Annotated in this window: 215 protein-coding genes and 2 pseudogenes (2 of these 217 cut by a window edge); 92 read left to right on the forward strand and 125 right to left on the reverse strand. The window is 68.6% G+C overall.

Going from position 1 to position 225,583, the window contains the following annotated elements; genetic code table 11:
• Positions 1-48, forward strand: the 3' portion of a protein-coding gene (locus J7E45_RS08485; RefSeq protein WP_215068492.1) for a Gfo/Idh/MocA family protein. The gene continues 969 nt to the left of window position 1, outside the view; only the last 48 of its 1,017 coding nucleotides appear in the window; the start codon falls outside the window, past its left edge; its stop codon occupies positions 46-48.
• Positions 45-2,492 carry a glycoside hydrolase family 2 TIM barrel-domain containing protein gene (locus J7E45_RS08490; RefSeq protein ID WP_215068494.1) on the forward strand — a complete coding sequence of 816 codons (2,448 nt, stop codon included), beginning with the start codon at positions 45-47 and terminating at the stop codon, positions 2,490-2,492. The genes J7E45_RS08485 and J7E45_RS08490 overlap by 4 nt, the downstream gene beginning before the upstream one ends.
• Positions 2,493-2,499: 7 nt before the next feature.
• Here J7E45_RS08490 and J7E45_RS08495 read toward each other — a convergent pair whose 3' ends face one another.
• The 9 genes from J7E45_RS08495 to J7E45_RS08535 all read right to left on the reverse strand — a co-directional run bounded on the left by J7E45_RS08495 (position 2,500) and on the right by J7E45_RS08535 (position 15,503).
• Positions 2,500-3,156, reverse strand: a complete 657-nt coding sequence (locus J7E45_RS08495; RefSeq protein ID WP_215068496.1) for a hypothetical protein — start codon at positions 3,154-3,156, stop codon at positions 2,500-2,502.
• Positions 3,157-3,256: 100 nt separating this feature from the next.
• Complete coding sequence (locus J7E45_RS18190; RefSeq protein ID WP_167633768.1) at positions 3,257-4,606, reverse strand: GHKL domain-containing protein; 1,350 nt, start codon at positions 4,604-4,606, stop codon at positions 3,257-3,259.
• Positions 4,603-5,325, reverse strand: coding sequence for a LytTR family DNA-binding domain-containing protein (locus J7E45_RS08505; protein WP_029264036.1), 723 nt, complete (start codon positions 5,323-5,325; stop codon positions 4,603-4,605). The genes J7E45_RS18190 and J7E45_RS08505 overlap by 4 nt, the downstream gene beginning before the upstream one ends.
• Before the next feature lie 18 nt (positions 5,326-5,343).
• Entirely contained in the window at positions 5,344-6,369 is a 1,026-nt protein-coding gene (locus tag J7E45_RS08510) for a glycosyltransferase family A protein (RefSeq protein WP_244175966.1), read from the reverse strand.
• Positions 6,370-6,395: 26 nt separating this feature from the next.
• A complete protein-coding gene (locus tag J7E45_RS08515; protein WP_091033018.1) occupies positions 6,396-7,043 on the reverse strand; it encodes a hypothetical protein in 648 nt (215 codons plus the stop codon).
• Entirely contained in the window at positions 7,043-9,469 is a 2,427-nt protein-coding gene (locus J7E45_RS08520) for a glycoside hydrolase family 3 C-terminal domain-containing protein (protein ID WP_308162082.1), read from the reverse strand. Before J7E45_RS08520 ends, J7E45_RS08515 begins: the two co-directional genes overlap by 1 nt.
• A gap of 71 nt (positions 9,470-9,540) precedes the next feature.
• Positions 9,541-12,501, reverse strand: a complete 2,961-nt coding sequence (locus J7E45_RS08525) for a glycoside hydrolase family 3 C-terminal domain-containing protein (protein WP_308162083.1) — start codon at positions 12,499-12,501, stop codon at positions 9,541-9,543.
• A 94-nt stretch (positions 12,502-12,595) separates the two neighbouring features.
• Positions 12,596-13,036: a hypothetical protein gene (locus J7E45_RS08530; protein ID WP_091033020.1), complete on the reverse strand. Its 441-nt coding sequence runs from the start codon at positions 13,034-13,036 to the stop codon at positions 12,596-12,598.
• Positions 13,037-13,136: 100 nt separating this feature from the next.
• Positions 13,137-15,503, reverse strand: coding sequence for a glycoside hydrolase family 3 N-terminal domain-containing protein (locus tag J7E45_RS08535; protein WP_215068497.1), 2,367 nt, complete (start codon positions 15,501-15,503; stop codon positions 13,137-13,139).
• Positions 15,504-15,914: 411 nt separating this feature from the next.
• Here J7E45_RS08535 and J7E45_RS08540 point away from each other — a divergent pair, with 411 nt between their 5' ends.
• The gene (locus J7E45_RS08540) at positions 15,915-16,667 is read left to right on the forward strand and encodes an SDR family NAD(P)-dependent oxidoreductase (protein ID WP_215068498.1); all 753 of its coding nucleotides are present in this window, start codon (positions 15,915-15,917) and stop codon (positions 16,665-16,667) included.
• A gap of 27 nt (positions 16,668-16,694) precedes the next feature.
• On the opposite strand, the gene J7E45_RS08545 is transcribed toward J7E45_RS08540, so the two are convergent.
• The 3 genes from J7E45_RS08545 to J7E45_RS08555 form a co-directional block, all read right to left on the reverse strand.
• The gene (locus tag J7E45_RS08545) at positions 16,695-17,012 is read right to left on the reverse strand and encodes a metalloregulator ArsR/SmtB family transcription factor (RefSeq protein WP_308162084.1); all 318 of its coding nucleotides are present in this window, start codon (positions 17,010-17,012) and stop codon (positions 16,695-16,697) included.
• The gene (locus tag J7E45_RS08550; protein ID WP_215068499.1) at positions 17,009-17,491 is read right to left on the reverse strand and encodes an SRPBCC domain-containing protein; all 483 of its coding nucleotides are present in this window, start codon (positions 17,489-17,491) and stop codon (positions 17,009-17,011) included. Before J7E45_RS08550 ends, J7E45_RS08545 begins: the two co-directional genes overlap by 4 nt.
• A gap of 107 nt (positions 17,492-17,598) precedes the next feature.
• A complete protein-coding gene (locus J7E45_RS08555) occupies positions 17,599-18,822 on the reverse strand; it encodes an MFS transporter (protein ID WP_215068500.1) in 1,224 nt (407 codons plus the stop codon).
• Between the two features lie 98 nt (positions 18,823-18,920).
• On the opposite strand from J7E45_RS08555, the gene J7E45_RS08560 reads away from it, so the two are divergent.
• The gene (locus tag J7E45_RS08560; RefSeq protein WP_215068501.1) at positions 18,921-20,480 is read left to right on the forward strand and encodes an SDR family oxidoreductase; all 1,560 of its coding nucleotides are present in this window, start codon (positions 18,921-18,923) and stop codon (positions 20,478-20,480) included.
• Between the two features lie 9 nt (positions 20,481-20,489).
• Here J7E45_RS08560 and J7E45_RS08565 read toward each other — a convergent pair whose 3' ends face one another.
• Positions 20,490-22,511 carry a BCCT family transporter gene (locus J7E45_RS08565; protein ID WP_215068502.1) on the reverse strand — a complete coding sequence of 674 codons (2,022 nt, stop codon included), beginning with the start codon at positions 22,509-22,511 and terminating at the stop codon, positions 20,490-20,492.
• A gap of 270 nt (positions 22,512-22,781) precedes the next feature.
• Here J7E45_RS08565 and J7E45_RS08570 point away from each other — a divergent pair, with 270 nt between their 5' ends.
• Positions 22,782-23,873: a hypothetical protein gene (locus tag J7E45_RS08570; RefSeq protein ID WP_215068503.1), complete on the forward strand. Its 1,092-nt coding sequence runs from the start codon at positions 22,782-22,784 to the stop codon at positions 23,871-23,873.
• Here J7E45_RS08570 and J7E45_RS08575 read toward each other — a convergent pair.
• Genes J7E45_RS08575 through J7E45_RS08610 form a run of 8 tightly spaced genes read right to left on the reverse strand, consistent with a single transcriptional unit; the run spans position 23,797 to position 31,540 of the window.
• Positions 23,797-25,500 (reverse strand): AarF/ABC1/UbiB kinase family protein, encoded by a 1,704-nt coding sequence (locus tag J7E45_RS08575; protein ID WP_215068504.1) that lies wholly within the window; start codon positions 25,498-25,500, stop codon positions 23,797-23,799. The two genes, J7E45_RS08570 and J7E45_RS08575, sit on opposite strands and share 77 nt — an antisense overlap.
• A 45-nt stretch (positions 25,501-25,545) precedes the next feature.
• Positions 25,546-26,178 (reverse strand): PadR family transcriptional regulator, encoded by a 633-nt coding sequence (locus J7E45_RS08580; RefSeq protein ID WP_091033044.1) that lies wholly within the window; start codon positions 26,176-26,178, stop codon positions 25,546-25,548.
• 43 nt (positions 26,179-26,221) lie between these two features.
• Positions 26,222-26,752, reverse strand: coding sequence for a hypothetical protein (locus J7E45_RS08585; RefSeq protein ID WP_215068505.1), 531 nt, complete (start codon positions 26,750-26,752; stop codon positions 26,222-26,224).
• A 60-nt stretch (positions 26,753-26,812) separates the two neighbouring features.
• Entirely contained in the window at positions 26,813-27,739 is a 927-nt protein-coding gene (locus J7E45_RS08590; RefSeq protein ID WP_215068506.1) for an ROK family protein, read from the reverse strand.
• On the reverse strand, positions 27,736-28,419 hold the full coding sequence (locus J7E45_RS08595; RefSeq protein ID WP_091033050.1) for an N-acetylmannosamine-6-phosphate 2-epimerase: 684 nt from the start codon (positions 28,417-28,419) through the stop codon (positions 27,736-27,738). The genes J7E45_RS08590 and J7E45_RS08595 overlap by 4 nt, the downstream gene beginning before the upstream one ends.
• Positions 28,416-29,282: a carbohydrate ABC transporter permease gene (locus J7E45_RS08600; protein WP_215068507.1), complete on the reverse strand. Its 867-nt coding sequence runs from the start codon at positions 29,280-29,282 to the stop codon at positions 28,416-28,418. Before J7E45_RS08600 ends, J7E45_RS08595 begins: the two co-directional genes overlap by 4 nt.
• Positions 29,269-30,240 (reverse strand): sugar ABC transporter permease, encoded by a 972-nt coding sequence (locus tag J7E45_RS08605; RefSeq protein ID WP_308162085.1) that lies wholly within the window; start codon positions 30,238-30,240, stop codon positions 29,269-29,271. The genes J7E45_RS08600 and J7E45_RS08605 overlap by 14 nt, the downstream gene beginning before the upstream one ends.
• Before the next feature lie 10 nt (positions 30,241-30,250).
• The gene (locus tag J7E45_RS08610) at positions 30,251-31,540 is read right to left on the reverse strand and encodes an ABC transporter substrate-binding protein (RefSeq protein WP_215068510.1); all 1,290 of its coding nucleotides are present in this window, start codon (positions 31,538-31,540) and stop codon (positions 30,251-30,253) included.
• Between the two features lie 138 nt (positions 31,541-31,678).
• Here J7E45_RS08610 and J7E45_RS08615 point away from each other — a divergent pair, with 138 nt between their 5' ends.
• Both J7E45_RS08615 and J7E45_RS08620 read left to right on the forward strand, forming a co-directional pair.
• Positions 31,679-32,395, forward strand: coding sequence for a GntR family transcriptional regulator (locus J7E45_RS08615; RefSeq protein WP_140403328.1), 717 nt, complete (start codon positions 31,679-31,681; stop codon positions 32,393-32,395).
• A gap of 61 nt (positions 32,396-32,456) precedes the next feature.
• Complete coding sequence (locus J7E45_RS08620; protein WP_215068512.1) at positions 32,457-33,959, forward strand: DUF4127 family protein; 1,503 nt, start codon at positions 32,457-32,459, stop codon at positions 33,957-33,959.
• 35 nt (positions 33,960-33,994) lie between these two features.
• Here the strand turns inward: J7E45_RS08620 and map are convergent, their stop codons facing one another.
• A complete protein-coding gene (gene map, locus J7E45_RS08625; protein WP_215068514.1) occupies positions 33,995-34,768 on the reverse strand; it encodes a type I methionyl aminopeptidase in 774 nt (257 codons plus the stop codon).
• Positions 34,769-34,836: 68 nt separating this feature from the next.
• On the opposite strand from map, the gene J7E45_RS08630 reads away from it, so the two are divergent.
• From J7E45_RS08630 to J7E45_RS08645, 4 genes are all read left to right on the forward strand, one after another.
• Positions 34,837-35,115: a helix-turn-helix domain-containing protein gene (locus J7E45_RS08630; RefSeq protein ID WP_091033310.1), complete on the forward strand. Its 279-nt coding sequence runs from the start codon at positions 34,837-34,839 to the stop codon at positions 35,113-35,115.
• Between the two features lie 135 nt (positions 35,116-35,250).
• The gene (locus J7E45_RS08635) at positions 35,251-36,927 is read left to right on the forward strand and encodes a glycosyltransferase family A protein (protein WP_215068516.1); all 1,677 of its coding nucleotides are present in this window, start codon (positions 35,251-35,253) and stop codon (positions 36,925-36,927) included.
• 93 nt (positions 36,928-37,020) lie between these two features.
• A complete protein-coding gene (locus J7E45_RS08640; RefSeq protein ID WP_215068518.1) occupies positions 37,021-37,509 on the forward strand; it encodes a DUF2975 domain-containing protein in 489 nt (162 codons plus the stop codon).
• Positions 37,509-37,721 carry a helix-turn-helix transcriptional regulator gene (locus J7E45_RS08645; protein ID WP_029264006.1) on the forward strand — a complete coding sequence of 71 codons (213 nt, stop codon included), beginning with the start codon at positions 37,509-37,511 and terminating at the stop codon, positions 37,719-37,721. The genes J7E45_RS08640 and J7E45_RS08645 overlap by 1 nt, the downstream gene beginning before the upstream one ends.
• A 45-nt stretch (positions 37,722-37,766) precedes the next feature.
• Here the strand turns inward: J7E45_RS08645 and J7E45_RS08650 are convergent, their stop codons facing one another.
• The 11 genes from J7E45_RS08650 to J7E45_RS08700 form a co-directional block, all read right to left on the reverse strand.
• Positions 37,767-39,980 carry a chitobiase/beta-hexosaminidase C-terminal domain-containing protein gene (locus J7E45_RS08650; protein ID WP_215068520.1) on the reverse strand — a complete coding sequence of 738 codons (2,214 nt, stop codon included), beginning with the start codon at positions 39,978-39,980 and terminating at the stop codon, positions 37,767-37,769.
• Between the two features lie 189 nt (positions 39,981-40,169).
• The gene (gene panB, locus J7E45_RS08655) at positions 40,170-41,039 is read right to left on the reverse strand and encodes a 3-methyl-2-oxobutanoate hydroxymethyltransferase (RefSeq protein WP_215068522.1); all 870 of its coding nucleotides are present in this window, start codon (positions 41,037-41,039) and stop codon (positions 40,170-40,172) included.
• Positions 41,036-41,428 carry an aspartate 1-decarboxylase gene (gene panD / locus J7E45_RS08660; protein ID WP_215068524.1) on the reverse strand — a complete coding sequence of 131 codons (393 nt, stop codon included), beginning with the start codon at positions 41,426-41,428 and terminating at the stop codon, positions 41,036-41,038. The genes panB and panD overlap by 4 nt, the downstream gene beginning before the upstream one ends.
• Entirely contained in the window at positions 41,428-42,348 is a 921-nt protein-coding gene (gene panC / locus J7E45_RS08665; RefSeq protein ID WP_215068526.1) for a pantoate--beta-alanine ligase, read from the reverse strand. Before panC ends, panD begins: the two co-directional genes overlap by 1 nt.
• A complete protein-coding gene (locus tag J7E45_RS08670) occupies positions 42,345-43,232 on the reverse strand; it encodes a Rossmann-like and DUF2520 domain-containing protein (protein WP_215068527.1) in 888 nt (295 codons plus the stop codon). Before J7E45_RS08670 ends, panC begins: the two co-directional genes overlap by 4 nt.
• Positions 43,233-43,455: 223 nt before the next feature.
• A complete protein-coding gene (locus J7E45_RS08675) occupies positions 43,456-44,874 on the reverse strand; it encodes an MFS transporter (RefSeq protein WP_215068528.1) in 1,419 nt (472 codons plus the stop codon).
• 112 nt (positions 44,875-44,986) lie between these two features.
• Positions 44,987-45,553 (reverse strand): TetR/AcrR family transcriptional regulator, encoded by a 567-nt coding sequence (locus J7E45_RS08680; protein WP_215068529.1) that lies wholly within the window; start codon positions 45,551-45,553, stop codon positions 44,987-44,989.
• A gap of 362 nt (positions 45,554-45,915) precedes the next feature.
• Positions 45,916-46,314, reverse strand: a complete 399-nt coding sequence (locus J7E45_RS08685; protein WP_167633724.1) for a hypothetical protein — start codon at positions 46,312-46,314, stop codon at positions 45,916-45,918.
• An 11-nt stretch (positions 46,315-46,325) separates the two neighbouring features.
• Positions 46,326-47,222, reverse strand: coding sequence for a hypothetical protein (locus tag J7E45_RS08690; protein ID WP_215068530.1), 897 nt, complete (start codon positions 47,220-47,222; stop codon positions 46,326-46,328).
• Between the two features lie 191 nt (positions 47,223-47,413).
• A complete protein-coding gene (locus tag J7E45_RS08695) occupies positions 47,414-47,938 on the reverse strand; it encodes a hypothetical protein (protein WP_215068532.1) in 525 nt (174 codons plus the stop codon).
• 68 nt (positions 47,939-48,006) lie between these two features.
• Positions 48,007-48,309 carry a helix-turn-helix transcriptional regulator gene (locus J7E45_RS08700; protein ID WP_167633722.1) on the reverse strand — a complete coding sequence of 101 codons (303 nt, stop codon included), beginning with the start codon at positions 48,307-48,309 and terminating at the stop codon, positions 48,007-48,009.
• Positions 48,310-48,391: 82 nt separating this feature from the next.
• Here J7E45_RS08700 and J7E45_RS08705 point away from each other — a divergent pair, with 82 nt between their 5' ends.
• Positions 48,392-49,636: an MFS transporter gene (locus tag J7E45_RS08705; RefSeq protein WP_215068534.1), complete on the forward strand. Its 1,245-nt coding sequence runs from the start codon at positions 48,392-48,394 to the stop codon at positions 49,634-49,636.
• 82 nt (positions 49,637-49,718) lie between these two features.
• Here J7E45_RS08705 and J7E45_RS08710 read toward each other — a convergent pair whose 3' ends face one another.
• Positions 49,719-50,519 carry a hypothetical protein gene (locus tag J7E45_RS08710; protein WP_215068536.1) on the reverse strand — a complete coding sequence of 267 codons (801 nt, stop codon included), beginning with the start codon at positions 50,517-50,519 and terminating at the stop codon, positions 49,719-49,721.
• 116 nt (positions 50,520-50,635) lie between these two features.
• A complete protein-coding gene (locus J7E45_RS08715) occupies positions 50,636-51,151 on the reverse strand; it encodes a hypothetical protein (RefSeq protein ID WP_215068539.1) in 516 nt (171 codons plus the stop codon).
• 501 nt (positions 51,152-51,652) lie between these two features.
• On the opposite strand from J7E45_RS08715, the gene J7E45_RS08725 reads away from it, so the two are divergent.
• On the forward strand, positions 51,653-52,576 hold the full coding sequence (locus J7E45_RS08725) for a G5 domain-containing protein (RefSeq protein WP_251053534.1): 924 nt from the start codon (positions 51,653-51,655) through the stop codon (positions 52,574-52,576).
• Between the two features lie 109 nt (positions 52,577-52,685).
• Here J7E45_RS08725 and J7E45_RS08730 read toward each other — a convergent pair whose 3' ends face one another.
• Positions 52,686-53,132 carry a hypothetical protein gene (locus tag J7E45_RS08730; RefSeq protein ID WP_215068541.1) on the reverse strand — a complete coding sequence of 149 codons (447 nt, stop codon included), beginning with the start codon at positions 53,130-53,132 and terminating at the stop codon, positions 52,686-52,688.
• A gap of 133 nt (positions 53,133-53,265) precedes the next feature.
• On the opposite strand from J7E45_RS08730, the gene J7E45_RS08735 reads away from it, so the two are divergent.
• From J7E45_RS08735 to J7E45_RS08750, 4 genes are all read left to right on the forward strand, one after another.
• Positions 53,266-54,768, forward strand: a complete 1,503-nt coding sequence (locus J7E45_RS08735; protein ID WP_215068543.1) for a SulP family inorganic anion transporter — start codon at positions 53,266-53,268, stop codon at positions 54,766-54,768.
• A 372-nt stretch (positions 54,769-55,140) separates the two neighbouring features.
• Positions 55,141-56,667, forward strand: coding sequence for a class I SAM-dependent DNA methyltransferase (locus J7E45_RS08740; RefSeq protein WP_215068545.1), 1,527 nt, complete (start codon positions 55,141-55,143; stop codon positions 56,665-56,667).
• 145 nt (positions 56,668-56,812) lie between these two features.
• On the forward strand, positions 56,813-57,880 hold the full coding sequence (locus J7E45_RS08745; protein WP_215068547.1) for a restriction endonuclease subunit S: 1,068 nt from the start codon (positions 56,813-56,815) through the stop codon (positions 57,878-57,880).
• Complete coding sequence (locus J7E45_RS08750) at positions 57,877-60,849, forward strand: type I restriction endonuclease subunit R (protein ID WP_215068549.1); 2,973 nt, start codon at positions 57,877-57,879, stop codon at positions 60,847-60,849. The genes J7E45_RS08745 and J7E45_RS08750 overlap by 4 nt, the downstream gene beginning before the upstream one ends.
• Positions 60,850-61,059: 210 nt before the next feature.
• Here the strand turns inward: J7E45_RS08750 and J7E45_RS08755 are convergent, their stop codons facing one another.
• From J7E45_RS08755 to J7E45_RS08765, 3 genes are all read right to left on the reverse strand, one after another.
• Positions 61,060-61,950 (reverse strand): hypothetical protein, encoded by an 891-nt coding sequence (locus J7E45_RS08755; protein ID WP_215068551.1) that lies wholly within the window; start codon positions 61,948-61,950, stop codon positions 61,060-61,062.
• 338 nt (positions 61,951-62,288) lie between these two features.
• Entirely contained in the window at positions 62,289-63,074 is a 786-nt protein-coding gene (locus tag J7E45_RS18255) for an aldo/keto reductase (protein ID WP_374225455.1), read from the reverse strand.
• A 63-nt stretch (positions 63,075-63,137) separates the two neighbouring features.
• Positions 63,138-63,752: a MerR family transcriptional regulator gene (locus J7E45_RS08765; RefSeq protein ID WP_215068555.1), complete on the reverse strand. Its 615-nt coding sequence runs from the start codon at positions 63,750-63,752 to the stop codon at positions 63,138-63,140.
• Positions 63,753-63,822: 70 nt separating this feature from the next.
• Here J7E45_RS08765 and J7E45_RS08770 point away from each other — a divergent pair, with 70 nt between their 5' ends.
• Together J7E45_RS08770 and J7E45_RS08775 are read left to right on the forward strand one after the other, a co-directional pair.
• Complete coding sequence (locus J7E45_RS08770) at positions 63,823-64,332, forward strand: DUF4188 domain-containing protein (RefSeq protein WP_215068557.1); 510 nt, start codon at positions 63,823-63,825, stop codon at positions 64,330-64,332.
• 64 nt (positions 64,333-64,396) lie between these two features.
• Positions 64,397-65,335, forward strand: a complete 939-nt coding sequence (locus J7E45_RS08775; protein WP_215068559.1) for a hypothetical protein — start codon at positions 64,397-64,399, stop codon at positions 65,333-65,335.
• An 85-nt stretch (positions 65,336-65,420) separates the two neighbouring features.
• Here the strand turns inward: J7E45_RS08775 and J7E45_RS08780 are convergent, their stop codons facing one another.
• Positions 65,421-65,579, reverse strand: coding sequence for a hypothetical protein (locus J7E45_RS08780; protein ID WP_215068561.1), 159 nt, complete (start codon positions 65,577-65,579; stop codon positions 65,421-65,423).
• A gap of 1,026 nt (positions 65,580-66,605) precedes the next feature.
• Between J7E45_RS08780 and J7E45_RS08785 the strand changes: the two genes are divergently transcribed.
• Positions 66,606-66,818: a hypothetical protein gene (locus tag J7E45_RS08785; protein ID WP_215068563.1), complete on the forward strand. Its 213-nt coding sequence runs from the start codon at positions 66,606-66,608 to the stop codon at positions 66,816-66,818.
• A 58-nt stretch (positions 66,819-66,876) separates the two neighbouring features.
• Here the strand turns inward: J7E45_RS08785 and J7E45_RS08790 are convergent, their stop codons facing one another.
• Positions 66,877-67,446, reverse strand: a complete 570-nt coding sequence (locus J7E45_RS08790) for a TetR/AcrR family transcriptional regulator (protein WP_308162086.1) — start codon at positions 67,444-67,446, stop codon at positions 66,877-66,879.
• 75 nt (positions 67,447-67,521) lie between these two features.
• On the opposite strand from J7E45_RS08790, the gene J7E45_RS08795 reads away from it, so the two are divergent.
• Both J7E45_RS08795 and J7E45_RS08800 read left to right on the forward strand, forming a co-directional pair.
• Positions 67,522-68,523: an SDR family NAD(P)-dependent oxidoreductase gene (locus tag J7E45_RS08795; RefSeq protein ID WP_215068565.1), complete on the forward strand. Its 1,002-nt coding sequence runs from the start codon at positions 67,522-67,524 to the stop codon at positions 68,521-68,523.
• A 113-nt stretch (positions 68,524-68,636) separates the two neighbouring features.
• A complete protein-coding gene (locus tag J7E45_RS08800; protein ID WP_215068567.1) occupies positions 68,637-69,014 on the forward strand; it encodes a VOC family protein in 378 nt (125 codons plus the stop codon).
• 7 nt (positions 69,015-69,021) lie between these two features.
• Here J7E45_RS08800 and J7E45_RS08805 read toward each other — a convergent pair whose 3' ends face one another.
• The 5 genes from J7E45_RS08805 to J7E45_RS08825 form a co-directional block, all read right to left on the reverse strand.
• Positions 69,022-69,966, reverse strand: coding sequence for a hypothetical protein (locus J7E45_RS08805; RefSeq protein WP_215068569.1), 945 nt, complete (start codon positions 69,964-69,966; stop codon positions 69,022-69,024).
• A 97-nt stretch (positions 69,967-70,063) separates the two neighbouring features.
• Complete coding sequence (locus J7E45_RS08810) at positions 70,064-70,222, reverse strand: hypothetical protein (protein ID WP_215068572.1); 159 nt, start codon at positions 70,220-70,222, stop codon at positions 70,064-70,066.
• A 35-nt stretch (positions 70,223-70,257) separates the two neighbouring features.
• Entirely contained in the window at positions 70,258-70,980 is a 723-nt protein-coding gene (locus J7E45_RS08815) for a 3-keto-5-aminohexanoate cleavage protein (protein WP_215068574.1), read from the reverse strand.
• A gap of 44 nt (positions 70,981-71,024) precedes the next feature.
• Positions 71,025-71,252, reverse strand: a complete 228-nt coding sequence (locus J7E45_RS08820; RefSeq protein ID WP_029263966.1) for a DUF2188 domain-containing protein — start codon at positions 71,250-71,252, stop codon at positions 71,025-71,027.
• 95 nt (positions 71,253-71,347) lie between these two features.
• Complete coding sequence (locus tag J7E45_RS08825) at positions 71,348-72,535, reverse strand: MalY/PatB family protein (RefSeq protein WP_215068576.1); 1,188 nt, start codon at positions 72,533-72,535, stop codon at positions 71,348-71,350.
• Between the two features lie 240 nt (positions 72,536-72,775).
• On the opposite strand from J7E45_RS08825, the gene J7E45_RS08830 reads away from it, so the two are divergent.
• The 15 genes from J7E45_RS08830 to J7E45_RS08900 all read left to right on the forward strand — a co-directional run bounded on the left by J7E45_RS08830 (position 72,776) and on the right by J7E45_RS08900 (position 88,802).
• Complete coding sequence (locus J7E45_RS08830) at positions 72,776-73,798, forward strand: LacI family DNA-binding transcriptional regulator (RefSeq protein ID WP_215068578.1); 1,023 nt, start codon at positions 72,776-72,778, stop codon at positions 73,796-73,798.
• A gap of 225 nt (positions 73,799-74,023) precedes the next feature.
• On the forward strand, positions 74,024-74,905 hold the full coding sequence (locus J7E45_RS08835; RefSeq protein WP_215068580.1) for an ROK family protein: 882 nt from the start codon (positions 74,024-74,026) through the stop codon (positions 74,903-74,905).
• The gene (locus J7E45_RS08840; protein WP_215068582.1) at positions 74,902-76,740 is read left to right on the forward strand and encodes a class I mannose-6-phosphate isomerase; all 1,839 of its coding nucleotides are present in this window, start codon (positions 74,902-74,904) and stop codon (positions 76,738-76,740) included. The genes J7E45_RS08835 and J7E45_RS08840 overlap by 4 nt, the downstream gene beginning before the upstream one ends.
• A gap of 141 nt (positions 76,741-76,881) precedes the next feature.
• Positions 76,882-78,150 carry an ABC transporter substrate-binding protein gene (locus tag J7E45_RS08845; RefSeq protein ID WP_215068584.1) on the forward strand — a complete coding sequence of 423 codons (1,269 nt, stop codon included), beginning with the start codon at positions 76,882-76,884 and terminating at the stop codon, positions 78,148-78,150.
• A gap of 7 nt (positions 78,151-78,157) precedes the next feature.
• Complete coding sequence (locus tag J7E45_RS08850; RefSeq protein WP_215068585.1) at positions 78,158-79,033, forward strand: carbohydrate ABC transporter permease; 876 nt, start codon at positions 78,158-78,160, stop codon at positions 79,031-79,033.
• Entirely contained in the window at positions 79,033-79,845 is an 813-nt protein-coding gene (locus tag J7E45_RS08855; protein WP_167633656.1) for a carbohydrate ABC transporter permease, read from the forward strand. The genes J7E45_RS08850 and J7E45_RS08855 overlap by 1 nt, the downstream gene beginning before the upstream one ends.
• A gap of 40 nt (positions 79,846-79,885) precedes the next feature.
• Positions 79,886-82,006, forward strand: a complete 2,121-nt coding sequence (locus tag J7E45_RS08860; RefSeq protein ID WP_215068586.1) for a hypothetical protein — start codon at positions 79,886-79,888, stop codon at positions 82,004-82,006.
• 45 nt (positions 82,007-82,051) lie between these two features.
• Positions 82,052-83,227: a DUF4185 domain-containing protein gene (locus J7E45_RS08865; RefSeq protein WP_251053536.1), complete on the forward strand. Its 1,176-nt coding sequence runs from the start codon at positions 82,052-82,054 to the stop codon at positions 83,225-83,227.
• A complete protein-coding gene (locus tag J7E45_RS08870; protein WP_215068588.1) occupies positions 83,224-83,952 on the forward strand; it encodes an SGNH/GDSL hydrolase family protein in 729 nt (242 codons plus the stop codon). The genes J7E45_RS08865 and J7E45_RS08870 overlap by 4 nt, the downstream gene beginning before the upstream one ends.
• Before the next feature lie 276 nt (positions 83,953-84,228).
• Positions 84,229-84,471, forward strand: coding sequence for a ribbon-helix-helix protein, CopG family (locus tag J7E45_RS08875; protein WP_029263097.1), 243 nt, complete (start codon positions 84,229-84,231; stop codon positions 84,469-84,471).
• A complete protein-coding gene (locus J7E45_RS08880; RefSeq protein WP_215068589.1) occupies positions 84,468-84,929 on the forward strand; it encodes a type II toxin-antitoxin system RelE/ParE family toxin in 462 nt (153 codons plus the stop codon). The genes J7E45_RS08875 and J7E45_RS08880 overlap by 4 nt, the downstream gene beginning before the upstream one ends.
• A gap of 81 nt (positions 84,930-85,010) precedes the next feature.
• A complete protein-coding gene (gene purL / locus J7E45_RS08885; RefSeq protein WP_215068590.1) occupies positions 85,011-87,341 on the forward strand; it encodes a phosphoribosylformylglycinamidine synthase subunit PurL in 2,331 nt (776 codons plus the stop codon).
• Positions 87,338-87,493, forward strand: coding sequence for a hypothetical protein (locus J7E45_RS08890; protein WP_167381597.1), 156 nt, complete (start codon positions 87,338-87,340; stop codon positions 87,491-87,493). The genes purL and J7E45_RS08890 overlap by 4 nt, the downstream gene beginning before the upstream one ends.
• Before the next feature lie 134 nt (positions 87,494-87,627).
• On the forward strand, positions 87,628-87,951 hold the full coding sequence (locus J7E45_RS08895; protein WP_215068592.1) for a cupin domain-containing protein: 324 nt from the start codon (positions 87,628-87,630) through the stop codon (positions 87,949-87,951).
• A gap of 146 nt (positions 87,952-88,097) precedes the next feature.
• Positions 88,098-88,802 carry a DUF2786 domain-containing protein gene (locus J7E45_RS08900; protein WP_215068594.1) on the forward strand — a complete coding sequence of 235 codons (705 nt, stop codon included), beginning with the start codon at positions 88,098-88,100 and terminating at the stop codon, positions 88,800-88,802.
• Between the two features lie 32 nt (positions 88,803-88,834).
• On the opposite strand, the gene J7E45_RS08905 is transcribed toward J7E45_RS08900, so the two are convergent.
• Complete coding sequence (locus J7E45_RS08905; RefSeq protein WP_167633641.1) at positions 88,835-89,407, reverse strand: TetR/AcrR family transcriptional regulator; 573 nt, start codon at positions 89,405-89,407, stop codon at positions 88,835-88,837.
• 70 nt (positions 89,408-89,477) lie between these two features.
• Here J7E45_RS08905 and J7E45_RS08910 point away from each other — a divergent pair, with 70 nt between their 5' ends.
• The 3 genes from J7E45_RS08910 (at position 89,478) to J7E45_RS08920 (ending at position 92,970) form a co-directional block, all read left to right on the forward strand.
• Positions 89,478-92,024: an MMPL family transporter gene (locus J7E45_RS08910; RefSeq protein ID WP_215068596.1), complete on the forward strand. Its 2,547-nt coding sequence runs from the start codon at positions 89,478-89,480 to the stop codon at positions 92,022-92,024.
• Between the two features lie 118 nt (positions 92,025-92,142).
• Positions 92,143-92,493, forward strand: coding sequence for a TraR/DksA C4-type zinc finger protein (locus J7E45_RS08915; protein WP_215068599.1), 351 nt, complete (start codon positions 92,143-92,145; stop codon positions 92,491-92,493).
• Positions 92,494-92,532: 39 nt separating this feature from the next.
• On the forward strand, positions 92,533-92,970 hold the full coding sequence (locus tag J7E45_RS08920; RefSeq protein ID WP_091033192.1) for a VOC family protein: 438 nt from the start codon (positions 92,533-92,535) through the stop codon (positions 92,968-92,970).
• 12 nt (positions 92,971-92,982) lie between these two features.
• Here the strand turns inward: J7E45_RS08920 and J7E45_RS08925 are convergent, their stop codons facing one another.
• The 8 genes from J7E45_RS08925 to J7E45_RS08960 form a co-directional block, all read right to left on the reverse strand.
• On the reverse strand, positions 92,983-93,249 hold the full coding sequence (locus J7E45_RS08925; protein ID WP_215068601.1) for a type II toxin-antitoxin system RelE/ParE family toxin: 267 nt from the start codon (positions 93,247-93,249) through the stop codon (positions 92,983-92,985).
• A complete protein-coding gene (locus J7E45_RS08930) occupies positions 93,246-93,506 on the reverse strand; it encodes a type II toxin-antitoxin system prevent-host-death family antitoxin (RefSeq protein WP_029263106.1) in 261 nt (86 codons plus the stop codon). Before J7E45_RS08930 ends, J7E45_RS08925 begins: the two co-directional genes overlap by 4 nt.
• Positions 93,507-93,559: 53 nt before the next feature.
• On the reverse strand, positions 93,560-94,186 hold the full coding sequence (locus J7E45_RS08935) for a TetR/AcrR family transcriptional regulator C-terminal ligand-binding domain-containing protein (protein ID WP_215068603.1): 627 nt from the start codon (positions 94,184-94,186) through the stop codon (positions 93,560-93,562).
• A complete protein-coding gene (locus J7E45_RS08940; RefSeq protein WP_215068605.1) occupies positions 94,183-94,950 on the reverse strand; it encodes a tyrosine-protein phosphatase in 768 nt (255 codons plus the stop codon). Before J7E45_RS08940 ends, J7E45_RS08935 begins: the two co-directional genes overlap by 4 nt.
• Positions 94,947-95,798 carry a phosphonate ABC transporter, permease protein PhnE gene (gene phnE, locus J7E45_RS08945; RefSeq protein WP_215068607.1) on the reverse strand — a complete coding sequence of 284 codons (852 nt, stop codon included), beginning with the start codon at positions 95,796-95,798 and terminating at the stop codon, positions 94,947-94,949. Before phnE ends, J7E45_RS08940 begins: the two co-directional genes overlap by 4 nt.
• Entirely contained in the window at positions 95,782-96,624 is an 843-nt protein-coding gene (locus tag J7E45_RS08950; protein WP_215068609.1) for a phosphonate ABC transporter ATP-binding protein, read from the reverse strand. The genes phnE and J7E45_RS08950 overlap by 17 nt, the downstream gene beginning before the upstream one ends.
• Positions 96,621-97,565, reverse strand: a complete 945-nt coding sequence (gene phnD / locus J7E45_RS08955; RefSeq protein WP_251053538.1) for a phosphate/phosphite/phosphonate ABC transporter substrate-binding protein — start codon at positions 97,563-97,565, stop codon at positions 96,621-96,623. The genes J7E45_RS08950 and phnD overlap by 4 nt, the downstream gene beginning before the upstream one ends.
• Positions 97,566-97,702: 137 nt before the next feature.
• A complete protein-coding gene (locus tag J7E45_RS08960) occupies positions 97,703-99,361 on the reverse strand; it encodes an Ig-like domain-containing protein (protein ID WP_215068611.1) in 1,659 nt (552 codons plus the stop codon).
• 311 nt (positions 99,362-99,672) lie between these two features.
• Between J7E45_RS08960 and J7E45_RS08965 the strand changes: the two genes are divergently transcribed.
• Both J7E45_RS08965 and J7E45_RS08970 read left to right on the forward strand, forming a co-directional pair.
• The gene (locus J7E45_RS08965) at positions 99,673-100,800 is read left to right on the forward strand and encodes a substrate-binding domain-containing protein (RefSeq protein WP_215068614.1); all 1,128 of its coding nucleotides are present in this window, start codon (positions 99,673-99,675) and stop codon (positions 100,798-100,800) included.
• A 44-nt stretch (positions 100,801-100,844) separates the two neighbouring features.
• Complete coding sequence (locus J7E45_RS08970; RefSeq protein ID WP_308162087.1) at positions 100,845-102,251, forward strand: mannitol dehydrogenase family protein; 1,407 nt, start codon at positions 100,845-100,847, stop codon at positions 102,249-102,251.
• A 73-nt stretch (positions 102,252-102,324) separates the two neighbouring features.
• Here J7E45_RS08970 and J7E45_RS08975 read toward each other — a convergent pair whose 3' ends face one another.
• From J7E45_RS08975 to J7E45_RS09005, 7 genes are all read right to left on the reverse strand, one after another.
• A complete protein-coding gene (locus J7E45_RS08975) occupies positions 102,325-103,230 on the reverse strand; it encodes a carbohydrate ABC transporter permease (protein WP_215068616.1) in 906 nt (301 codons plus the stop codon).
• Positions 103,227-104,207 carry a carbohydrate ABC transporter permease gene (locus J7E45_RS08980; protein ID WP_251053542.1) on the reverse strand — a complete coding sequence of 327 codons (981 nt, stop codon included), beginning with the start codon at positions 104,205-104,207 and terminating at the stop codon, positions 103,227-103,229. The genes J7E45_RS08975 and J7E45_RS08980 overlap by 4 nt, the downstream gene beginning before the upstream one ends.
• Entirely contained in the window at positions 104,207-105,484 is a 1,278-nt protein-coding gene (locus tag J7E45_RS08985; protein ID WP_215068618.1) for an extracellular solute-binding protein, read from the reverse strand. Before J7E45_RS08985 ends, J7E45_RS08980 begins: the two co-directional genes overlap by 1 nt.
• A gap of 233 nt (positions 105,485-105,717) precedes the next feature.
• Positions 105,718-106,581 carry a Gfo/Idh/MocA family protein gene (locus J7E45_RS08990; RefSeq protein ID WP_215068620.1) on the reverse strand — a complete coding sequence of 288 codons (864 nt, stop codon included), beginning with the start codon at positions 106,579-106,581 and terminating at the stop codon, positions 105,718-105,720.
• Positions 106,582-106,596: 15 nt separating this feature from the next.
• Entirely contained in the window at positions 106,597-107,628 is a 1,032-nt protein-coding gene (locus tag J7E45_RS08995; RefSeq protein WP_167633629.1) for a Gfo/Idh/MocA family protein, read from the reverse strand.
• Positions 107,629-107,684: 56 nt separating this feature from the next.
• The gene (locus J7E45_RS09000; RefSeq protein ID WP_215068622.1) at positions 107,685-108,686 is read right to left on the reverse strand and encodes a Gfo/Idh/MocA family protein; all 1,002 of its coding nucleotides are present in this window, start codon (positions 108,684-108,686) and stop codon (positions 107,685-107,687) included.
• Positions 108,687-108,719: 33 nt separating this feature from the next.
• Positions 108,720-109,736 carry a LacI family DNA-binding transcriptional regulator gene (locus J7E45_RS09005; protein ID WP_308162088.1) on the reverse strand — a complete coding sequence of 339 codons (1,017 nt, stop codon included), beginning with the start codon at positions 109,734-109,736 and terminating at the stop codon, positions 108,720-108,722.
• 138 nt (positions 109,737-109,874) lie between these two features.
• Here J7E45_RS09005 and J7E45_RS09010 point away from each other — a divergent pair, with 138 nt between their 5' ends.
• The 6 genes from J7E45_RS09010 to J7E45_RS09035 all read left to right on the forward strand — a co-directional run bounded on the left by J7E45_RS09010 (position 109,875) and on the right by J7E45_RS09035 (position 115,616).
• A complete protein-coding gene (locus J7E45_RS09010) occupies positions 109,875-110,657 on the forward strand; it encodes a 6-phosphogluconolactonase (RefSeq protein WP_205828929.1) in 783 nt (260 codons plus the stop codon).
• Entirely contained in the window at positions 110,654-111,838 is a 1,185-nt protein-coding gene (locus J7E45_RS09015) for an N-acetylglucosamine-6-phosphate deacetylase (protein ID WP_215068626.1), read from the forward strand. The genes J7E45_RS09010 and J7E45_RS09015 overlap by 4 nt, the downstream gene beginning before the upstream one ends.
• Positions 111,835-113,073, forward strand: a complete 1,239-nt coding sequence (gene manD, locus J7E45_RS09020; RefSeq protein ID WP_215068628.1) for a D-mannonate dehydratase ManD — start codon at positions 111,835-111,837, stop codon at positions 113,071-113,073. The genes J7E45_RS09015 and manD overlap by 4 nt, the downstream gene beginning before the upstream one ends.
• 67 nt (positions 113,074-113,140) lie before the next feature.
• Positions 113,141-114,013, forward strand: a complete 873-nt coding sequence (locus tag J7E45_RS09025; protein WP_251053546.1) for a hypothetical protein — start codon at positions 113,141-113,143, stop codon at positions 114,011-114,013.
• A complete protein-coding gene (locus J7E45_RS09030; protein WP_215068631.1) occupies positions 114,010-114,771 on the forward strand; it encodes a spermidine synthase in 762 nt (253 codons plus the stop codon). The genes J7E45_RS09025 and J7E45_RS09030 overlap by 4 nt, the downstream gene beginning before the upstream one ends.
• Positions 114,768-115,616 (forward strand): SMP-30/gluconolactonase/LRE family protein, encoded by an 849-nt coding sequence (locus tag J7E45_RS09035; RefSeq protein ID WP_215068633.1) that lies wholly within the window; start codon positions 114,768-114,770, stop codon positions 115,614-115,616. Before J7E45_RS09030 ends, J7E45_RS09035 begins: the two co-directional genes overlap by 4 nt.
• Before the next feature lie 100 nt (positions 115,617-115,716).
• On the opposite strand, the gene J7E45_RS09040 is transcribed toward J7E45_RS09035, so the two are convergent.
• Positions 115,717-116,571 (reverse strand): fumarylacetoacetate hydrolase family protein, encoded by an 855-nt coding sequence (locus J7E45_RS09040; RefSeq protein WP_215068635.1) that lies wholly within the window; start codon positions 116,569-116,571, stop codon positions 115,717-115,719.
• Between the two features lie 13 nt (positions 116,572-116,584).
• A complete protein-coding gene (locus tag J7E45_RS09045; RefSeq protein ID WP_215068637.1) occupies positions 116,585-117,559 on the reverse strand; it encodes a C-terminal binding protein in 975 nt (324 codons plus the stop codon).
• 76 nt (positions 117,560-117,635) lie between these two features.
• Between J7E45_RS09045 and J7E45_RS09050 the strand changes: the two genes are divergently transcribed.
• On the forward strand, positions 117,636-118,385 hold the full coding sequence (locus J7E45_RS09050) for an SDR family NAD(P)-dependent oxidoreductase (RefSeq protein ID WP_215068639.1): 750 nt from the start codon (positions 117,636-117,638) through the stop codon (positions 118,383-118,385).
• On the forward strand, positions 118,378-118,722 hold the full coding sequence (locus J7E45_RS09055) for a nuclear transport factor 2 family protein (protein ID WP_215068640.1): 345 nt from the start codon (positions 118,378-118,380) through the stop codon (positions 118,720-118,722). The genes J7E45_RS09050 and J7E45_RS09055 overlap by 8 nt, the downstream gene beginning before the upstream one ends.
• Before the next feature lie 183 nt (positions 118,723-118,905).
• Here J7E45_RS09055 and J7E45_RS09060 read toward each other — a convergent pair whose 3' ends face one another.
• From J7E45_RS09060 to dinB, 3 genes are all read right to left on the reverse strand, one after another.
• Entirely contained in the window at positions 118,906-119,055 is a 150-nt protein-coding gene (locus J7E45_RS09060) for a hypothetical protein (protein ID WP_215068642.1), read from the reverse strand.
• A gap of 58 nt (positions 119,056-119,113) precedes the next feature.
• Complete coding sequence (locus J7E45_RS18055) at positions 119,114-119,245, reverse strand: hypothetical protein (RefSeq protein WP_285228978.1); 132 nt, start codon at positions 119,243-119,245, stop codon at positions 119,114-119,116.
• Positions 119,246-119,407: 162 nt separating this feature from the next.
• Positions 119,408-120,604, reverse strand: a complete 1,197-nt coding sequence (gene dinB / locus J7E45_RS09065) for a DNA polymerase IV (RefSeq protein WP_215068644.1) — start codon at positions 120,602-120,604, stop codon at positions 119,408-119,410.
• A 103-nt stretch (positions 120,605-120,707) separates the two neighbouring features.
• Here dinB and J7E45_RS09070 point away from each other — a divergent pair, with 103 nt between their 5' ends.
• Positions 120,708-121,538, forward strand: coding sequence for a zinc-ribbon domain-containing protein (locus J7E45_RS09070; protein WP_215068646.1), 831 nt, complete (start codon positions 120,708-120,710; stop codon positions 121,536-121,538).
• A 150-nt stretch (positions 121,539-121,688) separates the two neighbouring features.
• Here J7E45_RS09070 and J7E45_RS09075 read toward each other — a convergent pair whose 3' ends face one another.
• The 4 genes from J7E45_RS09075 to J7E45_RS09090 are packed head-to-tail and all read right to left on the reverse strand — an operon-like array spanning position 121,689 to position 127,232.
• Positions 121,689-122,765 (reverse strand): enolase C-terminal domain-like protein, encoded by a 1,077-nt coding sequence (locus tag J7E45_RS09075; RefSeq protein WP_215068648.1) that lies wholly within the window; start codon positions 122,763-122,765, stop codon positions 121,689-121,691.
• Positions 122,762-123,517, reverse strand: a complete 756-nt coding sequence (locus J7E45_RS09080) for an SDR family NAD(P)-dependent oxidoreductase (RefSeq protein ID WP_215068649.1) — start codon at positions 123,515-123,517, stop codon at positions 122,762-122,764. Before J7E45_RS09080 ends, J7E45_RS09075 begins: the two co-directional genes overlap by 4 nt.
• A 54-nt stretch (positions 123,518-123,571) precedes the next feature.
• Positions 123,572-124,963: a hypothetical protein gene (locus J7E45_RS09085; protein ID WP_215068651.1), complete on the reverse strand. Its 1,392-nt coding sequence runs from the start codon at positions 124,961-124,963 to the stop codon at positions 123,572-123,574.
• Between the two features lie 34 nt (positions 124,964-124,997).
• Positions 124,998-127,232: a DUF4148 domain-containing protein gene (locus J7E45_RS09090; RefSeq protein WP_251053548.1), complete on the reverse strand. Its 2,235-nt coding sequence runs from the start codon at positions 127,230-127,232 to the stop codon at positions 124,998-125,000.
• A gap of 149 nt (positions 127,233-127,381) precedes the next feature.
• Here J7E45_RS09090 and J7E45_RS09095 point away from each other — a divergent pair, with 149 nt between their 5' ends.
• The 3 genes from J7E45_RS09095 to J7E45_RS09105 all read left to right on the forward strand — a co-directional run bounded on the left by J7E45_RS09095 (position 127,382) and on the right by J7E45_RS09105 (position 130,636).
• On the forward strand, positions 127,382-128,038 hold the full coding sequence (locus tag J7E45_RS09095; RefSeq protein WP_167633592.1) for a GntR family transcriptional regulator: 657 nt from the start codon (positions 127,382-127,384) through the stop codon (positions 128,036-128,038).
• Between the two features lie 8 nt (positions 128,039-128,046).
• Positions 128,047-128,889: an SDR family NAD(P)-dependent oxidoreductase gene (locus J7E45_RS09100; protein ID WP_215068653.1), complete on the forward strand. Its 843-nt coding sequence runs from the start codon at positions 128,047-128,049 to the stop codon at positions 128,887-128,889.
• A 304-nt stretch (positions 128,890-129,193) separates the two neighbouring features.
• Entirely contained in the window at positions 129,194-130,636 is a 1,443-nt protein-coding gene (locus J7E45_RS09105) for an APC family permease (RefSeq protein WP_215068655.1), read from the forward strand.
• A 306-nt stretch (positions 130,637-130,942) separates the two neighbouring features.
• Here the strand turns inward: J7E45_RS09105 and J7E45_RS09110 are convergent, their stop codons facing one another.
• From J7E45_RS09110 to J7E45_RS09145, 8 genes are all read right to left on the reverse strand, one after another.
• A complete protein-coding gene (locus J7E45_RS09110; RefSeq protein ID WP_251053558.1) occupies positions 130,943-133,096 on the reverse strand; it encodes a peptidase C14 in 2,154 nt (717 codons plus the stop codon).
• A gap of 109 nt (positions 133,097-133,205) precedes the next feature.
• Positions 133,206-134,150: a GNAT family N-acetyltransferase gene (locus J7E45_RS09115; RefSeq protein WP_251053560.1), complete on the reverse strand. Its 945-nt coding sequence runs from the start codon at positions 134,148-134,150 to the stop codon at positions 133,206-133,208.
• Positions 134,151-134,163: 13 nt separating this feature from the next.
• On the reverse strand, positions 134,164-135,189 hold the full coding sequence (locus J7E45_RS09120; RefSeq protein WP_215068658.1) for a hydroxyacid dehydrogenase: 1,026 nt from the start codon (positions 135,187-135,189) through the stop codon (positions 134,164-134,166).
• On the reverse strand, positions 135,186-136,247 hold the full coding sequence (locus J7E45_RS09125) for a dihydrodipicolinate synthase family protein (protein ID WP_215068661.1): 1,062 nt from the start codon (positions 136,245-136,247) through the stop codon (positions 135,186-135,188). The genes J7E45_RS09120 and J7E45_RS09125 overlap by 4 nt, the downstream gene beginning before the upstream one ends.
• The gene (locus J7E45_RS09130) at positions 136,247-137,281 is read right to left on the reverse strand and encodes an NAD(P)-dependent oxidoreductase (RefSeq protein WP_215068663.1); all 1,035 of its coding nucleotides are present in this window, start codon (positions 137,279-137,281) and stop codon (positions 136,247-136,249) included. The genes J7E45_RS09125 and J7E45_RS09130 overlap by 1 nt, the downstream gene beginning before the upstream one ends.
• Positions 137,282-137,300: 19 nt before the next feature.
• Positions 137,301-138,218: a carbohydrate ABC transporter permease gene (locus tag J7E45_RS09135; RefSeq protein ID WP_215068665.1), complete on the reverse strand. Its 918-nt coding sequence runs from the start codon at positions 138,216-138,218 to the stop codon at positions 137,301-137,303.
• The gene (locus J7E45_RS09140; protein ID WP_029263160.1) at positions 138,215-139,120 is read right to left on the reverse strand and encodes a carbohydrate ABC transporter permease; all 906 of its coding nucleotides are present in this window, start codon (positions 139,118-139,120) and stop codon (positions 138,215-138,217) included. Before J7E45_RS09140 ends, J7E45_RS09135 begins: the two co-directional genes overlap by 4 nt.
• 75 nt (positions 139,121-139,195) lie before the next feature.
• Positions 139,196-140,437: an ABC transporter substrate-binding protein gene (locus J7E45_RS09145; protein ID WP_091027550.1), complete on the reverse strand. Its 1,242-nt coding sequence runs from the start codon at positions 140,435-140,437 to the stop codon at positions 139,196-139,198.
• 189 nt (positions 140,438-140,626) lie between these two features.
• Between J7E45_RS09145 and J7E45_RS09150 the strand changes: the two genes are divergently transcribed.
• Genes J7E45_RS09150 through J7E45_RS09175 form a run of 6 tightly spaced genes read left to right on the forward strand, consistent with a single transcriptional unit; the run spans position 140,627 to position 146,642 of the window.
• Positions 140,627-141,811 carry an ROK family transcriptional regulator gene (locus J7E45_RS09150; RefSeq protein WP_215068667.1) on the forward strand — a complete coding sequence of 395 codons (1,185 nt, stop codon included), beginning with the start codon at positions 140,627-140,629 and terminating at the stop codon, positions 141,809-141,811.
• The gene (locus J7E45_RS09155; RefSeq protein ID WP_215068670.1) at positions 141,808-142,821 is read left to right on the forward strand and encodes a Gfo/Idh/MocA family protein; all 1,014 of its coding nucleotides are present in this window, start codon (positions 141,808-141,810) and stop codon (positions 142,819-142,821) included. The genes J7E45_RS09150 and J7E45_RS09155 overlap by 4 nt, the downstream gene beginning before the upstream one ends.
• Positions 142,818-143,843: a Gfo/Idh/MocA family protein gene (locus tag J7E45_RS09160; RefSeq protein WP_215068672.1), complete on the forward strand. Its 1,026-nt coding sequence runs from the start codon at positions 142,818-142,820 to the stop codon at positions 143,841-143,843. Before J7E45_RS09155 ends, J7E45_RS09160 begins: the two co-directional genes overlap by 4 nt.
• A 38-nt stretch (positions 143,844-143,881) precedes the next feature.
• Positions 143,882-145,099, forward strand: coding sequence for an aminotransferase class III-fold pyridoxal phosphate-dependent enzyme (locus J7E45_RS09165; RefSeq protein ID WP_215068674.1), 1,218 nt, complete (start codon positions 143,882-143,884; stop codon positions 145,097-145,099).
• Entirely contained in the window at positions 145,096-145,845 is a 750-nt protein-coding gene (locus J7E45_RS09170; RefSeq protein WP_215068677.1) for an amidohydrolase family protein, read from the forward strand. Before J7E45_RS09165 ends, J7E45_RS09170 begins: the two co-directional genes overlap by 4 nt.
• Positions 145,842-146,642, forward strand: coding sequence for an amidohydrolase family protein (locus J7E45_RS09175; protein WP_215068679.1), 801 nt, complete (start codon positions 145,842-145,844; stop codon positions 146,640-146,642). The genes J7E45_RS09170 and J7E45_RS09175 overlap by 4 nt, the downstream gene beginning before the upstream one ends.
• 27 nt (positions 146,643-146,669) lie before the next feature.
• Here J7E45_RS09175 and J7E45_RS09180 read toward each other — a convergent pair whose 3' ends face one another.
• Entirely contained in the window at positions 146,670-146,984 is a 315-nt protein-coding gene (locus J7E45_RS09180) for a hypothetical protein (RefSeq protein ID WP_091027562.1), read from the reverse strand.
• Positions 146,985-147,418: 434 nt separating this feature from the next.
• On the opposite strand from J7E45_RS09180, the gene J7E45_RS09185 reads away from it, so the two are divergent.
• Positions 147,419-148,213 carry an SDR family NAD(P)-dependent oxidoreductase gene (locus J7E45_RS09185; RefSeq protein WP_215068682.1) on the forward strand — a complete coding sequence of 265 codons (795 nt, stop codon included), beginning with the start codon at positions 147,419-147,421 and terminating at the stop codon, positions 148,211-148,213.
• A 27-nt stretch (positions 148,214-148,240) separates the two neighbouring features.
• Here the strand turns inward: J7E45_RS09185 and J7E45_RS09190 are convergent, their stop codons facing one another.
• The 4 genes from J7E45_RS09190 to J7E45_RS09205 are packed head-to-tail and all read right to left on the reverse strand — an operon-like array spanning position 148,241 to position 152,724.
• Positions 148,241-150,283: a hypothetical protein gene (locus tag J7E45_RS09190; RefSeq protein ID WP_215068684.1), complete on the reverse strand. Its 2,043-nt coding sequence runs from the start codon at positions 150,281-150,283 to the stop codon at positions 148,241-148,243.
• Complete coding sequence (locus tag J7E45_RS09195; RefSeq protein WP_215068686.1) at positions 150,280-151,518, reverse strand: S26 family signal peptidase; 1,239 nt, start codon at positions 151,516-151,518, stop codon at positions 150,280-150,282. The genes J7E45_RS09190 and J7E45_RS09195 overlap by 4 nt, the downstream gene beginning before the upstream one ends.
• A complete protein-coding gene (locus tag J7E45_RS09200) occupies positions 151,515-152,138 on the reverse strand; it encodes a SipW-dependent-type signal peptide-containing protein (protein WP_215068689.1) in 624 nt (207 codons plus the stop codon). The genes J7E45_RS09195 and J7E45_RS09200 overlap by 4 nt, the downstream gene beginning before the upstream one ends.
• A 19-nt stretch (positions 152,139-152,157) precedes the next feature.
• Positions 152,158-152,724, reverse strand: a complete 567-nt coding sequence (locus tag J7E45_RS09205) for a SipW-dependent-type signal peptide-containing protein (protein WP_215068691.1) — start codon at positions 152,722-152,724, stop codon at positions 152,158-152,160.
• A gap of 354 nt (positions 152,725-153,078) precedes the next feature.
• Here J7E45_RS09205 and J7E45_RS09210 point away from each other — a divergent pair, with 354 nt between their 5' ends.
• The gene (locus J7E45_RS09210) at positions 153,079-154,083 is read left to right on the forward strand and encodes a magnesium and cobalt transport protein CorA (protein ID WP_029263176.1); all 1,005 of its coding nucleotides are present in this window, start codon (positions 153,079-153,081) and stop codon (positions 154,081-154,083) included.
• A gap of 87 nt (positions 154,084-154,170) precedes the next feature.
• On the opposite strand, the gene J7E45_RS09215 is transcribed toward J7E45_RS09210, so the two are convergent.
• On the reverse strand, positions 154,171-155,364 hold the full coding sequence (locus J7E45_RS09215) for an MFS transporter (RefSeq protein WP_215068694.1): 1,194 nt from the start codon (positions 155,362-155,364) through the stop codon (positions 154,171-154,173).
• Positions 155,365-155,680: 316 nt separating this feature from the next.
• Between J7E45_RS09215 and J7E45_RS09220 the strand changes: the two genes are divergently transcribed.
• Complete coding sequence (locus J7E45_RS09220) at positions 155,681-156,013, forward strand: hypothetical protein (RefSeq protein ID WP_215068696.1); 333 nt, start codon at positions 155,681-155,683, stop codon at positions 156,011-156,013.
• Positions 156,014-156,023: 10 nt separating this feature from the next.
• Here the strand turns inward: J7E45_RS09220 and J7E45_RS09225 are convergent, their stop codons facing one another.
• The 6 genes from J7E45_RS09225 to wecB all read right to left on the reverse strand — a co-directional run bounded on the left by J7E45_RS09225 (position 156,024) and on the right by wecB (position 161,381).
• On the reverse strand, positions 156,024-156,449 hold the full coding sequence (locus J7E45_RS09225) for a hypothetical protein (protein WP_215068698.1): 426 nt from the start codon (positions 156,447-156,449) through the stop codon (positions 156,024-156,026).
• A 12-nt stretch (positions 156,450-156,461) separates the two neighbouring features.
• Positions 156,462-156,989 carry a cytochrome C5 gene (locus J7E45_RS09230; protein WP_215068700.1) on the reverse strand — a complete coding sequence of 176 codons (528 nt, stop codon included), beginning with the start codon at positions 156,987-156,989 and terminating at the stop codon, positions 156,462-156,464.
• A 37-nt stretch (positions 156,990-157,026) separates the two neighbouring features.
• Positions 157,027-158,157 carry an MFS transporter gene (locus tag J7E45_RS09235; RefSeq protein ID WP_215068702.1) on the reverse strand — a complete coding sequence of 377 codons (1,131 nt, stop codon included), beginning with the start codon at positions 158,155-158,157 and terminating at the stop codon, positions 157,027-157,029.
• Positions 158,158-158,316: 159 nt separating this feature from the next.
• On the reverse strand, positions 158,317-158,847 hold the full coding sequence (locus tag J7E45_RS09240; RefSeq protein WP_215068704.1) for a hypothetical protein: 531 nt from the start codon (positions 158,845-158,847) through the stop codon (positions 158,317-158,319).
• Positions 158,847-160,193, reverse strand: a complete 1,347-nt coding sequence (locus J7E45_RS09245) for a glycosyltransferase (RefSeq protein WP_215068706.1) — start codon at positions 160,191-160,193, stop codon at positions 158,847-158,849. The genes J7E45_RS09240 and J7E45_RS09245 overlap by 1 nt, the downstream gene beginning before the upstream one ends.
• A gap of 36 nt (positions 160,194-160,229) precedes the next feature.
• Positions 160,230-161,381, reverse strand: coding sequence for a non-hydrolyzing UDP-N-acetylglucosamine 2-epimerase (gene wecB / locus J7E45_RS09250; RefSeq protein ID WP_215068708.1), 1,152 nt, complete (start codon positions 161,379-161,381; stop codon positions 160,230-160,232).
• A 172-nt stretch (positions 161,382-161,553) separates the two neighbouring features.
• On the opposite strand from wecB, the gene J7E45_RS09255 reads away from it, so the two are divergent.
• The 5 genes from J7E45_RS09255 (at position 161,554) to J7E45_RS09275 (ending at position 166,396) form a co-directional block, all read left to right on the forward strand.
• Entirely contained in the window at positions 161,554-162,291 is a 738-nt protein-coding gene (locus tag J7E45_RS09255) for an SGNH/GDSL hydrolase family protein (protein ID WP_215068710.1), read from the forward strand.
• Between the two features lie 105 nt (positions 162,292-162,396).
• Positions 162,397-163,137: a peptidase E gene (locus J7E45_RS09260; protein ID WP_215068713.1), complete on the forward strand. Its 741-nt coding sequence runs from the start codon at positions 162,397-162,399 to the stop codon at positions 163,135-163,137.
• Positions 163,134-164,489 (forward strand): anaerobic C4-dicarboxylate transporter family protein, encoded by a 1,356-nt coding sequence (locus tag J7E45_RS09265; protein WP_167633008.1) that lies wholly within the window; start codon positions 163,134-163,136, stop codon positions 164,487-164,489. Before J7E45_RS09260 ends, J7E45_RS09265 begins: the two co-directional genes overlap by 4 nt.
• A 1-nt stretch (position 164,490) precedes the next feature.
• Positions 164,491-165,834 (forward strand): threonine/serine exporter ThrE family protein, encoded by a 1,344-nt coding sequence (locus J7E45_RS09270; RefSeq protein ID WP_215068715.1) that lies wholly within the window; start codon positions 164,491-164,493, stop codon positions 165,832-165,834.
• A gap of 52 nt (positions 165,835-165,886) precedes the next feature.
• Positions 165,887-166,396: a hypothetical protein gene (locus J7E45_RS09275; RefSeq protein WP_215068717.1), complete on the forward strand. Its 510-nt coding sequence runs from the start codon at positions 165,887-165,889 to the stop codon at positions 166,394-166,396.
• 13 nt (positions 166,397-166,409) lie between these two features.
• On the opposite strand, the gene J7E45_RS09280 is transcribed toward J7E45_RS09275, so the two are convergent.
• The 4 genes from J7E45_RS09280 to J7E45_RS09295 all read right to left on the reverse strand — a co-directional run bounded on the left by J7E45_RS09280 (position 166,410) and on the right by J7E45_RS09295 (position 171,030).
• Complete coding sequence (locus tag J7E45_RS09280) at positions 166,410-166,982, reverse strand: PIN domain-containing protein (RefSeq protein WP_215068718.1); 573 nt, start codon at positions 166,980-166,982, stop codon at positions 166,410-166,412.
• 36 nt (positions 166,983-167,018) lie between these two features.
• Complete coding sequence (locus tag J7E45_RS09285) at positions 167,019-167,537, reverse strand: helix-turn-helix domain-containing protein (protein ID WP_215068720.1); 519 nt, start codon at positions 167,535-167,537, stop codon at positions 167,019-167,021.
• A gap of 188 nt (positions 167,538-167,725) precedes the next feature.
• Positions 167,726-170,263: an FtsX-like permease family protein gene (locus tag J7E45_RS09290; RefSeq protein WP_215068722.1), complete on the reverse strand. Its 2,538-nt coding sequence runs from the start codon at positions 170,261-170,263 to the stop codon at positions 167,726-167,728.
• Positions 170,263-171,030, reverse strand: a complete 768-nt coding sequence (locus J7E45_RS09295; RefSeq protein WP_167633017.1) for an ABC transporter ATP-binding protein — start codon at positions 171,028-171,030, stop codon at positions 170,263-170,265. The genes J7E45_RS09290 and J7E45_RS09295 overlap by 1 nt, the downstream gene beginning before the upstream one ends.
• A 123-nt stretch (positions 171,031-171,153) precedes the next feature.
• Here J7E45_RS09295 and J7E45_RS09300 point away from each other — a divergent pair, with 123 nt between their 5' ends.
• From J7E45_RS09300 to J7E45_RS09330, 7 genes are all read left to right on the forward strand, one after another.
• Positions 171,154-172,371: a sensor domain-containing protein gene (locus J7E45_RS09300; RefSeq protein ID WP_215068724.1), complete on the forward strand. Its 1,218-nt coding sequence runs from the start codon at positions 171,154-171,156 to the stop codon at positions 172,369-172,371.
• Entirely contained in the window at positions 172,359-172,997 is a 639-nt protein-coding gene (locus J7E45_RS09305; RefSeq protein ID WP_215068726.1) for a response regulator transcription factor, read from the forward strand. Before J7E45_RS09300 ends, J7E45_RS09305 begins: the two co-directional genes overlap by 13 nt.
• Positions 172,998-173,046: 49 nt before the next feature.
• On the forward strand, positions 173,047-173,817 hold the full coding sequence (locus tag J7E45_RS09310) for a hypothetical protein (protein ID WP_215068728.1): 771 nt from the start codon (positions 173,047-173,049) through the stop codon (positions 173,815-173,817).
• A 176-nt stretch (positions 173,818-173,993) separates the two neighbouring features.
• On the forward strand, positions 173,994-174,338 hold the full coding sequence (locus J7E45_RS09315; protein ID WP_091027655.1) for a PadR family transcriptional regulator: 345 nt from the start codon (positions 173,994-173,996) through the stop codon (positions 174,336-174,338).
• A gap of 2 nt (positions 174,339-174,340) precedes the next feature.
• Positions 174,341-174,709 (forward strand): DUF1048 domain-containing protein, encoded by a 369-nt coding sequence (locus tag J7E45_RS09320; protein WP_215068730.1) that lies wholly within the window; start codon positions 174,341-174,343, stop codon positions 174,707-174,709.
• The gene (locus J7E45_RS09325; protein WP_215068732.1) at positions 174,706-175,485 is read left to right on the forward strand and encodes an ABC transporter ATP-binding protein; all 780 of its coding nucleotides are present in this window, start codon (positions 174,706-174,708) and stop codon (positions 175,483-175,485) included. The genes J7E45_RS09320 and J7E45_RS09325 overlap by 4 nt, the downstream gene beginning before the upstream one ends.
• Positions 175,482-176,249, forward strand: a complete 768-nt coding sequence (locus tag J7E45_RS09330; RefSeq protein ID WP_215068734.1) for an ABC transporter permease — start codon at positions 175,482-175,484, stop codon at positions 176,247-176,249. The genes J7E45_RS09325 and J7E45_RS09330 overlap by 4 nt, the downstream gene beginning before the upstream one ends.
• 171 nt (positions 176,250-176,420) lie before the next feature.
• Here J7E45_RS09330 and J7E45_RS09335 read toward each other — a convergent pair whose 3' ends face one another.
• From J7E45_RS09335 to J7E45_RS09355, 5 genes are all read right to left on the reverse strand, one after another.
• Complete coding sequence (locus J7E45_RS09335; protein ID WP_215068737.1) at positions 176,421-176,783, reverse strand: hypothetical protein; 363 nt, start codon at positions 176,781-176,783, stop codon at positions 176,421-176,423.
• Between the two features lie 241 nt (positions 176,784-177,024).
• On the reverse strand, positions 177,025-177,408 hold the full coding sequence (locus tag J7E45_RS09340; RefSeq protein ID WP_091027668.1) for a RidA family protein: 384 nt from the start codon (positions 177,406-177,408) through the stop codon (positions 177,025-177,027).
• Positions 177,409-177,431: 23 nt separating this feature from the next.
• On the reverse strand, positions 177,432-179,018 hold the full coding sequence (locus J7E45_RS09345) for an amidohydrolase family protein (RefSeq protein WP_215068739.1): 1,587 nt from the start codon (positions 179,016-179,018) through the stop codon (positions 177,432-177,434).
• A gap of 11 nt (positions 179,019-179,029) precedes the next feature.
• Positions 179,030-180,289 (reverse strand): alanine racemase, encoded by a 1,260-nt coding sequence (locus J7E45_RS09350; RefSeq protein ID WP_251053564.1) that lies wholly within the window; start codon positions 180,287-180,289, stop codon positions 179,030-179,032.
• Entirely contained in the window at positions 180,286-181,644 is a 1,359-nt protein-coding gene (locus tag J7E45_RS09355; protein WP_215068741.1) for an MFS transporter, read from the reverse strand. The genes J7E45_RS09350 and J7E45_RS09355 overlap by 4 nt, the downstream gene beginning before the upstream one ends.
• A gap of 157 nt (positions 181,645-181,801) precedes the next feature.
• On the opposite strand from J7E45_RS09355, the gene J7E45_RS09360 reads away from it, so the two are divergent.
• From J7E45_RS09360 to J7E45_RS09370, 3 genes are read left to right on the forward strand one after another with little or no spacing between them, the layout of a single operon-like run.
• A complete protein-coding gene (locus tag J7E45_RS09360) occupies positions 181,802-182,518 on the forward strand; it encodes a transcriptional regulator (RefSeq protein ID WP_215068743.1) in 717 nt (238 codons plus the stop codon).
• Positions 182,519-182,544: 26 nt separating this feature from the next.
• Complete coding sequence (locus J7E45_RS09365; protein WP_215068745.1) at positions 182,545-183,165, forward strand: bifunctional 4-hydroxy-2-oxoglutarate aldolase/2-dehydro-3-deoxy-phosphogluconate aldolase; 621 nt, start codon at positions 182,545-182,547, stop codon at positions 183,163-183,165.
• On the forward strand, positions 183,162-183,563 hold the full coding sequence (locus J7E45_RS09370; RefSeq protein ID WP_215068746.1) for a rhodanese-like domain-containing protein: 402 nt from the start codon (positions 183,162-183,164) through the stop codon (positions 183,561-183,563). The genes J7E45_RS09365 and J7E45_RS09370 overlap by 4 nt, the downstream gene beginning before the upstream one ends.
• A gap of 199 nt (positions 183,564-183,762) precedes the next feature.
• Here J7E45_RS09370 and J7E45_RS09375 read toward each other — a convergent pair.
• The 10 genes and pseudogenes from J7E45_RS09375 to J7E45_RS09420 form a co-directional block, all read right to left on the reverse strand.
• Positions 183,763-184,716 (reverse strand): annotated as a pseudogene (locus tag J7E45_RS09375) (lipase maturation factor family protein); the annotation flags it as partial.
• An 817-nt stretch (positions 184,717-185,533) separates the two neighbouring features.
• A complete protein-coding gene (locus J7E45_RS09380; RefSeq protein WP_215068747.1) occupies positions 185,534-187,519 on the reverse strand; it encodes a GNAT family N-acetyltransferase in 1,986 nt (661 codons plus the stop codon).
• A 918-nt stretch (positions 187,520-188,437) separates the two neighbouring features.
• Entirely contained in the window at positions 188,438-189,811 is a 1,374-nt protein-coding gene (locus J7E45_RS09385; RefSeq protein ID WP_215068748.1) for a hypothetical protein, read from the reverse strand.
• Positions 189,812-189,824: 13 nt separating this feature from the next.
• Positions 189,825-190,370, reverse strand: coding sequence for a hypothetical protein (locus J7E45_RS09390; protein WP_215068749.1), 546 nt, complete (start codon positions 190,368-190,370; stop codon positions 189,825-189,827).
• 251 nt (positions 190,371-190,621) lie between these two features.
• A complete protein-coding gene (locus tag J7E45_RS09395) occupies positions 190,622-191,302 on the reverse strand; it encodes a hypothetical protein (RefSeq protein ID WP_215068750.1) in 681 nt (226 codons plus the stop codon).
• Positions 191,299-191,826: a S26 family signal peptidase gene (locus tag J7E45_RS09400; protein WP_215068752.1), complete on the reverse strand. Its 528-nt coding sequence runs from the start codon at positions 191,824-191,826 to the stop codon at positions 191,299-191,301. Before J7E45_RS09400 ends, J7E45_RS09395 begins: the two co-directional genes overlap by 4 nt.
• An 84-nt stretch (positions 191,827-191,910) precedes the next feature.
• Positions 191,911-192,459 (reverse strand): hypothetical protein, encoded by a 549-nt coding sequence (locus J7E45_RS09405; RefSeq protein WP_215068754.1) that lies wholly within the window; start codon positions 192,457-192,459, stop codon positions 191,911-191,913.
• A 285-nt stretch (positions 192,460-192,744) separates the two neighbouring features.
• Positions 192,745-193,494, reverse strand: coding sequence for a Pr6Pr family membrane protein (locus J7E45_RS09410; RefSeq protein ID WP_215068757.1), 750 nt, complete (start codon positions 193,492-193,494; stop codon positions 192,745-192,747).
• Positions 193,495-193,656: 162 nt separating this feature from the next.
• A complete protein-coding gene (locus tag J7E45_RS09415) occupies positions 193,657-194,346 on the reverse strand; it encodes a GntR family transcriptional regulator (protein WP_215068759.1) in 690 nt (229 codons plus the stop codon).
• 477 nt (positions 194,347-194,823) lie between these two features.
• On the reverse strand, positions 194,824-196,644 hold the full coding sequence (locus J7E45_RS09420; RefSeq protein ID WP_215068761.1) for a hypothetical protein: 1,821 nt from the start codon (positions 196,642-196,644) through the stop codon (positions 194,824-194,826).
• Positions 196,645-197,110: 466 nt separating this feature from the next.
• Between J7E45_RS09420 and J7E45_RS09425 the strand changes: the two genes are divergently transcribed.
• On the forward strand, positions 197,111-197,782 hold the full coding sequence (locus tag J7E45_RS09425; protein ID WP_215068763.1) for a GntR family transcriptional regulator: 672 nt from the start codon (positions 197,111-197,113) through the stop codon (positions 197,780-197,782).
• 276 nt (positions 197,783-198,058) lie between these two features.
• Here J7E45_RS09425 and J7E45_RS09430 read toward each other — a convergent pair whose 3' ends face one another.
• From J7E45_RS09430 to J7E45_RS09445, 4 genes are all read right to left on the reverse strand, one after another.
• Positions 198,059-198,784 (reverse strand): GntR family transcriptional regulator, encoded by a 726-nt coding sequence (locus J7E45_RS09430; RefSeq protein WP_215068766.1) that lies wholly within the window; start codon positions 198,782-198,784, stop codon positions 198,059-198,061.
• Entirely contained in the window at positions 198,777-199,547 is a 771-nt protein-coding gene (locus J7E45_RS09435) for a GntR family transcriptional regulator (RefSeq protein ID WP_308162089.1), read from the reverse strand. The genes J7E45_RS09430 and J7E45_RS09435 overlap by 8 nt, the downstream gene beginning before the upstream one ends.
• A 387-nt stretch (positions 199,548-199,934) precedes the next feature.
• Positions 199,935-200,369, reverse strand: a complete 435-nt coding sequence (locus tag J7E45_RS09440; RefSeq protein WP_215068768.1) for a hypothetical protein — start codon at positions 200,367-200,369, stop codon at positions 199,935-199,937.
• Complete coding sequence (locus J7E45_RS09445) at positions 200,344-200,856, reverse strand: hypothetical protein (RefSeq protein WP_215068770.1); 513 nt, start codon at positions 200,854-200,856, stop codon at positions 200,344-200,346. The genes J7E45_RS09440 and J7E45_RS09445 overlap by 26 nt, the downstream gene beginning before the upstream one ends.
• Before the next feature lie 160 nt (positions 200,857-201,016).
• On the opposite strand from J7E45_RS09445, the gene J7E45_RS17935 reads away from it, so the two are divergent.
• Positions 201,017-201,301 (forward strand): helix-turn-helix transcriptional regulator, encoded by a 285-nt coding sequence (locus tag J7E45_RS17935; RefSeq protein WP_308162090.1) that lies wholly within the window; start codon positions 201,017-201,019, stop codon positions 201,299-201,301.
• A 197-nt stretch (positions 201,302-201,498) separates the two neighbouring features.
• Here J7E45_RS17935 and J7E45_RS09455 read toward each other — a convergent pair whose 3' ends face one another.
• From J7E45_RS09455 to J7E45_RS09490, 8 genes and pseudogenes are all read right to left on the reverse strand, one after another.
• A complete protein-coding gene (locus J7E45_RS09455; protein ID WP_215068772.1) occupies positions 201,499-202,599 on the reverse strand; it encodes a hypothetical protein in 1,101 nt (366 codons plus the stop codon).
• Between the two features lie 755 nt (positions 202,600-203,354).
• Positions 203,355-203,705, reverse strand: coding sequence for a helix-turn-helix transcriptional regulator (locus J7E45_RS09460; protein ID WP_215068774.1), 351 nt, complete (start codon positions 203,703-203,705; stop codon positions 203,355-203,357).
• On the reverse strand, positions 203,702-204,820 hold the full coding sequence (locus tag J7E45_RS09465; RefSeq protein ID WP_308162091.1) for a tyrosine-type recombinase/integrase: 1,119 nt from the start codon (positions 204,818-204,820) through the stop codon (positions 203,702-203,704). Before J7E45_RS09465 ends, J7E45_RS09460 begins: the two co-directional genes overlap by 4 nt.
• Before the next feature lie 155 nt (positions 204,821-204,975).
• Positions 204,976-205,503, reverse strand: a pseudogene (locus tag J7E45_RS09470) (lipase maturation factor family protein); the annotation flags it as partial.
• Between the two features lie 188 nt (positions 205,504-205,691).
• Positions 205,692-206,600, reverse strand: coding sequence for a glycine betaine ABC transporter substrate-binding protein (locus tag J7E45_RS09475; RefSeq protein ID WP_215068776.1), 909 nt, complete (start codon positions 206,598-206,600; stop codon positions 205,692-205,694).
• A 51-nt stretch (positions 206,601-206,651) separates the two neighbouring features.
• Complete coding sequence (locus J7E45_RS09480) at positions 206,652-207,611, reverse strand: proline/glycine betaine ABC transporter permease (RefSeq protein WP_091027691.1); 960 nt, start codon at positions 207,609-207,611, stop codon at positions 206,652-206,654.
• Positions 207,611-208,912 (reverse strand): glycine betaine/L-proline ABC transporter ATP-binding protein, encoded by a 1,302-nt coding sequence (locus J7E45_RS09485; protein WP_091027694.1) that lies wholly within the window; start codon positions 208,910-208,912, stop codon positions 207,611-207,613. The genes J7E45_RS09480 and J7E45_RS09485 overlap by 1 nt, the downstream gene beginning before the upstream one ends.
• Positions 208,913-209,250: 338 nt before the next feature.
• Positions 209,251-210,465: a class I SAM-dependent methyltransferase gene (locus J7E45_RS09490; protein ID WP_215068778.1), complete on the reverse strand. Its 1,215-nt coding sequence runs from the start codon at positions 210,463-210,465 to the stop codon at positions 209,251-209,253.
• Positions 210,466-210,555: 90 nt separating this feature from the next.
• Here J7E45_RS09490 and J7E45_RS09495 point away from each other — a divergent pair, with 90 nt between their 5' ends.
• The 7 genes from J7E45_RS09495 to J7E45_RS09525 all read left to right on the forward strand — a co-directional run bounded on the left by J7E45_RS09495 (position 210,556) and on the right by J7E45_RS09525 (position 217,120).
• A complete protein-coding gene (locus J7E45_RS09495; RefSeq protein WP_215068780.1) occupies positions 210,556-211,548 on the forward strand; it encodes an ABC transporter ATP-binding protein in 993 nt (330 codons plus the stop codon).
• Complete coding sequence (locus J7E45_RS09500) at positions 211,548-213,170, forward strand: ABC transporter permease (protein ID WP_215068782.1); 1,623 nt, start codon at positions 211,548-211,550, stop codon at positions 213,168-213,170. Before J7E45_RS09495 ends, J7E45_RS09500 begins: the two co-directional genes overlap by 1 nt.
• Positions 213,171-213,180: 10 nt before the next feature.
• Positions 213,181-213,717 (forward strand): GbsR/MarR family transcriptional regulator, encoded by a 537-nt coding sequence (locus J7E45_RS09505; protein ID WP_251053574.1) that lies wholly within the window; start codon positions 213,181-213,183, stop codon positions 213,715-213,717.
• A gap of 98 nt (positions 213,718-213,815) precedes the next feature.
• Entirely contained in the window at positions 213,816-214,205 is a 390-nt protein-coding gene (locus J7E45_RS09510; protein WP_215068783.1) for a GntR family transcriptional regulator, read from the forward strand.
• Positions 214,202-215,116, forward strand: coding sequence for an ABC transporter ATP-binding protein (locus J7E45_RS09515; RefSeq protein WP_215068785.1), 915 nt, complete (start codon positions 214,202-214,204; stop codon positions 215,114-215,116). The genes J7E45_RS09510 and J7E45_RS09515 overlap by 4 nt, the downstream gene beginning before the upstream one ends.
• The gene (locus tag J7E45_RS09520; protein ID WP_091027707.1) at positions 215,116-215,802 is read left to right on the forward strand and encodes a hypothetical protein; all 687 of its coding nucleotides are present in this window, start codon (positions 215,116-215,118) and stop codon (positions 215,800-215,802) included. Before J7E45_RS09515 ends, J7E45_RS09520 begins: the two co-directional genes overlap by 1 nt.
• A gap of 208 nt (positions 215,803-216,010) precedes the next feature.
• Positions 216,011-217,120 (forward strand): aromatic acid exporter family protein, encoded by a 1,110-nt coding sequence (locus tag J7E45_RS09525; protein WP_215068787.1) that lies wholly within the window; start codon positions 216,011-216,013, stop codon positions 217,118-217,120.
• Between the two features lie 12 nt (positions 217,121-217,132).
• Here J7E45_RS09525 and J7E45_RS09530 read toward each other — a convergent pair whose 3' ends face one another.
• Positions 217,133-217,723 carry a helix-turn-helix domain-containing protein gene (locus J7E45_RS09530; protein ID WP_215068789.1) on the reverse strand — a complete coding sequence of 197 codons (591 nt, stop codon included), beginning with the start codon at positions 217,721-217,723 and terminating at the stop codon, positions 217,133-217,135.
• Positions 217,724-217,797: 74 nt separating this feature from the next.
• Between J7E45_RS09530 and J7E45_RS09535 the strand changes: the two genes are divergently transcribed.
• A complete protein-coding gene (locus J7E45_RS09535; protein ID WP_215068791.1) occupies positions 217,798-219,174 on the forward strand; it encodes an MFS transporter in 1,377 nt (458 codons plus the stop codon).
• Between the two features lie 24 nt (positions 219,175-219,198).
• Here the strand turns inward: J7E45_RS09535 and J7E45_RS09540 are convergent, their stop codons facing one another.
• Complete coding sequence (locus J7E45_RS09540; protein ID WP_029263211.1) at positions 219,199-219,417, reverse strand: SCO4848 family membrane protein; 219 nt, start codon at positions 219,415-219,417, stop codon at positions 219,199-219,201.
• A 69-nt stretch (positions 219,418-219,486) separates the two neighbouring features.
• On the opposite strand from J7E45_RS09540, the gene J7E45_RS09545 reads away from it, so the two are divergent.
• From J7E45_RS09545 to J7E45_RS09560, 4 genes are all read left to right on the forward strand, one after another.
• The gene (locus tag J7E45_RS09545; RefSeq protein ID WP_244175984.1) at positions 219,487-220,164 is read left to right on the forward strand and encodes an RNA polymerase sigma factor; all 678 of its coding nucleotides are present in this window, start codon (positions 219,487-219,489) and stop codon (positions 220,162-220,164) included.
• On the forward strand, positions 220,161-220,616 hold the full coding sequence (locus J7E45_RS09550; protein ID WP_091033358.1) for a hypothetical protein: 456 nt from the start codon (positions 220,161-220,163) through the stop codon (positions 220,614-220,616). Before J7E45_RS09545 ends, J7E45_RS09550 begins: the two co-directional genes overlap by 4 nt.
• A 56-nt stretch (positions 220,617-220,672) precedes the next feature.
• Positions 220,673-222,238, forward strand: a complete 1,566-nt coding sequence (locus J7E45_RS09555; RefSeq protein ID WP_215068793.1) for a S8/S53 family peptidase — start codon at positions 220,673-220,675, stop codon at positions 222,236-222,238.
• 303 nt (positions 222,239-222,541) lie between these two features.
• The gene (locus J7E45_RS09560; RefSeq protein ID WP_215068795.1) at positions 222,542-224,992 is read left to right on the forward strand and encodes a CHAT domain-containing protein; all 2,451 of its coding nucleotides are present in this window, start codon (positions 222,542-222,544) and stop codon (positions 224,990-224,992) included.
• 447 nt (positions 224,993-225,439) lie between these two features.
• Here J7E45_RS09560 and J7E45_RS09565 read toward each other — a convergent pair whose 3' ends face one another.
• On the reverse strand, positions 225,440-225,583 hold the 3' portion of the coding sequence (locus J7E45_RS09565; protein WP_091033372.1) for a DeoR/GlpR family DNA-binding transcription regulator. Its footprint extends 633 nt past the window's final position; the window shows 144 of its 777 coding nt (coding positions 634-777); the start codon falls outside the window, past its right edge; its stop codon occupies positions 225,440-225,442.

A 225,583-nucleotide genomic window follows, 5' to 3' on the forward strand; every position in this document is an offset into this window, starting at 1 on the left:
CGCGATTCCCTGAGCAGCCCCACCGCACGACCGAAGGAGACCCGATGAAGCGCACGGCATTCAACGATGGCTGGCAGTTCCGACCGAAGCAGAACCCGTTCGCCGAACTCGGCGGAGTCAGCACGCCGTACACCGACGTCACTCTCCCGCACGATGCGCTGATCCACGAGCAGCGCGATCCCGACGGGGAGGGCGCCGTCGCCTACTTCCCCGCCGGCGCGTACCAGTACCGCACGACGTTCACCCCCGCGGCCGACCTCGCCGGCCAGCGGATCGTCCTCGAGTTCGAGGGCGTCTACCGCGACGCGACCGTGCACATCAACGGCGCTTTCGCGGGGCAGCGTCCGTACGGCTACTCCGGGTTCACGATCGACGCCGACCGGTTCCTGCGCCCCGGCGAGGAGAACCTTATCGAAGTCGAGTCTCGGCACGGCGGAGACTCCCGGTGGTACACCGGGGCGGGTATCTACCGCGATGTCTGGCTCCACGTCGGACCGGCCGTCCACATCCCGGTCGACGGAGTCCGGGTCAGCGCATCCGACATCGAACCGGATGGCGCCGTCGTGGAAGTCGACGTGGTCGTGGCGAGCACGAGCACCCGTCGCGAGACGGTCGACGTCGCCGTCACCCTCGCCGATCCGGCAGGGACCACCGTCGCACGGGGAACCGTCCCGGTGACCGTCGAGGCGAACGGACGGTCCCGCAGCCGGCAGCGCCTCTACGTGCGCGCACCGCAGCTGTGGAGCGCCGAGAGTCCCGCCCTGTACTCCGCCGCCGTGGATCTGGTCGTCGACGGCGCGGGCATCGACGACACCTCGGCGGCCTTCGGCATCCGCACACTCCAGGTCGACCCCGTGCACGGACTGCGCGTCAACGGCGAGGTCGTGAAGCTCCGCGGGGCCTGCGTCCACCACGACAACGGGATCCTCGGGGCGGCGACGTTCGCGGATGCCGAGGAGCGCCGCGTGCGCCTGCTCAAGGAGGCCGGCTTCAACGCGATCCGCTCCTCGCACAACCCGATGAGCGTCGCCATGATCGAGGCGTGCGACCGGTTGGGCGTCTACGTCATGGACGAGACCTTCGACATGTGGACCTCGAACAAGATGCCCCACGACTACTCGCTCCACTTCACCGAGTGGTGGGAGCGCGACGTCGAATCGATGGTGACGAAGGACTTCAACCACCCGTCCGTGATCATGTACTCCATCGGCAACGAGATCCCCGAGACCGGCTCGCCGGCCGGAGGTCTCACGGGTCGCGCACTCGCCGAGAAGGTGCGCGAACTCGACCCGACGCGGTATGTCACGAACGCGGTCAACGGGATGCTCGCCGTCATGGACGACATCAAGAAGCTCGCCGCGCAGCGCGGACAGGGCGACGGCGACGCCGCGGGGATCAACACCCTCATGGCCGGGCCCGGAGAGTTCATGAACCAGATCGGCACCTCCCCGATGGTCACGGAGAAGACCGCCGAGTCCTTCGGCGTGCTCGACATCGCCGGCATGAACTACCTTGACGGCCGCTACGAGATGGACAAGGAGCTGTTCCCGAACCGCGTGATCGTCGGCACCGAGACGTTCCCCACGCGCATCGACCACAACTGGGCGCTCGTCAGCGAGAACGCGCACGTCATCGGCGACTTCACCTGGACCGGCTTCGACTACCTGGGCGAGGCGGGAATCGGACGCGCCCATCACCTCGCCGAAGGAGAGACACCCAGTCTCAGCGGCCCGTATCCCTGGATCGCCGCCTGGTGCGGCGACCTGGATCTGATCGGCTCCCGCCGCCCCGCCTCGTTCTATCGGGAGATCGTCTTCGGGCTCCGCACGACCCCCTACATCGCCGTGTCGCGCCCCGGCAACGAGGCCAAGACCTTCTATGCGGGGCCCTGGACCTGGAGCGACAGCATCGGCAGCTGGACCTGGACGGGCCACGAGGGCGCACCGCTCGCGGTGGAGGTCTACAGCGACGCGGAGGAGGTCGAGCTCGCCCTCGATGGAGAGGTGATCGGCACGGCCGCCGCGGGTACCGACAACCGCTACAAAGCCGAGTTCACCGTCGCGTACCGCCCGGGCGAGCTGACCGCCACGGCGATTCGACAGGGCGTCCGCGCCGAGTCGTTCTCCCTCTCCAGCGCCGGCGACGCCACCCAGCTCGTCACGAGAGTGGAGAGCGGCCCGTCGGGAGAGCTGGTCTTCATCGAGATCGCGGTCACCGACGCGGACGGTCGGGTCCACACCGGCGCGGACCGGATCATCGACGTGCGCGTGGACGGCGACGGCGTGCTCGCGGCCGTGGGCGGCGGGGATCCCGCTCCGACGGACACCTACGAGGGACCTGCGCACCAGACGTTCGACGGGCTGGCCCTGGCCGTCGTCCGCCGCACGGGCCCCGGCGCGGTGACGGTCACGGTCTCTGCCGGCGACGAAATCGCCCCGGCGACCGTGGCGCTCGAAGCGGATTCCCTCGGAGCCGCAGCCACCGTTTCCTGAGAGCGGGTCAGACCTCGGCGGTGGCGGTCTCGGGGTCGCGGGCGTACGCGCGCGGCCCCGCCTCCACCACGACGACCTCGGCCTCGCGGCGGAAGATGATCTTGAAGATCGGGAAGAACACGGCGCACGAGATGAGCGCGTTGATGAGCATCGTGACGACGTCGGCGACCGTCTCCCCGGCGGCGCCCATCCCCCACGTGACCATCAGCAGCTCGTAGATCGGCGTCTTGTAGAGCGTCTGCAGAGCCGCGGCACCGAAGGTGAGCACGACGTAGGCCACGGTGTACCAGGCGGCCGCCCGCCACACGTTGGTGTTGGACTTGAAGGTGACGTTGCGCTGCAGGAAGAAGTTGATCACGGTCGCGATGAGCAGCGTGATCTGCACGGCGAGGAAGTACGCGAGCCCGCCCCCGCCCTCGGGCAGGGCGCCGGCCGTGTAGTCGAAGACGAAGCCGCCGCCCACCGGCACGGCCTGGAAATCGACGTCGACGAGCGAGGTGCCGCTGAACATCAGCTTGAACACCGGCATGATCACGAGCTGCAGCACCGTGAGTGCCACGTTGAGCGCACTGAACACGAGGAGCTCGGCGAGCGTCGGCTTCGCCTCGGCGAAGGCCGCCCAGGCGGCGGACAGCGGGTTGCGGGTTCTGACGGCGTCACTCACGCCATTCAGTACACCAATCGGATGCCGCGCGCCGGTCGCCGCGGACACGATCGGTCGGTTCCGGCGCATGAACGGTAGCCGTGCGGGCGGGGCAGCCCTGTCAGACGGCGTCGCCCTCGCCGTCATCCGCGCCGTCGGTGCCGCCGTGCGCCGGGAACAGGACCCGCAGCGAGAACCACCGGTCGTCGGCCGTGATGGCGACCGCGCCGCCGTACGCCGCCGCGGCGGTCTCGATGTTGCGCAGCCCGTAGCCGTGGCCCCTGCCGCGCTGGCGGGTCACGATGCGATCCCCGTCGCGCAGGACCACCCCGTCGAAGGTGTTCTCGATGCGCACCATCGCGAAGTCGTCCTGGGCGAAGACCGCGAACCGGATCACCCGCAGATCCTCCGCCGACACCCGTGCCGCACCCTCGATGGCGTTGTCGAGCGCGTTGCCGACGAGAGAGGTGAGCTCGAGCGGACGCATGAACGAGAGGAGGGCGCCGTCGGCCACGACCGATACCTCGATGCCCCGCTCACCGGCGCGCGCGAGCTTCGCCGTCACGATCGCGTCGAGCACGTGGTTGCCGGTGCGCACCACGGCGCCGTAGCGGCGGATCGACTCCTCGAGGCCGTCGAGCATCCGCGCACGGGTCGTGGCATCCTGCTCCGACCGGATCGCATCGAGATGGTGCTTCATGTCGTGATGCTTGCGGTTCACCTCGTCGATCGACCGTCGGGTGATCTCGTACTGGTCGTGCTGACTGCGCAGCAGCTGCGCCATCGCCTCGGCATCCCGCCGCGCCGCGGATTCGCGATGGATGCGCAGCTGGACGTGCAGCGCGATGAAGCCACTGAGGTCGACGAGGGTGCGAATGTAGAGGATCTCGGTGCCGAAGCGGCCGCTGAATGGCGTGTCCGTGGTCACGAAGCTGAGGTTGGAGATCGCGAAAGTCGCGACGGCGATCGCCATCGCGCCGACCAGCTGCGTGCCCCCGACGTCGAAGCGCTCCGCCCGACTGAACTGGCGGCGCTCCGCGTACCCGACGACCCCGAGGCCTGCGGTGTAGACGACCGCCGCCGCGGCCAGCTGCGAATATGGATCGCCGAGTCCGTCGTAGAACCGGTTGAGCTGCCAGAAGCCGGAAGCCACGAGCTCCGCGAGCACGAAGGTGCGCGCGAGCACGAAGCCCGCTCCCCGCGCCGAGGTGTCCAGCCCGAGATAAACGAAGCCGAACATGGTCGCCGCGGCGAGCAGCATCCCCGGGATCCACCATGCGATCGGCAGCGTGCCCGCCCACAGCTGCACCGCCAGCAGCATCCCCAGCGCGAGGATGCAGAGGCCGATCGTCGCCAGCCACCCGAACCGTCGTCGGGCGACGAAGATGTACACGAGGCAGGCGCCCCATTCCGCGATCGCCGTGAGGTACCGCGGGATCTCGGCGAGGACCGGCCCCTCGACGCCGTTCACGCCGAGATTCCGCGCGAACCGACGTACTCGGCGAGGGCGGCGTAGAACTCCCGTTTCCGAGGTCGGCTGATGGGGAGGCTGCCGCCCCCGCGGATGCGGCAGTCGTTGCCGTCGATGCCGGTCACGTGTCGCAGGTTCACGAGCAGGCCGCTGTGGCAGCGCAGGAACCCCTTGTCGGCCAGCTGCGCCTCCATCGCCTTCAACGTCGTCGCGATGCTGAACGTGCCGTCGAGCGTGTACAGCTCGACGCGGTGACGGATCGATTCGATGTAGCGGATGTCGTCCACGGCGACGCGGTGGTGCACGCCGTCGGTCGCGGTGAAGAGCAGCTCCCGCCGCGACCGCCGTTGCAGCCGCGTGAGGATCCGCGACATCTCCTGCTCGAACGACGCATAGGCCACCGGCTTCAGGAGATAGCTGAGGGCGTCGACCTCGTACCCGCCCACCGCATAGTGCGGCGAGCTCGTGATGAAGACGATGATGACCTCGGAGTCGACCTCGCGGATGCGGCGGGCGGCCGCCATGCCGTCGACCCGGGGCATCTGCACGTCGAGGAACAGCACGTCCCAGTCGGGACGGTAGTCGGCGAGGACGTCAGCCCCGTCGTGGAAGGCGGCGATATGGAACCGCTCGCCCTGGTCGCGCTGGAAGCGGTCCAGGTGCGAGAGCAGTCGCTCGATGGCGGCACCGTCGTCCTCGACGATTCCGATGCGGATCATTCCGCCTCCGTTCTCCGATCAGCTGAAGCCGACGACTCGCCGTGCCACATGGTAGGCGAGGTTCGTCGCCCGTCGTCCCGCCTGCCCCGGCAGATTACTGGTCGCCCCGAGCAGGCTCCGGCGCATGCGCGTGTACAGCCAAGGGTTCTCCGCCCTGACCTCATGCCAGAACAGATCCCGCTGCTGCAGGTGCGCGGCCGTGCCACCGCGGGCGAGGGTGGCGCTGGTCACCGCGCAGACGCCCTCGAGGTGATGGAGCATCGCCCGATGCAGCTGCCGCGGCACCCCGCCAGCGGCGAGGTCGGCGTGGGACGGGAGGGTGGCGAGAGCGAGCCGGTTCACGCGCAGCTGCTGATCGACGCGGCGCACCATGACCTCGGGCGCGACCGACTGCCCCTCGCGCCCGATGAAGTAGCGGTACAGCGGCACCGGCAGGTAGCTCATGCGCCGGAGCCGGGCGAACGGCTGCAGCACGAAGAGGTTGTCGACGTAGAAGGTGTGCTCCGGGAGGGCGAGCCCGACGTCGCGCAGCAGCTGCGTGCGGTAGACGATGGCGTGCATCATCAGCACCTGGCGTCGACCGAAACGCTCGGTGTCGGACCACTCGAACACGCGCCCCTCGGGAAAGACTGAGTCGAAGCGGGCGGCCTTCGGCGACTTGCCCAGGCGCTCGTGGACGAAGTCCGTGAAGACGGCGTCGACCTCGGTGCCCGTCTCGCGCAGCACGTCGAGGTGGGCGACGAGCAGTCGCAGCGACCGGATGTCGAGCCAGTCATCAGCGTCGAGCACCTTGAAGTAGTCGCCGCGGGCAGAGGCCAGCCCGGTGTTGATGGCCCCGCCGTGGCCACGGTTCTCCTGGCTCACCACGCGGATGCTCTCGGGGCTGCGTGCCGCCCACGCCTCGGCGACCTCGCGCGTGCCGTCGGTGGAGCCGTCGTCCACGACGACGACCTCGATGCCGCGCACGGCACCCAGTCCGTCGAGCGCGCGCCCGAGGTAGGCCGCCGCGTTGTAGGCAGGGACGATCACGGACAGCGCGGGCACACGGTCCATTCTCCCGGATGCGGTGATCACTTCACGGCACCGTCCGCCGTCGCTTCGGCGGCCGCGGCTTCCGTCTCGGCCTCGACCGGCACCTGACGGAAGATCACGCGGAAGATCGGGTAGAAGACCCAGAAGCTGATCGCCGAGTTGATGATCATCGTGAGCACGTCGGCGACGACCGAGCCGGTGGAGCCCCAGCCGAGCGTGACCATGAAGAAGTCGTAGATCGGCGCCTTGTAGAACCCCTGCGCGGCGGCCGCGACGAAGGTGATGACGATGTACGCGAGCGTGTACCAGCCGGCCGCGATCCACACCGAGGTGTTCGACTTGAACGTGATGTTGCGCTGCAGGAAGAAGTTGATCACCTGGGCGATGAGCAGGGTGATCTGCACGGCGAGGAAGTAGGCGAGCCCGCCGCCTCCGCCCGGCAGGGCACCCGCCGCGTAGTCGAACATGTAGTACTGGCTGCCGTCGACGTTGGAACCGACGGGCAGAGCCTGGAAGCCCACATCCGTGAGACCCGTGAAGGTCGCGAAGCCCCAGCGGAAGATCGGCATCAGCGCGAGCTGCAGGACGGTGACGCCGTTGGAGAGCACGAGGAACATCAGGAACTTCGACAGCTCGGGGCGGCCATCCTGAAAACCGGTCCACCAGTTCTTGATCGCGGTGAACATCAGATACTCCTCTTCGTGGCTGCGGCGTCGAACGCCTTCTTCGTCGCCTTCTCGTCGCGGCGTCCGCCGAAGTACGCGGCGATCACCCGCCCCAGCCCTCGGATCGTCTTCCCGTTCACCAGCGTGAGGACGGCGGCGGTGAGACGGCGCGTCGCCAGTCCCCCGCTCATCTTCGAGATGACCCGGAACGGCCCGTTCAGCAGGAACAGGATGTTCAGGTCGGGTTTGCCCGCCGCCTCCGCCTTGCGGCGGCGACTGTCGAGGAGGCGGAAGCCGGCGCGGGCCAGAGGGCTCCTCGCCGTCGCGAGTCGGTCCATCGGGTCGTTCTCGGCGAGCGGCCCCGCGCCCCAGGCGGAATCCGGGAGCGCACGGCCGAGCATCGCGGCGAACGTGTTGTCGTCGACGCGCGCGGTCGGCAGCGCAGCGGGCAGCGTGGCCGACTCAGAGGCGGTCACACCTTCGCGCGTGATCGTCGCACGCACCGGGAGGTCGCGCACGTGGGAGCCCACGGCCACCTCGTACTCGCCCGCCTCGACCTGCCACGCGTTCGCGGCGGCATCGAAGTACCGGAAGGTGCGCGGGCCGAAGGGGATGCGGAGGCGCCGCGACTCCCCGGCCGCGAGACGCACCTTCGCGTAGCCCTTGAGCTCGCGCACGGGCCGGCTCACCCCGGAGGCGCCGAGCCGCGCCACGTAGAGCTGGGCGACGTCGCTGCCGTCGCGGTCGCCGGTGTTGGTGACCGTGACCTCGACGCCCTCGGCATCCGCCACGAGCTCGGAGTACGAGAAGGTCGTGTACCCCAGGCCGAAGCCGAACGGGAAGGCCACGGGGACCTCGGCGGTCTCGTAGTAGCGGTAGCCGACGAACGGTCCCTCGCGGTACTCGGCCGTGCGCCCCGCGCTCGGGAACATCCCGGCGGTCGGGGTGTCGGCGAGGCGGAGCGGCATCGTCTCGGCGAGGCGTCCGCCGGGTTCCACGGCGCCGGTGAGCACGTCGGCGATGGCCTCGGCGCCCGCCTGTCCGCCGAGGTAGGCGTGCAGCAGCGCGGCCGCATCCTCGGCCCACGGCGTCTCCACGACGCCACCGGCGCTGAGCACCACGACCGTGCGCGGGTTCGCCGCCCGCACCTCGCGGAGGAGGCGCACCTGCTCGGCCGGCAGCTGCAGGGTGGAGCGGTCGAGCCCCTCGGACTCGGCGATCTCGGGCAGGCCGAGCGCGAGGACCACGACCTCGACGCGGCAGGCGAGCGCGACGGCCTCGCGGTGGAGATCGTCGTCGCGGATGCCGTCGCGGCGGAAGCCCTCGGCGACGCCCTCCAGCTTCAGCGTCGATGCGCCGACCGCGTCGACGAGTGTGGGGACCCGCGTCGCGTTGACGAGCGAGGAGCCGGCGCCCTGGTAGCGGGGCGCGGTCGCGAAGGCGCCGATCAGCCCGACCGAGGTGCCACCCGCGAGGGGCAGCAGCGCGTCGTCGTTGCGCAGGAGCACGGCCGACTCGGCGGCGGCCCGGCGGGCGAGCGCGTGGTGGGCGTCGAGGTCGACCGAGGCGCGCGGCTGCGCGGTGACCCGGCGCACGAGGTCGATGACCTCGGCCGCACGGGCATCCACATCGGCCTCCGACAGCTCACCGGACTCGACGGCCGCGACGATCTGCCGCACCGAGTCGAATCCGGGCGCCGGCATCTCGATGGTGCCGCCGGCCGCGGCAGCCGCCACGGCGTCGTTGCTGCCACCCCAGTCGGAGACGACCGCACCGGAGAAGCCCCACTCCTGGCGGAGGATGTCGATCAGCAGGTGCGCGTTCTCGTGCGCGTACGCCCCGTTGACCAGGTTGTACGACGACATGATGCCCCACGGGGAGGCCTCGCGCACGACGATCTCGAACGCGGTCAGGTAGATCTCGCGGAGCGTGCGCTCGTCGATGACGGAGTCGCTGACCATGCGGCGCAGCTCCTGGCTGTTCACCGCGAAGTGCTTGGGCGTGGCCGCCACACCCTCGGACTGGATGCCGCGGACGTAGGCCGCCGCGAGGCGACCCGACAGCTCGGGATCCTCGGAGAAGTACTCGAAGCTGCGGCCACCGAGGGGGCTGCGCTTGATGTTGAGCCCGGGGCCGAGCAGCACTCCGACGCCCTGCGACGAGGCCTCGCGGCCCAGAGCCGTGCCGATCTCCTCGGCGAGCTCGTCGTCCCAGCTGCCGGCCACGGTCGCGGCGGTGGGGAAGCAGGTCGCGGGCTCGGAGCCGTTGATGCCGAGGTGGTCGGCCGAGCCGACCTGCCGCCGCACGCCGTGGGGGCCGTCGGCCATCCAGACCGCGGGGATGCCGGCGCGTTCGATGGCACGCGTCTGCCAGGTGTTCGCCCCGCTGAGCAGCGCGGCCTTCTCGAGAAGGCTCAGGCTCGCGACGAGTGCGGTGGTTTCTTTCACGATGGGTCTTTCTGTGTCGATCAGGGCATCGCCGGGGCGGGCGAGCACACGCCCGCCCCGGCGATCACGGTCTAGCGAACGGTGACCGTGGTGCGCGCGTTGTGCCGCCGCACGCGGAGGATCACCATCACCACACCGGCGAGGATCAGCAGTCCGAGCACCGACGAGATGACGATCTGCCACACCACCCAGGCGGGCGGGGTGTACGCGACCGTCGCACCCGGCGCCAGTCCGTCCATCGCGTTGGAGTTCGCGACGGTGAACAGGATGTTGTGCGTCGAGTCACGGATGTCGGCGACCGCCTTGGCGGAGCTCGCGTCGTTGAACGACTTCGACGGCTGGAAGGTCAGCATCAGGTCGGACCCGGCATGGATGCCCTCGTTGGGGTTCATGTACGGGTACAGGTTGAAGTCCGTGATGGCGAAGCCCTCGAACCCCCACTCGCCACGCAGCACCGTGTCCATGAGCGCGACCGAGCCGCCGGCCCACGTGGCGCCGATGCGGTTGAACGAGCTCATGATGCCGGCTGCACCGATCGTGGTCTCCGACACCGTGCCCTCGTGATCCGAGAGGTACTTCACGTCCATCGAGATGTTCTTGATCCCGATCTCGAACGGCTTGAGGTAGACCTCGCGGATCGCCTGCTCGGTGGCCCAGGTCGCGATGCCGTTGTTGACGCGGTTCGTCTCCTGCTCGTTCATCGCGTAGTGCTTGATCGTCGTGTAGACGCCCTTGGTGCCGACACCGTTCGCGACGGCGGTGAGCATCTGACCGGACAGCAGCGGGTCCTCCGAGTAGTACTCGAAGTTGCGGCCCGCGAACGGCGAGCGGTGCAGGTTGACCGCGGGTGCGTACCAGCCGTTGATGTCCTTGAACAGCGCCTCGTTGCCGAGCATGACGCCCATGGCCGTGCCGAGGTCGACATCCCACGTCTGCGCGATGAGCACCTCCGACGGGTAGGCGGTGCCGTTGATGGCCGAGTTGATGAACGACGAGAACCCGGCGGGTCCGTCCGGCTCCAGCGTCTGCGGCTTGCCGATCGAGCCGATCGCGGCCGTCTGGTAGGCGCCGTTGAGGAGCATCGCCGTCATGTCGTTCACGCTCAGCGAGTCGAGCAGCTCGTCCCACTTCGGGTCGTCCTTGGCGAGGCCGCGCATGTCGATCAGCGAGAGGTCGCTGCCCGCGCCGGTCGTGGGCATGTCGCCCTCGAAGGCTTCGGCCGCACCCTCGTGATCCCAGACGGCGAAGCCGTCGGCGACCGCGTCGTCGGCGACCAGCATGTCGCCGGTCGGAGCCGTCGGGAAGGTGCCGGCGAAGTCCGCGCGGGACATCACCGGGATCTTGCCGGCCTCACCGGTGGTCGTGAACTGCGCCGACACGTCGTCGAACTGGTTCGTGACGGCCTCGAGGTCGGATGCGCGGTGGTCGTCACCGGTGTAGATGACGTCTTCGCTCACGGTGTACGCGATCGGCTGGGTGCCGGCGGCGACCGTGTGCGAGTCCTCGCGGACGCTGAGGACGTAGTCGCCCGCATCCAGGACGTAGGCCTTCTCGTCGAGGTAGTCGTACGACGCCATGTCCTCGACGGCGAGCTCGATCGTCACCGACTCGGTCGCGCCGGGCGCGATGTCACCGGTCTTGGCGAAGCCGCCGAGCACGACGGCCGACTTCTCGACGCCACCGGGCGTGTACGGGGCCGAGTAGTACAGCTGCACCACATCGCGTCCCGCGACCGCGCCAGTGTTGGTCACGTCGACCGTCACCGCGATGGTGCCGTCGACCTCGCCGAGCTCGGTGTTCGACACCGCCCAGGAGAAGTCCGTGTAGCTGAGGCCGTGTCCGAAGGGGTAGACGACGGCGGCGTCGTAGTCGATGAAGCCCTCGACCGCCGCGGTCTCGTAGTAGCGGTAGCCGACGTAGATGCCCTCGGCGTAGTTCACGAACGGCGCCTCGTCGGTGACGGTCGCGTTCGACGTCGCGCTCTCGGTGACGGGCACCGGGTAGTTCGGGGCGACGTTGTCGTAGAGGAAGTTGCCGAAGTTGACGAAGGTCGGGTCGGCCGTGAAGTCGGCAGCCCACAGGTCGACCGTGCGACCGGAGGGGTTGACCTCGCCGTTCAGGATGCGCCCGAGCGCGTTGAACGCGGTCGATCCGGGCGAGCCGGCGAGGAGGATCGCGTCGACACCCTGGTCGTTCTGCAGGTCGCCGAGCTCGAGCGTGGTCGAGGCGTTGATGACGACGACGACCTTGTCGAAGCTCTGCTTGGCGAGGTCGAGCAGGTCGCGCTCGTCCTTGTTGAGCTCGAGCTGGTGCTGGCCGGGCTGGGCGTTGTCGTCCCAGTCGGTCATGTCCTGCGTGAGGTCGCCGCCCTCGCCGCCGGGGCGTCCGATGAAGACGACGGCCGCGTCGCCGAACTGGGCGAACGTCGAGGCCTGCTCCTGGTAACCCGCGATCGGCATCTCGCCGATGTTGTAGGTCGAGATGTCGGGGCGATCCATCTCGATGTAGCCGCGCGGGTTCTCGGCCGCGTAGGCCTCGATGGCCGCGTAGGCGGGGTCGTTGACGGCGAAGCCGGCGTTCTCGAGACCCATGCGCGCCGTGACGGCGGAGTTGGTGTCGACCGAGCCGGAACCGGAGCCGCCGTACACGGGGTCGGCCGCGGCGCGGCCCAGCATGGTGAGCTGCGCGCCGGAGGCGAGCGGGAGGGCTGCGCCGTCGTTCTTCGCGAGGACGATGCCGCCGGCACCGATCTCTTCGACGAGCCCGAGGGCTGCGGCATCCACCGCCTCGAGGTCGGGGTAGTCGGCCTCGTAGTACTCGGTGTCCCAGTCTTCGGACTCTTCGGAGTTCGTGAACGTGTAGGTGCCCGAACCGAGCTGCGAGGCGATCCATCCGGTCGCCACGTTCATGGCGACGTTGGCGACCACGACCACGACGGTCACGAGCGCGAGCAGGGGTACCCAGATCCACAGGTACTTCTTGTTGGACATCGGCATCGCGCTCGCCTTGTCCTTGGCCGTTCGGGCGTTCACTTCGGTTCTCCTTCGGTACTGCGATTACGGGTTGCGGAGGGAGGGCCGCCGACGCCGGTGACGCCCGCAGGCGTAAGGGTCGGCGGCCGCTCCGTCACTCCGAGGCCTGAGTGATGTTGCCGTCCTGGTCGATCTGCCAAGTCTCACCGGTCTCGGCGGACTCCGCCTCGATGACGTACTTGCCGTCGGCGATGTCGACCGTGCCGGTCACGCGCTTCGCCGCCTCGCTCTTGACGAACGGCATCACCAGGAGGCCGTACTTCTGCGTCGGCTGCTTGACGTCACCGGCGAGCATGACCTGCTTCCAGTCCGGGTTCTCGGCGAGCGCGTCGACGATCGCCTGACGGGCGGTCTCGAGGTCGGTCGCGACATCGGCGGTCTCGGACTTCGAGCCGCTCTCGCTGCTCTCGCTGTTCGAGCTGTTCGAGCCACCCGTCGTGGTGCCCGCGTCGCCCGCGCACCCGGCCAGGCCGAAGGTGCCGGTGGCGAGGATGACCGCCGCGAGGACTCCCGCGCGCAGTTTGGTGCTGTTCATTTCTGCTCCTTTTCCTGTCCGACGGGGCGCCCCGTCGGTTTCTGCATCGACGGCATGGCCGGCGTGATCAGGCGCCGGCCATGCCTGTGGCGATCTCCGCCTACTTCTTGATCACGCCCGAGTAGTTCAAGCCGAAGCCGAACTTCCAGTCGTTGCCCTCGGCGTCGACATAGGTGTCCATGTCTTCCGGCACGTCTTCGAGCTGTCCTTCGACCGCGTCCATGTCGAGCGGGAAGCCGATCGGCAGACGGCCCTGGGGCTCGTGCTCACCGGCCGCGACCGTCAGGGTCGCCTCGTCGCTCACGCCGAATCCGACGAGGACGACGTTCGACTTCTCCTCGAACTCCGCCGGGACGACGGGGTTGTTGGCCTTGACGACGGTGACGACGGGGATGTCGGCACCGCTCGCCTCGACCGCGGCGACCGCACGGTTGAACGCGTCGATGTCGGCGGCGTTCGAGATGCGCGAGGTGTTGCCGAAGTACGAACGGTTCTCCTTCGATCCGTCGGCGAGCACGTCGCCGCTGATCGAGGTCTTGCGCACGTTGTCGCCGTCGGCCGTGTACGGCGCCCACTGCAGCGAGAACGGGTACCACTCGCCCGACTCGGCGTCGTGACCAGCGGCCGAGAAGTTGTTGCCGTTGTTCGGCGAGCGCAGGCCCACGAACACGGCATCCACGTCGCTCAGGTCGGGCGCGGTCATGGAGATGACCTTGCCGTCGGCGTCGAGCTCGACGGTGTCGGTGACGACCTTGCCGAAGATGCCCTCGGCCGCTTCGATGCTCAGCGTCGCGCCCTCAGAGTACTCCGGCGGGCCGAAGAGACCGGGGTTGCCCACGTCGAACGTGTGCGGGATGTACACGGTCTTGTCCGACCAGTCGGCGTCCTCCGCCACGGTGCCGTCGTTCTTCAGCATCACGACCGAGTCGAGCTGGGCGTCGAAGCCGGCCTCGACGTTGGCCTTGCTGCCGACCGTCTTCTCGGACTTCTCGAGGTCGACGAACGGGCTGTCGAACAGTCCTGGCGCGAAGTAGGCGGTGAGGATGCGGGCACCGGACTCCGCCCAGCGGGCGTCGGCGTCCTGGTCGACCTCGCCGGCTTCGAACCGCTCGTTCCAGAGGTCGTACGCCTGGAGGAGGAAGGTGGCGTCGTTGACGCCGCCGAACATGTCGACGCCGTTCTGGAGCACCGTGAAGTAGCGCTCGACCGGGTCCATGTCCTCGGCACCCCACGCGGTGGCGATGAACGCGTCGGGGTCGTTCGCGCCGGTCATGACGCCCCAGTCGGTGACGATCGCACCGGTGAAGCCGACCTCGTCGCGGATCATCTTCAGCGCCTCGGCGTTGTACGCCGTGCCGACGGCCTCGTCGCCGAGCAGCGGGTTGCCCTCGCCGTCGAGCATGATCGAGTAGTTCGTCATCATGCCGAGCGAGTCCGACGCCGCGGCGAACACGGAGGCGTGCTCTTCGAGGTTGTCGCCGGGGAAGACCTCGTACTTGCCCACCGCGGTGTGCGACTCACGGCCGCCCTCGCCCGCGCCGTCACCCGGTGCGTGCTTGATGGTGGTCGGCACGGAGTCGGTGCCCCATCCGATGTTCTCGCCGTCTTCGTCGTAGGTGCTCTGGAAGCCCGTGACGTAGGCCGCGGCCAGCTCCTTCGCGAGCTCCGAGTCCTCGCCGAGGGTTCCGGAGACGCGCAGCCAGCGCGGCTCGGTGGCGAGGTCGATCTGCGGGCTGAGGGCGTTCGAGATGCCCAGCGCGCGGTACTCCGAGGAGACCACGCGGCCGAACTCCTCCATGGTCTCGGCCGAGAAGGTCGACGCGAGGCCCAGGACCGACGGCCAGAGCGAGACGCCGGATCCGGTCTCGGTGTAGGTCGAGTTCGACTGTGCCTCCGAGCGGGGGTCGGACGAGAAGTTCGCCGGGATGTAGGGCAGCTCGGGGGTGGCGAGGCTCTCGACGTGGGCCTGGATCGCGTTGACCCAGGTCACGTTCTCCTCGACATCCGAGCCACCGGCGTTGAGCACGTTGCGCAGGTTGTCCTCGGACAGGTAGGTCTTCTGCGCGTCGGTCAGACCGTCGCCCGGCGACCGCTCGTGCGAGCTGAAGAGCATGAGGCCCGAGATCTGCTCGGCGGTGAGCGTCTCGGCGTAGGCGGCGGCGCGCTCGGCCGGCTTGACGCGCCAGTCCTCGAACGTGTCCAGCTTGTCATTGCCGTTCAGATCTTTGAACGCGTAGGTCGAGCCGTTCTCCTCCACCTCGAGGATCTCGATCGAGCTGTCTGCGGAGTACGACAGCGTGGCGCCGCCGTGGGGGTTCTCGATGACCACGAAGTCCGTGGTGCCGTCCGTCGCATCGCGCGACGTGTACGCTGCTGGTTCTTCGGATCCGGACGTGCATCCGGCGAGGGTGAGCGCGAGGCCGAAGCCCGTGACCAGCGCGATCCCCTTCTTTGGCATGGCCTTCATTGGCCGTTCCTTTCGTCATCGACAGACATCCGCACGCGCCGTGCGCGAGGATGCTGGCCCCGCCTCTGGGGCCGTAGCCGTGACCGTCGCACTGCGAAGCCGCCGGGCATGCCGGTGATCGCACAGTCGGGACGGTTGTGCTGAATCGATCGTTCTACGGGCGGCTCATCGGGCGAGAGCGGAACGCACGATCGGTCGTTTCCGTCACATGTTCTGTCATCCGAGCCCGGAAAACCGCGGATTTCGTGACGGTTCCGTGACCTGATCCGCACTCTGACCCGCGCCCTCGCGGCCCGCTCCCCGATTTATTCACGTGAATCCATCACCGATATTCAGGCGTAGGCTGGAGAGAAGGACGGACCGTCCGAGAAGATCTCCCGGCACCGTGCCCGCCCGGAAGTGGAGTCACTCGTGGCTCAGTACGACGTCTCGAACCGCTCGGCGATCGTGACGGGAGCAGGCAGCGGAATCGGCCGCTCGACCGCTCTCCTGCTGGCGAAGAACGGCGCATCGGTCGTGGTCAACGACCTGAACGCCGAGCACGCGAACGCTGTCGTCGAAGAGATCCGCGCGGCCGGCGGCATCGCCGAGGCCTCGATCGGTGACGCGACGGATGCGGCGTGGATCGCCTCTTCGGTCGAACTCGCGAACACCCTCGCCCCGCTGCGCATCGGCGTCAACAACGCCGGCATCGGTGGCGCATCCGCTCCCACCGCGGAGTACGAGGACGAGGCCTGGGACAAGGTCATCGCCATCAACCTCAACGCGGTGTTCCGCAACATGAAGGCGCAGATCCCGTCGATCCTCGCGAACGGCGGCGGATCGGTCGTGAACATCGCGTCGATCCTGGGCAGCGTCGGCTTCGCCGGATCCCCCGCGTACGTCGCCGCGAAGCACGCGGTCGTCGGCATGACCAAGTCCGCCGCGCTCGAGTACTCCGCGCAGGGTGTGCGCGTGAACTCGGTGGGCCCCGGCTTCATCGACACCCCGCTGCTGGCGAACATGGGCGACGAGGCGAAGGACTTCCTCGTGTCGAAGCACCCGATCGGACGCCTGGGCCAGGCCGACGAGGTCGCGAACCTCATCGTGTTCCTCGCCAGCGACGCCGCCAGCTTCGTCACCGGCAGCTACCACCTGGTCGACGGCGGATACACCGCCCTCTGAGGCGTACCTCCGCGCACCCCGCGGGGCCTACAGTCCTTCCGCGATCTCCTTGATCGCGGCGAGGCGGCGGTCCCACTCGCGGCCGATCACGTCGAGCTTCGCGGCGGTGGCGGAGAGCTCGGCGCCGACGACGCGGAAGCGCACTTCCCGGCCGACGCGCACGGGTTCGACCAGGCCGACCTCCTGCAGCACGGCGAGGTGCTTCGCGATCGCCTGTCGAGACACCGGAAGGCTCTCGGCGAGGGCGGATGCCGAGGCATCCCCCTCGCCGAGAGCCGTCAGGATGCTCCAGCGCGTCTCGTCCGCGAGCGCCGCGAACATGGGCAGCAGGGTCTCTGTGGTCACGCTTCGCCTTCCACCAGGGCGACCATCTTGTCGAGCTCCAGGTCCCAGCCCGTGCGGTGCGACTCGAGGTTGCCGCGCGGGTCGGACGTGCGCTCGAAGCCGCTCTCGACGACCGTCAGGCGGGTACCACCGTCAGCCTCCTCGAGCGTGAAGGTGAAGACGGTCGAGGTCGCCTCGTCGATGCTGTCGGGGAGCTTCCCGAGGGCGTCGTCGTTGTTCCAGCGGTACGTGATGCGCCGCGGCTCGTCGTACTCCTCGACCCGCAGCGGGATCACGTCGTAGTCGGGGAACGTCATCGTGCCGGTCGCGCCGACGCCGGCGCCGTCGAGCACGGTGCGCCCGAACCAGCGGGAGACGTGCTCGGGTTCGGCCACGGCTCGCCACACCTTCTCGACGGGGGCCGCGATCTGGATGCTGCGCCGAACGGAGAAGGTCTCCTCGTCGACGACGGATGCCTCGTTGTGGGTCATGTTCACCATGATGGATCCTTTCGGAGTCTCGCGCTGGCCGGTCGACCAACTGCAACTCCAGAGTTGCACACGGGTTCCGGCTGCGCAACCCCCGAGTTGCAGTAAGCACGGTGGCGCTACCCCCGCGGGCGGCGCTTCTCCAGGAACCCGGCGAGCAGCACGGCGACGAGGGCGGCGACCGGGGCGACGAGCAGCCCGGCGCGCAGGCTCTCGGTCTCGGCGATGTACCCCACGAACGGGGGCGACAGCAGGAACCCGAGGCGCAGCAGCCACGACACGACCGTGAGTCCGACGCCCGGCCGCAGCCCCGGCAGCTCGTCGGCGGCGTGCATCGCGGCGGGGATGAGCGTCGCGATGCCGAAGCCGACGGCCGCGAAGCCGAGGATCGTGCCCGGCACGGTCGGGAAGGCGAGCGCGAGCGTCATGCCCACCGCCGCGATGATGCCGCCGACCCGTGCGACCCAGCGCTGCCCGAACCGGTCGGTGAGCGGGTCGCCGAGCATCCGCCCGATGAACTGCGCGCCGACCAGGGCGATGAAGCCGAGCGGAGCGATCGCCGCCGCAGCCCCGAGCGAGTCGGCGAGGTACAGGGTCGCCCAGGAGTTCCCGGCATCCTCGGCGACGGCGCCTGCCATCGCGATGAGGGTGAGCGCGATGATCGCGATCACGGTGCGCGGGGTCACGTGGCGACGCAGCGCCCCCGTCACCTCGGCCGGGGCGGCGGCGGCATCCGTCTCGGTCTCGTCGTCACGGCCGGGGAGGCAGAACCGCAGGGCCACGAGGGCCACGGTAGCGAACACGGCGGTCGAGATGCCGAGGTGCACACCCAGGGGCAGCTGCAGGGCGATCGCGACGGCGGCCATCGCCCCACCGATCACGGCGCCGATCGACCAGATCGCGTGGAAGCCGTTGATGATCGAGCGCCCGTAGCGCCGCTGCACGCGGAGGCCGTGGGCGTTCTGCGCCACATCCGTGATGGCGTCGGATGCTCCGCCGAGGAACAGCGCGACGGCGAACAGCACGCCCGAGGGGGCGAGGGCGGCGGAGAGCAGGCCGAGGCTGGTGAGCACGGTGCCGATCACGGCGATGCGCGCCGAGCCGAACCTGCGGATCAGCACGGCGGCCAGGAGCCCGGCGGCGATGGCCCCCGCGGGGAAAGCGGCGATCGCGAAGCCGTAGCCGAGGTTGTCGAGTCCGAGTCCCGCCTTGATCTCCGGGTAGCGCGGCAGGATGTTCGCGAACAGCGCCCCGTTGGTCAGGAACAGGGCGGAGACGGCGATGCGGGCGCGCCGGGACGCCCGGTCCGGAGCCGTTCGTCGAATCGATTCGATTGAAGCCATGCCTACGATCGTAACGGTCTGGCGCGCGCTCCTTATCCGCACCGGCTCATCGCCACAACCCCGTACCCGCCACCCGCTGCCGGACATACGCTCGACCCATGACCGCACTCACCCAGCCCACCGGCGACGAAGAGGCGCTGCGCGCCCTCCCCCGAGACGATGGATCGGCGCCGCGGGCGCTTGTGCTGGGCGCGACGGGATACGTCGGCGGGCGACTGACCCCGCGGCTGCTGAACGCCGGCTACCGGGTGCGGGTGCTGGCGCGCGACGCCGCCCGCGCGGCATCCTTCCCCTGGGGCCCCGACTGCGAGATCGTCGAGGGCTCGGCCGACGATGCGGATGCCGTCGCCGCGGCCATGGACGACGTCGACGTCGTGTACTACCTGATCCACTCGATGACCGCCGGCAAGGGGTTCGAGGAGAGCGACGAGAGCGCAGCGACGACCGTGGCCGAGGCCGCGGCCCGCGCGGGTGTGCGGCGCCTCGTCTACCTGGGCGGGCTGCATCCGGATGACGTGAAGCTGTCGCCCCATCTGCGCTCCCGGGTGCGCGTGGGCGAGATCTTCCTGCAGTCGGGCGCGCCGACGCTCGTGCTGCAGGCGGGGGTCGTGATCGGGTCGGGGTCGGCGTCGTTCGAGATGATCCGGCACCTCACCGACGTGCTGCCGTACATGCCGGCGCCGAAGTGGGTGCGCAACCGCATCCAGCCGATCGCCGTGCGCGACGTGCTGCACTATCTCCTCGGCGCCGCCCGGGTCGACGCCGACGTGAACCGCGCGGTCGACATCGGCGGACCCGACGTGCTGCGCTACGGACAGATGATGAACGGTTACGCGGTCGAGGCCGGTCTGCCCCAGCGGGCGATCGCCGCGCTGCCGGTGCTGACTCCCGGTCTCGCTTCACACTGGGTCAACCTCGTGACGCCCGTTCCCCGCTCGATCGCCCGCCCGCTCGTGGCGTCGCTGCAGAACGAGTGCATCATGAAGGACCACGCGGTCGACGAGCTGATCCCGCAGCCGGAGGGCGGCCTGACGCCGTGCCGACGAGCCGTCGACCTCGCTCTCGGCCGGGTCGACGCCGACGCGATCGAGACGAGCTGGCAGGATTCCGAGGTCTCGGGCGCTCCCAGCGATCCGCTGCCGAGCGACCCGGACTGGGCGGGCCGTACCGTCTTCACCGACGCGCGCACGCTCGTCACCTCGGCATCCGTCGACCGGCTGTGGTCGGTGGTGCTGGGCATCGGCGGGACGAACGGCTGGTACTCGTCACGGTTCCTCTGGGCGGTGCGCGGGTTGATGGATCGCGTGGTCGGCGGGGTGGGCCTGCGCCGGGGTCGCCGCAGCCAGACGATCGCCCGCGTGGGCGACGCGATCGACTTCTGGCGCGTCGAAGCCGTCGAGGAACCAGGCGCGGCGACCGAATCATCGGCGGCGAGCGGTGGGCTGCTGCGGCTCCGTGCCGAGATGAAGGTGCCCGGCGAGGCCTGGCTCGAGCTGCGTGCGCTCCCCGACGCCGCCGGCGCCCGCTACGAGCAGCGGGCGATCTTCTTCCCGCGCGGGCTCAGCGGTCGGCTGTACTGGCTCGCGGTGCTGCCCTTCCACGGGCTGATCTTCGCCAGCATGGCCTCGCGGATCACCGCTGCGGCCGAGAGCGCCTGACGCCGGGAATCACGCCTCCCGCGGTCGCTCCGCATCCGGCGCTGCATCCGCCACCCCATCCGGCGCCGCATCCGGCGCTGCCGAACCGTCGAGCGCCGCGTCGACCACGGCATCCACCTCGGCCGGCGGGATGATGTCGATCGCCTCGGTGGCCGCCTCGTAGACCTCGGCCAGCGTCTCGTCGACGGTCGACTCATCGATCCAGGCGAGGTCGTCTTCGGAGTGGTCGTACTCGACGGGCACGAGCGCGAAGTCGTCGCCGTACTCCTCGAGCCCCGCCATCACGCTGTGGCGCACGGCGGCGCGGGCGTAGCGGTCGCGCAGGATCAGCGGATCGCGCCGCAGATCCTTCATGAACGCGATCATCATGAAGCCCATGATGATCGCGAACGGCAGCGCCGCGATGATCGTCACATTCTGCAGCGACTTCAGCCCGCTCCCCTCCTCGCCGGTGACGAGCAGCACGGCCGCGATCACGCCGACCAGGACACCCCAGACGACCGCGACCCAGCGCGCCGGCTCGGGGCGGCCCTGCTGCGAGAGGGTGCCCATCACGAGCGAGGCGGAATCCGCGCCGGTGACGAAGAAGATGGCGATCAGCAGGATGAGCACGATGCTCGTGATCAGCGGGAACGGCAGGTTCTCGAGCACGCCGAACAGCACTTCCTCCGGCGGGTCGACGGCGAGGTTCGCGCCGTCCATCTGCTGCTGGATCGCCGTGGTGCCGAAGATCGCGAACCAGATGAGCGAGATGACCGAGGGCACCACGATGACGACCGACACGAACTGGCGCAGGCTCCGACCGCGCGAGATCTTCGCGATGAACATGCCGACGAACGGCGACCACGAGATCCACCATGCCCAGTAGAAGATGGTCCAGCTCGACAGGAACGTCTGCGCCGCCTCGCCCTGCGACGCCGACCGGCCGATCATCTGCGGCAGGTCGCCGATGAACTGCACGGCGACCGAGGGGATCACGTTGAGGATGAGCAGCGTCGGTCCGACGAAGAACACGAAGAACGCCAGCAGCAGCGCGACGACGGCGTTGATGTTCGACAGTGCCCGGATGCCCTTGGAGACGCCCGACACCGCCGAGGCGATGAAGCACGCGGTGAGCACGGCGATGACCGCGATGAGGATGCCGTTGCCGACCGGCCCGATGCCGGTGACGATCTCGACGCCGTGCCCGATCTGCAGGGCGCCGAGGCCGAGGGATGCTGCGGTTCCGAAGAGCGTGACGATGATCGAGAAGATGTCGATCGTGCGGCCGAGGGGTCCGGCCGTGCGGCCCTCGCCCAGCAGCGGGGCGAAGATCGACGAGATCAGCGGGGTGCGGCCGCGGCGGTAGGCGCCGTACGCGATGGCGCCGCCGACGAGCGCGTAGAACGCCCAGGCCTGGGGACCCCAGTGGTACAGCACCTGCGTCTGCGCCGTGTGCATGGCGTCGAGGGTGCTCGCCTCGACCGTGCCGGGCGGCGGGCTCTCGAAGAAGGTGAGCGGCTCGGCCGCGCCCCAGAACACCAGGCCGATGCCCATGCCGGCGGCGAACAGCATCGAGATCCACGAGAACATCGAGTACTCGGGCTCTTCGTCGTCGCGGCCGAGGGGGATGCGACCGTAGCGGCTGAAGCCGACGAACAGCATGAACACCAGGATGATCGTGGCGATGGTCGTGAAGAAGAACCCGAAGTACTCCACCACCCAGGCGAGCACGGCCGATGTCGTGCCCGAGAGGTTGTCACCGGCGAAGACGCCCCACGCGATGAAGGCGACCGTGAGCGCCACCGCGACGCCGAACACGAGTGCGTCGGTGCGGTAGGTGCGGCCGGTCTCCTCGACCGAGACGCCGGGCACGAGAGCCGGATGCACGCTGCGCGGAGGGACGGCCGCGATGTCGCGGACGATCTTCTTCGCGGCCTCGGTGGCCTTGGCCGGGAGGCGGTTCACGCCCGTGCCGACGGCATCCGTGCGGGGGCGCGGCGGGGTGCTTCCTGCGGAGCGTGCGGGCGGCTTCTCGTCAGGGGTCTCCATGGCACACCATCCTGTCACGCGATATACCGACTCGTGGATTCGAAAACCCAGGCCAGCCGTGCGATCCGCGGCGCGTCGGGGGCTCGACGCCGCGCGGATGCCGGATGGTCCGGGTTTCCCGGGCGTGCCGCGGCTACCTCGTGCCGCGGCAGGCCGTCAGGCCGGATCAGGCAGTTTCTGTCGCAAAGTGCCTGACCCCGCTCGAACGCCTGATCTCCCGAGCGATCTCGTTCACGTTCGCATGTCCCACCTGTTGCCTATCCTCGGCGCATGGCATTCAAAACTCGTGCGGGACGCACGGTCTCCATCGGCACTGGTTCGATGAGTACGAGCATCGTGTTGATGATGTTCTCCTTCGTCGGCCTGGTGGCGCCCGCTGCCGTCTCACTGGGTTTCGGCGCATGGCTGGTCTGGCCGGACGCGCGCGCATTCGCAGAGGACACGCTCCCCGCAGCTCTCGCTCTTGCCATCGCCGTCATCGGCATCCAGCTCCTGCTCCGGGCGGGTGCCGCGTGCTGCTATCTCGTCGCCTTCATCGGGCCGAGGAACAACGTTCGGAACCACGCGGCTGCTCTGGTGCGATCTCGAACCGGCAGATACGCGATACTGGCGACCGCCGTGAGCCTTGCACTGCTTCCCGTCATGAAGTATCCGTTCGGCGATCCTCGTGCCTTCGTCATCATCTTCCTGACATGCGCGCTCATCGTCTTCGACGTGCTGACTTTTCGCGGTCTCACGCGCATCTCTCGCACCAGCCGAGCAGAGGCGTTCTATGACGGCATGGAAGAGGACGAGAAGCGCATCGCGGATCGCCCATGGCCGACCAGCCGCCGATCGAGCTTCCCCGAGCCTTCGCAGGTCGCCTCGGCGGAGGATGCCCGCCGATATCTTCGTCGGGCGAAGGACGCAGCCGAACTGCACGTCTGGATAGGAGCGGGGATCATCGTCATCTTCACCGCTTTCATCGGCACGTCGTTCTCGGCGATCTGGGAGCACCCGGGCCCCGGCCCGATGATCGCCGTCTATGTCGTCCTCGGGTTCACCGCACTGGGATTCTGGCTGCAACGGCGGGCTCGGAGCTATCGGGCCCTGGCCGATGACTTCGCGGCACGAGCGTCGGAGCTGGAGGATCACAGCTCTCACATGCAAAGCCGTCGAGCACGGCTTCTGCATGACTGGGTCAACCGGCTTCTCTGCCGCGGGAGGGGGACTTCTTCTACGGCGCAAGAGCATCCGTCCGTCCGGCCCATGGGCGGTAAGTCGTCCGCGTCGAACGCGGCCCCGCCTACCGCGGGCCGCGGCGACCGACGCCGGCGAACACGGAGTGCAGCAACGGCAGAGCCGAGACGCAGATCAGCGTGATGCCCAGCGGAGGCAGCGTGGGGACGAGCAGCGCCCCGCCGACGAGCAGTGCCGCGAACAGCACCCCCGAGGCGATGCGGCGCGCGATGCCCTCGAGCCGATCGAGGCGGCGTTCGAGCCGCGAGGTGTCGAACGACACGTTGCCGTCGTCGATGCGGGTGATGATCCGGTCGATGCGGCCGGGCAGACGCCAGGTCGTCGCCATCGTGTCCATCGCCTGGCCCGCGAAGGCCTGCACGATGTTGCCGCTCTCGTCGCGCAGCAGGCGTCCGGCGTAGGGCTCGGCGGCATCCCACACGTTGAACGCCGGATCGAGTCCGCTGCACATGCCCGACGTCAGCGAGACCGCGCGGATGAGCAGCAGCATGTTCTCGGGCAGCTGCAGTGGGAGCGAGCGCACCATGTCGCCGAACTCCTCGGCGAAGTCGCGGAACTCCCGCGGATCGACCTTGCTGAGCTCGGCGAAGCCCATGCCGCCGAAGCGGGCGAACAGCGCGCTCAGAGCACGTTCGAGCTCGTTGGTGTCGGCCGACGGCAACAGCACGCCGATCTCCTGCGCGGCCGCGACGAGACCGCGGCTGTCGCGCCCGGCGACCGCGATCAGGAGTGTGCGCAGCCCGTCGCGGAGGCTGTCGGGGACCTCGGCCATCATCCCGAAGTCGATGAACGTGAGCTGGAAGTTCCGACCCGGCTCGCCTGCGCCCGCGGGGACCGGCGTCACGAAGATGTTGCCGGGGTGCGGGTCGGCGTGTACGAAGCTGTGCGTGAACACCTGGTCGAACATGACCTCGGCGAACACCGCGGCGACCTCGGAGGGGTCGATGCCGGCAGCGCGCAGCGCATCCGTGTCGTTGATCTTGATCGCGGTGACGTCGGAGAGGGTGAGCACCCGACGGGTCGACCGCTCCCACACGATCTCGGGCGCGGCCACGCGCGGGTCGTCGGCGAAGTTCTCGCGGAACCGCTCGGCGCTCGCTGCCTCGTGCAGGTAGTCGATCTCCTCGAGGCTGGTCGCGGCGAACTCCTCGACGAGTGCGGGCGCATCGACCCGGTCGGCGACGAGGCGCACGCGGGTCAGCCAGCGGGCGACCCGGCGGAGCGCGGCGAGGTCGACCGCGACGATGCCGTCGATGCCCGGCCGCTGCACCTTGACGACGACGTGGCCGAGTCCGGTGTCGGCGGCGTCGAGTGCAGAGAGCCGGGCCCGGTGCACCTGACCGAGGGAGGCCGCCGCGACCGGAGTGTCGTCGAACCACGCGTAGGCGCGCTCGAGCGGGATGCCGAGTTCGGCCTCGGCGAGCGCGCGGATGGCCGCGGTGGGCACCGCCGGAACCTCGTCCTGCAGCCCCTCGAGCTCTTTCGTGATCTCGGGCGGCAGCACGTCGAGGCGCGACGACATGAACTGTCCGACCTTGATCATGAGACCGCCGAGTTCGACCGCGAGCACATGGAAGCGACGCGCGAACGTCTGCATCCGCTGCCCTCGTGTGCGCTCGGCGACCCGGCTCATGCCGAGCCGCGGGAGCACCAGCTCGAACCACCAGATCTTCAGGAACTCCCGGCCCGCGAACGACACGATGCGGCGGTACCTGGCGCGGTGGGCGCCCTGTGCCGCGGCATCCGTCATCGCGTGGTCCTCTCGCAGGCCCTCACCCGATGCCGCACTGCGCGGTCAGTCCTGCGCGAGGATCGAGTACAGCCTACGGCGGGCTTCGTCGAGGATCTCGATGGTCTGCTGCACCTGCTCGGGCGAACCGCTGCGACCGACCTGCGCTGCGGCGGCGGCGAGGTCGACGCCCGCCTTGGGCAGCGCGCTGAAGCGGGCGCTGTCGCGGTGGCCGTCCTTGCCGGACGACTCCCACGGAGCCGGAGTCTCGGAGCTCTCGTCGGCGACGGCGCGGCCGGCCTCGGTGAGCGAGTAGGTCTTGCGGCCGTTCTGCTCCTCGGCCTCGATGAGCCCTTCATCGGCGAGCAGCTGCAGCGTCGGGTACACGGAGCCGGCACTCGGCTTCCAGGTGCCGCCGCTGCGCTCGGCGATCTCGTTGATGATCTGGTAGCCGTGCATCGGCTTCTCGGCGAGCAGGGAGAGCACGGCGGTGCGCACATCGCCGCGTGCCATGCGCGAGCCGCCGGACGGGCGGGGCTCGAACGACTTGCGGAGCTGGTCCATCGCCTCGAAGATCGCGGATGCCGGACCGCCGGGGCCCGTGCCGAAGCCGGCGCCGCCGAAGAGGCCGCCGGGGCCGCCGTTGTTCCCGGAGCCGCTGTTGCCGCCGAACGGGTTGGAGGGGAATGCGTTGTTCATGATGACCTCCTGATGGGGTGAACGATACTCAACGATATGTCGTTCACCCTGAGGATGGGGTGGGAGTTTCAGAGGCGTTGGAGCCGTGGATGACGCCCCAGGTGCGCTTCCGCACGTCGATCAGCACCGGCAGCACGGAGTCGGGCGCCGCACGAGCGGCCTCGACGCAGCGGTGGTAGCCGCAGGCATGCACCACGAATTCACGCCCGTCCACATGCCCGTCCGCGGGTTCCGGCAGGCGCAGCTGCAGCTGGTAGCGGACGGCCTCGTCGGTCGTCTCGAACGCCGATACCACCGGTAGCTCTGCACGGGCGCCCGACTCCTTCAGGGTGACGGTCTCGCCGGCGCTCATGCCCGCGTTGATCCAGAGGCCGGTACCCAGCAGCACGATGAGCAGGCAGCCGAAGCCGAGCAGAGCCAGCTCCCACCACCACTGCGACAGCGCGGGGAAGCTCAGGGCGAAGCCGATCACGCCCGAAGCGACCAGCAGCCCTGCCGTGACGCGCTGCCCCCACGAGCCGCGACGGCTCGTGAGGTCGATCTGAGTCCATTCCGGGGCTGCGGTACGCGACATGGCACCCACTGTAGAGGGGGACCGACCTCCCGCACAGGGAGGGAGGGCGGCGCTCCTGATTCAGTCCGAGCCCTCGACCAGGCGCACCCCGAGGAGCGCGGCACCGGTGAGAGCCGCATCGACTCCGAGCTCCGCCGGGACCACACGAGCCGCCGCTGGCCCAGCCATCGCCGTCGCGCGATAGGCCCGCCGCACCTCGGCCAGATAGGTCTCGCCGATCTCGGCGACCCCGCCGCCGACGACGATCACCTCGACATCGAGCGCCGCATTGGCGCTCGCGAGAGCGCGCCCGAGATGGTGCGCGCCGTCGCGGATCACCCGTTCCGCCCGGGCGTCTCCGCCCAGTGCCGCCGCATGTACCTCGCGCAGCGGGAGGTGCGCCCCGGTCTCCTCGAAGAACGTCTGCTCCAGAGCGGGTCCGGAGGCCACGGCCTCCACGTGGCCGAAGCCACCGCAGGGGCAACGCCGCTCGGCGAGGTTCGGGGGCAGCGAGATCTCCATGTGCCCGATCGAGCCCGCGGTGCCGGTGACGCCGCGGCGCAGTCCGTCCGCGAGAACGACGGCTCCCCCGATCCCGGTGCCGACCGCCACCATGAGCATCGCCTGGACGCCCGCTCCGGCGCCCCGCTCGGCCTCGGCAACCGCGGCCGCGTGCACATCGTTGACCACCGCGACCGGGGCGCCGACCGCATCCGCGAGGGCACTCCGCAGGGGGAATCCGACCCATCCGGCGATCGCATCCGTGGCCGAGGTGATCGTGCCGTCGGGCCCGACCACACCCGCGGTGCCGACTCCGACCGCCTCCACCGGGTCGCCACCGCGCACGTCGCGCACGGCATCCGCCACCGCCTGCACGATGGCCGGACCACCCGCGCGGGACGGGGTCGCGAGGGTGCGCACCTCGGTGGCCCTCTCGAGCCGGTCGCCGTCGCGCGCGAACCCGGCGACCGCGATCTTCGTGCCGCCGATGTCGATGCCGATGATCATGCCGGGCTCCGCACCGCCGGCGTCACCGCGACGAAGCGCCGGGTGATCGCGATCGGGTCGGTGATCGCTCCGCCGACCACCACGGCGAGCGCGCCGGCATCGAACGCCTGACGCACCTGCTCGGGTGTCTGGTACCGCCCCTCGGCGATGGTGGGGATGCCGGCGGCGACGAGGTCCGCGACCAGCTGCAGATCCGGCCCCTCCCCGCGCACCGAGTGCGGCGTGTATCCCGACAGGGTCGTACCGACCACGGCCGCTCCGGCCTCCCGGGCGCGCAGCCCCTCGTCGAGGGTCGAGACGTCGGCCATCACCGGACGCCCGGTCGCCGCCGCGATCTCGCGCAGCAGGTCGAACCTGTCGCCGAGCTGCTCGACGGTGGCGTCCACCGCGATGATGTCGGCTCCCGCCTCCGCGAGGCCGAGCGCCAGCGCGACGTCGGGGGTGATCACGTTGCGGACCCCGTTGTGCACCTTGTGCAGGCCGATGATCGGCGCATCCGTCGCCGACCGCAGCCGGCGGATGTCGTCGGGACCGTTCAGGCGCAGGCCGCTGGCGCCTCCGAGCAGCGCGGATTCGGCGAGCGCGGCGATCACCTCCGTGTCGCGCACCGGGCTTCCCGACTGCGCCTGCACCGAGGCGATCAGACGGCCGGTGATGAGTTCGAGGGGGTCGTGGATCATTTGAGAGCTCCTGCGCTGGCGCCGCCGATGAAGAACTTCTGACCGATGAGGAAGATCACCACGGCCGGAAGGGTGAACATGACGCAGGCGGCCATCAGCGGCCCCCAGGCCACGTCGTTCTCACCGAAGAAGGCGTACAGACCGATCGAAAGCGTATAGGTGGACTCGTCGTTCAGATAGATGAGCGGGTTGAGGAAGTCGGTCCACGCCCACACGAACTGGAAGATCGCCGCCGTCACGATGGCGGGCCGCGCCAACGGCAGCACGATCGTCGCGTAGGTGCGGAACTCGGAGGCGCCGTCCAGGCGGGCGGCCTCGATCAGCTCGTCCGGCACCGCGAGCAGGAACTGCCGGATCATGAAGATGAAGAACGGCGTGCCGAGGAACGCGGGGACGATCAGCGGCAGATACGTGTTGGTCGCCTCGAGCCCGTTCCACACCAGGAACAGGGGGATGAGGGTGACCTGCGGCGGGAGCATCATGGTGGCCAGCACCAGGATGAGCAGCGGGCGGGAACCACGCCAGCGCACCTTGGCCAGCGCATACGCCACGAGCGGGCACGAGATGACCGTGCCGAGGATGCTCATCCCCGACACGAACAGGGTGTTCCCGAGGTAGCGCCACACCGGGATCTGGTCGAACGCCTCGGCGAAGTTGTCCAGCGTCCAGTCGGTCGGCAGCAGCGAGGGCGGCGAGGAGAACACGTCGCCCGGGGTCTTGAACGCGGTCGACAGCATCACGAGCAGCGGGAACAGGAACAGCAGCGCGAGCAGCGCGACCGACACCTGCTGCCGGACACGGCGCATCGTCCGGCGTACCCGCCGGGGACGCTTGCGGATGACGGCGACGTCAGCGTGTGCCATCGTGCACCCACTTCCTCGAGGTCGCGAGCACGATCAGGCTCACGGCCAGCGTGATGATGAACAGGGTCCAGGCCATGGCCGACGCGTAGCCCATCTTCAGGAACACGAACGCGTTCTGATACAGGTACATCGCGTACGAAAGCATCGACTGCCCCGGCCCGGAGCCGGCCTGGTTCAATCGCTCCTGGGAGAGGATGTACGGCTGCGTGAAGATCTGCAGGAATCCGATGATGCTCACGATCACCTGGAACAGGGTGACCGGAGAGACGGTCGGCCAGGTCACGCTGGTGAAGCGGCGCCACATGCCCGCGCCATCCAGTTCGGCCGCCTCGTACAGTTCCTTCGGCACCTCCTGGAGGGCGGCGAGGTAGATGATCATGGTGCCGCCGACGGTCCACAGCGACATCAGGATGATGGCGGGCTTGGTCCATTCGGGCTCCTGCAGCCAGGCCGGTCCCTCGATGCCGAACCAGGACAGGAAGTAGTTCACGAAGCCGTACTGGGCGTTGAGCAGCCAGCGCCACAGGTAGCCGCCGACGACGACGGGCACGATCGAGGGCAGGTAGACAAGCGCGCGGTAGAGCGGCTGGCCCCGCACCGGGGTGTTCAGCAGGTGCGCGCCCGCCAGGGCGATGCCGATCGCGAGCGGAACGCCGAAGACCGTGAGGACGGCGGTGTTCGCGAGCGACTTCCAGAAGACGCCGTCGTTGAACATCTGCACGTAGTTCGCCAGCCCCACCCACTCCGGGGACTGGAACAGGTTGAAGTCGGTGAAGCTGTAGTACGCGGACGCGGCGATCGGGTAGGCGAAGAGGAACAGGAACCCGACGATGAACGGCGACGCGAACGCGAGGCCGATCAGGGTCGACCGGCGGGTGCGACGCCGCCGCGGGGCGCGCCCGCCGGGCCCGGCAGGAGCATTCTCCTGCCGGACCCGGCGCGCTGTTGCAGTGGTCACGGAGCCTCGATCACTTCGTGGAGTAGTTGGCCATGCGCTCCTCGACCGTCGCGATCGCCTCTTCGGGGGTCGCCGTGAGACGGACGACCTCATCGAAGGCGGTGGCGAGGTCGGTGGCGTACTCGGCGCTGTATGGCAGGCTCGCGAGCGCCTTCGCGTTCGGGGAGGATGCCGCGTCGGCCCACACGCCGAAGTCCTGCAGGCTGTCGAAGGCGGCGCTGCCGGCGAGCGACGTGCGTCCGGGCAGGTTGCCGAGCGCGACGGCGAACTTCTCCATCGGCTCCTCGCTGACGAGGTAGGCGAGGAACGTGGCCGCCTCCTCCTTGTGCTTCGAGTTCGCGGGGATGAAGAGCGTGCTGGCGGTGACCTGCGTGCTGTTCTCGAGCTCGGGCGAGGCGGCCGGGATCGCCGTGACACCCCACTCGAAGTCCGGGGCGATCTTGGCGGCCGAGGCCGAACGCCATTCACCGTCGATGATCATCGCGACCTTGCCGCTGAAGAACGGGTCCTGCGCCGAGAGGTACTCTCCCTGACCGGAGACGAAGGTCGCCATGGCCTGGGCGCCGACCGGCTCGATCACGTTGTCCTGGTACCACTGCAGGGCTTCGAGGTTGCCGTCTTCGGCGGGGGTCGGGCCGTCTTCGCCGTCCCAGCTGCCGCCGAACGCGTAGCCGAGGGTGGTCAGGGTCGTGCTGTCGTTGGCCGAGCCGAGGCCGAGCTGCGTGATCTTGCCGGATCCGTCGACCACGGTGAGCTTCTCGATCGCGGCCGCGAGCTCGTCCATGGTGGTCGGCGGGGTGACGCCGGCTTCCTCCAGCAGCTGCGTGTTGTAGAGCAGCTGGAAGCTGTGGGTGGCGATCGGCAGCGAGTAGATCTTGCCGTCGTAGGTCATCTGCTCCATGGCACTGGGGATGAAGTCGTCGACCTCGATGCCCTCGGCCGCGATCGCGTCGTCCAGAGGGGCGAGGATGCCCTTCGAGGCCCAGGCGCCGACCGTGTTGCCGAAGTTGTCGGAGATGTCGAACGATCCGTTCGATGACGACATCGAGGTCAGCTGCTTCTGGGTGTCGGGGCTGGAGACGCCCTTGACCACGATCTCGTCCTGGCTGCCGTTGAAGTCGGCGATGATCTCTTCGAGCGCCTTCGCCTCTTCACCGCCCCAGAGGTACGAGAACGTGATCTCGGTCGGGCCGTCGGCGTCGCCGCCGCCTGCACCGCATCCGGTGAGGGCGACGACCGTGGCTGTGGTCAGGGCACCGGCGATCAGGGCGCGCCGGCGCATGTGCTGCTTCGTGTGCATGGGAGTTCTCCGCTCATCATTGACCTTGCAAAAGGATTGGAATAGACCAATTCGGAACCGCTGAGAACAGACATTGACACATCCGCGGGTGATCGTCAAGATTGGGTTAGTCCAAATGGGCAGACCGGAGGGGTGGGCATGTCGTCGATCGAAGGCGTGACGAAGCACGAGCGGGTGCGACGGCATCTGGAAGACGTCATCCAGCAGGGGCTCGCCCCGCACGAGAAGCTGCCGACCGAGCGCGACCTCGCCGAGTCGCTCGAGGTGAACCGGCAGACCGTGCGGCGCGCCCTCGACGAACTGGAACGCGACGGGCTGGTCTACCGCCTGCAGGGGGCCGGCACGTTCGTGAGCGCCTCGCGCATCAGCAAGACCTTCGAGCTCACCTCGTTCTCGGAAGACATGCACACGCGCAACATGCGGCCCGGTTCGCTGTCGGTCGACGTCGGCACGGCATCCGCAGGGCAGACCGCCGGGTACGCGCTGAACCTCAGCCCACAGTCACCCGTTGTCCGCATCCGCCGGGTGCGCACCGCCGACGACATCCCGATCTGCCTCGAGGTCTGCTCGATCGCCGCCGACGCAGTGCCGGGCCTCGAAGACGGCATCGTCGGAGACTCGCTGTACGAGGATCTGCGTTCGCGCTTCGGTATCTCCGCTGTCCGCGCCGACCAGGAGATCCACGCGGTGGTGCTCGACGAGGAGCAGGCCGACGCACTGCAGACACCGCCGTTCTCGCCCGCCTTCCTCGTCAAGCGCACCACCTACGACGCGCGCAGCCGCCCGATCGAGTACGCCGAGTCGGTGTACCGGGGCGACCGCTACTCGTACCTGGTCTCGATCTCGCGCCCCTGAACCCGTTCCCGAATCGCCACCCGAACTCCCCGAAGCCCCCCCCGACGAAAGGCACTCCCCCGTGTCCGACACGACTCTGCGTCCGCGCATCGCTCTGCTCCCGCTCGACGACCGACCGGTGAACGTGCGGCTTCCCGGCGACGTCGCCGCGGTCGCCGGAGTGATCCTCGACGTGCCGCCGGCCGAGATCCTGCCCTCGTACCGCGTCGCCGGAGACGCGACCGCGCTCGGCGCCTGGCTGCTCGACCGCGTCGCCGACCCGGCCACGGTGCATGTGGTGGTGTCGGTCGACATGCTGCTCTACGGCGGGCTGATCGCCAGCCGCACGAGCGCCGACACGACGCGCGAGGTGCTGGAGCGTCTCGACGTGCTGCGCGAGGTGCGCCGCCGTCGGCCGGAGCTGCCGATCTCGGCCGTCTCGCTCGTGACGCGGGCGAGCAACTCATACTCGGCGGCCGAGGAGCCGGAGTACTGGCGGGAGCACGGCAAGGAGATCCATGCGCTCGGCGGCGACGCGCACCGGCTGCTCGACGAGGCCGACGTGCTGCCGCTGTCGGAGCTGACGCCGGTGCCGGCCGAGATCGTGTCCGACTACTCGGCACGGCGGCTGCGCAATCACATCGTGAACCTGTCGACGCTCGCGCTCGTCGAGGATGCGACGCTCGACTTCCTGGCGATCACCGCCGACGACACCGCGCCGTTCGCCGCGGGCAGCGCCGAGCAGGTGTGGCTGCGGCACTGGATGCGGATGCTGCCGTCGGGCCGCGACGTGCTGATGTACCCGGGTGCCGACGAGGTGGGTGCGGCGCTGGTTGCCAGGGCGCTGGCCGCGAATGCCGGCGTGACCGCCTCGTTCTCGGTCGCGTGCGCGGACGCCGAGGGCATGACCCGCATCCCGCCGTACGAGAACATGTCGCTCGCGGCATCCGCGAGCCGGCAGATCCGCGCGGCGGGTGCCGTGGAGGTCGCCGACGGCGGCGACGTGACGCTGGTGCTGCACGCCCCCGACCCCGACCGGCACGACATGTTCCGCGGCCGGCCGGATCGGGTGGATGCGGATGCCGTGGCCGGCACGGTCGCGTTGATCCGGGAGCGGCTGGACGCGGGCGAGCACGTGGCCCTCGCCGACGTCCGCTACCCCAACGGCGCCGACGAGGCACTCGTGCGGGCGCTCGCCGAGGCGGGGCTGCTCGGGCGACTCGAGGCTTTCGGCGGGTGGAACACGGCCGGCAACACACTCGGCAGCGTGGTCGCCGTCGCGGCGGCCGGAGTGGTCGGCCGGGCGACGGGCACGTTCGATGACCGCGCCGCCCGCATCGCCCTGCTCACGCGACTGCTCGACGACTTCGCGTACCAGGCGGTCGTGCGCACCGACTCCGGGCCAGCCCTGTTCCCGGATGTCTACCCGATGGCCGACGACGCCCGGGTCGCGACAGCGGAGCGGGTCATCCGCGAGGAGTTGACGGCGCTACTGGAGTCGACGCTCCCCGCGGCGGACGTGCGCATCCAGGACCTGACCCTGCCGTGGCGGCGATCGTTCGAGATCGGGCTCGTGCTGAGCTAGCCCGGCGCGTCATGCGGCGCGATCCGTCGGCAGGGTCAGGATCTCGGCAGCGTCAGGATCTCGGCCCCATCCGCGGTGATCGCGATCGTGTGCTCGGTGTGCGCCGTGCGGCATCCGGTCGCGCTCCGCAGGGTCCACCCGTCGTCGTCGGTGCGCAGCACGTCGGTGTCGGCCATGACCCAGGGCTCGAGCGCGAGCAGGAGCCCGGGGCGCAGCGTGTAGCCGCGGCCGGGCCGACCGTCGTTCGCGATATGAGGATCCTGGTGCATGGTCGAGCCGATGCCGTGGCCACCGAACTCGAGGTTGATCGGGTAGCCGGCGTCGTGCAGCACCGTGCCGATCGCGTGCGAAAGGTCGCCGATGCGGGCACCGGGTCGAGCGGCGGCGATGCCCGCGGCGAGCGCCCGCTCGGTCGCCTCGATCATGGCGAGGTCTTCCGCCGCCGGGGTGCCACCGACCACGAAGCTGATGGCCGCATCGGCCGAGATGCCGCGCAGTGCGACGGCCAGGTCGAGCGTGAGCAGGTCTCCCGGCCGCAGCGCATAGTCGTGGGGCATGCCGTGCAGCACGGCGTCGTTCACGGCCGTGCAGACGTAGTGGCCGAACGGGCCGCGGCCGAACGAGGGGGCGTAGTCGACGTAGCAGGACTCGGCCCCGGCATCCTCGATCAGCTGCTTCGCCCACCGGTCGAGGTCGAGCAGGTTCACGCCGACCCTGGCACGCGCTTTCAACGCCTGCAGGATGTCGCCGACGAGCGCGCCGGTGGCCCGCGCCCGCGTGAGCTCGTCGGCATTCAGGATCTCGATCATGGGTTCTCTTCCGTCGTGACCAATAACTATCCCGGTAATACTATCCCGGTATTAGTATGGGCATCATGATGGTCCGGATGCCGCTCACCCCTGCCGAGGTCGAACGCGGCGAGCGCCTCGGTGCCCTGCTGCGTCGCGCGCGCGGGGAACGGTCGATGCTGAGCGTCGCACTGGATGCCGGCATCTCCCCCGAGACCCTGCGCAAGATCGAGTCGGGACGCGTCGCCACCCCCGCGTTCTCGACGATCGCGGCGATCGCCGGCGTGCTCGAGCTCTCGCTGGATGCGGTGTGGGCCGAGGTCGACCCGCGCACGGCCGAGACCACGGCTCGACGCATCGCCTCCTGAATTCGAGGAGCGTCTCGCGCCACTCTGCCTGCGCGCCGTGCCAACTTCTGCACACGCCCGGCCGAAACGCAAGCCTGGTGACCCCCACAGGAAGGCGTGTTTAGCTCGAGGAACAGTCGACGTGGGGGAGACGTTTTGTCGCAGAGCATTCAGCCGGAGAACAACAGCAGCGGGAACAGCATCCGCGTGAGCGTGGTGGTGCCGGTGTTCCGGCCGGGGCCCTCGTTCGATGACCTCATCGCATCGCTCGATCGTCAGACCCTCGACCCCGCCGCGTTCGAGGTTCTCCTGTGCGACGACGGCTCGGGCGAGCCGACCGGTGAGCGCCTGGCCGCCGTCGCCCGCGACCGCCCGAACGTGCGGGTGCTGTCGCTGGAGCACTCCGGGTGGCCGGGCATGCCGCGCAACCACGGCGTCGATGCCGCCCGCGGAAAGTACGTGCAGTTCGTCGATCAAGACGACTACCTGTTCGACGGCGCCCTCGAGAAGCTGTGCGACTACGCGGATGCGAACGCGTCCGACGTCGTCGTCGGCAAGGAGGTGGGGATCGGCCGCCCGCTTCCAAGCAAGATCTTCCGCCACGACATCCCCCGGGCGGTCCTAGGTACCGACCCGCTGCTCGAGATGCTCACGCCGCACAAGATGTTCCGCACGGCGTTCCTGCGGGCGAACGGCATCCGCTTCCCGGAGGGGCGCGTGCGGCTCGAGGATCACCTGTTCGTGATGCAGGCCTACTTCGCCGCGTCGACGATCTCGATCCTCGCGAGCGAGCCCTGCTACGCCTGGGTGAAGCAGCCGGGCAGCGCCAGCTCTGCGCGGATCGAGCCGGAGACGTACTTCCCGCACCTGGAGACCGTGCTCGACATCGTCGAGGCGCACACCGAGCCGGGGCGACTGCGCGACCGACTCCTGCGGCACTGGTTCCGCGGCAAGATCCTCAAGCGCATCGCGGGGCCGCGCATGGTCAAGTACCCCGACGAGTATCGCGACCGCCTGCTGGACGTGGTCGTCCCGCTGACGCAGAGACGGTTCGGTCCTGGCGTGGATGCCGGCCTCGGCTTCGCTCACCGCATCCGCGCGGCGCTGCTGCGCGCCGATCGGCGTGACGACCTGGTGCGCCTGGCCGCGTTCGAGTCAGGGCTTGAGTGCCGCGCCACCGTGACAGCCGCGCACTGGTCGCGGGGCGGGGGCCTGCATCTCACCGTTCGCGTCGACATCACGCGTGACGGGAAGGATGCGCTGGTGTTCGAGACTTTCGCCGCGGAGCCGTCGGGCCCCGCCGCGATGGATGCCGGTGGGCCTATGGCCGGCGCGAAGCCCTCCGGGGCCAAGAAGTCGATTCGGCTGACGTCACTGCCGCTCTCTTCGCTCGAGGGGCTGCCGGCGAATCTCCTGGCGGTGGATCGCGAGCTGCGCAACGATCGCATCGAGCTGATCCTCCGCGACGGGTCGGACACCGAGCGCATCCTCTCCGGCGGTCGCCCCCGTGACCTCTCCGCCGTCGCCCTGTCGATCGACCCCGTTCGCTCGTTCGGCCGCACGGACGATTCCCGAGGCGGGCCACTCTCCGTCAAGGTCCGCCGGGCGGGCTGGACGTTCGAGGTTCCTCTCGAAGCCGATCCCGCGGTGCTCGCTCGCGCCGGTCGCTCGCCGATCCTGGCCGGACGCACGTGCACACTCACGGTGGACGAGGGCAGCACGGTGGGCGAGGGCGGCACGGTGGAGTTGCGGCGGGAGTGGCCGGGCGGCGGACTCAAGGATGCCGCGGGCCGCACGGTGCGCAGCATCCGCCGTCTCCTCCGGAGGCACTGACCGCTCCGGCGCAGGCGTCGGGCGCCCGACCGCGCTTGCCCAATCGAACGAATAACGATAGATTCCTGTTGTTCTTCGATGAAGGAGTGGGCAATGGGGAAGACGACGATCGTCGTTCTGCGCATCGTGATCGCGGTGGCGCTACTGGGTTCGCTGGCAGTGCAGGCACTCATCGTGCCGCTGCTGTGGCTCGACCTCGCCGAGGACGAGCTGTGGGGCCGGATCGTGCTGGTGTCGCTTGTGGTGCTGGGCGTGGGAACGCTGCAGGTGTTCGGGGTGTGCGTGTGGATGCTGCTCACGCGAGTGCGGCGCGGGTCGATCTTCGCGGAGTCGTCGTTCCGGTACGTGAACGTCATCATCGGGGCGATCCTGGTGGCGGCTGCGCTCACCTGGATCCTGGCCGCGCTGCTCACGCCGGGGTCGACGGCGCCGGGTGTCGTGGCGCTGATCGGCGGCGCCGGGGTCGTGCTCGCCGGGATGGCGCTGCTCGTGGTCGTCATGAAGGCGCTGCTGCGGCAGGCGATCGACAGTGAGGCCGAAGCGCGAGCGCTGCGCTCCGAGCTCGACGACGAGGTGATCTGATGCCGGTGGTGGTCGACATCGATGTGATGATGGCGCGGCGGAAGATGAGTGTCGGCGAGCTGGCCGAGCGCATCGGCATCACGCCGACCAACCTCGCCGTCTTGAAGAACGGTCGCGCGAAGGCGGTGCGCTTCACGACGCTGGATGCCCTCTGCGCGGTGCTGGAGTGCCAGCCCGGCGATCTGCTGCGCTGGGAGCCCGACGCCGGCTGACGCACGAAGCCCCGCGGTACGCCCGCGGGGCTTCGCGGCGCTCGATCAGCGCAGCACGAACTCGACCGTCGTGACGTTGCCGGCGACGTCGTGGACGAGGAGCGTGTTCTCGCCCGTGACTCCGCCGAACACTCCCGGCTTCACGAAGTTGAGGTCGGACCAGACGTTGTTCGAGAGGTCCTTGCCGACGCCGTTCAGCTCGAGCCGGTCGATCTTGCCGGCATCGTGGAGCTTGAAGCTGACCTTGTCGTAGCCCGCCGCGTCGCCGACGGTGAACGAGTCACCGGTCTTGACGGTCACGGTGGGGGCGGTGGCGTCGACCGTGAGACCGAACGTCGAGGTCTTCGAGATGTTGCCCGCGGCATCCTGCGCGTTGTACTTGATCGTGTACGCCCCGTCGGGGAGCGTCACGGTCGCGACGTGCGAGCCAGCCGTGCCGGCGGCCTTCGACTGCGTGCTCTTGACGAGCGTGCTGCCCTGGTAGACGTTGGCGACGATGCGGGAGAGACCCACCTCGTCGGTCGCGTCGACGCGGATGTCGATGGCCTTCGACGGACCGGCCGTGGTCGGGCTGACGAGCGTCACCTGCGGGCGCGTCGTGTCGGGCACCTGCCCGGCGACGAACGAGACCGTGGTCTTCTCGGAGCGGTTGCCGTACATGTCGACGGCGGTGACCTCGGCGATGTAGCTCGTCCCCTTGGTGAGGGTGATCAGCGGAGCGTTCGCCTGGCGTCCGTTGCGGATCGCGAGCGGGATCTCGAGGATGCTCGGACGCGGCGCGATCTGGAAGTCGGCGAGCACCTTAGCGCCGGCGCGGATCGGCAGCGCCTCGACGCCGGTGGCCGCGTCGCGGACCCGCACGTCGTAGCCGTAGACGGATTCGTCGTCGGTCGCCGCGGGCACCCGGAGGACGTCGGCGCCGGTCGCCGTCACGGTGTGCACGGGCGCGCCCTGCTGCACCGGTGCGACGTTGTCACGCGCGGCCGATGTGTAGTCGAAGTTGGCGCGCACCTCTTCGGGCGTCGTGCCGTCGAGGCGGACCGTCCAGGTGGGACCCGCGAGCGTGCCGGCGCTGGCGAAGGGGTAGCCGGACTGGTAGCCCCAGGCGCCGTTGTCGTAGGTGCGCTCGTCGTCGGCGGCGAAGTTGATGCGGTCGATCTCGGTGCGGTCGGCGTAGACCTCGACGTACAGGGCCTGCGCCGTCGGGATCGTGAACTCGTCCCAGAGCGCATTGCCGTAGATCTGGTACGCATCGTGCGGGGTCTCGGTGTACGACATCGATCCGTCGTTCACGGCCGTGAAGCCGCCCTGCCAGATCGAACGCTCGTCGTTCAGGTGCAGGTGCGAGTGGCCCGAGAAGTAGACGGCCTGCGGGTATCCCGAGAGGTCGGCGGTGAGGGTGGCGTTGGAGGCCTGGGCTCCGTCGTAGACCGTGTTGGCGGTCGGGCGATGGCCGACGACGAAGATCGGGGTGTTGAGGGCATCCGGCTCGGCGGAGAGCGCGGCGAGGCGTCCCTGCAGCCAGGTGCGCTGCGCGCCGGAGTACCGCTCGGTGTCGATCACGAGGAACGTCTGGTCGTCGATCGTCTTCTCGTAGTAGCCGCCGGATGCGTTCGGGAACCAGTCGCCGTAGTACTTCGCCATGTCGGCGTTGCCCACGTCGTGGTTGCCGTGCGACATCAGGATCGGGGTGTCGTCGAGGCCGAGGCGGTCGATGTTCTCGTCGAAGATCGTCTTCACGACCTGGTGGTCGGGCGCGGTGTTGTTGTTGTTGTCGTTGATCTGGTCCCCGTTGGAGATGATCAGATCGGGGTCGGGGTTGATCGACGCGAGGGTGTCGAAGTGGCTCTTCCAGATGCCCCGGTTCTTCTCGGTGAGGGCTGACGTGTGCACGTCGCTCATCACGAAGAACGACGTGAGCGGCTCTTCGTCGGTCTTGATGATGTAGCCCTCGATCTCGGCGGGCGAGGTCGCCCCGGCCTTGATCGAGACCGCGGCGAGGTTGGTCGTCTCGTCGATGACCAGTGGCTTCGTGTAGAGCGGGCTCTTCGCGGTCGGCATCGATCCGTCGAGCGTGTACCTGATCTGGGCGCCCTGCGGCGCGGTGAGCGTGACGGTGGTCGACTCCGTGAATCGGCCGCCGTCCTGGCTGAATGTCGGTGCCGCGAGCTCCTCGGCAGCGTTCGCCGCCGTGAGGGGGAATGCGACGGCGGCGGCCACGGCCGCGAGCGCGCACACTCCTGCGATCTGTCTCTTCACTTCATCCTCTTCCACGTGTGTATCTACGACGCACCGGACCGGCGCTGAGAGCGACGTTAGGGAGCCGTTCGAGACGGGGAACGGCGAAAGCAGGAACGTTAGGTAAACAACTTTGCGGGCGGTGGCCCGGACGCTCGGAAAAGAAGTGAATACAAGATCACGGTGCTGTGGAGAGGGTGTTGTCGGCCTTCAGCGCCCCGCGAGCAACTCCCCGAGCCGCGCCGCCTCACCCTCCGGCATCGCATACCCGTGCTCGGGTGCGGGGTACACGCCACCGCGCACCTCCGCCGCATACGCGCCCACGCCGGCCACCGCAGCCGCGCGTAGCTCCGCGTACCGTTTGACGAACTTGGCCGTGCCGCCGTCGTACAGCCCGAGCAGGTCGTGGAACACGAGCACCTGCCCGTCGGCATCCGCTCCGGCTCCGATGCCGATCACGGGAATGTCGAGCAGCGGAACCAGCGCGGCGGTGACCTCGGACGGCACCGCCTCGACCACGAGCATCGAGCACCCGGCGGCCTGCAGGGCGAGGGCATCGTCGATCACGGCGAGCGCCGCCTCGGCGGTGCGGCCCTGGGCACGGTAGCCGCCGAGCGCCGTGGCCGTCTGCGGGGTGAGCCCGACGTGTCCGACCACGGGGATGCCGGCCTGCACGAGCGCCTGCGCGCGGTCGACGGTCGTGCCACCGCGCTCGATCTTCACCAGGTCGCAGCCGGCTTCCTTGACGAAGCGCTGTGCGGTGGCGATGGCGAGCTCATCCGAGGCCTCGTACGACCCGAACGGCAGGTCGCCGACCAGCAGCGGCACGGTCAGCCCGCGGCGCACGGCCTTGGTGAGCATCAGCATCTCGTCGACCGTGACCGGCACGGTGCTGTCGTATCCGAGCACGGTCATCGCGGCCGAGTCGCCCACGAGCACGATGTCGACGCCGGCAGCCTCGACGATCTGCGCGCTCGGATGGTCGTAGGCGGTGACCATGACGATCGGCTCGCCGGCGTCCTTCTTCGCGGCGAGAGCGGCGAGCGTCACACGTTTGCGCGGGGCGGCGTGGGCGCTCATGCACGGGCCTCCGTCAGCAGGCGGTCGACGGCGTCATCGACCTGGATCATCGCGTTGTCCCGGTCGACATGCACCACCACCGGCTCGTAGCTCTCGAGGTCTTCGCGCGAATAGTCGGCGTACGAGATGACGATGATCGTGTCGCCGGTATGCACGAGGCGGGCCGCGGCGCCGTTGACCTGGATGACGCCGGATCCGCGCACGCCGGTCAGCGTGTAGGTCTCGAAGCGGGCGCCGTTGTCGACGTCGACGACGTGCACCTGCTCGTGGGGGAGGATGTCGGCGGCCTCGAGCAGGATGGGGTCGATCGTGATCGAGCCGACGTAGTGCAGATCGCTGGCGGTGACGGTCGCGCGGTGGATCTTCGACTTCAGCATCGTGCGTCGCATCAGGCGTCGCCCCTCGGGTCGGTGGTCTGCAGGTCGGCGGTATATGGGCCGGCGGCGTCCGGTTCAGCGACGTCGGCGACAGACAGCACATGGTTGTCGATCAGCCGGGCGGCGCCGACGCGGGCGGCGACCGCGAGCAGCGCGTCCCGCTCGACGCGGACGACCGGCTTCAGCGTCTCGGCATCGCGGAGCTCCAGGTACTCCACCGAGATCCGGGCGTCTTCGAGCACGCGCCGTGCCGCCGACAGGATGCTCGCCCCCTCGCGCTCCCCCGCCGCGAACACCTCGGCCGCCGCATCCAGCGCCCGGTTCAGCGCGGTCGCCTGCAGCCGCGCGGCATCGTCGAGGTAGACGTTGCGCGAACTCATGGCGAGTCCGTCGGCCTCTCGCACGATCGGGCACGCGACGATGCGCACATCGAGGTCGAGATCGCGCACGACGCGGCGGACGACGAGCACCTGCTGCGCATCCTTCTGTCCGAAGTACGCGGAATCCGGCCGGACGATCCCGAACAGCTTCATGACGACCGTGGCGACGCCATCGAAGTGGTGCGCGCCGCGGCTCGCGCCGTCGAGCACGTCGGTGAGGCCGGCGACGTGGATGTTCGTCGCGAACCCGTCGGGGTAGATCTCGGATGCCGCGGGCGCGAAGAGGATGTCGACGCCCTCGGCCTCGGCGAGCTCCGCGTCGCGGGCTTCATCGCGCGGGTAGGAGCTGAGGTCTTCGTTCGCGCCGAACTGGGTCGGGTTGACGAAGAGCGAGACGACGACGAGATCGGATGCCGCGCGCGCGGCCCGCATGAGAGAGAGGTGTCCGTCGTGGAAGGCGCCCATCGTGGGGACGAGGCCGACCGTGTGGTTCGCGAGCCGAGCCTCGCGGACGGCTGCGCGCACCTCGGGGATGGTGCGGAGGATTCTCATGCGGAAGGCTCCTTCGGGGCGGCGGTCACTTCGGCGGTCACTTCGCCGGTCACTTCGCCGGTCACCTGTCGGGAGGAGGGACGGCTGTCGGGCGGAACGGCGGTGTTTCTCCCTGCATCCGTGCGTTCTCCCGACATCCGTACCGGGGCTTCGACGCGAGACGCGATCGCCCGCGTGGCGGCGGCGAGGGCGTCGAACAGGTCCTGAAGGTCGACCTCTGCGGCAGCCGACCTCTGACGGGCGACCGTCTCCGTGTCGCCGCGGGCGATCGGTCCGGTGAGGGCGTTCTGCGCTCCCGCATCCGCCCAGTTCTCGACCGTCTGCCGGACGAGCGGGGCGAGGAGTTCGCGAGCCTCAGCCTCCGGGATGCCCGCGGCCGAAGCGAGCTGCTCGGCCGCATCGAGCACCGTCAGCACGAAGTTCGAGGTGAAGGATGCCGCCGCGTGATAGCTCGCGCGGTGCTCGTCCTCGACCATGAACGGGCGGGCACCGAGTGCGCGGGCCAGCTGCTCGGCCACGGCGCGGGCGTCGTCGGTGCGCCCGGCGACCGCGGCACCGATGCCGTGGAACACGTCGGGAGTCTCCCCACCCGTGAACGTCTGCATCGGGTGGAGGCTGAAGTCGACGTCGTCGAGCAACGTGGCGCCCGAGACGTGTCCGACGAGCCGCGCGTGCGGTCGAGCGACGAACGCGACGGCCGGGATGGCGGAGTCCGGAACGCAGAGCAGCGCGATGTCGACCGTCGGCATCGACTGATCGCGGCGGAGGGGGCCGAGGACGTCGAACCCCGCCGTGCGGAGCGACCGCGCGAGCACGCGTCCGAGCCGACCGGCGCCGACGATGGCGATGGTCGTTCCTGGCGCGGGTGAGGAGGAGGTCTGCATGTCGATTCCCCGGCCGAGTTGGGGGCGGTCCGGATGCGAGAAGTATCCGCCCCTCACGGCGCCCTCTCCAAATCTGGGAGCAGAATGACAACCCGTGGCCGTCAGTCATTTGTCATTAGCTTGATAATCAGCAGTAAGCAGATGGCATATCGCTCTCACTCCAAAACGGACGGGCCCGCGGAGCGCAGCACGACGCACTCCACGGACCCGCACATCAGGGACCTCAGTCGCGACGCCAGACCGCGACGATCCCGGCCCCGACGACCGCCAGTCCCGCCGCCCCGAGGAAGAGCCAGGAGAATCCGCCGGTGAGCGCCTCGGCAGACGACGCCCCCTCTGCCGACAGCGCGGCCGTGCGCAGGCCGGCGACCGTGCCGAGCACCGCCAGTCCGATCGCGCCGCCGATCTGCTGGCTGGTGTTGACGAGCCCGCCGGCGAGTCCGGCCTCTGCACCTTCGACGCCGTCGACCGCGAGCTGGGTGGTCGCCACGACAGCGCCGCCGAGTCCGACCCCGATCAGGATGGTCGGGCCGAGCAGGTGCGTGAGGAACGCGGCATCCGCCGGGGATGCGGCGAGCCAGAGGAGCCCCGCGGCCAGGATGAGCAGCGCCCCGATCAGCACCGGCCGCGTGCCGACGCGGGCGATCACGGCGGGCACACTGCCGGCGACGATCACGAGCACACCGGCGAGGGGCAGCTGCGTGAGGCCCGCGGTGAGGGCGTCGTAGCCGAGCACGGCCTGCATGTAGACCGAGAGGGCGAAGAAGAGGGCGACCATGGTGGCGCCGCCGAGCAGCATGACGATGTTGCCGAGGGCGAGGTTGCGGTTGCGGAACACGCGGAGCGGGACGAGCGGCTCGGCAGCCCGGCGCTCGATCGCCACGAAGGCGACGCCGAGGATCAGCGCGAGGGCGAGCAGGCTCAGCGGGAGCGGGTGCACGAAGCCGACCCGCTCGACCGCGCTGAGGGCACCGACGAGCGCGACCAGTGATGCGGTGACGGTCACGGCACCGGCGGCATCCAGGCGGCCGGGAGTTCGCATGCCGTCACGGGTGATGAGCAGCGGAATCGCGATGAGCACGAGCGCGCCGACGGGCACGTTCACGAAGAACACCGACTGCCAGCCGAGGGTCGCCGTGAGCACTCCGCCGAGCAGTACCCCCGCGGCCGATCCGATGCCGGCGACGGCTCCCCACACACCCAGCGCCTTGGTGCGCTCGGCGTCGTTCGGGAACAGCTGGGTCAGCAGCGCGAGGGCGGCGGGAGCGAGGAGCGCAGCCGAGACGCCCTGCAGGGCGCGGGCGGCGAGGAGCATCTCGCTCGACACCGAGAGCCCGGCGAGGGCGGATGCCGCCACGAATCCGGCCGTTCCGATCAGGAACACCCGACGGTGTCCGTAGCGGTCGGCGAGGCGTCCGCCGAGGAGGAGCAGGCCGCCGAACGCGAGCACGTAGGCGGTGATGACCCAGGCGAGGGCGGCGGTGTCCATGTCGAGCTGCCGGCCGAGGACGGGGAGGGCGATGTTCACGATCGAGGCGTCGAGCACCACGAGGAACTGCGCGAGCGCGAGGAGGCTGAGGGCGAGCCACCGGCGCGTACTGCGCGGTGCGGCGAGCGCCGGGAGGGAGGTGAGGGTGGTCATGACGTGCTCCTTTTCTGGGTTCTTGTCCGTGATGTTTCGAGGCCGGTTGGATGAGTGACTACTCACTCACTCCTGCGGGCATGGAGAAGTGCCGACACCCCGGGAGGGTGGATCAGTCGGGGTGCGTGATCCCCTTGGTCAACAGGGCGACCCAGTCCCCCTGGCGTCCGTCGAGCTGCGTGGTGACGATCAGGTGACAGAGCTGCCCGTAGGCGATGAAGCGCTGCACGTCGTCGTCGCCCGCCCGTGAACGGGTCTTCGCGAACGTCGTGACGCGTTCGAGCCCTGCGCGCAGCGCCTCCCCGATCGCGGGGATCTCGGCGACCGACTGCGCGTGCACCTGCAGCATCAGCAGCTTCCGGTCGGAGATGAGGTGCGCGTAGGCGTCGCCCATCGCGTCGAGCACGCCTTCGGGCGAGGTGTCGGCGGCAGCATCCGCCCCTTCTTCGAGGGCGGAGACGATCGCGTCGAAGCATGCCTCGAGCGCCACGACGAACAGCGCCTCCTTGCCGGAGTACAGCTTGAAGACGTAGGCCGGGGAGATCTTGGCCTCGCGCGCCACGTCGGCGACGGTCGTGCCGTGATAGCCGCTGCGCGCGAACGCCGCCAGCGCCGCCGCGGCCACGACAGGCCGGCGGGCATCGGCCGTCGAAAGGATGGAGCTGCGGGTCGTGGACATATGAGTGACTGTACACTCACTCTTCCGAGAGTCGCAAGGGCGAGCAGAAAGTTCGGCGTGAACGGCTCCGGGGAAGTCGAGCGCGGAACACACGGGGGCGGATGCCGCCAGGAGGGCGGTCGCCGCCGAGCCGCCCTCCCGCGCACACCTGTCGGACCGATGCACATCTGTCGGACCGATGCACACCTGTCGGACCGATGCACGGCGCGTCACCCGACATCCGCGCATCCTCCCGACATCCGCACCAGATCCGACATCCGCACCAGGCGCCACCCCGACGTCACGGCACGACCATGACCTTGCCGGCGATCGGTCCAGCGGCCGCCTCGGCATCCGCGCCGAGTCCCGCAGCCCACTCCCCGCTAGGCCGATGCCGGGACCGGTCGAGTCCTGATCGCAGAGTTCAGGGAGAAGGCCGACAGCGTCAGCGCCACGACAGCACCGACGAGCGCGAGTGGCGGGTTCGACAGGGTGAAGACGCCGACGGATGTGGTGACGCCCTGAATGAAGAACAGCGCGGCGAGGAGGATTCCGCTTCCTCGCGTGCTCGTCATCTTCCACCAGGGTCGGGGAGCGTCGGATTCTCCTGCGCCGCGGAAGGTTCGAGCTGCCACGACGACAGCTGCCACGAGGGCCAGGACTCCCCACGCGAACCCGAGGTCAAGGTTGACGGCCGCGAGCGGAACGGTCGTGAGCGTGAGTCCGATGGCGACGGCGACGACATAACCGAGCTTGGCGGCCGGTTCCTTGATACGCATCATGCCCCTCCTGTCTACCTGACTGCCGTGTACGTCGTGTAGCTGCAGTAGTTGAACCCGCAGTTGAAGTAGGTCACCTTGATCCGCAGCTTTTGCCAGTATGCCTTCTCGATCTGCGCTCCTGGGGCGAGCCCAGCGCACGCGATGCTGGCCGGCCACGGAATCGGAAAAGCGCTACATACCCCATTGAGTCCCTTGAGACCGTTGTACATACTGACGACCTGGGCACGGCTGAGGTAGATCACCGATGTCGTGTACGTCGGATCAGCGACCACCGGATAGGCGAAGCTGCTGTCATGCTCGACGATCTGCGTCAGCGTTTCCCCATTCAGCTCATAGCGAGTGGGGACGCCCTTGCCAGTTGCGTCTTTCGCCCAGGGGGCTGCGAAGCTACCCAGTACTTCACCTGTTGCATCGTCGATCACAGCCGCGCCCCCGTCCCGCAAGACGATGCTCGATGCCTCCGGAAGATCGAGGGGATAGTCGTAACGTATCGGCGCATCCGCGCTGTCGATCACTGCCGCAATCTGCACCGAACCGCTTTCGTGCAGGAGAACGACGCTGCTCGTCGCGTTCCCGTTGTCGTACGTCACCGTACCGGGCTCTGTCGAAACTCCGGCGTTGGCCTCGCCCGCGAAGGGGAGCCCGATGGTCGCCGTGCCTTCACCCGCCGAGATGGAAACGCCATGCGCCGCTTCGGAAGACACTTCGACCTCAAGCCGATCAATAGCTATCGCACTCTCACCAGCTCCGAGCAAGGGCACGTCGACCGCCGCCGCAACGTCCGCCGGAGTGGCGTTCGCGACCACGTCGACGGTTGTCTCCTCATCTGCCACGGCCCCCGGCGCAACCCACACGATCGAAAGCAACACCGCGGCTCCCACGGTTACAGACGCGCTGAATTTTCTCATCGAAACCCCCATTGGTTCTGGCCCGCCCAATCGCTAACCTACTAACGTTTTACCGTTTTGTATGTCAACCGTTTGGGGGACAGAACAGTCTCGAGCGCGTGCTCACACAGGTCAGTGCGCACCTGCGGGCGAACCCGCCGCGGTCAGCGGTGAGCCGGAAGACGAGCTGAGGACCCGGCGCCATCCTCGCGTCACGAGCAGAAGTCGTCGGCGAACCGCTCGAACTCCTCGGGGCTCACGATGGGGTCATCGGAGGACTCCCACTTGTCGGAGGCGAACATCCCGATGGGCGTGAACACCTCGCCCGGTTGGACATCCGCCAGTTCACTTGCGGCGAAATGACCCGAGACGGCGTTCTCCCCTTTGTCGCCGAAGGCCGTCAGGTGGAAGAGCACGTCCGAGCCGAGCGCCTGCTCGCGAAACGGCAGGGCGATCTCGGCGTCGCCCACGATCGGCGTCGGTAGCGAGAACTCCTTGTCGTCGACGTTCCGCCATCCGCCGTCGTCGCCGGATGCGGAGTCCACATTCGGAGGGTACGAGTTGATCGCCCGCAGGGTGAGGAGATCGACCGACCCGTGGCAGAGGCGCACGAGCACGTCGAGGGAACCGTCGTCCTGCCGGAGCAGCCCGAGGGTTCCGGTGGCACCCGGTGTGCATGCCGCGAGCGCGAGCATCGGAAGGAGGAGCAGCGCCGCCGCGACGTGCCGAGGTTTCATGAGGGCACGTTATCCATGCCTGTGGGCGACGATCGCGAACGTATCGCAATCGTGATCGTCGTCGCGTCTCAGCGCAGCACCGAGTCCAGCAGCCCGGGGAAGAGCGCGTCGAGGTCGTCGCGGCGCAGCGTCAGCATCCGTCGGCGGCCGTTGGGCTCGTTGCGGATGATGCCGGCTTCGCGCAGCACCTTCATGAAGTGCGACTTGGTCGACTTCGGGAGGTTCGGGTCGGTGGAGTGGCAGGCGGCCATGTCGAGGGGGCCGTCGGCGAGCTGGCGCGTGATGGCGAGGCGCTCGGGGTCGCTGAGCGCGAAGAGCACGTCGGTGAGTTGGATCTCGGAGCGCTCCGGGTGCGGAAGATCGCCAGGCATGGTTCGAGAATAGTTGAACAATCGATGGATGGCGAGTACGCTCCGATAGTTCGATGATTCTCGAACCATATGAGGAGTCGCCATGACCAGCACCGAGCCGATCGTCCGCCCGTCGGCGCCCCTTCGACGGGCCCAGGAACTCGGCGGGAGCACCGCCGTTCCTCGCGCACGGTTCGGGTTCGGGCTCGCGATCTTGGCGCAGATCCTGATGATGGTCGGGGCGAGTGCGCCGTCGCCGTTCTACCCGGTGCTCGCGCAGAGCATCGGGTTCGAGGCGATCGTGATCAGCGCCGTGTTCGCGGTGTACGCGGTGGCGCTGCTGCTCACACTCCTCACCGCCGGGTCGCTCTCGGACCACGTCGGGCGACGTCCGGTCGTGATCGCGGGGTTCCTGCTGCTGGCGGGGAGCATGTTCCTGTTCTGGCACGCGGATGCCGTCGCGATGCTGTTCTTCGCGCGCATCCTGCAGGGTGTTGCGAGCGGTCTGCTGATCTCGGCGCTGTCGGCGACGGTGCTCGACTTCGCGCCGGGCGGGCGCGCGGGGGTCGCCGCGCTGTGGAACGCGCTGAGCCCGGGGATCGGACTCGCGCTCGGAGCACTCGTGTCGGCCGTGGTGCTCGACCTCAGCGGCGAGGCGCTGCTCGACGTGTTCGCACCGTTGAGCTCGGCGTACATCCTGCTCGCGGCGCTGTTCTTCCTCGTGCCCGAGACGGCGCCGCGCAAGCCCGGGGTGTGGGCGTCGCTGAGCTTCCGGCTGTCGATCCCGCCCGCCATCCGCGCGGACTTCTGGCGTGGGGCTCCGGCCGTGATCGCCGGATGGGCGACCGGTGGGTTGTTCCTGTCGCTGGGCGCGAACATCGTGCGGGGCGAGCTCGGTGGCGAGGCGCATGTGTGGCAGGGGCTCGGGGTCGTGCTGCTCGCCGGGGTCGGCGCCGTCACGGCGTTCGTACTGCGGAAGATCGCAGCGCGGTCGATGGTGCTGTTCGGCACGTCGGCGCTCGCGGTCGGGACTCTGCTGTCACTGATCGCGCTGGGCGTCGGGTCGCTGCCGTTCTACCTCGTCGCGGCCGCCGTCACCGGAATGGGCTTCGGCACCGCGTTCTCGGGAGTGGTCGCTTCGCTCGCCCCGCGGATCCCGGCGACGCAGCGTGCCGACACCTTCGCCGTGATCTACCTGCTGGCTTACCTGGCGTTCGGGGTGCCGGCAGTGATCGCCGGAGCGTTGGTCGGGGTGGTCGGGCTCGAGGCCGTGTGCGTCGGGTACGGGGTCGTGGTGATCGCGCTGGCGGGGGTTGCCTTCGGGCTGCGGGTGCGGGCGGGGCAGTAGGCGGACGAGATGCGCTCATCCTGGCTGTCAACCAGGACAGAAAATTAGGTTTTCGCGCAAAGGAACGCTGCCGCGGTCGCTGTCATCGCCAGGTGAAGGCTTCCCTCGCCAATCGGGCCGTCAGCGTTGCGGGAGGCGCGTATCCCGTCCGTTGCATCATAAATTCCCGCGCCGTCGCCTCTCGTTCTTTCGCCGTGCGCGACTTACGCCAAGCTTCTGTCTCACGTAAGTCGTCAGCCACCGCCTCCATCATCTCTTCGAGCGCGAGGTAGGCAGAGGCCGCGTTCTCTCGCACCGACCGGCTGGCACGCTCGAGAGCCCATTTCACCGTGGTGGCGTCATCGTCCGCACTCGTTAGCTCATCCGCAACCACGCGGCCCACGACTGTGCGCTGATTCTGGCTCGCAGCACGGTATCGCGGATCGAGTTCGATCTGATCCGCGAGATAGGCCACGCGGATCGCACGGCTGTCACGTTGGTCGACCCAGGCCATTCGACGCTCGGCCGCCCATTCGTCCCGGGAACCGCTTAGTTCATCAGACCAATCCGTGCCGGCGAGGAAGAGCGCCGTGGCGCCAAGGCCGAACCAGCGCATCGCAAGGCCTTGCGGTTCACCATGATGTTCCCTCGCGAGCTGGACCATCGCGGCGGGAGCTTCCCCGTCGAACTCAGCCAGGAACTCGTCAGCGTCGAAACGGTCAATCGTCAAGCTGACGAAAGGAGCGAGCATGGACTGCGCAAGGTTGAGAGCAGTTTCGACGGAGGTGGCGTCGATATGCAGCACAAATGTCGGGTCCCCCGGAAATACCGCTTCAAGAATCGTCAACCCTCGCCCTTCGGCGACGTCGCGTATCTCGTTGACCAACTGCGTCAGATCATTCACGGGTACCCCTATCCGCTGGCCTCTCCCAGGAAGCCGGCCCTCTCTTCTCGAACAGGAAGTCGGTGCTCGCCCCAATCGCGAGCGATCCACTTGCTATCGCGTGAGCCGACAGCCCATCAGGACCCCGTCATCGGGTTGGTCGAGATGTCGATGACCCCGAGCGGGAACGGACTGAAGTAAGACCACGAGCCGGAGGAGAAGTGCTCGAGCGGGGTCAGCTGGAACCACACGTGCGACACGACGAGGGCGATGGCGACGAGCAGGCCGGCTCCTTGGATCGCGCGTTCCATCGTCCGCAGGGCCGCGCGCGCGTCGACTGCCTTGGTGACGCGGCCGAGGGCGATCAGGACGATCAGTGCGATGCCGACGTAGACGAACACGCTGGGGTGGAGCGACAACGAGACGCAGAGCGGAGCCTGGTCGACCGACCGGCCCTCGGCATCGATGAACCCGCCGTTGGCGTCGATGCCGCCCGGGCAGATGCCCTTGCTGCCGCTCATGAAGACCGAGTACACGACTCCGGCGACGACGGTCCAGATGAGCATCTTGCGGATGCCCGCGATCACCACGGCGCCGGGGAGCCCGGAGACGGCGGTGTCGGCCTGCGGGGCCGGGGGCGGTGTGAGTGACACGGAGGACTCCTTCGAGGTCGGTCCCCTTCATCATGTCGGAGGAGCTCGCGGGAAGGAAGGGCGGAGCAGCGCCGCATCCGCAGCATCCGCTCTACGCCCTACGCCCTGGCGATGAATGGAAAGCCGGTCCGCAGCACAGGCGGATCGCCGCTCAGGAGAGCAGCGATCCGCCGGTCGTGGCTAACGCTGGCTACAGTGCCCGCAAAGAGGATGGCCGCCAGTCCCAGCCAGCCGATTGTGGGCCGGGATCTGCCGGCCGCTCACGCAGTCGTCATAGGTGTGGTGGACATCCGGATCGCTCTGGTTAGACGAGTGATAAGCGGATACACGCATGTTGTTGCTCCTTTGCATCGTCGGTGCCGAAACGCCTCCGGCGCCTGTACTACAGGAGCTTCGAGCGACGCTTCTGATACATCCATGAAGAGACGCAAACTCGGTGCGCGCAGCCTCCGGAATATCGGTAGGGTTCGGCGAGAGAGCCCGAAGAGAAAGACGGCGACGATGCCCGAAACACCTCAAGGTTGGTACCCCGACCCGCATCAACCTGCGCAGCAGCGTTGGTGGGACGGAGTGCAGTGGACGACCCACACCGCCCCTCTGGGGCAGGCGCCCGCAGCGGCCGTCGCGGCGACTCCGACAGAAGCGAAGTCGTCGCGGATGAAGGTCATCATCATCGTCGGCGCCGTGATCCTGGCGGTGACGTTGCTCACTCGCAGCTTCGGTGTGATCGTGATGTTCGCGGGGCTGTTCTTGTTCTTCATCGCGATCTATGCGCTCGTTCGGGGCTCGGCCCAACTGTTTCGCGTACGCTCCCGCGGTGCCGCCTGGGCCGCACTCGGGATCGCCTTCGTGCTCATGTTCATTGGTACGGGAGCGAATGCCGCGCTAGGCGGACCGGGATCGAACACCACCGGCTCGGAGCAAGCGTCGACCGAGGCCAAGCCCTTCGTCTCAACTCCGACAGAGAAGCCGACGCCCTCTCCGAAGCCGACGACATACGAGGAAGTCGACGTGACGACGGTCGTTCCCTTCGAGCGGACCACGGTCGACGACCCACAGTTGGACGTCGGCAAGACCGCTGTCACGACCGGTGCCGACGGAACCAAAGTCACCACGTACCGAGTGACCTACGTCGACGGAGTGGAGGTCGCGCGCGAGTCGGTCAGCGAAGCAGTCACCGTCGCTCCGGTGAACGAGGTCACCTCGAACGGCACGCGGCCGCCCGCTCCCGCACCGGTGCCCCTCGTCCAACCGGCCAACGACTGCCACTCGAGCTACGCCGGCGTGTGCGTTCCGATCGCGTCAGACGTGGACTGCGAGGGTGGCAGCGGCAATGGTCCGGCGTACGCTCGCGGTCCGCTGCAGGTTGTCGGACCGGATGTGTACGACCTCGACCGCGACGGGGACGGGATCGCCTGCGACTGACGCGGACGGGGCAGCCCACCGCGACGACTGGCTCCGGCGACTGGTGACGCTGCCCTGAGCAGCCCCCACCCCGCGGCATGCGGGTGCGGTCAGGGGCGCTGAGCGGCCGTCAGGTGAAGGTGAGTGTGAGGGTCGGCACGGACGACGCGCCGGGCGTCAGCGAAGCGACGAGCACCTCGGTCGCGGGCGGCGTGCGCGTGAAGTAGCCGAGGAACGGGGTGGTCAGCGATCCCTGTGCGGGGATGGTCGCCGTGCACACGACGGTGGTCGACGTGAGCGAGACCGCCCAGGAGCCGAACCCGTATCCGTAGAGTTCAACGGCCCCTTGCTTCCTGGGGGCGACGAAGACGACATCGATGGGGTCGTCGCTGGAGTTCGTCGCGGTGAAGTAGGTCTCCGCCTGTCGGGTCGTGGCCATCTGGGCCGTCCATGTCCACGAAAGGGCCTGCGTGCTCGCTGCGGCCAGCGGGGTCGCGGCGGCGACGGCGATGACGGGCGCGGCCCATACGGCCGCTCGCAACACGCTGCGTCGATCCGGTGCGTTCGTCTCTTCCACGGTTCTCCCCTTGCCGCGTCGCCGAGCCCCGCGCCCGATCGATTCTGAGACTAGTGGAGGTGACGCGCCGCTCCATGACGGCTCTACGCTGGAACGTCTGCCTCATCTCGAGGCGCCTTCCCCTGGAGCATCCATGTCTACAACGACGATCGACGATCGTGCCCGGTATCGGGCGAATCCCACGGTGCTTCAGGCGCTGAAGAATCCGCGGATGCTGACCCGCGAGGTGCTGGCCGGACTCGTCGTGGGACTCGCGCTGATTCCCGAGGCGATCGCATTCTCGGTGATCGCGGGGGTCGACCCGAAGGTGGGGCTGTTCTCGTCGTTCATCATGGCGGTGTCGATCGCGTTCCTCGGCGGGCGTCCGGCGATGGTCACCGCGGCGACCGGAGCCGTGGCACTCGTGATCGCGCCCGTCGCCCCGACATACGGGCTCGACTACTTCATCGCGACGGTCATCCTCGCCGGCATCTTCCAGGTGATCCTCGGGGTGATCGGCGTCGCGAAGCTCATGCGCTTCATCCCCCGCAGCGTCATGGTCGGGTTCGTGAACGCGCTGGCGATCTTCGTATTCAGCTCGCAGTATCCGCAACTGGTCGACGTGCCGTGGTTGGTGTATCCGCTGGTCGCGCTCGGGATCGTCGTGATGATCCTGATGCCGAAGATCACCAAGATCGTGCCGGCGCCGCTCGTGTCGGTGGTCATCGTGACGGGTGTCGTGCTCGCGTTCGGCATCACCGTGCCCACCGTCGGCGACCAGGGCGAGCTGCCGAAGAGCCTGCCGGAGCTGTTCATCCCGAACGTTCCGCTCACGTGGGAGACGTTCACGATCATCGCCCCGTTCGCCCTCGGAGTCGCGCTGGTCGGGCTGATGGAGTCGCTGCTCACCGCGAAGCTCGTCGACGAGATCACCGACACCCACTCGCGCAAGAGTCGTGAGGCGTGGGGGCAGGGCGTCTCGAACGTGCTGTCGGGGATCTTCGGTGGCATGGGCGGCTGCGCCGTGATCGGTCAGACCATGATCAACGTGAAAGCCTCGGGTGCGCGGACCCGCATCTCGACGTTCTGCGCCGGGATCTTCCTGTTCCTACTGGTGGTCGTGTTCGGCGACTTCGTCGGGACGATCCCGATGGCAGCCCTGGTGGCCGTGATGATCATGGTCGCGATCGGAGCGTTCGACTGGCACAGCGTGCGACCGACGACGCTGAAGCGGATGCCGAAGAGCGAGACCTTCGTGATGGTCGCGACTGTGGTGCTCGTGCTGATCACGCACAACCTCGCCGTCGGAGTGGTCGGCGGGGTGCTGGTCGCGTCGGTGCTGTTCGTGCGGCGGGTGGCGCATTTCGTGACCGTGACGCGCGTGCTGTCTGAGGCGCGGGATGTTGTGACGTACGTCGTGGAGGGGGAGCTGTTCTTCGCATCGAGCAATGACCTGACGACGTTGTTCTCGTACTCATCGGATCCATCTCGGGTCGTGATTGACCTGTCGGGGTCGCATGTGTGGGATGCGTCGACCGTTGCCGCGTTGGATGCGATTGAGACGAAGTATGTGGCGTTGGGGAAGACGGTGAAGATCGTCGGGATGAATGAGAGTAGTTCGCGGATGCGCGGGCGGTTGACGGGTGGGTTCGAGTAGGGGCACCCACGGGAGCAGTCCGGCAGCGCTCAATGCGTCTCGGAAGCCATCAATACGGGTGGAGCGATGGGTCGGCCGGCCGCGGTCCTATGCCTCCCCCGGCGCGAGCCGGTCCACGGCTACGGGGCGGGCAAGGCCTAATGAGTGTGCAGTCGCTGGCACGCATCGCCGAAGCGCTCGATGTTGATGCCGGCGAGCTGCTGGAGTGCTTGATCAGCGCAAAGTACCTGCACGCAAGAGCTAGCTGAGCGACACGGCACGCGGGCTGATTGAGCTCTCCGACGTCAGTGGAATATCGGGACGCCGGTAGGCCGATACCGTAGGGATCGGGTGACGCGGTGAGATGCCGCGCGCTCGTGAGAAGGAGACCCGATGACGCTCGCGCCCGCGAACCCTGACCACCTCACGCAGCGAGAGCTCGAGCACGCCCTCTGGGGTGCGGCCAACGCACTCCGTGGCCCGGTCGATCCCGGCGACTTCAAGGCGTACGTGTTCCCGGTGCTCTTCTACAAGTGGATCAGCGACGTCTACGACTTCTACCACGAGCAGGCGCTCGACGACCTGGGTGACGAATGGTCGCAGGAGTTCGAGGACGAGGACTACCAGGCCTTCGTCATCCCCGAAGGCTCTCACTGGGACGACACGTTCGAGGTCACGAAGAACAGTGGTAAGGCGCTGAACAAGGCCCTCGTCGCCATCCAGGAGGCGAATCCGGGCAAGCTCGCCGGCGTCTTCGGCGACGTGAACTGGTCCAACCAGGAGCGCATCCCGCAATCGGCGCTCCGTGCGCTCATGCAGGTCTTCGACAAGCTGACACTCGACCCCAACCACGTCTCCGGCGACATGCTGGGATCGGCGTACGAATACTTGCTGCGCGAGTTCGCTGAGGCATCCGGGAAGAAGGCCGGCGAGTTCTTCACCCCGCGGCACGTCGTGCACCTGCTCGTAAAGATCCTGGACCCGCAGGAAGGTGACTCCGTGTGTGACCCCGCCTGCGGCTCTGCGGGCATGCTCGTGGAGACGACCGAAGCCGTGAAGCTCGCCGGCGGCAACCCCAGGTCGCTGTTCCTGTACGGCCAGGAGCAGAACCTCACCACCGCGGGCATCGCGCGGATGAATCTCTACCTGCACGGCGTGGAGGACTTCGAGGTCAAGCGGGGCGACACGTTCCGTGACCCGAAGCTCAAGGACGACGCCGGGCGCCTGCGGCAGTTCGACGTCGTGATCGCCAACCCGCCGTTCTCTCTGGACAACTGGCCGGCATCGACCTGGGCGAAGGATCGCTACAAGCGAGCCCTGGGCGGCATCGTCCCGCCGGCGAAGAACGGCGACTGGGCGTGGATCCAGCACATGCTCTCGACTATGAAGGAGGGCACCGGACGCGTGGGCGTCGTGATGCCTCACGGCGTGCTGTTCCGCGGCGGCCGCGAAGCCGAGATGCGCCAGTGGGTGGTCGAGCAAGACAAGCTCGAGGCGGTCATCGGGCTGCCCAACAACCTGTTCTACTCGACCACGATCCCGGTGTGCTTGCTGATCTTCCGGGCTCAGAAGAGCGCCGAACGTGAGAAGCACGTGCTGTTCATCGACGCACGCTCCCGGTTCAAGCCCGGCAAGAACCAGAACACCCTCAGCGACGACGACGTCGACGCCATCGACGCTGCCTACAAGCGCGGCGAGGACATCGACGGTGATGGTGACCTCGCGCTGCAGCTCGTGCCCCGCGAGAAGATCCACGAGTTCCACTACGACCTCAACATCGGCCGGTACATCCAGACGGAGACGAAAGCAGAGGCGGACGTGGATGCGGCGTTGGCCGCGCTGCGTGATGCTCAGGCGGCGATGGATGCTGCGCGCGAGGCGTTGGACCTGCGGCTGAAGGAGGCGGGCGTCGGTGCGTGAGGGATGGCGAGTAGTCCGGCTGGGGTCTCTGGCTCTCCGCCGGACTGACTTCACGCCTGTTTTCGCCGACCAGCTTTATCGTGTAGTCGGTGTCCAGCGAAGTGGTTGGGGTCTCGTCGATCGCGATCCCATTCGCGGAGACTCGATGAAGTTTGACAAGCTCATGGAGCTGCACGCTGATGATCTGGTTTACCGGACGATCACGGCATTCGAGGCGCCCAGCACGGTGGTCACCTCAGAGTTCGAGGGCGCTTTTGTCACTCCTCAGACGTTCCCTGTGTACTCACTCGACCGGTCCACGCTGCTGCCGGGCTACATGGCACTGCTCACGACCTCGCCGACGTTCCACGAGGACATGTCATCCCGCTGTGTAGGTACAGTTCTGCGCCGGAAGACGCTCAGCAAGGGCGCCTTCGAGTCCATCCCGATCGCACTCCCGCCCCTCGCCGAGCAGCGCCGGATCGTGGACCTGATCGCGGCCGTCGACGATGCGATCGAGGCGGTGGATGGCGAGGTTGCGAGCATCGTCACGATCGTTCGGTCCCTACTTGACAGCCTCTTCCCGCAGGATAACGGGTTGGAGACTGTGCCTCTTGGGGCCATCGCGGCTCTAACTGACTGCGAGCACAAGACCGCACCTGCGACCGCAGGAAGTCCGTTTGCCTACTCAGTAGGTACACCAGCTGTTCGTGACGGTTCCTTGGTCATGAGCGCCGCAAAGCCCGTTAGCGAAACGACTTATCGCGAGTGGTCTGCGCGAACGACACCCGCGCCCGGCGACATTATCTTCACTCGGGAAGCCCCGGCCGGAGAGGTCGCCTTGCTAACCGCAGATGACCCTCTCGTCTGCCTAGGGCAGCGAACGGTTCTCCTCCGCGGCAATGAGCAATTCATGCCCAGCTATCTTTGGCTGGCGCTCCAGGCGCCACGTACCGGGGCCTGGATCGAATCTCGATCCATGGGGCAGACCGTGAAACGGATCAACATATCCGCGATCAAGGAATTACCGATCGTCACCCGAACGCTCGATGAGCAGGCCCTCGTCGTTACGACCGTCCGGTCAGCGATTGAACACAGAATTGCCGCCCGAGCCACCGCCGACGCCCTCCGCACCCTGCGCTCGAACCTGCTCACGGTGCTACTGTCCGGCGAGCACGAGATCCCCTCGAGCTATGACCAGTTCCTGAACCTCGACGAGGAGGTTGCCGCATGAGCGGGTACACCGAGAAGGACACGGTGCAGGCCGCGCTCATCGACCTGCTGGTGGATGCCGGCTGGACGCACGTGGAGGGTAAGAAGCTCCCACGCACGACGCAGCAAGTCTTCATTGAGGCGGACCTGCGGGACGCGATCGAGAGGCTGAACCCGGAGCTCGCCGGACGCACGGATGCCGTGCTGGCGAAGGTGCGCCAGGTGGCGCTGTCGGCCGAGGCTGAGGGGCTGATGGTCGTGAACGAGGAGTTCACGCACCTCCTTCGCGGCGGCGGCACCGTGCTCATGCCCGACACCAACCACGACGAGCCGTTCCAACTGCTGGACTTCGAGCACCCGGAGAAGAACACGCTGCTGGTCTCGGACGAGGTGACCTACCGCGGCGCCCGGTTCGATGTGGTGCTGTGGATCAACGGCATCCCCGTGGTCGTCGGCGAGACGAAGACGCCGGTGTCGGTGGTGAAGAGCTGGAAGGACGGCGCCAAGGACATCTACACCTCCTACGAGGAGCACCAGCCGGAGTTCTTCGTCCCGAACCTGCTCTCCTTCGCCACCGAGGGCAAGGACTTCCGCTACGCCGGTGTGCGCACCCCGCTCGATCACTGGCAGCGATGGGGCTCGAGCTCCATGCCTGCGACGGTCGAGGGTTGGGAGCGGGTCGTGATGAGCGTCACCGGCCTCCTGGCACCGCGTGTCGTCCTGAACCTCATCGAGCACTACGCGATGTACGACCGGCAGGACGGCGGCTCAGGCCAGACCATCAAGCTGCTGCCACGCTATTTCCAGTACGAGTCGGTGGAAAAGATCGTCGCCCGCGCGACCAGCGCTGCAGGTTCCCGGGGCCTGATCCATCACACGCAGGGGTCGGGGAAGACGCTCACGATGTCGTGGGTAGCGACCCGCCTCTACTTCGACCCGCGGATGCACAACCCGACCATCGTCGCCGTGGCAGACCGCACGCAGCTCGTCTCCCAGACCTTCGCCCAGTTCGCCTCCGCGGGCGTGCCGGAGCCGGTGAAGGCCCAGAGCACCGCAGTGTTGCAGCAGGCACTGCGCACGGGCGAGCGGGGCATTATCGCTACGACGGTCCACAAGTTCGCCGGCGCCGGGATCCTCACTGATCGTACGAACGTCATCCTGCTGGTGGATGAAGCGCACCGCACCCAGGAAGGGTCCCTGGGCTCCGACATGCGGGCTGCCCTGCCGAACGCGCACCGGTTCGGCTTCACGGGCACCCCGATCGCGGACCTGGACCGGAACACCTATCAGCTGTTCGGTGACGAGCGGGATCCCGGCTGGGCGCTGGACACCTACGACTCTGATCGTTCGATCGCCGACGGCACGACCGTGCCGATGAGGGTGATCCCCAGGCCCGTCCGGTTCGACGTCGCCAAGGAGGAGCTGGACGCGGCATTCGACGCGCTGGCGGATGAAGAAGACCTCAGCGACTCGCAGAAGGAGTCCTTCGCGCGCCGGGTCGCCAACGCCCGGGCCATCTTCCATAACCCCGAGCGCATCCAGCAGGTCGCGGCCGACATCGTCGCGCACTTCTACGCCTCAATCGATCCGCACGGGATGAAGGCGCAGGTCGTCGTCGCCGACCAGGAGCTGTGCATCCTGTATGAGCAGGCGCTGCGCGAAGAGCTCGCCAAGGCCGGCCGCGCAGCCCAAGTAGTTGTAGTGATCTCCGCCACAGGCAAGACCGAGTTCGAGTCGTACAAGCTCTCCGAGGGCGAGGAGGAGGCGCTGCTGGACAGGTTCCGGGACGTCGAAGACGACCTGAAGTTCCTGGTCGTGACCGCCAAGCTCGGCACCGGCTTCAACGCGCCCATCGAGGGTGTGCTGTATCTGGACAAGCCGATGAAGCTGCACACGCTGTTCCAGACGATCACCCGCACCAACAGGCCCTGGCGGCACCCGGGGACCGGGTTCACGAAGCGGTACGGCACGATCGTCGACTACGTCGGCCTCGGTGGTGCTTTCGCGCGCGCGATCGCCCCCAGCGATCCCGAGCATGCGCAGCGGCAGATCGAGACTGACGCGCTGCTGCAGAGCCTGGATGCGGCGCTGAAGGAGATGCGGCGACGCTTCGTGGGCACCACTCGCGATGGGTCGATGGACTCGCTGCAGCAAGCCCTCGAGCGCCTCCCGCAGGAGAGCGAAGACCGTGCCGAGTACCGCGCCGAGTATCTCTACGCACAGGGACTCTGGGAAACCATCGCTCCCGACGAGCATCTCTCGGACTGGGAGAGCGACTACCGCTGGTACGCACAGGTGTATGCCGCGATCCCGAGCGAAGGCGACGAGGATGACATCCTCTGGGAGCGGCTGGGACCGAAAACCCGCGAGCTCGTGCACGCCCACATGCGTAACGTCCGGGTCGATGACCGCAACATCGCCGTGGTGATCGCCGATGCGGAGACCATCAAGAAGATGACCGACTCCGGACAACTGCCACCCGTGCCGACCGAGTACGAGGGCAAGTCCGCGCAGGAGATCGTCGATTCCCTCACCGCGCGGATCCGCAAGAAGCTCGAAGGCGGCGGCGCCAACGTCGGCGCCTACAGTTCGATCGCCGAACGGCTGGACCAGCTACGACAGAGAGTGATATCCGACGCGGACGACTCAGTTGCTTGGCTCGTGAAGCTGTTCAGCGTCGCCACAGACCTGAAGACCGTAGAGGACTCAGACGACAAGGGCGTGCTCGCCGACCTTCCGGACCCGAACGTGGGTGTGCTCACCCGCATATTCGAGGAGCACAAGCCGGCCGGGATGACCGTGATGGTCAGCCAGGTCGCCAAGGAGGTCGACCAGCTGGTCAGCCACGCGGCGCACCCGCAGTGGACGACCAAGGAGTCATCCATGAAGGCCGTCAAGCGCGAACTCAACGCCCTGTTCAAGAAATACGCGCTGCCTCGCACGGGCGAGCCCATGGAATCTGCGTGGAAGTACATCCTGAAGCACTACTGAGGGGTTGGAGCCAATGCGGTGAACGCGATTCTGGAGGTGGGTCGTGGCGTTGCTTGACAAGCTGCTTATCGGCGGAGCCGTGGCTGTGGTCGGTGCACTCGCTGTGAAGGGCACCCGGGAGACCACTTGTGGCTGCCAAGGAAGAGCAGCGCAGCAATAACCCACCGGGTCCGCTTCGGACCGAGACCGATTCCGCTCGGTGCTCAGTGCTCAGTGCCCTAGGCGTACACGCAGCTGTGTGTGAAGCGTGGCGACTGAAGAGCGTACCTGCCCCGCCACGCTCGAGAAGCTCTCGTTGAATGCGTGCTCGGCCAGCGCCTGCCTGGGCCGCGCTCCGTCGAGAGCAGAGATCGGGTACGCATGGTTAGGCGAATAGTGGACGAGATCGTTTCGAAGCTGCCTAGGCCCATCCCCGTCCGTCAGCAGGTTCGGTGGTGCGACACTTGCGTCCAAGCGTCGAATGGCGCGCGTCGCATGGTAAAGGCCAACGAACTGGAGTTTGAACAGCACCCCCTCGTCGCGGGGACTAGCCGGCGTAAGCAGCTCCAAGAATGCCAAGGCCGTGCGCAGCAAGTGAAGGTATCCGCTCTCAGCGATATCATCCATGCCAGCAACCGAGTAATAGTCGTCGCTTCGTACATCCCGCCGGCCGAAGGGCTGCAAGGCGTCCATGAATGACGGGAGATCCTCACGTTCGCTCGTCAGCGCAGCCGCTTGTCCCGACACCGTCGCCGACATATCGCGAACGACTGCGCCTTTTTCCCACGCGTCGGCTCCCAGAATCGTCCCGATTAGGTGCGTGTCGAGGACATCGACCCCGCGATGCGTGTAGAGGCCGAGGTCGGTTTCCCACTTTCGTGCCCACAAGAACGGAGTGTTGCCCATGAACTGCGCCTTGTGATCCACGGTGAGAGCGCGAAAGCGCTCGATCAAGACATCTTGCCCATCCTTGCTCGCATCGAACCACTTGGACGCGTTGCGGATGGATTCGACAAGCTCCAGCTCCGCATTAGGCAAGGTTTGCGCAAGGTCCGGTCGATGTTGGGTCAGCCACTTTCGAGTTTCGTATGTGATCAAACCGAATGCAGGCAGCATGGCCATCCCGAGAACGGATAGCTGCTCAGGCGAGTGCCTTCGGAACGCAAGGGCAGATCGCACAACGAACTCGGAGTCTTCTAGAATGGCGGAGACCGCCACATCCTCGTGGCTCGTTCCCAATCCGGAAGTCATACTCGACCCCGGCCTTCCGATTCGCGGATGTGCGCGTTGAGGTCCAGATTCACAACCACAGTCTACGGAGACGCATGACGGCTGCGGAGGGATCGCAGTCGGCAATAAGCCTCACTCAGTCGCGTCGCATGAAGGAACTACGACATAGGACCAAGGCACTGCTGGCACAGGGGCCGGCCGTCGAGATCGAAGATCCATCGACACAGCGATCAGTGCGTGGCAAGCCAACGAGGATCGACCGCCGAGTCGCGCGAGGTCACTGCGACCCCAATTCCGGTGCACGCTGCTGTCTGGGGCTTTCTCTCGCCTACCAGTCCCCCCCCCCCCCCCCCCCCCCCCCCCCCCCCCCCCCCCCCCCCCCCCCCCCCCCCCCCCCCCCCCCCCCCCCCCCCCCCCCCCCCCCCCCCCCCCCCCCCCCCCCCCCTCCCCCCCCCCCCCCCCCCCCCCCCCCCCCCCCCCCCCCCCCCCACCCCCCGCACCACCCCACCTCCCGACCTCCCCCCCCCCCCCCCCCCCCCCCCCCCCCCCCCCCGCATCGACCCCATCCTCCGATCCCACAGCCTCGGCCACCGGCACAGCATCCGCCAACCGCATCCGCTCGTCCTGACTCGATGCGATCTCCGCCGCCCCGCGTTCTCCTCCAACCGGTCCCGCCTCCGCGTCCTCGGAATCGACGCCACGCCGTCCGATAGCACCCACGCGAGCGCCACCTGCGCGACCGTCGCCCCACGCTCCTTCGCGACCTCCTCGACCCGCTCGACCAGCCGACGGTTCGCCGCGAAGGCCTCCGGCTGGAAGCGCGGCAGTCCGCGCCGCGCATCCTCTGGCGCCAGCTCGTCCATCGAACGAACGCCCGAGGTCAGCGTCCCGCGCCCGAGCGGAGAGAATGCCGCCACCCCGGCGCCGGGCTCGTCGGCCGTCGCCTTCTCATCGATGTGCCGCATATCGCGGGCGAAGAGCGAGAGCTCCGACTGCACGGCCGCGATCGGATGCACCGCGTGCGCCCTCCGCAGCGTGGGAACCGACGCTTCGGACAGCCCGCTGTGCCGCAACGACTGTTAGGCGGGAACGGATCCAAACCGCTCCCCCGAACTCACCTGCTGCGCCACCCGCCGCAACGCCAACAGCAACGGCTCCACCAGCACCGACCCCAACACCACGTACCGCACCGCAGCTTCCGCAGACTCCCCCGGCACCCCCGCGATCTCCGCTTCCGCAATCCGCCGCATGCTCGCGAGGTACTCCGCCATCGCCGCATCCGGAACGGTGAACCCGACGCGCTCCAACCCCTGCAGCGCCCGCGCGACCGCGTGCAGCACGGCCTCGTCGCACATCCCCGGCTTCCACCCGAGTCCCGCGACAAGAGCCTCGGCATCCGTCAGATCCAAAGACTCATCCACCGGCGGAGTGATCGCCGCATGCGCCATCCCGAGCAGGTTGTGCGCACTCTCCGGCGGCTCGTCCAGAGCAGCCAGCACCCGCCGCGTCTCGGCGATGCTCACCCCGGCGTCGAGCAGCGCCCGGATCACCCGCAGCCGCTCCACGTGCTTCTCGCCGTACGCGGCCTGAGTCGGCGCACTGCGCTCACCCTCGGGCAGCAGCCCCTCGCGCAAGTAGTACTTGATCGTCGGCACGGTCACGCCGGTCTGGGCTGACAGTTCGGATATTCTCATGGCCACCTCTTGACTTCGATAGTAGCGCTATCCATTATGGATAGTGTCGCTATCCAATCAAGGAGTCATCATGTCGAAAGTCATCACAGGCCGCATGACCCACCGCCACGAGGGCGAGCTCGTCGTGTTCCACATCGGGATGCAGATCAACCGCTGGTGGCGCCCCGACCTCTGGATGCCGGCCTTCTTCGCCATGCCGGGGATGCTGCGCGAACTCAGCACCGCCCCCGACTCGGGCATGCTCGGCTACCACCTGCTCTTCGGCTCGGGCGGACCCTACGTCGTGCAGTACTGGTCGTCCGTCGACAAGCTCTACGCCTACGCCTCCAGCCCGAACCAGGAGCACCGCCCCGCCTGGACCGCCTTCAACCGCGCAGCCCGCAAGGCCCCGGGTGCTGTCGGCGTGTGGCACGAGACCTTCCGCGTCGACACCGCCGAGAGCGTCTACGTGTCGACGAAGCCGATGGGCCTGCCGAAGGCGACGGAGCTCGTCGAGGTGCCGCGTCGTCAGGACAGGGCGCAGGCGCGGTTCGCGGAGGGGCGGACGGAGGCACAGCCACATCCGACCACCGCGGGCTGACGGGGAGCGAACGTGCCCGGAAAAGGTCTACCCGGGCACCCCGCGCTCTGCCACCATGAGGGCCATGGCCCCCAACGATGCTCCGCCCGCAGTGGCACCCAAAGGCGAACGGACGATGCTCGAGAAGCTCCACGACGGGCTGACGAGTCCCGGCGGACGACTCATCCGGTACATCCTCGTCCTGGTCATCGTCGGGGCCGCCGTGTACTTCTCCCTCGCGGGATGGTTCCAGGTCTGCGAGGTCGTCGAATCGGAGAAGGAAGGACTCACCCGCACCTGTTCGGGACCAGACCTCACGAGCGCCGGCGTGCTCGCAGCCGTCATCTTCGTGTTGCTGCTCCTCTGGCCCGACCTCTCGGAGTTCAGCGCCTTCGGAGTCACGCTGAAGAAGCTGGTTCAGAAGGTCGACGAGAAGATCACGGATACGCGCGACAAGGCGACCCATATCGACGGGACGACGACCGAGACGAAGTCGCGCCTTGAGAGTCTGAGTTCCACCATCGACAGTCAGGGCGGCGACGTCCGCGCACGCCTCTCCCTCATCCAATCGAACCTGACCCGCATGAGTGAAAGCGGATGGGGCCGCGAGACCGCACCCCCACGGACCAGCGCGTCACCGTTGACACCTGCCCCGCGCTGGGACCAGTTCGACCGCAGCAACTTCCTGAACGCGTGCCGCGGACTATCCGGCCCCGACGAGCTCGACGCGGCCATCAGCGAACTGCACGACATGATCGGCGAACCGTGGTGGCCTGACGCTCTCGAGTTCGGCGTCAGCGGCGACACCGCGAGTTTCGAGGGCCTCATCCTCGGACTCCTCCGACGATTCCGGGCACGGTGGGACACCCGCGCCGTGGAAGACCCCCACCGCGCCGCCGAGATCGACGCCATCCTGCGGGCCATCGAGAGGATGCTTCTCGCACTCATCAGCGGCAAGAAGGTCGACGACGATTCGATCCACACCGCCGCAGGAGTTCTGGTCCTCCTTCACCGAGTCGCCTGAGCCGCATCGAGCGCGAGGGTTCGTCTCGCTCTGCCCGCTCGACGAACGGAATGCTCAACCACCGTCTCCCCAGACCGCCGCCTGCTCATTCCGGAGAGGAACTGGGCGGCCCCGGCCGCTCCGGCCGCCGTCGCAGGAAGAACCGAACGATCCCGCGCACGACGAAGAACACGATCGCCAGGATCACGACGAGAACGACCACGCTGATGACGAGACCCCACCAGCTGAACATGGACCCGGTCATACTTCGTTCTCCTCAGGAAAGGCCGAATACGCAACGGCAGCTTCGTTCGAAGTTCAGGATCCCGCACATTGCGGCCGACTTCGTCAAGGGGCACGCCGCGCCGCACATTGAGCACCGCGATTACGCGGTTCCAGAAGGTCTCGTTTGCGAACGCCGACTCGTTCCTCTTCTCAGCCGCAGCCGCGAGCGTGCTGGTCAGCAGGGAAACGAGGGCGAATATCGGGCCCATCCACGGTGCGCGCGCCCCGAGAGCGAAGCCCACCACGACGACCACTCCCATGATCAGAAGACCTGGGATGAAGCCCGTCCTCCTATAGGTCGTCGACGGCGCCCCTCCGAGCACAAGGCCCGCGCTCACGGCCAGAGCAGCCGTCAACACGTACGTCAGAATCTCGCCTTCGATGCTCATCGTCACGATCGTGTTCCCCAATCCATCAGCAGGTCACTGCTCCATGCGGGCGCTCCGCGAAGCTCCGGCCCCGCTAGCGAGGTTCGATCCGATAAAGAAAGCAAGCAGCCCGATCACAAGGTACGCGGGAAGCGCATCTGCGGCTGGGGTATCAAGGCCTCCTGTCCACCCGAACCACGCCAGGAAGCCGAACCACACCGCAATAGGGATGAGTGCGAGAACAGTGCCTACCTTCCGCCCCGCTCGTCCAGCCAAGGCTCCCCAAAGGAGAAGAGCCGCTCCTACGGCGACGTAACCCATGGTTTCGGGCTCAGCAGTTCCGCACCCGGACGGCCCACCGACGCCGACCGCGCAATGGATCGAAATGCATCCGCGGACCCCGAAGCCGCCTACTAACCTTCATGCGAGCCATCAAAGCATACATATGAGGACATGCCGATATTCCTCGTCTGCGACTGATCCAGGGGCAAATTAAGGGCCATCACCCTCGCGTCGCAGAGCGCTCGGGACAGCGATAACGTCTTAACGGTCAGGGCGGGGTCGATCAACGAAGGAGCAGCAATGACGATCTTCGAACCTTCCATTGCAGGGGAATGCGTGGCGAAGGCGATGATCTCGTGACGACTCAACGCGTCCGCGGCACTGCGCTCGAGCGTGCGATCGTCGTGGCAATGATCCTCGTCGGCGGCGCGCTACCGGTCGCCGCCAACGCGCCCGTGTTCCACGACGTCGTGTGGGTGTTCTGGCTCGCAGCCCTCGCCCTCATCGTCGGCGCGTTGGCTCTGGTGCTGCGCATCAACTGGCGCGACCGACGCTCCGGAGATTCCTGAGCCCCTCACCGATCCGCCTCGCTACTCACTCAGTAGTGGGCCGGATTCTGCCGTTCACCTACTCCGCAATCCCCCGCAGCAACCGCACCACCGTCTCCTCGACCCGCTCCGCACTCAACGGCTGCCCGATCAGCGCGGAGTACGAGGCCATCGCGATGAACTGATCCGCGATAGCGGCAGCATCCACGTCCGCCCGCACATCCCCGTCGGTACGCCCGCGCGACACTCTTTCCGCCACCCACTCGCGGATCGGCGCGGCCAGCCGCTCGTTCAACACCAACCCGAGCTCGGGGTCAGCCGCCGTCACCTCGATGAGCGCCCGAGCCAGCGCGACACCTTCGGGCCGAGCTAACCCGGCGGACATCGCCGAGAACCACGCGCGCAGATCCGCGCCGAGGTCGGCCGTCATCGGCACCGATACGTCTGCTCCCGGCAGCGTCCCCTCGAGCAGCGCCTCACCGAGGATCGCAGCCTTCGACGGCCACCACCGGTAGATCGTCTGCTTCGAGACCTCCGCCGACTCAGCGAGACCCTCGATCGTCACGGCCTCGTACCCGTCTGCGGCGAGCGCGCGCCGCATCGCCTCCAGCACGGATTGACGGGCTTTTTCACTACGAGGACGGGGCACCTTTCGAGCGTACTCAGGCGTACACTGGAATATAAGTAGACGCACCGTTGCGAAACTCGAACAAGGAGAAAGAGCATGGCCCTCACCGCACACTCCACCATCGGCGACTGGATGAACGACCCGACCGGCGGGCCCCTCATCCGCGCACTCTTCGAGCAGACCGGCGCCGACCCCGAACTCCTCACCCCCGTGCTGGGCCTGCCCCTGCAGCAGCTCGTCGCGATGAGCCAGGGCCAGCTCCCCCAGTCGGTCGTCGACGACCTGGTGCGCGCGGCCAACGGCGGCGAGATCCCCGAAGACGACGAGTCCGAGGGCTGGAACGAGAAGGTCACCTCCGGCCGCTTCGCCGGCAAGACCGTGATCGTCACGGGCGCCGCCTCCGGCATCGGCAAGGCCACCGCCTCGCGCATCGCCCGTGAAGGCGGACGCGTGATCGCCAGCGACATCGCCGCCGAGAAGCTCGACGCCCTCAAGGCCGAGCTGCCGGATGCCGACATCGTCACGGTCGCCGGAGACCTCACGAAGCAGGACGCGATCGACGCCGTCATCGCCGCCGCGGGCGACCGCATCGACGGCCTCGCGAACGTCGCCGGCATCAACGACGACTTCTCCCCCGCGGGCGAGACCCCGGATGCCGTCTGGGACCGCGTCATCGCGATCAACCTCACCGCTCCGTTCAAGCTCATGCGCGCGGTCATCCCCGTCATGGAAGCCGCCGGTCGCGGCGCCATCCTTAACGTCTCGAGCGAGGCCGGCCTGCGCGGCAATGCCTCGGGCAACGCCTACACGGCCAGCAAGCACGGCATCATCGGCGTCACCAAGTCGGCCGCCTTCATGTACGGACCGAAGGGCATCCGCGTGAACTCGGTGGCTCCGGGCGGCGTCGCCACCGGCATCCCGATGCCCCCGAACATGTCCGAGTACGGCTCCGGCCGCCTCGCCCCGTTCCAGCAGGCGATCCCGACCGTCGCGACGGCCGAGCACCTGGCGGCATCCATCACGTTCCTGCTTTCGGACGACGCCGTGAACATCAACGGCGCCATCCTCGCCTCCGACGGCGGATGGTCGGTGCAGTAACCCGCACCCGCGAAACCAACGCCCCCGCCGACCCGAACGGCGGGGGCGTTTCGTGTCTGTCGGCGAGCGCAACCCCGTACTCACCGTTCCCGCCCCGCCCTACACTCGACCGCATGCTGAAGCTCGCATCGATCGTGATCCGCGTGAACGATCTCCCCGCGCAGGCACGTTTCTGGAAAGCGGCCCTCGAGTACGTCGAACGCGACCCGGCGGAAGACGACTGGGTCGTGCTGAAACCCCGCGACGCCGACGCCCCCTGCATCTCCCTCGACGCGCACCACTCCGAACGCGTGCTGCCGCCGCGCATCCACCTCGACATCTACGCCGAAGATCAAGCCGCAGAAGTGCGCCGACTCGCCGAGCTGGGCGCCCGCGAGGTGCACTGGGACGGCCGGCCGGCCGACGCCGACTACGTGATCATGGAAGACCCCGAGGGCAATCGGTTCTGCATCGTCGACCGCCCCGACTGGTCGGGATGGGAACGCGACTGACGACCACTCAAACGGCAGGGTCGGGCGCGGTTTCCGGCGCGACCGCCGGCGTCCGATCCCGCTCCACGACCATCCGCACCACCGTGCCGACGACGCCGATCACGAGCGCCACGATCACCGGCTGCCACACCTCGGCGAGCACCATCGGGAACACCCCCACCGACGCCCTCATCATCTCGGGAACGTCGCCGTCGAGCACCCGCATGCCGAGTCCGTACTGGATCGCGGTGAACAGCGCCGGTACGACCCACACCGCAAGGAGACCTGCGACCCAGACCACGATCCGCCACGCCGGCCGCACCCCGCACCACACCAGCGCCCCGCCGACGATGACCGCGGGCAGCCAGCGCGACAGATAGGGCAGGAACACCAGCGGGAAAGCCTCTCCCGCGACGGCCACGAAGCACCGGCTCACCCAGTCGCCGAACGGCACCGCCGCGAGCACGACACCGAGGGCGACCACGCCGACCGAGCGCCGCGACGTCATCCAGAAGCCCAGCTGCGCGAGGAGAATCGCCGCGACCACACCGCCGAGGAGCCCGGCGAAGTAGACCATCACTCGGCTGTCACCCCCGCGACCGAGCCCGAGCCCTCCGGCCAGCACGGCGAAGCTCTGCACCACCGCGATCACGTGCACGAGCAGCACCCCGAGCGCCGCGGGCCACACGGCGACCGCACGACGGCGCGCCACGAAATGCACCGCGAACCCGGCGAAGACCCCGCCGAGCAGCAACACCGAGAAGAGCAGCGTCGCGAAGTACTGACTCAGCGGCAGCAGCACGAACGGCATGTCCTCCGGCATCGTCGCCGACGCCCACAGGTTCTGCAGCGGAAGGATGCCGCCGCCGATCAACCAGGGCAGAATCCCCAGCACACCCCCGCCGACGCCGATCGCGAAGGGCAGGGCGCGAGCGCGCACGGGCGAATCGGCGGGTGGCGATATTTCGGTCATGGGGAGACGTTGGCACACGGATGCCGACACCACGGGAAGGCGCGACCGTATTCACCGGCAGACGACGGCACCCGTCGCTCGTCGCTCCGGCCGGCGATCAGACCTGGCCGGGTCGCCCGTCTCGCGCCATCGCCTGCCGGTGCGAGGTGAGCGCCGCACGCACGGCCGAGTAGATCACCAGCCACGCGATCAGGATGCCGATGAGGATGAACGCGAGGTTCATGAGGAGCCAGGGGAGGAGCGAGTCGCCGAACATGGCCTCAGGATGCCGCAGTCTCGCCACCCCGGGCGTCAGACTCCCCGCATCCGCTGCACAGCCGCCCGCACCAGCGCCGCATTCCCCGGCGCGCTGCTGCCGTCGGGGAGCAACAGAGTGTCTTCCAAGCCGATCCGCGAATCCAGGCCGAGCTCGACCGCGAGGTCGAACACCGGCCACGTCGAACCCTCCTCACCGTGCAGCAGGACGGGCAGGTCTGGCTCCTCGAGCGACACGTGCGCGATCATCCCCTCGGCGTGCTCGCGCACGGTCTCGGCCGGCTCATCGGGCAGCTCGATCAGAACCCGCAGGCACCGGTCGCGCACGGGCGAACGCTTCCACACCTCGAACCCCGCCGCATCCCACAGTCCCGCCTCGACAGCCACCCCGCGTCGCATCAGCAGGGCCGCCACCTCGTCGGCACCGGATTCATGCCAGTTGACGGATGCGTGGTCGGGCAGCTCCGTCCACGACTCGATCGCGGCCAGGCGACGCTCGACATCGGGCTCGGCCCACTCCCCGGTCGTCACTCCGACCAGCACACCAGGCGCAGCTTGACGGACAGCCCACACCCACCGCGCCACATCGTCGGCGGCCAGGCTGTCGCGGCCGGAAGAATCCTTCGGGTGCACATGCACCTCGCGCGCACCGGCGGCCACGGCCCGTGCAGCATCATCGGCGACCACGGCCGGGTCGAGACTCAACCACGGATGCTCCGCCGGATCCCTGGCACCGTTGACGCATGCCTGCAACAGCATGCGCCGCTCGGAGTCGGCTGCGCGTGCACGTTCAGACGGCACGCTCATCCGATCAGGTCGCGCGGGTGCCGCTCGTACGCGCTTTCGTCTTTCGAGGGACCCTCCTCGGTGCGCACCGTGTGCGCGACCTGGCGCGCCATCGCCGCACCACGAGCGGCCTTCACCGCATCGGCCTCGGTCTCGAAGCTCGCGCCCAACGTCTGCGATTCGCCCTCGATGCGGTTGAACCAGATGCCATTGCGATGGAACGTCTCGATATCACCTGCGGCCATGCGGGATCCCTTCTCTCGACTCCCTTTATACGACGGACGGCCGACAAAGGCAGAGCCCCTTGACAGCCTCCGCAGGGGTGTCCGATCCGGCCGCCTCAGCCGCCGAGGCCGGCCCGCCGCACCGCATCGCCCATCGCCGCGAACGCCTCTTCGAGGATCGGACGCGGGGTCGCGAACACGACCCGGACGAAGCCCTCGGCACCCCGCCCGAGCAGCCGACCCTCGGTGAGCACGACCCCGGCCTGTTCGCGGAAGAACTCCGCCGGCGGCCCGGAGATACCGAGCGCGCGGGTGTCGATCCAGCCGATGTAAGTCGCTTCGGGCGCCCGGTACACGGCGCCGGGCAGATGCTCCGCCACCAGCGAGGCGAGCTCACGCCGCGACCCGTCGAGATACTCGAGCACGTCGGAAAGCCAGGGCTTGCCCTCGTGATACGCGGCCGTCGACGCCACGACACCGAGGGTCGACGCCCCGTGCTGCACCGCGAATCCGAACCGCTTGTACAGCTGCTGATCCGCGTCGTTCGAGGTGATCAGCTGTGCGGTCTTCAGCCCCGGGACGTTCCACGCCTTCGACGCGCTCGTGCCTGTCACGGTATGCGCGGCCGTCGCCTCCGACACCGACGCGTACGGCACGAACGGTGCGCCGTCGTAGCGCAGCGGCGCGTGGATCTCATCCGCGAACACTCGGCCGCCATGCCGCTCGACGATCGCGGCGATGGCCTCGAGCTCTCCACGACCGACGATGGTGCCGGTCGGGTTGTGCGGGTTGCAGAGCACGAGCGTCCGCGCCCCCGCGGCGAACGCCTCGTCGATGCGTTGCAGGTCGTGCTGCCAGCGTCCATCGACCTCGACGCCGGGGACCTCGATCACCGGATGCCCGATCGCCGGCAGATATGTCAGGAACGGCATATATGCCGGAGTCGGCACGATCACCGGCGAACCGGCGGGTGCATACTCCTGCACCGCGACCCCGAGTGCGGCCATCACATCCGACACCGGATGCACGCGCTCCGGGTCGACCGCCCAGTCGTACTCGCTCCGCATCCATCCCGCGGTGGCCTCCCCCAGCTCCGCGGCCTGCGGCGGCGAGAGGTATCCGAGGTTCTCGTCGTCGACCGCCCGGTGCAGTGCCGCCGCGATCTCGGGCGCGATCCCGAAGTCCATCTCCGCCACCCATGCCCCGATACGACCGGGGTGCAGACTCCACTTGCGGCTCTGCGGCCTGTCGAGGAACAGGCGGGTGCGTTCGTCGAACGGATGCGAGGAGGAATGTGCGGTCATGGTCGTGGGTTCCCGCCGGCTCAGCCGACAGCGTCCGTACAGGACAGGTGCGGGGCACGGATCTCGGGCACGGGAAGCTCCATTCACAGCGGGGTCCGACCAATCTACGGACACCCCGTCGCGGTCGCACTTCGCGTTTCCGTCCGTGACGGTGGGCGCGGCATCCCGCAGCACCCCGCGGATCCCGGAGCCCGCTGGTAACGTTCCCTAGATCGCACGCACGACATCCGGAGGGCAATGATGAGCGAACGAGCGCGCCGCCCGACCGTGAAAGAGGTCGCGACCCGAGCGGGCGTCAGCCCCATGACCGTCTCGCGCACGCTCTCGGGCGGGCTCAACGTCAAGCCCGACGTGCAGCAGCGCGTCATGGAAGCCGTCGCCGAACTCGGCTACCACCGCAACGAGAACGCCCGCAGCATCCGCCCCGGCCACAGCAGCGGACTCATCGGCGTCGCGATCACGAACATCGCCAACCCGTACTACAGCACCTTCGCGCTCGGCGTCGAAGAGGAGGCCGCGCTCACCGGCCGCCGCATCCTGCTCGGCAACACGTCGGAGGATGCCGCGCGCGAAGCCGACCTCGTCGGCGACTTCCTCGGCCGCCGCGTCGACGGACTCATCGTCGTGCCCGCCGGCCCCACCTCGGCCCACCTCGCGCACTCGCAGAGCCAGGGCGTGCCCGTCGTCCTCGCCTCCCGTCGCATCGACGGACTCGCGGTCGACAGCGTCGTGCTCGCCGACGACGACGGCGCCTACCGCGGAACGATCGCGCTCATCGACCACGGCCACACCCGCATCGGCTACCTCGGCAATGCGCTGTCGATCTTCACCGGCGAGCGTCGGTACGCCGGGTTCGTGCGTGCACTCGAAGAACGCGGACTCGCCGTCGACCCGAGCATCGTCGCCGCCAACCAGCAGACCGTCGACCAGGCTCGCGAAGCCACCCGGGCACTGCTCGGCGCCGAGCATCCGCCCACGGCGATCTTCTGCGCCAACAACCGCAACGCCATCGGCGCGCTCAAGGAGATCAGCGCCCAGCTCAATGCCGGCTCCCGCGCCGCGGCCGACTTCCCCGAGATCATGAGCTTCGACGACTTCGAGCTCGCCGAGCTGTCGCCCGTGCCGATCAGCGTGATCGATCACGATCCGCGCGAACTGGGCCGCACGGTCACCCGCCTGCTGCTCGACCGCCTCGACGGCGGGGACCGGGACGCCGAGCCTCGCGAGGTCGAACTGCCGGTGTCGCTGCGCTCCGTGCGCTGAGTCCGACCCGGCGCCCCGCCTCTCGGGTCCGTCGATCCGACGAGACACGGACGTTTCCCGGACGTTCTCATGTCGGGAGGGCGGCGATCCGTCATCACCTCGGCGAATCGTCATCCGGAGGCCGCTCACCGCCCCATATACGGCCGGGTGTTGACACCCCCACACCTCATTGATAACGTTACCAATCATCGACGAGGCAGTCGGATGAGGCGACGAGGAGGCCGGATGGAGCTGTGCATCGATTTCGGGGGCACCGAGATCAAGCTCGCCGTGATCGACGGCAACCGTGTCGTCACCTCGGGCAGCATCCCCGTGCTCGGCAGCCCGGCCGACCTGGCCGCTGCCGCCGCCGAAGCCCGCCGACTCCTGGCCGAGACCACCGTCCCCGCGGATGCCGTCGGCATCGCCGTCCCGGGCGTCGTCGACCCGACCAGCGGACGGATGCTGCACGCCAACGCCAAGTACGACTTCCTCGAGGGCCTCGACCTGAACAGCTGGGCGCTCACCGAGTTCGGCCTCCCCGCCATGGTCGAGAACGACGCCAGGGCCGCGCTGATCGGCGAGACCTCGACGGGCAGCGCAGCCGGCGAGGGCGATGCGGTGCTCGTCACCCTCGGCACCGGCATCGGCACCGCAGCCATGATCGACGGCATGCCCCTGCGCGGACGCACCGGGCACGCCGGCATCCTCGGCGGACACCTCACGGTCGACCTCGACGGACCGATATGCCCGTGCGGGAACATCGGCTGTGGCGAGGCGCTGGCGAGCACCTGGGCGCTCCCCTCCGGCACCACCATGACCGAGGTCTTCACGACCGACGCCCACCCCGGCATCCGCGACCGCTTCCTGCACGTGTGGGGCGCGGTCGTCACCTCGCTCGTGCACTCGTACGACCCGGCCGTGGTGATCCTGTCCGGCGGGATCCTGCGCGCGGGCGATGCCGTCCGCGCCCCGATCGAGGCCCACGTGCGCGCACACCTCTGGCCCTCGATGACGCCGCCGCACTTCGTCGTCCCACCCGAACCCGAACTCTCCGTCGCCCGCGGACTCAGCGTCCTCGCCCGCGCCACGACCATTCACACCGCCACACCGCAGGAGGAAAAGTGACCACCCCGATCAGCGACATGCACGAAGGGCACACGACCCGAGGTCGCTACGACACCCAGCCCACCGTGGCGCTCCCCCCGGGCGAGCGCATCCTCCGCGGCGCCGAGGGCTGGACCGCCGCCGCCGAGCTCGCCGAGGCCTGCGCCCGCGTGACCGGCACCGCCCCCGTGCTGCTCGTCGATGCCTACCCGGGAGTCGACGTCCCCGCCCTCACGACCGCGGTGCGCGACGCCCTGCCGGACTGGACCGTCGTCGACGTCGAGACCGCCGCCCGCCCGGTCGCCGAGGTCGAGCAGCTGATCGCCCCGAACCTCACCGACGACCGCGTCTTCGGCGTGATGAGCCACTTCACCCTGACCGACTTCTACGACGCCGGAAAGCTCGACGCCCTCGCCGGCGGCATCACCCAGAGCCCCACCGTCGTGATCGGCTGGGGTTCCGCGCTCCTCGCCCCGCGCCTCGACGGCGCCTCCGCGACCGTGCTCGTCGACATGGCCCGCTGGGAGATCCAGCTGCGCCAGCGCAAGGGCGCCACGAACTGGCGCGCCGACAACGCCGCCGAAGACAACCTGCGCAAGTACAAGCGCGGCTTCTTCGTCGAGTGGCGCGTCGCCGACCGACACAAGCGCAGCCTGTTCGACACGGTCGACTTCGTGCTCGACGGCAACGCGATCGCCCCGGCCGAACAGCATCCGGACTCCCCCGAAGCCGGCATGATCACCGGCACCGCGTTCCGCCAGGCACTGAAGGATGCCGCGCACCGGCCGTTCCGCGTCGTACCGTTCTTCGACCCCGGAGTCTGGGGCGGCCAGTGGATGAAGAACCTCATCGGCCTCGACCCCTCGAAGGACAACTACGCGTGGTGCTTCGACTGCGTGCCCGAGGAGAACTCGCTGCTGCTGGAGGGAGAGGGCGGCGTGATCGAGATCCCCGCCCTCGACCTGGTCTTCCGCCGCCCGGTCGACTTGCTCGGCGCGAAGACGTTCTCGCGCTTCGGCGCCGAGTTCCCGATCCGCTTCGACTTCCTCGACACGATGGACGGCGGCAACCTCAGCCTGCAGGTGCACCCGCTGACCGACTACATCCAGAACACCTTCGGCATGCACTACACGCAGGACGAGAGCTACTACATGCTCGACGTCGGCGACGATGCGGTGGTGTACCTGGGCACCAAGGAGGGCATCGACCGCACCGAGATGCTGCAGGATCTGGCGACGGCGCAGGACGGCGAGCATCCGTTCCCCGCCGACAAGTACGTCAACTCGTTCCCTGCCCGCAAGCACGACCACTTCGCCATCCCCGCCGGGACCGTGCACTGCTCGGGCGCGAACTCGATGGTGCTGGAGATCTCGGCGACGCCGTTCATCTTCACCTTCAAGCTCTGGGACTGGGGCCGCGTCGGCCTCGACGGCATCCCCCGCCCCGTGCACCTCGACCACGGCGCCCGCAACATCCAGTGGGACCGCGACACCACGTGGGTCGGCGACAACCTCCTCGGCCAGGTGAAGACCATCCGCACCGAGGGCGACGTAACCGAGGAGAGCACGGGCCTGCACGAGCTCGAGTTCATCGAGGTGCGCCGGCACTGGTTCACCGAGGGTGCCGACCACGACACCGAGGGCACGGTCAACGTGCTCAACCTCGTCGAGGGGGATGAGGTGCAGGTCGTCAGCCCGACCGGTGCCTTCGAGCCCTTCGTCATCCACTACGCCGAGACGTTCATCGTCCCGGCCGCAGTGGGGGCGTACCGGATCGAGCGCACGGAGAACTCGCGCAGCGCCCGCTTCGCGACCGTCAAGGCGTACGTGCGCGGCTCGCGCACGAGCGACAACTGAACACGGAAACCGCACACAGCAACCCGAATGCAGCACCCATCGCGACGGATTCCCGCGGGAATCCCTTGCACCGCACTCATCACCTTGGTACCGTGAAACCAGATTTCTGGTAACGATACCAAACGAACAAGGGAGTTCTGAATGATTTCGCGACGCACGATCGCCGCTGCCGCGGCCGGTCTCCTCCTCGGCACCCTGGCCCTCGCCGGGTGCTCCGGCGACTCCGGATCCGGAGACGCCGGAGAGGTGACCGGCACGCTCAACTTCTACACCGACAAGGCGGCGTGGAAGCCCGACTTCGAGTCGCTCAACGAGGTCAGCGGCGAGGCCGTCGACATCACCCTCAAGACCACCGGCTACTCGGACGCGAACCAGTACGACGCCTTCATCAAACAGTCGTTCCGCACCGACAAGTCGCCCGGCCTGTTCACCTGGCACACCGGCGACTCGCTCAAGCAGCTGGTCGACGAGGGCCTGGTCGCCGAGACCACCGACATCTGGACCAAGGCGGTCGACGAGGGCTGGGTGAGCGAAGACCTGCGCGACAGCTACACCTACGACGACAAGCAGTACTGCGTGCCGATGAACATCGCCTACTGGATCATGTTCTACAACAAGGCCGCCTTCGCCGACAACGGCATCGAAGTGCCCACCAGCTGGGACGAGCTGAACGACGCCGCCGAGACGCTGAAGGATGCCGGGGTCACCCCGTACTACCAGACCAGCGTGCTCTTCACCTTCCAGTGGTTCCAGCACCTGGTCGCCTCGACCGACCCCGACCTGTACGCCGGGCTCACCACGGGCGACGTCAAGTACACCGACCCCGAGATCGTCGACGTCATGAACGTGTGGCTCGAAGAGCAGGAGGCCGGCTGGTTCAGCGACGCGGGCAGCACCACCGATCCCGCGGTCGGCCTCAAGCAGGGCGACTACGCCATGATCAACTTCGGCACGTTCTTCGCGGGCAACCTCGAGGGCGCGGGCATGACCACCGACGACTACGGGATGTTCGCGATCCCGGCCGTCAACGATGACCTCGACGCCACCCCGGTCGCCGTCGAATCGGGCCCGATCTGCACCGCCGAGAACTCCAAGCAGCGCGACCTCGGTCTCGCCTATGCCGAGTGGTGGATGTCGCCCGACGCGCAGACCGCCTGGAACGACGCCCACGGCGACGTAGCGTTCAACCCGAACGCGAAGGTCGCAGACCCCGCTCTCGCCGAACTCGGCACCACGATCGCCGGCGACGACTACATGCTGTACGACCGGTTCTTCGAGGCCATGCCGACCGAGATCGTGACCACCGCGATCGAGCAGTTCGGCGCCTTCAACGCCAACCCCGGCGACCCGATGCCGTTCCTGGAGAAGATCCAGGCCACGGCTGACAAGCACTGGGCAGAGCAGGAGTAAGCGTCGGATGGCGCATCAGAAGTCGCCGTACCAGTGGTCCGCCCGGGGCTTCATCGCCCCGGGCGTGATCCTGGTCGCGATCCTGCTCTACCTCCCCCTGCTGTGGACGGTGTTCCTCAGCTTCACGAAGTACAACGGTCTCGGCAGCCCCGACTGGATCGGGCTCGACAACTACGTCGAGATGTTCACCGACGGCGACTTCGTGGGCTCGGCGATGAACACCGTGCTCTGGGTGATCGGCACCCTGATCATCCCGGTCGGCATCGGCCTGGCGATCGCCCTGCTCACCTGGAACCTCGGCGGCGGCATCTGGCTGCGCCTCCCCTTCCTCATCCCCTACGCCCTGTCCGGCATCGGCGTCGGCGTGGTGTGGTCGTTCATCCTCTCCTCCGGCGGAGCACTCGACCAGGCCCTGGCCGCCTTCGGCGTGACCGAGCCGCCGCGGTGGCTGCTGGATGCTCCGCTCAACACGATCGTCATGATCATCGCCTCGTCGTGGCAGGGCGTCGGCGTGAACGCGCTGCTGTTCACCATCGGCCTGCAGGCCATCCCGAAGGAGCCGCTCGAGGCCGCCCGCATCGACGGCGCCGGCGGCGTGCGCCTGTTCACCAGCATCCTCTGGCCGATGCTCCGCCCGCTCACGGCGGTGGTCGTCGGGCTCTCGATCGTCGCGAGCCTGAAGACCTTCGACATCGTCTGGGGCATGACCAAGGGTGGTCCGGGCACCGTCTCGGAGACCCTCGCGCTGACGATGTACAAGGAGACGTTCGTGAACAGCGACTACGGACTCGGCTCGGCGATCGCGGTGTTCCTCACCGTCATCACCCTGGTCGCCTCGGTGCTGTACCTGCGTCAGCAGCTCTCCCCGAAGAAGGAGATGTGATGTCGAAGATCATCAGAACGGCCGTCCTCGTCATCCTCGGGATCGTGTGGCTGCTGCCCGCGTACCTCCTCGTCGTGAACGCGATGAAGGACCCGATGACCTTCACCTCGAAGGAGTCGTGGATCCCCACCGAGTTCCACCTGTTCGAGAACTTCGCCGACGCGTTCGAGCTCTCGGGCCTCGGCGACAGCATCCTCAGCACCCTCATCTACTCGATCGTCTCGCCGACCATCGCCGTGCTCGTGGGCGCCGCGGCCGGGTACGCGATCGTGGCACTGCGGCTCAAGCGCGGCTTCCTGTGGTTCGTCGTGATCTTCGGCGGCACGGTGTTCCCGCTGCAGATGGTGCTGCTGCCGCTGTTCGACGCCTACTCGCGCATCGGACTCTTCGACACCCGCGTGGGCATGGTGATCATCTACACGGTGATCTCGATCCCGTTCTCGGCCTTCGTGATGCGCAACTTCTTCACCGGCGTCGCGCACAACGTGTTCGAGGCCGCGGTGCTCGACGGCGCCACCACCTGGCGCATCTTCGTGCGGCTGTACCTGCCGATGGCGTCGAGCGCGCTGGTCGCGATCTTCATCCTGCAGGCGACCTTCGTGTGGAACGACCTGCTGCTCGGCCTCACGCTCAGCCAGTCCGACGATATCCGCCCGATCATCACGACCCTGTCCGGCATGCAGAGCACCTATGGCGGCGCGCAGATGTCGGTCGTGCTCGCCGCGGCCGTGCTCGTCTCGCTCCCCACCGTGATCCTGTTCCTCTGCACGCAGCGGTTCTTCGCCAAGGGCCTCGCGCTCGGCCAGTACTGACCCCCTCTCCCGCCCCTCGCCCCGCCCCTCGAAAGGCATCATGCATCCGCTCATCCCCACCGTCGAGGACCTCGCCGCCGATGCGGTCACCCACCACTACGACGACATGATCGCGCCGACCGGCCTCACGAACATGTTCGGCACCGTGCGCGTCGACCACGACCTGACCGCGATCAGCGCCGTGCAGTTCCCGCCCGTGTCGCAGGGGCTCACCCAGACCGCGGTGCTGTTCGTCGACGGCCGGCTGTTCGCGTCGTACGGCGTGCCCGTCACGCACGAGTGGCGGGCGGATCGGGTGGTGCGGCGGGCGACCGTCGGTGAACTCGAGATCGAGACGACGACGGTGTGCGTGCCGGGGAAGACGGCGGTGGCGATCGACATCGCGGTGCGCAACACCGGATCGCAGGATCGGGAGGTGCGGATCGGGCTCTCGGCAGCCGCCCGGGTCACCCGCTCGCAGGAGGCGTGGCTCGACGCCGAGTCGCCCTCGGAGCGCGACACCGCGACCGTCGACGGCGAGCGCCTGCTGTTCTCATCGGCCGATGCCGCGGCCTGGAGTGCGCAGGGCCTGGCGGGCGGATCATCGGCGCTGAGCGGAGTGGCCTCACTCCCCGAGGCGTTCGACGCCGGCATCGGCGGGAACGGTCGTGGCGGCGAGCTGTCGGTGGTGCTCGCCGTGCCGGCCGGCGGCACCGCGCGCACCGCCTATGTGCAGGCGGTCGGGATCTCCGCGGCGGATGCGGCGCGGACGTACGACGCCGTGATGGCCGACGTGCCCGGTGCCGTCGCCGCGGCCGAGGAGTTCTGGAACCGACAGCTGCACGCCGCCTTCGACCCCGACGACGGAGAGTTCTCCGGGGCGCTGCCCGTGCTCGAGACGGCATCCGCGCCGCTCCGCCGCCTGTACTGGTGGGCGGTGCTCGGCGTGATCTGGTTCCGCCGCGACTTCGCGGGCAACGTGCTCGGCCGCTCGTACGACACCCTCATGCCCAACTACTGGGGCACCACCACGTTCATCTGGGACTACAGTCTGAGCTCGGTCAGCCACGCACTGCTCGACCCCGCGGAGATGCGCAACCAGGTGCGGCACTGGATCTCGCTCGACATCCACTCGCACTTCGGCACCTCGTCGCTCACCGGCGGGCCGGTCGGCCGCTGGTACTCCGTGAACGACTACGCCATGACCCGGCTCGTGCACGACTACGTGCGCTTCACGGGCGACACCGCGTTCCTCGACGAGATCGTCGGCGATCAGACAGTCGCCGAGTCGGTACGGCAGTGGGCGATGGCGTGGAAGAAGTTACGCGCAGGCACGGCCCTCGCCGATTACGGCGAGATCGACAACCTGCTGGAGTGCGTCAGCTCGTACACGCACGAGGTCGCGAGCCTCAACGCCGCGAACGTCTGGAGCATGCGGACGGCTGCCGCGCTCGCCGAGCTGCAGGGTGATTCCGCCGGCGGCGGCGAGCTGCGCGCGGAGGCCGACGCCCTGCTTCCCGCCGTGATCGAGCGCTACCTTCCCGGTCAGGGCATCTTCGCCGCAGGACAGCCCGACCGCACGCTGCTGCCGGTGCGGCACTGCTACGACTTCAGCGTGGTCGGCACGACGATCGCCGACGACCTCGCCCCCGGCATCCGCGACGAGATGGTCTCGTTCTTCCAGCGCGAGCTGCAGACCGACAACTGGATGCGCGCGCTCTCACCGTGGGACCCCGACGCCAGCTACAGCCCCCGACCCGACCACCAGTGGAACGGCGCCTACCCCGCCTGGCCCGCGGATGCCGGACGCGCCCTGGCCGCCCTCGGCGCTCCCGAGGTGCTCACGTCGTGGGTCGAGGGGCTGTCGCGCACGGCGAACCAGGGACCGATGGGACAGGCGCATTTCGTGGAGGAGGCCGTGCCCGGGATCAACGGCGGCGCCCGCAAGGCTCCGCCGCAGCTGCCGTACATCATCGACTGGTCGTGCTCGTCGTCGGGCGCCTGGGTCGAGCTCGTGATCGAGGCCCTGTTCGGCGTCTCGGTCGCGGCCGACGGCACGGTGCGCGCGTCCGGCTGTGTCGCCGCACTCGACCCGCATGCGGTGCTGCGCGGCCTGCGTGTCGGCGAGAAGACCTACGACATCGACGCCTCGGGAGGGATCACCGAAACCCCCGGGCGCTGAGCCGTCCTCGCAGTACCCCCACACGAACACGAAGGAGTGATCGAGATGAGAAGACGCATGATCGCGGCGGGTCTCGCCGCCGCATCCCTGTGCGCGGGCGCGCTGTTCGCGGCCCCGGCGAGCGCGGCGGTTCCGGCCGGCGGCGGGCACGGCGGCGGGCACGGACACGGGCAGTGCTCGCTGGTCGACAAGACGCTCACGGCGACATCGAGCGTGAACCAGGATCTGACCGAGACGTTCACGACCTACGGGAACACCGGCGGCGAGTGGACCGGCGGCGACAGCACCTATTCGATGCCGCTCGGCAAGGGGAAGACCGGCTGGTTCTTCTCGGATACGTTCCTCGGCACCGTGAACCCCGACGGCTCGCGTCCGACCGACTCTCCGTTCGTGAACAACTCCGTCGTGGTGCGGGACCGCCGTGGCGACCTCACGACCATCACCGGCGGCACCCCCGACGACCCGGCCGGCATCATCCCGCCCGAGCCCGACGGCAAGTGGTACTGGATCGGCGACCCGACGCCCGGCCGTCACGGCACGGTGCAGGTGCCGCTGCTGCAGTTCGCCCGAACCGGCACGGGGCAGTGGGACTTCGCGTGGACCGCGAACCGGCTCGCCACGCTCGACGGTCAGACGCTGCAGCTCGAGGGCATCGTGGACCTCCCCTCGGCGACCGGCATCAACTGGGGCTCGTGGACCCTCGAAGAACGCGGCACGACCTACATCTACGGCATCGCCGACCCCGGCGGAGTGCGCTCGGCCTACGTCGCCAAGGTGCAGGGCAAGGACGGCCTGAAGGGCACGTGGACGTACTGGAACGGCTCGACCTGGGCCGCGAACGAGGCGGATGCCGTGCCCGTGGTGCCCTACGTGGCCAACGAGTTCAGCGTCGCCCCCTTCCGCGACGGCTACCTGCTCGTGACGCAGGACACGTCCGAGCTGTTCAGCACCCGCATCGTCGCGCGCACCTCGTGCTCGCCGACGGGTCCGTTCACCGACCCGGTCGAGCTGTACCGCACACCCGAGACCGGGGCGCTCGGCAGCTACGGAGACCCCGACGTGTTCACCTACAACGCGCACGAGCATCCGAATCTGCGTCAGGGCAACGGCATCCTCGTCTCCTACAACGTGAACACCTTCGACAACGTGGGTGACGTGTACGACGACGCCTCGATCTACCGTCCGCGGTTCATCGACGTGCAGCTTCAGGTGAGCCGTTGACGGATGACCGCGCGGCGCTCCGGGGGCTCCTCGCCTCCGGGGCGCCGGCCACCTGGGTGTTCACGGGCGACTCGATCACGCACGGCCTGATCCACACCCGCGGTGCCCGCAGCTACGGCGACCACCTGCACGAGCTGATCCGCGGCGATGCCGGGCGGGTGCAGGATGCCGTGATCAACACGGCGATCACGGGGTGGCGTGCCGACCTGATCCTCGGGGACTTCGACCGTCGCGTGGCGCACTGGCGGCCCGACGTGGTGACGCTCATGATCGGCACGAACGACTGCACCACCGAGTGGCTCGACCCCGTGATCGAGGTGTCGGCGTTCGCGGAGTCGATCGCGGAGTTCGTGCGGCGGGTGCGGGCGGGCGGGGGAATCCCCGTGCTGCAGACGCCGCCGACCGTCGGCCTGCTGCACGCGCCCGACCGCGCACGCATCGGCGAGTTCGCGCAGGCGATCCGCGATGTGGCCGCGCGGGACGGTGTGGTTCTGGTGGATCAGTACGCTGCGTTCGCGGAGTTCTCGGTCGGAACCGGTCCGGGCAACGAGGGCATGCCGTGGGGGCTGCTCGACGACGCGTTCCACCCGAGCGCCGCGGGGCATGCCCTGCTCGCACTCGGGTGGGCCGAGGTGGTCGGGGTCGGCGGTGCCGGCTCGCTCGTGCTCGCGGATCTCGCGGCGCGGGTCGCTGTCGCGCGGCATCCGCAGTGGCCTCCCGTGTGACCGGCGGCGGGCGGGGCGGCGTGCTCGCTCGGGGCGGTACACCTGTCGGGAGTGTGGCCGGATGCAGGGGCGAAAGCGCGCGAATCTCCCTACATCCGTCCGTACTCCCTGCATCCGTGTCGGCTCTCTGCATGGGTCGACTCGCCCTCCTGATTCCGGGAGTTTCGCGACCTTTCCTCATTCACTGCAACTGAGCGGCCACGGGGCAGAGCCGGTGCCGGCGATGACGTTCACTAGTGCGATGACAAACTTTGCCATCGGTATTAGCGTGGAGGCATGGCCACGATGAACATCTCTCTTCCGGACGCGCTGAAGGACTTCGTCGAAACGCAGGTGGCCGAGCGCGGCTACAGCAACAGCAGCGAGTTCATGCGTGAGTTGATCCGCCATGAGCAGGCCCGCGAGCAGTTGCGATCCCTGGTTGTCGACGGGATGACGTCGGGGCCGGGTTCCGAAGTGGACCAGGCGTACTTCGATCGCCTCCGAGACCGCGTCCACGCAGACGCCGCCGACGCGTGACTGCGGGGCGAGTCGTCACCACCAGGCGGGCGGATGAGGACATCGACGGCGCGGTCACGCGCTACCTCGGCGAAGCAGGGCCGCCGGTCGCGATCGCGTTCATCGACGACCTCCAGCATGCGATGAGCCGGCTCGCTGCGTATCCCTCGCTGGGATCGGTGCGCTTCGAGCTGGTGACCGAGATTCCCGACATCCGCGCCTTCCCTCTTCGAAACCATCCGTACCTCGTCATCTACACCGATGATCCGGACGCCGTGCGAGTCCATCGCGTGCTTCACACGAGGAGAGACATCGCTGCCGCCCTCACCGAGAGCGATCGTGACACCGCGTGGTCGCGACTCGTGCGCACCGGAAGGGTCACCCTCCCCACGAAGAAGGGCGCCCTGTCGCACCCACCGCAGCAACAGGACGAGACATCCGCACAGATCCTCGACGCCATCCGCGCCGACCGCATCTGACCTCCCGCACTCGCGGGAGAGCCGCCTCACCCGCGCCGGTAGACTGAGCTTGCCCCGCCGGCCCCTTCCTTTGGAGTGCGCGTGACCACCGCCCCTGCACCTTCCCCCCAGCACGTCCCCGACTCCGTCGAGAACGCGATCGCGACGCCCGAGAAGGAGCAGCCGTACGCGGCACTCGGACTCAAGCCCGACGAGTACGCGCGCATCAAGGAGATCCTCGGCCGTCGCCCCACGTCGGGCGAGCTGGCGATGTACTCCGTGATGTGGTCGGAGCACTGCTCCTACAAGTCGTCGAAGAACTACCTGCGCCGCTTCGGCCAGAAGGTCTCCGACGAGATGAAGGAACGCCTCATGGTGGGCATGGGCCAGAACGCGGGCGTCGTCGACGTCGGCGAGGGCTGGGCCGTCACCTTCAAGGCCGAGTCGCACAACCACCCCTCGTTCATCGAGCCCTTCCAGGGTGCGGCGACCGGCGTCGGCGGCATCGTCCGCGACATCATCTCGATGGGCGCTCGCCCGGTCGCGATCATGGACGCCCTGCGCTTCGGCGCGGTCGACCACCCCGACACCGCCCGCGTCGTGCACGGCGTGACCAGCGGCATCAGCTTCTACGGCAACTGCCTGGGCCTGCCGAACATCGGCGGCGAGACGGTCTTCGACTCCGTCTACCAAGCGAACCCGCTCGTGAATGCGCTCGCGGTGGGCGTGCTGCGCCACGAAGACCTCAAGCTCGCCAACGCGACCGGCGTCGGCAACAAGGTCGTGCTCTTCGGCGCCCGCACGGGTGGCGACGGTATCGGCGGCGCGAGCATCCTGGCCTCCGACTCCTTCGACTCCACCGGTCCGACCAAGCGCCCCGCCGTGCAGGTGGGCGACCCGTTCGCCGAGAAGGTGCTCATCGAGTGCTGCCTCGAGCTGTACCGGGCCGAGCTCGTCGAGGCGATCCAGGACCTGGGCGCCGCCGGCATCTCCTGCGCGACCAGCGAGCTCGCGGCCAACGGCAACAGCGGCATGAAGGTCTCGCTCGACAACGTGCTGCTGCGCGACCCCACGCTCACGGCCGAGGAGATCCTCATGTCGGAGTCGCAGGAGCGCATGATGGCGATCGTCGCTCCCGAGAAGCTCGACGCTTTCCTCGAGGTCGTGAACAAGTGGGAGGTCGAGACCTCCGTGCTCGGCGAGGTCACCGGCGACGGACGCCTCATCATCGACTGGCAGGGCGAGCGCATCGTCGACGTCGACCCCTCGACCGTCGCGGTCGACGGCCCCGTCTACGACCGTCCGGTCGCCTACCCGACGTGGATCGACGCCCTGCAGGCGGATGCCGCCGAGAACCTGCCCCGTGCGAACGATCCCGAGACGCTGCGCGAGCAGTTCCTCGCCCTCGTCGCCTCGCCGAACCTGGCCGACACGAGCTGGATCACCAACCAGTACGACTACTACGTGCTCGGCAACACGGCACTGAGCTTCCCCGACGACGCCGGCATGATCCGCGTCGACGAGGAGTCGGGCCTCGGCTTCGCCATCTCGACTGACGCCAACGGCCGCTACTGCCAGCTCGACCCGTACGCGGGCGCACAGCTGGCCCTCGCCGAGGCGTACCGCAACGTCGCCGTCACCGGCGCCGTGCCCACGGCCATCACCGACTGCCTCAACTTCGGCTCTCCCGAGAACCCCGAGGTCATGTGGCAGTTCGGTCAGACGGTCGACGGCCTGGCCGACGGATGCTACGAGCTGGGCACCCCGGTCACCGGCGGCAACGTCTCGTTCTACAACCAGACCGGCGACGTGCCGATCCACCCGACCCCGCTCGTGGGCGTGCTCGGCATCATCGACGACGTCTCGCGCCGCATCCCCTCCGGATGGCAGGACGAGGGTCAGAACATCTACCTCCTCGGCACCACCTCGACCGAGCTCTCGGGTTCGGCCTGGGCCGACGTCGTGCACGACCACCTCGGCGGACTCCCGCCCAATGTCGACCTCGCCGGCGAGAAGCGCCTCGCGGGTCTGCTCTCCGCCGCCCGCGACGAGTGGCTGATCTCCTCGGCGCACGATCTCTCCGAAGGCGGCCTCGCGCAGTCTCTCGCCGAGGGCGTCATGCGCTTCGGTGTCGGCGCCCGCGTCTGGCTGAACGAGATCATCGAGAGCAACGGCGTGGATGCCGCATCCGCCCTGTTCTCGGAGTCGACCGGTCGCGTGCTCGTGACCGTGCCGCGTGAAGACGACGTGAAGTTCCGCGGACTCTGCGAGGGACGCGACTACCCGGTGATGCGCATCGGCGTGACCGACACCGAGGGCGCGAAGCTCGAGGTGCAGGACGTCTTCACCGTGTCGATCGCCGAGTTGCGCGAGCGCTCGCAGGCCACGCTCCCCTCGTACTTCGGCCCAACGGTCACCGAGGTCAGCGCATGAGCGACGTGAGCCGGCAGAACCCGAACGAAGAGGACTACGGCGACCTCGGCGAGAAGCGCAACCGTCGCATCCGCATCGTCGCGTGGACCGTGATCATCGCGCTCATCCTCGGCGGTGGCGGCGCGACCGTGATCACGCTCATCCTCGGCTGAGAGCGGCCGGCTCCTCCGCCCCCAGGTCGCAGTTCCGCACCCGCGTCGCACGGATTCCAGGATTGCGTGCGACCTCGATGAGAGAGTGCGACGCGGCCTCGCCAGGCGTACCCTCGGGCGGGAACGGAGGAACCATGACCATCCACCTCAGAGACCTCACCACTGACGAAGACATCGAGGGGTACCTGCTCGGCTCACCCGTGAGCATCATGCGTGAGTTCATCACGACACCCGGTCGAGGACCACGTCTGCACCGGCATCCGTACGCCGAGACGTTCGTGATCCGTCGCGGCCGCGCGCTGTTCACCGTCGGCGACGATCAGGTGGTCGGCGCCGGAGGGCAGATCCTCGTCGTCCCCGCGCTCGTCTCCCACCGTTTCGAGGTGCTCGACGGCGGCACCTACGAGGCCACGCACATCCATGCGAACGACCGCTTCGTCACGGAGTGGCTCGAGTAGCCACGGCTTCATGCCCCACCCCGCGCACAGCATCCCTCCCCAGGACGCCGCGAAACAGGTTTCTCCCCAGGCACCGTGATCGACCCTCTGAATGCGGGTGACCCCGCGGAGGATACGAGGCATCACACACCACCAAGGGGGATGCCATGACCGAGGCGAAGCTCGACCTGATCGCGAAGCTGCTGGCGAAGGCCGAGAGCACGACACCGGAAGAGGCAGAGGCTCTGACCGAGCACGCCGAGCGGCTGATCGTGAAGTACGGCATAGATCAGGCCCGCATCGACGAACGCCGTGGCCGGCTGGGCCAGACACAGGAGCAGATCGTTCAGGAGCGGATGCTGTTCAGCGGCGTGTACGCCCGGGATCTGCAGGAGATCGGCTCGGGTGTCGCGCAGGCGCTGGGCACCGTGCGGCCGCTCGGCATGGAGGTTCCCGTCGGCGCGGGCCTGCTTCTGGTCGGGTATGCGTCCGACGTCACGCAGGTGCGCACCCTCACCGCGAGCCTCGAGGTGCAGGCCATGGTCGCGATGCGGAAGTGGTGGTCCGTGCAGCGCGAGATCTACCACTGGCACACGGAGTCCGAGAAGCGGCGTGCACGCAGCGGCTTCCTGCGGGGCTTCGCCCGAGGTGTCATGAGTCGCATCCAGGACAGCCGCCGAACGATCGTCGAGGATGCGGGCACCGGCACCGCCCTGGTCCTGACCTCGCGCCGCGATCGGGTGGACGAGGCGGTCGACGCGATGGCGACCAAGCGCGCCCGACCTCGCCACCAAGCCGATGCCGGAGCCTTCGCATTCGGGCACCGATCGGGGCGAGAAGCGCGAACCGGCGAGCGAGGCCGCCTGACATGACCGAGTCCCTGTACCCCCGGCGCGACGGAAGCTCAGCGGGCGAAGAGGTACCGGACCAGGTCGACGACCCCACCGGGATCGCGAGCCTCACGACCGAGCGACTCCACGATGATCGCCCCCAGGATGGCCCTGCCGATCTGGGCGATCGGTGCATCGGCCGGCAGCTGCCCGTCTCGGATGCCGCCGCGCAGGCGCTCCGACAGGTATTTCTCGACCCCGAGGCTCTCGCTCAAGTGCACACCGACCTCGGCATCATCGGCGGCCGCGGCGACGAGCGACCGCAGCAGGGCCTGCCCCTGAGGGGCCTCGAGGATCGACAGCACCGAACGCAGCCACGCCTCGACATCGCCCTGGAGGTCGCCGGTGTCCGCCACGACGAAGTCCACGGGGATGAGGCGCCCGTCGACCAGGCAGTCCGCGATGAGCGCACCCCGCGAGGGCCACCAGCGGTAGATGGTCTGCTTGCCGACCCCCGCTTCCTTCGCGATGCCCTCGATCGTGAGCCGGTCGTACCCCTGCGCGTGGAAGAGTCGCGAGGTCGCATCGAGGATCGCTTCGCGCGCCGCGGTGCTGCGCACGGGCCCGCTCCGATGCTCGTTGACCATGCTCTCAGGATAGCCAAAGATGTCTAGACGAGACGTGCCGTATGATCTTTCGAGTCTGAAGGAGACCACTGTGGCTTCACTGCTTTACCGTCTGGGTTCGTTCGCTGCACGCAAGGCGTGGACGGTGATCGTGTCGTGGGTGTTGATCCTCGGCCTCGGCGTCGGCGCCTTCCTCACACTGGGGGGCACGCTGAGCAACAGCTTCGACATCCCCGGCACCGCATCGGGCGCCGTGACCGACGAGCTCGCCGACAAGCTCCCGGATTCCGCGGGCGGCACCGGAACGGTCGTCTATCGCACCACCGAAGGTTCAGCGTTCACCGACGAGCAGAAGCAGGACATCTCCGATCTCGCTGCCAGCGCCGAGGATCTCGATGGCGTCGCCTCCGTGATCGATCCGTTCGACGCGCAGAAGCAGCAGGCCGATCGCGCGAAGGAGCTCGCCGACGGCGAGAAGCAGATCACCGACGGTCGTGCCCAGCTCGACGCTGGGCAGACGAAGCTCGACGAGGGCAGGGCCCAGATCGAAGCCGGCCTCACCCAGCTCACGCCGGCCCGCACCCAGGCGGAGCAGGCCGGCGCCGGCCCCGAGCAGCTCGCCGCCCTCGACGCCCAGGTGGCGGCGTTGAACGCGCAGGCAGCCGAGCTCGAGGCCCAGAACGCGAAGCTCGATCAGTCCCGCATCACCCTGCAGGAGAACGCCGACCAGGCGGAGTTGGGCTCGACCCTCCTCGACCTGGCCGACGGCATCGGCGTGGTGTCGGAAGACGGGTCCACCGCGATCGTCAACATCTCGTTCGTCGACCCGCGCCTCGAACTCTCCGAAGAGGTCAAGCAGGGCACGATCGACCATTTCGCATCCGCTCCGATCGACGGCACCGAGGTCGACTTCGGCACCGACATCGCGCAGGGCGTGCCCGAGATCTTCGGCGTCGGCGAGGCGGTCGGTCTCGTGTTCGCCGCGATCGTCCTCATCGTGATGCTCGGCTCGCTCATCGCCGCAGCCCTCCCCATCGTCACCGCCATCGTCGGCGTCGGTGTCGGAGTCACGGCATCCCTCGCGTTCTCCGGCGTGGTGGACATGGCGTCCGTGACACCGGTGCTCGGCGTGATGCTCGGCCTCGCGGTCGGCATCGACTACTCGCTCTTCATCGTCAACCGGCACCGCAAGCAGCTGCTCGCCGGCGTTCCGGTGCGCGAATCCATCGGCCTGGCCACCGGCACGTCCGGCACCGCCGTGGTGTTCGCCGGCACGACCGTGATCGTCGCGCTCCTCGCGCTCAACGTGACCGGCGTCCCGTTCCTCGGCCTCATGGGCACGGTCGGCGCAGTGTGCGTCGCGGTCGCCGTGCTCGTCGCGATCACCCTCGCGCCCGCCATCCTCGGGCTCGTCGGCGACCGTCTGCTCAGCCGCCGCGCTCGCGCGACGGTCGGGCAGGAGCACGCCGCGGGCAAGCCCGTGAAGCGGATGTCGACCCTGCGCGCGGTGGTCACCACGCTCGTGAGCGTGGTCGCGCTGCTCATCATCGCGATCCCCGCGATGTCGATGCGACTCGGTCTGCCCGACGGGTCGAGCGAACCGAGCGACTCGACCAGCTACCGCGCGTTCCAGACCGTCGACGAGCAGTTCGGCGAAGGTGCGAACGGTCCCCTGCTGGTCACCGCGACCCTCGACGACGCGGTCACCGACGACGATCTGCTCTCCACGCAGGTCACGATCGCGCAGGCCATCGCCGACCAGGACGACGTCGCGGCGGTCGCTCCGATCGCCACGTCCGACGACAACACGCTCCTCGCGTTCCAGGTCGTCCCCGAGGAGGGTCCGAACAGCGCCTCCACCGAGAAGCTCGTACAGGACCTCCGCGCCATGCCGGCGATCGGCGACGGCATCATCCTGGGCGTCGCGGGTCAGGCCGCGATCAACATCGACATCTCCGAGGCTCTGGCCGGGGTCTTGCCGCTGTACCTCGTGGTCGTGGTCGGCCTCTCGCTGCTCATCATGATCGTGGTGTTCCGCTCGCTGTTGGTGCCGCTCATCGCGACCGGCGGCTTCGTACTCTCGCTGTTCGCGACATACGGTCTGATCGTGGCGGTGTTCCAGTTCGGCTGGGGCGCCGAGATCATCGGGCTGCACAGCACCGGGCCGATCCTGAGCTTCCTGCCGGTGATCCTCGTCGGCATCCTGTTCGGGCTCGCGATGGACTATCAGCTGTTCCTCGCCTCCGGCATGCGCGAGGCGTATGTGCACGGAGCCTCGGCGCGCGATGCCGTGGCCCAGGGCTTCCGTGCCGGCCGCTCGGTCGTGACCGCCGCCGCCCTCATCATGGTGTCGGTGTTCGGCGGGTTCATCTTCTCGGAGTCGACGATCATCCGCTCGATCGGGTTCGGCCTCGCGTTCGGCGTGCTGCTCGATGCGTTCGTGGTGCGGATGCTGCTGATGCCCGCGCTCATGCATCTGCTCGGCCGTTCGGCGTGGTGGCTGCCGCGCTGGCTCGACCGCATCCTGCCGAACGTCGACATGGAGGGGGCGGCCCTCGAGCGCGATCACCCCGGCATGAAGGCCGTGGCCGTTCCGACGACGACCGACTCGGTGCCGACGAGCGGCCACTCCGCCTGAGGCGCGCGCGTCGCAGATTCGCGTCGAGGTCGCAGAGTTCCGCCTGGATCCTGCGACCTCGACGCGAAAGCGCGACGGTTGGGGCCGGGGTGTCGGCGGGGATGCCTAGAGTGGGCGCATGAGTTCTGACCCCCGCGCGCTGCTGCAGGAGTTGCGCGTCCAGGCCGAGGCCCGGGTGCAGGCGGGGGCCGCAAGCCTCGACGAGCTCACCCACGACCGCGAGAGCTCGAACGACGACGACGAACACGACCCTGAGGGCGTCACGCTCTCGTCGGAGTGGTCACGGCTGACCGGGCTCGCCGAGGCGGCAGCATCCGAACTCCGACAGGTCGACGACGCGCTGGCGCGAGTGGATGCCGGCACCTACGGCGTCTGCGCGAACTGCGGCCGGCCGATCCCCGCGGCACGACTGCAGGCCCGACCGTTCGCCGAGTACTGCGTCGCCTGCGCCGAGAAGCTCGGGCACTAGCGCTGACACGGGTGGGCGAGCGCGAGTAGCATCCCACCCATGCCCATCACACTCGAGAATGTCGGGATCGCCGTGCGCGACCTGGAAGCCACCATCTCCTTCTTCACCGACCTCGGCCTCACGGTGCTCGGTCGCGACGAGGTCAGCGGGGAGTGGGCGGCGACCGCGGTCGGACTCGACGGCAACCACGCGAAGATCGCGGTGCTGCAGACCCCCGATGGACGCGGCCAGATCGAGCTGTTCGAATACATCCACCCGGATGCGATCGAGACCGAGCCGACCCTGCCGAACGAGATCGGCATGCACCGCATCGCCTTCTCGGTCGACGACATCGACGAGTCGCTCGCGATCGCGGCCCGCCACGGCTACCAGCCACTGCGCGGCGTCGCGAACTACCAGGACGTCTACAAGCTCACTTATCTCCGCGGCCCCAGCGGCATCCTCGTGATGTTCGCGCAGGACCTCACGAAGAGCTGACCGCAGGCAGAATCATAAGTCGCCGTACACGTCCCGACGGCGCGCAACCCGGAACACGGTCACCAGCACGACGTCGTCGACGACCTCGTAGAGCACGCGGTGATCGCCGACCCGGATGCGCCAGGCGTCGTCGAAACCGGTCAGCTTGCGGACGCCGCTCGGGCGCGGCTCCTTCTCCAGCGCGGCGATGCCGGCGAGGATGCGACGCCTGACCTGGGGGTCGAGCTTGCGGATCTCCTTCGCGGCCGGTGCGGTGAACTCGACGCGATAGGCCGTCACGAGAGTTCGGCGCGAAGCTCGTCGAGCGAGACGCGCTCGCCGTCATCCGCGGCCTTCGCCGCACGGAACTCCGCCGCATCACGCGCGGCCTCCAGTTCCTCCAACAGCTCGAGGTCGTCGACGCTGATCACGACGGCGGTGAGCTTGCCATGGCGCGTCACCCCGACGCGCTCCGACCCGTACGCGACTCCGCCCAGCACATCGGCGAGACTGTCGCGAAGATCCTTGGAGGGGATGCTGCGGGTGAGAGTGGTCATGCCTCCATTATAGGCATAAGCGGCTTTAGAAGCATTATGTACATAACTCGCTCTCACGCCACCATCCCGCGCCAGATCACCTCGATCGCAGCCCGCATCCGCTCGACGACGGCGGGGTCGTTGACCCGGTCGCCGCGCACGACGAGCTGGTAGTAGGCCACCCCGGCGATCGCATCGAAGCAGGCTTCGACGTCGAGGTCACTCCGCAGCTCGCTCCGCGCCATCCCCACCCGGAGTGCGTTCTGCAGCGGCACCCGGCGTCGCGACACGTGCGACTCCCAGTACGTCCGCTGCAGGGCACGGTCGGCCATGACCAGGCGGATGCGCTGCCGGAATCGTTCCTCCGAGTATCCGGGCGCCGAGGGAGCGACACCGTCGGCACCGAGCCCGAGCCCCGCGAGCAGGATCTCGTGCAGGTCGGCATCCGCGGGATACTCGGGCGGCACCTCGCGGCCGACGTCGAGCGCCGCCGCGATCAGCAGCGTGAGCGAGGGCCAGCGCCGGTACAGCGCCGCCCGGCTCACCCCGCTGCGGGCGACCACGCGCGACACCGTGACCTCGTCACCGGCGTCGATGATCTCCAGCGTCGCCGCGACGATCTGCCCGTCGAGGTCTTCGTCACGCGGACGACCGGGGCGGCGGCGAACCGCGGCCCCGGCATCCGCCGTCAGGACCGTCACGCGGCGAGCGCCCGCTCGCGCAGCCGGGCGATCGTGGCATCCGAGAGCCCCGCGGCGCGCAGCGGGGTCAGCGGGTCACCGTGCTGCGCGCGGAGGGTGTCGAGCAGGCTGCGCATCGACACGTCCATCGATCCCTCCAGCAGCGACGAGGTCTTCCCGAGCGCGTCGGCGTCGAAGCCCAGCGCCTTCCACATCGCCCCCATCACAGGTGCGGTGCGCGCCATGATCGCCACCATGTTGTCGCCCGTGCGGGCGTAGTCGGTGACGATGTCGTCGTCGGCGGCGCCGAGGGCGAGCAGCAGCATCGCCGCCAGCACACCCGTACGATCGCGACCAGCCGCACAGTGGAAGGCCGCAGCCCCCGGCGTGTACGCGATGACGTTGAGCGCGATCACGAGCTGCGGCGCTGCTCCATCGACCATGCGCTGGTACATCAGGCCCATCGCCTCATGGGTGAGCGCGGGCTTGTCGCGGTCCATCGACTCCCCGACATCCGCGATCAGGGGCAGGTGGTGGTACGCGACCGGGTGCTCGGCGAGCGGTCCGCGTCCCGTCACCGAGACCTCGAGCGGCGAGCGCAGGTCGATGATGGCGGTGAGTCCGCCCGCGACGAGGTCGTCGGCCACCTGTTCGGTCACGTAGGCGAGGTCGTCGGTGCGGATGGCGAGCCCCTCGCGGAGCACGCCCCCATCGATCGCGATGCCGCCGAGGTCGCGCAGGTTGACCGGTGCGCTGAGGACGAGGTCGGTGTCGATGATGGTCATGTGATTCTCCTTCGGATGAGGGCGCTGCCCTGGTCGATCACCGTGACGAGCACGATGATGCAGATGATGATGGCGCTGAGGTGGCCGTAGTCGTACATGCGCATGGCCGTGGTCAACTCCAGACCGATGCCGCCGGCGCCGACGAGGCCGAGGATGGTCGCCCCACGCACGTTCCCCTCGAACAGCAGCAGCGTGTACGAGGTGAGGAGCGGCGCGGCCTGGGGCAGGATGCCGTACTGGATGACCTGTCGCTTCGAGGCGCCGACGGCCTCCATCGCGACGACGGGCCCGCGGTCGACCTGCTCCATCGCCTCGGCGAAGATCTTGCCGATCGAGCCGATGGACCCGAGCGTCATGGCCAGGATGCCGGCGAACGGGCCGAGCCCGACAGCCGAGACGAACATGAGCGCGAACACCAGGTCGGGCACCGAGCGGATGATGTTCATCATCCAGCGCGTCGGGTAATACAGCCACTTCGGCGCGAGGGTGGACGTGGCCCCGAATGCGACGATGAGCGACAGCACCGCGCCGAGCACCGTGCCGACGACCGCCATCTGGAACGTCTCGAGCAGCAGGGCCAGGATGGTGCCGATCTTCGAGAAGTCGGGCGGGAACAGGCGCGAGAGGAACTCACCCATGTTGATCGCGCCCTCGCCGAGCTTCACGAAGTTGAACTCGGCGCCGTTGAACGACCAGAGCAGCAGCAGGAACGCGACCGGCAGGCCGATCAGGAAGCGGGCGCGCGGCACCCGGAAGGCGCTCTCGAGCCGGGCACGTTCGGCCGGATCGAGCGCGGGGCGTGCGGTGCGGTCGGTGCGGTCTGCGCGCGGTTCAGTGCTCGTGCTCATCGCCGTCCTCCTCGTCGTCGTACAGCGGGCTGAGGGCGGCGGCATCCAGCTGCGAGGTCGCGCCCGAGACGAGCATCTCGCCGTGCCGCAGCCCCACGATCCGGTCGCTGTGCGCGAGAGCGAGGGGCAGCACGTGCAGGCTCACGAGCACCGGGATGCCGTCGTGTGTGGCGATCTCGCGCAGCAGTTCGAGCACCGAGCCCGCGAGCTTCGGGTCGAGCGAGGCGACCGGCTCGTCGGCCAGGATCACCTTCGGCTGCTGCATCAGGGCCCGGGCGATCGCGACGCGCTGCTGCTGTCCGCCCGAGAGCGAGCGCGCGGGGGCGGATGCCTTGTGCGCGATGCCGACTCGATCGAGCAGTTCGAGCGCCCGGCGGCGGTGCGCGGTCGAGAAGCCCCCGGCCAGGTTGATCGGCCCCGCACCATGCAGCGCGCCCGTGAGCACGTTGGTCATGACGCTGAGCCGCGGGATCAGGTTGAACTGCTGGAACACCTGTCCGACCTCGGAACGCAGCGTGCGCAGCTCGCCGCGGGCGAGATTCGTGACGTCGTGCCCGGCGACCCGCACCGTGCCGGCGGAGATCGGCGCGAACCCGGTCAGGCTCCGCATCAGGGTCGACTTGCCCGAACCGGAGGCCCCGAGCAGAGCCACCATCTCGCCCGGGAAGAGGTCGAGGTCGACGCCGTCGAGCACCGTGTTCTCGTCGTACGCCACCTGAAGGCCGCGCACGGTCACGAGCGGAAGCGCCTGCCGCAGCTCGGCGGTGGGCGTGCGGGCCTCGGGAGCGGATGCCGGGGGCGCGAGGCGCGGGCTGGACAGGGTCACTTGAGGTCCTTGAGCTCGACACCGGCGACGGCCGCGATCTCGGCGAAGGACTCGAAGTCCGCTCCCTTGGGGTCGACCGTCTGCGGGGCCGCAGCGAACGCACCGTAGGCGCCGAGACGCTCGGCGTTCTCGGGCGAGAACACCTCGGCGATTCCGTCCTGGATCACCTTGCGGGTCTCGGCATCCAGCGACGGGCGGCCGAGCACGGCGCCCTGGATGTCCATCGCCGGACTCTCGCCCACCGCACGCCACTCGCCGTCCGCGAACGGGAACATCGGGGCTCCGAGCTCGGTGAGCATGACCGCGGTGCACGCGGCATCCACCTGGCCCTGCTCCAGTGCGGCGAAGCTGCCCTCGTGCCCGCCCGCGAAGATGGCCTCGTAGTCGGTGCCCTGTTCGAGCCCGGCCTCGTGCAGCATGTACACGGGCATGAAGTAGCCCGAGCTGGAGGCCTGATCGGCGAACGCCACGGTCTTGCCCTCGAGGTCTTCGACGGTCTGGATGGGCGAGTCCTCGAGGACGACACAGGTCGACACCGGCTTGCCGTCGCCCTGGAACGCGACCAGCGCATCGACCTCTCCGGTGTTCACGGCGAGCGCGGAGGGGAACCCGCTCATGATGCCGATGTCGACGTGGTCGGCGCGGATCGCCTCGACGACGCTCAGGTAGTCGGGCACATCCGTGATCTCGACGTCGCGGCCGGTCGCGGCTTCGAGCAGCTCGGCGAACACCTCGACGGGGTTCTCGGCGGTGGGGTCTTCGCCGACGGGGATCGTGGCGATCGTGATGGGGGCGTCGGGATCGGCCGGAGCCGCCTCGGCGGTCGGGCTCTGGCATCCGGTGAGGGCGAGGGCGGCCACGCCCAGGAGGCCGACGACGGGCAGGGTGAAGCGGCGCATGATGACCTTTCGGGAGGAGAGTCCTCGGAATTCCGAGAACATCGGTATTCCAACTCCCGAAGGTGACGGGCAATTACGAGACCGCCGTACTCCGAATGGAACGTCGGATGAACGGACGGTGTCGCCGGACAGCCGAAGCGGGGCAGCCCCCGAAGGAACTGCCCCGCAACGACAGGAACCTACGGCAGCGCCGGACCCCCTGGTCCCGCACCCGGCACGGGGTAGTACACGGGCGGAGTGTCGTCCCACGCCGACGGCAGCATCAGCAGGTCGTCGTAGTGGTGCATGGCGATGCCGCCGAACGAGGCGTCGTCCTGGAACGCGGTGTACGTCTTGTCGAGCTCGCCCTCGAGGTAGGTGCGTCCCTCCTCCCAGAACGTCACGGTCTCGGGGTCACCCGTACCGGAGAGGTCCTTGGTCTCGATGCCGACCACGACCGAATGCGGCTTGCCGATCTGGTTCGCGTAGTCGATCTCGTGCTGCGCCTGGGCGATGATGCCCGCGCTGCCGTCGGCCGTGTCGCGGTAGTCCATGATCGCGATGTAGTCGGTCATGTCCTGGATGTGGTCGCTGAGCGGCTTGGTCTGGCCGTTCCACGTGATCGAGGTGCAGCAGGCCGAGGAGTCCAGCCAGCGCGGGATCGCGGGCCCGACCAGCACCGGCAGCCCGGAGGCGTCGCGGCGCTCGATGAGCGTGTCCAGGATCTCGAGCCACCGGTTCGGGAGGCCGCCGCTGTCGGGCAGCTTCCAGTCGGTGAGGATGTAGGGCTCGATGTCGACGTTGATGCCGTCGAAGCGCGCGGACTCCGGCACGGCGAGGTTGTAGTCGAGGACCTTCTCGAACTCGTCGACCGCGAAGTGCTCGAACTGCTCCAGGGCGCCCAGATACGGCGGACGCGTCCCGCCGGCAACGGTGGCCTGCACGTGGTAGCCGCGGGCGCGCGCCCACTCCACGAACGCCACGACCTCGTCACGCGAGTCGCGCAGCATGTCGGTCGTGCCGTACTTGTCGACACCGAGGTAGATCGTGCGGATGGGGTCGGACCCGAACGTCGTGGTGTCGTCCATCACGGCGCCGAGGCGGTCGCGGGCATCCTCATCGAACACGGCCTCGTACGAGGCGCGCTCCCAGATCCACATCGCGCGGTCCTGGTCGTAGATCACGGGGGTCTCGGCGGTGGCTCCGCCGAGCGCGACGTAGGTGGTCGGCGCGTCAGTCGTGTGCCCCGACACGTCGGTCGCCCGGGCCTCGATGCTCGCGAACTCGGAACCTGCGACGGGGAAGGATGCCGTGTACTCGCATCCGCCCTGCGCCGCAGCGGCCTGCCAGGCACCGCCGTTCACCCGCACCTCGACGGCGGACAGCGCGCGGTCGGATGCCACGTCGACGACCACGTCGAGGGAGGAGCCCGCATACGCGCCCTCGGTCGGCGAGACGACCGTGACGACCGGGCGGGATGCGGCGGGGTTGTCGACCTCGACGGCGAGGAACTCCGACCAGGTCGTGTAGAGGGTGGTGAGGTCGAGGGCGCGCACGGCGAGGTCGAGTCGCCCGTCGCGGTCGGCGATGTCGATGTCGATGCTCCACGTGCCGGCCGTGCCGGTCACCGGGATCGGGATCACCTCCTGGGCCCCCACGACGAGTACGAGCTCGGAGGTGTTCGCGAACGTCCCCTCCACCGTGAGCGTCGATCCGCTGACGGTGCCGCCGTCGACGGGCGAAGTGATCGCGAGCTCGGTCGTGACGGTCTCCGCAGAGGCGGCGCCGCCTGTGGCGACCACCCCTCCGGTGAGAAGGCTCGCGGCGACCAGCGCCGACAGCCAGCGTGTGCGTCTCATCGGTGTCTCCTTCCGCTCCGCCAGGCGCGGAGTCGTCGTGACTGCCACCGTGACGCGCGGGCATCCGGTGGTCAACGAAACGTCCGAGAAAGGGAATGACTGGAGGAAGGAATCGGGACTGCGCCGGCGTCGGCCCTGCACTTCGCTCGGCCGATCGCACGTGCGTCGGCCCTTTCGCACAGATGCGGCCGAGGGAAGCGCGATTCCCCGCAGCACGCGCCGCGAGTGCCCGACACCTTGCCGAACCGAGTCCGAATGAATACGGTTGCATAGCAAAGACTCACGGGCATCCACGGGCCGAGGAGGGCGACATGGGAGCTTTTCCGAACACCCAGCCGCTGTTCGTGAGCCTGGCGCAGCAGCTCCGCGACCGCATCACCGCCGGCGAGTGGTCACGGGGCGAGCGCCTGCCACCGGAGGCGACTCTGGCGGCGACGCACGCGGTCGGCATCAACACCGTGCGTCGGGCGGTGGGGATGCTCGTCGACGACGGAGTGGTGGTCCGCCGCCAAGGATCCGGCACCTACGTGTCGGCGCGCTGGACCGGGAAGACGCCCCTGATCGGCGTGATCGTCCCGTCGCGCAGCTACTACTTCCCCACGGTCGTCGACGGGATCACGGAAGTGGCCCGGGCCGCGGGCGCGACCCTGCGCATCGTGTCGAGTGAGTATGACGACGCCCTGGAGATCCGCCGCATCCGCGAGCTCCTGGCCGCCGGATGCGACGGCCTGCTGATCACCCCGACACTGCATCGCACCGACCCGACGGCCCGCCTCGACCTGCTGCGCGCACTGCCGATCCCGGTGCTGCTGATGGAGCGGATGCCAACGGATTCGCCGCCGGACGACGGGCTCTCGGCGGTGTGCACCGATGTCGTCGCGGGCGGATACGCGGCCGTGCGGCACCTGGCGCGGCAGGGCCGTCGGCGCATCGGGTTCCTCGGACGCCGCGACACCGCGACGGCCGACGCTGCGTTGCGCGGCTACCGTCGCGCGATCGACGACCTGACCCTCGTCGACCTCCCGGGCGCGGTGACGCGTCGGGACTCGTGGGACGACGCCGCACTCGCCGACTACGCGCACCGAGCGCTCTCGGGGGGACTCGACGGCGTCGTCTGCCTCGGCGACCGCGAAGCGACGGCGCTCCTCCCTCACCTGAGGCGCGTGGGGCTCTCGCTTCCCGACGACCTCGCGCTGGTCGCTTTCGACGACGAAGAGGCGGCGGATGCGTCGCTCCCCCTCACGGCCGTGTCCCCGCCGAAGCGCGAGATCGGACGCCTCGCGGCGGCCACACTGTTGCGGCAGCTGGGGCGCGGGGGCGACCGAACCCCGGTGCGGATGCTGCTGCAGCCGGTCGTGCGGGAGCGGGCCTCCACTGCCGTCGTATCGACCCGCATGGCTGCAACCGCTTGCATGATCGCGCCGCGCGTCATAGGTTGAAGTCAGGCCCGACCCAGGGTTCGACGATCGACCCGAGGATTCCCGTGCCCGACAGCCCGCGCCGCACCCTACCGCGCGCCCCCGTGCGCATCGTGCACCTCGGACTCGGTGCCTTCCACCGTGCACACCAGGCCTGGTACACCGCCCACGCCGATCCCGACCACGAGTGGGGCATCGCGGCGTTCACGGGCCGCTCGCCCGATGCCGCCGAGACGCTCACGCGACAGGACGACGTCTACACCCTCCTCACGCGCGGCGCGGAGGGCGACCATCTCGAGACCGTCGAGAGCATCGTGGCCGCGCACGACGGCGGCGACACCGACGTGCTGCGCGACTACCTCACCCGCCCCGAAGTCACGGTCGTCACGCTCACGGTGACCGAGAAGGGCTATCGACGCGGATCGGACGGCCGCCTCGACGTCGCCGACCCTGACATCACCGCCGACATCTGTGCGCTGGGCGAAGCCTTCGCCGATCGGGAGAACCCGCCGGACACCATCGCGAACGGCGTCCTGCGCACGATGCCCGCCCGCCTGCTCTGGGCGCTCGACGCTCGACGCCGCGCCCTGCCCGACGGCACGATCACGCTGATCCCGTGTGACAACCTCGATGACAACGGTTCCGTGCTCCGGGCCGTGCTCGGCGACCTCGCCGCGCTCACCTCCCCTCCCCTCGGCACCTGGATCGACGCGCAGGTCGACGTGGTCAGCACCTCCGTCGACCGCATCACCCCGCGCGCCACGGCAGACGACATCGACGCCGTCGCCGCGCGCGAGGGCGTCCGCGACGAAGCCCTGGTGGTGACCGAGCCGTTCCACAGCTGGATCCTGAGCGGACGCGTCCGCGCCGACCGTCCGCGATGGGAGGATGCCGGCGCCTCGTTCGTGTCCGACATCGAACCGTTCGAGCGGCGCAAGCTGTGGATGCTCAACGGCGCGCACTCCCTTCTCGCCTCCGACGGCATCCTGCGCGGACACGAGACCGTCGCCGAGGCCATCGCCGACCCGGAATGCGCGGCTCTCGTGCACGACCTGTGGGACCTCGCTCAGCAGCGCCTCGACGCCTCCGCTGACGGAGCCGGCGTCGACCTCGACCTTCCCGCCTACCGGACGGCGCTGCTCGAGCGATTCGCGAACCCCGCGATCGTGCACCGGCTGCGCCAGATCGCCGCGGACGGCAGTCTCAAGCTGCGTGCCCGCATCGTCGAGCCGGTGCGCCGCGCCCGCGCCGACGGCGAGACGGGCGCGGCCGGCATCGCCGCGATCGCCGCCTGGGCCCGGTTCGTCATCGCCGAGGTGCACGCAGGACGTCCGCTCGACGACGTCGCCGCGGAGGAGCTGGCCGCACGCGCGACAGATGCCGATCCGCATCGCGCCCTGCTCGACCTGCTCGCGCCCGATCTCGCCGCGGACCCCGCCGTGCTCGGGATGCTCACCGACCACGCCCGCTGATCCACCCCCGCTGGCCCCCGACGCATGAAGAGCGCCGATCCCGAAGGACCGGCGCTCTTCGACGCCTGCGGCATCAGCCCTTCACGGCACCGGCCATCATGCCCGCGCCCAGGCGACCCTGGACGAAGAGGAACAGGATGACCACGGGCACCGAGATCAGCGTGGCGCCCGCCATGATGCCGGCCCAGTCGGTGGCCGACAGCTCACTGCTGAACGTCTGCAGCCACAGCGGCAGGGTGGCGTTGCCCGGCTTCGTCATCACGACGAGGGCCAGGGTGTACTCGTTCCACGCCTGCAGGAACGCGAAGACGGATGCCGTGACGATGCCCGGTCCGAGCAGCGGCAGCGTGACCCGCATGAACGCCCCGAACCGGCTGCAGCCATCGACCATCGCCGCCTCTTCGAGCTCGGCCGGGATGCCGTGGATGAACCCGCGCAGCAGCCACACCGTGAACGGGACGACCGTGCCGATGTAGAGCAGCGACAGGCCGCCGACCGTGTTCAGCAGGTGCCAGCCGTCGAGCATGCGGAACTGCGAGATGAACAGCGCCTCGGTCGGGATCATCTGCACGATGAGCACGAGCAGGATGATGAGGCCGCCGCCCTTGAAGCGGAAACGGCTCACCGCGATGGCCGCGAAGAATCCGAACAGCACGGCGACCACGACCACGATGGCCGTCACGCCGGCACTCATGCCGAGCGCCGACCAGAAGCCGCCGTCGGCGAGGATGCTCCCGAAGCTGTCGAAGCTCAGCGGGAACGGGAAGAACCGCGGCGTGCGCGAGAACAGCTCTTCGTTCTCGGAGAGCGCGGTGTTGACCATCCAGTAGATCGGGAAGACGAGGAGCAGCGCGGCGGCCACCGCGACGCCGTTCCAGGTGCGTCGGCGGGCGTCGTTGCGATTGCCGATGGTCCGACGCGAGCGCGGCGGCACGACGGCGGCGATGTCGGTGGTCCTGGTCAGGGTCGGGGCACTCATTCCGAGACCTCCTTCTGCTGGGCGAACATCTTCGCGATGTACTTCCAGGTGAGCAGCAGCGTGAGGATGAGCACGATCGTCGCGAGAGCCGACGCGTCGCCGTACTCGCCCTGGCCGATGCCGATCCGGTAGATGTAGGTGCCGAGGAGGTTGGTCTCCTCGATCGAGACGCCCGCCTGCTGCAGCACGTAGATCTGCGTGAACACGCGCAGGTCCCACACGATCTGCAGGAGTCCGACGATCATGACCGCCGGGGTGATGAGGGGCATCGTGACGTGCCGGAAGCGTGTCCAGGGACCGGCCCCGTCGAGCTCCGCCGCCTCGAGCACCTCGGTGGGCACCTGGGTGAGGGCGGAGTAGATCATGAACACGATCAGGGGCAGGCTGCCCCAGATCACGGTGATCGCGGCGATCGTGAACACACCCATCGGGGTCGAGGTCCACGGGAAACCGGCCATGTCGGGGAATCCGATGCGCGCGAGCACCCAGTTCACCAGGCCGTAGCGGGCGTCGAACAGCCACTGCCAGATGACCATGGTCACCAGCGCCGGGGTGGCCCACACGAGCAGCAGTGTCACCTGCAGGGCGATGCGGGCCCAGTTGCTCACCTTTGTCAGCAGCAGCGCGATCAGCATGCCGATCACCATCGACAGCGACGCGCACACGGCGCAGAAGAGCACGGAGCGGAAGAACACGACCCACATGTTGGGGTCGGTCAGGATCCTGCCGTAGTTCGCCAGGCCCACCCATTCGGGCTCCTGTCCGAACTGCTGCGCCAGCCCGAACTTCTGCAGCGACATCACGAACTGCTGCAGCAGCGGCCAGCCGAGGGCGATCAGCACCGCCGCGAGGAGCGGCGCGATCAGGAGGTACGGGAGCAGCGCTCCCCGCACGCGACGCGGGCGCGTGCGGGGAGCGGGCTGCTGCGGGGCCGCCTCAGGGGCGACCTCGACATCGATCACGGGAGTGGTCATCATCAGTCGGCGTTGAGGGTCGCTTCGATCTTCGCGCCGATGCGCGTGACCACCTCGTCGATGTCCTCACCCTTGGCGATCGCCGAGTAAAGGTCGACCGGGATGTTGTTGCCCTCCACGATCGCCCAGTTCGGGGCCGCCGGGGTGAGCGCGCTCGTCTCGGCGATCTGCTGCTGCAGCTCGGCGTCGACGATGCCGTCGGGGATCGCCGACGCGAAGGTGGTGTTGCCGGGGACCCAGCCGGAGTCCTCGGCGAGCTGGGTCATGAAGTCCTCGCTGAGGATCAGCTTCATGGCCTTCTTCGCCAGCTCCTGCTGCGACGACTTCGCGGCGATGCCGACGTTGGATCCGCCGAGGAACTGGTGGCTCTCGCCGCCGGCCTCGACCGGGGGAAGCGCCATCACACCGGTGACGTCGGCGAGCTCGGGGGAGATGCTGTCCTGCGCGAAGACGCGGTAGGAGAACATCGCGACCTCGCCGTTGTTGTACGGCACCCACGGGTTGCCCGCGGTCTCCTTGGCGTCGAGCGCGCCGAGGGCCGAACCCTGCCAGATGGTCTGCATCTGCTCGAGAGCGGCCTTGGCCTCGGGGGTGTCGAGTCCGCTGACCCACGCGCCGTCCTTCTCCTCGGCGTAGTTCGCGCCGTGGGAGAACAGCCAGCCCTCGAGCCCGTGCACGTCGACGACGGGGAAGTAGATGCCCTTGAAGCCCTCGACGCCGTCGGGGTTCGCCTGCTGCACCGTGGCGGCTGCGGCGACCAGGTCGTCGAGCGTCTCGGGAGCCGGGATGCCGGCCTTCTCGAGCAGGTCGGTGCGGTAGAACACGACGCTGGTGCCCGCGTAGAGCGGGTAGGCGTAGGTCTTGCCGTCGAGCGTCGCCTGGTCGACGAAGCTGGGGATCAGGTCGTCGCCGTCGACCTCGTCATACAGGTCGGAGATGTCGGCGAGCGCCCCGACGTTCGCGAACGTCGCGGTCTTGGTGTTGCCGATCTCGACGATGTCGGGGGTCTCGGACTCGCTCGCGAGCGAGGTCTGGAGCCGGGAGACGATGTCATCCCAGGGCTGCATCTCCACCGTCAGCGTGGAGCCGGGGTTCTGGGCGGCGAACTCGTCTTCGAGCCACGCGACCGCATCCTCGGACACGGAGTCCTGCATGAGCCACACGCGGAGGTCTCCGCTGTCGGCGTCGCCTCCGTCGTTCCCGGTGCCTGAGCTGCAGCCGGTGACGGCCAGCACGGCGGCCAGTGAAGCGGCCGCTGCGATCACAGTGCGTCTTGCCATTCTCGTTCCTCCATGGTCTTCCTCGACGGGCCCGAAAGGCGCCCGATGAACGGGTGTTTCAACCATTTCTCACGCTAACGTGCAAACGGTTGCATTACAATAGCTTCTTCGTTGAAGAGGGTGTAACGGTTGTGTTTCTGTTTGATTACCAGGGATAAGTCAGCGCGTGCGGGTAGCGCGGTACAGCGATCACGACCTTCGGGGGCGTGATCCCTGCACCGCGTTGCACAAGATCAGACGGCGATGGCCGCCGTGGTGCGGGCGACGGTCTCCAGCACCGCGATCGGTGCGAGCAGCTGCGCCGTGGGGATCGGGGCTTCCCCCGTCGCGAGCATCCGGGCGAACGCGTCCACGCCGGGCTGCACGTAGTCGGCGCCGAGCACGATGTCGCGACTGATGACCCCGTGGCCGCCGACAGCCGTCGCGCGGAACGGCACCTGACCGTCGCCGTCGGGGCGGATGAACTCGAGCGTGACGAGCACGCCGCCAACGCGGTAGCGCGCGACGACCCCTCCCGGGAGGCGCTGCACGTCGATGTCCTCGGGTTCCCCCGGCACGAGGCGCTGCGCCACGTCGGCGATGTGGATGCCGTAGAAGAAGATGCCGCTGTACGGGCTGGCCGCATCCGCGGGCCCCGTCACGGTGACCGCCTGCAGCTCGCCGATCGACCCGAGGCCCTCGGTGATCGCGTCGGTGTCGGCCACCCAGCGCAGCGCCGACGACGAGGTGAGCACCGTGCCACCGCGCTCGGCCGCGGCGACGATCTCGTGCGCATCGGCGACGCTCGCCGCCAGCGGCTTGTCGACCCAGACCGGCGTTCCCGTCTCGAGGAACGGCACGGCGTGCGCCCGGTGGAGCGCCCCGTCGCGCGAGGTGACGATGAGCGCGTCGATGCTGCCGAGCAGGTCGCCCGACTCGGCGACGATCTGCTCGATGCCGCCGAGCTCCGCGAGCTCGCGCGTGCGGTCGTCCTCGCCCGCGACGAGCGCCACCACACGCACCGGCACGTCATCCGGCCGCTCGACGTTGAGGTAGCGGATGATCTCCTCGGCGTGGCTGTTCTCGATGCCGACGATCGCGACGTTCTTCGTTTCCATGTCTCTCATCCTCTTTCACTCGTGCAGGTCGACGGGACGACCGGTGCGGGCCGACTCGTACACGGCGAGCACCACCTGCAGCGCTCGGCGGCCGTCGTCGGTGGTGATGGCGGGGCGACCGCCGCTGCGGATCGCGCTCACGACGTCGAGGTACTGCCGGCGATGCGCCATGTCGACGTCGCTCCACCCCTCGGGCACATCGTGCTCGACGAGCGAGTCGGCGTCGGGCTGCGGCGCAGAGGCCGAGGCGAAGAAGGACAGCCCGTCGTTCTCCATCACCGCGGTGCCCTGCGAGCCGTGCACGGCGAGGCGCACCGGCAGCCCCGGGTAGGCCGCGGTGCTGGCGAGCAGCAGGCCGATGGCGCCGCTCTCGAACTCGATCGTGGCGCCCGCGACATCCTCCACCTCGATGCCCTCGTGCGCGAGGCGGCCGGTCTTCGCACTCACCGACACCGGAGTGCCGAGCATCCACAGCAGCAGGTCGAGCGCGTGGATGCCCTGGTTCATGAGTGCACCGCCGCCGTCGATGGCCGCGGTGCCGCGCCAGTCGCCGGACTCGTAGTACTCCTGCGGGCGGAAGAACGCCGACTCCACGACGCCCGACGTCACGCGCCCGAGCGCGCCCTCGTCGATCGAGCGGCGGATGAACGAGGCCACCGGCTGGAAGCGGCGCTGACTGATGACGGAGACCGTGCGCCCGGAGGCGCGCTCGGCCGCCCGCACCCGATCGGCGGATTCGAGTGTGACGTCGATCGGCTTCTCGACGATCACGTCCACCCCCGCGTCGAGGGCGGCGACCACCGCGTCGGCGTGGAAGGCGCTGGGCAGGCAGATCGCGGCGAGGTCGACGCTCTCGGCGCGATAGGCCTCGGCGGCCGACGCGTGGAACGGCACGCCGTACTGCTCGGCGAGCGCACGCCCGCGCGCCTCGTCGACGTCGACGATCGCGGCGAGCACGCCGGCATCGCCGAGAGCCGCGACGAGGCGCGCGTGGACGGCGCCGATCACCCCGGCGCCGACGATCGCGATGCGCAGCGGTTCGGTCATGATGTCTCCTGTCGTGGGGGTGGATGCCGGAGGTGTCGGCGCAGTCGGCGGGGGTCTCAGTCGGCCGGGCGCGACCAGGCCAGCGCGGTGCCGCCCTGGTCGGCGGAGGCCTGGGCGAGGAGGGCGAGTCGGGTCGCGGCGAGCGAGTCCCGGGTTCCGACCTCGGGGGTGCGCCCGTCGGCGAAGGCGTCGAGCGCCTCTTCGGCCGGACGCCGCCCCGACGGCAGATCGAGCACGCGGGTCGGCTGATCGTCGGTCGTTACCTCGACACGGCCGCGGGCCCAGAAGATCTCCGCGGTCCCGCGGGTGCCGACCAGGCGCAGCCGGTAGTCGCCGTGCACGTCGGAGGCCTGCGGGGTGAGCCAGCTCACCTCGGCGGAGACGACGGTGTTCGGTGTCGTGAGGGTGGCCGAGCCGTAGCGCGCGAATCCCTCGGCGCCGTCGAGCGGGGCCGAGACGGCTCCCCGGATCACGCCCTCGTCGGCCGGCGCGAACAGGAGCGCGGCGTCGAGGTCGTGCACCGACAGGTCGGTCAGGATGCCGCCGTACTGCGCCGGGTCGAAGAACCAGTCCGGCCGCTGGGTGCGGTTGAGCTTGTGGGGGCCCGACGAGGTGACGCCGACGATGTCGCCCAGCTCTCCGGCGCGCACGACATCGAGTGCGGCGAGGGTCTCGGGGTAACCGCGCTTCTCGAGCAGCAGGTTCACGGTGCGGTCGACCTCGGCAGCCACGGCCTCGATCTCGTCGAGCTCGGCGAGCGAGGTGCACAGCGGCTTGTCGGCCAGCACGTGGGCACCGGCGCGGAGGGCGGCGATGACATCTGCTCCGCGCGCTCCGTAGACACCGGCGATCACGGCGACGTCGACGCCCTCGGCGAGCAGATCCTCGGCGCGGTCAAAGGCGGGCACGCCGAAGCGGGCGGCGTGATGCGCGGCGACAGAAGGGTCGGAGTCCTGTACACCGACGAGCTCGAACGCGGCGCGGTCGGCGCGGGTCAGCTCGTCGAGCACGTAGTCCACGTGCGGATGGGCGGCACCGATGATCGCGATCCGAGGCATGGGCGACAGTAAATCATGCGACCGGTTGCATGGTCAACCGCCGATCGTGTGCGCAGCCTCCGTGGTGGCCCGGACGACGAGGTGCGTGGCGATCGTCACGCGGGCATCCGAGCGCTCCCCGCTGGCGAGCACGCCGAGCAGAAGCTCGGCTGCCGCATCGCCCGCCGCCGCCGAGGCGGCCGAGATCGTGGTGAGGGCCGGATGCGTGCCGGAGGCGAGGGTGTCGTCGCATCCGATCACGCTGATGTCGCGGGGAACGTCGATGCCGCGCAGCGCGAGCCCCGCCATCACGCCCTGGGCGACCACGTCGTCGAAGGCGATCACGGCCGTCGCCTCGGAGGCGAGGATGCCGCCGACCGCGTCGCGTCCGCTGGCCGAGCTCGGGCGCCCCAGCTCCTGCACGATGACCTCGAGTCCCGCGCGCTCGGCGGCCCGGGCGAGGGCGGCCCGGCGCTGCTGGTCCGACCACGACTCGCGCGGCCCCGACAGGTAGACCACGCGGGTGTGGCCGAGGCGGTGCAGGTGCGCGACAGCCTCGTCGAGGCCTCCGCTCGGATCGATCAGCACCCGCGCCAGGCCCTCGATGTCGCGGTTCACGAGCACCACGGGGCGCGAGGCGTCGAGCTCGCGGATGCGGTCCTCGTCGAGGCGCGGCGAGGCCAGGACGAAGCCCTCGACCTGGGCGCTGAGGCGCGAGGTGAGGTTGGCCTCGCGGTCGGCGATCTCGTCGGAGTCGCCGAGGAACACCGCGTAGCCGGCGGCGTCGGCCAGCGTCTGCACGCGGCGCACGAGCGGCGGGAAGAACGGGTTGGCGATGTCGGGCACGACCACGGCGACGTTGCCGAAGCGACCGGTGGAGAGCGCGCGCGCGGCGTGGTTCATGACGTAACCGAGCTCGTCGGCCGCGGCCTTGACGCGTCGCACCGTCTCGGGGTTCAGCAGCTCGGGGCGGCTGAACGCACGGGAAACCGTCGACCGCGAGACGCCGGCCACACGGGCGATGTCGCCGATCGTCACCGACGTCGATGCCGTCTTCCTCTTGCCTGTCACGTCACACACACTAAGCCCGTGCACCGTGGCTGCGCGCGTGCGAACCCCCGGGAATCTCCTCGTGGGGGCGGCGAGAACGCGAAACGGATCCCATTCGGGGGCTTGACTTTGCAAGCGGTTGCATTAATCTTGCGAATCATGAGCACGACGACGTTCGCCCTGCATGCCCACCCCGACCGCGCCGCGATGGGCGCTGCCGCCGCGCGATCGGCGGCGCGCACCCTGCGCGAAGCCGTGGCCGCTCGCGGCACCGCTCGGATGATCGCCGCCGCCGCCCCCAGCCAGCTCGACGTGTACCGAGCCCTCACCGCCGAGCCCGACGTCCCGTGGGACCGCATCACGATCCTGCACATGGACGAATACCTCGATCTCGACCCCGCGGCACCCCAGCGCTTCGGCAACTGGCTGCGCACCCACCTCGTCGATGCGGTGCAGCCCGCCGCGTTCCACCCCATGCGCACCGAGCTCGGCGCCCAGGCGGCGACCGACGAGTACGCGGCCCTGCTCGCCGAAGGACCCATCGACCTGGTGTGCCTCGGCATCGGCGTGAACGGCCACATCGCGTTCAACGATCCGCCCGACGCCGACCTCGGCGACCCGTGCCCGGTGCGCGTGGTGCAACTCGACCTCGCCAGCCGCGTGCAGCAGGTCGACGACGACTGCTTCGATACGCTCGAGGCCGTGCCCACCCACGCACTGACGCTGACCATCCCGGCGCTGATGAACGGCGCCCACCTCGTGTGCGCCGTGCCCGATGCGCGCAAGGCCGAGGCCGTGCGCGCCCTGGTCGAAGAGCCGATCAGCTCGCACTGGCCGTGCACGGTGCTGCGGCGGCATTCGCGCTGCGAGGTGCACGTCGACCGTGACGCGGCATCGCTGCTGCATCCCGCACCGGCCGTGGCGGCCCAGGCGGCGCGATGACCGCGCGCACGCTGCACGGTCGCGACGCCCTCGGCGCGGGCGGGCTGGAGGTCGTCGTCGAGCACGGCCGGATCAGTGCCCTCACCCCGACCGCCGACCCCGGTGACGGCGCCCCCTGGATCGGCCCCGGACTGATCGACCTGCAGGTCAACGGCCACCTCGACGGTGACGCGAATGCGGCAGAGCCCTCGCCGGCCCACATCACGGCGATGGCACAGTCTCTCGCCGCACACGGCGTCACGCGATTCCTGCCGACCGTCATCACCGCCTCGCCCGCCGAGATGCTCGCCCGCATCCGTGCGATCGACGAGGCCGTGCGCACCTCGACCGCGACCTCGCGCGCGGTCGGCGGCATCCACGTCGAAGGACCGAGCCTGTCGGAGCAGGACGGCCCCCGCGGCGTGCATCCGCTCGCGCACATCCGTCCCCCGGCCATCGCCGAGCTGCAGACCTGGCTCGACGCCGCTCCCGGCCTGCTCCGGGTCGTGACCCTGTCTCCGCACCATCCGGGGTCCGTCGAGGCCACACGCTTCCTCGTCGCGCACGGCGTGCGGGTCGCGGTCGGGCACACCCACGCGACGGATGCCGAGATCGCCGCGGTCGTCGACGCCGGCGCCACGCTCTCCACGCACCTCGGCAACGGCGCGCATGCGGTGCTCCCCCGGCATCCGAACTACCTGTGGACTCAGCTCGCCGAACGCCGGCTCACCGCCGGTGTCATCGCCGACGGCCACCACCTGCCAGATGCCACGCTCGCGACCATGATCGCCGCCAAGCGCGACCACGGCATCTTCCTCGTGAGCGACGCCGTCGCCACGCCCACGGCCCTGCGGGAGAACGGCGTCTCGACGGTCGGCGGTGGCGTGCACCTCGCCGACGACGGAGCACTGCGGCACGTGTCGACCGGGTTCCTCGCGGGCTCGGTGCAGACCCTCGACGTCGGTGTCGCGACCGTCGCCCGCCTCACCGGTTCGCTGTCGGCGGCGCTGCGGCTCGCGACATCGGCCCCCGCAGCCGTCCTCGGCGACGGCCCGCACTGGACGGTCGGAGCCCGCGCCGACGTGCTGCTGTTCGACTGGGCACCCGGCGAGCGCTCGATCACGCCGCGTGAGGTGCTGATCGCGGGAGAACCCGCCACCGAGTCCGCCGACGCCCGCACGACCGCAGGAGGAACCCGATGACCATCGACAGGGCCGACGTGATCGTCACGAGTCCCGACCGCAACTTCGTGACGCTGAAGATCACGACCGCCGACGGGGTGACGGGGCTGGGCGATGCGACGTTGAACGGGCGGGAGCTCGCGGTCGTCGCATATCTGACCGAGCACGTCGTGCCGTTGCTGATCGGGGCGGACGAGTCGCGCATCGAAGACACGTGGCAGTTCCTGTACCGCAGCGCGTATTGGCGGCGGGGCCCGGTGACGATGGCCGCGATCGCCGCGGTGGACATGGCGCTGTGGGACATCAAGGGCAAGGTCGCCGGCCTCCCCGTCTACCAGCTGCTCGGCGGCGCCTCCCGGAACGGCCTGATGGCGTACGGGCACGCGTCGGGCAAAGAACTCCCGGAGCTGTTCGACTCGATCCGCGCGCACCAGGAACAGGGATACAAGGCCATCCGGGTGCAGACCGGGGTGCCCACGTTGAAGGCGATCTACGGGATCGCGTCGCAATCGGCCGACGCCGGGGGCGGCGAAGCCCGGTACGACCACGAACCCGCCCGCCGCGGCGCGAAGCCGGTGGAGGAGGACTGGGACACCCGCGCCTACCTCAACCACCTCCCCGGGGTGTTCGAGGCGGTGCGGAACGAGTTCGGTCCCGACATCCCCCTCCTGCACGACGGCCACCACCGGATGACCCCCATCCAGGCCGCCCGGCTCGGCAAAGACCTCGAACCGTACGACCTGTTCTGGCTCGAGGACTGCACGCCGGCCGAGAACCAGGAAGCACTGCGCCTGGTGCGCCAGCACACCACGACGCCGTTGGCGATCGGCGAGATCTTCAACACGGTGTGGGACTTCAAGGACATCATCCGCGACCAGCTCATCGACTACGTCCGCGGAGCCGTCACCCACATGGGCGGCATCACCGCCCTGAAGAAGACGCTCGACTACGCGGCGATGTACCAGATCAAGTCGGGCATGCACGGGCCGACCGACATCTCTCCGGTCGGCATGGCCGCCGCGATGCACCTGGGACTGTCGATCCACAACTTCGGCATCCAGGAGTACATGCAGCACGGCGCCCGCACCGACCAGGTCTTCCAGCAGTCGTTCACCTGGACCGACGGATACCTGCACCCCGGGAACCAGCCCGGCCTCGGCGTCGAGCTCGACACCGACGAAGCGGGCAAGTACCCCTACGAGCAGGCCTACCTCCCCTACAACCGCCTGCTCGACGGCACCGTCCACGACTGGTGAACGCGGGGTGGTCGCGCCCGTGAGAGACCTCGGGCGCGACCACCCCGCGCAGTAGGCTGAACGCATCATGGACGAGTTCATCCAGGGCTTCTGGAACTTCGCGCAGCACTACTGGTGGCTCATCTTCCCCATCATGGCGATGGGGGGCGGTGCCGCGAAGGCGTGGGAGCAGGGTTCCAAGCGTCGTCACGAGCGCCGACTGGAGACGCTTCGCATGAAGGCGCAGTTGAAGACGGCCGAGATCGAGGCGCGCGCGCTCACCCAGCAGGCCAAGCGCCGCGGCCCTTCGCTGGTCGACACCACGGCATCCGTCGTCCCGAACGACCTGGTCGCGCGACTGTTCGCCGAGCACGACGAGATCACCGCGCGCTGGCTCGACTACGAGCTCGACGTCGCGAAGCTCATCGCCTTCCCCGCCATGAGCGATGGCCGTCAGCCGCTGACCGCCGCGTTCCTGCGCGCGAAGAAGACGGCGGATGCGCTGCGTCCGGCATCCGCCGAGGTGAAGGTGTCGGAGCAGCAGATCACCGAGTACCTGCAGGCCGTGGGCGACTACGCGGTCGCATTCGAGATCGCCGAGAAGGATGCCCGGCGGCTGCGCGACTCGACGTTCACCGCGCCGGAGCGCAAGCGTCTGGAACGTGCTCAGCAGCTGCTCAAGGTCGCGGTCGACGAGTCGGCCACGCAGGCCGAGCGCAACGTCGCCTACAAGCGCGTGCGCGAAGAGCTCGACGGCCTCATCCTGCTCTCCGACGACGCCGTCACGGTGCTCGAGAAGCAGGTGGCGAAGGAGATCTCCGCCCCGGAGACGACCGCCCCGGAGCCCGAGCGGATGAGACTACCCCTCCGCGACGAGAAACCCCGAGACGCGAACACACCCGCGGGCCCCGCCCGCATCCCGCCCCTGCCGGGCGACGACGACGGAGGCATGCCGCGGTGATCACTCGGTTCGAAGAGCTCGACTGGCAGACGACGCCGATCGGCGACCTCATGCTGCGCCGGCGCACGGAGCCGGCGGTCGGGCAGGAGATCTACGAGGTCAAGCTCGGCGACGAGTACCTGATGTCGAGCCTGTTCACGGTGGCAGAGGAAGAGCTCGCGAATCTAGGCCTCGCCGCGGTGGTCGGCGACGACCTCTCGGTCCTGGTCGGCGGGCTCGGGCTCGGCTACACCGCCGTCGCGGCGCTGCGCGATGCGCGGGTGGCATCGCTCACGGTGATCGATCGACTGGGCGCCGTGATCGGCTGGCACGAGCGCAAGCTCCTGCCCGCGTCGGCGGAACTCGTCGAGGATGCGCGCACGAGTCTGGTCGAAGACGACTTCTTCGCCGTCATGCGGTCGGCACCCGCTGAGGGGCACCGCGGGTATTCGGCGATCCTTCTGGACGTCGACCACTCTCCCCGCCACCAGCTCGACCCGACGCACGCCGACCTGTACGACGCCGCCGGCCTGCGCGCCCTCGATCGTCACCTCGCCGCGGGAGGGGTCTTCGCCCTGTGGTCGGATGATCCGCCCGACGACGATTTCATGGCCGAGCTGAACGTCGTGTTCGATGATGCCGTCGCCCACATCGTCGACTTCGACAATCCTGTGACCGACGGGGTGTCGTCGAACACCGTGTACGTCGCGCGCAGTCGTGGAGCGGACTCCGTGTCGCTCGACGCCGCCGCGCGCACCCAGCCGAGAGAAGAAGCATGACCCCGGAGAACGTCACCGGTCCCGTCGCCCGTCACGCCGAAGGTCCCGTGTGGTGGCCGGGCTGGGGTGGACTGCGGTGGGTCGACGGGGAGGCTGGCGATCTGCTGACGCTGGGAACCGACGGTGTGACCCGCCAGCACATCGACGACGAGTACCTGGCGTTCGCCCGGCCGCGCACGAACGGCGGCCTGGTGGCGGTCGGCGCCCGCACGCTCTACCTCGCGGATGACGTCGACGGCGAGACGCGCGCCGTGGCGACCCTGCACGAGGATCCGCACGTGCGCATGAACGACGGATGCTGCGACCCGCGCGGCCGCCTGCTCGCAGGTTCCATGGCCTACGACGCCGCACCGGACGGCGGATTCGTGCTGCGGCTCGACGCGGAGCTCGCGGTCTCGACTGTGCTGCCTCGGGCGACGATCTCGAACGGCATCGGCTTCTCACCCGACGGCCGCCGCGCCTACTACGTCGACACCGCCACCCACCGCATCGACGTGTTCGACGTGGCCGAGGGCGAGCTGCGCGGACGGCGGGCGTTCGTCGTGATCCCCGAGGAGCAGGGTTCCCCGGACGGGCTGACCGTCGCCGCAGACGGCAGCGTGTGGGTCGCCCTCTGGGGCGGCAGCGCCGTGCACGGCTACGACGCGACCGGAGTGCTCGTGCAGACGATCGAGCTCCCCGTGCCGCAGGTGTCGGCGTGCACGTTCGGCGGCGACGACCTCGGCACGCTCTACATCACGACGTCAGCGCAGGGCCTCCCCGACGACCACGGCACCGAGGCGGGCTCGGTGTTCGCCGTGCAGACCGGTGTGCGCGGGCTGCCGGTCACGCTGTTCGCCGGCTGAGACGGGTTCTGCCGAGAGCCCGACGGCCTCTGCCCGAGGCACGGTGCACTCAGCAAAAGGAACCGTGCCCCGGACACAGGCCGCCGGGCGCGAGCGGCGGTCAGCCCAGGTGCACCCGTTCGGTGCGCTGGTGCTGTCGGCCGAGACCCTCGATCTCGATCGTCATCTCGTCGCCGTCCTGCAGGTACGGGAACCGTCCGGAGAGCGCGACACCCTGCGGCGTGCCGGTGTTGATCACGTCGCCCGGCTCGAGCACCAGATACTGGCTCAACTCGTGCACGATCTGCAGCACCGGGAAGATCATGTCCGCGGTCGAGGAGTCCTGACGCGCCTCGCCGTTCACGAACGAGCGCAGCCGCAGCGCCTGCGGGTCGACCTCGTCCGCGGGCACGAGCGCGGGTCCGAGCGGGTTGAACGTCTCGGAGCACTTGCCCTTCGACCACTGCCCACCCGAGACGTCGAGCTGGTACGCGCGCTCGGAGACGTCGTTCGAGATCGTGTAGCCGGCGATGACTTCGCGCGCGGCATCCGGCGACGACAGGTACCGGGCCGTCTTGCCGATCACGATCGCCAGCTCGACCTCCCAGTCGACCTTCTCGGCGCCCGGCGGCAGCAGCACGACGTCGTCCGGGCCGACGACGGTGTTCGGATGCTTGAAGAAGATCACCGGATGCTCGGGCGGCAGCGACCCCGACTCGGCCGCGTGCGCTGCGTAGTTCTGACCGATGCAGACCACCGCGGTCGGACGCGTGACGGGCGAGCCGATGCGCAGGCCCTCGACGTCGGCCGTGGGCAGCTCGCCGCGGCTCAGTGCCGCGCGCACGCGAGCGATACCGTCCGACGCGAGGAACGCGCCGTCGATGTCGGCGGTGAGCGGCGAGAGGTCGTAGACGATGCCGGCCTCGCGGACGTACGGACGTTCGTGGCCGACCGGGCCCAGTCGCAGCAGTTCCATGATGATCCTTCGGTCAGCGCGCGGCGGCGTAGGTCGGGTTGACGATCGGCACGGGCTCACCGGCGAGGTACCGGATGATGTTCTCGGCCGCGTGCACGGGCAGATCCGCCAGCGCCTCGGGCGAGAACCAGGCGGCGTGCGGGGTCAGCAGCACCTGCTCGAGGTCGCGCAGCGGCGAGTCCGCGGCGAGGGGTTCCCCTGCGAACACATCGAGGGCGGCGGCACCCAGGTGCCCGGCGCGCAGCGCGGCGGCGAGTGCCTCCTCGTCGATGAGCGGGCCGCGGCACGTGTTCACCACGACAGCGCCGGGCTTCATCGTCGCGATGGCCGCAGCATCGACCAGGTGCCGGGTCTCGTCGGTGAGCGGCACGTGCAGCGTGAGGATGTCGGCCTGCGCCACGGCATCCGGAATCTCGACGGGCTCGCACCCGGCATCGCGCACGGAGTCGGCGGGGGCGTAGGGGTCGGCGACGAGGACGCGGAAGCCCAGCGCCCGACATCCGCGGGCGACCATCGACCCGATGCGGCCGAAGCCGAGCACCGAGACGGTGGTGGCCGAGGGGCGCACGGCGAGGGGGCGGGCGTCGACGGCCTTCCAGGTGCCGGCGCGCACGGCGCGGTCGTAGGCGGGGAGGCCGCGGGCCTGCGTCATGATCATCGCGATGGTGTGCGCGGCGACCTCTTCGATGCAGTAGCTGGGGGTGTTCGCGACGGCGATGCCGCGGGCGGTGGCGGCCTCGACGTCGACCATGTCGTAGCCGATGCCGACGCGGCTGATGATGCGCAGGTTCGGCATTTGGTCCATCACCTCGCCGGTGATCTGCGCCCACTGCACGACGAGCCCTTCGGCGTCGGAACCGGCGGCGGCGATGTCGTCGAAGCTGCCCGATACGGCGCGCTCGGCGCGCAGCCCGGCCTGCCGGAGGGTGTCCTCGATGACGGTTCCCGGCAGGTCGCAGTCACTGACGAGGATGAAGGGCGCAGTCATGACAGCGATGCTATAGCATCTAGCAGATGTCTGCACAGCACTACGGTTGTCCATCATTTGCTATAGCATCGGACGCATGACTACGCGCCGCGCTCTGATCACGGGGGCCAGTTCCGGTATCGGAACCGCCGCCGCCCTCGACCTCGCCCGCGAGGGCACTGCCCTCTGGATCACGTACGCCGGACGGGAAGCCGAAGCTCTCCGCGTCGCCGAGGAGTGCCGGGCGGCCGGCGCCCCCGAGGTGCACGTCTCGCGCCTCGACCTGCGCGAGCGCGAGTCGATCGACGCGCTGGTCGGCGAGATCACGGATGCCTGGGGCTCGCTGCACGTGCTCATCAACAACGGCGGCGTGTGCCCGTACACCGCCTACGACGACATCGACTTCGACGAGTGGGACATGGTCCTCGAGACCAACGCCCGCGGCACGTTCTTCCTCACCCGCGGCGCTCTTCCGCTGCTCCGGGCCGCCGAGGGAGATCGCTCCGTGATCAACATCGCGTCGATCGCCGGGCAGGTCGGCGCGCTGCAGACCGGCATCCACTACGCCGCCAGCAAGGGGGCGATCCTCGCGATCACGCGCAGCTTCGCCCGTCACCTCGCTTCGGAGGGCATCCGAGTGAATGCGGTCACCCCCGGTCCGGTCAAGAGCGCGATCACCGACCAGTTGCAGGGCGCGGGCCGCGAGAAGCTCGAATCCGGCATCCCGCTCGGCGCGTTCGGCCAGCCGGAGGACGTCGCCTGGATCATCACATCACTCGCGTCTGAGCGCGCCCGCTTCATCACCGGCGCCACCTACGACGTCAACGGAGGCGTTCGCATTGACTGACCTCTCTGCCCGCTCCGCCATCGACACCGTCCAGGCGCAGCTCGACGCGTTCAACGCGCACGACCTCGACGCCTTCGTCGCGACCTACGCCGCGGATGCCGTGATCACCGGCGTCGCTCCCGAACCGGTGGTGGGCTCGGCCGCGATCCGCGCGTTCTACGGGCCGCGGCTGCAGAACCCCGAGCTGTCGTGCGTGATCGAGACGAGCGTGCTCTTCGGCACCCGCTGGGTCGTCGCGCAGGAGCAGGTCATCAACGCGGGCGTCGCGACCGAGACCATCGCGACCTTCGACGTGGTCGACGGGGTGATCTCCCGCGCCTCGATGCTCAAGGCCTGAAGCCGCGGCGACCTCGCCGGCCGGCCCTCCCGACATCCTGTGTCAGCGGGCCTCTCCACCTGAAGGAGATCTCGCGACATGAAGGAGCCGTAGGCGAAAAGGCTCCTTCATGTCGTGCTTTCTCCTTTAGAACGCGCGACTCTCGGGACACTGGCACGCCGCAGAACTGCGATCCGTGAGCCCCTACCCCGCGTGCGCGGCCGCACCGGCGCGGTTCGCCTGAAGGAGTGAGACGACAGACGTGGCGACGAAGATGGCCGCGACCGCAACGACAGCGACGAGGGACGCAGTGCCTTCGGTGACGAGCGCGATGAGGGCTGCAGCGAGACTCACGACGAAGCCGATCCAGACGGTCTTGGCCGCCGCGCGGTGGGATGCTGCCCACGATGCGTCACCTTCGCATCGTCGCGTTCGTGCGGATGCCGGCGAGCCGGTTGCGGTGCAGTCGACCGCGGCCTGCGAGTTCCGTCAACACGGCGGTGAGCAGCAGCAGCGCGGGGAAGATCACGGCGATGACAGGCATGCCGGCAGTCTAGAACGCCCTGGCTCGGCCACGCGAGGCGAAGGAGATCTCGCGGAATGAAGGAGCCATCCGCGAAAGGGTTCCTTCATACCGTGCGATCTCCTTCAGAACGTGCGGGCGCAGCCGCAGAACGCGCGGTCGCAGCGGCACAACGGTCCCGGGTCACTCGTGCTCGGGAAGGATCGGCGACGACCACCCAGGATCGCGCCCCAGCTGCGCCGCCCGCGACACCGAGGTCGAGCCGTAGCGATCGCGCAGGGTGTCGAGCACGGAGTCGAGTCGCGCGTCATCACCCCAGTCGATCGGCAGTTCTGGCTGCACGTTGCCGGCGCGGTCGAGCTGCGACAGGGAGATGCCGATCAGGGTGATGCCGCGCGCCGTGATGTCGGCCTGCGCCGCGGCGAGCAGGGCGCGGGCCAGGGTGAGCACGATGGCGGTGCGGTCGGTGGGCGCACGGAGCGAGCGCGAGCGGGTGGCCTTCGTGAAGTCGCCGAAGCGCAGCCGCAGCACCACGGTGCGACAGACGCGGTCGCCGTCACGGAGGCGGCGAGCGAGCCGGTCGACAATCTGGGTGAGGATCAGGTCGAGCTCCTCCGCGGACCGCGGGCGGCTGCCGAGCGCGCGCTGTGAGCCGACGGACCCGCGCCGCCGGGTGGTGTCGACCGGTCGCGGATCCCGCAGCCGGGCCAGCGCGTGCACGTGGGCGCCCGTCGCCTTGCCCAGCATCCGCTCCGCCGTCGCAGCCTCGAGCTCGGCGAGCTCGCCGACGGTGCGGATGCCGTAGCGGTGCAGTTTCTCGGCCGTCACCGCTCCCACGCCCCACAGCCGTTCGACCGGGAGCGGGAGCAGGAACTCCTCCTCGCGCTCGGGCTCGACGACCAGCAGGCCGTCGGGTTTGCTCACGGCGCTGGCGACCTTGGCGAGGAACTTGGTGCGCGCGACCCCCACCGAAATGGCAAGTCCTGCCTCCGCCCGCACGCGTTCCCGCAACCGGGCCGCGATCTGCTCCGGCGTGCCGGCGATGCGTCGCAACCCCCCGACCTCGAGGAACGCCTCGTCGATCGAGAGCCCCTCGACGAGCGGGGTGGTGTCGCGGAAGATCGCGAACACGTCTTTGCTCGCGGCGGAGTATGCCTCCATCCGCGGCGGGACGACGACGGCATCCGGGCAGAGTTCGCGCGCCTGCCGTCCGCCCATCGCCGTGCGGACCCCGCGCGCCTTCGCCTCATAGCTCGCGGCCAGCACGACCCCGCCGCCCACGATGACGGGTCGACCGCGTAGTTCCGGCGCGTCGCGCTGCTCGACCGACGCGTAGAACGCATCGAGATCGGCGTGCAGCACCGTGGCTTCCCCACGCATCCGTTCTCCCGTCGACGTGCGGATCGTCGCACGGACCGGGGACATCGAGGTCGGGATCGAGCAAGGACGACGGGATGTCCGTGCTCGCGGATATCGTCGGCGCGTGCCGGAACCGGTGAAGCAATGGTGGGCGCGACGGCAGTTCTCCCGCGGTCGCGCCGTTCCGTATGAGGTGGGCACGTACCGCGCCGGGTGGGCGGCGTACCCGGAGCTGATTCGTCAGTACCACCCCGAGCTCAATCACGGCATCGCGCTGTCGCAGGTCCCGCTCGCGGCCGATGTGCTGCTCTGTTGGGAGTGCCCGGTCGGGCACCGGTTCGCCGCCACCCCGACCGAGCAGCGCGAGCGGCCGGGACAGGTGCGGCGCCGCTCCGCGTGGTGTCCCGAGTGCTCGGCCCTCGCCCGTCCGCAACCGGTCGTGCTGGGCGAAGCCCGTGCTCTCCCACGCAAACCCCGTCGTCCCGCGCCCGCGCTCTGCGCCAAGACGCCCGACCTGCCGGCAGGAACCGCGTTCGTGAGCGCGTGCGCCCCGCGCCCGGCATCCGCGGTGGAGGGACGCCTACGGACAGAGCTCGGAGCACTGATCGAATTCGACGCGGCGGTGAACGCGGTGAAAGTGTCGCGCCCGTTCTTCCGCCACACCGAGGTCTGGCCCGACATCGTGTTCCCGGAACTGCGAGTCGCGCTCGAGTACGACACGGTCGGCCGTCATGGCCTGGAGCACGTCGGCAAGCGACAGGATGCCGATCTGCGCAAAGACCGCGCCCTCCGCGCTGCGGGGTGGGAGGTCATCCGCATCCGCACCGGGAAGCTCGAACCCCTCGGTGCGCACGACCTCGCGCTGTCGTCGGTGAGTGCGAAGAGCGTGGTGCGCATCATCGACGAGCTGCGGGTCATCCGCGGCGCTCTGCTCGTGGACGCGTACCTGCGGTGAGGCCTTGAGCGCTCCCGGCCACCCGTCGCGAAGGAGAACTCTCGAAACGAAGGAGCCGACAGCGCAGAACGTCCTTCATTCCGCGACTTCTCCTTCAGAACGCGCGGAGCGACTCCCAGAACGCGCGACGCGACTGCCGGCGCCGCCCCGTCAGCCCTTCCCGAACCGGAACACTCCAGGATCGAGCGTGAACCCGAGCCCCACGGCATCCGTCGGCCGGATCCGCCCCTCGAACGACGGACCGCCGAGCACGAACGACGGCGCCGGGTCGTACGGGTTGATACCCCGCGCGAAGGTCTCCACGCCGATGCCCAGGTGGGCGGTGACCTCGGGGTAGACATGCCCCGAGACGGGCACGCCGCGCTCGGCCGCCCAGGCGATCAGCTCCCGCGCCGGGGTCACGCCACCGATCGCGACGACGTCGAGGCGCAGCGCTTCGACCCCGCCGACCTCGACCAGCGCCTTCAGCACGGCGGGGTCGGTGACCTCATCGCCGACCGAGACGGCAAGTCCCGACTCCCGACGGATGCGGGCGACACCCGCGGCGTCTTCGGGGAGCAGCGGGTCTTCGAGCCAGGCCAGCTGCGGGTCGCCCCACTGCGCGATCTCGGCCAGGGCGGCATCGGCATCCGGCCAGCCGAAGCCGACGTCGACGATCAGACCGGTCGCGGAGGGCAGCTCGGCGTTCAGCAGGGCGAACAGCTCGCGCATATATGCCGGATCGGGAATGCGCGAGATCTTCACGTACGTCCAGCCGTCGGCCTGAGCGAGGACCTCGTCGGCGACCTCGCGCGGAGCCCGGTCAGGCGACGGATATGCGGCGACGAGAATCGAGTCCCGCGGCGCGTCTCCGGTGCCGAGCAGCGTCCACAGCGGCACGTCAGCGCGTCGTGCCGCGATGTCCCACAGTGCGATGTCCACGAGGCCGATGGCCCGCCGCACGAGACCCACCCGCCCGACGATCGCACTGCCGCGCAGCATCCGCTCCCAGGTCGCGATCGGGTCATCGGCATCCGCACCGACCGCATGTGCCGCGACGAGCCGGTCGACGATCTCGGCCATCGGCGCCTCGCGCGACAGGCAGTAGGCGACGCCGGTCGTGCCGTCGTCGGCGGTCGCCTGCACCGCGCTGTACTCGCGGCGGGTCACCGTCATCGCCCCCAACTGCAAGGGCGCGGGGAGGGGCAGAGCAGCCGTGGCCGTCTCGATGCGCGCGATCGTGCTCATTCGGGCTTCTTCGCCAGGGGGATGCCGTAGTCGACCATGAAGCCGCCGTCGACATACAGGGTCTGGCCGTTCATGTAGCGGGACTGGTCGGAGACGAGGAAGCTGACCGCCGCGGCGATCTCGCTCGCGTCGCCCAGGCGCTTCGCGGGGATGCGCGACAGGATCGTGTCGAGGCTGAGCGTGCCGGCCTCGACGCCCTGGCGGAAGACTCCCGTGTCGATGTAGCCGGGCGCGACCGCATTGACCCGCACGCCACGCGAGGCCCACTCGGCACCGGCAGTCGAGGTCAGGCCGATCACGGCGGCCTTGGTCGTGGCGTAGGGAGCGCGTCCCGCCGACCCGCGCGACGAGATCGACGAGATGTTCACGATGCGGCCGTCGCCGCGCTCCAGCATCCGCTTGCCGGCGGCCTGCAGCGCCGAGAAGACGCCGTGCAGGTTGACGTCGACGACCGCCGACCATTCGTCCCAGCTGAGGTCTTCGATGCCGCGGTGGCGCTGGATGCCGGCGTTGTTGACGAGCACCTCGATGGGTCCGAGCTCGGCCTCGATCTCGCCGAACACCCGGTCGACGCCGGCGTGGTCGGTCACGTCGAGCTCGCGCCACAGGATGCCGGCGGGGTTGTCTCCCGCGGTGAGTCCGGGCACGCGATCCGCGGCGACGACCGTGTAGCCGTCGGCGGCGAGGCGCTGGCCGATCTCCCAGCCGATGCCGGCGGATCCTCCGGTGACGATGGCGACGGGCGCGGTCATTGCTCTCCTCAGGGTGTGCGAGATTTGCTATAGCAAGTGTAGCGGGCGCGCGACTCAGCGGTCGAGGAGATCGGCGACGACCGCCGCGACATGCTCCTCGAGCAGGTCGAGGGCGCCCGGAGCGAGCGGCGTCTGCCACGCCTGGTACGCGCCGCGGTCATACGCATCGCGCGTGGGCAGGTACACGAAGCCGGGGCCGTTCGTGAGGTTCATCACGACGATCGGCGTCTCGGGGAACCGTGCCCGCAACGCGGTCTGCAGACGCGAGTACGCCTCGCCCGGATGCCCGACGATCACCGCATCCCCGAGCCGCCAGGCCCAGACCGGATGCTGCACCGTCGGCCCGTCGATGTACCCGTCACGCAGGTTGCGCGCGCGGCCGAGACGCTCCTCACGCGAGCGGGGGTCGATGTCCTTCCACTCCTCAGCGAGCTCTTCCAACGTCGGCAGGTCGCGCAGCGGCAGCTCGACGCTCGTCACCGAACCGGCCGCGCCGTCCCCGCCCGAGACACCCCGCCCGGCCCAGATCGCCAGCGGAGCGCCGGACTCCACGACGCCCTCGAGGGTCAGTTCCTCCCCCGGCGCAGGCAGCGAATCGAGGGCCGCGAGCACCGCATGCCCGAGCGAGCGTCCGTGGCGGTCGGCGACCGTGACGTCGCCGGTGTACTGCTCGCGGGGTGCCAGCTCGCCCGATGCGCCCTGCACGAACAGGCACGGCGCACCCGTGGCGGCCTCGACGATCTCGCGCATCGCGCCGACGTAGTCCGGCGAGACCTCACGGCTCTGCCAGGCGAGCGTGGTCGGGTGGCACGCATAGTTCACGAGCGTGCCGCGCACGACACCGTCGACGCTGAGGCGGCCGATCATGACGGTGTCGTCGGCGATGCCTGCGGGGTTGAAGCCCACCAGCGCACGACCGTCGACATCGAGCTCGCGGTCGGCCGCGAGCGTGCAGCGCCCGGTCGTCCACTCGATGAGTCCGGGAACCGCCCCGTCGAGTGCCTCGCGTCCGGCGGCGATGCCCGCGGCGGCGAGCGCCTCGAGGTACCCGGGGATCAGCTCTCCACCCGGGAGGTGCGCATCGGCCGCGCAGAGCACCGCGCCGGCATGCGTGTGCGAGAGCGACAGCATCAGCTGATCGGGGTCGAGTCCGAGGCCATCGAGGATCGCCCCGCGGACACCCTGCTCGTCGGCCACGCGACGCCACCACGTGCCGTCGACCGCGAGCAACAGTCTCGGTCGGTGGTCTCCCGCGATCACGGCGAGCGCGGTCAACTCGAACGGGCGGTGCGCCCCCTCGGAGCGCTCCCAGTCGGCGGGACCCCAGTTCTTCGCTCGGATGCCGACGGGCGGCGTGACGTCGCGCCGGGCGACGCCGATGCGCGCGCGTGTACGGGGGATGCGGATGCGATCGCCGAGCTGGGTGGGCGATGCCGTGTCGTTCACGAGAGGTCCTCCATGCTGTCCATGATGCCGTCGGTCACGCGCTCGTCAGCACGTCGGCGATCAGCACCCGGTCTCCGGCCTCGGGAGCATCCTTCTCGACACCGCGCTCGACGTTGTCGCTGTAGAGCAGCGTGGAAGGCTCCGAGAAGCCGTCGGCCAACCGCAGCCGCCCTCCGACGAACTGGCTGCCGGTGACGCGCGCGTGATTGACGCCCGCGCCGATGTCGACATGCGCCACGCCCTTCGGCGCCGTCGAGGTCAGGCCGCTCAGACGCCAGGTGATGACCCCCGAGCCGGCAGCCCTCGAGATCAGGGCGCCCTCGCCGCGCTCGGTGCCGAGCTCGACGCCCTCCAGCGCGATGACCTGGTCGCGCACGGCGGTCGCGGAGAGCACGACATCACGCACCGAGCCGCCCCGAATGGTCACCCTCGACGCACCGATCTCGGCGGGCGCGCCTTTCACCGGTCCGCTCAACCGGCAGTCGACGAACTCGACGCGTCCGGAACCACGCGCCTTCATCCCGTCGATTCCCGTGATCGTGCAGCGCACGAAGCTCACGGAAACCGTGACCGGGGTCTGGATGAGCACCTGGTCTTTCGGGAGCGCGAAGGTGCAGTCCTCGATCGTCGTCGGCCGCGACGATCGGGCCGACCGCTGCCCGATGGCCAACAGCCCGGCTGTGCATCCGCGCACCTGGGCGCCGTCGGCGTTGATCGTCATGGTCGCCTGCGGGTCGAAGGTCGACCGTCCGATCACGCGGACGTTCTCCAGCGTCAGATCACTGATCTTCGTGCCGGCGACGAACCACGAGCAGACGTGGTCGCGCACCGTGATGCGCTTGGCCGAGGTGCCCCACTGCGCGCCGGAATTGGCGATGTCCATCAGCCCCGAGCATCCGATGAAGGTGAGGTCGTGCTCGTACTGACCGTGGGTGGTGAACGGGTTGCCGCCCTGATCGTCGCCGTCACCGTGGCAGTTCTCGACGATGCAGTACGCACTGGCGGTCAGGTCGTTGAGGTGCCGCGCGTTCGACGACGTGCAGTCGCTCACCCGCCCGTAGAGGCAGTAGATCTGTTGAGTGAGGTACCCCGCGCCGCCGTAGAACACCGTGGGCGGGTTCTCGACCGAGCAGCGTTCGGTCGTGAAGTGGGTGTTCCACCGCCGCATCACGACGGGCCACCACGTGCGGCTGGCGTGCACATCGGCGACATCGCATCCGATGGCGTACTCGAACGCGATCGGATGCGACCCTGTCAGCTCGCGCGCGTCGGGGAACGAGCCGTCGGTGGGCCCGTCGAAGGGACCGGCGCCGAGGAACCGCATGTTCGAGATGCGCACGCCTTCGACCGGGGCCATCTGCCGCCAGGTGAGCTTGCGGCCCTTGTCCAGCGGCCAGCCATTGAGGTAATTGATCCGGATGTGCTGCCCATCGATCTGCTGCGTCACCTGGACGAACCGCTGGATCTCGCGCTCATCGGCGCCGCCTCCGGCGACCGTGTCGCACTGCACCGCCCACCACGTGTCGACGGGGAACTTCGCCGCATCGGGGACGGCGACCGCATCCGTCAGCTCAGGCCAGGCCTCGGCCAGCTGATGCTCGACGACGACGTCTCGGGATACCCCGGTGAAGAACATCACCGCGCCGAACGGGTTGTCGTGGGTGTTCGGCTCGATGCCCTCCGTCGCGATGACGTGCCCGCCGAAGTCGATCTCGAGGTGGGAGCGCGTGAAGCGATGCCGCTTCTGGAACAGCAGATCCGTGTGCGCTTCGATCCGCCGGATGCGGGGATCGTTTACCATCGCGGCGAGCGCATCATCGGCCGCCGTCTCGGGCCCCGTGATGCCGAAGACCCGGAAGTCGAGCGTGCCGTCATGCTGCAGCAGCCAGGTGGTACCGCGCTTGCCGGCGATCACCGTGCCGCCGTTGGGCGTGATCTTCGCCGCGTCGGACCCCACGTACACGAGCAGCCCCGCGTCGCCCGGTGTCCGGTAGCCGGCGACGATGGCCACCTCGCCGTCCCGTGCACGGAGGCGGGCCAGCTCGGCGACGGTCTCCGCCCTGGTGATGTCTTTCGCACCCATGGCGACGGGGGCCGCCTGCGCGGGTGTCACGACAGCGAGGGAGCCGGCAGCGCCGAGCGCGACCGCACCGAGTCCGGCCATGAGGGCGCGGCGACCGGTGGACCGCACCGTCCCCTCCGCGTCAGCGCTCGCCGGTGTCGTGGCACCTGCGTGCGAATCCGCCGCAACGGTCGATCCATCGGTCATGACAACCCCTTCGTCATCTCTTTGAAGCCTTTGCTATAGCATCTAGCAAATACGCGACGGTGTCCACCGATCCGAGAAATGCCATAGCATCGAGCGAACGAATGCGCACCACTCGACGAGGCTGCGCCGCGGATCGAGAGGGCACCCGAATGCGCAGCGTCTCGGATCAGAACATCGCCGAACAGGTCACGGACGAGCTGCGCGCCGCTATCCACTCCGGAGAGCTCGCGCCCGGCGAGCGCCTCGTCGAACGCAAGCTCGCCGACCGCCTCGGCGTGAGTCACATCCCGGTGCGCGAAGCCCTGACCCGTCTGGCCGAAGAGCGTCTGATCACCCGCGAGCCCCGCCGCGGCGCCCGCGTCGCACAGCTGAGCGCGCAGGATCTGGAGGAGATCTCGAGCCTGCGGATCGTGCTCGAGCAGTTCATGGCCATCCGGGTGCAGGAGCGGTGGAACGAGGAATCCGCTGCCCGTCTCGGTGCCATCGTCCAGGCGATGTCGGATGCCGCTCCCGGCGACATCGACGAGGTGCTGCGCCAAGACCGCCTGTTCCACGAGACACTCGCCGACCTCGCCGAACACCGCTTCCTCGACGAGGTGAGCGGGCAGCTGCGTGGACGCATCACCGGGTTCCTGCACGCCGCCAACGCGGCGCTCGACCCCGCCGAGCTCGAAGAGCACGTGCGCAGCCACCAGCAGATCGTCGACGCCATCGCGAGCGGAGACCCCGACCGGGCACAGGCGGTCATCGCCGAGCACGTCACCCGCGCGGTCCGGCGCATCACCCCCTCGGCCGAAGCCGAGTGACACGGCCCGTGCCTCAGAAGACGATCGTCCTCACCGGAGCATCCGACGGGATCGGGGCAGCCGCCGCCCGCCAGCTCGCCTCGCCGTCGAACCGGCTCATCCTGGTCGGCCGATCGGTCGAGAAGACCCGCGCGGTCGCGGAGGAGACCGGATCGGACTGGTTCACGGCCGATTTCGCCCGCCTCGACGACGTGCGGGCGCTGGCGGAGAAGATCACGGATGCCGTCGGCGATGGCGGCATCCACGTCTTGGCGAACAACGCCGGCGGCATCTTCGGGGATCAGACCCCGACCGTCGACGGCTTCGAGAAGACGATGCAGGTCAATCACCTGGCGCCGTTCCTGCTCACGAACCTGCTCCTACCGCAGCTGCTCGCGTCCGGCGGCGCGGTCATCAACACCTCGAGCATCGGCCACCGCCTCTTCGGGCACATCGACGTCGACGACCTCGACAACACCCGCCGCTTCAGCCCGAACAAGGCCTATGGCGACGCGAAGCTCGCCAACGTGCTGTTCGCGAAGAGCCTGCACACGAAGTTCCATGCCGACGGACTCAGCGCGGTGGCGTTCCATCCGGGCACCGTGCAGACGAACTTCGCGTCCGACTCGTCGAGCATCATGCGGCTGCTCTACCGCACGCCCCTCAAGCACCTCCTGCTGATCGGGGCCGACAAGGGCGGCGACACTCTGCGCTGGTTCATCGAGGGCACCCCCGGCGACACCTGGTTCTCCGGCGCGTACTACGACGAGCGCACCCTCACCACGAAGGTCAATCCGCAAGTGAACGACCCGGATCTCGCCGAGGCCCTCTGGCAACGCAGCGCCGAACTCGTCGGCATCCCGTCGCCGTAGCCCGTCACGCCCCTCGCCCTCCCCCGCCCCTCTCCCGCCCCACCCCTCTCCCCCCTTCGCCGAGTGCACGGCTTCCTGCCGAGTGCACGGCTTTCCCGCGCGAACACCCCGTGCACTCGCGAGCAACCCGTGCACTCGGCAGCGGTGGCGGTCGCCGAAAGGTGGTCGCACGCTCGGCGCCGAACCCTGGCCATAAGTCCGATTGAGGAGCGACCGCCGCGAGCGTAACGTGTTACCGCTCAACCAGCTCAGCCATTCGCACGCCGCCCCCACCCGGGGCGCGCGGAACCTCAAGGAGGCAAGGATGCCCCGCACGAATCCGAAGAATCCGGCGTACTCCGTCTGGCGGCGCAAGCCGGTCGGCGACCTGACGGAGGAGGCGGAGAGCAGCGGTCTCTTCAAATCCCTCGGACTGTGGCAGCTCACCGCGATCGGCGTCGGTGGCATCGTCGGCGTCGGGATCTTCTCGCTCGCCGGTCTCGTCGCACACGGCGACGCCACGAACCCCGGCGTCGGCCCCGCGGTCGTCATCTCATTCCTCATCGCCGGGCTGGCATCTGCGGCGGCCGCACTCTCCTACGCCGAGTTCGCGGGGATGATCCCCCGTGCCGGATCGGCGTACAGCTACGGCTACGTCGCGCTCGGGGAGATCACCGGTTGGTTCATCGGCTGGGATCTGCTCCTCGAATACGTCGCCATCGTGGCCGTCGTCGCGATCGGGATCTCCGGCTACCTCGACGCGTTCCTCTCCGGCTTCGGCGTGCACCTGCCGACCGCGGTCACCGAGACGTTCGACCAGCCCGGCGGCGTCGTCAACATCCCGGCGATCCTGATCTGCCTGCTCGTGACATTCCTCCTCAGCCGCGGTACCAAGACCTTCGGCCGGTTCGAGCTGGTGGCGGTCGGGATCAAGATCCTGCTGATCCTGTTCATCGTGGGACTCGGCATCTTCTACATCAACACCGACAACTACACCCCGTTCATGCCGTCCGGCTTCGGCCCGGTCTTCACCGGGGCCGCGACGGTGTTCTTCGCGGTGTTCGGCTACGACGCGATGAGCACCGCCGCAGAAGAGGCGAAGGACGGGCGCAAGCACATGCCGAAGGCGATCATCCTGTCGCTGATCATCGCCATGCTGCTCTACGTCGCCGCGACGCTGGTGCTGACCGGGATGCAGAACTACCAGGACATCGACCCCAAGGCCGGCTTCGCCTCGGCATTCTCGAGCGTGGGACTGCCCGTCATCGCCTCGATCATCTCCGTGTTCGCGGTGCTCTCGATCCTCACGGTCATGCTCACGTTCCTGCTCGGCGCCACCCGCGTGTGGTTCTCGATGAGCCGCGACGGACTCCTCCCCGGATGGTTCTCGAAGGTCGACCGCCGCGGCGTGCCCCAGCGGGTGACCTGGATCGCGGGCATCGGCTCCGCGTTCTTCGCCGGCATCTTCCCCATCCGCGCCGTGGCCGACCTGACGAACATCGGCATCCTGGCGGCGTTCGTCGTCGTGTGCATCGCCGTCGTCGTGTTCCGATACACGAAGCCGGAGGCTCCGCGCACCTTCCGGTTGCCGTTCATGCCGGTGGTGCCGATCGTCGGCGTCGCCTTCTCGCTGTTCCTCATCTCGCAGCTGCACTGGGAGACCTGGCTGCGCTTCGGGGTCTGGCTCGTGATCGGACTCGTCGTCTACTTCGCCTACGGCCGCCGCCACTCGCTGATGAACCCCGACAGCCCCCGCCGCCCGCGCTGACGCCCCCTCGCCCCCGGCCCCTCGCTCAGCCCGCGGCCCGCGGCCCGCTATGAAGGAGAACTCTCGTCATGAAGGACCAGGATCAGCGGATCCTCCTTCATAACGGGAGTTCTCCTTCATGAGATGCGGCCGTGGTGTGCGGGCGCGAATTATGGGCGCTGCGCGGCCTCCGAGTGCACGACCTCCCGCCGAGTGCACGGCTTCTTCACGTCGAGAAGCCGTGCACTCGCGAGTAGCCCGTGCACTCGGCGACAGGGACGGGTGCGCGCGCGGGAGCGGGGACGGGACCGGGACGGGGACCGGGTGTCAGACCACGAGGTTGGCGGTGTCGACGACGCGGTCGCCCCCGGCGGGGAAGGCCGTGCGGGTCACGCCCGACTCCACGTTGCCGGTGTGCAGCAGGGTCGACGAGCCACCGAATGCGGCATCCGCCAGCTCCAGCGCGCCGCCCTCGAAGCGGTTGCCGACCGCGCGGTAGTGCGTCGCCCCCTTCGTGACCGCGACGTGGGTGGATGATCCCTCGGCGCGGAAGCTGCTGTCGGACAGTGTCAGGTGCAGCTCGCCGTCGCCGGTCCGGGAGACACCGGTGCCGCCCTTGATCGACACATCCGAACCGGCGACCTCGACGACCTGGCGCTCACTCCGCGCCGCCTCGATGCGGGCGTTGCGCAGCGTCGACCCCTCGAACCGCAGCTGCGCCGACGACGACACGATCGGCGCCGCATCATCCGCCGCGTTCAGGGTCGAGCCGCGGAACGTGACCGCACCCGAGCCCGCGATCTTCATGCCGCCCACGCGGTCGAGCACCGTGTCGACGAACGTGACCGGGGTCTTCACGGTGGCGTTGGTGAGCTCGCCCGGCGCCACGAACGTGAAGTGCGAGTCGGCGATCACCGTCGGGCGCCCGGAGTTGTCGGACGCCTGCGTGATCACGAGCGTGTCGGATGCCGTGCACCCCCGCAGCTGGGCGCCGTCGGCATTGATCCACAGCATCCCGGAGCCGGCGAGCGAGGGCTTGCCGATCACCTGCACGTCTTCCAGCGTGAGGTCGGTGATGCGCACGCGGGCGACGAACCACGAGCACACGTGCTTGCGCACCGTGATGCGCTTGGCCGCCGATCCCCAGGCCGCCCCCGAGTTCGCGAACGTCATGAGCCCCGAGTTGCCGGTGTAGGTGAGGTCGTGCTCGTACTGGCCGTGCGTGACGAACGGCCCCTGGTCGTCGCCGTCGCCGTGGCAGTTCTCGACGAGGCAGTAGGCGCTCGCGGTGAAGTCGTTCAGGTGCCGCGAGTTGGCAGTGTGGCAGTTGGCGACGTATCCGTACAGGCAGTAGATCTGCTGCGTCAGGTAGCCGGCGCCGCCCCAGGTGACCGAGGTGGGGTTCTTGAGCGTGCAGCTCACGGTCGAGTAGTACGTGTTCCAGCGGCGCTGGATGAGCGGCCAGAAGGTGCCCGTGCCGTCGATGTGGTCGACGTCGCAGCGCACCGCGTATTCGAAGGCGAGCGGGTGCGAGCCCGTGTACTCGTCCTTGCCGGTACCGAGGAACTTCAGGTTCGACACGGTGACGTCCTGCACCGGCACCACCCGGCGCCAGGTCATCGTGCGGTCCTTGCCGAGCGGCCAGCCGTTCTTGTAGTTGATGCGGATGTGCGTGCCATCGACGATCTGCGTGACCTGCACGAGCCGCTGCAGCTCTCGCTCCCAGCGGCCCGAGAGCGCGTTCACCTCGGCGGCGTACCAGTCGCCGACCGCGAAGAAGGAGGAGTCGGCGACGGGGAAGACGTCGCCGAGGTCGGGGACCACCTCGTTCAGCCGCGCCTCGTGCACGGCATCGGTCACCTCGCCTCGGAAGAACATGACCGCGGCGAAGGGGTCGTCCTTGCCGGCGTTCTCGATGCCGACCGTCGTCATGAGGTGTCCACCGAAGTCGAACGCGATGCGCGACCGCGAGAACTTGTGACGGCGCACGAAGTTCAGGTCGCTGTGGGCCTCGATGCGGTGGATGCTCGCATCGTTCACCATCGTGTCGAGCGCGTCGTCGGCATTCACCTTCGCGTTCATCACACCGAACATGCGGAAGTCGACGACGCCGTCGTGCAGGAGCAGCCAGGCACCGCCCTTCGGACCGGCGAGCACGGTACCGCCGTTCGCCGCCGGAGCATCCTTCTTCACGAACCGGTACAGCCCGTCGCCGCCGTCCCCGGCCGCCGCGTACCCGGTCGTGCGCACGAGGTCGCCGTCCTTGCCCTTGCGCTTCGCGAGCTCAGTCGCGGTGCCGCCGTTGGCGACGTTCGCCGAGCCCGACGAGCTCTGCGGCGCCACGGGTCCGGCGGCCTGCGCGGCCGCGGGCATGCCGACGGCGGCCACTCCACCGATCGCGGCAGCGCCGAATCCGGCGAGCAGCATGCGCCGACTGCGCAGCGCAGCCGTCTCGGTCTGGGTCATCTCCTGCGGGGTCATGCTCATCCTTCCGTGCGGCGTCATCGCCGCGGTCAGGCGTCCGGCCGTCCGGCCGAGCCGCATCATCCGATCGATCCCCAGTCCCCAGTGCCGTTGTCCGAGCCGGTGCTCAGAAGTAGTCGCCCGCCGTGAAGTGGCGGATGCCGTGCAGTCGCGCCGCACGCCGCAGCGGGCGGATCATCCCGGTGCGGTCGTCCTGCCGCACGGCCTCGGGCGCGAACGCACGCAGCGCGCGGTCCTCTTCCGGGAGGGCGGGCACGGCGAGCTCGCACGACGTCACCCCGGCGGATGCCCAATCCACCGCGACCGTGGCGAGCAGGTCATCCCGCACACCGTCGGCATCCGGAAGCACGGCGCTCTCCAGGAGCATGCCGACCTGGCCGTGACGCTCGGCGACCGCGTAGCCGACCACGGTCGATCCCTCGATCCGGCGGTACAGAATGGCGCCTCGCAGCCGTACCTCCGCCATCGCCCAGTCCCGATCACCGCGCTCCGGCGCCAGGACCAGATCGGACCGTGAACGTTCGTAGACCTCGCGCACTGCGCGGAGACTCCCGAGCCCGACGGATTCGCGCACGACGCGCCCCTCGGTCCCGACGGCGGCGGGCGTCGCAGCGCGCCAGGGCCCGGCCACGGTCCGCGCCATCGAGAACGTCTCGAACCCGCTGGAGCGGTACACCTCGGGGGTGCCGGTGAACAGCAGTGCCCAGTCGGCGTCGCCCGCTGCCTGCAGAGTCGCGGCGACCAGCCGGCGTGCGAGCCCCTGCCCCCTCGCCCGCTCGGCGACCGCAACGCTGCCGATGGCGTGCACCGCGGCGATCCCGCCGTCGGATTCCCGGAGCCGCTTGGGCAGTCCGTAGATCGACCCGCAGAGGCCCTCGTCATCTTCGGCCACCCGCGTGTGCGCGAGCCGTTCGTCGTCGACGAGCCACTGGTCGGGAGCGAGCGGGGGCGTGAACGCCGTCGCCCACAGCGCGGCGAGCGCCTGCTGGTCCGTGGCGCGGGCGGCACGGATCGTCGCCGCGCTCACGATGCCCGCGCGGCGGCCGCGCATCCCGCCGGCCCGGTCATGCCATCGAAGACAGCTGGTCGCGGGAGATGGTGTGAGTGAGGGTGCGCCCCTCCGCGAAGGCTTCGACCTCGTCGACGACGATCCGCCCCTGACGCCGGCGTCCCTGACTCGTGCCGGCCGCCCGGTGCGGGGTGACCAGCACGCCGGGCAGCGAGCGGAACGGACTGTCCGCGGCGAACGGCTCCTCGTCGAAGACGTCTATCGCCGCACTCAGTCGACCGCGCTCCAGCTCTTCGATCAGCGCGGCCTCGTCGACCAGCCACGACCGGGCCGTATTCACGAGCCCCGCGCCGTCGCGCAGGAGTGCGAGCTCGCGGCGGCCGATCAGGTGATGCGTCTCGGGCAGGGTCGGCGCGTGCACGGCGACGATCTGCGCACGCCGCAGCGCCTCGTCGAGGGTGACCAGCTCGGCCCCGAGCTCCGCCGCGGCGGCCGCATCGAGAGTCGGGTCGACCAGCAGCGGCTCGGCCCCGAGCGCACGGATCAGTTCGAGATACGCCCGTCCGGTGCGCGAGGCACCGATCACGGCGATGGGCGTGCCGAGGATCTCGCGCTGCACGCCCACGGCATCCGCGTCGTACCAGCCATCGTCGGCGCGCAGGGCGTTGTGCATCTCGGGCACCCGGTGCAGCAGCGCGAGCGTGAAGGTCAGCGACACCTCGGCGACGGGCCGCGCCATGCCCGCACCCGCCTGGGTCACGACGACGCCGCGGTCGAAGAGCACATCCGTCGCGAAGGGTTTGATCGTGGCGCCGGTGTGCGCGATGAGCTCGAGCTTCGGCAGCGAGGCGAGCACCGCCGCGTCGAAGGGGCCGACGCCCCAGCTCGTGATCACGATGCGCGCCTCGGCGAGCTCCGCATCGGACAGCCGATCCACCCGTACGAACGACCCGCCCAGACCGGCGGCGACCGCCTGCAGCCGCTCCGCATCCTCACCCAAGAAGAACTCCGCGAAGAGCTCCTCGGAGACGACCGCGACCACGGTCGACACCACCGTTCCCACGCTCGCCGCCGCGCTCATCGCAACCAGGCCTCGAGGTTCTCGGCGATGAAGGCGTCGTCGTTCAGGTCGGGGTACGCGTGGCGCACCCGCTCGATCTCCTCCGCCTGGCCGGGCGACAGCCCCTCTGCGGGGTCGAGGCACCAGGTGCCGTCGAGCAGCCCCTGCTGGCGGAGCATCTCGTGCACGCCCGCGATCACTCCGTGGAAGTCGTTGCCCGGGTCGAACACGGCCTGGTTGACGTCGACCATGTCGGAGGCGACGAGCCCCAGGTCGCGGTACGCCTTCTCATCTCCGGCCATCGCGCGCTGCGCGCGTTCGAGCAGCGCGACCGCGGCCCGCGTGCCGACCGCCCATTGGCCGAGCAGTCCGCCGACGAAGCGCAGCGTGCGTGCACCGGAGGGCGACTCCACATGGAACTCGGAGAGCAGGTCGGCGACGATCGCGTCGTCGTTGCCGGTGTAGAGCGCGATCTCATCGGCGCGCCCCGAGGCAGCCACCCCGCGCACCAGCTCCAGCGTGCGGTACCGGTCGAAGGGCGCAGCCTTGACGGCGACGACGGCCGGGATCGACGCGAACTCGCGCCAGAAGTCCCGGTCGAGCACAGGGCCGCCGATCGCGGTCTGCAGGTAGAAGCCGACCACCGGCAGCACCTCGCCCACGGCGCGGGCGCGTTCGAGCAGGGCCCGCTCGTCGGCGCCGGCCACGCGCGGGCTCACCAGCACGGCGTCGTAGCCCAGCCCGCGGGCGAGCTCGGCCTCGGCGACCGCCTGGGCGGTGCCACCAGCGACGCCGGCGATGCGCACCACGTCGGCACTCGCCCGCGCATCCAACTCCTCCGCGGCGAGCGCGAGCACGGGTTCGAACAGGGCGTGTTCGGGATCGCGGATCTCGAACTGGGTCGTGTGCACCCCGACCGCCACGCCGCCGGCGCCCGCGTCGAGGTAGTAACGGGTGAGCGCGCGCTGGCGGCGCTCGTCGATGCGGCGCTCGGCGGTGAGGGCGAGCGGATGCGCCGGGATCACGGCACCGCGGGCGAGGGTGGCCGCGGCTTCCGGTCGCAGGGTGGGAACGGTCATCAGAACTTCCCGTCGCGGACTGCCCACTTGGTCGGCTTGGCGATCATCGGGAGGCCCTTCTCGATCCAGTCGGCCTGCAGGCCGATCAGGGTCTCGGCCGAGACGGACGGGTAGCCGAACAGCGCCATGCACCGGCGAGCGTCGCTGAGCAGCGCGGTGGGCTGCGGCTCGTCGACGATCTCGACCTCACGGTCGAAGAGGGTGCCGAAACGCCGGGCGATCGAGTCGACGCTCAGCAGCTCGGGCCCGGTGAGGTTGATCGTGAACGGGGCGGTCGAGGCGTGCACGAAGCTGCGCAGCACGACCTCATTCGCGTAGCCCTGCCAGATGACGTTGACGTTGGCGGTGGCGACCGAGACGGGCTGCCCCGCGTGCACGGCGCTGCCGATGTCGGCGAGCACGCCGTAGCGCAGGTCGACCGCGTAGTTGAGGCGGATGATCGCGACCTTGGTCCCGCGCTCCTGCGCCCCGAACTCGAACACGCGCTCGCGACCGAGGCACGACTGCGCGTACTCGCCGATGGGTGCCGGCTGCACTTCTTCGGCTGCTCCGCCCGAGGAGGCGGGCAGGAACGGGTAGACGTTGCCGGTCGAGAGCACCGAGATGGCGCTGTCGCGGTAACGGCGGGCGACGCGGTCGGGCAGGGCGGCGTTGACCTCCCATGCCCAGGAGGCGTTGGTCGCGGCGCCGAACTTCGCCCCGACCATGAACACCACGTTGGGAGCATCCGGCAGCGCGGAGAAGTCGTCGTTCTCGATCAGGTCGAACGGGACGACCTTCACGCCCGCGGCCTCGAGGCGCTCGCGGATCGCGGCATCACCGAAGCGCGAGACCGCGTACACGGCGTCGTCCTGGCGGCCGGCGGCATCCATCCCGCGGCGCGCGAGCATCGCCAGGGTCGGGCCCATCTTGCCGCCCGCACCGAGGATCACGAGGTCGCCCGCCCCGCGCGCGAGGTCGTCGATCAGGCCGGCGCTCGGTGTGGCGAGCGCCTCCTCGAGATCGGCCTCTGAAGTGAAACTGTGCTGAGTCATGTGGTGCTTTCCCTTCTTCTCAGCCCTTGATGCCCGTACCGGCCACGCCCTCCTGCACGTACCGCTGAGCGATGAGGTACGCGAGGAAGATGGGCAGCAGCGCCACGACGGACCCGGCGAGCATGGTGCTCAGCGGGACGTTCTGCTGCTGCAGCGACGAGATGCCGACGGTGAGTGTGAACATCGCGTTGGACTTCGCGATGATGAGCGGCCACAGGAAGTCGTTCCAGTGCCACAGGAAGACGAAGATGCCGAGGGTCGCCAGGATCGGCTTGCACAGCGGCAGCACGATCCGCAGGAAGATGCGGAACTCACCCGCACCGTCGATGCGGGCGGCCTCGAACAGCTCGTCAGGGAGGCCCGAGATGAACTGCCGCATCAGGAACACGGCCTGCGCGTTCGCGAGCGAGGGCAGGATCAGGCCCCAGTACGTGTCGACGCCGCCGAGGTTCGCCATGAGGATGAACGTCGGGATGAGGGTGACGTGGAACGGGACCATCACCATCGCGAGGAACGACCAGAACATCACCTCCTTGCCGCGGAAGCGCTTCTTGGCGAAGGCGTAGCCGGCGAGCGCCGAGAGGAACAGGACGGCGACGACCGAGACGAGCGAGTAGATGAGCGTGTTGCCGAGCCAGCCGAGGATGTTCTGCCCGGCGAGCACCTGCTCGTAGGCCTCGAACGAGATGTCCTGGAAGGGCAGCAGCGAGCCGGGGAGCTCGACGACCATGCTCGGCTTCAGGCTCAGCACGACCATCGCATAGAAGGGGAAGAAGCTGAGGATGCCGGCCAGGCTCAGCCAGATCCATCGCCCGACGATCCCCCAGCCGGTGGGCTGGAGCGCGCGGTAGGCGCGGCGCTGCTTGGTCGACATCTTCGGCGGCATCACCGGCGACTGCGTCGGCGGCTGTGTCGGAGGCTGCAACAGAGCGGTCATTTCTGCTTTCCGATCACCAGGCGCTGGATGAGCGCGACGACGAGGGTCATGATGAACAGGGCCACACCGATGGCGGCCGCGTAGCCGTAATCGAAGTAGCGGAAGCCCTGGTCGTAGAGCATGTAGACGAGCGAGTAGCTGGCGTTGGCCGGCCCGCCCTGGGTCATCACGTAGATGACGTCGAAGACCTGGAACGCGGCGGTCGTCTCGATCACCGCGAGGAAGAAGAAGGTCGGGCGCAGCACCGGCATGATGATGTACCGGAACCGCTGCCAGGCGTTGGCGCCGTCTACCAGAGCTGCCTCCTCGAGCTCGCGCGGCACGTCCTGCAGCGCGGCGATGAGGATCATCATTCCGTAGCCGAATCGCGACCAGACGCCGACGACGACGATGGCCGGGATGACGAGCACGGTGCTGCCCAGCCACGAGCCGCCGAGACCCAGCGGGGTCATCAGCGCCGACCAGGGGCCGTTGGCGGAGAAGATCCAGACGAAGATCGAGCCGGCCAGCACCAGCGAGGTGATGACGGGGAGGAAGAAGATCGAGCGGAAGAAGCGTGCGCCCCGGAAGGCGCGGCGCACGCCGAGCGCCATCACGGTGGAGAGCACGAGGGCGATCGGCACCGCGAACACGGTGTAGATCAGTGTGGTGCCCATCGCCCGCCAGAACAGCGGGTCGGCGATCATGCGCTGGAAGTGGTCGAGCCCGCGCCACGAGATCTCGCCGGTGATGTCGTAGTCGAAGAAGCTCAGGGCGACGCCGACGATGCTGGGGCCGAAGCGGAAGGCGATGAAGAGGAGGAACGCGGGGAGCACGAACAGGAACGCGATGCGTGCCTCTCGCCGTGCGAGCACCCGTGCGACCCGCCCTGCGGGCCTCTTGGCCGTGGTTGCCGTCGTCATCAGTGATTCCTCACGTGGGGGAGTGAAGGGAACGGGGGCGTGCGGAGTTCGGGCTCCGCACGCCCCCGGTGCTGCTTACTTCTTGATGAGCGGTGCCGCGGCGGTCGCGGCATCCTTCAGAGCATCCTCCGGGGACTTGTCCCCGAGCAATGCCGCCTGGATCTCGGGAGCGAGCACACCCATCAGCGCACGCGACGAGGCGTTGAGCTCGCCGACCGTGGTGTCGGGCACGTACTTCTCGACCTCGCCGAGCAGCGGGTCATCCGCGTACAGCGGCTCGGTGGTGCTGAGCGCCGAGAAGAAGCCGGCGGCCTTCAGGTACGGCTCGATGACGTCGGCGCCGGTCGCGTACTCCGCGAACTTCGCCGCGGCGTCCTGCGCCTTGGAGCCCTTGAGCACCGAGAGCGAGCCGACCGTGCCGTAGGCGACGGTCTCCTTCTCGGTCAGCGGTGCGAGGACCTTGACGTTCTCCTCGCCCCAGAAGGGCAGGACCTCGGGGACCGCGTTGTTCCACGTGCAGGCGACCTTGCCCTGAGCGACGGCCGTCTGCTCGAGCGGGACGTTGGTGGTGAGTGCCTCGGGGTCGAGTGCTCCGGCATCGGCCAGGTCGGTGAGGAACGTGAGCGCCTTCTCGCCTTCCTTGCTGTCGAACCCGATGTCGCCATCCTTCGTGTAGACCTCGCCACCGGCCTGCCACAGCAGCGGGTAGTAGGTGAGGTTCAGGGTGTTCTCGGCGGATGCCGGGTAATTGAGGGCGTACATGCCCTTCTCCGTGAACTTCGGGGCCATCTCGGCGATGTCGTCCCACGTCTCGGGGTATTCGGTGACGCCGGCGGCCTCGAACGCAGCCGCGTTGCACAGGAGGGGCTGGGCGCTGGTGAGCAGCGGAGCCCCGAGGATGTCGCCGTCGAGCGTGACCGACTTCTTCACGTTCGGCAGCAGGTCGCCCTGACGCTCTTCGCTCAGCAGGTCGTTGAGCGGCGCGATCGACTTCTGGTACGCCGCGAGCTGGTCGGGGATGAGGTAGACGACGTCGGGACCCTTGCCGGCGGCGATCGCCGTCTGGAGTGCCTCGTCGCGGTTGGCCCACGGGAAGATCTCGTACTTGACGTTGATGTTCTCGTTCTTCTTCTCGAAGTCGGCGATCGTCGAGTCCCAGAAGTCCTTGTGCACCGCCTCGTCGGCGATGACCGGGTAGAGCCAGACCGTGATGTCCTGCTCACCCTCTGCGGTGTTGCCTCCGCCGGCCGAACATCCGGCCAACAGGGTGGCGGCCGCGACTCCCGCGGCGACGCCGATGAACTTGCTGACGCGCATGGTGCTCCTTTGCTTGAACCGTGCTGAGTACGGTTCATTATGACACTGGGATGGGATAATTCGTCAAGTACAAGTTCCCAGACGGTTGTTTCAGCCGTGTTTCCCGCTCGAGAACAACAAAGCTTGATCTGAGAATTCGGTGTGCTAATTTGATCGCACCCGACGACGGAGAAGAAGAGGGGGCAGCACATGGCCGTGAACAGTCCGCGTTCGATCGTCGCGCGATCGGCTCTGCAGCTGCGTGACGCAGGCCCCGCGACCGTCAACGACCTCTCCCGTTCGCTCGAGATCTCGCGCACGTCGGTCGAGAACGCCGTGACCGTCCTTGCCGACTCCGGACTGATCGTCGACGCCCCGGCGCAGAACGGCGGCGGGGCCGGTCGACCCGCCCGCCGCTACTCCTTCCACGCGGCCGCCGGCACCGTGGTCGGCGTCGACATCGGCGTCGCCAGCGTGCGCGTCGTGCTGGCCGACCTCGCCGGGGCCGTGATCGTGCAGCGCAGCTACCCCGGCGTCGCCGAGCAGCCCGACGGCGCCTCCAAACTCACCGCCGTCATCGACGACGTGCGCCGCACCCTGTCCGACGCCGGGATCCCCGCGTCGAAGCTGCGTGCGGTCGGCGTCTCCCTCCCCGGCATCGTCGATGACACGGGGCGCGTGACCACCTCGGTCGTCATCCCCGAATGGTCGGGCATCGACATCGGCTCGCAGCTGCGGCAGGCGTTCGGCTGCCCCGTCGCGGTCGACAACGGCGTGCGCCTGGCGGCCGTGGCGGAACACCACCTGGGTGTCGCACAGCTCGTCGACGACGTCATCTACCTCTCGGTCGGCAACCGCATCGCGATGGGCCTCATCCTCGGCGGTCGCCCACGGCGCGGCATCCACAACGCCGCCGGCGACATCGGCCGCCTCGCCTTCCGCGGGCTGAACACCGAGACCGGGCAGATCTCGTGGCGCACCGCGCCGACCGCCGCCGAGGTCTTCGCGAAGGCACGCGGCGGAGACGCCGCAGCGCAGCAGGAGCTCGACGGCTTCATCGACGAACTCGCCCACGGGATCGCGACCCTGACGATGACGGTCGACCCCGCGATGATCGTGATCGGCGGCGGACTCTCCGCCGCACACGAGCAGCTGCTCGACCCGCTGCGGGCAGCGCTCCCCGGACACCTCGGCCTGCCGTTCCAGGTGCCGCTCGCCGAGGCCCGCCTGGGCGCCGAGGCCGCGGCGCACGGTGCGGTCGTGCACGCGTTCCAGCGGCACGCCGCCGAGATCTACGGCATCGACGACATGCCGGCCCCGCCCATCACCCCCCTGCCGGTCGAGCCGGTCGGGGCGGACGACACGACCCCCGAAGACCCCGAGGAGAAGCAGTGAGCACGTTGAAGGTCGGACTCATCGGAGCCGGCGGCATCTCGCGCGTGCACGCCGACGCCTGGCGGGCGCTGGGCGCCGAGGGGTACGTCACCTCTCTGGCCGGTGCCGAGGAGATCGCCGAGGAGTACGGCTTCGAGCTCGTCTCCGACGTCGACACACTCATCGGGCTGGTCGACATCGTCGACATCGTGACCCCCAGCAGCACCCACGCCGACTTCGCCCTGCGGGCCATCGCGCACAGGCGCGACGTCATCTGCGAGAAGCCGCTGGCCGCGACCGCCGAGGCCGCCACCACCGTCGCCCGCGCGGCCGAGGAGGCGGGCGTGCGACTCTTCCCCGCCCACGTCGTCCGGTACATGGGCGAGTACGCGCAGATCAAGGCCGGCATCGACGCCGGGCGCATCGGCACCCTCGCCGTGCAGCGGTTCAGCCGCGCCGGCTCCGCGCCGCAGACGCCCTGGTTCTTCTCGGAGAGCACCGGCGGCGGCGTCATCCGCGACCTGATGATCCACGACATCGACCAGGCGGTCTGGTTCGCCGGCCCCGTCGCCACGGTCTTCGCGGTGCAGAACCCGCCGACCGTCGACGACCGGGTTGCGGCACCCGTCACCGCGCACGTCGTGCTGACGCACCGCAGCGGCGTGATCAGCCACCTGCACGCCAGCTGGGTCGCCCCGGGCATGCCGTTCCGCACGAGCGTCGAGGTCGCGGGCTCCGAGGGCCGGCTGCGCTACGACAGCGCCGAAGACGCGTCGCTGCGGACGGATGCCGTGCTCGACGCCGGCGCCACCGATTACCTGCCGCCGATGTCGCCCGAAGAGAGCCCGTACTACGCCGAGATCGTCGACTTCGTGGCCGCGTTGCGCGAAGGCCGCGACGCCAGGGTGAGCCCGGCGGATGGCATCGAAGCCGTCGCGGTCGCCGAGGCCGCCTACGCCTCGATCGCCGCCGGCGCCCCCGTCGCGCTCCCCACCCCCGACCGCACCGAGGCCGAGGAGGCCGTCCGATGACCGCCCCCACCCCGCTGCGGATCGCCGTGCTGTCGTTCGCGCACACGCACGCCCTGAGCTACGTGCACGCGCTGAAGGACATGCCGGGCGTCGAGCTGATCGCCGCCGACCCCGACGGCGCCACGGCTCCGGACGACGCCCCCCGCGGTGCCGCACTGGCCGCCGAGCTCGGTGTCGCGTACGTCGAGACCTACGACGAGGCCTTCGCCTGGAAGCCGGATGCCGTCGTGATCGCCGCCGAGAACTCCCGGCACCGCGCGCTCGTCGAGCGCGCGGCCGCCGCCGGGGTGCACGTGCTGTGCGAGAAGCCGCTGGCCACGACCGTCGACGACGCGATCGCGATGCGCGAGGCGTGCGAGCAGGCCGGAGTGATCCTGATGGTCGCGTACCCGGTGCGTTTCGCGCCGAGCGTGCGCGACGCGATCGCCGAGCTGCAGAGCGGCCGCCTCGGCAAGGTCCTCGGCGTCACTGGCATCAACAACGGCAAGCTCCCGCAGGATCGCGCCTGGTTCACCGATCCCGAGCTGGCGGGCGGCGGCGCCCTCGTCGACCACGTCGTGCACTGCGCCGACCTGCTCGACGAGCTGCTGGGCGAGCGGGCGCAGTCGGTTCGCGCGGTGTCGAACGGCATCCTGCACGCGCAGCGCGAGCTCGCGGTCGAGACCGGCGGACTCGTCACCATCCAGTACCCGAGCGGGGTGATCGCCACGATCGACTGCTCGTGGAGCTGGCCGATGAGCTCAGCCACCTGGGGCGGGCTCACGCTGCAGGTGGTGGCCGAGCGCGGCACCGTGACGGTCAGCCCCTTCGCGAAGGGCGTGGCCGGGCACGATGGACGCGGCGAGACGTGGAGCCCCGTCGGCGCCGACCTCGACGCCCTGCTGCTCGAGGAGTTCGTCCGCGCCGTGCGCGAGGGCCGGCAGCCGCAGCCCGATGCCGGCGTCGGCATCCGCACGGTCGAGATCGCCAAGGCCGCCCAGCTCTCCGCAGCCCGCGCCGGCGAGGTCATCACCCTCGGCTAGACACCGCACCGCAGGATCCGCACGGCAGAGAGGCCAGCATGCACACCGCGCACAGCACCACCGGATGGCGACAGCGCGCGCTGGCCGTGATGCCGGTCGGGTCGAGCACCAACTCCAAGGCGCCGACGCTGCTGCCGGAGGAGCCCGAGGTCATCGTCCGCGGGCACGGATGCCGGGTGTGGGACGACCGGGGCCGTGAGTTCATCGACTACCGCTGCGCGCTCGGACCCGTGACCCTGGGCTATGCGGATCCGACCGTCGACGCCGCGATCCGCGCCCAGCTCGACGAGGGCATCCTGTTCGGCCACCCGCATCCGCTCGAGACGACCACCGCTGAGCTGTTTTGCTCCCTCGTGCCCGGTGCCGAGGCCGCGCGCTTCCTGAAGACCGGCGGCGAGGCGCTGGCAGCCGTGATCCGCATCGCCCGCGCACACACCGGTCGCGACCGGGTCGTGCAGATCGGCTACAACGGCTGGCTCAACTCGCTCGCGGCGGGCGCGCGGGTGCTGCCCGGGGCGACGACGGATGCCGTGCCCGGCGTTCCGGCCGCCCTCGCCGCGCTGCACCACGCGGTCGACTGGGAAGACCGCGCGACCCTCGACCGGCTGTTCCTGACCCGCGGTTCGGAGATCGCGGTCATCGTCGTCGCCGCCGACTACCCGGCCATTCCCGAGGCGGCCGGCTTCTACCGCTACCTGCGCGACCTCGCCGACCGACACGGCGCGCTGCTGGCCTACGACGAGATGGTCACCGGCTTCCGGGTGGCGATCGGCGGCATGGCCGAGGCGACCGGAGTCCTCCCCGACCTGTCGGTCTTCGGCAAGGGCATCGCGAACGGGATGCCCCTCGCCGTCTACTGCGGACGCCGGGAGGTGCTCGGCGTGCTCGACCGCGGCAAGGTGGTCGTCACGTCGACCTACGGCGGCGAGACGCTGTCGCTCGCGGCAGCCACCGCGACCATGACCGCCATCCGCGACCGAGACGTGATCGCGCGGCTGCTCGCCTCCGGCACGCGACTACAGAACGGCCTGAACGCGGTGTTCGCCGAGACCGGCTCCGGCATCCGGCTCGTGGGACACCCGGCGTGCCCGCAATTCGTCGGCGCCGATGCCGAGATCCAGGCCTTCCTGCGGGCGGCGTTCCGCCACGGACTCTCCTTCTATCGGGTTGTCTACGTCAACGCCGCGCACACCGACGCAGACATCGACGAGACGCTGCAACGCGCCGCGGTCGCCGTGCATGAGGCGACGACATGACCGGCATCGACGCACACACACACCTCGACGAGGGGCGGTTCGACCCCGCGGTCTTCGAGGCCGGTGACCGCCTGGGCATCGAGCTGTTCCTGTGCAGCAACCTCGGAAGCTTCCAGGCCCACCCGAGCCTCGATGAAGTGCGGGAGATGAACGACGTGCTGGCCGGCGAGCTGCGCCGATACCCCGACCGCCTGCGCGGCTACTGCTACGTCAATCCGCGCTTCGGCCGCGACAGTCTCGACGATCTGCGCCGCAACGTCGAGGACCGCGGGATGATCGGCATCAAGCTCTGGATCGCGACTCTTGCCGACGATCCACTGAGCGATCCGATCCTCGAGTACGCCGCCGAGCACCGGTTGATCGTGCTCGCGCATGCGTGGCGCAAGACCGTCGGGCAGTTCCCCTACGAGTCGACGGCCGACCACATCGCCGCCGCAGCCCGCCGTCATCCCGACGTGCGCTTCCTGATGGCGCACCTCGGCGGCCAGCCTGAGTCGGCCGTGAACGCGGTCGGCTCCGTGCCGAACGTGGCCGTCGACACCTCGGGCACGATCATCGGCGCCGGAGAAGTGGCACTCGCCGTGGAGCGCCTCGGCCGCGACCGGGTGGTGTTCGGATCCGACCTGCCCCACATCGACCTCGCGGCCAACGTCGGCAAGGTGCTCGGCGCAGGGCTCGACCCCGATGCCGAGGAGCGGGTGTTCGGCGGCACGGTCGCCCGCTGGCTTGCGGAGGTGGCGGCATGACCGCCCAGGGGCACGCGATGCTCCGCGCATTCGCCGACCTCGGTGCGACCGACACCACGTGCTTCTTCGGACAGTGGCCGTACCGGCTCTCCGCCGCCGCGGATGCCGATGCTTTGCGCGCTCACGCCGAACGCCTCGGCCTGCGCTCGGTCTGGGTCTCGCACCTGGCGTCCCTGTTCGGCTTCGACACCCGCACCGGCAACGAGGCCGTGCTCGCCGCGTGTGCCGATGACCCGCTCTTCCGCGTGTTCGCGACGATCGATCCGCGCGACCCGACCTGGCGCGAGGAGCTCGACGATGCCGTGACCGCCGGCGCCCGCGGCGTGCGCGTCGCCCCGGGCTTCCACCGGTACGAGGTCTCTGCCGTACGCCCCGTGCTCGACGCGTGCGCCGACCGCGGGCTCCCCGTACAGCTGATCGCCCGGCTCGACGACGCCAGGGTTCGGCATCCGCTCTCCCCCGCCGTCGACCTCGAAATGCACCGGATCGCCGACCTCGTGCGCGAGAGTCCGGCTGCTCCGCTGCTGCTGAGCGGCCTCAACCGCGCGGATGGGATCGAGCTGAAGCGGCATCTCGGCGACGCCGCGCCCGAGTGGCTGCGGCTCGACCTCTGGCATGTGAACGGCCCCACCGCTGTCGCCGACGGTCTCGGCGTCGACCCGGAGCGCTGGGTGTTCGGCAGCGGTTTCCCCGTGCAGACCCCGGAGGCCACGGCGCTGCAGCTCGCAGCCTCCACGCTCCCCGACCACGCCCTGCGGGCGATCACGTCCGGCAACGCCGCCGCCCTGCTCGCCTGACGCCGCGCGCCACCCGGTGCGCGGTGGTCAGCCGATGGGGAAGCTCTTGATGTCGGGACGACTGTCGTCGCGCGACCCGGAGAACAGGCCGGGTGCGTCGATGACGAAGTCCGCCTGCGCGGCGATCAGGTCGAGTCGTGTCGTGAGGGAAGCGTGCAGGCTGCTCCATCCGGTCACGACGGCCGCGAAGCCGCCCGCTGCGACCGTCATCATCTCGGGCGACCGAACGATGGCGCCGTACGCGAACCACCCGGCGATCAGCATGATCGCGACCGCGGAGCATCCGGCGAGCCATCGCAGTCGGACCCGCAGCTGCTCTGTCCGATCCGCATCGTCGTCCATGAAGCCCCCGCAATCCGTTACCGCACCCATCCCCGTCCTGTGAAATGTTACACGTTGCTCCCTCGACGCTCAACGAAGCGAGGCGAACGCGGGGGGCGGTGCCCCCGCGTTCGCACGTCCCCCCGGCGTGGACCCTCACAGGCCCACGTCGGGGGGCGCAGCCCGGTGCGGGAGGGGGAGGCGCACCGAGAACAGGCGGCTTTCGCCGCGGCCAGTCGCGGTGGTCTCGAGTGGATCGAGATCCGCGTCTCGTCCGAGCCGGCCACTCCCCAGTGCCGTTCTCGAACAACGATGAGTCCACTCTATATGACATTCGACCAGCTAACGTTTTACCTTCGTCCACAATCTCGCCGGATCACTCCGACCCCACGGGCATGGAATCGACGCGACTACCGTTGCATCAGCAGGCAGCATCCGTCACGGAGGGAACCACCATGCGCATCGATCTCGCGGGCAGGACCGCACTCGTCACCGGCTCCACGCAGGGCATCGGGCGGGCGATCGCCGCGGCGCTGGCCGACGCGGGCGCCCGCGTGGCGGTCAACGGCCGCAAGCCCGACACGGTCGCCTCCGTCATCGCCGAGATGCAGGCCGAGAACCCAGATCGCGATCTCGTCGCCGCCGCGGGCGATGTCACCGATCAGGCCGGAGCGGATGCGGTGCTGGACGCGACCGGCGACGTCGACATCCTCGTCAACAACCTGGGGATCTTCGGCGCGACGCCCGCACTCGACATCACCGACGACGAGTGGCGCCGCTACTTCGACGTGAACGTGCTGGCAGCCGTGCGCCTCATCCGCGCCACGCTCCCCGGCATGACCTCGCGCGGCTGGGGCCGGGTGCTCGACATCGCCAGCGACTCGGCCGTGGTGATCCCCGCCGAGATGATCCACTACGGCATGTCGAAGACGGCCCTTCTCGCGGTGTCCCGCGGATTCGCGAAGGAGGCCGCGGGCACGGGGGTGACCGTCAACTCGGTTCTCGCGGGTCCGACCCACACCGGCGGCGTCGAGGACTTCGTGTACGAGCTCGTCGACCCGAAGCTGCCGTGGGACGAGGCGCAGCGCGAGTTCATGCGGCTGCATCGCCCGCAGTCGCTGCTGCAGCGACTCATCGAGCCCGAGGAGATCGCCAACATGGTCGTCTACCTGGCCTCCCCATTCGCCTCGGCGACGACCGGCGCGGCTGTTCGGGTCGACGGCGGCTACATCGACTCGATCGTCCCCTGAGACGGCGGGTGCTTGCCCGCCCGGCCGTCACCCGAGCACGGCGAGGAAGCTGTCGTACCAGGACGCCATGACCTTCGTGGCCGTGTGGGCGAGGGGCACGCGCACCGGCGTGCTGAAGGTGCCGGTGGTGGTACCCGCCCCCGCCCCGCCGGTGTCGTTCAGCCCGGCGAAGTAGACCTCGCCCGACTCGAGCAGGAACACCGTCGAGTCGTTGCCCATCGCGACATCGGTGACGACCGTGCCCGCCGGCATCGCGACCGCGGTGAGGGTGGCACCCGGGGCGGCTGAGCTGCCGGTGCCCTGGGCGCTGCTGGTGTTGGCGCCGAGGGCGTAGACCGACCCATCGGTCATGATCACCAGCATCCGGTACTGTCCGACGACGACCTTCGCGGCGGTCTTCCCGGCAGGGAGCGCCTTCTGCGTGAGATAGAAGGTGCCACTGCCGCCGTAAGCCGACGTGCCCGCCGTGAACAGTCGACCGTCGTCGGTGACCACGGCCGACGACTGCCAGCCGATGCCTCCGGAGGCGACGCCCGTGATGGGCGCACCCGGACCGGTGAGCATGAGCAGCCCCGCCGATCCAGCCGCTGCACCGACGGCGGCGCCCTGCGCGGAGTACCCGTAGCTGTCGGCGCCCGCGACCATCGCCTGCCCGTTGTCGAGCACCATGAAGACGGCGCCGAAGGGATTGACCTCGGCGGTGAGTGCGCCCGCGGGCATCGTGTAGTTGTTGCTCACGCGCTGCCAGTAGCGGGTGTTCGTGTAGGCCGTGCCGAAACCGCTCAGCTCGTTGTCACCGGTCGCCCACACACCTCCCGCGGAGTCGACCGCGACAGAGGAGAGCTGCTCGGTGCCGGTGCCGATGTGCGTGATGTTCCCGAGCTGCACACCGGGGGCGGTGAGCGCGGCGACGACGCTCGTGCGATTCGTGGCGGTGCCGTCGCCGATGATGCCGGACGCGTTGTAGCCCCGCCCCCACAGGTCGCCGTTCTGATCGGCGTAGAGCAGCGTGGAATAGCTGGAGCCGACGGCCGTGGCACCCGTGATGGTGAGGTTGTCCCAGAGCGGAACGGCGCTGGTCCGGGCACCGGTGAGGTTGTCGGAGCCGGTCTGCCCCTGTCCCGAATATCCCCAGGACACCAGCGGCACCGAGGTGACGGGCTGACCGGAGAGGATCGTGAAGGCGCGAGGGGACTCGACGCGCACCGGCCCCTGCGCGGGCTCCGAGCGGTTGGCCACGACGCGGAAGTCGACGGTTCCGGTCGCGCTGGTGGTGAATGTGCCTTCCCCGAGGTCGGCGAACGTGCCCGATTCGAACGCCAGGCCATCCGGGAGCACGATCGTCACCTCGGCGTTCGGGACGACCGCGTTGGTGGTGATGTCGCGGACGGTGACCGTGTACACCGGCGTGCGTCGGCGGTCCTGCAGCGCCGGCGGCAGCGACGACGTCGCGGAGGTGCCGACGGGGACCACGCGGGAGATCGGCAGCGTCGCCGCGGTCAACCCGGTCAGTGTGAGGGTGTGACCCAGGTCGCAGGTCGCCGAGCCGAGCCCTCCGCTGAGTGTCCCGACCGAGACGGTTCGCGTCGCGACATCCGATCGCCATTCCGTCCCGGCACGCGTGGACACCGCCGCCCCCACGCTCGCGCCCGCGAGCGGCCCCAGCGCGGCTTCGAGTTCCGACGCCGTCGCGGTGAAGGTGAACGTGTAGAGGCCGGCTGCCGGCCCGGTCACCACGATGCGATCGGTCGGCGCTTCGAAGACGGTTCCCGCGGTCACCGAGAAGGCGAGCAGCATCCGCGCTGGGTCGTCGAGCACCGAGGTCCACGTCAGCGTGACGCCGCTCATCGCGCCGTTCGTTCCCTCGTTCAGCGTCGTGCAGGCGGTGATGGTGGGGACGTCCAAGGTTCCCGCCGCGACGGGACCGCGCGCGTACTGCGCGTCGACCCACGCCGCTTCCGTGATGCCGAGCAGCGCATCGCCACGCACACCGGCCGGTGACGCGGTGAGGGTCATCGCGGCGAGGCAGGCGGCCGTCAGCAACAGGAGGAGCCTGCGGAGCGCCCTCATCGCCGCCCCCTCGGGCTCGGGCGCCGGCGGGCGAGGAGCGCGATGCCGATGCCGACCAGCACCGCGGCGGGTGCGGCGAGCAGCGCCAGACCGGAGCCACCGGTCGGGGGCAGCTCCGATTCGCCATCGATCCCGGTGTCGACGGTGTCACCCGCCGCAGTGGCCCGCACCGTGACCGAGGCCCCCGCCGCGCCCGCCTCGGGAGACTGCGGCTGCGCCGTGAGAGCCACCTGCACATACGCGACGGCGGGCGTCGCGGCGGAGAGCAGGTCCTGCCAGACGCCGTCCACCGGCAGCGGACCCTCCGGACGCAGCAGCCGTTCACCCGACGAGCAGGTACCGTCGGCGAGCCACGGCTGCCCACAGGCGCGGACCTCGGCCCGCAGTCCGAACGCCGGGTCGCCCACCGACGAGATGGCGATGGCGAGGTCGCCGTCAGCCGGGGCCGCCGACGCATCCACCTCGAGGTGCCAGCGCAGCGGGACCAGCGGATCGAGCGCCTGCACGCCGGCACCGGCGAGGTCGGAGCGCACGCTGAGGTAGTCCGAACCGGTCGCCGCGGATGCCGGGGCCGGAGCGAGAGTCGCGCTCGACGCGCAGACCGCGAGCACGAAGAGCGCCGCCAGCACACGGGCTCCCGACGCCGTGCGGCCCGCGCTCTCCCCGTCGCCGGGCGGGTCCACCGCGTCGGCAGGCTCCGGGGGCGGGGCTTCTGCGTCGTCAGTCCGCGGCCGCCTCGGCCAGAAGGCCCAGCCGACGAGGAACGCGGTGGCGAGGGTGAGCGATCCGAGCACCCAGGGGTTGCCGAACTGGGCGATCACCGGTGCGAGATACGGCACCGAACCGCGCACGATCCGTGCCTCGGCGAGCGTGTACGGCATCGGATCATCGACGACGTTGGCATCTCCGCGCATCGTGATCACGCGTTCTGCGGCGACGCTCCCCTCGCCGACGCTCGTGACCCGGTGCGTGATCGGCAGCGTCCCTGCCCGGTCGACCGTGACGACGTCGCCGACGACGATCTCGGACGCGGGAATCCGCTGGACCAGTGCGACCGAACCCGCCGGGATCGTGGGAGACATCGACCCGGTCTTGAACATCATCAGCGAGTACCCGCCCGTGAAGGCGAGCAGGGCGAACACGAGGCAGACCGCTCCGCCGACGGCCGCCGCGGCCAGCAGGATGTCACGGACGAGGCGGCCCGTCCGTGCAGCACCGCGCGAGAAGGCCGTCATCCCGTGCTCCCCGTGACGACCCAGGTGGGCGTGAGCTGTGCGCCCTGCGCGGCCGCCGGCGCATCGGCCGGGAGCGTCAGGACGATGCAGTACGTCACGGTGGAGGCGCCGGCCGGTTCGATCTGCTGCGCGGGGAGCACCGGGACCTGCGTGAGCCCCGTCACCTCGACCCCCGGCGTGCTCGCGGTGCATTCGGGCGGAGTGGGATCGGTCGACGACGTGACCGATGCCCGCACCAGGAGCGCATCCCGGAGCGCCTCCTCCGGACTGCCAGCCGCGGGCTCGACCGAGAGCGACACCCCGCTGAGGAGCACGTCCCCCTCCACCGATCCGGTCGCCTGGACCTGCACCCATGCGGCCGCGCTCTCCCCGGGGAAGAGCGGGGAGAGCGTCCAGCTGAGGGCGGCGGCGGCGTCTTCGGGGTGCGCGGCGAAGGCCCCGGCATCCGTCCGCGATGCGAGGGCGAAACTTCCCGCCGTGAACGGCGAGCCCGCCAGCTCGCTGTCCGACCAGGAGGCGAGGCTCCCGGCTGCGCCCACTCCGAGCAGGAGGGCGCACGCGAGCAGCGCCTGAACACGCGTGAACGTCTTCAGGCCGCGAACCCGCGCCTGTCGAACCACGATGGCCGTGCCGAGGTGACTACTGCGAGACGGCGTCCCACTGCCAGACCGCGGTGCCGGTGTCGCCCTGGGCGATCGTCGCACCGGCGGTGACCTGCAGGCACAGGTAGACGATGTCGCCCGGATCCATGGTGGCGGGCACGGCGGTCCCCCCGGCGAACGCGGTCGCGTCGCATCCGAAGGTCGTCGTGGACACCGCGCCGAACGTCAGCTGACCGGCGAGGTCTCCCGTCACGACGGGCGCGACGGCGGTGAGTCCCGCGGGAGACGTGCTGGCCGCGGTCAGTTGCAGCGCGAAGGGCGCGTACACGACGTCGTCCGGCGCGAGATTGTCGAAGCCGGTGCTGAACGTCAGCACCGCCGCGTCGCCCTCGACGGCGTGGTCGGCCCAGGCCGCCCCATCGGTCGATCCCTGGAACTCGAACGTCCCTGCGGCGAAGTCGCTCGTCGCGAACTCCGAGTCATTCCACGCGGCGAGTGTCAGCGCGGATCCCACGCCGACGACGAGCCCACCGGCGAGGACGGCGTAGATCTTTCTCCGGGTCAGAGCAGCGCGCTCGGGCCCCTCCAGAACAGTTCGTACCATGATTCCTCCTGGTCATCCTGCTCCCCCGCGTGCAGCATATACATAGGATTCATCCAGCAAAAGCCTATGTTCGCCGCTCTCGAGACCCGCCGCGGGCGGCTCTTCCCAGGCGACGGGGGTATGCTGACCCGTTGGGTCGTTCGACCCGCAGAGTCCCGAAAGGCGGTGATGGCGATGTCCGGTGATAGTTACGACGCCGCCCTCGCTGCGTCGCGACTCCCTGCGTTCATGCGTTGACCTTCGGGTCCGCTCTCGCACGTCCTTCCCGCAGCCGTCGGCGGCGTCATCCGCCCCCTGACGAATCCGCGCACGGAGCTCTCTGCTGCCGTGCACCTGCGAGAACGGAGCCGCATCATGGCGCTCATCGACAACGGCGTGTACGTCCACGGACGTCGCGTGGAGACCCCGAAGAACCTGGACGAGACCTACCGGATGCTGGATGCCGCCGGCGGCATCGCCTGGATCGGCCTCTATCGACCCAGCCCGGAAGAGGTCGCATCCGTCGCTCGCGAATTCGACCTGCATCCGCTCGCCGTCGAGGATGCACTCTCGGGGCACCAGCGCTCGAAGGTGGAGCGCTACGGCGACACCCTGTTCGCGGTGCTGCGGCCTGCCCGCTACCGCGACAAGGAGGAGTCGATCGAGTTCGGCGAGCTGCACCTGTTCGTCGGCCCCGACTTCGTGGTGACGATCCGCCATGCCGAGTCCCCGAACCTCGCTGCCGTGCGTATGCGCATGGAGGCCAACCCCGAGCTGCTCGCGATGGGCCCCGAGGCGGTGCTGTACGCGATCCTCGATGAGGTCGTCGACGGGTACGAGCCGATCGTGGCAGGGCTCCTGAACGACATCGACGAGATCGAGGACGAGCTCTTCGGCGACGGCGACGACGACAGCGCGCTCTCCCGGCGCATCTACGAGCTCTCCCGCGAGGTCATCAACTTCCAGCGGGCCGTGCATCCCCTGAGCGGGATGCTGGAGTGGCTGCGTCGCGGGTCGGAGAAGTACCGCATCGACGAAGAGTTGCAGCGGTCGCTGCGCGATGTGCTCGACCACACGATCCGCGTCAACGAGCGCGTCGACTCGTTCCGGGCGATCCTCGAGAACGCGCTGACCGTGCACTCCGCGCTCGTCGCCCGCCGCCAGACCGAGGCCGGGCTGGCGCAGAACGACGAGATCAAGAAGATCTCCTCCTGGGCGGCGATCATCTTCGCGCCGACGCTGGTCGGCACGGTGTACGGCATGAACTTCGACGTGATGCCCGAGCTGCACTGGGCCTTCGGGTATCCGATGGCGATCGGTGCGATGGCCGCGTTCGCCGTCGCGCTCTACGGGGTCTTCCGCTACAAGAAGTGGCTGTAGCGCCACCGCGATGGGCGGAGAACTCGCCGTCGGGCGGAGGATCCAGGCGCATTCTTCCGCCCGACGGCGCGCTGCACGAGGTCGTGCTCAACCGGTAGGCCCGCCCGACTGCGGGTCGACCGACGCTCGGGGAAAGAGGAAGACAGCCAGCGCGGCCGGGATGACCCCCAAGAATATGGTCGCGCTCCCCCAGCCGACGACGAGGGCGAGTGCGCCTGCTCCGACCTGAGGGATGAAGGCTCCGAGTGAAGTGGCGGTGTTGTTGAGGCCCAGCGCTGTCCCGGCTTGCCCCGGGCCGGCGATGGTGGCAATCTGCGCGAAGTGTGCGCCCTGCCAGGCACAGCTGGCGACGCCGGCAAGGATCATCGCGCTCAGCGATACGTAAAGCGGGACACTCTGGCCGCACGCAACGACGACAAGGCAGCCTGCCTGCACCACCGCCATGGTGCGAACCACTGTCGTTCGACTCATCCACTGGACGAAGTCGGTACCGATCCCCGCGACGACTCGTAGCGCGCCGCCGACGAGCTGCATCGCGGCGACAGCTGCCACTCCGGCGATCGGGGGATACCCGTGTTGATCGGCGAGGATCGCCGCAGCGAACGTCAGCACAAAGAACTGCGAGACGTCGAGAAGCAATCCACTAGCAGCCACGCGCCACACACCGATCCTCCGCAGCGCCGGTCGAGCCGATCTCGACACGGAGGCGCCGCCCGTCAGTGCAACCGTCGGGGGGTCGAACACGAACACCCAGACGAGAACAGCGCACAGAGCACATGCGCCGGCGAATGCAGCGAACGTGAGCCCAACGCCGCTCTGGCCCAGTAGCCACGAGTAGGCGAGGGTTCCCACTGCGCCGCCGGCCGGCACAGCGGCGACCCGCAGCGAGAGAAGCGTGCCGTGCCGGTGCGCCGGGAACCACCCGAGTAGCGCACTACCGCTCGGCCCGGTGACGGCCCCGCCCATCCCTGCAGCCAAGAACAGCAGCCCTGCCAGCCCCCACGCAGAAGGTCGCGTCAAAGAAGCAATCACAGCAATGACCGCCAGCACGGTCGCGGAACCGACCACCCCGATCAAAAGGACGCGGCGCTCGCCGAACCTGTCGGCGGCCACGCCCCAGGGGAATTCGGAGAGAACCACGGCGATGCTCGCACCGCCGAGCACAAGCGCCAATCCGGCCGTTGAGAGGTCAAGGGAATCCTGTACGAGAACAGATGCGGCGGGTAGCCCCAGAAAAGTCGCACTGAAGACGACCTGCGAGACGATGCCCACCGTGAACACTGCCCACCGATTCGCCGGGCGCCTGTTTCGCGTCCTCGTCGTCATTCGAAAAGTGAAGGCATAGAGCGTATTCCACGTGCGTCGCAGATCGGCATGTGCGCGCTATCCGCCCCCATGACCCACTATGCGCAGTGGGTAACATAATACTAATGTCTCAGGGCGATCTGCGCGCGCTCAGCAGCGCGGCGACTTCTTCTACCAATCGAATCCGGCAGTCGGCAACTACGCTATCCACGACTCGTACGCGCAGAATGCAACTCGGTCGCGGGCTGGATTCAGTACACGCTGACCTCGCAAGCCGAGGCACAGGAGCAAAATGAACGACCAGCGCAGCGCGCAACCGCAGATCGGTGACAACCTGGCGTGGGTGAGTCTCTTCGTGGCGGTCGTGTCTGCGCTGGTCGTTCTGGCGCGGACCCTCGAGATCGCGGGCTGCTCCGGTCGCTGCGACTACCCGACGCTCGAGGCCGTAACCCGCGGATTCTGGATGACCGACCTGATCGTCTTCATCGTCACCACAGGCGTGTACTTCTTCACGAGATCTCGACTCCGTTTGGCCTGGCTTCTCCCGGCAGCGGGCATCACGATCACACTGATCGCCCTCCTCATCACGAATCTCGTGATGAACGGCGCGCTGAACCTCGGATAGTCGCCCGCCATCAAGAGCGTGGACGGTCGGGGCCCGACCTCGCACGCATCGTTCGGACCACGGCCGGAAGCATGACCATCCCGAGCACCCAGAACACCGCGCCCCAGATCAACGCATCACCGATGAACGGCAGCCACTCGTAGGTGGTCGGATAGGGGATGCCGGTGCGACCGGTGAGCCGCAGGGCGACGTCGGCCGGATACGCCGTGAAGGGGTTCGACGAGTGGTCCTGCGTGATCCAGGGCAGAGGAAAGCCGAACGGCACGGACGAGAGGTCGGCATCGGACTGCACGGGCACCCGCTGCGCCACCGTGATCCACCAGGTCACCACGACACCCGACGCCGTCGCGCCGATCGCGGACAGCAGGATGCTCCCGCGTCCCGGCCCGCGAGATACGGCCGGTGAGGCCGAGCGAGAAGCGGCGATGTCTTCCATGCGATCGAGCGGTCAGTCGTCGGCGCGGCTGATCTCGTCGAGCAGGTCGTCGAGGGTATCGAGATCGACGGTGGCGGTGCCGTCGATCTCGCGCACCTCGACGCCCTCGACCTCGAGCTCCTCGTCGAGCTGCACGAGGATCCGCGACTCCGGGAACTGCTTCGGCGCGACGAACGCGAGCAGGGCGGCATCGGCGAAGACGACGACCGACGTCGCCTCGAGATCGTCGCGCAGGTCGATCTGCTCGATGACGGGCTCGTCGTCGACGGCGTCATCGATGTCGGTGGCGACCTCGTCGACCACAGCACGCCACCGGGTCTCCCCGACCGAGAGGATGCGCGACACCGCCGCGATCAGCGCGTCGTGATCGACGTCTTCGCCATGCTCGTCCAGTTCCGGGTCGACGTTCACGTTCACCACGGTGCCGGCCGCGTCGATGCTCGCACGCCCGTAGACGAGACCGTTCTCGGCGATCGGGTCTTCGAGCAGCCCGCTCTCGACGATGCGGGCGAGGAGTGAGTCGAGCACAGGCGAAGTCATGCCTCCAGTCTTTCGCATCCATCGCGTCACGGGGCGATCATCGTCGCAGCAGCGGCGTCAGCACCACGCTGACGGCGGTGATCCCCGCCGCGACGAACAGCACGCCCGGCGCACCCACGCTCGAGTACCCGATCCCGGCGAGCACGGGCCCGCCGGCGGCGCCGAGGTTCAACGCCGCCGTGGCATACGCGCCGCCCAGAACCGGAGCACCCTCGGCCTGGCCGACGATGCGCGCTATCAGCGCCGAGCCGACAGCGAACGACAGCAGTCCGCCGATCAGCCCCCCGAGGAACACGGCCGGCACCGACGCGGAGGCGAGGCCGAAGACCACCCAGACGACGGTCGTGGCCGCGGCACCGACCACGATCCATGTGCGCGCCCAGCGGGCACCCCATCGACCGGTGGCCGCCACCCCGAGGAAGGCCCCGACCCCGAACACGGCGAGGAGCAGGGGGATCCAGGATGCCCCGACCCCGGCATCCGCGCCGATGACGGCGAGGAACGTGAACACCCCGAAGGTCGCGGCGTTCACGAGCACCGCGAGCACCACGGCGACGAGCACCGGACGACGGCGCAGCTCGGCGACCTCCGCGCGCACGTTGATCCGCGGCGAGCGCGGAACGGCGCCGAGCGTGCGGTCGAGGAGCAGCGCGACGACGGCAGGGAGACAGAGCAGCACCACCGCCCAGAAGGTCGAGCGCCATCCGAAGGCGTTCGCGAGCATCGCGCCGGCAGGGACGCCCACGATCGTCGCGAGCGTCGTGCCCGCGAGCAGGACGGCGACAGCCCTGGTCGTCTGCGCCGGCGCGACGATGCCACGCACGGTGGCCAGCGCGATCGCCAGGAATCCGGCGTTCGCCAGCGCGGCGAGCACCCGCGCGACGAGCAGCAGGGAGAACGACGGCGCGAGCGCACCGACCACGTGCGCAGCGATGAAGATCACGAGGAGCAGCACGAGGGTCTGCCGCGGACGCCAGCGGCTGGCGAACACCGCCATCAGCGGCGCACCCACCACCATGCCCACCGCGAACGCGGAGGTCAGCAGGGCGGCGGTCGAGGGGTCGACACCGAGATCGGCAGACAGGGGGAGCAGAAGACCGGCGAGCATGAACTCGCTGGTGCCCTGGGCGAAGATCGCCAGAGCGAGGACGGGGATGAGGAACGGCATGGAGCATCCAGACGCGCAGAGCCCCGCGCGCTCCGAGGCGCGCCGAGCGGCGGGTGAGTGAGGTCGACGAGGATGCGGGGAGCACACGACGTGCGCTCACACCCGCGATCTAGCGTCTATCCGACTCAGGGCTCACCCGCCCAGCGTATCCGACGAGGATCAGCCGGTCGGCGTCCGCCTCCGGCCGAACAGGGGCAGGTCGGCGATCACGATCACGAAGACCAGGTAGGCGGCGCTGAACCCGAGGACGCTCAGCACGGACCCGCCCAGACGCAGGGCGACCTCGTAACCCTCCGAGGATCCCGCCGTCACCGCTCCCCACCCGATGGCGCCGAGCCGCACCTGATTCGTCACCAGGATCAGCACCGTGGAGAGGACCACCGACATGCACACCCGCAGCCCGCTGACGCGTGTCGCAGCCAGGATCACACCCCCCAGCCCCCACAGCGGCGCAGCGAGGAAAGCCACCGGGGACTCGACCGCCGCGGTGAATGCGCCAGGGGTGATCGTGGGCAGCCAGAGGCGAGCGACTTCCGTTTCCAGAAAGACGACCTGCGGCGCCAGGAAGACGAGCACGACAGCGGTGGCGATCAACCCCACCCCCGCGAACAGCCGCACCTTCATCGAGAGCGAAGAGCGGCGAGCAGTCCTGACGCGAACGGTGAGAGGCGGGGAAGCCGTGGGCTGCATCAGGCGTCCTTCGCGATCGGACCGGCCACATCGATCTCCCCGTTGCGGCGGGTCTTCGCCCACCCGTTCCGCCCTCGGACGATCCGGTAGAGCGCGCGGGCACCCGTCAGATAGACGTAGTAGTCGTATACCCACATCCCGAATCCCCAGAGGATGCCCGTCCAGAATCCGGCATCGGGCTCGCTGTACCGACGGTAGAGCGGCCCCCAGATGAAGAAGGGGCCGATGCCGAAGAGAAGGAAGAGGATGGCGAGGACGGGCAGGAGGCCCCAGGGGAGGGCGAATGCCCCGGAGGCCACCCCCACGATCGCTCCGACGACCAGGGTCACAGCGGCGAGGCTGGCCACCACCTGGAAGACCGGGAGGAGCAGGTAGTAGCAGATCTCGAGAATGCCGGCGTTCGTGAGCATCGGAGATCGCACGATCTCGGGGATGTAGCGGATGCACTGCATGTTTCCCTGCGCCCAGCGTGTGCGTTGGACCGTGAACCGTCGGAAATCGTGCAGCGCCTCCTGGGCGACGTAGGTGTCGTGCAGGTGTCGGTTCTTATGCCCGGCCAGCAGCACGTGGATGCCCAGCTCGTAGTCCTCCAGAAGCGAACCGTGCCACGGCCTGTCGGACCTCGCGGCGATGTCATCCAGAACCGAGAGGCGCGTGAACTGGCCGTTGCCGCCGAGGCCCACGGTCTCGGTCCATCCGCGGAGGGACTGGATCGCGGCGATCGGCCCGCGGAACTCGAGGTCCTGCATCCGGATGAGGAATCGCCCGAACGTGTTCCGGGCCCATCCCGCTCCCGGGACGGGTTGCCGGTCGTCGCGGTTCTTCATGTAGACCGTGACCTGCGCCGCCCCGACTTCGGGATCTCCGAACGCGTGGGGGGAGGCCGCCTTGCGGAGGATGTTCTCGGCCACTTCGCCATCGGCATCGACGACGCACACGACGACGCGCGAGCGGTCGGTGTCGATGGGGAGGAACGCGTTCAGTTCGAAGTACGCCGCATTGAGCGCATCCCCTTTGCCGGTCCTCGCCTCGGGGCGCCGGCGCTGGACGAGATGCACGAAGGCGTCTGCTTCGGCGGCCGACTGGACGATCGACGCGGTGCGGTCGTCGCTGTCGTCGTCGATCACCCAGACGTGTGCCTCCGGCACGGTGGAGCGGAGCATCCGAATGGTTCGTGAGATGACGACCTCCTCATCTCGGCAGGGCACGAAGATGTGCCATGCGAAGGCATCCACGCGACCATCGGGGTCCGGCGTGCGGCGCACGAAGGGAACGATGATCATGAAGACGTAGACGAGGAACGTCAGCGTGACGATGAACGAAATGGCGCTAGCGGCGACGAGCATCGCGACCTCGAACAGCGGCGGACAGCCGAGGACGCATCATGCGCTCTCGTCGCGGGCGGCGGCGACGGCGGATCGGATGTGCTCCGCGATGCGCTCGGTGGCATGGCCGTCGCCGAACGGCGACGGCAGGGTATCGAGGTCGGCGAGGGTGCGGGTCACCGTCGAGAGCAGGGCGGCCGTCTCTCGCGCCAGCATCTGCGGGGAGACCAACTGGGTGAAGGAGCCGAGCGCCTCGGGCCGTTCGGTCGAGTCGCGGACGACGAGGACCGGTCGCCCGAGCACCGTCGCCTCCTCCTGGATGCCGCCCGAGTCGGAGACCAGCACCGCGGCGTGCGACGCGAGAGCGAGGAACCGTTCGTAGGTGTACGGATCCTCGGCGATCAGCGCATCCAGCAGGTGGTCGGCATCCAGCGCGGACAGCATCGCCCGGGTCCGCGGGTGCACGGGGAACACGACCGGCCACCCCGACGCGGCGATCTCGTTGAAGGCGTGCAGCGTGGCGAGGAGGTTGTCCGGGGAATCGACGTTCTCCTGCCGATGCAGCGTGGCGAGCACATACACGTCGGGCTCGAGGCCGAGACGCTCCAGCTCATCGACGTCGGATCCGGCGGCGGCGCGCTGCGTCCGGACGGCTTCGACCACCGGGTTCCCGGTGACGAGAATGCGCTCCTCGTCGATGCCTTCCGCCAGCAGATTGGCGCGGTTCGCCGGGGTCGCCGCGAACAGGTCGTCGGCGATGTGGTCGACCATGATCCGGTTGTGCTCTTCGGGCATCCGGCGATCATTGGCGCGGAGCCCTGCTTCGACATGACCGAGCCGCACACCCGAGGCGTTGGCGGCGAGTGCGGCCGCGATCGTCGCGTTCGTGTCTCCCTGCACGACGACGTAGCTCGGCTCGACCTCGGCGATCGTTTGCGCGATCTGCTCGGCCCCCCGCCCGATCTGCGCGGCCCGCGGGAGTCCGCCGACACGGAGCTGGCGGTGCACCCGCGTGATTCCGCAGGACTTCAGGAACACCGCCGACATGTCACGGTCGTAGTGCTGGCCGGTGTGGACGACATAGGCGGCCTCGCCCAGGCTGCGCACCAGCGGCGCGAGCTTGACGATCTCGGGGCGGGTGCCGAAGACGATCATCACCGACGAGCGCGGTAGTTCGACTCGAGCGGACGGTGCGGAGCACTTGTTCATGGGTACCTCGATCGGCCCCCGGGTGGGTTACCCGTGGCCGATGTGATGAGTGGTGAGCGGTGGTCCGGACGACGGTACCTTTCCTCCACGGCATCCCTCGATCGAATCCGTTTTCACATATCGACGTTCCGGCATACATCGGCCGAATCGCCCGGCCGATAAGCTCGGAGCCGTGTCGAACGCCGCATCCTCCGCTCCCGCATCCGCCGCCTCCGACCTCGGCCGCCTCGCCGCCGCACTGGCCGATCCGGCTCCGCTGAACTGGATCATCACGGGCGACTCGATCACTCACGGCCTGGTGCACACGCACGGTGGGCGCAGCTACCCGGAGCACCTGCACGAGCTGATCCGCGGCGAGCTGGGGCGTGTGCGGGACATCGTGCTGAACACGGCGATCAGCGGCAACCGCATCGTCGACCTCCTCGACGACTGGGACCGCCGCGTCGCATCCTGGAAGCCGGATGTGGTCACCCTCATGATCGGCACGAACGATGCTTCCGACGGCGGCCCGCGCGAGGTGATCTCGGCGGCGGACTACGCCGCATCACTGCGGGACTTCGTGACGCGGGTGCGCGCGCTCGGGGCGATCCCCGTGCTGCAGACCCCGCCGGCGATCGACACCCGCAACGCCCCGGAGCGCGCGCGGATCGGCGAGTTCGCCCAGGCGGTGCGCGAAGTCGCCGCGAGCGAAGACGTGATCCTCGTCGATCAGTTCGCCCGCTTCGCCGAGCTCGGCGCGGGCGGAGTCCCCTGGGGGCTCATGGACGATCCGTTCCACCCGAGCGCCACCGGCCACGCCGCCCTGGCTCTCGAGCTCGCGAACGTGCTCGGCATCCGCCCCGAAGGCCCTCGGGCACGCACGCACGCTCTGCTCGAAGGCCTCGTCGCCAACGCGCGCGTCAACGTCTGAGCAAGCCCCGCCGACGGGTCGCCCTGCCGGGGTGAAAGCACTCTGGACGCTGACCTCGGCGCACCACTATGTTGAGCGCATTCGCACTCGACAGTGAGGTGGGGCATGTCGCACGTCGTCGCAACAGGGGCCGGGAAGGCCATGATGGAGCGTCGGAACGATCCGACGCACGAGTACATCCTCGAGCTGACCGGCAAGGAGCGACCCCGGGTCCTCTTCGTCGGGACGGCGACCGGCGATGACGCCGCGTACATCCTGAGCTTCTACTCCACCTACGACTCGGACCGGTGCGCACCGCACCATCTACCGCTGTTCCATCGGGCGGTGGACGACCTCGCCGGCTTCGTGAAGGGCTTCGACGTGATCCACGTCGGCGGCGGCAACACCGCGAACATGCTCGACGTGTGGAAGCGACAGGGCCTGGACGAGATCATGCGCGAGATGTGGGAGGACCCCGACTCGAACGTCGTGTTCACCGGGGGCAGTGCCGGCGGCATCTGCTGGTTCGAGGGCGGCACCACCGACAGCTACGGCCCGACCCTGCAGGTTCTGCCCGAGGGGCTCGGCTTCCTGCACGGGAGCTTCTGCCCGCACTACGACGCCGAGGATCAGCGGCGTCCCCTCTTCCACGCCTCGCTGCTGAGCGGAGAGCTCTCGACCGGGTACGCGGTGGGCAACCTGCAGTCGCTGCACTTCGAGAACTCCGAGTTCGCCACCGCGATCAGCCCCGTCGAGGACGCCCTGGCGCTGCGGGTCGAGGCGATCGACGGGAAGATCGTCGAGACGCAACTGTCGACGAAGGTACTCACCGGGAACGCCCCGATCGTGAAGGGACCGTCGTCATGAACGACAACGTGTGGATCCTCATCGCGCAGCTGATCGTCGTCATCGGCGCGATCTACATGGGCACCCGCACGAGCGGGATCGGCCTCGGCGTCTGGGGCCTGGTCGGCGTGGCCGTGCTCATCTTCGTGTTCGGCGAAGCGCCGGGCAACGCCCCGGTCGACGCGGTCTTCATCGTCATCACGGTCATCACCGCGGCGTCGACCATGCAGGCGGCCGGCGGCATCGACTGGATGGTGTCGGTCGCGGCGAAGGTGATCCGGCGCAAGCCGAAATCCGTCGTGTTCCTGGCCCCGGCGATGTCGTTCCTCTTCACGGTCGGTGCGGGTACGGGAAACATCTTCTACCCGCTGCTGCCCGTGATCTATGACGTCTCGTACCAGCAGAAGATCCGCCCCGAGCGCGCCCTGTCTGTCTCGGCCGTCGCCTCGCAGGTCGGCATCCTCTGCTCGCCCGTCTCGGCCGCGACCGCCTCGATGGTCGTGCTGCTCGCGCCGCAGGGCGTCGACCTCGGCCAGCTGCTGCTGATCATGTGGCCGGCATCGATCGCCGGACTCTTCGTCGCGGCGCTCGTCATGATGCGGCACGGCAAGGACCTGGAGGACGACCCGGAGTTCCAGCGCCGTCTGAAGGAGGGGCAGATCAAGCCGCCGCAGACCGACGCGCACGAGAACAAGCTTCCGAAGACCGCGGTGCTCTCGGCCACGCTCTTCCTCATCGGCGTCGGGGTGATCGTGTTCTTCGGCCTGTTCGAAGGACTGCGCCCCGTCATCGGCACCGACGACGCCGGCGACCCGGTGCGCCTCAGCGTCACGGTCATCATCGAGGTCACGATGGGCATCATCGCCGCCCTGATCTTCGTGTTCTGCAAGGTCAAGGCCGCCGACGTCCCGAAGCAGCCCACGTTCCCCGCCGGTATCGTCGGTGCGATCGCCCTCTTCGGTATCGCGTGGCTCGCCAACACCTTCGTCGCGGCGAACCAGACGCTCATCGTCGACGGGCTCGGATCGGTCGTCTCCGGATCGTCGGCATTCCTGGGGGCGCTGCTCTTCGCGATGGCGCTGTTCGCGGTCGCGATGCTCACCACCAGCCAGTCGAGCGCGACCAATGCGATCGTCCCGATCGGCATCACGATCGGACTCCCGGCGCCGCTGCTGGTGGGACTGTGGCCGTCGACGATGGGCATCTACACCCTGCCCGCCAACGGCAGCCAGGTCGCCACCGTCGCCTTCGACCAGACCGGCACGACGAAGATGGGCAAGTACGTCTTCGACCACTCGTTCCAGCTGCCGAACCTCATCTACGTGGGCGTCGCCATCGTCGTCGGGGTGGGCCTGTCGTTCCTGATCAGCTGACATGACCGACACCGTCGACCGTTCGGCGCTTCGCCAGTTCCTGCTCGGGCTCGCGCAGGGGATGAACGCGTCGGCGGAATCCGTCGACCGCATCCGCGACACGCTCACCGCCGTGGCGCGAGCCTACGGCGGCGACGACACTGACTTCGTGGTGCTGCCGACGATCATCCTCGTCGAGACCGGGGAGTCGGATGAGTCCCGGGTCGCCATCCGCTCGGCGACCAACGCCTCGTTCCGGTTCGATCAGATCGCCGCGCTGTACGACCTGATCGGCGAGGCACGGACCGGCGGCGTCCCGCCGCTCGACGGCATCCGCCGGCTGAACGAGATCGGGGCGATGCGGCCTCGACTCGGCTGGTTCACGCGCACGCTCGGACACGGCGTGCTCACCGCCGGTCTGGCGCTGCTCCTGGCCCCGACCTGGCAGGGCGTGATCGTCGCGTTCATCCTCGGCTTCGGGATCGGACTGCTGAAGCTCGTGCGGTCGCCGACACTGCAGCTGATCCTGCCGATCGCGGCGGCCTTCGTGTGCGCGGGCGCGGTCTTCCTCCTCGCCGAGGTGATCGAGATCGGCGACCCCATCCGGCTGCTGATCGCGCCGCTGGTGACCTTCCTGCCCGGAGGCGTGCTCACCACGGCGACCGTCGAACTGGCCGCGGGGCAGATGATCTCGGGGGCCGCTCGTCTCGTCTACGGGTTCGTGCAGCTCGCGCTGCTGGCCTTCGGCATCCTCGCCGCCGGCGCCGTCGTCGGGGTGGAGTCCCGGTCATACGAGCCGCTCCCCGCATCCGCTTTCCTTCCGTGGTGGGTCGGCTTCCTCGGCGTCCTCGTGTTCGCCATCGGCAACTACCTGCACTTCTCCGCGCCCGCCTCGACCTTCGGATGGGTGCTCCTGGCACTCGTGGTCGCGTATGTCGGGCAGTGGGCGGGGACCGAGTTCATCGACCCCACGATCGGCGGCTTCGTGGGAGCCGTCGCCGTCACCCCCGTGGTGTTCTGGATCGCCGGACTGCGCCACGGAGCTCCGTCGCAACTCACCTTCCTCCCCGCGTTCTGGCTGCTCGTGCCGGGGGCTGCAGGGCTCGTGGGCCTCACCGAAGCGTTCGCGACCGACAACGGGCTCGCCGACTTCACGGCGGCACTCACCTCGATCATGTCGATCGCCCTCGGCGTGCTGATCGGCACCGCGCTGTACCGGGTGGTTCATCACGGGGCCGAGGAGTTCGTGCAGTTCGCCGTGGCGCTGCCCGCTGCTCCGGAAGCGGAGAGGGAGCCGACCGTCTGGTCGCGGCTCACCGAACCCTGGCGGCGGCTGGGCCTGAACCGTGCGGATCGCCGGAGGTAGGCGACGCGAACACCCTGTCGTACTTTCACCGCAGGAGACATACGATTCGACTGTGCCCGCCCAGAATCAGCTCGAGCCCGTGGAGCCCGCCACAGCAGTTCCGAAGGGGACGACCATGGACACCCGGGACTGGGTCCTGTTGGCGGTACAGATCTTTCTCACCGGTCTGATCACGTATATCGCGATTGCGTTCTGGGCGATCACCGCGTCCGGGTACACGGAAGGACTGCAGGTCGTCGGGTTCGCCGTCGGATCGGCCCTGATCACGATCACGGCTTTCGTGATCGGCCTTCCTCTGCGCATCGTGCGCCCGGCCCGTCGGTGGTGGTTCCGCCACGGGATGTGGTTCCTCGCGCTCCTCGTCCTGGGAGTCGGCGGAATGGTCGTGTCGTACTTCGTAGGCGACGCCGGACCCGTTCACTACGCCGACTCCGAGTGGCCTTCCACGGATGGCTATGCGCCGGACGATCGCCTCTTCGTGCCTTCACTCTTCGCGCTGGCGTTGGCCACGATGCATCTGCGTCCACCGACGCGTCGGGAGCACAAGACGGTGAACGCGTGATCGCGATCGAGACCTAGAGAAGAGCCCCCAAGGTCGCTTCGACGTCGTCCATTTCGTACCGGTCACGGAGCTCCGCAAGCAGGACGGCCGGGGTCGTCCTGCGACGCTCGGCGATCACTTCAAGCGCGCGCAACCCGGCTTCCGGGTGGGCGGCAACCGTATTGGCGGCGAACTCAGCCGGGGAAAGCGTCTCGATGGCGGCCGCGAGAAGAGTGCTCGACGTCCGAAAGCCCGCTCGGCCATCGTCGGTGACGATCGCGTCCGCCTTCCCCATGATCGCAGCGTGAGCGACATGACCATCATCTGGGTCCGTCAGCTCGTAGTCGTAGGCACGATCCTTGGCCGCTTCGATCGTGGACCCGGGGAAGGCGGTGCTCATCCGATCGAACAGGCGGATGAGCCTGCGTTCGCTCTCTTCGGTGTCGATGCCGCGACTCTCATAGATCCGGGCCAGCACGTAGTCGAGCTCGAAGAGAATGCCCGTCCCCCACACGGCCGCGTAGGCATTCTCGACCGCGAGCTGCAACAGGAAGTCGCGCTGCAAGCCAGGGACGAGTACGCAGGTATCGAGGACGGCCTTGTACACCCGGAGAGTGTGACATACACCTCAGACGCACACCGGCTAGCGCGCTTTCTTCGCCTTGTGAAGCAGGCCCTTCACCTCGTCTTGGTCGAGATCGCCGAACTCCTTCGCGCTCTCAGCGATGAACGCCGTACGGCGAGCGCGGATCTTGTCCCGGTAGGCCAAGACGTCCGAAAGAAGGAGCTTCCGCCTCACAGCACCCGGCACGTGCGCCGGCAGGTCCCCGGTCTCGATCAGTTGCACGACAGTCGGTCGACTGATACCGAGTATCTCGCCGGCCTGCTGTGTCGTGATCTGCTGGTCGCTAGCGGCGATGCTGACGGACTGCCCTCGATTCAGAGCCTCGACCGCCTGCTTCAGTACGCCGTAGAGCTGTTCGTTGATCTCTACACGATCGTGTTCGCCGTTGCCGCTGAGAAAGAACTGAGGTCGCGCTGCTTCTCCGTGCTGCGGACCATACGAAGCTTCGTGCTCTTCCATGAAGCGCAGGAGCGAAGTGATACTCGCAGCGTGACCCGGCTCGGGGGAGACAGTGGTGTTCTGCACTCGCGCGGTCATTGCGATCCTCCTCCAGAATCATCGGCACCCGGCGATGCGATGAACCACTCACTCTATCTCGAAAACGAAAGTTGCGAAAGTTACGAAAGTTGCGACTTGGCCCCGAGCGTGACGCGCGGCCCACGCGACGGCGGCGGGGAGCGTGCCGAATGGCATGTTCCCCGCCGTCTGCGTTCTGCCGCGCGTTGCTACTGCCGCGATCCGATCTCGTCGATCGGACGGGTGCGCATGGCGGCGGTGGTTCCCGCCCACAGCGCCACGAGCGCCAGGGCGCCCATCGCACCGATGATCGTCAGCGACCCGATCACGGGCAGCGCGGGAATCGGCTGACCCGAGATGCCCATGCTCACGCCGATGAGCGGAGGGATCGCGACCACGACACCGAACACCATGCCGATCACAGCCACCAGCACGGCTTCGATCCGCATCATCGAGCGCACCTGCCGGCGGGACGAGCCGATCAGCTGCATCAGGGCGAACTCCCGCGAGCGCTCCCCGGTCGCCATCACGAGCGTGTTGACCACGGCGATCGCGATGTAGCCGAGGATCACGAGCAGCGCGATGAGGTTCACCCAGCCCTGCTGCGACTGCGCACCCGCGCCCGCTGCCTCCTGGCCCGACCCGTCGCTCACGACGAAACCGCGCTCGGTCAGGGCGGCGCGCACCTCGTCGGCCGCCCCCGCATCGACCGTCGCGAGCGCGAACGCATCGAGACCGGCCGTGGTGTGCGCCCTCACGTCATCCGCGGCCATGGTGAGGTCGCCGAATCCGAGACCGCGCTCGTACACCGCGACGACCGTGGCCTCCCACGGCGAACCGTCGCCGAGGTGGCCGGTGACCGTGCTGCCGATGTCGAGCCCGAGGCTCTGGGCGGCATCCGTGCTCACGGCCACCGTCGTGGCGCCGGCGAGGTCGGTGAGCGCCCCCTCACGCACGCGCAGGTCGAGGCTCTGCGCCGCTCGCTCCGGATCGATGCCCTGCAGCACGTGCTCGTCGCGCTCGAGCTTCCCCTCGAAATCGTAGGAATCGACCACCGCGGCGCTGATCGCGACGCCCGAGGCCTCGGTCACACCCGGGGTCTCGCGGATCGCCTCGACGGCCTCCGGGGAGAGCCCGTTCGGCGCCGTCACCCGCAGGTCGGCGATGACTCCGGCCGTGGCCTGCGTCGCGGCCTCGGCGGCGATGATCGACGGAGCTCCGATCTGCACAAGCCCCAGCCCGATGCCGAGGGCGATCGGGAGGATGGCCGAGGCCAGACGCCGGCTGTTCGCCGTGGCGTTCGCCGAGGCCAGGAAGCCTGCGGACGACAACCGCCGCAGCACAGCGCCGATCAGACGCACGCTCAGCGACACGAGCCACGGCCCGAGCACGGCGAGCGCGATGATGAGGAGCATCGCCGCCCCGGCCGCGGCGCCCGCCGCGATCTGCCCGCGCACCACGAGAGGCACAGTCGACACCGAGATGCCGGCCGCGGCGAGCACGATGCCGATGATGATGCGCGTCAGGCCGATCGCGGGAGCGCCGGTCGCCGACTCCCGGAGCGCTTCGACGGGGTCGAGCTTCGCGACCCTCGAGGCGGCGATGCGCGCCGCACCCCAGGCGGAGGCGAGCACGAGCAGCACCGCGCCGACCGCGGGAAGCGGGCTGAAGGCGAGGGCGAAGTCGCCGGGGATGACGCCTCCCGTGACGAACGCCGACTGCAGCACGGTCGACAGCAGGTACCCGGGCGCGATACCGAGCAGCGCGGCGACCGCCGACACCCACAGCACCTCGCGGGCCACGAGCGAATGCACCTGCGACGGGCTCGCGCCCACCGCGCGCAGCAGCGCGTAGTCACGGCGGCGCGACTGCACCGACAGCGACAGCGTGCCCGCCACGATGAACATCGCCACGAGGATGCACGTGCCGACGAAGGCGCTGCCGATGGCGACGAGCATCGAACGCGCCGCTCCCGAGTCGAGGAACTCGACGTCCCCGCGGGCGTCTCCCGTGCGGGCGACCAGGCCGGGAAAGGCCTCGCGGATCGCGGTGGCCGTCTGCTCGGGGTCATCCCCCGCGACGAAGATACCCAGTGCCTGCGCGGCACCGTCGTGCGGGTCGAGTTGGCCGATGCGCCGCTCCGTGAGGAACACGTGCGCGCTCCGCTCGGGTGCCGCCGGAGCTGCGACCTCCCCGACGACGCGGTACTCCGACGGGATGCCGCCGTGGGCCAGGACGACCGTGTCGCCCACGGCCCGGCCGCTGCCCGCAGTGACGACGACCTCATCGGCCGCCGCAGGCTCCCGCCCCTCGCGCAGTTCGAAACCGGTCAGCACCGTGGCCTCCCAGGGGTGCGCCTCGACGACGGCGGATGCGGCGGCACCGGCATCCGCATCCGTGCCTGCGCCCTGCAGCACGAGCGGAACGGTCACGTCGGCCACGACGCGGTCGACCCCCGGCAGCGCGGCGATGTCACGCGCCGCGTCGGCGGGCAGCGGCGCGCGCTCCCGCAGCGGGACGGGGAGGTCCTCCGGCACATCCACCTGCTGTGGCGCACCCACGACGACGTCGACGGCGGCATAGCGTTCGGGGGCGAGCCCGCCGCGCATGCCGGACTCGACGAGCACGCCGAGCCCCGTCACCAGAGCGCTCGCGACGAACACGGCGACCGCGACTCCGACGAAGCTCCGGCGGTGGTGGCGGAGATCCGCCCGGACGAGCCGGCCCAAACCCAGCGGAGCCGACATCACCATTCCCCCAATGCGCTCATGCGGTCGTTGATCTGCGCAGGGTCGGCGCCGTCGAGGTAGCCCGCGAAGGCTCCGTCGGCGAGGAAGATCACGCGATCGGCGTGCGATGCCACCACGGGGTCATGCGTCACGACCACGACGGTCTGGTTCAGTTCCCGCGCCGTGTGCGCGAGCAGGTCGAGCACCTGCTTGCCCGACCGGGAGTCGAGCGCGCCCGTGGGCTCGTCGCCGAACACCACGTGCGGCCGGGTGATGAGGGCGCGCGCGATCGCCACCCGCTGCTGCTGGCCACCGGAGAGCTCGGAGGGGCGGCGGTGACGGAACTCCGCGAGTCCCACCGCGTCGAGCAGGAAGTCGAGCCACCGCGCCTCGAGGCTCCGACCGCCGAGCCGCAGCGGGAGGGTGATGTTGTCCTCGACGTTCAGGGCCGGCAGCAGGTTGTACGCCTGGAACACGAAGCCCACGTGGTCGCGCCGGAAGGCGGTGAGCTGACGCGCCTTGAGGCTCGAGATCTCGGTTCCCCCGAGGTGGACGGTGCCGCTGCTCGGCCGGTCGAGTCCCGCGGCACTGTGCAACAACGTGCTCTTGCCCGAGCCGGACGGGCCCATGATCGCGGTGAAGGTCCCCTTCGCGATGGCGAGGTTCACGCCGCGGAGGGCGGTGACGCGGCTGGCGCCGGAACCGTAGGTCTTCACGACGGACTGCAGGCGCAGCGCTTCGGCGGGGCCCGCATCGACGACGGGGGCGAGTGGTGTGGAGGTCATGATTCGACGCTAGGGACGGCCGATCCGGCATCCCATCCCGCCCGCTGCCGCATCGATGGTGGTGCTGGCTATACCGTGCGCGGCAGGCCGCTCCGGCAGACTGTGAGAGTGAAGGACGGACGGATGCGACGCTGGTTGCGTGCCTGGGGATACCTGGCCGTCGAGGCCGGTGTCTCGATCGCCTCCGTGGTGTTCCTCAGCATCGGGCTCGCGCTGCTCCCCCTCATGATCATCACCGGCGGCGTGCTGCTGATGCCCGAAGCGGTCCGGGGACTGCACGGGTGGACGGATGTGAACCGCCGCCGCGTCGGCGCCTACCGGGGCGAGGAGCTGCCGCCGATCGGCCACGTGCTCCCGCCCGCCTCGACCATCGACGATCGTCTGCGCTTCGCGTTCTCGCGCGCCACCGGCCGCGACCTGCTGTGGCTGGCGGTGCAGGGGATCCCCGTGCTGTTCCTCTCGCTGCTGACGATCTCCCTTCCGGTCGCAGCGGTCAACTCGCTCGCGATCACCTACTACTGGCAGTTCGCGCCCGCCGACGACCCCGTCAGCTCCGTGTATCCGGTCACGTCGTGGGAGCTCGCGGCGACGATGCCGCTGGTCGCGCTGGCGTACGCACTCCTCGCGGTCTTCCTGATCCCGGCCGTCGCGCGGCTGGTGTCGTTCGTCTCCGCGAAGTTGCTCGCGACTCCCGAGAAGTCGCGCCTCGCCGCCCGGGTCGACGCCCTCACCCTCAGCCGTGCCGCCGCTCTCGACGCGCATGCCGCCGAGCTGCGCCGCATCGAGCGCGACCTGCACGACGGGGCCCAGAACCGCCTGGTGAACGTCGTGATGATGCTCGGGATCGCCGAGCGGGCGCAGGAGACCGGGGGCGACGTGCTCGAACCGCTGCGGCGAGCGCAGGATGCCGCGACCGATGCGCTCGCCGGACTCCGCCGCACCGTGCACGACATCTACCCGCCGATCCTCGACGAGCTCGGGCTCGAAGGCGCGCTCGCGTCACTTGCCGGGCGGAGCGTCGTGCCCTGCACGATCGAGGCGGCCGACGTCGGGAGGGTGCCGGCGGCCGTCGAGTCAGCCAGCTACTTCGTCGTGGCCGAGGCGCTCACCAACGTCAGCAAGTACAGCGAGGCGACGCGGGCATCCGTCGAGGTCGCCCGCGAAGGCGAGGTGCTGCTCATCACGGTCGAGGACGACGGTGGGGGCGGAGCCGTGGAGCGTCCGGGCGGCGGCATCGCCGGCATCCGTCGTCGCCTCGAAGCCTTCGAGGGCACGCTGGAGCTGTCGAGCCCCGTCGGCGGACCCACCATCCTGAGAGCGGAGCTGCCATGCGGATCGTGATCGCCGAAGACGACACCCTTCTTCGAGAGGGCCTGGCACTGCTGCTGCGCAGCGAGGGCTTCGACGTGGTGGCCGCGGTCGACAACGCCGAAGGGTTCCTGGAGCGACTCGACGAGGCGGATGCCGCGGTGGTCGACGTGCGGATGCCGCCCACCTTCACAAGCGAGGGGTTGAAGGCCGCCGCCGAGGCTCGTGCCCGCCGCCCCGGCTTCCCCGTGCTGGTGCTGTCGGCCTACGTCGAGGACCGCTACGCCGGTGAGCTCCTCGCGGCCGGAGCCGACGGCCTCGGCTACCTGCTCAAGGAGCGCGTGGGCAAGGTCGCCTCGTTCATCGACGCTCTGAACCGCGTGGCTGCCGGGGGCACGGTGATGGACCCCGAGGTGATCTCGCAGCTGATGAGCCGCCGTCGCGCCGACGATCCGGTGCAGACGCTCACCCCGCGCGAGCGCGAGGTGCTCGGGCTCATGGCCGAGGGGCTCGACAACGGCACCATCGCCGGGCGGCTCTTCGTAACCGAGACCGCGGTGAGCAAACACATCGGCAACATCTTCGGCAAGCTCGGGCTCGCGCCCAGCGACAGCGGGCACCGGCGCGTGCTCGCCGTGCTCGCATATCTCCGCACCTGACGGCATCCGCTCTGGCGCTCAGGCGCGCTTCGATGCCATGCTGACGGGGATGAAACGCTCCACCAAGATCACCACCGCCGTCGTCGTCGTGGCCGTCGCCGGGCTGTTCGCCGCCGCGGCCCCTGCCGTGGTCAGCGCCGCCCCCGCGGTGTTCGGTGTCGCCTCCTGGGCGTCGGAGCGCTTCGCCGCCGAACCATCGACGGCCCCCACGAGTCGCGCCGTGATCGCCGAGGATCCGGCCCAAGAGAGCCTCGTCTCTCTCGGCGACGGCATCAGCGTTCCCGCCGGCGGCCCCGGTGACTGCACCACCAACGCGTTCATCAACGTCGGGAGCGACGACGGCGAAACGATGCATGCCAAGCTCCTGGGCGAACTCGTCGACATGGGTGAGTCGGAGCTGGCGAGCGGCCCGGTCACCCTCGATGCCGATGGCGAGATCTTCTCGTACGACGTGGAGGCCGGCGACAGCCTCATCGCGATCGGCGAGCGCTTCTGCGTCGACTACGTCACCGTCGGCAGCTTCAACCATGTGCGCGGCTTTGAGCCGATCGCACCCGGGGACGTCCTCTACCTGCGCCCGGATCCGACGCTTCCGTTCGTCGACATCTACTCGCCGTACAACGCCGAACCCGGGTCGTCGACCATCCCGTACTACGACGGTGTGGCGGCGTTCTCCACCGCCGTTGCCACCGCCGACCTGGGTGCCGCGCGGTTCCTGTGGCAGCGCCTGGAGAAGGACATGCCCCCGGAGACGGCGGCCGTGATCACGCGGGCGCTGAGCGACGAGGATCTGTCACTGCTCCGCCGCATGTTCCCGTAGCAGCAGGCACTCTTCGCCGCCGGTCCGTCGGCGGTCGTTCCCGCGCGCCCGGAAACCCCTCGCGGATCTCTTTCGAAAAAGTTCGGTATTCGGTGTTGCTAAGTACCGGTACTCAGTGTTACTTTGTACCGGTACCCAGCAACACTGAGTACCAACCGAAACGAAAGGAGGACCTGATGGGCAAGCAGATGACCGAGATGCTCAAGGGCACTCTGGAGGGCATCGTTCTGGCTCTCCTCGCCGAGCAGCCGGCATACGGGTACGAGATCACCACACGCATCCGCGACCACGGATTCACCGACATCGCCGAGGGCACGATCTACGCACTCCTCGTGCGCATCGAGCAGAAGAACCTCGTCGACGTCGAGAAGGTCCCGAGCGAGAAGGGTCCGCCCCGCAAGGTGTACACCCTGAACGCCCAGGGCCGGCAGGAGCTCGAGGAGTTCTGGACCACCTGGAGCTTCCTCAAGACGCACATCGAACAGCTGGAAAAGCGCAACACCGACAACAAGGAGAACTGACCATGGCTGCGAAGTGGATCGAAGCGATCACCGGATCCCTCGAAGAGAAGAAGCTCTACAAGCAGGCGCAGGCCCGCATCAACTCCCTCCCCGAGCCGTACCGCGAGGTCGCGAAGGCGCAGCAGCGCTACAACATGTACTACGGCGGAGTCACCGACGGCGACACCATCGTGAAGATGTTCCTCGACATCGCCGATCTGTGGGAGCGCGCCGCACTCGACGGCACCCCCGTCAGCGCCATCGTCGGCGACGACCCGGTCGAGTTCGCCGAGAACTACGCCGCCGCGTACGGCGGACGCCAGTGGATCGACAAGGAGCGCGCCCGCCTCATCAAGGCGTTCGACGACGCGAAGAACAAGGAGGAGTCATGACGAATGCAGCCATCTCGGTGCGCGGCATCGAGAAGTCCTACAAAGATCTGCACGTGCTGCGCGGCGTCGACTTCGAGGTCGAGAAGGGCAGCATCTTCGCCCTCCTCGGCTCGAACGGCGCCGGCAAGACCACGGTGGTGCGCATCCTCTCCACCCTGCTGAAGGCGGATGCCGGCACGGCTACCGTGCAGGGCATCGATGTCGCCGCGAACCCGGTCGGCGTCCGCGAAGTGATCAGCCTCACCGGGCAGTTCGCCGCGGTCGACGAGATCCTCACCGGACGCGAGAACCTGGTGCTGGTCGCGAAGCTGCGGCACCTGCCCGACGCCGGGAACATCGCCGACGACCTGCTGGCGAAGTTCCGCCTGACGGATGCCGGAGCCCGCAAGGCCGGCACCTACTCCGGCGGCATGCGTCGCCGCCTCGACATCGCGATGAGCCTGGTCGGCCACCCCGAGGTCATCTACCTCGACGAGCCGACCACCGGCCTCGACCCCGAAGCCCGCATCGAGGTGTGGGACGTGGTCAAGGAACTCGCGAACACCGGCACCACGGTGCTGCTCACCACGCAGTACCTCGACGAGGCGGAGCAGCTGGCCGACCGCATCGCGATCCTGCACGAGGGCCGCATCATCGCCAACGACACGCTGGCCGGCCTCAAGCGCCTGCTGCCGGCCGCCAAGGTCGAGTACGTCGAGAAGCAGCCCACCCTCGAGGAGATCTTCCTCACCCTCATCGGCCCCCGGGCCTCGGAAAAGAAGGAGGACGCAGCATGAGCACGCACTTCGCCGCCGATACGGCGACACTCACCGGCCGCTCCATGCGGCACATCTTCCGCAGCCCCGACACGATCATCACCACGGCGGTCACCCCGATCGCGCTGATGCTCCTGTTCGTCTACGTCTTCGGCGGAGCCCTGCAGCAGAGCACGGGCGCCGAGAACTACGTGAACTACCTGCTCCCCGGCATCCTGCTGATCGCGGTCGCATCCGGCATCGCGTACACGGCGTTCCGACTCTTCAACGACCTGCAGAGCGGAATCTTCGAGCGGTTCCACTCGATGCCGATCGCCCGATCGAGCGTGCTGTGGGCGCATGTGCTCACATCCCTCACGGCGAACGCCATCACCCTGGCGATCATCTTCGGCGTCGGATTCCTGATGGGCTTCCGCACCGGGGCGAGCCCGCTCGCCTGGCTCGGAGTCATCGGCATCCTGCTGCTGTTCACCCTGGCCCTCACGTGGCTCGCGATCATCGCGGGGCTCAGCGCGAAGACGATCGACGGGGCGACCGCGTTCTCGTACCCGCTGATCTTCCTGCCGTTCATCAGCTCGGCCTTCGTGCCGACCGAGACGATGCCGGGACCGGTGCAGTGGTTCGCCGAGAATCAGCCCGTCACCTCGATCGTCAACACCATCCAGGCGCTGTTCGCCGAACAGCCCGTCGGCAGCGACATCTGGGTCGCCCTCGCCTGGTGCGTCGGCATCCTCGTGGTCGCCTACGTGTTCGCGATCATCGCCTACCGGAAGAAGGTCAGCTGATCTTCGCCCAGCGAGACGGGACGCTCCGACCGGGTCACTCGACCCGGCCGGGGCGTTTCGCCGCGCTCGGCGGCGGTTCGGCGTTGCGCGTCGCGCGTTGTGAAGGAGATCTCACGCTCTGAAGGAGCTGTCTGCGGAAAGGCTCCTTCGAAGCGTGAGATCTCCTTCGCGTCACGCGGGAACCGGGGACGCGGCAACGATGAGCACATAAGCGACGGTGATGGCCACGAGGCTCAGACCGATCGCCACACCACCGATCACGTGCGGCGATCTCCTCTTGACGAGTGCGATGACAAGCAGGGCGAGGTGTGCGACGAGGATGACGATGAGCGCCACTCTCAGACCGTCGATCGCCAGGTTGGCGACATCGTCCCTGCAGGAAGATGCGCATCCATCCATTCGCATCGCAGTGAGATAGACGAGAAGGATGCCACCGCAGGCAACTGTGATCTGAGCCAACGCCCAGAGCCCCGCGGCGACGTAACGTCGCCGCGGCATGCGCTGGATCGCCCCCCACTGGCTCGTCTCGGTCATGAGAAGTCAGTCATCATGTGTCGGACAAACGCTCGCGGTTCGGACATGTAGCCCTTATAGGAGCTATGGATCTGGTTGTCAAACGGCGCCCCGGCCTGGCTTTCGCGGGTGGCGCGCAGCGCGTTGTGAAGGAGATCTCACGCTCTGAAGGAGCTAACTGCGGAAAGGCTCCTTCGAAGCGTGAGATCTCCTTCACGTCACGCGGGGCGACGCGGGTCGCACCCTGCTACGCCGACAGAGCTCAGGCCTGGGGCAGCGCCGCGACGACGTCGATCTCGACGAGGATGTTCGCGAGCTGCGAGCCCACGGTCGTGCGCACGGGGTACGGCGCGGTGAAGAACTCCTCGTACGCCTCGTTGAACTCGGCGAAGTCGGCGAGGTCCTGCAGGTGCACGGTCGACTTCACGACGTCATCCGTGGTCAGCCCGTGCACGGCGAGCACCTTCTGGATGTTCCGGAGCACCTGGCGGGTCTGCTCGCCGACGCTCTCGGGAACGGCGTGATCGTTCGCCGCGTCCTGCGGGCCGAAACCCGCGGTGTACAGGAATCCGTTCGCGACCACTCCGTGGCTGTAGGGTCCGGCGGGCGTGGGCGCCCCGTCTGCGTAGAATCCGGTCTTCGGCATCTTTCTTTCCTTTCGTTGACGATTCAGGTCTGTGGTGAGCGGCGGAGGCCCCGACCCGGCAGGGCGCCGGTCAGGTCACCGTCGGCGAGAACGCGGATGCCGGCGACGAACACGTCGTCGATGCCCACTCCGCGTCCGCGCGGGCTCTCATACGTGGCGGTGTCGGCGACCGTCGCCGGGTCCACGAGCACGAGGTCGGCCACCGCGCCCGCCTCGACGGCGCCGCGTCGTCCGAGGCCGAAGCGCCGGGCCGGCAGCGTCGACAGGTGGTGCACCGCACCCGACCAGGTCCAGGTCGCCCGCTCGCGCACGTATTCGCGGAGGAACAGCGAGAACGAGCCGGCGGCACGCGGATGGGGGTGGGCGCCGATGAAGATGCCGTCGGAGCCGCCCATGTGCGCGGGGTGACCGAAGATGCGGGCGAGCTCCGCGCCCGACCGGGGGCTCCGAACGGCCATCACGGCACTGCACTCCAGGCGGGAGTCGGCGAGCGCGTCGAGGGCGAAGTCGATCGGGTCGACGCCCGCGCGCGCGGATGCTTCGCGCAGCGTGAGCCCGTGCGCCCAGGCCAGGTCGGGGGCGGCGAGGTGAGCGAGCGTGATCATGTCCGCCCACTCCGGGCCGAGGCTGGCGCTGCGCACAGCCCGCAGCGTGCAGAGCTCGCGAAGCTCGGCGCGGCGCGACGGGTCCGCGATCACGGCGACCGCCTCCGCCACGGGCAGCGCCGATACCTCGGGCGGGAGCAGCGGCATGCCCAGCAGCGTGCATCCGCGGGTATAGGGGTACGCGTCGAAGGTCGCATCCACCCCGGCGGCATCCAGCGCGGCGAGCTGATCGAGCACGATGTCGGCGTCGGCGTGGAAGTGCGAGATGTGCACGGGCAGCGGCGATCCCGCCTGCTCGGCGGCCAGACGGGCGATCTCGGCGATCTCCCCCGTGCCGGCGGCGGTGTTCGACTCGTACCCTCCGCGCATGTGCGTCACGTACACGCCTCCGGCCCGCGCGACCGGCTCGCAGAGGGCAGCGATCTCGGCGGCGTCCTGGAAGATGCCGGGCGTGTAGTCCAGCCCGGTCGACAGGCCGAGGGCACCGTCGGCCATCCCCTGCGCGACCAGCTCCCGCATGCGCCGGCGCTCCTCGTCGGATGCTGAGCCACCCCTGCGACCGCACACCTCGAAGCGCACGGTGCCCGCCGGCACGAGATAGCCGCCGTTCACCGGCGACGTTCCATCCACGGAGGCCAGGTACGCGTCCACACCCCCACCCCGATAAGTGGGGTGGGTCCCGTTGATCGCGGCGAAGTACTCAGTGGCGTACTCGCCACTGCCCGGCGCGTACGACACACCGTCCTGTCCGGCGATCACGGTGGTGATGCCCTGGCGCAGTAGTGACAGCGTCACCTCGGGGTCACTCAGCAGGCCGTCGGCGTGGGAGTGCGCGTCGATGAAACCGGGAACCACCAGGCGGTCGGAGGCGTCGACGACCTCGTCACCGGGGCGGGCGTCGATGTCGCCGACTTCTGCGACGAGCCCCTCCTCGATCGCGACGTCGGCGCGCACGAGTCCCGTCGCGTCGACGACGGAGCCGCCGCGGAGCACTACCCGGTTCATCGCTGCTCTCCTCAGAAGTAGGTGCGGACGAGGCCCGTGACCACGTCGGAGTCGGCGGATTCGACGACCGGCAGCACACGCCACTTGTCGAAGGCGGTGCAGGGGTGCGACAGCCCGAGACGCACGACCGAGCCGATCTCGAGCGCCTGCTCCGACCGCACGTACGAGTGCTGATCGTTCATCGCCGAGACCTCGCCGTGCAGCGGCTGCCAGGGGCCGTCGACACCGGCGGACGAGGAGCGGGGGATCGGCAGCCCCTCGTCGTAGGGCAGATCCCGCTTGCCGGCGTCGACGAGAGCCAGACCGGGCTCCGGCGCCGACACGACCCGCGCGAGTCCGTGCATCGCGTTCACGAACCGCGGGGAGCCCGCGGGCTGCGCGGCCCCCTCATCGAACGGCGAGATGCTGCGATAGAACCCGTCGTCGTGCACGATGTAGGCGCCCGATCGCAGGGTGAAGTGCGTGCGGTCATCTCGCGCGGCCGCGCCCCAGACATCGGCGACGACGTCGAAGTACGCGCTGCCCCCGGCAGTCACATAGAGCTCGCCGTCGTCGTAGAGCGGTGCGATCGCGGCGTGCAGCTCGAGCTGCGACTCCAGGTACGCGCGGACGGCCACGAGCGCCGCGGCGGAGCGATCGTGCGCGAGACTTCCCTCGTATCCGCCCACCCCGGCGAGGCGCAGCACGGAGGATGCAGCGATGCGCTCAGCCACGCGCATCGCTTCGTCGATCGACCGCGCACCGGTGCGACCACCCGCGCCGCCGAGCTCGACGCAGACGTCGACCGGACGCGGTGTGCCGGTGGAGAGCAGAGCCGCCTCCATCGCCTCGACCGTCGCGATCGAGTCGGCCCAGCTCACGAACCGGAAGTCCGGATCCGCCAGCTCCTGCGCCAACCACGCCAGCGCGGGCCGATCGACGGCGGCGTTCGCGAGCATCACCGAGTCGACGCCCAGATCGCGGGCGGTGCGCACCTGCCCCATGGTCGCGAACGTGATGCCGAGCGCACCGGCATCCGTCTGCCGCTTCCACAGCGCGGGCGCCATGGTGGTCTTGCCGTGGGGCATGAGGGCGAGCCCCCGCTCCGCACACCACTGCGCCATGGTGGCGACGTTCGCCGTCATCGCGGCGTCGTCGAGCACGATCAGCGGTGTCCAGAACTCGTCGAGCCGTGGTTCCGAGGCGAGGAATTGCTCCGCGGTCAGACCCACTGCGCGCACGGGCAGGCCCTTGTCGCGAACCGTGAGGAGCTCGGCATCCATTTGCGTCATCGCGAGGCTCCCGTCTTGATCGACGCCGTCGGCGCGAGTTCATGCAGACGCCCTGCACCTTCGACGTCCGGCTGGATCGATGCCACCAGCGTGGCGATGACACCGATCACGGCGATCACCGCCGAGTAGACGACCACCGGCCAGAAGGCGCCGCCTGCAGCAGCGACCAGCGCGGTGCAGATGAGCGGAGCGAGGCCGCCACCGAGCGTGTTGGAGATCTGGTAGCCGATGTTGACACCGGTGGTGCGCGCCTCCGGGTCGAACATCTCGACCAGCATCGTCGAGAGCGTCGCCTGCATCGCCACGCCGAACACCACGAATCCGAGGATCTGTCCGAGCCAGATCAGCCACATGTTCCCCGTGCTGAAGAGCATGAACGTGGGATAGACCATGGCCGCGAAGCCGAGGCAGCCGATGATGTAGACGGTACGGCGACCGATGCGGTCAGAGATCGCTCCCCACAGCGGGGCGACGACGATCTGCAGCAGACCCACGATCATGGTTCCAGCGAACCCCATCCATGCGGGCAGGCCGTTGTCGGAGACCATGAACGCCAGGCCATACGTGAGGATGACATAGCCGGCGATCGATTGCGGCAGGCCGATCAGGATGCCCATGATCGCGTTCTTCGGGTGCCGGAACGCCTCGACGAGCGGGTTGGGCTTCTTGCCCGTCGTGGCCAGGAGCAGCGTCTGCGTCTCGGTGAAGGCCTCGGATTCTTCGAGCTGACGACGAAGCAGCACGGCGGCGATCGCGAGCACGATCGAGAAGACGAACGGGATGCGCCATCCCCACTGCAGGAACCACGATTCGGGAGTGAGGCCGAGGCCCGCCATCAGACCACCCGACACCACGTTCGCGACGCCCGCACCGCTGATGAGGAACGCGCCGTAGAGTCCTCGCCTGCCGGTCGGCGCGGCTTCGACGACCATCGTGGCCGCGCCGCCCATCTCGCCGCCGACAAAGAAGCCCTGGAAGAGCCGGCACAGGAGCAGAAGCAGCGGTGCGGCGATCCCGATCACCTGGTCGGACGGGATGAGCCCGATGCCGGTGGTCGCGATGCCCATGCCGATGACCGTGCTCATCAGAACGACCTTGCGGCCCTTGCGGTCACCGACGATGCCCCAGATGATCCCTCCCACCGGGCGGAGGAAGAACCCGACGGCGAAGGTCGCGAACGACGACAGCTGTGCGACGACAGGGTCGTTCGTCGAGAAGAACACCGCGGGGAAGACGGCTGCAGCGGCGAGGCCATACAGGTAGTAGTCGTAGTACTCGATGAGCGTTCCGATCGCCCCACCGGCGATCGTCTTGCGCTGCTTCGGGGTCAGGCCAGATGAGGCGGCGGTGGCCATCCGGGGCTCCTTCTCGGGGGGATGCGCGACCGCATCCGTTGCGGTCGGCCTCGACGGATCGTCTGGGGCGTGGATAAACTAACAGCGAAATAGACAATCTGTCTATCTCTCGTATTTTTTGTACGCCTGTATCCTTGCTCCGGATTGGAGTCACAGAATGCCGACATCGACGACAGCAGAGAACGCGGTCGCGGCCCTCGCCGACGACCTCGCACGCGAGACGTACGAGAGCGCCGAGGAGGTCCTCCGCCTCTATCGGCCGGTGCTGCGCGCCCTCGCCACCGCGGCCGGACCGACCGTCGAGGTCGTGCTCCACAACCTCGACGGCACCGACGTCGACCTCGGCCACACGATCATGGCCATCGAGAACGGGCACGTGACCGGACGCGCCGTCGGCGGCCCGTCGACCTCGCTCGGCCTGGACGTGCTGAAGGATCGGCGAGGGAACCACGACGCCTTCGGCTACACCGGCTACACGAGTAACGGGCGGGAACTCCGCTGCTCCTCGGTCTACTTCCACAATCGCGCGGGTGACATCATCGCGTCGCTGTGCGTGAACGTCGACCTCAGCCCGCTGCTGCTCGCCCGCCAGACGCTCGACGCACTGCTGCCCTCATCGGAGCCCGCGGACGCCCCGAAAGAGTACTTCGGCGCCGACCTCGTGTCGGTGATGGACTCGATGATCACCGAGGCCATCCGCGAGATCGGCCGACCGCTCGAGAGCATGACCCGCGACGACAAGATCACGGTGCTGGAGCGGCTGGACCAGCGCGGCGCCACGCAGATGCGCAAGTCCGTGGAGGCGATCGCGAAGCGGCTCGGCATCTCGCGCGTGACCGCGTACTCCTACCTCGACGAGGCCAGAACACGATGACCCACACAGGGATGACGGGAACAGGGATGACGATGGACAACTCCGGATTCGACGAGCTCTTCGGCGGCACGCGCCTGATGGCGATCCTCCGCGGCATGGGAGCGGAGCGGAGCCTCGCCGTGTCGACCACCGCGTGGGACCTCGGGATCGATGTCGTCGAACTCCCCATCCAGACCGCTGATGACGTCGAGGCGCTGCGCGTGGTCGCCGCCGCCGGACGCAAGCGTGGCAAGGTCGTCGGCGCCGGCACCGTGGTGTCGGCCGAGCATGTCGCCCAGGCGGTCTCTGCCGGCGCCTCGTTCACGGTCAGTCCTGGTCTCGACCTCGACGTCGTGCGTGCTTCCCACGAGGCAGGGCTGATCAGCCTTCCCGGCGTCGCCACGGCGAGCGAGGTGCAGTCCGCCCTCGCCGCAGGACTCACCTGGCTCAAGGCGTTCCCCGCCTCGGTGCTCGGTCCGCAGTGGCTCACGGCGATGAACGGCCCGTTCCCCCAGGCACGCTTCGTGACGACGGGCGGCATGAACGCGAGCAACGCGGGTGAGTACCTCGACGCGGGCGCCCACGTCGTCGCCGTCGGCTCGGCACTGGAAGACCCGGCGCAGCTGCCGCAGCTCGCCGCCCTGCTCGGCTCCGCCCCTCGCGCATGACCGATCTCGGTGCGCGGCTCGCCTATGTCGACGCGCGTCTGGAGTATGAGATCGACGCGGTCGCCGCGCACGATGCCGTGGCCGCCGGTGAGGTGCTGCTGGTCGACACGCGACGGCTGGAGTCCTGGCAACACGGCCACATCGCCGGTGCGGTGCATCTTCCCCAGTCGGAGATCGCGTCGGGGATCGAGTCGCTTCCCCGCGATCGCACGCTCGTCGTCTACGGCTGGGGCCCCGGATGCAACGGGGCCACGGCCACCGCGCGCGTGCTGCTCGCCGCCGGCCTCGATGTGCGCGAGCTGCTCGGCGGGTTCGAGTACTGGGTTCGCAACGGGTTCGAGGTCGAAGGGGCGCTCTCGCGCCAGGAGCCCGATCCGCTGGTGACCGCCGAGAGCTGAGACTGGCATCCGCCTCCTCCGCGCGAGCGACTCCTGAGACGACGGCCGCGTGTTCTGAAGGAGAACTCCCGCTTTGAAGGAGCCCTGCGCTGCATGGCTCCTTCAGAACGCGAGATCTCCTTCGTGTTGGGTGGGGCGGGACGGATGCGGGACGGATGCGGGACGGATGCTGCACGAAGCGGGTAGGGGTGGCACCGCCTCACCGCAGCCCGAACGGTCCGAGCACCACGCGGCGACGGGTCCGCACCCACACCACGCCATCGGCGCGCTTCTCGGCACGGGTGGCGAAGCGGTAGCGATACGACACGGCCCGGACCCACCGCGGCGGCTCGCCGTCGAACGGGTCGACGCGGATCAGAGCGAGTGTCGGAGCATCCGCTTCGAGCAGCCGCACCATGAACGCGGTGAACCAGTCGTCGAATGAGTGCCCGAGGGGCAGGAACCACATCAGCCAGTCGAGGCGCAGATGGTACGGAGCGAACTGCCGCGGCATCCGTCGCACGTCTCCGGGCTTGCCCCGGAACTCGTACTCCCGCCACTCGACGCCCTCTTCATCGGCTGACCCCTCGACGACGATCTCGATGCGTTCCTTCGTGACCGTGCCGAAGGCGCCGTAGGCGTTGGCGAGTTGCCAGCGGTTGAAGCTCGCGTTCATGAGTTGCCGCCGCGCGAACAGGTTGCGCATCGCCGGCACGCTCACCACGACGTAGAGCAGCCCGACGGCCGAGGTGATCACGACCCAGTACAGGGGGATGCCGGAGAGGATCCACGGTGCGTCGCTGGGTGGCGTGACGTCCGCCGCCCCCACCCCCGGCAACCCGATCGCCGAGACCGCGATGACCATCGTCGCCCAATTCAGCCACGCGAAGTTGCCCGTCAGCACCAGCCAGGCCTGCGTCAGGATCACGATGGATGCCGCGACTGCGCCGACGATCTGCGGCACCGGACCCTCCACCCACAGCGACAGCAGTGGCGCGAACAGGAAGAACGGCACCACGAGCTGCGCGAAGTGGTTGCCCACCACCTCGCCACGGTGGAACCAGCGCGGCAGCAGATGCGCCTGGCGACTGAGCGGACCCGGCATCGGCTGCGTCTCGTGGTGGTACGTCATCGCCGTCAGATCACGCCACTCGCGGCCACCGCGGATCTTGATTGGCGGAGATGCAGTATTCAGGTTTGCGATATTCCGCTTAGCGTGCCGACCCGTGGCATTGCTGCACCGCGCCCCTCCCCTCGAACTTGCCCGCAGGAGGCTTGCTCGCACTCATTTGGGCCGCGATCGGCGCCCGCATCACCTTCGCACCTGCGAGCATGTCATCGCTCGCGCCCGGCTGCTCTGGGGACACCTTCTCCTGAAGGCGAGTGCGTGACCCGGACGGGTTCGACGAAAGAGGAGGGTGGAGGCGGACGGCGGCCGGCGCCGGACGCGCCACAGCGGTATGGACTGCTTCGACACCTAGCAACGCATGCCGTGTCTCGTCGCGTCTACGCCAAAGCGAGGACATCGTCAGTCCTCGCGCCGACAGGGAACGCGGCCGGTTCAGTGGGTTGCTCACTGCCGAGATCGGTCAGGGAGGCGAGCTGGCGTGCCGTGAGGTATCGGAAGCTCTGCGCAGGCTCCAGGCGAAGAACACGGCGAAGCTGCGTTAACGGCACTGGGCTCCCCCACATTCGGGGTTGCCTCAGTTGCAGGACCGAACATTCCGAAGCACCATCGAGGTACGCCGTCAGCTCTGAGCGCGCTAGACCGATCACGTCGGAATAGTCGCGCCAGATCGCGGCAGGGTCACTACGGATGAGACCGGCGGACTCCATGGTTCCCAAAATCGACTTCTCGGGCGACGACGAGTAAATCACCACCGTCATTCCGACTGGGACATTAGGGAAACGCCGCCGAATCTCCGCGGTCTTCGTCCCCGCGAGCAGCGCCCGCGCAAACCGCGGGCGCACCGAAAGCAGAAGTGACCGGCTCATACGACGCGCGACTCGCCCGTCTGGAGCCGGAGCACCGCGTCGAAAAACTCGGGGTCGACGGATCGCATGCTTTGCACCTCGCCTTTCACGTGCTTACGGAAGAGATCGTCGTGTCGTGACACTGATTGAGAGAGACGTTCAGTGTCCTGGAAGCGTATGACACTGACAATCCCATCCTTGCCTGATGCAGCCTGGATGTCCGAGGTCCGCAAGACCCCAAGATTCGCGAATCGCTCCACCGCGTCTTTGACCGGCACCCGGACAGCATCGACCATCACCGACCGCGCGACAATTCGACTCACGCTTTTTCCCTTGTCGCTGCTGGCGTACCAGAGAACGCGGGCCGGTAACGCCCGAGGCCGCAGCTTCGACCCCGAGAAATAGACCAGCTCACGGGACAGGCCCAGTCCCCTCCGACGAACGGAAAAGAGCCCGTCGTCGAACGCCAGCAGCCGCGAAGCCCATTTGGGTTGGATAGGGATCAGATACGTCGGTAGCGCCGCATCCGTGACGACAAGAGGCCAACGCGTCCTCTCCCAGATCGTGACGTCGGTGGCCGTCCTGATCCCGAGCTCCCCCCGACTCGCTGTCGCCGGCCCCATCGTCGCGGTGCGCGGGGATCCTGTCGTGAAGCCGTCCGTGTCGAGTGCAGCGTCGATGGTGGCCGAGATCGCCGGATCCGTGACTTCCACGCTTGTGGCGCCGTGTTCCCACGCCACTCGGCGGAAGTGACGCACGAGTTGAAACGCGACCGTGCCTCCCCTCTCACCCCGCATCGCACGCAACAACGGCAACCGCAACACTCCGCGGTCGATCGACACCGCTGCAAGCGCCCACAGCCTCCCGTCCCCATCGGTGAGCTTCTGCACTGTGACCTGTTTTGGCCGGGCCAGCAGTTCACGGATTCGCCGGTCGAAGTCAGCGGGCCGGGCCTCGACATCAAAGACACGAAACACCCCCTCCAGGGCCGGATCCACGGACGACAAGACCGTCCATTCCAAGTCGCTGTCGTCGATAAGGCGAGAACGAAAGTCGGAGACGAAGGACTCTGGAGTGAGCGCGCCAATGAGCTCATGCGGACGCACGACCCGTAAGCCTCGCGCGAGCACCTCCCATCCAGCAGACGCGCGGTGCACGTTGCCGTCGTTGGTCACGAAGTAGTCGGCGCCCGCATGAATCGCATCCGCGACATGCAGAACATCCGAGAGCAGGCTTGCGTCCTTCTCCCGCAGCTCCGGCGCGATCGCAGCGAGCAGCTCATCCTCGAGGCGGCGATCAGTGGGGCGGCGCGTGCTCAGACGGGTGAGGTGTGAGGTCGCGTCCCTCAGGTGTTGACGTTCGGCAGGGTCCGTGATCCGACTCATCTCGTTATCGGCCTCTCCGGACACTGCAAAGCTCACGAGCGGCTGAAGCCAGTCCGAGTCAAGAGCCGAGGACTCTTCGCGATGATCACGCCGCACCCCCGGCGGCGAAAACAGGTCGCCGATGATGTTGGTATCGAGGATCGCGACAGGCAGCCCCGACTGGAGCGAGGCCGCTTCTAGGAGATCAAGCCCGCTATCGACATTGACCCGCTTGACCCAGTTAGTGAGGATCGATCCATTCAGCGCCCGCCCCGGCCGTTCGGAAGCCGCATGCATCCCTAGGGAACGCCAGAAATCGTCGATCTCGTAGTCAGTTCGACACGTCGCCGCGATCAGGGATCTGCCAGGGTGAAGCCCCACAGCGGCGTCGACGAGGGTCCGGGCCCAGCCCGCCCCGCGCGCATCAGCACGAACGCAAAGGTGAACGAGCTTGATCAGGTTGTGCCGAGGGATGTCGTATAGCACGTACGCGACAACCTGATCATCGCGCCGACCTATCAGGAGACCCTTATGCTTCGCACGATCACGAAACGCCGCATCAGGCATCGGCCCGAGCGTGGCGCGATTCGCCTTGTGCAGGGCCAGCACACCCTGAAGAGCCGCGTCAGCAGAGTCCACACTCGGACCCCAAACAATAACGTCACCACCCACCGCGGTCTCCCCTCAACCTGCCATACCCCGGTCTAGCACAGCCACACGCCGCCACGACCTTGCCGAGCCGCACGCTCCCGAGCAACACTGCCCCTCCCGCTCCCACGTCGCACCCAGCGGACACGTCCCGACGCGCTTTCCGAGCCATCGATGTCACACCCGTTCGACATGATCTGACTATGCCAAGACCCGACCGCCGCGACCCAGCGCCAAGCCACGACACCCCCGAAACCTTCTCCGAAAGCAGCATCCTAGGACGAGTCTGCGATACATGCTCATTCGACGAATCAGTGATCGGCTTCGAGCCGATACCCGACAGTTCCGGATACACGTCCGACGGACAGCCCATCTTAGTTTTCCCCGACCACACCTGGGCGGGCTGGATGTCCTGCACCGGCTGCCAGAGCGTGACGCGAAACCGGGGAACCACGGCGTCGCCCGAGAACGGTCGCGAGTACTGCGCCTTGCACGCGCTTATGTCGACAGTGACGTGTGGAGAGACCACGCCGGCCCGCTGGTCGTGACCGTCCCTCTCACCATTACGAGCCACGGCGACAACGGATAACACCGTCGTCGCCGGAACCACCAGGTCCGCGCAATTCGCCGCAGGCCGATGAACGAGAGGCTCTGGCACCGGATTGATTCACCCGCGGGACGACGAGCGTGACGTGGCGCATACCGCGCAGCACGGACTCGTTGCTCCCCTGCGATCTCGGGGCGTGCCCAGGAAAGCCCGCTCGCGGTCTGACTGGCGAGCGCGAGACGCAAATGGCTCCGGCCATTCGTGCGCGAAGGTCGCGATTGACACGTGTGGCGTTTCACGGGTCCCTCGAGTGCGAGAGTTTCGACTCGGATGTGGCGGCCCAGATATCCGCCCGAAGCGTTCTATTGGGGCGAGTACGTCATGTCGAGTTCGAGGACGTTGCCGTACTTCGTTCCGAAAGAGATCCCGAGTGAGCGGATGGCGTCAACCTTTGCTCCGACGAAGGGAGACTTGCTCATGTCGACGCGGGTCGGGGAGGAGATGCTGCCGCTTCCGGGTCCCAGGTTTCCCCAGTTGTTCTTTCCCCACACTCGGAGTTCGCCGTTGGTGAGGACGACAGCGTGGGAGGGCGAGTGTTGGGTGGTGAACAGCTCGACCCCGGTGATGGTGCGGTGCGGTGCAAGGACATGCCGTGTCGTGCCGTTTCCGGCCTGCCCCTCAAGATTGTTGCCCCACGCGTAAACGGAGCGGTCGACCGACAGCGCTGTGAACGCAGCGTCCCCGCCACCGTAGACGCCCTCGAAGTTCTCGCCGACCATGGTGGGTCGCGCATGCACCTGCACACCGGGCTTCCCGTTCCCGAGTGTCCCATAGTCGGCACGGGACACACCCCACGTGTACAGTTCACCGTTGTCGAGGACAGCGGCGTTTGCGGGGAATAGCGGGTCAGAACCCCATCTGCCCATTGTTGAGGCGGTGTTCGCGATTCGGTGCTCGCCGAACTCGGGAAATGACACCGGGGTGGGGACCGCGTATCCGCTGCCGTCGTCGACGACGACTCCTCCGCTGTATCGGAACGAACCTGTGGTGGCGCGAACGTCCCCGGTTGCGAGCAAGCTTCCGTCCTCGAGTTCGAAGAGCGTTGCCTGATACAGGGGCAGGATGCGGGTCACGGGGGCGGGGAACGGCACGTTGGTCGGCGCGTGGATGGCCCCTGGTGCGCCGTCGATTCCGAGGACGCCTCGAACATTGCTTCCCCATGCGACGACGGATCCGGCCTCGGTCAGTAGCCATGCTGCATGCTCGCTGACTGCGAGGTCTACGACTCGCTCGCTCTCGGCGGCGGTGCCGGCAAGGGGCAGTTCTGTGGGTTCGCGAAAGCTGGAGAGGGGTTGTCCGTTACCTCCCAACCCGTTTTCTGGTGCCCCCCACCGAAACACCTTCCCGGATTCGGTGACCACCGCGTGAAGGTATTCGGTGTCTTCTCGGTCCACGATGATCTCGTCATCGAGCGCATTCGTGGTGCGATCCACGACACTGAACCGATTCGGGGAGTTGAAGCTGTGCGTGTCGACGCCCAGCATGTTGCCGCCGATATCGGTGCCGGCCGCGACGCGGTAGACGCCGCCGCTGGTTGTGACGTGGTTACCTTCGACCACAATTTGCTCGGTGAAGGCGTCCGGCGAGTCCGACTGGGCAGGAGCAAGCGCTACTCCGGTGATCGCAAGTGCGGCGAATGTCCGCTTGAGTCGGGAGGTGCGGGGAATCGAGATCATGATGGCTGTCGTCCTACTCGAAGGTTGCACGGAAGTTGAGGTTGAATGTGAGTCCGGTGTCGCGCGGGATTCCTGCTGCTTGGAACTCCGCGGCGTCCTCTACGAATACTTCGACGCGAATCTGCTTGCTTTCCCCCGGTGCGAATGCGATCCGGCTCGCCGATGGGATCTGCATCGCATCGAGCCGTCCGGTCTTGATGGTGACCTCGCCGGAGATGACTTGGGTGCTGAGCAGGCGAGCGAACTTCAGTTCGAGTTCGGGGTCTGGGCCGTATTGTCGCGCGGCGCGGATGTCGAGGACCGCGTTGGTTTGGGACTGGTTGGTGACGGTGAAGACTTCGAAGGTCTTCTCGCCGTTGATGGCTCCGATGTAGTCGTAACGAATCGGTGACCCTTCGACCGCGAGAGGCGGCGGTGGCGGCGGCGGAACATGCGTGAACTCGTTGTTGACGATGGTCGAGTCGCGCGTGACGAGCGCGCCCGCGGCGGGAGCCTGCACGGACAGGGCTGCGAGGACAGCTACCGCAGCGATCGCGCCGAATGAGCGGTAGCGTTCCATCTGGACTCCTAGGTGCGTGGGTGGATGCGTTTTCATGGTTCGGGGTTTCGCTCTGGTAGGACATCATCAACGCGATGGGCGTCGTGAAGTATCGGTGCGTGACATGGTCGGGGGCGGAGTCCGCTCGGGTCGGAGTGGCTGCTGTGCGCGTCGAGCCCGACGCGCACAGCAGGAGGTGGTGGCACCCGAGATCCACCACCGTTTCTGCGAGGCCCGTCCTCACAGAAGTCGTGAAACCGTGCGGATGCGGTTCAGCCGGACATGCCGGTTGACCCGGCTGTGTGCTCTGGCGAAGCTGCTGGACGACGGAGTAGCACTGAGGCGGTGAGAAGCAGCCCGCCGGCGATGCCAAGGAGCAGTGCTGGCGTATTCGCGCCTGTTGCCGCGAGCGAGTCCGGTGACGCGATGGCGTCGAACGTCAAGTTCGCTGTGACGGATCCGGGAGGAGCGGGTGCGGCGTCGACGTCCAAGCCAACGGCGATGCAGACCGTTGCTGTCTCTCCTGGCTCGAGCACCCCCTGGGAGATCTTGTTTCCGCCGGTGAGGGCGACGTTCGACTCGGCTACGCAGCCACCTCGGCTCGCTGACAGCGTGAGCTGGTCTGTGGAGCCGCGGTCTCCGGCGTGATCGGTGACGGCGGCGGCGAGGGTGATTCTCATCGTGTGCGGCCCGGTGTTTGTCAGGTGAGCGGTGCGCGTCTCCTGTTGGCCCCGCGTCAGGGTGACATCAAACAATGCGGAACGCGGGGAAACGACGAGGCCACCTTCGGCGCTGGTTGAGTCTGAGTGAACGGCAGCGCTGTCGGCGTGCACCGTCGAGCCCAGAGGCGGGTTGAGTGCGGACGCGTTCGCGTCGGCTGCATTCAACGCGAGCGCACCGCTGATGCACAGTGCGCCAAGCAGTCCCCCGATGAGCCTGATGGTGGTGGTCATGCCAGCTGAGCCTTTCGCTCGAGAGGTGTGTCGATGTGATCAACGTCGTCCGTCTTTCGGCGACGCCAAGTGACGAGGAACGCGGGCACGGCGAACAACCCCGTCAGGATTCGTCCGCCCCAGCTTTCAACGAAGCGGAAGGCGTCGCTCAGCCCTCCTTGGAGTGCGAAGCGGGGGGTCCCCATGACGAGATCTTGCGTGACCGGGGCTGGGTCGGCTGACTTGTTTCCGTCGCCTTTGAGAGTGGCGCCGGTTGCGTCGTGGCTGAGGACTCGGTGGACGTACTGTTCGTCTTTGTTGCCGGGGGTCATGCTCACGACGACAATGAGTCCGTCGCGTGTGAGTTCGTCTCCGGTTGGCTTCTGAACGGCGAGCACATCGCCGATTTCGTATGTCGGGGTCATGGATTCGCCGGAGACGACCATGAAGTAGTCGCCCGTGATTTTCTCCCATGCAAACGGGAGGATCATCAAGATGAGGGCGATGACGGCGAGCGAGCGCCAGATGAGAACGAGGAGCTTCATGACGGGCTTTCAGATTTTGGGGCGGGGCGGTCTCGGGTGACCGCGGCAGGGGCTGAGCGTTCGGGTCGCTCAGCCCCTGATTCCTCAGCCGAGGAAGATGCTGTCGAACAGGTAGTCGACGGTGACGCGGGTGTCGGGGGCGATGTTGGCAGCCTTGAACGCAGCGGAGTCAGCGACGTACACCTCGACGCGGATGGACGTCTCGGTGCCGGCTTCGATGAGCGGCTGCGACGCGGCAGGAATGGCCATCTTGTCGAGCTTGCCGGTCTCGATGGTCGTTCCGTCGATGACGATGCGAGTGTCGAGGTTGGCCATGAGCTTCTTGATCTCGTCGTTCGATGCGTGGGGCTTAGCCGACACGTTGAACTTGAGGTCGTTCGCCTCCGAGAGGTTCTTCACGGCGTAGTACTCGTACACGAGCTCACCGTCGACCGCACCAGAGAAGTCATACTTCATCGGGTCACCCTTGACGGTGAAGTCGGCGGGCGACTCCGGCGTGGTGACGGCGCCGAAGACGTTGTCGAGGATGGTGCTGTCTCGCGTGACGAGGGCCCCACCGGCGGTGACGCCTGCGACGAGAACGGCGGCGATGCCACCGGCAATGAGGGAACGCTTGCGGGTGTTCTTGTTCATTAGGTTCTTTCTGTCCTAGGGGCGCTGATGCGCGCCCAACCGCAGACAAATATTCCCCGTCGCCTTACGACGCGCTTATATTTCACTAGCTGGTTATCTCGGCTGCGATGCCGAACTCGGCCGCGGGTGCTGCCTGTCGCGCTACGAAATATGCCCTTGTGTGCGCGACGGCCCGACTATGCAACCGACGACGATTCCGCCCTACGATCTGAGGGAACCGGGCGGGCGCCCTGTTCCGTTCCTGACGGCCGCGGCTGATGTTGCGCCCGCAGATGGGGTATTGCGTTAGGGCGCGTCCGAACGCCCGGGTGACAGCGCTGGATCAGATGCTCGTCCGTGCAGTTCGGCGCGTCGCGCGCTTTGCCTTGCCAACCAGATTTGAAGAAGCGCCAATGCGACCAGCGACAGGGCAATCACAACGACGTATACCGCGACGCCGAGATGTTCACCCGGCACACTGGCGGGGTTGAGGAATGGGTAGGGGTACCACGGGGTCGTGCCTGTTGCCGTGGACTTCACGAATGGGGCACGCAGCAGCGTGTAGACCACCCACAGGAGCGGAAATACCGCGGCAATCCACGCGTCTCGCCACTGCAAGCGACGCTTTCGAGGAGCGATGACCGCGTCGATCACGAAGAAGAGCGGCCCGACGACATGGAGCAGTTCATTTGACCATGGCACCGTAGCGCCCTGATCCAAGGGCAGCCCGCGCAACATCGCGTTGTATACGAGGCCCGTTACGATCATGTAGCTGCCGGCACAGACGAGGGAGAGGGCGAGCCACCTGGGCTCGGGCTTCGCGTGCTGACGTGTGCGCCATCCCCACACCGCCGCGACAATGAGAACTACGGCGGCCGCTGCGTTGGACAGGATGGTGAAGAAGCTGAAGAAATTCGTGATGGCCGTCGGCATATGGCGCCCCCACGCATCCGTCGCGTTGAGCGCCGAGACAACGGTCAGCTGAAATTGCGCACCAACGGCCGCCAGCAGTCCGACCGCCACGACAATGCGAAGCACGGGCCAGAGTCTGTTCATGAGGTCTCCGCAATGAGGCGATGAATGGGCATATTCCGAGGGAACCCTACAGCTCATAGAGGAGGGCCGCACGCAACAGCGATGTAGCCACGCCGAGCCAACGCATCCCAACCGCATCCACATTCGCGTGACATGTCCCGCGCTGCGTCGTCATCCTGCCTCCTACCGAAGTGAAGCCGCGGCCGCACGCATGGGTACCACGGAAGCAGTCATGAAGAGCTCCACGATGAGGTCGCGCAGTCGAGCGCCGTCGCGACTTTCGATCGCCTCACGCATCCCCCGGAGAGTGTTCTCGTGAAACGCAGCGAGTTCCGGCGCGATGGGATGAGTGAGCACCAATCGGCTGAGATGAAGAGCGAGACGCCCGTTCAGGTCGTCGAGCATAATGCGGTTCTCGGCTGCGTCGACGACGGACACCCAGTACGCCCACCACAAGCGAAGTCCGTCCCGCATTCCCGAGCGCGTTAGGTCGAACGCGAGAAGGTCGTCGATGCAGTCCCGCAAGACGTCGATCTGCTCATCGGTGTAGACCGGGCAGGCCACCCACGCGCAATAGGAGATGAGAGCGGCGGCGGCCTCGGCGCGCTCGGCCTGCGCTGACAGGTCAACGGGTGCGACGTGTGGGACGCGATCATCGCCGATCTCGACGAGGCCGACGTCCACGAGGCGCAACAACGCTTCCCGCAGCGGGGTGCGCGAGATCCCGTACGCCACCTGCAGGTCCTGGTCTTTGATCTCTGCAAAGGGCGGAAGATGACCGGAGATAATTGCTTCGGCGAGATCATCGAACACTTGGTCGCGGATCAGGCTGCGCGGTCGGGTATGCGGCCGTGCGTCAAGCGAAGCTTCCATTAGGCCCACGGTATTGAAGGGTGGTCCGCGAACGCGTCATATCTCGCACTCATACATCACCCCTCAGGTCCCGGGTTCTGGGGTCGTCGATGATCAGGCAGCGACGACCCGCTCACGGTACATTCGCACGATCGCAGCGGGGCGCGGCGTTGCGAGGACCGAAAGTAGCCGTGGGGTGTCGTGCGGGTGATGTGAACTCGGAGGTCGAACGATTTTGGGGAATCGCCAAGCTTCTTCGACAGGAGAGAGCGTGCAGTCGGTTCGATCTGCGCCATCGTCGTCGCTCGTGCGCGCTGATCTGTGTCCGCGATCTCCACGGTCCACCATCCGTGGTCAAGGAAGGCATGGACATCGAACGGCAATGCCCTCCCGGAACCGGTGGAGACGGGTTCTCCCATCATCCTGGTCCTTCCCTCAGCGCGACCATTATGAGCGGGGGTAGAGCGCATGCCGACCTACCCCCGCTCTTGAGCGAAACTACTCGGTGCTCGCCGCGCGGCGGCGGAGGGCCACGATGACGCCGGTGCTACCGCCGGCAAGAACTAGCAGCCCCGCCAAAAGGAGCAGCGGCAGCGGGACGTCGGTCCCGGTCGCAGCCAGCGCGCCATCCGCGCCTTCAGCAGAGCTGTTTCCGGAACCGCCGGGTGTGCCCGTGCCCGGGTTGCCAGGGCCGGGGCCTCCGGGGCCGGGGCCTCCGGGGCCGGGGTTGCCCGTCTCAGCGTCGATCTCGATTGCTGCCGTTGCCTGGTCGGATGTGAAGGTGGTGCTCTCGCCCGCAGGCAGCGACGTGACGGCGCTGGTGAGGGTAACCGATCCCGCTTCGGCGTCCGCAACCGTTGTCGTGTACCGGGCGTGGCACGTCATGCTCGCGCCGGGCGAGAGGTTTGAGGTGTCGCATGTCTCCGCGGGCGCCTCCCCGGTGCCCGTAAAGTCGATCGTGTCGATCGTGAGCTCTTCCAGCGTTGCCGTTCCGATGTTCGTCATTGTGTAGGTGAAGTCGATCGTCTCGCCGGCGCCACGGACGTTGACGCGGTCCGCGGTGACATCGTACTTGAGGCCCACGGTCTGAACTGTCGTCGATGCAACGACGGTGTTGGTGGTCGTGTCAACGTCAGCTGTCGCGCTGGCGGCGGTAGCGGTGTGCTCGACGGCCTCGCCGCGGCCCGCGGTGACGGTGCCGCGAATAACGATCGGGGCGGCGGACGCGCCGCTCGTCAGCACCGGCGCAATCGCCGCCGATGCACAGGTGAGGTCTGCGTAGGTGGCCGACGTCGCGTTCGGGGCGATGGTGCAGTCCTCCGGCGCGACAGCGCAGGTGAGGGTGTTCCCGCTGATGCTGCAGCCGTCACCGGAGACGAGTTCCGGGTTGCTGACGCTCGAGGGGATGACTTCAGTGACGATGTACCCGTAGGAGGCGTTGGTGCCGGCGTTGGTGAGATCGTACGTCCACTCCGCGGTTCCGCCCATCGGCAGCAGCGACGGCCCCGCAGCCGTCAGCTGCAGATCGTTGGTGGCCACTGCGACGTTCATGGTCATTCCGACCGGGCGGGGGAAGGCGATCGCCCCGTTCGTGGCAACCACCGTGGCACCGTAGATCGTGTCCAACGTGAAGCTAGTGATGAGCCCCTTGAGCTGGATCTCGACTGGTCCGCCCCCGTCCGGGACGGTGCAGTTTCCGGGTTGAGTCTGCGTGCGCAGTTCGGTGCCCACCAGGGCCCAGTTCGAAGCAGAAGTGATCTCGGACAGCTGTTCGGCAGCCGCCGGAGCACCGTTGATCGCGGAGAACCGCGCGTCCATGAAGCTCTCGACACACGCGCCCGGCTCAGTGCGGGCGCCGCCGCGCATGGACAGCTGCACGACAGGGTCGACAACCGGTGCGGGGAGGGTGACGGTCATGGCTTCAGTGAAGCACTCGACGGGTGTGCCGATCGGCGCCGCGTTGACACACGGGCGGCCCTGCAACTCGTCCGCCTGGAACTTACTCGTGACGTTCAAGTCGGTTCGCCCGCCCGGCCCCTCGACGAGGCTGATGGTCTGGTGATTGGGGTCGCTGCTCACAGCCGTCATCTGGCCGGCATCCCCCAGGCCTCCGGGGAGCGTTGCGAAGCTGGTGCGCTGCTGAGCGATCCAGTTGGAAGCGGATGCGTAGCCCGGCTCCACAGCGATTGCGGAACCGCCGGGGACAGCGACGGCGGTGAGTATCGCCATGCTCGCGATGAGGACGCTGAGAGCCGCCCGCGACCTGCTGTGGCCGCGTGAGTGTGCCGTGCCGGTAGAAAACTGCTGGATTGTCTTCATGGGATCGATACTCCTATCGTGCACCTAGGATGCGCAAGGAAATGTTGGCTGAACTGGGCGGATGCTTGAGGGTTCGGCCGCCGGAACCTTCGGGTGAGGTCGACTCTTCGATGGTGGCGGATCGCCTATTAGTGCACTGGAATATCACTGCAAAGGATTCACGACGTGCCGCATCGGCGCTTAACGACGTTCGCCCAGGCGGGGGGCGCCTGGGCGAACGGTGCGCGGGATGCGCGCAGCGGGCTGTGAAACCGTGTTGGTACCCACTGCTTCCTACTGACCTGGTGCCAGAAGGAGTCTATGGCGACGGTTTTGGGGGCGCCACAGGGAAGGTGCGAGCGCGCGTCGCTGTTCGTTTTCACAACCTACTGACGCGGACGCTGTGTTCTGGATATATCAGCCAGCGATGCATAAGCATGCTGGCGCGCTGCACATTAGCGTCCGGGATATGAAGCCAGAAGCTGCGATGTCGACGCTGATTCGCCCGCGCGATCTGATCCGCGATCAAGTGTTCGACCATCTCGCTGCACGGATCGTCGCGGGCGAGCTGCAACCGCTCGAGGAGATTCGCGATCACGAACTGCAAGCCCAGTTCGGGGTGTCCCGAACCCCCATCCGGGAGGCTCTTATCCGCCTCACAGAAGTAGGTCTCATCGAGATGAGCGCGAACCGGTACACCCGCGTCGCCCCTGTTGACTTCACCGACCAAGCAGACCGCGCGGAAGCGGCATCCGCGCTTGTGGCGTTCTGTGCATACAGTGCCGCGTCCTCGTTCACCGACGCGCAGGTCCAGCATCTTGATGAGCGCATCGATGCCTTGTTGCGTTTTCACCTGAACCAGTCTGAGTCGCGAGAGGGACTGATGCTCTGGTTCGAACTTTGGTCCGCAGTGGCCGATGCCGGCGCCAATCGCATCATCAGCGATGTCATCGATACACGGTTGCGGCTACACCTCACGCGTGTGGTGTACGACATCCCGTTGACCCGCAAGCGCGCGAGTCGACTGAGCGCGCTGCTGGAGAGGCTCCGTCGTGCGGTGCGCGAACGCGATCGCGATCGCGTTCGCGGAGCGGTCGTGGCGTTGTTTAAGACCGCTTTCATTCAGCCGCTACGCGAAGCCGCAGATCTCCCCAGATAGTCGCTTGCTCGCGACGCTCTGGGGGAAGCCCCGTCGCATGCCGCCCTTCTCGCGGTCGGCGGGGCGTGCTCCCGTCCACTCAACGCGGCCGGGAGCACGCGTGGCGTCCGTGCTGGGGAGCACGGACGCCACGCGATACACGACGCCTCGACGTCCGACGCTTGGGGTGCGCCTATGGGGATCGACGTTCGAGATGGGGCCGCCGTGTGCCGCCGGGGAGGCGACACCTTCACGCTAGGAGTTTGGGCTGACGCACACTGAAGTATCGGTGCTTGATCATCCTGCGCTGAGGTCGTCCAGAACGTACACATACAGGTCGCTGATGATGTCGGCTCCTTCATGCCGGTCGTTGTTCTCGACCGCATCGAGGAGCGCCTCGATCGCGTTGCATACCATCGTCGCATTACGGTCCCGTCCGAGATACTTGAATCCGAACACCAAAGCTGGCTTCTTCTCCGCGTGCATCGCGGCCAAGTACTGGTTACGCGAGTACGTTGCCAACAGTTGGAACAGATTCCACGTCATTCCGGACGCGCGACGACTGTCTACAACGGGAGCTTTCCACGCAAGCATCGCTTCCTCAGCGGCTGCCCGAAACTCTTTGCGCTGATCGGGCGTCGTGCGGGGAATCGCGAGGCTCGCCGCCAAGGACGACAAGCCCGCGGATTCTGCCAGCACGGCCGCGAGCCACGCCGTGGTCGGCGTCGCGACTACGGACGATTTATGGGGGCGAGCCTCCACGAGGTGCCAGGCGGTGAGGATCGAGATCGCCTCCCGCACCGTGTTTGATGCCACACGCAGCTCTTCCGTTAGCTTCGATAGCGGCAACGGATCGCCCGGGGCGAGGTCACCCGACTCGAGCTGGTTAATGAGCGCTTCCAAGACGGATTGCAGCCGTGTGGGTGAGGATGCTGGCGCCGGTAGCGACTGCTGTTCGACCAGATCGAGCATCCCGATTGACATCAACTCCGGGCCACCGGGCCGGCCCAGTGCATCACTCACCCTGCACCCGCCAATCGCCACTCACAGCTGCACGGAAGAGATCCGCAGAAGCGACTCGGAACATCTCCAGCACCCCGTCATGAGCGCTCAATGCATCCCGGGCTTGGAGCGCCGCCCGGAACGCGTTCAACCGCTCACGAACCTGGCGAGCTAACCACTCCGGGGTCGGACGGACCTGCACTGATCGGCTGAGATGCAGCACAAGATTCTGGTCGAGGATTCTGGTGATCGTGGGGTTGTTGGCGAGAGTGATGATGTCCACCCACAACGCGAACCACAGTCGCAGCCCATCGGGCATGCCACCCCGGGTGAGGTCAGAGTCCAAGATGGCTTGAATGCGGGCATCTAGCGACGCCAACTCATCGTCCGACATTTCCGGAACCACTTTCGCGGTTGCGAAGGCGATGAGCGCGCCCGCCGCTTCCGCCCGGTCCGCTTGTGCCGCCAGATCGATCGGAGCCACACGCGTAAACCGGTTCGAGCTCATCTCGATCAACCCAACATCAGCCAGGCGAATCATCGCCTCCCGAATCGGGGTGCGCGACACCCCATACTCTGCCTGCAAATCTTGATCACGAATCTCCTCAAGCGGCGCAAGCCTGCCGGTAACGATCTCTTGCGCGAGACGCGCATAGACCTGATCCCTGATGAGCGTCCGCGGACGCACCCCCGAGGCGAACTGCGAATTTGATTCCTCCGACATACCGGTCAGAGTAGCGAGCAGAGTATTGATGCGTAACCCGATTGCGGAGTCATATTTCACCCAGCGCCTTGCCAAAGCACGAGTCCCGCGCTCTGCGCGCATCCCGACATCCCATCCCCGAGCATCCCCGAAACGGGGTCGCCGGTTGAGCGCTGGAGCCGATAGGAGCCCTCAGCCTCAGTTACTGTCGTTCACCAGTGCCTGCCGCGCATCGACCCACACAGCCATGCTCCAGTCATGCGGCCAGAGGCAGCCGCTGCGTCTGGAGCAAAATCTCGGCGCTGGGGCGCGTCAGGCCGGCCGCGTTCGTCTCGCTCAAACAGCGAGCGCTCACCACTGATTCCCTTTGGAAACCGATCCAACCGGTGCAACCGCCGGATCGAGGCAAGCGAGGTGACGCCAGCACGCGGCGTCCGCATCACAGATGCATGGATCCGAACCAGGACCTCATGAGTCAGACAGCCGCAGGTCTAGATCGCGTTCGACCGCGTCACCCCTCGCCTCGGACGCGTGACGTTGACAGAGTGTCGAGACCCACATTCTGATCACGCACCGCTTCGCCGCCGCCCCACAGAGTTCACACGTCTCCACGCTTTCCCACTCAGCTGCACGAACAGCGTCTGCGAATGCCTCGTCGAAGTTCGTCGGGCGATCGGATGGGTCGGCAAAGAAGCTCAGAGCGCCAAACTTCGTCTTCACCTGCTGCACCACGTACTCCGGAGCGATGACGGACAGCTTCGCATCGAGTCGCGCCAGCAGCGGGTACCAGCCGACTCCGACCTCCAGCACCTCCGGCCACCCTGGAGTGATCCGCTTGAGAAGGTCGTGAAGTTCCGGCGGATAGTCCTCGGTCACGTCAACTCTCCCGGTGAGTGATGGCATCAGCGTCCACGATCTCAGCGATCCGCTCGCGATGCGTTCCGCGCGGGTGGCGTGCGGCTTCGCGAGCCTGCTGACGACTCCTCGACCGCTCGCGAAACTCCCGTCCAACACGCAGGCTACGCAAGACGCCGTTGTCAAAGCTGATCATTCCTCGCCGACGCCATTCGATCGCTGCATGTCCACGGAAGCCCGCAACGGCGCGACGCCGCTGCACAAAGTCGAGATTTCGTGGCAGCGGCCCAGGAAGCCCGCCGGTGTCTGGCAGAAGATGTGTAAAGAGCTCAGCGAAGGTAGGGCCGGCTGCTGTGCGACGGCGCGTTTGCGCGATGAAGATCGCGGCAGCCAGCGCCCATTGCTCTGCCGTGTCGTCGCCGGTGAAGTCTTCGAACATGAATACCCACTCAGCTGGTGGCGGCGAGTCAATTTCCTGCCACCAGATCGGGTACGAATCTGGCATCTCAACCATCACAATCGCGGTCGCTTGCACGGGCCTTCCCGCGACGCGACCGCCTGTCGTCGGGATGGGCAGCACACGTGCAGGGAAGAGCGGAGCGATCCGACGAGGACGAGATTGTTTCGTATGGCCTTCCGAATTATGCCATACGGATTAGGCCATACGGCGAGCGGCCCGCCGGGACGCTTGGTAGGTGCCCCGACGGAACGATGAGATTGAAGCGGAGTGGAGCGCGTACTCCCAGCGCTTCGCGACCTCACTTCGTTCTGCACGGGAGCGTGCCGGGCTCAGCCAGGAAGATGTGGCATACAGGTCGGGCCTCACCCGGTACACCTATCAGAAGTACGAGAAGGGCGAGTCGCGCCCGGGCCGTCCGGCCAATCCCACGTTGCGCACTGTGCTCGCGCTCTCTCAGGTGCTGGAGACGTCGTTGGCCGATCTGGTGCCCGAGGACGCTCCCGATCTTCGGAGCCGGTAGGACGCATCAGGCTCGTCAAGGGTGGTTTTCGAAACCTTGGTCGTCGCGGACCGCGAGGCCGGATTCGCAGGTCCCGCTCCTGCATGAGCCACCCACCTGCCTCACTCAAACGCTAACCTCCGACTCAACGCCCGAATGGGGCTCATCGCAGTCCGCGGCGTAGGTGGAGCCTGAATCCGGGCGGCCGGGCGGTTCAATCACTGCGCAGTGTCGTCGCTGGGCCGTGGAACCTCGACACGTGCCACGAGGTACTCAATGCTGTCTCGTCGAGCGTGCGCGGCCCAGCGTGTGGCTGATTCAGGGGTGAGACCGAACTGGGTTGAAATGACAGCCGCAGGGAGGTCGGACGCGAGGGCCACCATCGCCGTGTTTCGTGTGGTCTGTGGCAGCACCCCGATGCGGGCGAGCTTTCTTCCGAGCGTGCCTGGATGCAGCGGGGCGTGTGGGCGACGGGTCGATGGGAACAGATAGTTGGCATCGCCGGTGAACGTGCGGGCGCGAGGCGCGGTTGCGGCGTCGGCGGCGAGACGCTCGATGAAAACGGCAAGTTCGGTGGGAACTTCAGTGGGATGATCCGACAAAGCGACGTGGAGACGGTCGTTGTGTCGGGTGAGCTCTGCGGTGGTGAGGCGGTGGATCCGCTCGAGGCGGGCGCCGTAGAGGAGGACAAGCAGGCCGGCGACTCGCTCCGGTAGTGCGACCTCCTGGTCGCGCGCCACCAGCAGCTCGCGAATCTGCGCCTGCTGCTGCTCGTCTGAGTTCACACGCGTCGGCTTCGTTCGCTTCGGGACGGCGACGAAGAGGTCGTCCGTGATGCCCCTGCCGTTGAGCCACTTGATGAAGGGGGCGGTATTGCCTGTGCGCGCCCGGTTTCCCGCAAGCCAGTCATCTAGCGTCGCTTGGCTCAAGTCTGTGATCGCTTCCTGACGATTGTCGAGGTGGCGCAGGAGGCGTACTGCACAGCGAACGCGCTCGCGTGCCGCAGTGGCGATGCCGAAGGAAGTTCGCCGACGCCGTGCGCGGCGCCGAACGAGTCGAAGCACCATCCAATGCGCATAAGGCTTGACCAGCGCGACGTGATGCCGCGGAAGGCCCGCGAGGAACTCGTCGGTCCAGGTCGCGAGCCGGTCAGCATTCTCATCGCGGCGCGGGAGGATCATGGCCGCAACGAGGAGCGATCGGAGGTGCTCCCGAGCTTGCCCCGAAGGGCAGCGGTCCAAACTCGAATGAGTGATCGTCTGCCCGGATGCCAGCGAAGCGAGTAACGCTTTGGGGATCGGGCGGTCGAGCCATCGCATGGTCGAGTCCGGCCTGCCGTGCCTGGCGAGAGCCGCAGGGAGTCCCGCAAGCCCCTCGGGGATGGTGCCGCTCGCCGAGGCGAGGATCTGTTCCGCCGAGACAATGACGGAACACCGCTTGCACAAGTTCACGAAGTGTTGCTCCCCAGGCGCCCCGCATTTCACACACAGGTAGTCGCGTGGGCTGCCCGCGCACGGTCCGCAAATCTGCGCGTCTGCGTCCGAGCGCGCGATCAGGGCCCTGACTTGCCCGCATCGATGGCAGGGTCGCGGGTTACGCAGAACGCTGCGGTAGCACGGCAGACAGACCGATCCGAGCGGCCAAGTCGTATGTACCGCACGGACAAGTCGGCACACCCCGCATTCCACGTCTGGCGTTCGATAGCAGCGGTGGCAAAGGTCTGAGACGCCGGTCTGGGCGCGCGCAGCGACCTCGCGCAATTCTCCGCATCCTCCACACCTCCTCATAGGAGCCTCATAGCAGCCCCGACAGATTGAATTTCCGTTGATGACACATGCGGTTTGGGCGATCCGACCGCAGGTGAAGCACTCCCGTTTCGGCCGACCGCAATGACTGCATAGCGGAAGACCGTTGGCGGTGCGCTTAGTGGGCGTCCGGGAACGTCCGCATCGCGAACACGGTTCCTTGCGTCCGTCGTTGTAGCACGGGCGGCAGAGACCGCCTCCTTCAGGGAGGCGTTTGATCCGCTGAGCAAGTCGTCCGCAGTTCGAGCACGGGTGCTCAGGCGGCGGCCTCACCTGGCGGTGCCCGGGCGATTGATCTTTGTGCGAAGGCTTGTGACGGGGCGGGACGCCTCGGGAACACCATCCTCCACAGCGAGAGCTTCGCCCGCGACCCTCCGGTGAGAGACTTCAACGATCTGAGGCTCGATGAGATCGTTCGGCGTGCAGCCGAGGATGTCGCACAGCGCGACGAGTGTCATGACACTCAGCCGCTGGGGGTGACCCGTCACAAGTCGATACGTCTGCTCACGTGACAGCACGACCCCTCTCTCGCCCAGGAGCGGCTGCAGGTCGGTCGTTGCGAACATGCCCTGTTCGGCCATCTTCGCGCGAAGGTGCCACACGTACGCCATCTCTCTCATCGAGTGTCCTCCTCAAAAGTCAACCCATAGCGGGTGTGCAGGGATTGTGACAGCAACCGGTTTCGGTACTCATTGGAGACTCCCACATAGATCGCAGTAGTCGAAGAAAACGAATGACCCACCTGCTCCTGCACGAAGCGCTCCGGATAGTCGAACTCGATGAGGTGTGTCACATATGAATGCCGGAGTGAATGCAAATCAAGTGTCGGGTCGAGTTCGGCGAGGTCGCGTGCCCTGCAAAATGCTTCATTCGCTGCCCGCCTACTCAACCGCGTCCCCCTCTCCGTCACCCACAGCGCGTCCATCGACTTCGGAGAGAGCGCAGGACGTACTTCATGGAGGTAGTGCCCGAGCACGTCGGCGATCCATCCCATCTCCGGCACTGTCAAAACCGTTCGCCGTTGAGCGGGGCCGCCACGGCCAGCCTTCCCGTACCGCACGGACAACGAGCCAAACCGGTCGAACTGCGGGAGACGAGCGTTGCGCCGGAAGTCGACCAGATCGAGCATGACCGATTCCTGACGCCTCAGACCGAAGGCATAGACGCACTTGAGCAGCGCGGCATCGCGAAGTGCCGGGAGAGCCCCCTTCCGCTTCCGCAATCGCGCCTGCGCGCTGACCGAGTCGGCGGCATCGAACAACGCCTGGACTTCGTCATACGTGAGCGGCCGCCGCGACGGATCACCCTCGAACTCACTGACATGCGCGATGGAGTTGTCCTCATGGAAGATCTGCGTCGGTCCGCTTCCAAAACGCTCGCTGCATTCCTGCGCCCACGGATACCGCGGGTCTGCCACGTACTGACAGAACATCTTCAAGTCGATCTCATAACCACGCAAAGTCGACAAACGCAGAGGGCGCGACCCAGACCTCAACTCGGCAATCCACGCGTCCGCCTCAGCCGCGGTCCACTGCCACGGGTACTGGCCAGTGAAGCTCATGAACCGGCGTACAAGACGCTCTCGCGCCCTCATCGTCGACAGCTTCAGAAACCGGGCCGACTGCTGGGCCCGCCACCCCTCGAGCATCGCCTCGAACACCGTGCTCTCCGGATCAAGGTGTGCAATATTGCGGGCTGCGAGCAAACGGGAGTGCGAAGCGATGGGGTGAGGCACGCCTCAATGATGCATCAGGCACAACAATGATGCAACTGCACGAAGATGAAGGAGTTGTGTGATCAAGACGAACACGCATCCAAAGCGCCTGCCCCCGTGCCGAGTCGCGCACAAACACCCGTCAGCGAGGTTGCATCTGATGGCAATACTGCTCGTTTGATCATCCCGGCGCCGAACTCCAGCCGGAACACCAGCCACCAGAACAGCACGATCACAACCGTGGGCGGCGGCTGATCGTTCGAACCGAGGAACGCCGCGAGGAACCCGGCCTCCAGCAGCAGCATCTCCCACCCGAACGAGTAGAAGGTCTGCCCGATGCTGACGATCGACATGTAGCCGAGCCACAGCGCGAGGAAGCACAGCATCGGCACCCACGGCGGACCCCACTGCGGGATGCCGATGACGAGGAGAGTCGCGACCACGATCCCCGCCGTGCACAGGAGCACCAGCCGGCGATCGGAATAGCGGATGCGCGAGAATATGGTCGGATGCAGCATCCGCCGCCGCTCCGCCTTCTGGCCGACCCATTCGAGGAGGGCCGGCGCCGGGAGCAGCCCGTGCTCGCCGAGCAGCGGCCGGAACTGGTTGAGGCTCGACAGGAACGCGACCAGGTACAGCGCCGCGATGCCGCGCTGCAGCACCTCGCGCGCGAACCCGAAGTCGACCGCCGCGAACCCGTCCACGGCCACAGGCTACGCCGCCGGCATCCGCGGGGAAGGGGGCTTGCGCACGGGTCCCCCTCACGCAATGAAGGAGATCTCACCCGATGAAGGAGCCCCTGCGCGAACAGGGCCTTCGAAGGGTGAGATCTCCTTCGTATCGCGTGCCGACTCCGAGCGGATGCTGCGCCTCAGAGCCGGTGTGACTCAGGTCAGCTGGTGGCGACCCAGTCGAACTGGTCGCCGTACTGCTTCAGCCACTCGTCGACGGCATCCGCTTCCTTGCCCTCGCCGTACTCGTTGACCACGAGGTCTTCGAGCGCACCGTACTGCTCGTCGTCGAGCTTGATCTGCTCGATCAGCTCAGCCGCCTCGGGGAACTCCTCGGCGAAGCCCTTGGTGCCCAGGAAGTGCAGGCCCTCGGCCTTGCCCATCGCGCCCTTGGGGTCTTCGAGGTCCTTCACGGGGAAGGCGTCGTTGGCCCAGAACGGACGCCACAGCGTGACGACGATGTCTTCCTGCTTGTCGGTCGCGGTCTTCAGCTCGGTGAGCATGGCCGCGGTCGACGAGGTGACGAGCTCGTACTCGCTGTCGAGTCCGTACTCGGGCATCATCTTCTGGGTCTGGGCGGTGAGGCCGGCGCCCGGCTCGATGCCGTAGATCTTGCCGTCGAAGTCGGCCGCCTTGCCCTTGAGGTCCTCGATCGAGGTGAGCTCGGAGTACTCCGGCACCGCGAGGGTGAGCTTGGCGTTCTCGTAGTACTTGCCCAGGTCTTCGATGTCGTCGCCGTACTTCTCCATGTACTCGGCGTGCGTGAGCTCGGGCCAGGCCGACGGGTACATGTCGACGTCGCCCTGCGCGAGACCGGTGTACAGCGGGCCCGCCTCGGTGAGCGTCTTCATCTCGACCGTGTAGCCGATCTTCTCGAGCTGGTCCTGCAGCAGGTACGCGGTGCTCAGGCCGTCGGTCCACGAGGGCAGGAAGCCCAGCGTGATCGTGCCCTTGTCGTCGGCGTTGCTGTCGCCGCCGCCCGTGCCGCCGGCGCCGTCGCTGCTGCAGCCGGCGAGGGTGAGCGCCGCTGCGGCGCCGAGGGCGGTGATCGCGAGGATCTTCTTCTTCATGTGATTTCTCTCTCTCAGTTCCGTATGGGTGTTGTTCCGTAGGGGTGAAACTCAGTGCACGAGCGCCGGGTCCGTTGCGGCCTTCGTCGCGGGTGCCTCGGCTGCGGGGGCGGATGCTGCTCCACCACCGCCGCCGTGCGGCTTGCGGCGCCGCTCGATCATGCCGAGCAGCGACGAGCGGTTCTCGCCGGGGGCGCCCAGTGCGGCGGTGACCCGATCGAGGAAGACGGCGATCAGCACGACACCGAGACCGGCCTCGACGCCCTTGGGGATGTTGATCGTCGAGATCGCCTCGACGACCATCTTCCCGAGGCCGTCGGCACCCGCCATTCCGGCGATGACCGCCATCGACAGGGCGAGCATGATGACCTGGTTGACGCCGGCCATGATGGTCGGCATCGCGAGCGGGAGCTGGATGCCGCGCAGGATCTGACCGGGCTTGGCGCCGAACGCGTGTCCGGCCTCGACGGTCTCGGAGTCGACGCCGCGGATGCCGAGCTCGGTCAGTCGCACGCCCGGAGGCAGCGCGAAGATCACGGTGGCGACGAGTCCGGGGACCACGCCGATGCCGAAGAACACGATCGCCGGGATCAGGTACACGAACGCCGGCATGGTCTGCATGAAGTCGAGCACCGGCTTGAGCACGGCCCGCACTGTCGAGTTGCGCGCCGACCAGATGCCGAGCGGCACGGCGATCAGCACGGCGATGATCGCGGCGACGAGCACCAGTGCGAGGGTCTGCATCGCGGGAACCCAGAGGTCCATCCCCACGATCAGACCGAACGAGACGATGGTCCCGATCGCGAGCTGCCACGAGCGCACGATCCAGGCGATGAGCGCGGCGATCACGATGATGACCGCGAAGCTCGGGGTGAGCAGGATGCTCGTGAGTCCGTCGACGAGGAAGCTCATCACGAACGAGATCACGTCGAGCAGACCGTCGAGGTTGTCCTTGATCCAGTCGACGCCGGATTCGATCCAGGTCCCCACGGGGATGCGGAAGCCATCCATCAGCGCACCTCCTCCGTGGTCGGGGCATCGGCCGGGTCGGCGGTCCACCCGTCATCGAGCACCGCATCGATCTCGGCCTGCGGCATCGGCATCATCGGCAGGGTGATCTCCTCGGTCGCACCGGGGCCGGGGCCCAGGGCGGCGAGCAGCGTCACACGCGGGATCACACCGGCCAGACGTCCCTCGGCATCCGTCACGGCCAGCGGCAGCGGAGACTCGACGGCGGGCACGAACAGGTTCATCAGCACCTCGTCCTCACGCACGCTCTGCGGCACGGGCTTGATGATGGAGTCGAGGGTGGTGGCGCCGTTGCGCACGAGCTTGACCGCGTCGCGGTCGGTCACGACGCCCACGAGCTGCCGGTCACGGCCGACCACATAGGTCGCCGACATGTACGCGTCGCGCATCTGGCGGAGCGCCGTACGCGGGCCGGCGGTGTGCGGCACGACGGGGCGCGGGCGCTCCATCACGTTCGCGGCGGTGAGCACGCGGGCGCGGTCGACGTCCTGCACGAACTGCTCGACGTAGTCGTTGGCCGGGTCCATCAGGATGTCTTCCGGCGTGCCGATCTGCACGATGCGGCCGTCGCGCATCACGGCGATCCGGTCGCCGAGGAACATGGCCTCGTTGAGGTCGTGCGTGATGAACACGATCGTCTTCTGGAGCTTCTGCTGCAGCTCGAGCAGCTGCTCCTGCATCTCGCGACGGATGAGCGGGTCGAGCGCGCTGAACGCCTCGTCCATCAGCAGGATGTCGCTGTCGGCGGCGAGCGCACGGGCGATGCCGACGCGCTGCTGCATTCCACCGGAGAGCTCGGAGGGGAGCTTCTCGCCCTGACCTTCGAGTCCGACCAGCGAGAGGATCTCTTCCGCCTTGGCCAGGCGTTCGGCCTTCGGGGTGCCCTTGAGCTCGAGCGGGTAGGCGACGTTCGCGGCGACCGTGCGGTGCGGCAGCAGAGCGAAGTGCTGGAAGACCATCGAGATGCGGTCGCGACGGATCTCGCGGAGCCTCGAGGCGGGGATGCCGGTGATCGGGTCGCCGTTCACGGTCACGGTGCCGGAGGTGACGTCGTGCAGCCCGTTGAGCATGCGGATGATGGTGGACTTGCCCGATCCGGACAGGCCCATGATGACGAAGATCTCACCGCGGTTCACGGCGAAGCTGGCGTCGATGACCGCCGCGGTACCCGCATCGGCGACGGCCGTGCGACTCTCTCCGGCCTTCAGGCGGCGGACGGCGGTGCTCGGATTCTTACCGAAAACCTTGTATAGATTGCGCGCTTCGAGAGCGATTTCGGACACGTTTCCCCCGCGGCTCGCCTTCGGGTGGCTGAGCCTGCTTCGGTTACGCCCGGGTGAGGCTCTCGAGGCCGTTCGACATGATCGCTGTGGCGGCACAGACGGCGGATTTCGGATCCGCCGCGATAGAGCATCGACCGTACGCCCACGCCTCTTCGCAGCACAGCTCATCGAAAGAAGGACGTGACCGCGGACTGGTCTTCGGACCGTCAGGCCCGCATTCCAACGTAACGAAATGGCCGATCAGGGGCAAATCCTGGGTCGGTGAACGGTACGAATTTCGGCGGCTGACCGGGGAATTGCACGGGTGTTCAATATTCCGGTCCGAGACCGATTCGGGGTCAGGATCGGCGCTCTTCGGGGGTGCGGATGCTGCGCGTCACGGTGAACTTCGGGGTGCGCGACAGCTGTTCCGTGTGACCGATCAGACGGGTGAGTTCGGCCCGATAGCCGAGCGATGAGTTGTACACCGTGAAGAGTTCTCCGCCGGGTCGGAGCACACGCGCGGCGGCCTCGAACAGACGGGTCGCGGCCCCCGTGTGCACACTCGTTCCGAGGTGGAACGGCGGGTTCAGGAGCACGACGTCGACGCTCGCGTCCGCGATCTCCGAGGCCGCATCGTCGTGCATGACCGTCACGCGCTCGGCGACCCCGTTCGCCGCCGCTGTCGCGCGGGCGGAGGCCACTGCCGCAGCCGACCGATCGGTTGCGATGACCTGCGCCTCGGGGCGGGCGAGTGCATACAAGACGGCGAGCGCACCGGTGCCGCAGCCGAGGTCGAGCACGCGGCTCGGGCGGTCGCCGTTCACAACTCCGGAAGAACCACCGTTCTCCGACCCGTTCGCGCCGTTTTCGACCCGAATCAGCCCATTCTTGAGGAGTTGTGAACCGCCGAGGCCGAGCACCTCGAGCAGCGCCCGGGTGCCGATGTCGAGGCGGGCACCGGCGAACGCCCCGCCGTGCGCGACCAGGGTCAGTCCGTCGTGCTGCGCGGTCACCGGGAACGGCGGCCCGGCGGGCACCGGACGCGGGTCGGATGCCACGACCAGCCGCGACTTCCGCTCGGCGCGCTGGGGCTGCATGTGCGCGAAACTGCGCCCGAGCACCTCGTTCTGCGCGAGCGTCATGTGCTTCACGCGGCCGCCGGCGACGAGCACCACATCGGATGCCGCCCAGCGGGCCACGGCATCCGCGATCTCCTCGAGCTCCGCCAGCGACTTCGGCAACTGCAGCAGCACGAGCCGAGCGCCGGAGAGCAGCTCCGCATCGAGCTCGTGCGCCACGAAGCCGGCGAGCCCGAGCTCCTCGGCGTTGCGCTCCAGGGCACGGCGGCCGGTCGCGAGGTCCTGATGCACCCGGATGCCGTGCCGCCCGGCATCCGTCAGAGCCAGCGTGATCGCGCCGTATTCGTCACCGATCACGACGGTCTCGGAGCCCGGGATGTCGAGGGAGAGCGCCCGCTCGACGAGCAGCCGATCGGTGGCGTCATACGCCTGGAGGTTGTCCGCCTCGACGTCGGGCCACCGGCGCAGGCGACTGTAGGGGAACTCCGGCACCAGCCCACTGTACGCGGGCGTCGTAAGGATTTCGCATGCGTTGTTTTCGCTCGATTCACAAGTTTGTGAATCGGGCGTACGCTCCCGCGCATGACCACCGTCATCGACACCCGGAACCTCACCAAGCACTACGGCCACGTGCACGCGCTCGACGGCCTCGACCTCACCGTCGAGCACGGCCAGGTGCACGGCTTCCTCGGACCGAACGGCGCGGGCAAGTCGACCACGATCCGCATCCTCCTCGGCCTCGCGCGACGCACCGGGGGCGAGGCCACCGTGTTCGGCGAAGACCCCTGGAACCGCGCGGTCGACCTGCATCGGCGCATCGCGTACGTGCCCGGTGACGTCAGTGTGTGGCCGAACCTGTCGGGGGGAGAGGCCGTCGACCTCCTCGCCCGCCTGCGTGGCGCACAGACGAAGGATGCCGCGTATCAGCACGAGAAGAAGCGGCTCATGGAGGCGTTCCAGTTCGACCCGCGCAAGAAGGGCCGTGCGTACTCCAAGGGCAACCGGCAGAAGGTCGCCCTGATCGCGGCCTTCGCGGTGCCGGCCGACCTCTACATCCTCGACGAGCCGACGAGCGGGCTCGATCCGCTGATGGCGGTGATCTTCCAGCGCGAGGTCGCCCGCGCCCACGCGAACGGGGCGACCGTGCTGCTGTCGAGCCACATCATGAGCGAGGTGGAGCAGCTGTGCGACCGGGTGTCGATCATCCGCGCCGGACGCATCGTCGAGACCGGAACGCTGGCCGAGCTGCGCCACCTCACCCGCAGCGACGTGTCGTTCACCCCCTCCGGAGCCACCCTGGAACAGGTCGCCCGCATCCCCGATGTGCACGACCCCGAGCAGCAGGGAGACCGCATCCGTCTCGCGGTGGACAGCGACCGTACGGCCACCGTGCTCCCGGCTCTCGCCGCTCTCGGCATCAGCGATCTGCGCGTCGCACCGCCCTCCTTGGAGGAGCTGTTCCTCCGCCACTACGGCGATGACCTGGCGACGCTCGAGGCGGCGGAAGACGGCGGTCCGAGCGACCAGCCCACCGGCAGCCGCCGCGAACGCCGGATGCAGAAGGAGCGTGCGTGATGAGCCGCTTCGCCGTGCTGCTCCAACAGCGACTGCGGCGCGACCGCGTGCAGCTGCCGCTGTGGATCCTCGGCACCGCCCTGATGGCGTTCGCCGGATACGCCGGGGTCAGTCAGTCGTATGCAACGCTCGCCGACCGGCAGAACATCCTCGCCGCGGCACTCGCCAACCCGGTGATCCTGATGTTCCGCGGACTGCCGTCCGGCACCTCCGAGGGCGCCTTCCTGGCGTTCGAGATCCTGCCGTGGCTCGCGTTCCTCGCCGCACTCATGAGTACGTTCCTCGCCGTTCGTCACACCCGCGGCGACGAGGAGGCCGGTCGCGCCGAGCTCGTGTGGGCGACCCCGGCCGGGCGCCGGCTGCCGACCCTCGCCACCATCGTGCACGGGCTGTTGGCCAACGTCGTCCTCGCGCTGCTCACCTCTCTCGCCCTGATCGCGACCGGTCTCCCGGCGGCCGGATCGTGGCTCGCGGGGGCGGCCGCCGCGAGCTGCGGGGTCGCGTTCCTGGGCATCGGACTCCTCGCGGCACAGCTCATGCGCACCTCGCGCGGCGCGAACTCCCTGACGGTCTGGGTGCTCGTCGCGACCTTCCTGGTGCGTGGCATCGGCAACGCCGCCGGAACCCCGAGCAACGACCTGTCGAGCATGACCAGCGCGTGGCCGGTGTGGCTGTCGCCGTTCGGCTGGGCGGAGCAGACCCGCCCGTACGACGCCGACCTCGCCTGGCCGATGCTCCTGGGCTTGGCCTTCGGGCTCGTGCTCGCCGGCGCATCCGTGGCGCTGCAGTCGGTACGCGACATCGATGCGAGCTTCGTGGCGGAGCGCCGCGGTCGGATCTCGGCCCGCCCCGCCCTGGCATCCCCACACGCGCTCGTCTGGCGGCTCACCGCGGGCTCGATCATCGGATGGGCGGTCGGCGGCGCGATCACCGGCATCCTGGCCACGACGCTGAGCGGCCTGGTCGATCAGATCTCGGGCGAGAACCCCGCCGTCGCCGAGATCCTCGAGAAGATCGGCGGCGCGACCGGCGGCCTCGACGAGGTCGTGGTGACCGTCTTCTTCACGCTGCTCGGCATCCTCGCCGCCTGCTGCGCCGTGCAGACCGTGGTGCGCGCCCGGCAGGAGGAGGCCCGCGGCACCGCCGAGGCCGTGCTCGCCACACCGATCGGCCGCGTGCGCTGGCTCGCCGACTACGTGATCGTCGGCGTCGTCGCGGTGCTGATCGTGATCGCGGCGGCCGTGCTCGCGGCCTGGATCGGCGTCTGGGCGAACGGGGGCGACGACTCGCTCTACCGCATCGTCGCGGTGGCCGGTCTCGGCCAGGCGGTCGCGGCGGCGGTGTTCGCCGTGCTCGCCGCCCTCGTGTTCGTGCTGGTTCCGCGGGCGACGACCGCGCTCGCGTGGAGCCTCGTGCTGCTGGCGGCGATGCTCGGGATGTTCGGGCCGCTGTTCGGACTGCCGGAATGGACGGCGAACCTCTCGCCGTTCGCGGTGACCCCCGTGGTGGACGGCAACGGTGTGGATGTGCGCGGACTCTGGTGGCTGGTGCTCGCCCTGGCCGCGGGCGGCGCGGCCACCCTGACGCTGATGCGACGACGCGAGCTGGCCCCCGGCGCCTAGGAGGAACCCGATGCCCGACGACAGCACCGAGAACGCGCCGGACGTGGATGCCGCGAGCGCAGGCGACGCCGTCGGCGAAGCATCCGCCTCCGACTCCCACCGCGGGGTCGAGCCCGCCGAGCAGGCGGCGGCGATGATGACCGCTGCCGGGATGCCACGGATGCCGGCCCGCGTGATGATGGCGCTGGTCGCGGCTCCCGACGGCGGGTACACGGCTGCGCAGCTGGGGGAACGCCTGGGCGTCTCGGCCGCCGCGGTGTCGGGTGCGGTGCGGTACCTGCAGCAGCTGCACTTCATCCAGCGGCGTTCCCGCCCCGGCGACCGGCGCGACCGCTACGAGTTCGTGCATGACCCGTTCTACCGCTCGATCGTCGGGAACATGCCCGTGTACGCCCGCCTCTCGGAGTACATCGACGACATCGCCGCCGAGCACGACGAGGATCAGGGTGCCCATGACCGGGCCGTCGAGCTCGCCGAGTTCTTCCGCTTCCTCTCCGTGCGGATGCTGCAGATCGTCGAGGACTGGCGCGACCACCGCCGCGACTGACCCGCGCGCGCCGCCCCACCCCGCGGAGGGGGTTGACACCGGATAGGTTCCATGGTTACTTAGTCGAGTAAGTAACCCACTAACCCACCGGAGGACTCGTGATCGAAGAAGGCAAGCCGCTCTTCCTCCAGATCGCCGAGCAGATCGAGGACTCGATCGTCGACGGCTCACTCGCTGAGGAGGCACAGGCTCCTTCGACGAACGAGCTCGCCGCGTTCTACCGGATCAACCCCGCAACCGCAGCGAAGGGAGTCGCGATGCTCACCGACAAGGGAGTGCTCTACAAGCGCCGAGGCATCGGCATGTTCGTCGCCGACGGCGCCAGGGAAGTCCTTCTCGGCGAGCGCCGCGCGCTGTTCGCCGACCGCTACATCGATCCCCTCCTCGCCGAGGCCCGCACGCTGGGGCTCGGCGCCGAAGACCTCGCGGCACTGCTCCGGCAGCGCGCCGCACTCACCACCGACGCAGAAGGGAAGACCCCCGCATGACCGCTGTCATCGAGGTGCAGAACCTCATCAAGCGCTACAAGGAGAAGCGAGCGCTCGACAACGTGTCGCTCGCCATCGAGGGAGGCGCGATCTACGGCCTCCTCGGCCGCAACGGCGCCGGCAAGACCACACTCATGTCGATCCTCACGGCGCAGAACTTCGAGTCCTCCGGCACCGTCAAGGTGTTCGGCGAGCACCCGTACGAGAACGCGCACGTCCTGAGCCGGATCTGCTTCGTCCGGGAGAGCCAGAAGTACCCGGACGACGCCTACCCGAAGCACGCCTTCAAGGCCGCGAGCCTGTTCTTCCCGCACTGGGACCAGGCGTTCGCCGACGAACTCATCGAAGAGTTCCAGCTGCCGATGAAGCAGACGATCAAGAAGCTCTCCCGCGGTCAGCTCTCCGCAGTGGGAGTGATCATCGGACTCGCCTCGCGCGCCGAGATCACCTTCTTCGACGAGCCCTATCTGGGACTCGACGCGGTCGCCCGGCAGATCTTCTACGACCGCCTGGTCGAGGACTACGCCGAGCACCCGCGCACGGTCATCCTGTCGTCGCACCTGATCGACGAGGTCTCGAACCTCATCGAGAAGGTCATCGTGATCGACAACGGCCAGATCCTCCTGAACGAAGACACGGATGCCGTCCGCGATCGTGCCGTGACCATCGTGGGCGACGCCGCGAAGGTCGACGCCTGGGTCCAGGGCCGCGAGGTGCTGCACCGCGAGGCACTCGGGCGCGTGTCGTCCGTCACCGTGCTCGGCACGCTCTCGGCCGATGAGCGGGCCGAGGTCACGGCATCCGGTCTCGATCTCGCACCGGTGTCGCTCCAGCAGCTGATCGTCCGTCTCACCCAGAAGACCGACACCCACTCCGCCAGAGACTCCGTGACGAAAGAGGAGGCCCGCTGATGCGACGCACAGTCAACGTCATCCGGCTGCAGCTGATCAACAAGGGCACCTTCGTCTGGTACCCGCTGATCATCCTCGCCGCAGCGGTGGTGATCTCGGTCCTCATCTACGCGATGATCCCGGTCGACACCCCGAAGTACGGCGGCGGCGGTCAGGCTCCGCTCTGGTACTTCTTCGCCATCGGGATGTCGGCGATGACGCTCACCTTCCCGTTCTCGCAGGCGATGAGCATCACCCGCAGGGAGTTCTTCTTCGGCACGCTGCTCACCGCGATACTCGGCAGCGCGATCATGGGCGTGCTGTTCCTCATCGGAGGCGGCATCGAGGTGGCCACCAACGGCTACGGCGTCAACGGCTACGTGTTCTACCTGCCGTGGCTGTGGGATGCGGGTCCGGGCGGCGCCTTCGTCGTCTACTTCACCCTCGCGCTCTTCTTCTTCGTGCTCGGCTTCACCGGCGCGACGATCTACAAGAGCTGGGGACAGCTGGTGCTCATCATCGTCGGCATCGCGCTCTCCCTGGTGCTGCTGGGCCTGGTGTTCCTGGTGACGCGGCTCGACCTCTGGCCGCACGTCGGCGCGGGGATCATGGACCTCGGCGCGCTCGGTCTCGCGCTCTGGGGCCTCCTCGTCACCGCGGTGCTCACGGGCGTCTCGTTCCTCGCCTTCCGGCGGACGATCCCTTAAGCACACGTCCGCACGCGGCACCTCTCCACGACGCCGGCCACCCTCCCCGGGTGGCCGGCGTCGTCGCGTCCGCGCGCTACCGGTACCCGGCCGAGGAAGCAACCCGCTCGCCGGCCGCGCACCGCGCGCATACGCTCGCAGAATCGGGCATCGCGCCCGCCCGCCCGCACCCGCCGCACCCGCCGCACCCGCCGAAAGAGAGGATGCCGTGACGCAGAGCCAGCCCCGATTCCGCGCACGCCGCGCAGGCATCGCCCGCGCGCTCCACGAGGCCGTCCTCCCCGCCCGCCTGCTGCTCGTCGCGAAGACGATGCTCGCGGTCGGACTCGCCTGGATGATCGCCCCGCACATGCCGGGCGTCACCGACGAGTACCCCTACTACGCCCCGCTCGGAGCGCTGGTGAGCATGTACCCCACACTGATGGGGTCGGCGAAGTCGAGCTTCCAGACACTGCTCGGGCTCGCCACCGGCATCGGCCTCGCCACCGTGGTGGTGCTCACGGTGGGGCCGACGTGGTGGACCATCCCGCTCGTCGTGGGTGTGGGCGTGCTGGTCTCCGGAACGGGGTGGTTCGGCGTCGGGCGCGAGTACGTCCCGATGGCCGCGCTGTTCGTGCTGATCATCGGCGGGCAGAACGCCGACGACTACTCCCTCGGCTACCTCACGCAGACCGCGGTCGGGGTCGTCATCGGGCTCGTGGTCAACGTCCTGATCGCGCCGGCGCCGCTCACAGTCGCCGCGGTGGGACGAGTGGCCGCCTTCCGCGAACAGCTGGCCCGACATCTCGACGACATCGGATCGGCGGTCTCCGAGTCGTGGCCGCCGGAGCACGAGCAGTGGGCCGACGACGCGGCCTCGCTCGCCGACACGACCGGCGAGCTGCGGTTGGCACTCGTGGAGGCCGACGAGAGCCGACGCGGAAATCCGCGAGCGAAGGGGCACCGGTCGCGCATGGAGCAGAGCCACGAGGAGCTCGCCACTCTCGACCGGATCGCGCACCTCATCCGCGACATCTCCGACGCGATCGCCGACACCATCTGGGACCGACCGGCCGGCATCGCGCTCGACCCCGCACTTCCCGAGCCGCTGTCCGCCGCGTGTCACGCCGTGGCCGAGGTGATCGCGCGCGGCGACGCCTCGACGCCGGAAGACCATCGCATCCGCGGTGAAGCTGCGCGGGCCACGCGACTGCTGCTCGAGACGGTCGACAGCCGCACCGTCGATGTGCGCCGTTCGATGGGGCCCGGGGTGCTCACCGCGATGCACCTCCGCCGCATCCTGATCCTCAGCGGAACGGGCTCGTCGCCCGAGGACTGACTCCGGTCCGCGTCAGATGGTGTCGTCGGCGGCGATCACGTCGACCTGCCAGTAGCGGCCGTCGGGGTCGGCGCTGTCGTGCGCATCGTCGGCGGCACTCAGCACATCGTTGATCTTCACCATCGCGTCGTCGAACTCGGACTCGGTCAACCGGATCGTGCGCTGGGTGAACGCGGCGTGCACCTCGGTCGTGCGTCCGGCGACATACTCGGGGGTCCAGGCGGTCACTCGGCGCATCAGATCCTGATGATCTTCCACCAGCGCGGCGATCACCGCAGTGCCGAGCTCCTCGTCGGCGACGGGGCTTTCCGGGCCGCCCAGGTTGAGGGGACCCTTGTGCCCGGTCCAGACACGGTCGCGTCGATCGCGGGCCTGCTCGGGCGCCTCTTCGATGAGACCGGCATCGGCGAGCGCACGCAAGTGGAAGCTCGCACTGTTGGCCGGCACCCCGAGCTCGGCGGCGATGTCGGCGGCTCGCAGGAAATCGCGGCGTGAGAACAGGCGGATCATCTGCCGCCGCAGCGGGTGGGAGTAGGCCTTGAGCATGGCCGAGGTCATCCAGACGGGATCGTCGCCCTTGCTCTCGCTGGTGTCGGCTGCCATGTGCCGATCCTACCCGCACTCAAAATTGCGCAATAGAAGTTGCGCAACTGTTCTTGCGCAATTATCCTTGACGCATGAGCACCCTCACCGAGCCCCATCGCCTGTGGCGCAACCCCCGCTACCTCACCTGGCTGCTGAGCGACACGAGCAAGGGCCTCGCGGCCGCGCTCTTCGGGTTCGCGATCCCGCTGCTCGCGCTCATCGTGACGAATGACCCGGCCCAGGCCGGCATCATCGGCGCGGCTGGAATGATCGCCCGCCTGCTTATGACCCTCGCCGGCGGAGTCCTCGCCGACCGCCACCGCCGCATCGCCCTGATGCTGCTCGGATCGCTCATCGGCATCGTGCTGGCCGGGGCCTTCACCCTGCTCGCCCTCGGTGACGCGATGACCTTCGGTTCGCTGCTGGTGATCGACATCCTCCTCGCCGCCCGCAGCGGACTCTTCGACGTCGCCGGCGAGAGCGCGATCAAGGAGATCGTCCCCGACGACGCGATGGGTCGCGCGCAGGCCGCGAACCAGGGCCGGGATGCCGCGCTCCAGCTCGCGGGAGGACCGCTCGGCGGTCTGCTGCTGGGCATCGGCGGCTGGGCGGTCGGGGTCGTCATGACCCTCTGCCACGCGATCGCCGCACTGACCGCGTGGATGCTGGGGCGCCAGGCGCGGCGCGCCGGGGTGGTCGACGCTGGAGCGGTCGACGAAAACGGAGACGACCCGGACGACCCGCGGCGTGTCGTGGCTGAACACGCCGTCGCGGCGACGGATGACCTGGGTTTCGGCACCTCTGTGTCGGCCGCCCCCGCCAAGCCGAACGCCTGGGCCGAGCTGCGGGAGGCATTCGGCTGGCTGCTCTCCCGCCCCGACCTCGGCGGAGTCCTGCTCATCACCACGGTCGTGAACCTGGGGTTCAACGCCGCGATCACCACCGTCATCTACTCGCTCCAGCAGGACGGCCACTCCGAACTCCTCATCGGCACGCTGAGCGCAGGGATCGGTGCGGTGATGCTCGTCGGCGCCGTGTGCGCCCCCCTGCTCGTCCCCCGCATCAAGGCCGGGATCCTGACGATCGCCGGGCTCTCGGTCGCGGCCGTCGGGGTCATCGCGCTCACGATGGTCACGACGCCCTGGGCGATCGCCGTCGTCCTCGGCGCCTCCGTGCTCCTGGTGCCCGCGCTCAACGCCGGGATGATGGGCTACTTCATGGTCGCGACGCCGACGCACCTGCTCGGCCGCGCCAACAGCGCCGCCGGTGTGCTCGGCATGGGGGCGATGCCCCTCGCGCCGCTGATCGCCGGATTCGGTCTCGCGTGGGTCGGGCGGGAATGGACGCTGCTGCTCTGCGCCGCGCTGTGCCTGGCATCCGTGGCTCTGGCCGTCACCAACCGGGCGCTGCGCGCACTCCCCGTCGAGTCGCGGTGGGCCGCGCACGCGAAGGAGTTCGAGTCGGCCTGACCCGCCTCCGGAAGAGGTGCGGCGCTAGAGCGCGCCGGTCAGCGCCGCGACGCCGGCGAGCACCGAGACCAGTGCGAGCACCAGGGCGATCGCGATGAGGACGGCGTGCACCTTGAGGAACGCGGTGGCCTTGCCGTTCTCGTCGCGCGCACGCGGATCGTGGGCGACGCGCTTGTAGAACTGGGGCCAGACGACGGCGTTGAAGGCGGCGTTGAGGAAGAGCACGACGGAGAGGGCGATCACCCCTCAACGCTATCGAGATCCACCGCCGCATCCGACCGCGCAGCACGCGCGGAATTCTTGGATGAAGTCATGTATCAGAATCCTCTTGCCGTGCTCCTGGTAGATGTGATCACAATGGGCTTCATGATCGACGGCGCACCCGGCGCCGCTCTCGATCCTGCTTCGGATGACGGGCGCGCACGCTGGGAGCGCGCCGCGGATCTGTTCGGCGCATGGCGCGAGGGCGATGGCCGCGCGATGGACGAGCTCGTACGACTGATGACCCCCGTGCTCTGGCATGTGGTGCGCGCGTACGGGCTCGAACGCACGCTCGCGGAAGATGTGGTGCAGACCACCTGGCTGCAGCTCGTGCGCGGGCACGGCTCGATCAGCGACCCCCGCGCCGTGTCGGCCTGGCTCACCACGACCGCCCGTCGCGAGGCCTGGAAGGTCGCCAAGGCCCACGGCAAGGTCGACACGACCGACACCGACGACCTCGATACGCTCCTTCCCGAGCAGGCCTCGGCCGAAGAGCACGCGACGATCGGCGACGAGAACCGTCGACTGTGGACGGCCGTACGCCGCCTCAACGAGCGCTGCCAGAAGCTGCTGCGCGTGATCGCCTTCGAGGACCGGCCCGACTACGCGCGCATCGCGACCGACCTCGCGATGCCCATCGGAAGCATCGGGCCGACACGCAATAGGTGTCTGGCCAAGCTGCGCGCGCTGCTGGACGCACCGCCGACCGCCCAGGGGGGACTCGCATGAGCGCTCAGGAAGATGCCGAGATGTTCGCCCGGCTCCGCACGCTCTGGAGCGACGTCGACCCCGTGCCCGCAGGACTGATCGATCGCATGGTCGCCGCCGTCGCCGCCGACGGGCTGAACCGGGAGTACGCGCTGCTCACCCTCGTCGAGGGGCAGCTCGGCGCCGTGCGAGGGGAGGCGGATGCTCTCACCCTGCAGTTCAGCGACGGCAGCACCAGCATCCTGCTGCACGTGACGCGCACCGCATCCGGCCGCCGCCGCGTCGACGGCTGGGTCGACACCGGTGCCGCAGAGGTCTTCCTGACACAGGGCGAGAAGACGATCTCGGCCTCGCCGGAGGAGACCGGACGCTTCGCGTTCGACGAGGTGCCGCCCGGTCTCACGCGCGTGCGCCTGACGACCGCGATCGGGGACGAGACGCGCACGCTGGCGACCCCGCAGTTCGAGCTGTGATCGCGGGCACCGCCCGTCGATGAAGCCGCGGGGCGACCCGCACCGAGAGGATGACGATGGAGCAGCCCAAGGGATGGACCTGGCAGGACCGCGCGGAAGGATCGATCCGCCGGGGAACTGCGCTCGACCCGAGCACGGAGCCCGTTGACGGCATCCGCGCCTTTCCGACGGCGTACCTGCCGGAGCGACTGCTGGTCACCCGAGCCCTCGGCGACGAGGAAGCCTATGACCAGGAGGTGCGGACGCTGCGCGATGCGGCGGACATCTTCGGATGGCAGCTCGAGGAGGAACGCGGAGCGCGCGAGATCGGCGACGGCGAGCTGGTTCCCGGCGTCGCCAGATTCCAGCGCCTGCTGTTGACGACCCCCGACGACCCGGTGGGCGGCGAGGCCCCGTTCTCGCCCGACGCCTGGCGGGTGCTCCAGCGCGCGCGCCGCATGTCGCACTCGCCGATGCCGCGGACGAGCCTCGACCACGTGCTGTCCATCGACCCGGTCGGGCTCAACCCGTTCACCCGCACGAACCCGTTCACCCGCACCAACCCGTTCACGCGGACCAACCCGGTGCGCGGCGAGGGCGCCGCGGGCAGCGACGACTACCTCGAGCCCGGGAGGGGCGCGCGGCAGCCGGTGACCTGGCTCGGCCCTGCTCCCGTGCGCGGACCGGCGCCGAAACGCGGGCGGCGACCCGTCATCGCGGTGCTCGACACGGGATGCGGCGAGCACGCCTGGCTTCCCGACGACATCGTCACCCGGCATGTCGACCTCGACGGCGTGCCCGTGGGCCTGACGGACGACGCCGACCCGGAACGCTACCCCGACCTGTACGGACAGCTCGACGGCGCGATCGACGCGGTCGCCGGCCACGGCACCTTCATCGCGGGGCTCGTCCGGCAGGCGGCACCGGATGCCGACATCCTCTCGATCCGCGTGGCGGGCGCACTGGGCGTAGTCGACGAGAGCACCTTGCTCGACACGGTCGCACAGGTCGTCACGCTGCTGATCCGGCACCGCGAGGACCCGACGACGGGCTTCCCGATCGACGTGCTGAACCTGTCGCTCAGCTACTACCACGAGACGCCGGTCGACAAGATGTTCAGCCTCACGCTGCATCAGCTGCTGGCGAAGGCGCGGGAGCTCGGCTGCGTCGTCGTGTGCTCGGCGGGCAACGACGCCATCGATCGGCCCTCGTTCCCGGCATCGCTGTGGCCGTGGCCCGACTCGCACAACGGCATCCCCGCCGACAAGGGCGCACCTCTCGTGTCGGTCGGGGCGCTCAACCCCTCGGCGCAGTCCGTCGCCCTCTTCTCGAACGTCGGTCCGTGGGTGCAGACCTACGCCCCGGGCGCTGCCGTGGTGAGCACCTCGCCCGCCTTCGTCGGCGGCTCGCAGGCGGCCACACGCGCAGACGTCGACGGCCTCCGCCGCGAGACGATCGACCCCGACGACTATCGAGGCGGGTTCGCGATCTGGAGCGGCACGTCGTTCGCGGCACCGTATGTCGCCGGACGCATCGCTGCGCAGCTCGGCACCGTGCCGGTCGGCGGTGCGGCCCCGAATGCCGCCAGGAAGGCCGTCGCCGCTGTGCTGAAGTCCCTGCCGACACCGGTCGACCCGACCTGACCCACCCCCGAGCCGGACCGCCCGCACCGATACGGGCGGTCCGTCTTGGGTGTTCGGCCCGAGTTCGGTCCCGGTCCGGTCCCGGTCCGGTCCCCCGCCGTCCACTTGTCGGACCGATGCACACCTGTCGGACGGATCCGCGGCGTGTCGCCCGGCATCCGTGATTCCTCCCGACATCCGTACGCCGCGCACCCGACATCCGTACGCCGTCGCCGACCCGACGGACCCGCCGGCGGATGCCGCAGCCGAACGGCCTGCACCCCCGCTCTTCCGCCCAGGCGCGGGGCAGGGCATTCTGGACGGATGCCCCTGTCCGCCAACGAGCTGCACCGGCGCGGAGTCGAGGCGGCGAACGCGAGACGGTTCACGCAGGCGCGGCGCGCGCTCGACACGGCATCCGCCCGCACCGACGATCCCGATCTGCGCGCCCGCATCGACGGCACGACCGCCTACGTCCTCGCGCAGACCGGGCAGCCGACGGCGGCCGAGCAGCTGTGCCGCGACGCCCTCCGCCGCTCCGGACTGCGCGCCGAGACGATCGCCGTGCTCAGCGGTCAGCTCGGCGTGCTCCTCATGCACGCCGGCACGCTGGCGGCGGCCGAGGTCGAGCTCAGCCGCGCCATCGACACGTTCACCGCGATCGGCGACGAGACCACCGAGCTCGCGAACTGTCTGATGAACCGCTCGGTCGTGCGCATGCAGCAGCGCGAGCTCGACACGTGCATGGAAGACCTGCGGCGCGCGGTGGCCGTGTACGAGGCGAACGACGACCAGGAGCCGCTCGCCGAGGCGCGGCACAACCTCGGCTACGCGGCGCTGCTGGGCGGCGACCTCGTCAGCGCACTCACCCTGATGACCCGCTCCCGCCCGACGCTCGCCGCGATCAGCGATCTGGCCGCCGCGATCAGCGACCTCGACCGCGCCGAGGTTCTTCGCGACGCCGGCCTCACCACCGAGGCCGAGACCCTGCTGGGCCGGGTCGCCGCGGAGTTCGGCGCGCAGCGGATGCCGCAGGCCAGGGGTGAAGCCGAGTTCCACCTCGCGCGCTCGCTGCTGCGCCATGATCCGGCTGCCGCCGAGCGCACCGCCCGCACGGCGGCACGGCGCTTCACCGCGCTCACGAACCACGGATGGGCGGCTCGAGCCGAAGCGGTGCGGCTCGAAGCACGGCAGCGGGCGAAGCCGGAGCGCCCCATCGACGCAGCCGCCTTCACCCGTACCGCCAGAGCCCTCGACCATGCCGGATTCCGCACCGAGGCGACCGGCCTGCGCCTGAGCGCACGACGCGACGGCGCCGGACGCCTGCCGCGGCTCGACGACAGCGCCCCGACGCCGCTCCGGCTCCGCGCCCACGAGGTCAGGGTCGCGCGCGCTGCCGCACGAGGTCGCGACCGCGATGCGCTGCGGGCCGCCGCCGACGGCCTCGAACTGCTCACCGCCTGGCAGCAGTCGTTCGGCGCCCTCGACCTGCAGGCCTCGGTCGCCATGCACGGCGCCGACCTGATGTACGCCGGCCTCGCCGCCGCCGCGCGCCTGCACGATCCCGCGACGATGTTCGAGTGGTCGGAGCGCGCCCGCCACCTCAGCCAGCAGGTTGCTCCGGTGCGGCCTCCGCGCGACGATTCGCTGGCCGTCGATCTGGCGGAACTGCGGATGCTGCGCGCCGAGCTCGCGGGCGCCGACTGGACGACGGACGCTCGCGTGCGCGTGCTGCGCGACCGGGTGCGCGAGCGGCAGTGGGCCGCGACGGGGTCGGGCGGCACCCGTGAGCGGCTCGGGCTCGCCGAGGCGACGACGTTGCTCGATCCCGACACCGCCGTCCTGTCGTACGTCTTCACCGGCTCCGCGCTGCACGGGATCGTGGTGACACGCTCGGGGGCGACAGTCGTCGACCTGTCGTGGCCCCGCGTGCGATCCGCGCTCGACGGTCTGCGCGCCGACCTCGACATGGCCGCGATGACCCGCGGCGGTCTGATGGGCGCCGTGACCGCGCGCGCACTCTCGTCGCGGTTGTCGCTGCTGGATGCCGAACTGGTCGCGCCGCTGCTCCTGGCCGCACCGTCAGCGCACCGTCTGGCGATCACCGTGCCGGGAGCTCTCGGCGGAGTGCCGTGGGCGATGCTGCCCGGTATGACCGGCGTCCCGTTCACGCTCGCGACGTCGGTGTCGCGGCTGCTGGGCGGCACGGCCTCCGTCGGCGGACGCCCGTCGACGATCGGATTCGCCGCGGGACCGCGCGTCCCCCGTGCCGGCGAGGAGGTGCGGCGGGCGGCGGCCACCTGGAACGGCGGGGGTGTGGCGACACGGATCCTCGAGAGCGGCGAGGCCACGGTGGCGGCAGCCACCGAACTCGCGTCGGACAGCGACGTGCTGCACATCGCCGCGCACGGCAGACATGCGGTGGACAACCCCCTGTTCTCGGGCTTCGAGCTCGCCGACGGCATCCTCTTCGGCTACGACGTCGACCTGATTCCGCGCGTCCCCGCGACCGTGATCCTCTCTGCCTGCGAGCTCGGGCGTTCCTCGGTGCGCTGGGGCGAGGAGGCACTCGGGATGACGCGGGTGTGGCTGCACGCGGGCGCGGACTGCGTGATCGCCGCCCCGGTCGCCGTCCCCGACGAGGTGGCGGCCGAGCTGCTGAGCGCTGTGCACGTCGGCCTGTCCGAGGGCGCGACGCCCTCAGCCGCCCTCGCACGAGCCACCGTCGACACCGGTCTGAGCGCCCCGTTCCAGTGTCACGGAGACGGATTCTGATCTTTTTCTCCATTCGGTGTATCAGAACCGGTGCCGCACGCTCCTGTTCTTCGGAAGGTGCCATGCGAAGGGCCTCGAAGGGTTGAGGCGCGAGGGAGGCGCAGTCGGATCTGGGGATATCAAGCGCGCTGGGGAGCGTGAGTACGACACGGACACCATCTGCTCGGGGGTGTCGCGGCATGCAGCCGCGGCGCCCTCATAGGGCCTCGACGATCTGGGGACGTCGGGGCCCTTGGGGTGTCCGGGCTCAGGGGCGTCCGGGGTCAGGCAACGAGCGCCGCAGGTCGCCGGCGGGCGGGACCCGTTTCGAAGGAGATCTCGCGGAATGAAGGACCGGATGCGCGAATCGGTCCTTCAGAACGGGAGAACTCCTTCAGGCTGTGCGCTGAGGGCCCGCCCCCAGTACGTCCGTCTTCTCAGCTAGCACCGAGCGAGGGACCACGACCCTCAGGCGACGAGCACCGCATAGCCGGCGGCGCGCAGCGCGGCGAGCGCCTCGGCATCCGCTCCCGCATCCGTGATCACGGTCGGGAAGAGCTCGACACCGCCGACCGTCGAGAAGGCCTCGACGCCGAGTTTGCTGCCGTCGGT

This window comes from Microbacterium sp. ISL-59, from assembly GCF_018613945.1.
GTDB lineage: Bacteria > Actinomycetota > Actinomycetes > Actinomycetales > Microbacteriaceae > Microbacterium > Microbacterium oxydans_B.

What these genes read in the sequence shown, in the direction of transcription:
- J7E45_RS09045 (WP_215068637.1), bottom strand. Translation starts at nt 117,559, where the DNA reads ATGACTGCGCCCTTCATCCTCGTCAGTGACTGCGACCTGCCGGGAACC.
- J7E45_RS09090 (WP_251053548.1), bottom strand. Translation starts at nt 127,232, where the DNA reads ATGACCGATGGATCGACCGTTGCGGCGGATTCGCACGCAGGTGCCACG.
- J7E45_RS09460 (WP_215068774.1), bottom strand. Translation starts at nt 203,705, where the DNA reads ATGAGAGAGATGGCGTACGTGTGGCACCTTCGCGCGAAGATGGCCGAA.
- J7E45_RS09500 (WP_215068782.1), top strand. Translation starts at nt 211,548, where the DNA reads ATGAGCCGCTTCGCCGTGCTGCTCCAACAGCGACTGCGGCGCGACCGC.
- wecB (WP_215068708.1), bottom strand. Translation starts at nt 161,381, where the DNA reads ATGAACAAGTGCTCCGCACCGTCCGCTCGAGTCGAACTACCGCGCTCG.
- J7E45_RS09345 (WP_215068739.1), bottom strand. Translation starts at nt 179,018, where the DNA reads ATGAACCGGGTAGTGCTCCGCGGCGGCTCCGTCGTCGACGCGACGGGA.
- J7E45_RS09260 (WP_215068713.1), top strand. Translation starts at nt 162,397, where the DNA reads ATGTCGCACGTCGTCGCAACAGGGGCCGGGAAGGCCATGATGGAGCGT.
- J7E45_RS09140 (WP_029263160.1), bottom strand. Translation starts at nt 139,120, where the DNA reads ATGACGACGGCAACCACGGCCAAGAGGCCCGCAGGGCGGGTCGCACGG.
- J7E45_RS08815 (WP_215068574.1), bottom strand. Translation starts at nt 70,980, where the DNA reads ATGCTGTTGCAGGCATGCGTCAACGGTGCCAGGGATCCGGCGGAGCAT.
- J7E45_RS08505 (WP_029264036.1), bottom strand. Translation starts at nt 5,325, where the DNA reads ATGATCCGCATCGGAATCGTCGAGGACGACGGTGCCGCCATCGAGCGA.
- J7E45_RS08940 (WP_215068605.1), bottom strand. Translation starts at nt 94,950, where the DNA reads ATGACCATCATCGACACCGACCTCGTCCTCAGCGCACCGGTCAACCTG.
- J7E45_RS09300 (WP_215068724.1), top strand. Translation starts at nt 171,154, where the DNA reads ATGCGACGCTGGTTGCGTGCCTGGGGATACCTGGCCGTCGAGGCCGGT.
- J7E45_RS09245 (WP_215068706.1), bottom strand. Translation starts at nt 160,193, where the DNA reads ATGCTCGTCGCCGCTAGCGCCATTTCGTTCATCGTCACGCTGACGTTC.
- J7E45_RS09095 (WP_167633592.1), top strand. Translation starts at nt 127,382, where the DNA reads ATGCGCAGCGTCTCGGATCAGAACATCGCCGAACAGGTCACGGACGAG.
- J7E45_RS09335 (WP_215068737.1), bottom strand. Translation starts at nt 176,783, where the DNA reads ATGACCGAGACGAGCCAGTGGGGGGCGATCCAGCGCATGCCGCGGCGA.
- J7E45_RS09455 (WP_215068772.1), bottom strand. Translation starts at nt 202,599, where the DNA reads ATGCGATGGCTCGACCGCCCGATCCCCAAAGCGTTACTCGCTTCGCTG.
- J7E45_RS09440 (WP_215068768.1), bottom strand. Translation starts at nt 200,369, where the DNA reads ATGCCATCACTCACCGGGAGAGTTGACGTGACCGAGGACTATCCGCCG.
- J7E45_RS09165 (WP_215068674.1), top strand. Translation starts at nt 143,882, where the DNA reads ATGCACACCGCGCACAGCACCACCGGATGGCGACAGCGCGCGCTGGCC.
- J7E45_RS09235 (WP_215068702.1), bottom strand. Translation starts at nt 158,157, where the DNA reads ATGCCGTTCCTCATCCCCGTCCTCGCTCTGGCGATCTTCGCCCAGGGC.
- J7E45_RS09530 (WP_215068789.1), bottom strand. Translation starts at nt 217,723, where the DNA reads ATGGCAGCCGACACCAGCGAGAGCAAGGGCGACGATCCCGTCTGGATG.
- panC (WP_215068526.1), bottom strand. Translation starts at nt 42,348, where the DNA reads ATGAGAATCCTCCGCACCATCCCCGAGGTGCGCGCAGCCGTCCGCGAG.
- J7E45_RS08595 (WP_091033050.1), bottom strand. Translation starts at nt 28,419, where the DNA reads ATGATCCACGACCCCCTCGAACTCATCACCGGCCGTCTGATCGCCTCG.
- J7E45_RS08695 (WP_215068532.1), bottom strand. Translation starts at nt 47,938, where the DNA reads ATGAAACCTCGGCACGTCGCGGCGGCGCTGCTCCTCCTTCCGATGCTC.
- J7E45_RS08565 (WP_215068502.1), bottom strand. Translation starts at nt 22,511, where the DNA reads ATGGAGACCCCTGACGAGAAGCCGCCCGCACGCTCCGCAGGAAGCACC.
- J7E45_RS09050 (WP_215068639.1), top strand. Translation starts at nt 117,636, where the DNA reads ATGACTACGCGCCGCGCTCTGATCACGGGGGCCAGTTCCGGTATCGGA.
- J7E45_RS08825 (WP_215068576.1), bottom strand. Translation starts at nt 72,535, where the DNA reads ATGACCGCACATTCCTCCTCGCATCCGTTCGACGAACGCACCCGCCTG.
- J7E45_RS09495 (WP_215068780.1), top strand. Translation starts at nt 210,556, where the DNA reads ATGACCACCGTCATCGACACCCGGAACCTCACCAAGCACTACGGCCAC.
- J7E45_RS08675 (WP_215068528.1), bottom strand. Translation starts at nt 44,874, where the DNA reads ATGACCACCCTCACCTCCCTCCCGGCGCTCGCCGCACCGCGCAGTACG.
- J7E45_RS18055 (WP_285228978.1), bottom strand. Translation starts at nt 119,245, where the DNA reads ATGCCTGTCATCGCCGTGATCTTCCCCGCGCTGCTGCTGCTCACCGCC.
- J7E45_RS09075 (WP_215068648.1), bottom strand. Translation starts at nt 122,765, where the DNA reads ATGAGCACGATCGCGCGCATCGAGACGGCCACGGCTGCTCTGCCCCTC.
- J7E45_RS09130 (WP_215068663.1), bottom strand. Translation starts at nt 137,281, where the DNA reads ATGACTCAGCACAGTTTCACTTCAGAGGCCGATCTCGAGGAGGCGCTC.
- J7E45_RS08630 (WP_091033310.1), top strand. Translation starts at nt 34,837, where the DNA reads ATGGTCCGGATGCCGCTCACCCCTGCCGAGGTCGAACGCGGCGAGCGC.
- J7E45_RS08645 (WP_029264006.1), top strand. Translation starts at nt 37,509, where the DNA reads ATGCCGGTGGTGGTCGACATCGATGTGATGATGGCGCGGCGGAAGATG.
- J7E45_RS09150 (WP_215068667.1), top strand. Translation starts at nt 140,627, where the DNA reads ATGGCCGTGAACAGTCCGCGTTCGATCGTCGCGCGATCGGCTCTGCAG.
- J7E45_RS08805 (WP_215068569.1), bottom strand. Translation starts at nt 69,966, where the DNA reads ATGACCGAAATATCGCCACCCGCCGATTCGCCCGTGCGCGCTCGCGCC.
- J7E45_RS09325 (WP_215068732.1), top strand. Translation starts at nt 174,706, where the DNA reads ATGACGAATGCAGCCATCTCGGTGCGCGGCATCGAGAAGTCCTACAAA.
- J7E45_RS09555 (WP_215068793.1), top strand. Translation starts at nt 220,673, where the DNA reads ATGGAGCAGCCCAAGGGATGGACCTGGCAGGACCGCGCGGAAGGATCG.
- J7E45_RS09420 (WP_215068761.1), bottom strand. Translation starts at nt 196,644, where the DNA reads ATGAAGACAATCCAGCAGTTTTCTACCGGCACGGCACACTCACGCGGC.
- J7E45_RS08835 (WP_215068580.1), top strand. Translation starts at nt 74,024, where the DNA reads ATGGAGCTGTGCATCGATTTCGGGGGCACCGAGATCAAGCTCGCCGTG.
- J7E45_RS08755 (WP_215068551.1), bottom strand. Translation starts at nt 61,950, where the DNA reads ATGGCCATGCTGCCTGCATTCGGTTTGATCACATACGAAACTCGAAAG.
- J7E45_RS08555 (WP_215068500.1), bottom strand. Translation starts at nt 18,822, where the DNA reads ATGGCTTCAATCGAATCGATTCGACGAACGGCTCCGGACCGGGCGTCC.
- J7E45_RS08855 (WP_167633656.1), top strand. Translation starts at nt 79,033, where the DNA reads ATGTCGAAGATCATCAGAACGGCCGTCCTCGTCATCCTCGGGATCGTG.
- J7E45_RS09180 (WP_091027562.1), bottom strand. Translation starts at nt 146,984, where the DNA reads ATGGACGACGATGCGGATCGGACAGAGCAGCTGCGGGTCCGACTGCGA.
- J7E45_RS09545 (WP_244175984.1), top strand. Translation starts at nt 219,487, where the DNA reads ATGTATCAGAATCCTCTTGCCGTGCTCCTGGTAGATGTGATCACAATG.
- manD (WP_215068628.1), top strand. Translation starts at nt 111,835, where the DNA reads ATGACCATCGACAGGGCCGACGTGATCGTCACGAGTCCCGACCGCAAC.
- J7E45_RS08550 (WP_215068499.1), bottom strand. Translation starts at nt 17,491, where the DNA reads ATGGTGAACATGACCCACAACGAGGCATCCGTCGTCGACGAGGAGACC.
- J7E45_RS09145 (WP_091027550.1), bottom strand. Translation starts at nt 140,437, where the DNA reads ATGCGCGTCAGCAAGTTCATCGGCGTCGCCGCGGGAGTCGCGGCCGCC.
- J7E45_RS08560 (WP_215068501.1), top strand. Translation starts at nt 18,921, where the DNA reads ATGACCGCACTCACCCAGCCCACCGGCGACGAAGAGGCGCTGCGCGCC.
- J7E45_RS08705 (WP_215068534.1), top strand. Translation starts at nt 48,392, where the DNA reads ATGACCAGCACCGAGCCGATCGTCCGCCCGTCGGCGCCCCTTCGACGG.
- J7E45_RS09355 (WP_215068741.1), bottom strand. Translation starts at nt 181,644, where the DNA reads ATGGCCACCGCCGCCTCATCTGGCCTGACCCCGAAGCAGCGCAAGACG.
- J7E45_RS08960 (WP_215068611.1), bottom strand. Translation starts at nt 99,361, where the DNA reads ATGAGACGCACACGCTGGCTGTCGGCGCTGGTCGCCGCGAGCCTTCTC.
- J7E45_RS09395 (WP_215068750.1), bottom strand. Translation starts at nt 191,302, where the DNA reads ATGACCACCACCATCAGGCTCATCGGGGGACTGCTTGGCGCACTGTGC.
- phnD (WP_251053538.1), bottom strand. Translation starts at nt 97,565, where the DNA reads ATGTTCTCGGAATTCCGAGGACTCTCCTCCCGAAAGGTCATCATGCGC.
- J7E45_RS08680 (WP_215068529.1), bottom strand. Translation starts at nt 45,553, where the DNA reads ATGTCCACGACCCGCAGCTCCATCCTTTCGACGGCCGATGCCCGCCGG.
- J7E45_RS09330 (WP_215068734.1), top strand. Translation starts at nt 175,482, where the DNA reads ATGAGCACGCACTTCGCCGCCGATACGGCGACACTCACCGGCCGCTCC.
- J7E45_RS08640 (WP_215068518.1), top strand. Translation starts at nt 37,021, where the DNA reads ATGGGGAAGACGACGATCGTCGTTCTGCGCATCGTGATCGCGGTGGCG.
- J7E45_RS09110 (WP_251053558.1), bottom strand. Translation starts at nt 133,096, where the DNA reads ATGACCCCGCAGGAGATGACCCAGACCGAGACGGCTGCGCTGCGCAGT.
- J7E45_RS08810 (WP_215068572.1), bottom strand. Translation starts at nt 70,222, where the DNA reads ATGTTCGGCGACTCGCTCCTCCCCTGGCTCCTCATGAACCTCGCGTTC.
- J7E45_RS09305 (WP_215068726.1), top strand. Translation starts at nt 172,359, where the DNA reads ATGCGGATCGTGATCGCCGAAGACGACACCCTTCTTCGAGAGGGCCTG.
- J7E45_RS08775 (WP_215068559.1), top strand. Translation starts at nt 64,397, where the DNA reads ATGGCCCCCAACGATGCTCCGCCCGCAGTGGCACCCAAAGGCGAACGG.
- J7E45_RS09225 (WP_215068698.1), bottom strand. Translation starts at nt 156,449, where the DNA reads ATGGAAGACATCGCCGCTTCTCGCTCGGCCTCACCGGCCGTATCTCGC.
- J7E45_RS09190 (WP_215068684.1), bottom strand. Translation starts at nt 150,283, where the DNA reads ATGAGGGCGCTCCGCAGGCTCCTCCTGTTGCTGACGGCCGCCTGCCTC.
- panD (WP_215068524.1), bottom strand. Translation starts at nt 41,428, where the DNA reads ATGCGACGCACGATGCTGAAGTCGAAGATCCACCGCGCGACCGTCACC.
- J7E45_RS09285 (WP_215068720.1), bottom strand. Translation starts at nt 167,537, where the DNA reads ATGACCGCGCGAGTGCAGAACACCACTGTCTCCCCCGAGCCGGGTCAC.
- J7E45_RS08975 (WP_215068616.1), bottom strand. Translation starts at nt 103,230, where the DNA reads ATGAGTGCCCCGACCCTGACCAGGACCACCGACATCGCCGCCGTCGTG.
- J7E45_RS09390 (WP_215068749.1), bottom strand. Translation starts at nt 190,370, where the DNA reads ATGGAACGCTACCGCTCATTCGGCGCGATCGCTGCGGTAGCTGTCCTC.
- J7E45_RS09080 (WP_215068649.1), bottom strand. Translation starts at nt 123,517, where the DNA reads ATGACCGCGCCCGTCGCCATCGTCACCGGAGGATCCGCCGGCATCGGC.
- J7E45_RS09195 (WP_215068686.1), bottom strand. Translation starts at nt 151,518, where the DNA reads ATGACGGCCTTCTCGCGCGGTGCTGCACGGACGGGCCGCCTCGTCCGT.
- J7E45_RS08920 (WP_091033192.1), top strand. Translation starts at nt 92,533, where the DNA reads ATGCCCATCACACTCGAGAATGTCGGGATCGCCGTGCGCGACCTGGAA.
- J7E45_RS09120 (WP_215068658.1), bottom strand. Translation starts at nt 135,189, where the DNA reads ATGAGCGCGGCGGCGAGCGTGGGAACGGTGGTGTCGACCGTGGTCGCG.
- J7E45_RS09315 (WP_091027655.1), top strand. Translation starts at nt 173,994, where the DNA reads ATGGGCAAGCAGATGACCGAGATGCTCAAGGGCACTCTGGAGGGCATC.
- J7E45_RS08600 (WP_215068507.1), bottom strand. Translation starts at nt 29,282, where the DNA reads ATGGCACACGCTGACGTCGCCGTCATCCGCAAGCGTCCCCGGCGGGTA.
- J7E45_RS08875 (WP_029263097.1), top strand. Translation starts at nt 84,229, where the DNA reads ATGGCCACGATGAACATCTCTCTTCCGGACGCGCTGAAGGACTTCGTC.
- J7E45_RS08530 (WP_091033020.1), bottom strand. Translation starts at nt 13,036, where the DNA reads ATGAACAGCACCAAACTGCGCGCGGGAGTCCTCGCGGCGGTCATCCTC.
- J7E45_RS08700 (WP_167633722.1), bottom strand. Translation starts at nt 48,309, where the DNA reads ATGCCTGGCGATCTTCCGCACCCGGAGCGCTCCGAGATCCAACTCACC.
- J7E45_RS09535 (WP_215068791.1), top strand. Translation starts at nt 217,798, where the DNA reads ATGAGCACCCTCACCGAGCCCCATCGCCTGTGGCGCAACCCCCGCTAC.
- J7E45_RS09170 (WP_215068677.1), top strand. Translation starts at nt 145,096, where the DNA reads ATGACCGGCATCGACGCACACACACACCTCGACGAGGGGCGGTTCGAC.
- J7E45_RS09240 (WP_215068704.1), bottom strand. Translation starts at nt 158,847, where the DNA reads ATGCAGCCCACGGCTTCCCCGCCTCTCACCGTTCGCGTCAGGACTGCT.
- J7E45_RS09370 (WP_215068746.1), top strand. Translation starts at nt 183,162, where the DNA reads ATGACCGATCTCGGTGCGCGGCTCGCCTATGTCGACGCGCGTCTGGAG.
- J7E45_RS08890 (WP_167381597.1), top strand. Translation starts at nt 87,338, where the DNA reads ATGAGCGACGTGAGCCGGCAGAACCCGAACGAAGAGGACTACGGCGAC.
- J7E45_RS09480 (WP_091027691.1), bottom strand. Translation starts at nt 207,611, where the DNA reads ATGGATGGCTTCCGCATCCCCGTGGGGACCTGGATCGAATCCGGCGTC.
- J7E45_RS08535 (WP_215068497.1), bottom strand. Translation starts at nt 15,503, where the DNA reads ATGAAGGCCATGCCAAAGAAGGGGATCGCGCTGGTCACGGGCTTCGGC.
- J7E45_RS09475 (WP_215068776.1), bottom strand. Translation starts at nt 206,600, where the DNA reads ATGAAGAAGAAGATCCTCGCGATCACCGCCCTCGGCGCCGCAGCGGCG.
- J7E45_RS08770 (WP_215068557.1), top strand. Translation starts at nt 63,823, where the DNA reads ATGTCGAAAGTCATCACAGGCCGCATGACCCACCGCCACGAGGGCGAG.
- J7E45_RS08850 (WP_215068585.1), top strand. Translation starts at nt 78,158, where the DNA reads ATGGCGCATCAGAAGTCGCCGTACCAGTGGTCCGCCCGGGGCTTCATC.
- J7E45_RS08915 (WP_215068599.1), top strand. Translation starts at nt 92,143, where the DNA reads ATGAGTTCTGACCCCCGCGCGCTGCTGCAGGAGTTGCGCGTCCAGGCC.
- J7E45_RS08980 (WP_251053542.1), bottom strand. Translation starts at nt 104,207, where the DNA reads ATGATGACCACTCCCGTGATCGATGTCGAGGTCGCCCCTGAGGCGGCC.
- J7E45_RS09015 (WP_215068626.1), top strand. Translation starts at nt 110,654, where the DNA reads ATGACCGCGCGCACGCTGCACGGTCGCGACGCCCTCGGCGCGGGCGGG.
- J7E45_RS09290 (WP_215068722.1), bottom strand. Translation starts at nt 170,263, where the DNA reads ATGTCGGCTCCGCTGGGTTTGGGCCGGCTCGTCCGGGCGGATCTCCGC.
- J7E45_RS08685 (WP_167633724.1), bottom strand. Translation starts at nt 46,314, where the DNA reads ATGATGCGTATCAAGGAACCGGCCGCCAAGCTCGGTTATGTCGTCGCC.
- J7E45_RS09550 (WP_091033358.1), top strand. Translation starts at nt 220,161, where the DNA reads ATGAGCGCTCAGGAAGATGCCGAGATGTTCGCCCGGCTCCGCACGCTC.
- J7E45_RS08930 (WP_029263106.1), bottom strand. Translation starts at nt 93,506, where the DNA reads ATGACCACTCTCACCCGCAGCATCCCCTCCAAGGATCTTCGCGACAGT.
- J7E45_RS09265 (WP_167633008.1), top strand. Translation starts at nt 163,134, where the DNA reads ATGAACGACAACGTGTGGATCCTCATCGCGCAGCTGATCGTCGTCATC.
- J7E45_RS09310 (WP_215068728.1), top strand. Translation starts at nt 173,047, where the DNA reads ATGAAACGCTCCACCAAGATCACCACCGCCGTCGTCGTCGTGGCCGTC.
- J7E45_RS08515 (WP_091033018.1), bottom strand. Translation starts at nt 7,043, where the DNA reads ATGTTCACCGCGATCAAGAACTGGTGGACCGGTTTTCAGGATGGCCGC.
- J7E45_RS09105 (WP_215068655.1), top strand. Translation starts at nt 129,194, where the DNA reads ATGCCCCGCACGAATCCGAAGAATCCGGCGTACTCCGTCTGGCGGCGC.
- J7E45_RS08845 (WP_215068584.1), top strand. Translation starts at nt 76,882, where the DNA reads ATGATTTCGCGACGCACGATCGCCGCTGCCGCGGCCGGTCTCCTCCTC.
- phnE (WP_215068607.1), bottom strand. Translation starts at nt 95,798, where the DNA reads ATGAGCACGAGCACTGAACCGCGCGCAGACCGCACCGACCGCACCGCA.
- J7E45_RS09125 (WP_215068661.1), bottom strand. Translation starts at nt 136,247, where the DNA reads ATGACCGTTCCCACCCTGCGACCGGAAGCCGCGGCCACCCTCGCCCGC.
- J7E45_RS09350 (WP_251053564.1), bottom strand. Translation starts at nt 180,289, where the DNA reads ATGACGCAAATGGATGCCGAGCTCCTCACGGTTCGCGACAAGGGCCTG.
- J7E45_RS08995 (WP_167633629.1), bottom strand. Translation starts at nt 107,628, where the DNA reads ATGACCGAACCGCTGCGCATCGCGATCGTCGGCGCCGGGGTGATCGGC.
- J7E45_RS09035 (WP_215068633.1), top strand. Translation starts at nt 114,768, where the DNA reads ATGACCCCGGAGAACGTCACCGGTCCCGTCGCCCGTCACGCCGAAGGT.
- J7E45_RS08860 (WP_215068586.1), top strand. Translation starts at nt 79,886, where the DNA reads ATGCATCCGCTCATCCCCACCGTCGAGGACCTCGCCGCCGATGCGGTC.
- J7E45_RS09400 (WP_215068752.1), bottom strand. Translation starts at nt 191,826, where the DNA reads ATGAAGCTCCTCGTTCTCATCTGGCGCTCGCTCGCCGTCATCGCCCTC.
- J7E45_RS09205 (WP_215068691.1), bottom strand. Translation starts at nt 152,724, where the DNA reads ATGGTACGAACTGTTCTGGAGGGGCCCGAGCGCGCTGCTCTGACCCGG.
- J7E45_RS08725 (WP_251053534.1), top strand. Translation starts at nt 51,653, where the DNA reads ATGCCCGAAACACCTCAAGGTTGGTACCCCGACCCGCATCAACCTGCG.
- J7E45_RS08795 (WP_215068565.1), top strand. Translation starts at nt 67,522, where the DNA reads ATGGCCCTCACCGCACACTCCACCATCGGCGACTGGATGAACGACCCG.
- J7E45_RS08765 (WP_215068555.1), bottom strand. Translation starts at nt 63,752, where the DNA reads ATGAGAATATCCGAACTGTCAGCCCAGACCGGCGTGACCGTGCCGACG.
- J7E45_RS08990 (WP_215068620.1), bottom strand. Translation starts at nt 106,581, where the DNA reads ATGGAAACGAAGAACGTCGCGATCGTCGGCATCGAGAACAGCCACGCC.
- J7E45_RS08820 (WP_029263966.1), bottom strand. Translation starts at nt 71,252, where the DNA reads ATGGCCGCAGGTGATATCGAGACGTTCCATCGCAATGGCATCTGGTTC.
- J7E45_RS08575 (WP_215068504.1), bottom strand. Translation starts at nt 25,500, where the DNA reads ATGACGGATGCCGCGGCACAGGGCGCCCACCGCGCCAGGTACCGCCGC.
- J7E45_RS09505 (WP_251053574.1), top strand. Translation starts at nt 213,181, where the DNA reads ATGCCCGACGACAGCACCGAGAACGCGCCGGACGTGGATGCCGCGAGC.
- J7E45_RS09360 (WP_215068743.1), top strand. Translation starts at nt 181,802, where the DNA reads ATGCCGACATCGACGACAGCAGAGAACGCGGTCGCGGCCCTCGCCGAC.
- J7E45_RS08830 (WP_215068578.1), top strand. Translation starts at nt 72,776, where the DNA reads ATGAGCGAACGAGCGCGCCGCCCGACCGTGAAAGAGGTCGCGACCCGA.
- J7E45_RS09520 (WP_091027707.1), top strand. Translation starts at nt 215,116, where the DNA reads ATGCGACGCACAGTCAACGTCATCCGGCTGCAGCTGATCAACAAGGGC.
- J7E45_RS09175 (WP_215068679.1), top strand. Translation starts at nt 145,842, where the DNA reads ATGACCGCCCAGGGGCACGCGATGCTCCGCGCATTCGCCGACCTCGGT.
- J7E45_RS09220 (WP_215068696.1), top strand. Translation starts at nt 155,681, where the DNA reads ATGAACGACCAGCGCAGCGCGCAACCGCAGATCGGTGACAACCTGGCG.
- J7E45_RS09410 (WP_215068757.1), bottom strand. Translation starts at nt 193,494, where the DNA reads ATGAACAGACTCTGGCCCGTGCTTCGCATTGTCGTGGCGGTCGGACTG.
- J7E45_RS09135 (WP_215068665.1), bottom strand. Translation starts at nt 138,218, where the DNA reads ATGACCGCTCTGTTGCAGCCTCCGACACAGCCGCCGACGCAGTCGCCG.
- J7E45_RS09160 (WP_215068672.1), top strand. Translation starts at nt 142,818, where the DNA reads ATGACCGCCCCCACCCCGCTGCGGATCGCCGTGCTGTCGTTCGCGCAC.
- J7E45_RS09230 (WP_215068700.1), bottom strand. Translation starts at nt 156,989, where the DNA reads ATGACTTCGCCTGTGCTCGACTCACTCCTCGCCCGCATCGTCGAGAGC.
- J7E45_RS08780 (WP_215068561.1), bottom strand. Translation starts at nt 65,579, where the DNA reads ATGACCGGGTCCATGTTCAGCTGGTGGGGTCTCGTCATCAGCGTGGTC.
- J7E45_RS08905 (WP_167633641.1), bottom strand. Translation starts at nt 89,407, where the DNA reads ATGGTCAACGAGCATCGGAGCGGGCCCGTGCGCAGCACCGCGGCGCGC.
- J7E45_RS08590 (WP_215068506.1), bottom strand. Translation starts at nt 27,739, where the DNA reads ATGATCATCGGCATCGACATCGGCGGCACGAAGATCGCGGTCGCCGGG.
- J7E45_RS09185 (WP_215068682.1), top strand. Translation starts at nt 147,419, where the DNA reads ATGCGCATCGATCTCGCGGGCAGGACCGCACTCGTCACCGGCTCCACG.
- J7E45_RS08965 (WP_215068614.1), top strand. Translation starts at nt 99,673, where the DNA reads ATGGGAGCTTTTCCGAACACCCAGCCGCTGTTCGTGAGCCTGGCGCAG.
- J7E45_RS09365 (WP_215068745.1), top strand. Translation starts at nt 182,545, where the DNA reads ATGACGATGGACAACTCCGGATTCGACGAGCTCTTCGGCGGCACGCGC.
- J7E45_RS08490 (WP_215068494.1), top strand. Translation starts at nt 45, where the DNA reads ATGAAGCGCACGGCATTCAACGATGGCTGGCAGTTCCGACCGAAGCAG.
- J7E45_RS09295 (WP_167633017.1), bottom strand. Translation starts at nt 171,030, where the DNA reads ATGACCTCCACACCACTCGCCCCCGTCGTCGATGCGGGCCCCGCCGAA.
- J7E45_RS09515 (WP_215068785.1), top strand. Translation starts at nt 214,202, where the DNA reads ATGACCGCTGTCATCGAGGTGCAGAACCTCATCAAGCGCTACAAGGAG.
- J7E45_RS08750 (WP_215068549.1), top strand. Translation starts at nt 57,877, where the DNA reads ATGAGCGGGTACACCGAGAAGGACACGGTGCAGGCCGCGCTCATCGAC.
- J7E45_RS08580 (WP_091033044.1), bottom strand. Translation starts at nt 26,178, where the DNA reads ATGAACAACGCATTCCCCTCCAACCCGTTCGGCGGCAACAGCGGCTCC.
- J7E45_RS08690 (WP_215068530.1), bottom strand. Translation starts at nt 47,222, where the DNA reads ATGAGAAAATTCAGCGCGTCTGTAACCGTGGGAGCCGCGGTGTTGCTT.
- J7E45_RS08585 (WP_215068505.1), bottom strand. Translation starts at nt 26,752, where the DNA reads ATGTCGCGTACCGCAGCCCCGGAATGGACTCAGATCGACCTCACGAGC.
- J7E45_RS08615 (WP_140403328.1), top strand. Translation starts at nt 31,679, where the DNA reads ATGTCGTCGATCGAAGGCGTGACGAAGCACGAGCGGGTGCGACGGCAT.
- J7E45_RS09115 (WP_251053560.1), bottom strand. Translation starts at nt 134,150, where the DNA reads ATGCGCGGCCGCCGCGCGGGCATCGTGAGCGCGGCGACGATCCGTGCC.
- J7E45_RS09000 (WP_215068622.1), bottom strand. Translation starts at nt 108,686, where the DNA reads ATGCCTCGGATCGCGATCATCGGTGCCGCCCATCCGCACGTGGACTAC.
- dinB (WP_215068644.1), bottom strand. Translation starts at nt 120,604, where the DNA reads ATGCGTGGGGAAGCCACGGTGCTGCACGCCGATCTCGATGCGTTCTAC.
- J7E45_RS09010 (WP_205828929.1), top strand. Translation starts at nt 109,875, where the DNA reads ATGAGCACGACGACGTTCGCCCTGCATGCCCACCCCGACCGCGCCGCG.
- panB (WP_215068522.1), bottom strand. Translation starts at nt 41,039, where the DNA reads ATGAGCGCCCACGCCGCCCCGCGCAAACGTGTGACGCTCGCCGCTCTC.
- J7E45_RS08740 (WP_215068545.1), top strand. Translation starts at nt 55,141, where the DNA reads ATGACGCTCGCGCCCGCGAACCCTGACCACCTCACGCAGCGAGAGCTC.
- J7E45_RS08735 (WP_215068543.1), top strand. Translation starts at nt 53,266, where the DNA reads ATGTCTACAACGACGATCGACGATCGTGCCCGGTATCGGGCGAATCCC.
- J7E45_RS08610 (WP_215068510.1), bottom strand. Translation starts at nt 31,540, where the DNA reads ATGCACACGAAGCAGCACATGCGCCGGCGCGCCCTGATCGCCGGTGCC.
- J7E45_RS09560 (WP_215068795.1), top strand. Translation starts at nt 222,542, where the DNA reads ATGCCCCTGTCCGCCAACGAGCTGCACCGGCGCGGAGTCGAGGCGGCG.
- J7E45_RS08670 (WP_215068527.1), bottom strand. Translation starts at nt 43,232, where the DNA reads ATGCAGACCTCCTCCTCACCCGCGCCAGGAACGACCATCGCCATCGTC.
- J7E45_RS08895 (WP_215068592.1), top strand. Translation starts at nt 87,628, where the DNA reads ATGACCATCCACCTCAGAGACCTCACCACTGACGAAGACATCGAGGGG.
- J7E45_RS09405 (WP_215068754.1), bottom strand. Translation starts at nt 192,459, where the DNA reads ATGAACAAGAACACCCGCAAGCGTTCCCTCATTGCCGGTGGCATCGCC.
- J7E45_RS08985 (WP_215068618.1), bottom strand. Translation starts at nt 105,484, where the DNA reads ATGGCAAGACGCACTGTGATCGCAGCGGCCGCTTCACTGGCCGCCGTG.
- J7E45_RS08800 (WP_215068567.1), top strand. Translation starts at nt 68,637, where the DNA reads ATGCTGAAGCTCGCATCGATCGTGATCCGCGTGAACGATCTCCCCGCG.
- J7E45_RS09210 (WP_029263176.1), top strand. Translation starts at nt 153,079, where the DNA reads ATGGCGCTCATCGACAACGGCGTGTACGTCCACGGACGTCGCGTGGAG.
- J7E45_RS09385 (WP_215068748.1), bottom strand. Translation starts at nt 189,811, where the DNA reads ATGATCTCGATTCCCCGCACCTCCCGACTCAAGCGGACATTCGCCGCA.
- J7E45_RS08745 (WP_215068547.1), top strand. Translation starts at nt 56,813, where the DNA reads ATGAAGTTTGACAAGCTCATGGAGCTGCACGCTGATGATCTGGTTTAC.
- J7E45_RS09025 (WP_251053546.1), top strand. Translation starts at nt 113,141, where the DNA reads ATGGACGAGTTCATCCAGGGCTTCTGGAACTTCGCGCAGCACTACTGG.
- J7E45_RS08900 (WP_215068594.1), top strand. Translation starts at nt 88,098, where the DNA reads ATGACCGAGGCGAAGCTCGACCTGATCGCGAAGCTGCTGGCGAAGGCC.
- J7E45_RS09415 (WP_215068759.1), bottom strand. Translation starts at nt 194,346, where the DNA reads ATGGAAGCTTCGCTTGACGCACGGCCGCATACCCGACCGCGCAGCCTG.
- J7E45_RS09340 (WP_091027668.1), bottom strand. Translation starts at nt 177,408, where the DNA reads ATGCCGAAGACCGGATTCTACGCAGACGGGGCGCCCACGCCCGCCGGA.
- J7E45_RS09040 (WP_215068635.1), bottom strand. Translation starts at nt 116,571, where the DNA reads ATGGAACTGCTGCGACTGGGCCCGGTCGGCCACGAACGTCCGTACGTC.
- J7E45_RS09425 (WP_215068763.1), top strand. Translation starts at nt 197,111, where the DNA reads ATGTCGACGCTGATTCGCCCGCGCGATCTGATCCGCGATCAAGTGTTC.
- J7E45_RS08570 (WP_215068503.1), top strand. Translation starts at nt 22,782, where the DNA reads ATGGCATTCAAAACTCGTGCGGGACGCACGGTCTCCATCGGCACTGGT.
- J7E45_RS09320 (WP_215068730.1), top strand. Translation starts at nt 174,341, where the DNA reads ATGGCTGCGAAGTGGATCGAAGCGATCACCGGATCCCTCGAAGAGAAG.
- J7E45_RS08865 (WP_251053536.1), top strand. Translation starts at nt 82,052, where the DNA reads ATGAGAAGACGCATGATCGCGGCGGGTCTCGCCGCCGCATCCCTGTGC.
- J7E45_RS09270 (WP_215068715.1), top strand. Translation starts at nt 164,491, where the DNA reads ATGACCGACACCGTCGACCGTTCGGCGCTTCGCCAGTTCCTGCTCGGG.
- map (WP_215068514.1), bottom strand. Translation starts at nt 34,768, where the DNA reads ATGATCGAGATCCTGAATGCCGACGAGCTCACGCGGGCGCGGGCCACC.